We start from the raw sequence: 215,353 nt of genomic DNA, 5'->3' as shown, positions 1-215,353 counted from the left end.
GCTGTGTTGGTGATAGTCCAGTCCGACGTGATAGGTTATTTTCGACATTGCTCGTTGCTCCGAGTGAAATCAGGGGAAGTTAGATATCACTTGGTTTTACTCTGCAGCGAGCATTTCATCCCCATCTACGTCAGATATTGATCCCGCGATGCTTAGTAAATTTCGATCCTTATCAAAACCAATTGCTGGGTGGCGCAATCCGCGTTTTTACGCGAATTCCCCACAGCCAGAAATTTTGTTTACCAATAAGTCGCTTACAGTCCGAATTGGATAGTGAACTGGGTTCGATGGTTATCTCCCGTCGTCAGGTCCCGAACCTCCCGCCAATTGTAGTTGTATTCGATTCCCACTCCGAAACCGGGGCGCGGTGACCAGATCAGGTTGATCGCGGCGTTTTGAAGATCGCGGGCTGCCGTTGAAGCCATCAGCGGAGTCGACTCAACACGCGTCAGGCCGTAATACATGTTCGTGCGGAATTCATCCGAAAAGAAATGTTGCAACGATAGATAGGCTCCCGTTGCCCCCAGGGTTCGGAAGCCGTCCACATCGGGCGCGGCCGCGGACTGCGTTGCGGCCAGTCCCAACATGTATCCTCCGATGCCTTCTCCGCCAGTGACACCCATCCGGAGATTGTCTGTTCCGGTGAGCTGTACCCGAGAAGTCAACGCGACGCCCCAGCCGGTCCGCAAGTGTTCATCCCCGAACGGATCTTCATACCCGATGCCCCGGACCAGCGAAGCGATTTGAAACGTGCCGATATCGTTGCTGGCGAACCGGATCCTCGAAACGAAGTCGGGCAAGCGTTGCAGCGGCTGATCGTTGATGGGATCCGGCAGCGTGAAGTCGACGGAGCTAGGGTTTTCTAAAGCACACGCAATGTTGACACAATCGCTGACGCGACGAGTAAGGCGAAAGATCCCTTGTCGAACGAAAATCGAGCCAGGCTGTGCCGTTTCAGGAAGAGCCTGAGGCAAGGTGGCGGGGTCCATGAAGGTTGACCAAGTCTGTCCGGCTATTAGATTAACGTTGCCATAATCCCATTCTCCGTACGCATGCCGGAGTCGCGGTTGCGTGGCTTGAGGCGCATAGAAATCAAATTCGACAAACCCACGTAGTTTGCCAAAATCTGTACTGGCATGGGCATCAAAATTCAATCGAGAATGATTCGCCGTAAGCGTTGTCTGGCCTCGCCTTTGCGCTAGCGGTGACCCGTCAAGGGCGATGGTGCTTGGCACCAGTAACGTCCCGGACGCAACATATCCAGTATCGTAGATCATTTCCCCCCGCGCGTAGCCACCAATGCGAAGTGAAACATCCGTTCCGGGTAAAAGAATGGCTCCACGAGAATCACCTGCTTCAACCAATCGTTGTGGATCGATGGGCGGCTCAAGCAAGTCCTGCGCAGAAACGTTGCGTTCAGCTACTAGTCTGCGCAACTCTTCGACTTCAAAACGCAGTTCTTCAACGTCGGCGTTCTCCGTCGGTGACAAACGTGTTTTGGCATCCGAGTCTTGTGTGAGTCCTTGCTTGGCCAATGGCACGCCCAGAATGCCCAAAACCAAGATGAGAACGAACAGCCTCCACATTACGGCGATGCTTGCAGTGAGTTCTTGGTACATCGAAATTGCAAACGTCCTTGAACTGCTTGGTGGCTGTACCAGGACGGCAACGCTGCAGATGAGTCTCATGCACTTGTTCCTTGAAGTGATGCGGACTCCAGTACTGTGTCGTCTGATAAGAAGCGTCCGTGTAGCGTTTTAAGCGATAATATCGGTTTCTTCGACAAAATCGTTTAAGAGGGTTAGGCAAACATCCTGACATCGCTAAAGTTGCGCTTTTTGCGTACTGATTGATCGAAACCACCGCGTTTGAAGCCGAATGCCTGCGAACAGCGCTGATACAACCAATCTGTTTGCCGTCACAGCGAAACTTGTGGGTTTGAATTGGCTCGGGAAGCTTTCCTAGCTGGTGATTCAGGGCTATTTCCATAGTTTCACGGGATTTATAATCGTAGGCCTTTCTAATTGCCAGTTTGGACTTGTTCTTCAGGCCCTCCACATTGGAGCCAAAATGGCTTTTCGAATCTGCTGGCAAGGTGGTGACAGTCGGCCCCCGGTTCATCGCAGTGGGCAGTCGAACTATGGATCTCGGGCGAAGATGTGCTGCTCGTGCAAGAAGGTGACTATGTTCGACTGCATTTTGAAGGCTGGACTGCCGTTTCGACGTAAGAGATTCACTCGCGTACGCTTTTAGCTAGTAAGTTCAGATCGACAGTCACGATCAATTATTTTGACGCAGGCGAGGAGCAGGCGGCGAGAGACTGGCTTTCCTTTGCGAACTAAACGCGACTCGGAGAAGAAGCGTTTTCAATCAAACAAACGGATAAGAACGGAACATGGCTGAATACCAAATCCTCACAATTTTTGCTGCGTTTGCGTTGGCTTACAGCCTGATCGCATCACGTTTGGAGAAGACGCCGATCAATGGAGCACTTGTTTACGTTCTTGCGGGTATGCTGATTGGCCCCGATCTGCTCGATTTGATTGATCTTTCGATCGAAGGCGAGACCGTTAGCCAACTTGCGGAAATCGCACTCGCGATCTGCCTTTTCACGGACTCGTCAAACGCCAATCTGACTGTACTGCGACGTGTCGAAGCGATCCCCGTCCGTCTGCTGCTGCTGGGTTTGCCGCTGACGATTGCCCTTGGCATGGGAATCGCTTGGTTGATCTTCGGTGAACTTGGCTTTTTTGAGGTCGCGCTGATCGCCACAATGCTGGCACCCACGGATGCGGCCTTGGGAAAAGCGGTCGTTACCAATCCGGTCGTGCCTGCCAAGGTGCGTGAAAGCCTGAATGTTGAAAGTGGATTGAACGACGGCATCTGCGTGCCCGTGATCTTGTTCTTCATCGCGCTGGCAGCGGGTTCGGTCGAGGCATCCGAATCGGCCTCATTGGTTTTTCAGCTGCCGCTGAAGGTGATCGGGATCGGATTGGTGACCGGCCTTGTGCTTGCCGTAGTGGGTGGGTTTGGATTGCGAACGAGTGCTGCTCGCGGTTGGGTTGCTGGAACCTGGCTACAAATTCCTATCATCGCACTCGCCCTGCTCTGTTTTGGATTGGCACAATGGCTGGGTGGTAGTGGCTTCATCGCTGCTTTCGTAGGCGGGCTGACATTTGGCGCGTTGACGAAGCAGCACAAGGAGAAGTTCTTAACCGCGGCGGAAGGTACCGCAGACGCAGTCGCGATGGTGACGTGGTTCGCGTTCGGAACGATGGCGTTAGGAATTCTTCTGTCTGGGTTCAGTTGGCGAATTTTGGTCTACGCCCTGCTGAGCCTAACCGTGGTCCGCATGTTGCCTGTGTTCCTGTGTCTGATCGGAAAGGGACTAAAGCGAGACACATTGCTATTCATAGGCTGGTTCGGACCACGGGGCTTGGCAAGTATCGTGTTCGTCGTGATGGTCATCGCGGAAAAACTTCCGGGCAACGATACGATCGTGGCCGTTGTTGTGTGGACCATCATACTGAGCGTTCTCTTGCACGGCCTGTCCGCCAATCCGCTAGCCTCACTCTATGGTGCTCGCGCAGATGCACGCGGGGGAGAAGTCTAGAGCAGTCGACTGAGGGCTTGTCCTCAATCCACAGTGGCCCGTCTATCGCTTATGTTCTGATCTTACCCTGATCGTATCGGCCAAAGCTTGCGTGGCAACGGCAACGGTCATGCCGACAAAGATCATACCGATTATGCCAATGCCGATGCTGACCACGCACCCCATTCCAGTTTTGGGAGTGATATCGCCGTATCCGATCGACAAGCCCGTTATGAACGCGAAGTAGATCGCCCGGTCTAGTGGGATGTCTTCCAAATACGAGATCGCCACTCCACCAAGCACTAGCAGCATCAGCAGACCAACGAGTACCTCTCGGACGTGGAGGCCATAACGAACGAAGAGTCGGATAAAATCTCCAAACGCGCGGATTCGACTACTCATCGGTGTTGAACTTCACATTGGAAAACGAGTCTTGCCGCGATTCTCTGAGGAGTTCTGTCAGGTCAGCTTCCGGCTTGTCTGTCTTCTCACGAGAAGCCATCTCTCGATCTTGAGCTTCCGCGACGGTAGCAGGATCGCTTATGGGCAAGCTGTCCAAATCCATCGGTGCCTCGATCATTGACACTGATGATTCCATCTGATTTCCAGCGGAGAAGCCGCGGCATCGCACTTCCCAGCCACCTCCAAGTGCTTTGTACAATTGAACCAGGCTGGTCGTCACATCACCTTGCGCCTGCGCTAGCTGGTTTTGCGATCCAACGAGCGCTCCCTGCAAGAGGAAGACACCAGTGAAGTCCGTTTCGCCTTCCTCATACGAGAGCGTCAGCAGCTTTAACGCTTCCTCGGTCGCCTCCACACTTTTCTGGAGTGTTCGATACCGCTGCTGGGTCTTGAGAAACGCAACGATCGCATCTTCCACTTCTTGGTTCGCGTTCAGCACGGTGCCCTGGTAACTGGCAATCAGCTCCTGCAGACCGTACTGTTGCAATTGGACATTATTCTTGATGCGACCGTAATTCAATAGGTTCCATTGAAATCCAGGGCCGACCGAACCAGCGTTGCTCGCTGACCGAAATAGATCACCGAACCGCTCACTCTCCCATGCAATCTGGCCTGTGATCGTGAAGGCAGGGTACAAGTCAGCGATCGCAATTCCGATCTGCTCACTCTGTGCTGCGACGGATCGTTCGGAGGCGCGAACATCCGGTCGCCTGCGCAGCAAGTTGGCTGGAATGCCTACCACGACGTCCGGCGGTGCGGTTGGGATTTCGCCTTCGCCGAGCATGGGTGAAAGATCTTGAGTGGGGAGCCCCAGCAGCGTGCAAAGCTGGTTGTTCGCCTGGCGGAGTTGAATCTCGATATTGGGGATACCCGCTCTGGTTGATTCAAGACTCGACGTGGCAAGATAGACACCGGTAAATCCGGTTGCACCACTGTTCGCTTTCTTCTGAGTGAGTTCCAGCGAGCTTTCTTGGATCTCTGCATTGCGTTTCGCGTACTCAAGTTCTTTTTGCGAGGTTCGATAGTCAGTATAGGCCGTTGCCACTTCCGCGAACAAGCTGATCATGATGGCATCGCGGTCGCCGACCGAGGCTTCTAAGTTAGCTTCGGCCGACGCGATGGAGCGACGATAACGCCCCCACACGTCGACTTCCCAGGCAAGGTTGAACCCAGTGGACCATTTGTCAAACGCGCGAAGAGGGACGGGCGTCGCAACGGACTGGCTCTCAAGAATCCTGTCGTATTGACCGTACGCTGTTTGAGATTGAGGAAACAGGTTTCCAACGTTGATGTCACGGATCGCGCGTGCCTGCATCACCCGCCATCCCGCTTCACGGAGCGACAGATTCTGTTGGTATGCTGTCTGAATCAGGCTGTCGAGCAACGGATCGTTGAGGTTCGACCACCACTGAGGATCGCTCCAGGTGGTTTGATCAAGGTGCACCTCGCCGGCATCAATCCAATTTTCCGAAACGCTTGCCTGGGGTTGGCAGTACTCAGGGCCGACTTTCAGCTGGTTGTGAGCCCATTGCTTGAGTTGGCAGCCGGTGTTGCAGAGGAGGCCAACTGCAAGGAGCAACGAACGCAAACAAGCCGTCTTTCCTAGTCGACGGTTGAGCGCGTTCATTTTCCTCAAGACTCCGTCCCCTGGGCGATCCAATGCGTAGCAAATGCGATGTCCGGCCAATCCGTAAAGGCTGAACTACTGGAGAATTCGGCACGACCGCCTCGAAATCCTGATTCCATTGGATGTTTTTGGTGCCACAGGCCCCAATTCTCTCAATTCAGGCAGGACGACTAATACAATGTGTACTGTTCGTATTTATTTTTGCTAATCGTTAAAGCCGGTATTTCCCGATGTTGGCCGATCAGATCCCGTCCGAGATTTCTTTCACCTGGGTCTACCTGCCGCCCTTCATGATCACGGTGGTATTGGGATATCTAGCCACGCTTGGACTGACACGCTTGCTCAACGCAACGGGGCTGAGTCAGTATTTCTGGCGGACTGAGATCGCGTTCCTCGCTTTCTGGGTCATGCTGACGTCACTGATTGGCCTTTTCTATTTGCCGCCCTGATCAACGCAATCGCAAACGTGACTGGGGCATCCTGCCCCAGAAATCCCAAGACTACTGCGGCTAGAAGCTACAGTCACAAGGCTCAACAACATAGTTTGATGAATAAACAATGCTATCCAAAGACTCGATCAAGAAGCTCATCCCCAAGCTTGTCACGACGACCGTTGTAGTGGCAGCCTCGGCATGTGCTTATTTGCTTTACAGCCGATACCAGTGCGCTCCCTGGACGCGCGACGGTCAGGTGCGGGCGGATGTAGTGCAGATCGCTCCGCGGGTGAATGGTTACTTGGTAAAGATTTCGGTCAAGGACAATCAAGCGGTCAGCAAAGGTGATCTGCTGTTTCAAATTGACCCCAGCCAATACCAATTGGCCGTTGATCAAGCAGAGGTATCGCTGATTCAGGCGAAACAAAGCGTCGCTCAATTGGAGGCCGCCGTCCGCGCCGCCAAAGCGGGGGTCAAACAGAGCGAGGCTGCCGCGATATCGGCGAAGAGCCAAATCGATGCTGCCCAGGCCGGTGTGGAGTCGGCTAACGCGTCGGTGGCAGAAGCCGAGTCGGGAGTCACCTCCGCCACGGCAAAGATCGCTCAAGTCAAGGCGCAACTCGCCGAAGCCCAGCGAGAGGCCGAGCGAGCCCAGAAGCTTGCCGACAGCAAAGCGGGGTCAGTGCAAACCGCGCAGGCAAAGGCGGCTTCGGTGCAAGCGTATCAGGCGGAAGTCGATAGTGCGAACGCCGGTCTTGCACAGGCCAAGTCAGCCGTCGTGCAGGCGCAGGCAGCCGTCCGTGAGGCGAAAGCCAATTTGGTGATTGCCGAGAACGGATTGGCCGAAGCCGAAGCTGGCGTGTTGACCGCCAACGCCGACTTGGACCAAGCCAAGGCAAACTTGGGTGAACCGGGTGATGCGAACTATCGCATCCAAAGCGCAAACGTGCAGTTGGAACAAGCACAGCTCAATTTGAACTGGACTTCAATCTACGCCCCTGCCGACGGCTATATCTCCAACATGAGCCTGTTGGGCGACACGTTTGTTTCGGCCGGGACGCCCTTCGCGCTGTTTGTCGATTCGTCTTCCTTTCGGGTCGATGCCTATTTCCAGGAAACAAAGCTGAAACATATCCAGCCCGGCGACGAAGCGATCATCACGCTGATGAGTCATCACAACCAGCCTCTGAAGGCGCATGTCGAGAGCATCGGTTACGCCATCAATCCACCCAACCTCGCTCAAACAGACGGCCCCAGCAATATCGTTCCCACGATTCAACCCACGTTTGAGTGGATTCGATTGGCTCAGCGTGTCCCGGTGCGGATCCGCTTTGACAATATCCCCAAGGACATTCACTTGGTGTCCGGTATGACTGCGTCCATCGCGATTCGTAAGTAGTGACTGGTGATTCTTTCGGTGGCTGTGGCTTTCGGCCGAGGTGCTGGAGCAAGATGTCCCAGCCACGACATGATACTGCAACTAAAAGACAACCACACACGTGATCCCTACGCCAACTGTCGTGAACATGCAGCAAGCTTTCAAGCTTGCGCTCAGTATGGTGCTGCTATATTGGCTCGCGCTGTCGTTGAACTGGGAGTTGCCAAAGTATGGTGCCCTGGCAATCGCACTGATCAGTCTGGATACCACCGGCGCGTCGCTCAGCAAAGGCATCATGCGGATCATCGGTACAACGTTTGGTCTGGGCGTGGGAATGTTGGGGTTGGCCTTGTTCGCACAGGACAGTTCTCTCACGCTTGTGTACCACGCGCTCTACCTCGTCGTGATCGGCTACTTCATGCAGTCCAGCCGGTACGCCTATGCATGGCTCGTCGCCGGGTTCATGCCATCGCTCGTCTGGGCGACGACCTACGGCAAGATTGACTACGCCTTCTCCTTCGCCACCTTCCGATACTTAGAGACGACTGCGGGAGTTGTCATTTACACAGCCATCAGCATCATTCTTTGGCCGCAGCACGCGGGAGATGCACTCAACCGGCATGGTCAAGAATTCTGGCAGCAATTCCAGGAACTGTTCGCTACGTATCGTCATCAATTGGAAAAGGGAGAGCTCACCGATGACGCACCCGCAAAGCGAGCTAAACTTGCCGGAACCTTATCACAGATGCTGTCGACCATTGATGCGGCGTATGGGGACACACCGTCGGTTGCCTCGAGAAAACGTGCTTGGGAATCCTTTCGCGTCGCGAGTCGTGCGACCGTCGACGCGATGGAGCCGTGGCAGCAGAGCATCGCTGACTGTCGGCAACTGGACTTGGACCGCCTGTTACCGCAAGTCCACTCTTCGCTCGAAACACTACAGCAGCGGTTAGCGCGGATCGAGAGTTTGTGGCAAGCAAGATCGGCCGGCGAAGAGGCCAGCGAACCTGAGGATGGTGATGAATCGCTGCTGCAGTGGCAGGAATTGAAGCTGGTCCAAGATTCGGGCGTCCGGCTTTCTCATCTTGAACGAGCGGCGTTGTTGAACTTTGCCAGTCAATTGAATTTGCTTCATCGAACCAGCGGCAGACTGCTACGCATCATGCGTGTACTCTCGGACCTCTCGCCGGTCAAGGAACTCGATGCGCACGCATTGCCGACGGACCTTTATCGGCCGCCGCGGTGGGACGCTGCGAGGTTCACCTTTGGATTGCTTCCTGCGGTCTCATTCATCGTCGGTTGGTTTTTCTGGATTTACGTCAATCCTCCCACCGGTCCAAGTGTGCCCAACCTGGCCGTGAGTTTTGGCTTGATGGCCGTGAGGACGCCTATGAACGTATTGCGTCTCGTTCCTATCGTGTTCATTGTCTTGTGGGGCTTGGTGGCGCCGGTGTATTTTCTAGTCATGCCGCGTCTCAGCACCGGACCGGAGCTGCTGTCGCTCATCTTTGTTTTTGTGTTTCTCGCTCGATTATTCCTCGTTGGTCGATTGACGGCGCTCCGATCGGTCGTGCTGCCGGCATTCGTGGTGATCAGCGGAATCAGCAACAATCAAAGTTACTCGTTCATGGGGATTGTCAGCGGAGCCATGTTGGTTCTGTTTGCCCTGGTCATCGTTGGCATCGTGCAGACGCTGATGGGTTCGATGAAATCAGAACAGACGATGCTGAACAGTGTTCGTTGGTTCTTTAGTGGTTGTGCAAGAGTCACCAGCTCCTATGCGTGGGAGCGCCATGGAAATCGCACCGGGTCGCAAGTCCAACGAAAACGATACTTGGACTCGATGGTCTTGCCGGCATCCGCGAAAGTCCAAGCATTGAAAAAACGGCTTGACTACAAGCAGTTTCCCGATAATTCACCGGACAAGGTTCAGCAGTTAGATGACGCCATGCAAAGCATTGTCAACCGTCTCCAGGCGCTGGAGAACTCTCAACATGAGTTCGCCAACCACGCAAAACAGTTGCCTGATTCCTTTGCCGTCGTGACCGATCGACTTCGAGTGTCTCTGCAGAGTGTGTTTGAACGCTGGGCCAAGCTCGAGCCGCGCGATGTGATGAATGATCAGCAAACCGAACTAAAGCAGTTCACACACGAATTGGAAAGCCAGTTTGATGGACTGCAAGCGAATTCCGAGCAGTCCGAATTTGACGACGAGGTGCTCGCGAGCCTCTACGCGACGATTGGAAGCGTCCGGGGTCTAGTCGATGCCATGGCCAACGCGCAAATGGTGCTTAACCAGATCAACTGGAACCAATGGGCCACACCGCGTTTTTGAGCTACTTCGACCGGTTTGTCCACTGTTTATCACACGTGTGAACGGAGTTGAAAACACGCCTTTATCGCGAGGATATCCAAACCGAACTAACATTCTTTGTCGGCGGTGCAGGAACGAAGGTGCATTCCTTAGCGGTGCCTGCAAAAGCAGCATACCAATCAAATGACGTTTTAATGATGACGACCTATGAAATACCTGTTCCTAAATCCGTCCACAATCGCAGTACTATTACATGGACTGATCGTCGTTGCACTTTCGGCTCGCGTTGTAATGAAGCGACCGGCAACAGGAGTCGCCCTGGCCGGGATGCTTCTTGTTTCGGAAACGCCGTTTGTTGGCGCGGCTGCTGATCTACTGATTGGAGAACGCCTCATTGGCAGACGACGTGGGCAAGGCATCAAGACGATGCGTGTGGATTTCCGAGAGATAGCGGATGCTACGATCCGGAAACGATTGACGGATGTTGATTGGCCTCGGCACTCGCCCGACGTCCAGTGCATGGACAAAATCGGTCGTCGACTGATCGGATTTCCTACAGTCTGCGGTAGCAATTTCGACTTAATGTCGAATACGCAAGAGATCCTCGAAGCCATCGTCAACGACATTGATTCGGCGAAGACAAGCGTGCTGATGGAGTTCTACATCTGGAATGCCGGGGGCACTGCAGATGAAGTCCTGGAGGCTGTGATTCGGGCAGCCAAGCGTGGTGTCGTTTGTTGCTTGTTAATCGACGCGCTTGGCGCACGACCTTGGTGGAGGACCGAGCAAGATGCAGCAAACCTATTGATGTCCCGCCGGCCCTTCGGTCCAATGCCATGCCGAACGAAGCGTCTTGCACTTGAACGATTCGGGAACGCTGTTAGCGCACCGAAGGCCGGTTGCGCTTTTTGCATATTGATTTCTGGACTTCGAGCCTTCCGCTGAATGGCCCTCAACACCCAAAGCCGTTAGGTTAGAGACCTGTCGAGAAACCGCTGACATGTCAAACCTATTCATTCCATTGACGATGTGAATCGGTCCTCGGGGGCATTCATCTGGAAGTTGTTGCTGGGTGTGCTTTACTTGCTGGGTGGGATTTCAGTGCTGTTCGCTCCCGGCATCGCCGCTCTGACGCTGAGCGTGGTTTTGGCCATCAGCATCGTTGTGCAGAGTTTGATTCAGGTGGCGACGGCCTTTCAAGTTCGACCAGAGCAAGGTTGGAGCTGGCTATTGTTTAGCGGCGTCACGGGCTTGTTCCTGGGCGGTCTGATCTGGGCACAGGGGCCAGCGGGTGCCGTCTGGTTGCTGGGCGTCTGGTTCGGTTTGAATCTGTTGTCCGATGGCATTGGACTGGCCATGGCCTCCTGCGTGATTCGCGCAAAACTTAAACAGCAAGATCGTTTGGAAGCACCAGAAGCAGCCTAGAGCGAAGCGCCCCGTTGGACAAAGTCGAAGAAGAAATGAAAGGCCAGATTGGAACGCTCATCAAATCCAACCTGACCCACGAACAGGAAGCGAAGCTCAACGCGGGATTCGGCGAGGAATAGAACTCGAGCTTTTAACCCGACCGACGTGAAGAAAGAATTCAAAAGCAAAGTCAATGAATATGAAAACTGAAAAACATACCCTTCTTGCGTTGGCAATACTCATCTGTTCCATCACGCTCGCCTTGCCCGCGATAGCCCAGGAAGAGACGCCCGCAGGCCCCGTGCTATTCACGAACGTCAACGTGTTTGACGGCGTGAACGAAGCATTGATTGAAAACGCCAACGTCGTCGTGACCGGCAACTTGATCACCGCAGTTTCGACCGAACCACTTGCTGTCGCCGGCGGCAGGGTCATCGACGGTGGTGGCAGAACGTTGATACCGGGCCTGATCGACGTTCACTGGCACACCTACTTATCGAACATCTCGGTGGGCCAACTTCTTCAGAATTCTGATATGTCCGACGTTGCGATTGCCGGACTGCTCGGCGCCGAGCAAACATTGATGCGCGGTTTCACAACAGTCCGCGACATTGGCGGTAATCCGTTCGCCGTCAAGAAGGTCATTGATGCTGGTAAATTTCCCGGTCCACGGATGCTTGTGTCCGGTCCTCCATTGGGGCAAACCGGAGGCCACTTTGATTTAACGCCCTACAGTGACGTTCCGCGCAATCCGGGCGCCCCGCTTTCGTATTGGGAGCGTAATGGACTTATTGCGATTGGAGACGGTGTTCCGGAGGTGACTAAAAAAGCACGCGAAATCCTGCGTATGGGCGCCACTCAGATCAAAATTGCGGGCGGCGGCGGAGTAACGTCTACTTACGACCCATTGGATGTCACACAATTCAGCTATGAAGAAATCAAAGCGATCGTCGACGTTGCAAAAAACTGGAACACGTACGTCGCAGCACATATCTTTACCGACGAGGCGATTCAGATCGCGATCAAGGCCGGAGTTAAGTCAATCGAACACGGCAATTTGATCAAAGATCCCAAGACTCTTCAGATGATGAAAGACAATGGTGTCTGGCTGAGCGCGCAGCCAATCCTGAACGATGAGGATGCACTGAAGTTCGAAAACTCGATCAGTACAAGAAAATTCATCGAAGTCACCGATGGCACGGACAGAACCTACAGGATGGCGAAAGCGATCGGAGTGAAAATCGCTTTCGGCACCGATCTATTGTTCGATCCCGCTTCGGCGGCACGGCAAGGAAAAATGGTTGTTAAGTTGCAGCGGTGGTTCACGCCGTATGAAGCACTCAAGATGGTGACCTCGACCAATGCCGAACTATTGACGATGAGTGGTCCACGTCATCCTTATCAGGAAGGGCCTCTTGGCGTCGTCAAGGAAGGAGCCTACGCGGATCTGATCCTGGTCGACGGCAATCCTCTCGAAAATCTTGACCTCGTAGGTGATGCGGCGAAGAACTTTGTCGTCATCATGAAGGACGGCAAGATTTACAAGAACACGCTGCGTTAGGAAATGGCCGGTCATGTGTTGTTGCCACGTTCGCCAAGGCGTGGCCCGACCCACCGTCTGGCGACGATCGCTGCAACGAAACGGGACAACTATTCACAGCCCGCATCAAACATACGTAATGACTAAGAGATGAAGTCCCATGAAACGAAACGTAGCACTAATTTGTATCGCAATAGTCTCGTCATTTTTTGCAGGTCAATATGCATTTGCTCAGGAGCATAACGCGCAAGATATTTCTCAGAAGCTTGAGAACGTTTCGCAGGGTCTAGTGGGCCGCATGGGAGTGGCTGCACAGGAAATTGGCTCAGGGGTGAGCGTCACCATCAACGGCAATGAGGCGTTTGTTATGGCGAGTACCTATAAAGTTGCAATTGCAACCACCTTGCTGGACCTCGTCGATAAAGGACAACTTAAGCTCACCGATTTCATTGATGTCCCACTAGAAACGATGGTCGTCGGGCCCAATCCGATCACCGTGAATTTCGTTCATCCCGGTGTAAAGTTGTCGGTCGCCAATTTGATTGAACCCATGATCACCGAAAGCGACAATACGGCGACGGACACCTGTCTAAAAGTAGCGGGAGGTCCGGAAGCGGTGACGAAGATGTTGCGCAGTATTGGGATTACAGAGCAACGAGTTGATCGGGAATGTTCCGAAATTTTGCGGGACTTCTATGGTTTACAGGACAAGGCCTACGCAACCGTAGCCGCAGAAGCCTATGCCATCGTGTGCAGCGACGACTTATCGAACGGTTTACCTCCTCTCGTCTTTCCCGATTTCGTCGTCCAGGATTTTAAACGCCCGCCACGACGGTCAAGTTCTTCGACCACCGGCGTCATGGACTCCATCTCGAGGTACAACCCAAAGATCCGCCGCACCTTCGCCGCCTCGTCCGCGTTGACCACCAACTTCGGGCTTGGCCCGGATCGATCGACGTCGTAGCCCAGCACCGGGATACCGCCCGCCCATTTCCCACGCCGTCGCTGAGCCGCGATTTTGTCGCGAATCCGCTCGCCGATGATCTCCCGCTCAAATTGAGCGAACGAAACCGTTTGCCCTCGTACTCAAATCCGTCCGTCAATACGAGCACGCGAATCATCTGGCCCTTGTATCGCCGTTCCAGAAAGCTGCCCGGCGGTGGCAATCGAGGATCCCAGTCGACGTATCCATCTTCTTCGGGGGTGGCCCGACGAACGTTATCCAGAACCTCTTCGTAGAGCGATCGCAGTTCATTGACTGTCTTGTCCTCGAGCGCAGCAACCGCCAATCGAGTTTCATCCGTCATCGGCTCACCTCCGTGTTAGCTTGCTCCGATTCGGAGACGATCGACAATTCGTTGATGTCGAGCGATTCGGAATCTTGTTCGACATCGACTTGATTCGATTGACGAGTGTAGATCGCACATTGCGTCGCACGTTGTTCTGCCTTGGACCGGCAGCGAGCTAATGCACGCGTAAGAATGGCAGCGATATCGCTACGTCTTGCCTCACTCATGAATGGGTACCTCGAGATTCGAAACGCATTTGACCCCGCAAATCACTGTGTTTTTGATGCGTTCGCAACTGAGGGGGTGGCTGCCAGCCCATGTTGCGGCCGAGATGCGAAGAATGGCCGGGTAATGCGTCGATACGACAATCACGGCCAGAATGCGAGCATTCAAAGGCGAGCAACCGAAACAATGAATGCTAAACGGTATTACAAACCGTTGCAGGAGAAGCTCCCAACCTTCCAACGACACCGACAGGTTTCAAGCAACGACCCATCTACCGTTTACCAGTCAATGCCCGGCAGATAGAAGCCGATGATGGTTCGGACTCATACGACCGTGGCTCAATCCAGACATCGTTGAAGTCGTCCAGTTCGAAATAGTCTTCGAGAAAGTCATTCTCTGGCGACCATTCAAAGTCATTGTCGGGTTCCGTAGGACGCGGAGGCAGAGGGTCGATCAGTCGGGCTTTCACTGCCTCCTGCAGAAGTTCCCGTTGGCTTCGCCAAAGCCACTTCCATCGACGCCGACGTCTTGGTTGGGCCACCGCAATTCGCTTCACGAGCGACGCGAGTTCGGCGACTTCTGTGATGGCGTCTGTTTCCAGCGTGGACAGCCGCTTGATGTTCTTCTTCGAAATGTTCGATTGCTCGAGGAAACCGTGGATCTCACCCAACCGTAGCAACCGTTGTTGCTCGATCTTTGGCATTCGTCTGCACTTACGACAGATCCTCGACTTAGGACCGCGACCGCCAAATTGTTCACTTGGCCGCCAGCGGCCACAGAGTATGCAGCCACGTCCCATGGTTCACGCACCCCGTCCCAATGAATTCGTTGCCACTTGAGATCCTTCGATCATTGTCAATCGCCAAAGTGCGACAAGTCAGAATCATCAAGCTCGGACCACAGCTGGTCAACGTACTCTTGAGCATCCTCGGCTACGATTAGCTCTTCAGGATCTCGATTGTCGTCCAATGCCGAATAGGTATTCTGAAGCATGTTTGGACGGAACAAAAGTTCTGACCCAGCAACTTTGCGAAATCCGAGGCTCGCCAATTCTTTCGGCTCCAGATTAGTCGTATGCTTCCACATCACCGTGGCAGTGTCCTCGGGAAACATGTGGCAGAGGGAATCGAGAATAAACGTCCTCCATGAATTGACGTCTGGATGAAACACTGCTCCATGGATAAAGACTAGACCTTGGACGGGATCGTCGAAACCGAAGTCCTCGCGAATCCCAAGGAAGTTGATGTCCGGCTCAATGGTGGCCTCATAGACTTGCATCCAGGCCGCCGAATCGGCGTCACAAATGTGCAGGATGCTCTGACCTTCGCTATCTGCACGGGCGATGTCGAGGTAGTCGACAGCCAAACGAGCTGCGATCGTCGGCTCATCACCGTTGGTATGGCACCAAACGTCCATCTCGCTTCTGCGGAAATAGTGAGTGGGGTCGGAGGGTTTCAAGTAGAAGGTTGAGTGGCAATCAATTCGCATCGGGTTCACTTCCGTGGCTGGTCTCGTCAATTGGAAGTGAGACAGTTTAGCGAAGACGCAATTGCAGACCAGAGAGGACCTGCTGAACGAAGAAGAGCGTTGGCAATCGCTTGCATCCTTGCGTCGAACCGCCGTATGCGGACCCGCATGTACGGTGGTGTGGGAGGGCGCCCGGGGCAACCCGGTCCCCTATCCCGATTGCGATGGTTATCCGCCGTTGTGGATTCTAACCGAATAGCGAAACGATCACGACGACCGCGGGTACAGTCCACATGGCCGCGAGTAAGGCAAACGCTAATCCCAATGATCCGTTTCGGCTACGATAAGTGTTCGGTGCGCAACAGACGCCGACGGTCAATCCGGTCGCGGCGGCGATCGAAAGTGCGAGACTTTGAGGTCCGGGTACGGCTGCTGCGGTTAGGCAATAGGCCAAAGCCGCTGACGCAACCATGGCGAAGGAGTTTTGCAATTGCTGCCTATTCCATTGACGCGAAATGGCGATACCTTCTTCCAACTTCTGCAAGTCTAGGTTTGACATTTCAGATGCTCCTCGTTGTTCGCTTGAGGTTGAACGTAAACAGGGCGTGGCCATGTTGCCATCAGATCGACGCGCGTCAGTCGGATAAAGAATCCATGTAAGTCCAAGGTTTGATGGGTGGGAGTCATTCGTAATTAAACTGGCGACTCGGACCCGTGATGCTGACAGACGGTATCTGTCAGTCACATTCGCTCCACCCACCAAACACAAGGAAACTTCGGTATGAGAATTCTCGCTCTTGACCTCGGCAAACTCAATACGATGTGCTGCTTCTTTGACACAAAATCACGAAAGCACTCATTTCTCAACGTCACCACTCGCCGCGACTCCCTCACCAGCGTCTTTAAGAATCGCAAAGCCAACCTTGTTGTCATGGAGTCGTGCGGCCCTTCAGGGTGGATCAACGACTTGGCCCAATCGCTCGGCCTCTCCACGCTCGTCTGCTCGACCAACGAGGAAGCTTGGCGATGGGCCAACGTCAAACGCAAAACCGACAAAGACGACGCACTCAAGCTCGCTCGATTAGCCGCCATGCGGGAACTCAAACCGGTCCACATGCCGTCGCAAGAGCACCGCGAGTTTCGCTCACTGGTCAAGTATCGCAAGACACTCGACCGCCGCATCAACAAAGCCAAAAACACCATCCGTGCCTGGTTCGTCAACCACGGCATCACGATCGACTCGGGGGACAAGGCGTGGCACACTGGACGCGAGCACATCGACTCGTTCCGTAAACCGATCCAAGAGTGTGGAGCCGACGAACTCTGGAAGGGTGAACTCGACATCGAACTGACGATCCTCGATTCATTGACACAGCAATTGGACATGATCGTCAATAAACTCGAAGCGATTGGTAAAACCGACCCACGCATTGTACGTCTGATGACGATTCCCGGTGTCGGACCTCGAACGGCTGAGATCCTGGTAGCCTTGATCAAACACGGAGCCACGATGGACAACCAGTATCGGCCGCCTGATGCCTTTACATCGACGAACGAATCGGACCATCGTGGCTTCTCAAACCAATTCTACACCCAACTCTTTTACCAACACAACCTATTGCGGAGATTCGGGAAGCCCAAACATCATTCACTAAGACCGACGCCAAGGAGAAGACCTACCCTGAGTGTGATGAGCACCGAGACAAGTTGACCCTGATCTTTCGCCCTAGGACCGATCGCAGTTGCGAATCGCAGAAAGCCCAGACACGTCGCCCTAAAGAATGTGCCACACCAACGGAAGGTAGCTTGCTGCTCATAGAAGCCTCCAGGCAAGCTGCACCCACCTCGAGCCGATGACCGTACAAGCGATCGTTGAACCGTGCATGGATAACTGAGAGGACGGCAGTCCGCAGTGAGCGGATCTATCAGAGTTCAAATGCGTTCACACCTCGAATAGTCGTTTAATCAACATCCTTGACTGAAAGTCGCAGTGATTCGTGTGCGGCCCACTCCCTCGAAGCTCTCCAACAAAGGCAACCTCCGCCTGCCCAACGTCTCCACCGCCTGTCGTTCGCCAAGCTCGCTATCGCGAGTGCCGGGCGAGCGACCAACAGGCGGCTCCGACGAAGGCAGGCTCCAAAGGAGATTTCAACTCAAATGACATAACAACAGGAAATCGGAAAAAGTGGAGACCCGCCACTTGCACAACCTCGGACTTCATAGTCGGCGGCCATCACCGGGCGACCGCCCAAGGCTATTCATTTGTAAACACGCTACCGGTCGGTCCGGTTCGCGACGTGGTTATCCACCGATCGCGCAAACACACGAAAATGACGGGTAAGCTCAACGGTTGCGATACCGGCCAAGGGCGCGGCTAGAGGAATCACGTAAAAGTCGTTGTACCAAGAAAACATTTCTTCTAAGCGGTATCCCAAGATACGGCCCGGTAACGATGCCAATTCGCCCAATAGTACGATCAGCAGCGATGTAAAGCACGCCGTTTCAGCGAAGATACCGAGAGTAGTCAGACGCAGAGGCAGTTTTTTCCATGGGCGGCACAATACATAAAGCTTCGTAGTGACCAGGGCAAGGACTGAAATAACGACACATCCAATTGCAATACCCCATGGATCGGATGCAGCACTCTCTGCAATATTGCGAAACCCGCCAATAAAGCCAAGGGCAACCACAAGCGTTACGAAAGCGGTAAGCAGCCGCACACCGGAAGCAACCGCAAAGGAAATGTTTCCGGTTTCGCTAGAATCATGATGCAACGATGGAGCGTAGGGATTCATAAGCTTGGAATTGGTCTTCATTCCGATAACGGTACCGATCAGCCGGCGACCGAAGTGGACTCTCCACTGTCAGCAACGTCACCGCCGCCGCTCCGTTGCATCGCATGGTTCGTCGCTTGTTTGGAGCGGTCAACGTAGTGCCGACCGGATTCGGATTGTTGACGCTGCAAATCATCAACAATCCGATCAAGGTCGTTGTCGAATTTCGCCGCGAGGCGATGACGAGCGTCTCGAATTTGTTGTGTGATTGGATTAGTCATCAGTATCCCCGGGGATTTCAGGTGGCGAGCAAATCACTGGAGGCTCAAAACCCGCGTCACGGCAAGCCTGCTCGATCTTGGATCGCATTGTCGCGTTGGCGATGTGTTTAAAATTCCAGGTCACCAAGTATTGTACTCGCTGAACTGCCGCAACGGCAATGTGCAAAGCGTCACGCGGTTCGGATGGTGGGACAGCACCCTCGGCATTGAGTACGCCTGCCAACGCTCTTGCTTCGTCGGTGATCGCAAGGACGGTCAAGTCACGGAGGACATCCAGACGCTCGTAAGCGGCTGCCAAATCGCCATCACTGCATTCATCAATGACAAGCTGCGAGATCGCAAGTTCGTATTGGGCTGCCGCAATGTTCCACCAGCTTCTCGTTGCCCGTTGGCGGGACGCGACATCCGGGTTTGAGTGGATGCGTCCAGCGACATTGCCAATCACAGTTGTTTCGACGTAGATTGAGTCCATTGCGTTATTCTAACGTCGACGAAAGAGTCCGAGGTTTGATGGGTGGGAGTCATTCGTAATTAAACTGGCGACTCGGACCCGTGATGCTGACAGACGGTATCTGTCAGTCACATTCGCTCCACCCACCAAACACAAGGATACTTCAATATGAAAATTCTCGCTCTTGATCTCGGCAAATTCAACTCCGTCTGCTGCTTCTTTGACACAAAAACCCGAAAATCACGCTTTCTTACTACCCCCACCGAGCGGAAACACATCGCTAGCGTCTTGAAGAACGCCAAGGTGGACCTCGTCGTCATGGAAGCTTGCGGACCCTCAGGCTGGATTAACGACTTGGCTCAATCGCTCGGCCTCTCCACGCTCGTCTGCTCGACCAATGAGGAGGCTTGGCAATGGGCCAAAGTCAAACGCAAAACCGATAAAGACGACGCCCTCAAACTCGCTCGATTGGCCGCCATGCGAGAACTCAAACCGGTCCACATGCCCTCGCAAACGCACCGCGAGTTCCGCTCGCTGGTCAAGTATCGCAAGATGCTCGACCGACGTATCAACAAAACCAAAAACACCATCCGTGCCTGGTTCGTCAACCACGGCATCACGATCGACTCGGGGGACAAGGCGTGGCACACTGGACGCGAGCACATCGACTCGTTCCGTAAACCGATCCAAGAGTGTGGAGCCGACGAACTCTGGAAGGGTGAACTCGACATCGAACTGACGATCCTCGATTCATTGACACAGCAATTGGACATGATCGTCAAAAAACTCGAAGCGATTGGTAAAACCGACCCACGCATTGTACGTCTGATGACGATTCCCGGTGTCGGACCTCGAACGGCTGAGATCCTGCTCGCCTTGATCAAACACGGAGCCACGATGGACAACCAGTATCGGCCGCCTGATGCCTTTACATCGACGAACGAATCGGACCATCGTGGCTTCTCAAACCACTTCTACACCCAACTCTTTTACCAACACCCTATTACGGAGATTCGGGAAGCCCAAACATCATTCACTAAGACCGACGCCAAGGAGAAGACCTACCCAAGTGTGAGAAGCACCGAGACAAGTTGACCCTGATCTTTCGCCTTAGGATCGATCGCTGTAGCGAATCGTAGAACGATCAGACACGTCGCCCTAAAGAATGTGCCACACCGATGGAAGGTAGCTTGCTGCTCATTGAAGCCTCCAGGCAAGCTGCACTCACCACGAGCCGATGACCGTACAAGTGATCGTTGAACCGTGCATGGATAACTGAGAGGACGCAGTCCGCCGTGAGCGGATCTATCAGAGTTCAAATGCGTTCACACCTCGAATAGTCGTTTAATCAACATCCTTGACTGAAAGTCGCAGTGATTCGTGTGCGGATCACTCCCTCGAAGCTCACCAACAAAGGCAACCTCCGCCTGCCCAACGTCTCCACCGCCAGTCGTTCGCCAAGCTCGCTATCGCGAGTGCGGGGCGAGCGACCAACAGGCGGCTCCGACGAAGGCAGGCTCCAAAGGAGATTTCAACTCAAATGACATGACAACAGGAAATTGGAAAAAGTGGAAACCCGCCACTTGCACAACCTTGGACTTCATAGTCGTCGGCGATCAGCGGGCCGGGACGCTTGATTTTCCATTCGTAAAATCCTGCAAGCCCGGCTCCGTTGCAGTACGCCCAACGATGGGCGTGATCTTGTGGGGTGAAAGTCCCCTGTGCTTAGTTCCGGTTTTCTTTATGGGAGTCATGATACCAAATGGATAGCTCGTAAAGAACAGTACGAGGCGAGGGCAACTGCGGCGAGGTGACAGACCGTGGAGAGGAAGCCTGCGAAGATGATCGGTAAGCCAGCAAAGAATCGTCGCTGGACATCTTCTCGCCAAGACCCGCCAGGTGACGAACAGAAACCACATACGAGGCCGACGACTCCAGGCGAGCGGGCTGCTGACCGCGAAGCCAAACCGGAAGATGGGGCGCAGGTAGATGTGGCACTTGGGTGGGGATAGATCACGTGTTTTCAAGTCACAAGCGGCTTTGAAACGTCCCTTATTTGGGAAGGGTCTTCGAACCTGTGCCCGCCAGTAGAGCTTGCTCGAACGCGGGGTGGAGTGCGGCATCCGGTTCGTTTACCCTCAACAAAAGCTACTCGCTGTTTCGAAGATGGTGAACTCGACTTCGTTTTCATCGATGGCGACCACTCGTACCAATCGGTCAAAGCCGACCTAACCGCATGGCACCCCAAACTCCGCCCCGGTGGTATCCTCCTCGGCCACGACTACGATCCCGAGCGGTTTCCGGGAGTTGTGAATGCAGTTGAGGGATTTGCCAATCAACAACAACTGAAACCAAGTCGTCACAAACACAGCATCTGGCATCTAGCACCTATTTAGGAATTGGCCGAAGCCCCCTCTGCCGGCGAGCGAGGAAGACTATGTCACCATTTCAACCACGCTTTTCACCTCATGGTGATGCGGCATCTCTGCGAAAGGATGCGCCGAATTTCGAAAGATCACTGTCCTGGCGCGTTACCCAGTCGGAGTTCGTGGTATTCCTACGATAGATAGCGTTCCCTTGAAAGAGATCAGTGAAGCATGCCGCCAGATCAATATTTCCTTGCCGTCACGGGGATTCAGAACAAATTGCACGCCTACATCCTGTCGCTGTTGGCTGACCCGATTGCGGCTCAGGATGTGCTTCAGGAGACCAACTTGGTGCTCGTTCGCAAGGCCGACGACTTTCGCCCGGATGTGAATTTCGATTCTTGGGCTTACGGCACAGCGCGGATGCAGGTGATGGCCCATTTGCGGGATCGAAAGCGGGATCGATTGGTACTCGACGAGGCTTTCGCCGAAAAACTGGCCCCCGAAGCGGAGTTGATGGCAGAACAGACTGAAGAGCGTATCCGATTACTTGGGGTGTGCGTAGAGCGACTATCGGACCAGCACAAGATGATGCTTCAGTGGCGGTATAGCAAAGAAATGTCAATTGAGTCCATGGCAGGCGAAATCGGCAAGACGGCGTCAGCCGTAAAACAAGTGCTGTACCGGATACGTAATCTGCTGGCGGCCTGTGTCAGTGAGCGCACGCAAGAGGGAACGGTGACATGAGCGATGACAAAACGCGTTTGTCGTTATTGATTCAGGAAATGCTCGATGGGCGATTGGATCGATCACAAAGATCCGACTTGCTCCAGAGAGTTGAATCGGATGAATCGGCGAGGCAGGAATACCTGGATCAGATTGGAACACACGCAGCCCTTAAGGCAGTGTTGGCAGACTGCCTCCCGCACGATTCTGATGCGGTCAATGACCAGCCCGTTGAGACAACTCCCAGATCATTGTCGCGATGGTACGGCATTGCAATCGCCGTTGCGTCGCTGGCCGCAGCTATCCTGGTCTGTGTGCTCGTCTGGAGCAACTCGCAACGTGACTTCACGGCTGCGCCTGTACATTTCGCCGAGATAACGGATCTGCGCGAGGCATCGTTTGGCCTCTGCGATTTCGCAACGACTCCGGGTGCGTCGTTGACCGAGGGGACGCTACGCTTGCAGGCCGGGGAAGTCGATCTGAAGTTCGCCTGTGGAGCCAAAATGACGCTGGTTGCTCCGGCTGTACTACATCTGAAGACGCCGATGTTGGTTGGGTTGGAGTCGGGACGTCTTTCCTGCGATGTCCCAGAGGACGCAATCGGGTTTCAGGTCGAATCAACTGAGTACACGGTTACCGATTTGGGAACACGTTTTGAACTGGAGGTTGGCCAGCGACAGTGGGTACGCGTGCTTGAAGGGGAAGTGGATGTCGAACCGAGAGAATCTACGGTCGTTCGCCTGGTGAAAGGCCAAACAGCTTCCGTTACCAAGAGACGCGTCACGCGGCACGAAGTCCCCTTGCAGGAGATTCCACTTGGAAATCTGTTCGATGATCCGAAGGGGACTCCACTGAGAACAGCAATCGACACGGATACACGCGGCGCAACCGCCCAGGCTAACGGGCTAGGCGTGGAGAGAGTCGTGCGGGCCGAGGAAGTTCCTGGGGTCATCCAGGAAATCGCGCCCGGCGTGAGAATCGATCTCGAATCAGTGGGCTGGTGCGAGATGTCCTCGCGTGGGGTGGTGAACGATTCTTGGTGCCCCTACACGCTACGTCCCATTCAGACGCGCGAGACTCGCGACACGGAAGATGACTTGGGGGAGCAGGGGATCGGGATTCATGCTTGCCAGTTCGTTACGTTCGACATCCGCGAAATTCGCGAGGCCGGGTCGATACTCAAGCGTCCGCTGGCTTTTGTCGCTGATCGCGTCGGGGTGAATTGGGATCGACCGGACGACAGTCAGGTGAACCTTGCGGTCATCGCCAGCAACGGCAGAGAGGTCACGGCCGCTTGGGTGAACGGAAATCGCATTGAAGTCAACGAAACTGATGGTGTCGCTACGCTTGGTGAGGAGCTTCCCCGACATGCATGGCGGTTTTCGCCGGTAAGCTTTTTCTGCCCGTTGAATCCGGGGACACGTTACGTCACGCTAATCAGCTCTGCTCCTAAAGGGGCAAAGTTACAGGATGCCCACGGTGTTTTCTCTGGAGCGCGGCTCAAGGTCGGTTCCGTTCGTGGCTGGTCGAGCCGAGATGGCCATCTCGTGCAGATGCGGGACTCGGCCGATCAGCGTTTTCTGTTTGGCGATGTTGGGTGGGGTGACTACGAGTTTTCATTTGAGGCCAAGAAGCGTTTTGGAAAAGAAGGGTTCCTGGTAATCGTTCGGTGCCGCGATGCCAACGAATTCTGCTGGGTGAATATCGGCGGTTGGCAGAACCAGCGAACGCAAGTGGAGCGCAAGCTGGTGGGCGAGAGGCGACAACATCCGATCGGGCCCGAGTCCGACTTTGTCATCGAGCAGGGACGTTGGTACCAGATTCGTGTACGCTGCGAAGGACACACCCTCTCGCTATTCGTCGATGATGAACTTGTCCTCCAGTACGAGGACGACGGAAACATGCAGTCGCAAGGAAAGGTCGGCATCGGGACTTGGAGCACGTCAGCCGTGTTCAGGAATGTTGAGGTGAAGTCGCTCGACGGCGACCATCTGTTCGACGCTCTGGCCGGCCCCGAAGCGCATTGAGGCAACCCTACCCATGAAGATCATCACGCGGGCGATCCTGTTTTCGGCCCATCTCCTTTGCTGTCTCTCCGGCCTGACCATCGCCAACGAAGCGACCGTCACGGTCAAAATGGACGAAATGTTGCATCAGCGTCCGGTGAGCCTGATCGGCGGCAACACCGAGGATCTGAACTATCAGCTGTATGGCGGGCTATACAGCCAGTTGCTTCACGGCGAGGCGTTCGAAGAGGAGATAGGCGTTGACTTTCTTGGTCTCAGCGATCAGGAGAAACTCCAGGTATACGTTCGCCGCGATGACACGAACGAGCCCTTCCTCTGGCTGTTCAATGGCCGTGGGTATCCTGTGGTGGGTGACATCACAGAACAGGTGGATGACTCCATTCAACAAACACGTCGCAAACAGACGACGGTTAATCTGGGCTCGTTGGTCTTTGACAAGAAGCCGTATTTGACTGCAGAGCAGTTACCCGGCGATCTAGGCAAACAACTGCTCGACCGGTTCACAGGACCCGAACAGATCAGCCGTCAGTGGAACAAGGTGCAATCCGAATCAGCTCAAGGCTCCTTCACGCTGGTGCGCAACGGACAGTTCACCGGTGAGCAGGCTCAACGGATTACCTTTGTCAACGGTTCCGGCGAGTGGGGTATCGATAACGCCGGGCTGCATCGGTGGGGTATCAAGCTCGAAGGGGGCAAGCCTTACGAAGGCACTCTTCGAGTGAAAAGCGACGAACGACAATCGCTCTTTGTTTCGCTACGCGACGCCGACGGCAAGGTGCTTGGAGAACGAGAAGTTGCGTTAAAGGCTGAGCCGGGAAAGTACCAGCGCGTCGAATTCAATCTTGTTCCCAACGCTGGGACGGCCGACGGTCGGTTTACCCTGGTCCTGCGCAAACCCGGCACGATCACGGTCGATTATGCGTTTCTTCAAGCTGGGTCCTGGGGGCGTCTGCAGGAACTCCCGGTCCGACTGGAGATGGCCGAGGCGATGAAGAGTATGACCATGGCGACGATCCGATACAACGGATCGATGGTCAACCGCTCCCCCGACGGGCATCTCTACAAATGGAAAGAGATGATCGGTCCGCCTGACGAGCGTCAACCTTACCACGGATGGTTCAATCCCTACGCTTCTCATGGCTTTACCTTCTTCGAGTTCATGGATCTTTGCGAGATCCTGGGCATCGATTGCATGTTCGGTATCCGAATCGACGAAACCGAGCAGGACGTGCGCGAGTTGATCGAATATTGCTTGGGCTCGGAAGACACGCCGTGGGGACGCAAACGGATCGAACTGGGCCACCCCAAGCCCTATCGTCTGCAGATGATCCAAATCGGCAATGAAGAAGCGGCAAATAGCAACTACGCTCAACGCGTCAAAGCGTTGGCCGGAGCGATTTGGGATAAGAACTCCAATATGCAGGTTGCGTTGTCGCTAAACGTCAGGGCGTGGGAGCCTGGCGGCGAGAGAGCGAAATGCCTGCTCGACATCGCTCGTTTTGTCCACGAACTTGGGCAAGAGAAACAACTGGTCTTGGATTCTCATTACCACTCGGTCGTCAGCCATGCCGACACCGGATTGGCCAACTTTGTCGGCATCGATATGCACGATTACTTAGCCGAGCAGATCCCCGGATTCCATCTGCGTCTCTGGCCGATGGAGGAAAACGGCAGTCGTTGCGATTGGGATCGCGGATTGGCCCATGCCCACAATCTGAACACCTTCAACCGCTTGCCCTTGTGCGTGGAACGCACAGGCACGGCCAACATCTTCCAGGCGTGGAACAAGAATCTGGTTTGGAATCAGGGACGCATCCACTTCACGCCCGATCAGATTTTCTACCAACCGTCGTACTACGTCGACCGCATGTTTGGCGTCGAATGGTTGCCCGTGGTGCTGAATGCCAAGAGCAGCGAACCGCTTCTCGACGTCACCGCCAAGACGAACTCGAAGGGCGATGTCCTCACCCTCTACCTGGCTAACATCGGTGCCGAAGCAGTCGACGCAACACTCGATATCGAAGGATTCACGCCCACGGGCGTCGAGGTCACGCGCATCGGTTCGCCCGACCTGGAGGCAGCCAATACGCCGGAGAATCCGGACCTTATCGTACCAGTCACGCTGGACTGGGATCCGGCTTCCGGCAAGATGCAAATACCTGGGTATTCCTTCACGACCGTCCGGTACGCGGGCAGTGCGACGAATGGCTTTGACCTCGAGAAACTACAGAAGCCGGATCAGACGCAGCTAGTGAAGGCGATTGTTAAGCAAAGCCGGGACGCGGCCGCATCGCAGGTCGCTGGGGTGGGGCAAGCATCCGCGGCGTGGAGTTTTGACGGCGATGTTCTCCGCCAGAGCAACGCATCTCGTCCCGACCTGACCCATGTGTTCGGTGATCCGGCTTGGAAGAACATCGATTACTCGCTTCAGGCTCGAAAGATCCGGGGTTCCGAGGGTTTTCTGATTCTCTTTGGCGACAATGGAATGACAGGGCAGCTGTGGCTGAATCTTGGTGGTTGGAAGAACGTTCGGCATGGGATCGAAGACATGCGTGGCGGTCGCAAGCGGGCCGTGGGCGGTCGCGAGGATGGCTCGATCGATGTGGGCCGCTGGTACGACATCCGCGTTCGCACCGAAGGCCGTCGCATTCAAGCCTGGCTCGACGGGCGGAAGCTCTTTGATGGAACCGCACCAGGAGCCATGGCGATCGCCGGCCGGGTAGGCGTCGGCACCTGGAACACGGCCGCCGAGTTCCGCAATATCCAGGTTAAGGACTTAGCGGGGGAGATTCTCTTTGAAGGTCTACCCAAGCTTGGTGTCACCACAAAATCGAAGCCAGAGCCAAGCGGGCCCGGAACGATTGTGGTGCATGTCGATCAACCCACCGTAACCTTGAAAGAAGAACTGTACGGTGTGTTCTACGAGGACATTAACTACGCAGCCGACGGCGGACTCTATGCGGAACTTGCCGAAAACCGGTCGTTCGAGTACGAGCCGCTGAAGGACAAGCAAATCCGCCGCGAGTTGGAACGCGGCGACTTCTCGTCCTTGTTTTCGTGGAAGACTGTCCAACGCGGCGGTGGACGCTGCACGGTATCGGTCGAGGATGCTGAACCTCTGAACGATAATAATTGCCACTATGCCCAGGTTCGAATTGAACAGGCGGGCGAGGGCGTGGGGCTTGCGAACACGGGATACGATGGAATCTATGTCGAGAAGGGAAAGGTCTACGAATTTTCCGTTTTCGCCAAACGCACGACTGACGTTGACAAGCCACTGTTCATCAGCCTTCGCAAATCGGACGGCTCGGTGATCGCCAAGGCGATGGTCCGCAGGATATCCAAGGATTGGAAGAAATACGAAGCCACGCTGACATCATCGGAGACTGCTGAGCAGGCGACCTTGGAAGTGGTTACGACCGGCGGCAGCGGCACGCTCTGTCTGGACATGGTGTCTCTGTTTCCTCGCGACACTTTCATGGGACGCAAGAACGGACTGCGCAAGGATCTTGCTCAGGCAGTGGCCGACCTGAAACCCAAGTTGTTCCGCTTCCCCGGTGGGTGTGTCGCCCATGGCCAGGGGCTGGACAATGCCTACCGCTGGAAAGACACAGTCGGACCGGTTGAAACCCGCAAGCCGAACTTCAATCTCTGGGGTTATCATCAATCGTACGGGCTCGGCTATTTCGAGTATTTCCAATTCTGTGAAGACATTGGCGCCGAGCCGCTCCCCATCCTCGCTGTTGGCGTGAGTTGCGGATTCCGCGATCCAAAACAGTTCGCTCCGATCGACCAGCTCCAGCCATGGATCGACGACGCCATCGATCTGGTCGAGTTCGCCAACGGTCCAATCGAAAGCAAGTGGGGGCGCCTCCGCGCAGAGATGGGGCATCCGGAACCGTTTGGCCTCAAATACATCGGGCTCGGCAACGAGGACCACGATACACCCGAGTTTCGTGAGCGGTTCCCCTATTTCGTCAAAGCCCTACGGGCAGCCCATCCGGAAATCACGATCGTCGGAACCTCGGGCCTGGGCACGGGAGTGCCGCTCTACGATCACATGTGCGAACAAAGGGTCGAACTGTCGGACGAGCATTACTACCAGGCTCCCAAGTGGTTCATTAATAACCAGCATCGCTTTGACGACTGGGATCGCAGCCTCGTTCCGGTCTTTGTTGGCGAGTATGCGTCCCGAGGAAACGCGATGTTGAATGCCGTCAGTGAGGCCGCCTACCTTACCGGTATCGAGCGAAACGGCGATATCGTGCACATGACCGCCTACGCACCGCTGTTCGCCCGTTACGGATTCACGCAGTGGAAGACCGCCAATCTGATCTGGTTCGACCACAAGACCGTGGTAAAGACGCCCAACTACCACGTTCAACAACTCTTCAGCCTCAACAAAGGCGATGTGTACCTGAAGAACGAGGACCAAGGGCTGCCAGAAGAGATTGGAATCGCTGCCAGCCTTGATAAGTCCTCGGGCGACATCCTCGTGAAGATCGCCAATCCGCTGGCTGCGACCTATTCGGTATCGATTCGTTTAGTGGGAGCCGGGCTTCTGGGCTCTAGCGGAACATTGACGGTGCTGAGTGGCGCGGCCGCAGCAGCCAACTCTCTGGAAACACCTGATGCGGTCACCCCCGCCGTGCGGACGATAAAGGTCGGCGAGCGGTTCGACTACACGATCCCGCCCATGTCGGTTCAGTTCCTTCGTATCCCGACCGGAGAACCAGTGAAGTGAGATGGGTAAACAAATCCAATGAAGATGCCATGGCACCGAAGTCGGTGCTTCTTGATCGGGATTTCCCGGGCATGCTTCGAGGGCATGGAGGTTTCATCATGAGAAACTCGTTCCTGGCGATGGCCCTTCTTTTGGTTGCTGCCCCAGTCTCCGCGTCCACGCGAATTGTCGACTTGCGCTGCGAGTTCATGCGCACGCCGTTGGCCATCGCCAAAGGCGTTGCACCGCCGGGGGATATTCCTGTGCTACTCGACAATTGTCTCGAAGACATGAAACGCCATTACAACAATCACTACGCTGCGGGTCATATCACCCATCAGCTTCTGTACGACGTGTACAGTGATCACGGCTTGATCGAAACCTGTTATGACATGATGTCGGACGCGCGTTTTCCGAGCTTTGCCTGGATGCTGCAATCCGGCAACCAGACAATTCCCGAAGGCCCCACCCTTCCGCAAGAGCTTCCGAGTCGGAATACGGCTTGCCAAAATGAATTCCAGGAACCGGCTCGCTGGTTCCCCCAGACCCTCTGTGGAGTTTCGCCCGACCGCAACGAGCCGGCGTTCAAGCACGTTCATTTGCGTCCCGCTTTCCCACTGGTGACGACGACGCCCTACGGTTCGTTGGAAAGCGGCTGGGCACAGGTCTCCGGCGAGATTGCTTGGACCGTTCGCATTCCGGCCAATAGTTACGAAAACGCACGATTCCCGGTCGACAGTGCCACACTTGTCAAGGAAGTCGAAGCGACATTGGAAAAAAGTCCAGGTTGTGAGTTGATACAGAACAACACCAACGGGATCGAATGCCGGCTTGGTACGGGTCTGTATCGGTTTCGATTTCCCGCGCCGACAAATGCGCCGTCACGCCTACCCGAGTCCAGAAACAAGAGCAGGGAAGAAGCAAAATGACTGAGTTTACGAGACGTTTAACTTGGGTTTGCGGTGTCCTCATTTCTTGCGCCAGTGCTGCTTCAGCGCAGGTGAGCGAACGAGTATACGATGAGGTGAATGGCACCGTGATTATGGAGCTCTCCGGAGAACTGAAGCCGTGGCATCCGGTGACACTGGACCTGGCCGGCCCCGCCGCAACGGAGACCGACAACGCACCGAATCCCTTTCTTGACGTTCGCTTTGGTGTTCAATTTACTGGGCCATCGAGACAGCGCTACGATGTCCCCGGCTTTTTCGATGGCGACGGTGAAGGCAACGGCACGGGTAACATTTGGCGAGTTCGTTTCACGCCCGATGAGCCGGGCACATGGCACTACCAAACTTCGTTTCGCGCGGGAGATCGCATTGCGATTTCACTTGATCCGCAAGCCGGTTCGCCGCTTTCGGGAGACGGTGTTCGCGGACAGTTCACAATAGCTGCGAGGGATCTACAGGCACCCGGCTTTCTCAAATGGGGGCGGCTCCAATACAACGGCACGCACTATCTGAAGTTTGCCGATGGTCCCCATTGGATTCGTGGCGGAACGGACAGCCCCGAGAACCTACTCGGTTATGCTGGATTCGACGCCACTCCGCCGAACCACACTTATGCGGACCACATTCCTGACTGGTCTCCCGGCGATCCGGACTGGGGCACGGGGCGGGGACGCGGTCTGATCGGGGCATTGAATTATCTATCGGCGCAGCGGGTCAACAGCATCTATCTGCTCACACACAATATCGGTGGGGATGGAAAGGATGTGTGGCCCTGGGCCGGATCCCCCGATCCCAAGGGACATCCCGCGAACGACAATCTGCACTATGACATCAGCAAGCTTGCCCAATGGGAGATGGTCTTTTCCCATGCCCAGCGTCGGGGGCTGTTTCTTCATCTCGTACTGAATGAGGCCGAGGCCGCCAACAAGAAGGAACTGGATGGTGGAGAATTGGGACCGGAGCGAAAACTCTACTACCGTGAACTGGTGGCTCGCTTCGGACATCACTTGGCAATGGAATGGAACCTCTGTGAAGAGTTCAATGTGGACTATGATCTCGGCCCCGATCGCATCCGTGCCTTCGCTGACTATCTCGGTCGGCTCGATGCTTATGACCATCCGATTACCGTGCATACGGCCCACGACCCTGTAGAGGAATTGGCGTTCCTGTTTGGGGATCCGCGTTTCAGCCTTACCTCCATCCAGCTGAATCAACGTCCCATCCATGTGGTGACAGAGGCGATACGCTCGGCCACGATTTCCGCTGGCCGGCCGTTACCCGTGTCGCTGGACGAATTCACGGTGGATCAGGGGCAGAAGTCCTGGCTGCCGGTCGACGATGCCGAGCGGCAGCGCAAGGAAAAACTCTGGCCCACGCTCCTCTCCGGGGGCATGATCGAGTTCATACTCGCCGACCTGATCAACACAAATAGCTTCAAGACACCTGCCCGAGAAGAGCTCTGGCGCTTTACCTGGTACGCACGCCGCTTCATGGAGGAGAATTTGCCGTTCTGGGAGATGCAACCAGCGGACGAGTTAGTCCAAGTCGACGAGGTTTACCAGGTAGGCATTGGCCAAGGGAAGACCGTCCCACTGCCTCCGCAGGTCCTGGCCAAGGAAGGAAAGATCTATGCCATCTATCTTCCCAATGCGGCGCTGGGCGGCACACTCGATCTCTCCAGGGTGAAGGGGCCATTCTCACAACGTTGGTTTAATCCGCGCTCCGGGGAATTTGCGGGAACACCGCAGTCAATCGACGCGGGCGGTGTGATTTTCCTGGGAGGCCCGCCCCAGGAGCCTCATGAAGATTGGGTTGTACTTATCAAACAGGAAGCTAAGTGAAATGCCGCAAGACTCAATTCCAACAATGAAACAGCGCTTCGTATTCATACTGCTGGCGTCCCTATGCGCCCCCTTTGCCGACGGCGGCGAAGAGCGGGCGACGACCCCAACGGTTCCATCTCCTCTTCGGGCTCTTCCCTTCAAGCTGGGACGGGTGCGTTTGTTGCCCAGTGAGTTCACGCACGCCCGTGATCTCAACGCGAAATATCTACTGCGGCTCGATCCCGACCGCCAAATGGCGCAAATGCGCACGCAGGCAGGGTTGATGCCGAAGCAGCCCGCCTATGGTGGTTGGTTGCAAGGAAGTGCTTGTTGCGGACATTACCTAACGGCCTGTGCGCTGCAGTACGCTGCTACCGGAGACGAGCGTTTTAAGCAAGCCGTTGAACGGCTGGTAGAGGAAATGGCGGAGGTGCAGGAGGCGTATGGGAACGGCTATCTCGGCAGCCAGGACATTGAGGTCTTCGAACAGTTCTCCCAGGGCCGCATCTATTTCCCCAACGGCAACACCTTCAAGGTCAACGACAGTTGGGTCCCCTGGTACTGGCAGCACAAACTCTTTGCCGGTCTGATCGACGCCTATCGTCTCACGGGTAGTCAAAAGGCATACAACGTTCTCATCCAATTCGCCGATTGGGCGGAGTCGGTGATTAGTCCGATGAGTGACAATCAGATTCAGACCATGCTGGAGGCCGAACACGGGGGCATGCTGGAATCCATGGTGGAGCTTTATCAGATCACCGGAGAGATCCGTTATCTCGATCTGTCCAAGAAGTTTTATCATAACGCCATTCTCGCTTCGCTAGCCGACTGCGATGCCTCGGTCCTTGCCGAAGTTCATGCCAACACGCAAGTACCGAAGTTTGTCGGCGTGGCCCGCCGTTATCTGGCAACTGGTGCCGTGCGTGACCGTCAAGCGGCGGAGAATTTCTTTTCCTACGTACGGAAGCACTATACCTACGTCAATGGTGGTAACAGCTCCGACGAACGCTTCGGTCAACCCGATCAGTTGGCCGAGGGTCTACAGGGTGACATGACCGAGACGTGCAATACCTACAACATGCTCAAACTTGACCGCCTGCTGTTCATGATCGAGCCCCGCTCCGAATTGATGGATTATTACGAGCATGCTCTATACAACCACATCCTGGCCAGCCAGCACCCGGAGAGTGGTATGTTCACATACAAATACAAACTCCACGGCGGCTATCCCCAGGCCTTTAGCACCCCATTCCGCAGCTTCTGGTGTTGTGTCGGCTCGGGGATGGAGAATCATACCAAGTACGCAGAGAGCATCTACTTCCACGACGCAGACAGTCTATGGGTAAATCTTTTCATCCCTTCGGAACTCGACTGGTCCGAACGCGGCTTGAAGCTGCGCATGGAAACCACCTACCCCGATTCAGAACAGGTGACCCTGCGTCTGTCGCCTACCCGCCCGGTGCCCTTAACCCTACGTCTGCGCTGGCCGGCTTGGGCAAATGGTGCAAGTTTGACCGTGAACGGTGAGCCAACAGCGTTTTCCGGTGGACCGGGGCAATACGTGACCCTCCGACGTACTTGGCAAGAAGGCGACACCCTTGTCTGGACACTGCCCATGCGACCAAGGCTGGAGCGACTGCCCGACGATCCGACCAAGGTAGCGATCACCCACGGTCCAGTGGTACTAGCCGCGGCGCTCGGACGCGACAACATCGAGATTGCAGACCTGCAAGGCGGTGGCAGCGCAGCTCGTTGGAAGTGGCCTCTTCCTGACGTGCCGGCATTAACAGCTCTGGACCGGCCCTTGGAAAGTTGGCTTAAGCCCGTTGACGATAAGACGCTAACCTTCCGCATCGGAACCGACGCTGCCACGGCAGCCTTGACGTTGCTCCCAAGTTGGCGCGGCATCACGCAACGCTATGCCCAGTACCTGGATGGCTATACCGCGGCGCAGTGGCAGACCCAAAGAACCGAGTTGGCAAGACAACGGCAAGTGGAACAGACGCGGGCGAAGCGTCTGGTCGATGAGGTATTGATCGGCAACCAGCAGTCTGAGATTGATCATGCCTTTGCCGGTGCAGAGAGCCGAACCGGCGAGTTTCGTGGCAACACCTGGCGGGATGCGCAACTCGGTGGCTGGTTTTCTTATGTCCTGGATGTGAAACCCGGAACCGCCATGATGTTGCGTGTGCGCTATTGGGGGGGGGGACAATCAAGCGTCGATTCGACATCTATGCGGGTGAACACAAACTCGCTACCCAGACACTGCACAGGAATGAGCCGGGAGAGTTTTTTACGGTGGATTATCCGATTCCAATGGCCGTGACAGGGGAGCAGAAGAAGGTCGGTATTCGCTTTACCGGCATCGAGGGGATCGTAGGGGGGGTGTTTCATATTGAGATACTTGCGCCGGAAACAGAGACAACCGGCCAAGCGGCTAATTTTCAGTAAGGAGTTAAAGACGTGAAACGACTGCCGTGGAGACAGTGTGTCATCATGGGAATGAGCGTCATTGTCCTGGCCCATGTGCTGGCCCCGTGGGCCAACGCCGAGACTGTTCGTGTGGATGTCGATGCGCAGGGAAAGCGGATCCAGGTCAGTCCGGATCTATACGGGGTCTTCTATGAGGAGATCAATCATGCCGGCGACGGCGGCCTCTATGCGGAGATGGTGCAGAACCGCAGCTTCGAAGAAAACGAGATGTCCGATCATATGCATCTCGAAAACGGCAAGGTACGCACGGACAAGGGCTGGGAAACGATCTGGAAGCCGAAAACCGATTTGCGGGGTTGGTTTGTCGTCGCTCAGGGTGGAGCCGACGTGGCGATAGCCCTGGATGACACGAGACCCTTGAATGCGCAGAGCCCCCATGCCCTGCGGGTCGAGTTAAAGCAAGCCGGCGCCCGGGCTGGTTTCGCCAATGAGGGCTATTGGGGGATGTCAGTGGTGAAGGGCGAAAACTATCATCTCTCCTTTTACGCCCGCAGTGACAAGAAGAGCCCTGTAACCATTACCCTGGAAAGCCAGGACGGTCAAACCGTGTACGCACGCAAACGAGTGCGCGGAGTAGGCGGGCCCTGGAAGCGGTATCGTTGCGTGCTGACCGCCAAGGACACAGACCCCAAGGCCAGGCTGGCGATCTGTTTGAGAAAACCGGCGACCCTCTGGTTTGATATGGTGTCCCTCTTTCCGGAAAATACATACAAGCAGCGCATCCCCGGCATGCGCGCGGACCTGATGGGCAAACTCCATGAGTTACGCCCCAAGTTTCTCCGTTTTCCTGGGGGCTGTGTGGTCGAAGGCTGCACTCTGGATAATCGTATTCAATGGAAAGAGACCATTGGTGACATTGCCCAGCGCCCGGGGCACTGGGATCTCTGGGGCTACCGGGCCAGCGACGGACTCGGGTTCCATGAGTTCCTGCAAATGGCGGAAGACCTGGATGCCGAAGTCATGTATGTGGTCAATGTGGGCATGAGTTGCCAGGCCCGTCACTCCGAAACGGCCAGCGAGCAGGAGATCGTGGATATCTATCTCCAGGATACCCTGGATGCCCTGGAGTATGCGATGGGGCCTGCTTCCAGCAAGTGGGGGGCCTTACGTGTACAGAACGGCCACCCCGAGCCCTTCAAGGTCAAGTATGTGGAAATCGGCAATGAAAACAGCGGGGCGGATTATCATCGGGCCTATCGCATATTCTACCGGGCGCTCAAAGCGACGTATCCAACGATTCTGACCATTGCCAATCAGGCAATTCCCGATGCCCCGGTTGAGATCATCGACGAACACTACTATGTCGGACCCCACTGGTTCTTTGCTCATGCGAATAAATATGACGGCTATGATCGCACCGGCCCCAAGATCTATGTGGGCGAATACGCGGTGAATCGGGGCGTGGGCAGCGGAAATCTGATGGGGGCCCTCTCCGAGGCGGCCTTCATGCTGGGCATGGAACGCAATTCCGATCATGTGATCATGGCCTCTTACGCGCCCCTCTTTGAAAACGTCAACGACCGCGAGTGGGACGTCAATCTGATTCGTTTCAATAGCAGCCGGGTTTTGGGTCGAAGCTCGTTTTATGTGCAGAAGATGTTTGCCGAGCACTTGCCGACCGTGATGTGCGAAACCGCCGTTTCCAACCTGGAGGCACCGGCCCCGATCGAGCCCCGGGGGCGTATTGGCTTGCGTACCTGGTTAACGGATGCGGAGTTCAAGGATCTGCGCGTCACCCAGGGGGACCGGGTGCTCTATGCTTCTGCATTTTCCCAGGGCAGCGCAGATTGGAACAGCGAACGGGGGACTTGGGAAACGCAAAAGGACGCATACCGCCAGACGGATCCTTTGGCCACAGATACCTTGACGGTCGTTGGGGACACAAGTTGGTCCGACTACACCCTGGAGTTAAAAGCCAAACGCAATCGTGGGGCAGAGGGGTTCATCATCGTCTTTCGCCATCAGGACAACTCGCATGTGCAGTGGAACCTGGGCGGCTGGGGTAACAGCCGTCACACCGTTCAATTGGTGGCAGACAACTCAGCCAGTGTTGTCACGTCTAAAGACGGAGCCATTGAAAAGGGCCGCTGGTACGATATTAGGATCGTGCTCCAGGGCAATCAAGTCAGCTGTTTCCTGGACGGCGAGTTGATTCATAGAACGGATGTCACCATTCGCGAAGCGCCCAATTTCTTTGCCAATGCCGGTGTGGACGAGACAACCGGTGAGGTGATTGTTAAGCTGGTGAATGCCAGAACGCAGGGCCGGGATGTCCGTTTAAGCCTCAAGGGATTTGGGGACCTCGACAAGACCGTCTCCGTCATCACCCTGCATGGCGATCGTCCCGAAGACGAGAACTCCTTTGCGCATCCGCTGAAGATTTCGCCGGTGACATCGACCTTTACCCAGGCTGGGAAGGCGTTTGGCTATACCCTGAAACCCCTGTCTGTCACGATTCTACGCATGAAAGGGCTTTGAATCATAATGGACTTAAAAAGAAATACGATAGCTAGTTTGTGCAAGAATTCCATCCATGTCTTTTGCACGTTGTTGGCAACATGCTATTACTGTTTGACTGGTTACGCAGCTGAGCGGCCTCCGAATGTTATTGTGATCTACACAGATGATCACGGCTATTCGGATCTCAGCTGCCAGGGCATTTTTGAGGATGTGGCAACGCCCAATATCGATGCGTTGGCGACGGGTGGAGCTCGCATGACCGACGGCTACTGCACCGCACCCCAATGCGCTCCCTCGCGCGCTGGATTGATTTCAGGGGTCTATCAAAACCGTTTTGGAATGGAAGCCAACGGAGCTTACAGTGAAGGCGACGTGTTGGATCGCTTCAGGACGATGCAGAATCTTCCGAAGCGTTTGAAGCAAGCCGGCTACGTCACCGGCATGGCCGGCAAGTCACACCTTGGTTCCAACGACAGTGGAGACATTGCTAGACTCGGATTCGACAAAGTACTGATCAAACGCAGCAAGACGCCTGGTCACTGGAACATGAATCTGCAGGGCGAAGATATCTCGCCACAGGAACGGAAAGGTGGTGGTTATCACCTGGAACTGGTAACCGACTTTGCCTGCACGTTCATCGATCGCTTCAAAGACAAGCCTTTCTTTTTCTACGCTGCCTATCGCGCTCCCCACGTGCCGCTCGATCCCCCACCGAAGTACCTCAAGCGGTTCCCCGGAAAGATGCCGGAACGCCGACGCAAGGCCCTCGCGATGCTTTCGGCGGTCGATGACGGTGTTGGCAAAATGATGCAGTTGCTTCGCCGACACCAACTGGAAGAAGACACGTTGATCTTCGTGATCAGTGACAACGGCGCACCGCTAAAGCTTCATAAACTGGATGCTCCGACCGGACCTGGCTGGGACGGATCTCTGAACGATCCACTCAATGGTGAGAAAGGAATGCTGACCGAAGGCGGAATCCGAGTGCCCTTTGCCGTCTACTGGAAGGGAAGAATTCCAAACGGCCAGGTCTACTCGCTGCCTGTGATCACACTAGACGTCGCCGCGACCGCGGTTGCCGTAGCCGGGCTGCCGAGAGATCCTGAACTTGATGGAGTGAATCTGATTCCGTTCCTGGACGGCAGTCAGAAAGCGGCGCCTCATGAATCGCTCTTCTGGCGTTGGAATGATCAGTCAGCAATGCGCAAGGGGACCTGGAAGTATGTGCGGCTGAACGAACGCGAGTATTTGTTTGACCTCAGCAGCGACATCGGAGAATCAAAAAACCTCGCCGCGTTGCATCCAAATGTCGCGCAAGAGATGCTGGAAGAATTAGAGCAATGGTCGACAGAGTTGACGCCACCGGGAATCGTCAACAGAGCCAAGCCGGCCAAACGCACCGCCGGTGCCAAGTACTTCGACTGGTATCTCGACGGAATTCGGGACGAAACGAAACCAGCTACGGACGCCGCAAAAACTCCGCTGAAGAAAAAGCGACGCTATCAAAAACGCGGCGCAGGATAGCGTCCTCGTTCAACCGGGAATAGCTCATCTTCATAGCCAACCACTAACCCAGAAAAAGAACGAGACGATTCAGATGATTCTTCTGCTCCGCAACGCCAGAGCATTGCTTCTCTTCGCGACTGCAGCGATCGCTGTCAATCACGCCAACGGAAGTGACAAACCCAACTTCGTCATCATCATTGGCGACGATCACGGGATTGCCCACTCGTCGCCTTATGGTCTATCGGAATACCAAACTCCAAACTTGCAGGCGATGGCCGGCGAAGGAATTCGGTTGACCAACGCTTACGTCGCGTCGCCCGCGTGTGCCCCCAGTCGCGCGGCTTTGTTCACCGGGTTGATGCCCTACCGAAACGGGATCGTGGGCAATCACGAACGAGAATTGAAACCTGGTGTGGAATCGCTGATTCCGAGATTAGCGGTGCAAGGATACGACATCGCCTTTCGCGGAAAGGTGGCCCACGGCGGCAAAGGCAAACAGCCCTACATGACCGATGACGTCACCCTTGTCAAAGGACCGATGAAGCCGGAACTGACACTCGACAGCGTCTCCGACTATCTCGAAAACCGCCCTGACAAGACGAAGCCGCTCGCTCTATTCATCGGTTGCACCTACACGCACCGCTTCTGGCCCGAACCGGACGAAGCCCGCATGCGACCGGAAGACGTCACCATCCCCGCCCGAACGTTCGACACGCCGGAAACTCGCAGCGAAATGACGCGGTACGCAGAAGCCGTCGAGCGAATGGATCGCCTGATCGGTGACGTCCGCGAACTGGCCGCAAAACACCTTCCCACCGACAACACACTGACGATGTACACGTCCGACCACGGTCAAGCATGGCCGTTTGGAAAGTGGTCGCTTTATGAAGCTGGTATTCGTACTCCAGTGATCGCAGTTTGGCCGAAGCAGATCCCGGCCGGAGTCACCAATGACGCGATGGTCAGTTGGATCGACTTGATGCCAACGCTGATTGAATTGGCAGGAGGAAACACACCCAGCGGCATTGACGGCAAGTCATTTGCAAGTGTTCTTCGAAACACCACGCAAACGCATCGTGATCGTATCTTTTCGACACACAAGGGCGACAAGGCGATGAATGTCTATCCCATTCGCAGCGTCCGCGTTGGACCGTGGAAATACATTCGCAATCTGCGGCCCGAGTTGTACTACACAACCCATATGGACTTGGTTCCAGAAAGCTCACCGTTCTTCAATCGCAACTGGCCTTCCTGGGTCGAAGCGGCCAAGGCAAACCCGGAAGCAGCCGCCTTCTTGCGTGCGTATCATTCGCGTCCGGCCGAAGAGTTATATCGAATCGATAGCGATCCCAATGAGACGACCAACCTGGCCAGCGAACCAGAACACGCCGAGAAGCTTGCAGAACTTCGAGACATGGTCGCCCAGCGTATGAAGCGAGTCGGCGACGACGAATCGCTCAGCGCCAAGCCTCGCTTTTTGAAAGACTATACGTTGCCGACGGTTCGCGAGTAGCAACCGTTAAGCATCCCCAATACCGCTAACCTACGACCCATGTTGAAATGAACTACATCCTCCAAGCATTGATTTTCATCGGACTCGTCCCGCTATCCACCGCATTTGCTGCGGAAGATTTGAATCCTAGCGCCCCCAAGCTTCTATTGATCGACAACGGAGTCGTCCGAGTGGGCATCGACCGATCCATGGGGGCATCGATCACGTGGTTGTCGTGGACTGAACAGCCTGGCAACGTGGTCAACATTCATGATCCTGGACGGCTCATCCAGCAATCGTACTACGCGGGGAAAAGCCTCGATCGGACCGCGGATGGCCAGAGCAAAGACTGGAGTCCCTGGTCTTGGAACCCAATCCAGGGCGGAGGTGTGTCGTCTTGGGCACGCGTGATCCGATTTGAGAGAGTCGACGATGCGACTTTGTTCGGCGAAACGATCCCCAAACTTTGGGACATGCCCGATGAAGAGGCAAACGCCGTCATGCGGCAATGGACAAGTTTTGAACCGGGCACGGAACGGACGATCGTTGTCCGAAACCGTATCGAATGCAACCGCGAAGTGAGTGACGCTTGGGGCAAAGCGTTGCTGCGTCCACAAGAGGTTCCCGCCTGCTATTTTACTCGCGATTTCGATCAATTTCGAAGCTATCTCGGGGGCGGAAAATGGCGAACGGAAGAAACGAGTATCGGTCCGCCGTGGCGAAAAGCAACGCCACCTCTGAATGCGATGGCATGCTTTAACGATCTGGGTCAAGGGATCGCCATCTACAGCCCAACGGCGAACAGCATTTGGAACTACGGGCCTCACGTAAACGCATCTTCCAATGACCCGTACGCAGGCCCTTGCATCCATGTTGCTCCCATCTCGCGGGTGCGGCTTGGCCCTCAGTCAACGTATGAGTATCGCTACTGGATAACTGTCGGAAACGAAGAACAGATCGCAGCGAGTTTAGATCGGTTGATGAAGAAACATTCACACGAAAAGGCAGTCCTTGGGAATCGCACGGAGGCCGTGAAATGAGATCCATTTACCCCATCACTCGATTCGCATTCATCTTCTCGCTTGCTTTCTGTTCGTACGCACTGGCCGATTCTCCTCCCAACGTAGTCGTGATCCTTGCGGACGATCTTGGGATCGTCGATATCAACGCGTACGCGAAGCGATTCACCGGCGTCGAAGCTGGTGAGATGTGCTACGAGACGCCGAACTTGGATCGCCTCGTTCGCGAAGGCATGTCGTTCTCTCAGGCCTACGCGTGCCACTTGTGTTCTCCGGCACGGGCGAGTCTGCTGACCGGGAAGTACACGCCGGCACTAAACCCAGACTACGATCCGGAAAAGGAAGCACGCTCACGGCCATTCGTTGACCTGAGGCGAATGCTGCTTGGCGAGGATCGCGAGATTCGCAGCACTGAGGCGGATTCCAGGTTCAAAGCTTTGGCGATGCCCAAGCCATAGCGATTAGCGAATGCTCCCCACAACCAACGGACCAAAAACGTGGATTGTCATAGGATCTTCAAGAGCCTTTTCAGCATCAGTCTTGCCGCGAGTTCTCTTTTGCTGACAGCGCAGTTTGTCGTTGCACAGACGGAACTCGAGAACGAGGCCTTTCGGTGGTTTTCGACAGCGGAGGAGTACGCCAATGCTTGCGTTGTGTATTCAACGGCAAGGAAGGCGGTTGATCCTTCGATTGAACTCGGGATCTGCACCTATGGAAAGCACTTGAACGATGGGTTGCAGACAATGCTGGAAATCGCTGGGGATCATGTCGACTTCCTCGCCGACCGAGGTGTGGACCAGGCGAATCTGGACCGCAAGATCGGAATCATTCGTGATTGGAACCGAAGACATGGGACTGAAATTCGATACGCGAACACAGAGTATTTTGTGCCGCCATTTGACAGGGTTACCGCCGAGTCGGTCGAGAAGCTTGGCGAACAGTCCAGTCGCAATCTTCCCAATGCTACCTGGGGCTACGGACTGAGTTGGGCCAACCTTTTGATGCAATGGCAACGGTATGGCGGGGATGTAGTCTTCGCAGCGTACAACAGCTTCGTGAACGATCACTTTCACAGCGTGATCGATACACCAAAGGAGGGAGCCTTCTTGCGATATCCTGCCGCGGTTGGTTCACTCTTTCGCGAGTCCAAGGCCCGTTGGCTACTGAAGCTGGATGGCTACGAACCCGACGTACGGCAACCGCTTCAGGCTCAGGTAGCCTGGAACGGTGAGAAGACTGAACTAGTCGTCTACTTGTACAACGCTCATGCCGAGGAACGGCAATTGACTTTCGACCTTTCGGCGATGAGCAAGCGGTTCAATCATGCTCGAGCGACCTACTTAATCGGTCCAACGCTGAATACCGTACGCTCAGTCAAGAATGATTCACCGATGGTGGTCCCCGAAACAAGTGAGAGACGCTTTTCACTTGACGGTGGCCGATGGAACACCATCGTTCCGGCCCATTCATTCGCAGAAATCGAGCTATCAGAGAAACACCATCATTAAGATGGCGACCTTAACCACCGAGCGCCGACCAATTTCCCTATTTAAAGATTTCAACTCATGAACAGTCACAAGCTTCTCTATGCGTTCGTTTCAACGATACTGATCTCAGCATCGTTGTCTGTTGCCGAAACTCCCCCGAATATCATCGTGTTCTACACGGATGATCATGGCCATGCGGATCTCTCCTGCCAGGGCGTCCTGGATGACATCAAAACGCCCAACGTCGATGCGTTGGCTCGGTCGGGCGTCCTCGCTCGCCACGGCTACAGCACCGCTCCCCAGTGCGTGCCTTCGCGAGCCGGTCTGATGATCGGCAAGTTCCAGTCCAAGTTTGGTGTCGAGTCGAACGGCAAGTCACTGGACGGATTTGATCGTGAACTGACGATCGCCGAACGACTTCAGGCGGCAGGTTACGCCACGGCTCAGTTTGGCAAATGGCATCTTGGGCCTGGACCAAGGATCACCGATCACGGATTCAAACACGTTTTTGCGCAAAACGTGGGTCGTCCGTTTGCTGCCAACATCACGCTGGATGGTGAAGACAGAGAAATGTCAGACTTACCGGCAGAGATGTATCATATCGACGGGTGCAGCCGAGCCGCAGCGTCAATCATCGAGCGTTACAAAGACCGTCCTTTCTTTCTGTACATTGCCTATCGTGCACCGCACGTACCGCTGGATGCAACCCAGAAGTACCTCGATCGTTTCCCTGGAAAGATGCCCGAGCGACGGCGTCAGGCGCTCGCAATGCTTTCGGCGGTCGATGACGGCGTTGGCTTGGTGACGGACACGCTTGCGAAACATGTACTGACCGAGAAGACGTTGATCTTCTACATCGGCGACAACGGTGCGCCTTTGAAGATTCACAAATTGGACGCGCCCGGCGGCGGTCCGGGATGGGACGGCTCACTGAACGATCCGCTCAATGGCGAGAAAGGGATGCTGTCCGAGGGCGGAATGCATGTCCCGTTCGTCGTCTCTTGGCCGGGCACGATTCCAGGCGGGCAAGTCTACGACCATCCCATAAGTGCCCTGGACGTGGCCGCCACCGCCGCAGCGATCGCAGAACTTGACACCAAGCCCGGCGACCTCGATGGCGTCAATCTAATCCCACACCTGTCCGGCGAGGCCGATTCGCCACCTCATGATGCATTGATGTGGCGGTGGACCGCGCAGTCGGCGATCCGTGAAGGAAAATGGAAGCTGCTACGCGGCGGCGACCGCGAATACTTGTTTAACTTGAAAACGGACCTCGAGGAAAAAGACAACTTGGCCTCAAAGCATCCCGAGATTGCTTCTCGCTTGCGGGACAGACTCAACGCATGGTCAAAGACGCTCGATCCACCTGGGCTGGCCAACGGCGGTATGTCACGAGCGGCGACCGACTACTTTGACTTCTATCTGGACGGAAGGGCCCCTGAACCGAAAGTGACAGATTCAGCGACGCGCCCACGACCGGAGAGAGATGCACCTCGAGAACGCCGAAGGGCAAAGGGCAATCAATGAGAACGATTATCTTGCCGGTCCTCATTACCATGTTGACCGTGTCGACCAATCAAGCTCAGCAAACAGGAAGCTGGGGTGATCAGGGTGACGGTACTTATCGGAACCCGGTGTTGGAATCGAATTATCCTGACAACGACGTGATTGGTGTCGGCGATACCTTTTAAATGATGTCGTCCACGAATCACTTCACGCCCGGCATTGGCGAGGTCGTGTGGGCACACGAAAAACCCATCGAAGGATTTGACGTGACCGCGCCCGCAACCGATGACGATTTCAGCGACACCGAACTCGGCCCACAGTGGAGCTGGCGGTTCAATCCGGAAATGGATCGTTGGTCGTTGACTGAACGCCGCGGCTACCTGCGGTTGAAATCTTGCGCACGACTGTCAGGAACCAACCAAGAAAGTCTGAATCAGCTTCCAAACCTGTTGGGCCAACGCCTGATGGGACGCAAAGCGAATGTGATGACGACGAAATTTGATCTCGCCGGAGTCGTGGATGGACAGGAGTGTGGTTTTCACATCTCGGCCGGCGAAAACAACGTGATCGGCGTGACCAAGCTTAAAGGCCAGCTGCGGCTGTTCTTCAAGCACGGCAATCCCGACGCGCCGATGGTCAAGCGGGGAGTGGTAATTTCCCAGACGGATCTTTGGCTGCGGGCGAAGGTTGAAAACGGATCGGCAACCTTCTTCTACAGTCTGGATGGCAAAGCACTCACCCGAATGGGACCGGCAGTACGACTGCTGTTCGCGGGCTTCACTCACAACACGGTCGGCTTCTACTCGATGCATCCTGACCAGCAAGGCTATCTCGATGTGGACGAGTTTACCTACGACTACGACGGGCCCAAGTCCGCTGCCCCTACCGAATGAAAGGAAGACCAATGAAGAAGAATATCGCTGTGACCCTGCTTGGCCTGTTCATTGTGGCCGGAACCGCACACGCTCAAATCAGCTACGTCAATCCCGTTGGCAACACTCCGATTCACATGGGAGACCCATTCGCCTTCTGGCACGACGGGAAATACTACCTCATTGGCACCACAGCGCCAGGCGAAGGTTTTCATTGCTACGAGTCTAAAGATCTGATGCATTGGCGGCTCAAGGGCTGGGCACTGCGCAAGACGGAAGACTGCTGGGCTACCGACGCTTTCTGGGCACCGGAAGTGAAGTTTTATCGTGGCAAGTTCTACATGACCTACAGTGGAAGAGTACGCGACTCGAATCCTGGCAAGTTATTGATGGGACTCGCGGTAAGCGACAAGCCAGAGGGACCTTATCGCGACTTGCACGCGCCCTGGTTCGACCCGGGTTATTCGACGATCGACGGCCATATTTTTGTCGATACCGATGAAACACCTTGGCTGTTTTTCAGCCGCAACGGCTCCAAAGACGGCTATTCATTCGGACTCAACTATGGCGTGCAACTCGCCAAGGACTTGTCGAAACCTGCCGGCGAACCCGTCAAGCTGATCGAGGCCAGCCAACCGTGGGAAAGGGTGAAGTGGAAGGAGAATCGATGCAATGAAGGCGCCTTCGTGCTGAAACGCAATGGCAAGTACTACATGACCTATTCCGCTAATCACACGGGCTACGACCATTACGGAGTTGGCTATGCAACGGCTGATCATCCCCTCGGCCCGTGGATCAAGGCGCCGGAGAATCCAATCCTCTCGTCCAATAAGCAGCGCGGGGTCTCATCGCCGGGGCATAGTTGCCTGGTCCGTTCGCCGGATGCGAAGGAGATGTTCATGGTTTACCACTCCCATGCTGATCCCAATGTGCCGAAACCGTCGATGGATCGCGTGGTCAACATCGACCGGGTCGAATTTACGACTGATGGTAAGATGCGAGTGATCGGCCCAACTCGCTCACCTCAACGAATGCCTTCGGGGGCCGCTCGATAAACTCACGTGGATTGAACCAGGCATCGTAGCACGACTCCGTTATGACCAGCATTGGATCGAGTGGGGTCAAATAAGTGGAACGAACATTTCAGTCAGTGAAATCGGCGGTTGCGTGAGTAGGAAATGCCCGATTCACAGTCGAGATTGAGTTCAGCCAGAACAGCTCCGGCCAAAAAACAAGACAGACCGCGCAGCAGTTATCAAACCGATTGTTCCTGAATCTCGGTGGCGTAGTGCGACTTCATAAACGTCGCCCAAGAACCTGTGCGTTTGCGATCGGGTGCCGGTTCAATGCCGTGCGCTTCCAAGATGTTGCCGATCGTGGTGACGGTGATGTGGTAGCCGACATTCGATAGAGCGCCGGTGATACGGTCGTAGCCCCACGTCGGGTTCTCTATGGCGAACTTCACGGTCAAATCAACGTTCACCTGTCGCGTCCTTGGTGGCCAAGCTCATCGGTCTCTTACGTCGAAAGAAAGTGCTTAACACGTTTGTTGAACACTGACAGTTGTGGAACTCAAGCCCACGGAGCAATTCTGAAGGCTTTTGAGGCGCAAAGCAAACAGTGCTTCAGATTGGGACAGATACAAACTCTAGCGGCAAATCTCAACTGCGAAGATGGCCGTTTTATTGCCCCTACTCCTCGTTTGGCTCAATCAGGCCAATACCGTCGTAGCGGCGGAAGTCTTTGGCGTTAAACGTCAACAAGTGGCTCACGCCATGGTCGTACATTGCCGCAACGAGACGAGCATCGTGGACGTTTTTGCCAATCACCGATTGAGATTCAACTAGGTCAAGCCACATGGCGTACAAGTTGGCACTGTCGGGAAGCAGATCAAACATTCGCTCAAACGTGTCTACACGCTGCTTGGCAACTTTTGGTGACAATCCAAGTCCGTTGTATTCTTGTGGGCGAGTGGCGACTGACCAGAATTCGTAGATAACTTGCGGAACAATCACTAGCTGCTGATTATCTTCGGCTAATTTCTTAATCGCGTCCTTGGCTGCCGCGTGCTGTTTTGATGCGGTTTCGATTGACCGCAAAAGCAAATTGGTATCAAGCAGAACCTTCATTCACCACGACCCGCGTAAATGGACTCGCGGCTATCGTCGACGTCGTTACCAAGCGGTGGCAGCCCGTGGGTGAGTTCCTTAAAGGCCTCTTCAAGAGCTTCCCCGCGAAGTTTCGCCCCTTGCTCTGGCGACACAGCAGCAGCTTGAACAAGATTTTCTACGAACGTCTTAACGTCAACGCCTTTCTCCCTGGCCTTTTGCTCAAGTGACTTTTGCACATCAGGGGATAGTTCAAGTTCAATCGTCATATCACTCACGCTCCTATTTTCCACGTGAAAGCTCGCTATTTCACTTTTCTAGATTACCACAAAGCACCAGCACTGACCATGAGAATCTAACGGCAGTCAGTCCTCCAAGTAGTCGGTCAGCGAAGCTAATTTGACCGCGAGACCGATAAGCGTCTCGTTTCCCTACGCGGATGCGTTTACGCAGCGTTTTTTTCAGACTTTTTCGTTGCTCGCATAAACTCTCGAAGAATCAGTTCGAGATAGGCACGCGAGGACTCGCTATCGAGGGATTCGTTTCGGAAATATCCTGCGATGTGGTCTGGATGATGGTCTTTGCAATAGTTGATAGCAGCAGTAAGAAGCTTTTCGCGTTGGGCAGACGGCAAACTATCGAACTAAGCTAGCAACTGTCGCTTGGCCTTGGGCGTATCATCCGAGGGCTTGAAATCGCTGAACATTTTGACTTTGCTTGCCTTGCGGTATATGGCTTGTAGCTCGCCGGTTTTGGAATCGGGCCTTATTTCCATCGAATCAATAAAACCACACTCAATCAACCAGTCGGCTGCACGCTCAAGCACTCGTTTCATCTCGCTTGGGCAATAGGAATCGCTAAGCCTTGTCGTTCGAGCTGCAACATCTTTAGACGCAATCGATGATGCGGTTCAAGAGCTTTCAGAGTCCGGTCAGCACGTAATTCTTGATGCGCCTGGGAAAGAGGGCGACCAGGTATCAACACTTTGTTTGCTTTCTGACTTGGTGCTGATTCCGCTTTGTGTTTCAGAACAAGACTTGCTTCAAACGGTAGGTGTCATCAACCTTGTACGACGCCAACAAAGGAGAAGCAAAGAGGGCAAGCCTGATGCAGCCATTGTGCTTACGAGAACGCTTAAGAACGATATTGCAGTCCGTGGGGTGAGGGACAATCTGGGACGCTACGGAATCCCTGTTGCAAAGACAGAGATCCGTGAAATGATAGCCGTAAAAAGAAACACGTCCGTGATGCGCGAGCCAGCTTTCTTCAAAAACAACGGTGCTGCCAACGATGTTCTAAAGCTCGCTCAAGAAATCATCCTACCAAAGTTGCCAAATCTTGATGGAGTAGCAAATGAGTAAAGGGGCACCGGATGTTTCAGCCACGTTTGATATCGTTGATGGTCAGCTGGAAAATTTCGATGAAGCTGAAAAGAGGCTTCTTGAAAAACGCAAAAAGCAACGAGAGAACAAAACACAGGAAGCAATGCAAAAAACTGATGGCAAAAACAAAACCGCAACTCCGACCTCAGAAATGCCAGCGAAACCAGCAGCCAAAAAGCGAGAACCAAAAGGGGAGGTTTTTAGGCCTTCCATTGTCACGCGAGAAAGCCGTCGCAATTTGACACTAAAAGTGCTTGAGGAAAACGAAACCAAATTCAACCAGCTTTTTCACCGCCTGCAACTTGCAGGAGTTTCTCGCCGGAAACAGGACTTAGCTGATGAGGCACTAGATTTGCTTTTTACAAAGTACAAGTCGGTGACTGGCTAGCTAGCGCTGCCATTTCATCAGCCACAACACGCGTGCTGATGCCCGTTTGGGTGGTCGTTATGAGCTGGTTTTTTGGCAGACGCAAAAAACTTATCCTTCCAGGGCTTTTCTACAGACAAGGACGGCAAGCTCATTCCCACATCGCATAAAAAAGCGAGGTCTGAAAACCGATCTTTGAAGGGTGGGGGAGATTGGCCGTTTTTTCTGCTACCGCAGCGGCCGTTAGTCGCTATAATCAGGGTCAGTGTTTGGGTCAGAGAAATGGGGTGAGAACCGCTCCAAATCACTGACCTACGTTCCAACTACCTAGAGCTGGAAACCTCAAAAACCCCGTAAAAAACGAGTGGGCAATACAGAACTCGAATCTGTGACCTCCACGATGTCAACGTGGCGCTCTAACCAACTGAGCTAATTGCCCGAAAGGCGATCGCGAGTGTAGTGGATGCTACGCGCGACGTGCTTTGGTTTTGGGTGGTTTCGGCTCGTTCGACCTCGTCGCTTGAGCCATCTTCCCTTGTTTTTCGTCTCGGTAGTCTGTGCGGAAGTTAGCGACTCGTCAAGTATGTTTCGGGACCTGTACCGCAGCAATCAAGCCAATTTTTGCCAAGGGGAAGCCGTCGATGGGCTGCTTCGTCGTTCGATTCGGGGTTCGAAGGAAGATCCAAGCGGTTCTGGAGACCTGTTCTTAGGCAAAATGGGGATTTCTACGATTTCGCTGTTGACGGTTCCTAGCGCCGATATGGATACTTTTGGAGACGTTTTGGGCTTGACGAACGCCGTTACCGTTTGATTCGGTGCGATTGGCACTGTGGTTGCGCCGTCAAGAAGAAAAGCACAGGGACCTATGTGGGTCTCCCCAAAATGGATTCCTACCTTTTGTGCCGGATAGCCCTCTGGCCGGAGACGTTTTTATTAGTGGCATTGGCACGCAAAACCAACCAGCAAGAATCTCGTGATACCGTCCGTATTAACAGCCAAATCCGAATCAGCCCGATTCGTGTCGTCAGTGAAGAAGGGGAGCAGTTGGGGATCATTCCCACCGAGCAGGCCCTCGACCGTGCACGTGACGCCGGTTTAGATCTGGTTGAGGTCGCTCCGAATGAGCGACCACCGGTTTGCCGAATCATGGATTACGGCAAGTTCAAGTACGAAAAGAACAAGAAACAGCAGAGTAGTCACACCAAGACGAAGACCAAAGAAATTCGCTTACGGCCGAAGACGGGCGACGAAGACGTTCGCACCAAGATTCGCCAGGCGGAAAAGTTCTTAGAGCACAAAGACAAAGTTCAGGTCAGTGTGCTGTTTCGAGGTCGCGAGATGGCTCACATCGAGGAAGGCCGTAAGGTCATGGAGATGGTTGTTGAGTTGTTGAGCGAGGTGGGTAAGGTCGAAACGGCACCGCAACAACATGGCCGGCGAATGATTTGTATGATCGCGCCAAAGTAGACGTCAGGTGTCCGTTAGCAGATGACAGCAACTAACGATCGTGACGACACGCTAGTCGTATCGGTGGATCAGCTTTGCCAGCACCTTTCGGCGATTGCTCCGCTTCGATTGGCGGAGTCGTGGGACAACGTTGGGTTGTTGGTGGGCGACCGAAATCGTCACGCTGGGCGAGTCATGACGTGCCTGACCTTGACTCCAGCGGTCGTGGACGAAGCGGTGACGGAGAAGGTTGACTTGATCATCGCTCACCACCCGATGCCCTTCAAGCCTCTCGCTCGGATCACGTCGGATTCGATTACAGGTGGGATGCTGTTGCAACTGATTCAGGCCGGGGTAGCCGTTTACAGCGCTCACACGGCGTTTGATTCCGCGGCCAACGGCATCAACCAAGATTGGGCCGAGCGTTTGGAACTTCACGAGATTCGGCCTCTCATCGATCCCACAGCAGATTTAGCTTCCGCCCCGACGGCGACCTTCGAAGTAAAGGATGGTGCCGCGGGACGGTACGGGCTTTGGGATCCACCATCGTCGTTTGGCGAATTGACTCGACGCGCGGCCGACGTTTGTTCGGCGGACAACGTGCGACGAATCGGTTCCCCCGACAAAGCAATCACTCGCGTTGCAATCGCTTGTGGAAGCGGCGGCAGTTTCTTGTCGGCGGCGAAGCGGAAAGGATGTGACGCCATGGTGACCGGTGAGGCTACGTTTCATACCTGCTTGGAAGCAGAATCGCTCGGAATCGGGCTGATTCTTGTGGGGCATTATCAAAGTGAACGGTTTGCAATGGACCGGCTGGCCAAGACCCTATCGCGTGAGTTTCCTGCTTTGGTGGTTTGGGCCAGTGATCAGGAAAGCGATCCGATTGAGTGCTTGAATGGGCTGCGAGCCAACGGCGATGAAAACCGCTGAGGACGGAGGATGTTCTCGGCTGACCTCGTTTGGCAACGTACGGGATCAAGCTGCCTTCTGGCCTGAGTCGCTTGGTATCGGCAGGCGGGGATTGAAGTCAGCGGAAACCGTTGCCTCCGCATCCGCTGCAACACGTTTTGCATCGTCTTTGCTTCGCCTACGCTGGCGCAGATAGTGGTCCATCATCAGCAACGCAAAACCGATCCTTTGCGACCAGGGCAGATTCGTTGTTGAGCCCATCTTGGTGTAGCGCATCCATTCGGCGAGCGAGGGACGTTCCAGGGTGCGAAACTCACGGGGTAAGAGATAGCCAAGCAGCGAGATGTCGTAGCCCATTTGTTCGACATACCACCGAATCAGGCGATTCAACTGCAAAGCCTGTTGCATCTTGCTTTTTGGACTTTGCTTTTGATTTGCAAATCCATTGTTGGCATGCAGCCGATAATCGACCAAGGGTTGATCCAAGTGGAACTTGTGAGCTCCAACGATCGAGGAGCCAATCACGAGTACATCGTCGGCACGGATGCGCCATGCGGCCTCATCCGGATAAGGCAAGACACGACTGAGTAAACTCGACCGCATGGAGAGGCAAGAAGTTGGGTTACCGATCCAGCTTCGTTGGAAGATTGCAGCGAGCGTGCTGATACCATAATCGCGGGTGGGTTTGGCGGGTAGTGGTCGGCGGCGAACCAGTCCGATTTCACGGAAACTGATACTGAGGAAATCGACGTCGCTGCGCCGTTGATAGAGATCGGTTGCATGTAGGTTGTATCGAGAATCGTAGCGATCGTCGGCATCCAAGAAGAACACGAGATCACCCGAGGCCAACCGTTTCCCTTCATGGAAGCAGGAGAGCTGTCCACCGTTGGGTTTCGAGACGATCGTCACATTGTCCACGGAGGAAAATCGACCGCGCAGACGTTGCAGCGAACCGTCGGTGGACCCGTCGTCAACCACAATGATCTCATCAAACGGCAACTCCTGTTCGATCGCTGTTTCGACGGCTTCACAAACATACGGGGCATAGTTGTAGCTATTGACCAAGCAACTCGTTCGTGGCCGCCGTATGACCGGGGGTCCAACGGAACCGAGGTTCGCAGAAAACGCGCCCGTCGGGCGGGCATCGCGATCGATTGCGCCAGGATTTGGGATGCTCATGGGTATCGGTGGGATTTTGGGGGTGTCTTGAAAGCACGCTACCGCAAAACGCATTACCGCTGGGGACCTGAAACGTTGTCGTTGGGGTCACCATGATCCGAGGGAGCGGATTCCGCACATCGGTGCAGAAAGGCAAGGCGTCTGAATCGCCATCGACGCTTTTGCAAGCATTTTATGACCCAAACCCCGTCGTCCGACGGCGGGGGTGTACTTTTGATGACGGATGTTCGGGCTAATCTGGTTTTGCAATCGAAAAGGTGTGGTTTTGCTTTCCCCAGCGACCGACAAATAGAGGGATGAGGTCAGTTGTTTTTCTATCGAACGTGTTGCTGCGATGAATGATCCGATTGCTTATCTACAACCACCGCGTCCGGGTTTGGTTTCCGTGGTCATCCCAGCCTACAATCGGGACCACTTGATTGCGTCGACGCTGGAAACTGTTCGCCGGCAAACGTACATGAATTGGGAGCTGTTTGTCGTCGAGGATGCCTCGTCGGGTGAGACCGAGCGGATTGTGAAGGCGTTTGGCGCTTCCGTACCGAACGCAGTGACCTATCTTCGGAATACGTCAAATGTAGGCGCTGCGGAGACTCGCAACGTTGCTTTTCGTTTGGTCCGAGGTCAGTACGTTGCAACTCTGGATTCCGACGATCGTTGGTTGCCGCGACATCTGGAGACGATGTTGGACGTCTTGGATCGCACGGGGCGCGACATCGCATCGGCAAATGTCACCATGGTTGAAGACGGAACGGATCGAGAACTTGGGGTGTGGGGACCGAGCACGGAGGAAGTTGCCAACTTTCCCGCCAGCATGTTTTGTCGAGGCTTTCTTACGCCGTCCGCCACGGTGATGCGTCGCGAGGTGTTGGAACGAGTCGGGCCCTGGAGCAGTGATCACGAGTACTGCGAGGACTACGAATTCTATTTGCGTTGCGCTTCGTTGGGAGTCTCGTTCGCCCATGTCAAGGAACCGACTTGTTTGTATCGAAAGTGCCACAGCGATGCGAGTACAGCGAAGTTGGCGTTGGTGGTCGAAGCGGTCGCCTACACGATTCGCCAATACATTGGTTCGCCGGCCCTTGACCCCGTGACGTGTCGTAACTACGCCTTCACCGTTTTCCTGCAAGCGTCGCGGATTCATCGTCGTTCGAACCCGGACCAGGATGTTTCGGCCGATCGATTTCGGGGTGGCCAATTGCTCCTCGAAGCATGGCGACTGAGTCCACTGCGATTTTGGATCTTACTGAAGGGGATGAGTGTCTTGTTGGACTCGTCGGTGAAAAACGTGCTTCGACCGAAGTCCGATCGAAAAAAATATCGTACGAAGATCGAGAGGCTTCCTAACGTGATGGATGGATTAAGTCAGCGGATGAAGAACGCTGCGTAGGTCTCGAGCAACAACCTGAAGGAGTTGGAAGTTGGACAATGCCGAAACGATTGTTGTGGTCTGTGGTTGTGACGAGAACTATGCAATGCCGTTGGCGGTAACGCTTCGTTCCGCAGTCGATCATTTAGCGATGGATCGGGCTCTTCAGGTCTATATCTTCGATGGCGGAATCCGTTGCGAATCGAAACAACGGATCGAAGAATCGTGTTGTGAGGATCGAGTTTCGATTGAGTTTGTCACCATTGACATGTCAATTTTGAAGGACGTCCCGGTCAGTGAACATGTCAATGCTGCGTCGTACCTTCGGCTATTGATTCCCGATGTGTTGCCTCGTTCGATCGGTCGAGTGATCTATTTGGACTCGGACCTGTTGGTCTGCAAAGACTTGTCCGAGCTTTGGGAAATGCCACTCGGTGAAAATGCAATCCTTGCGGCTCAAGATAGCGCGGCGCCGTATCTCGACAGTTCGATCGCGACGTCCAACTTTTCTCTTTGCGCCCGCTATCTCGCCGCGCCGCGTCCGATTGCAAACTACGAGAGCCTCGAAATGTCGCCCTATGCCAAATACTTCAACGCGGGCGTATTGGTCATTGATGTGGACCATTGGCGTCGAGAGCGTCTTGACGAGGAATTGTTTGCCTGTCTCGATCAGCATCGTGCCCATGTGTTGTGGTGGGATCAATATGCACTGAATGTTGTGATGTATGGTCGCTGGGGTGAACTGGACATGCGATGGAATCAAACCGCCCATCTGTTCGCTTATCCCGCTCATGGCGAGAGTCCTTTTCGAAAGAGATCCATGGCGCTCTTGCGCAAAGACCCTTGGATTATTCACTTCACGTCCTCGCTGAAGCCATGGAACTATTTCTGTCGACATCCTGAGACGAAGCGTTTTCATCATTACCTGAGCAGGACTTCGTGGGCCGGATACACTGCGGAACGTCCTGACGACTACCTGCAACAGATCTGGAAGTATCATTCGGATGCGGCAAGGAACGGAATTCGAAGAAGAAAACGGATGATTCGGCGATTTCTTGGGACAGAACACCGTCGCGCCGGGTGATTTTCCAATTCGACTGCAATCCGAGGGGATCGAGATCCATGAATCAAACAGAGAACAAGGCCGCATCGATGGATCCGATCATTGTGGTGAGTGGATCCGATGAAGCCTATGCGATGCCGTTGGCCGTAACGCTTCGATCGGCGATCGAATCGCTCGCCGAACCTCGTTCGATGCAGCTGTACATTTTCGACGGTGGAATGACCGACGAGTCCAAACGGAGGATTGCGGATTCGTGCAACAACCCTCGTGTAGCGATTCAGTTCATCGAAGTCTCGATGTCCACGTTGAGTCATTTGCCCGTTGACGGGCACATCAGCTCGTCAGCTTACCTTCGCTTGTTGATTCCGCAGATTCTTCCAACGTCGATTGATCGAGCGATTTACTTAGACTCTGATTTGATTGTTTGTCGTGACTTGGGTGAACTCTGGGACTTGCCGCTAAATCGCCATTTGGTGTTGGCGGCACAGGATTCTGCTGCACCTTACATCGATGCGGCGATCGCAATGAAGTCCTACACTCACTTCAAACGCTTTCTTGCTTCGCCGCTCCCGATCGCCAACTACAAAAGTCTGTCACTGGATCCCTGTTCAAAGTACTTCAATACGGGTGTCTTGCTGATTGACGTTGACCGGTGGCGACGCGAACGGATTGATGCTCAGTTGTTTGAATGTTTGGAAAAACACCGCGAGCATGTCTTATGGTGGGACCAGTACGCATTGAACGTTGTGCTCTACGGGCGTTGGGGCGAATTGAACCCGCAATGGAACCAAGGCGCTCAGGTTCACCTATTTCCATCGCATCATGATAGCCCTTTCGATCGCGAAACGTACACGAGATTGATGACGGATCCATGGGTGATTCATTTCACGTCGCCGTCGAAGCCTTGGCACTACTATTGCCGGCACCCCGCGAAGCGTTTGTTTCAGCGGCATTTGGCCAAGACCGCTTGGGCCCATTTCGAAGCGGAGAAGCCGAACGCGCTTCTACGGACTTGGTGGAAGCACCATACGAAGGCCGTAAAGATCGAGTTTCGTCGACGAAAGAATATGGCTCGCCACTTGTTTGACTCAGACCGTCGGGCGGCGTGACGTCTGCCGCGTGCTTGCCGGCGGATTGGTTTTAGGCTGCACGTTTGTGATCGCTGGATGGGGAGCGTGAAAACGCTTGTCCTGCTTTGGACAGCTTTCGTGCCACTCGCTGAAATTCATCCATGACTCGCTTTGCCGTGGTCTTCTTTGCTTTTGCTTGCGGCGGGGCGATGTTGTTTCGAGCTTCGTGGAGCCCCATCAACGTTGACCACAATGTGATCTGCTCGGCCCGGCACAGATTGTTTACATCAAAGAACTGACGCATGACACGGTATTGATTAAGGTAGTGATCGGTACTTCGCATCAAGCTATCCTCGCGATGACGATAGTAGAACAAATACTCGGGGATGACGTCGAGTTGATGACCTTGGCAAGCAAGCTTGACGAAGAATTCCCAATCTTCATAGCTGGTGTCGCGATCGAGTTCGTACCCGCCTGAATCGCGTATCGCATCGAGACGGAAGATGGCGTTCGCATCGCCGTAGACGTTTCGCAAACCGGAAACCACAAACGGACCGCCACAGGGTCGATAGACGTATTGGATCTTCCCCGCAGCGATATCCGGGGTTTCTTGGAAAGCACGATAGAAGCACGCGACCGCCGTGAGTTCCGGGTTGCGCTCGATCGCCTGAACAAAACGCGAGACCATCTTGGGACCGGCAATGTTGTCCGAATCCACGGGGATGAAATACTCGCCGCGTGCTTCCGCGATCCCGCGATTTCGTGTCGCGCCGAGGCCGCGGTTCTTATGTGATAGGAATCGGAAATCCGGATAGGTCTGTTTGAACTGTTCGAACACCTGATTGGACCTTGCGTCGGGTGAACCATCATTGATGACCATCACATCCAAGTTGGGATAGTCTTGCGCGGCGAGCGACGCGAGCGTGTCGGGAGCGAATTCGGCCATGTTGTAGTAAGGCACTGCGATACTGACCAAGGGCGGTGCGACTTTCAGCGAGACACTCGCGATTGAGCTTTCGTCGTGCGACGAGATCATCGCTGCGTAAAGATCACAAAGGGTTGAGTCGCTCCGCTGGGATCCAACGTGATGGGGCGCTTTGAGGACGTGCTCTGAGTCAGTTGCCATGTTGATGGGTAGGACGGTCGCCTCTGCGCGAACACTCCATCCAACACTTCGAGCATGGTCAAGAAGAGATTGGGACGATGCTTGTTGGAAGTCGGCGTGTTCGAAGAGGTAACGCTCGTAGAAGTCACTGAACGCCTCATCAATGCCCGTCGGCCATTGGCGGTTCGCATGGCGGGCCCACTGACTCGAACCTTGCAGTCGGACAATGACCTTTGTCTGATCAAATGCAGATCCCATTCTTCGGGCTTGTACGGTTCGGAATCCGTGGCCACCTCGTTCGGCAAACTGAATCAGATCGTAGGCGTGTTCGTGGTTGAGGGCTTTCAGAGCCTCAAAGATCTGTACGCTAACGGCGTCGATCGGAGCGAGGCAGTCCGCATCGAGTTTCACGTCAGGATTGCTTCGGAAGTCGTCCATCGTGAACAGCGAAATACCGTTTTCCGCGAATCGGCGTCGACATTCGGTCCGTTGAAGTTCGCTATCGTCGTCGGACGCGGCTAACAGATGGACGGTCCACCCCTGGTCGGCAAGTGTATGAGAGAGTTGCCACGCGTGTGACTCGTTGCCTTTGGCGGACAAGACGCCAAGCAACGAGTGGGTCACGATACAGATGGATCCGGACGATGAGTGAGCATGCATGGTATCTCAGTTCCTGTCTTCTGTGGAGAGTCGCTATCTCTCCTTACCGAACCGGGGTGGGCGGAATCAAGCTCAAGTGGAGAAACTCGAGTCCGGAGGCGATTTTTCGGAGGAAAGCCGGTCTAGTGTTTGTGAAGCGTTGTTGGTATATCATCGTGATCGGATGGTCTTAAAATCAGCCGATCGAAGGTGGCTCGGTTTTTACCGAGCGAGTGGGATCGACGGGTCGGGACGCTGCGGCGAACTGCTCGTGATTCCGATGCTGTCCAGCGTGTGTCCCTACGACGTACTTGCGACCACAGCCCGCCACACCGCAAGGTTCGCCCCAAGGTCAACGAGGCCCGTTTGCAGCGAAGCGGCGAGATTACTGCTGGGAAATGTCGGCTCAGATCGGTTTAAAAGAAACTGACTTTGCCTTTTGATTTTCCTAGTTTCTCATCCGACCCCGAGGTGCCACCTGGCATGATTGATACTGAACTTCTGCGCGACCCGTGCGCCCGCACCGCGACTCCCGTTTTGTCTTTCGATTCCGCTCGCAGTTTGGCGGTCCAGCATGGCACGCCGCTGCTGGTAACGTCCCGGAGTCGTTTGGTCAGGAACTATTGGGAGATGAAGCAGGCGATGCCCGGTGTGGATTTGTACTACGCCGCCAAGGCGAATCCCGCCCCCGTCATCCTGGAAGCATTGGCCGCAGAAAAGGCGTTTGTCGACGTCTGTTCGGCGGGCGAAATGGTCGCCGCGCTGGCGGCCGGATTCACGCCCGATCGGATGTTGCACACGCATCCGTGCAAAACCGAAGACAACTTTCGCCAGTGCTATGATGCCGGCCTTCGCTGGTTTGTTTACGACAGCGAGTCCGAGGCTGAAAAGATCGCGTCTTGGTCGACCGATGTGAACCTAACATCGGAAGTCAATTTACTGTTGCGTTTGGCAATTACCGCCCAGTCGAGCAAGATCAATCTTTCCGCCAAATTCGGTGCACCGGTGGAGGACGTTGCTTCCTTGTTGGAAGCGGCGAGTCGGCGGCGATTGAACGTGCGAGGTTTTTCGTTCCACGTTGGCAGTCAATGCGTCAGCCCTGAGGACTATTGCATCGCGATCGCCAAAGTCCGTGAAGTTTGGGATTTAGCGACGCGGATGGGATTTGTATTGAGCGTCTTGGATATCGGTGGTGGATTCCCTGCTCCGTACCGCGACGATGTTCCATCGACGGATTCATTTTGCGGCGTGATTTGGCGTGGCCTACAGGAACATTTCGGCCGAATGAATGTACGCTTCCTTGCCGAGCCCGGTCGCGGGTTGTGCGCTGAATCGACGACGTTGGTCACCAAGGTGATCGGAAAAAGCAAACGTTGGGGAATGCCTTGGTATTTCATCGACGACGGCATCTACAATTCCTTTTCGGGAATCATGTTTGATCACGGCGACTTTCCGATTCTGTTTGAATCGAGCGGTGATCGCCCCGTTGCTGCGGGTGTGATAGCAGGCCCGACTTGTGATTCGGGCGACGTGGTCTGCCGGGACCAAGAAATGCCCGATCTCGAAGTTGGCGAGTTGTTGATGGTGCCGTGCATGGGTGCCTATGCGGGTGCTAGCGCGTGTCCGTTCAACGGGCTGCCAGTCGCCAAGTCTGTCTTGATTGCGTAGCGATGGTTGCGGCTGCGTGACTATTCCTCGGCGCTGGCGATGATCGGCGCGGTGACGCTACCCGCGCCGGGGCGGACGGATAAGATTCCGAACAGGTCGCGGTAAGTGCGCGATTCGCAGCCCAGCGTCGCCAGGATCCCAGCGCCCGTGAGAGCGCCCAGACCAACCGCTAGTGCAAAAGCCGGAAAATAGGTTTCGCCGCAACCCACCATCCCGCCAAAGCATGCCGCATCCCCCATGCTGCGAGTCAGGTTGCGAGTCAGGTTGCGATCGGTGGCGTTGACCGGACGGTCATCGGCGAATTCACAAGCGGGAATGGTCCGGTCCATCAAAGCGAATCAATTCATCAGAAACAATTGGATAACGGTAGGGTTTGCAAAAGTGCTTTTTCAGCTTTCCGCTGGGATTCAACAGCTTTTGCCATGAAAAGTCCTTCCTCGCTGGGAGGTCGTGCAGTTTTTAAGTTGTTGATTGAAAAAGACTTACAAGATTTACCTCCCCCTCGCTGCGCTCGACCCCTCCCGCTGCGCGGGCAGGGGTGGTTGGATACCTAAACACTTCAGCAGTCACAACTTAAAAACTGCACGACCTCCTGGACCGCAGGGGTTATCCAACTTCAGCCAATTCTAGCCTCCAATCTAGAATTCCGCGCTACCCATTTGCAATCCCTAAAGCAAAGCCGATTGGCGTGCCTGCACGCTGAGGTCGGGGGCACTGGGCTTGCTTAGTGGCCCGAAACGTTGGTATAGCGGCAGGATGGTTCACCGGAACCGACCACCATTTCAGTTGGGAAAGCGAGTCGCGGGGAGATGCACTTGATGCCAAAGCCAGTTCAGAACTCAGAGCCGCTGGTCGTTGTTACCGGTGCGGACGAAAATTACGCGATTGGGCTGGTCGTTACCATCCGCTCGATGCTTTGTCATCTCGATCCGGGGCGGCGTGTTCAGCTGCATGTGTTCGATGGAGGGATTCAGCGCGGTACGAAAAACCGGATTTTGAAGTCTTGGGCCGATCGCCGGTTGGAAGTGCATTGGCACGATATCGAGATGAGCCAGTTAAGCCATTTGGTGACCTCCGGCTACCTCAACCACACGACCTACTTACGGTTGCTGATCCCAAGCCTTGTTCCGCCGACGGTGGAAAAGGTGATCTATCTCGATTCGGATCTGCTCGTACGCAAGGACATCAGCATTTTGTGGGAGGAGCCGATGGAGGACCATTCGGCTTTGGCAGCATTGGAACTCGCTAGCCCCTATGTCGATGCCGAGGTGGTCTTTGCGAATCAACCGCTGAAGCACTCACGGCTTGGGACTGCGACTCCGATTGCAAATTATCGAGAGCTTCATCTCGATCCACGAGCCAAGGTGTTCAATGCGGGCATGCTCGTCATCAACGTGGCTCAGTGGCGTCAAGAACAGATCCCCGAGCAAGCCTACCAGTGTCTCGAAGACCATCGCGACCATGTGCTGTACTGCGACCAGTATGCGCTGAATGTGGTGCTGCATGGCAAGTGGCGGGAATTGGATTCGCGGTGGAACCAGACCGCGCATTATTATGCTTACAAGTGCTGCGACCACAGTCCACTCGAAGAGCCAACGTTTTCCAATTTGGCAAACGACCCGTGGATTTGTCACTTCACTTGGATCCACAAGCCATGGTTTCGCGATAGCGGACATCCGTTTGGAGATGAGTTTGTCTGGCAGATGCGACAAACCGCTTGGGCTCGGTACCGTTTGAAGTCCAACCCGGATCATCCCGGCCCAGCTCGTCAGCGTCGCACGATGAAGCAGTGGCTCGAGCGCCGAGTCAGTAAAGCGAAGTTACGATTGGCGAGGCTAGGCATGGGTGCTTCGAATCAAGACGAAGACCGTCGCGCTGCATAAAGGGTGTCGCCGACTTGCTCAGGTTTCCTTGCAATCGTCTGGGCAAACCACTCGAGAGCGGTTGAGGTGGTCGATCAGCATGCGGAGTCGCCCCATGGCTTTGCGATTGAAGTGAAACACTAATCGCGGCAAGTGAGCCAAGTCGGGTTCGCCAATTTCATCTGCAAGGGACTTGGTTTGCTTAAACGTGCCATCGACGAGGATATCGGAGAACTCGTCGCGGATCTCTTCAAGCGTTTCGTCACTCAGTTTTTCTTTCAATCGGAACACCAACTGGTCGCGGACGTAACGCATGCTGTGATAAACACAGTAGAAATCCAGAATTTCCTGGACGGCTTCGTCTACGGAGTTGGTGATCTTGTAGAGAGAGACGTCTTCGGGGCTGATCATGCCACCCTCGAGGAGTTGTTTGTCCATGAACACGCCAAGGTCTCGCCAATAGCTTCCATCGGGTGCATCGAGCAGCACCAATGGCAGCATCGTTTGTTTTCCGGTTTGCATCAACGTCAGCGTTTCGAGCGCTTCATCGAGGGTACCGAATCCGCCTGGCAAGCAGACGATGCCGCTACACTCTTTCACGAACATCAACTTCCGCGTGAAAAAGTACTTCATCGTGACCAATTTGGGGTCACCTTGAATATACGGGTTGGCACTCTGTTCAAACGGCAGCATGATGTTCAGTCCCATCGAGGCCTCACGACCGGCCCCACGATGACCTGCTTCCATGATACCGCCCCCCGCACCGGTGATCACCATCCAACCGTGCTCGGCCATCCTCCGTCCGAGCTCGACGGCGGTTTGGTACTCGGGTTGCTCGGGCGACGTGCGAGCCGAGCCGAAAATGGTGACTTTGCGGCGCCGACGATAGGGGCGGAAAACCTTAAAGGCATAGCGCAACTCGCGCAGCGTGCGCGACAGGATTTTGAGGTCACCGCGGGCCGTCTTGTCCTTTTCCAATCGATCGACCGTATGCCGGATCACTTGTAATAAGTCCTGGGAATCGACCGTTGAAATCGGTTCATCGGCAGGTTGGGGACGATGCAGTTCGTCTTCGCCAATCGCTTCGATGGGCAGGTCTTTCTGATCCATTTTCGTAGTCATTCTGCAAGAGTCGACGGTTGTGGGGGACTAGGCGGCGTCGGTCGACGTCGCTTCGCTGGCTGGGACCACGCGTTCGGGCTTGATGCCCAGTACTTTGCCAAGGATCAATGCCAACGGTGCGGCACCAAAGCTCAGCAGGGCTCCCATTTTTACGGAATCCTGAATCGCTCCGGGGACCGTAAAGGCGGCTACCGAGACAAACAACGCAACCGTGAAACCAATCCCCGCTACCATTCCAAGGGTGACCACGTGACGATAATCCATCCCAGCGGGCTTCTCCAGTTTCAGCACCTTTTCTGCGAACAAGGTGAAGGCGGTGATGCCAACGGGCTTGCCAATCAGCAATCCGGCCAGAACGACCCACGTTCCCGTCCCCAAACTGCTCATCACGACGCCTGCGTTCGCCAGGCCAAAGAGCCCCAGAATGTATTCGACGGGCAGCTTCCAGAAGTGCTCAAATGCGCTCAGCGTGTCGTCGCGATTGAGTTCTTCGCGAGCGAAGATGCCAAGGTCCGTATGGGCATGAGGCAACAGCGGAATGATGGGGACCAATCCAAGTGCGGGGTGAATGTTGGCTTGATAGAAGCTGTACCAACACGCGATCCCCGGACCGATCAAATAGGCCCAGTGAGAGTGGACTTTCATGCGGCGGAGCACCAAGGCGCCCAACATGGCTGCCAGGGTGAGCAGGAGCCATTGCGGGGCAATGGGAGCCTGAGGGTAAAAGACGGCCAAAATCATCAGCCCCGCCGCGTCATCGGCGATTGCCAACAGCAACAGGAATGCAATCGCCGGATGACTGGCACCGAAAATGAACCGGGCGATCAGGTAACTGAAGGCGATATCGGTGGCACAAGGAATGGCCCATCCTTTCCCCAAATCTTCCTGTGTACCGGTCAGGTAGGTTCCTGCAACGTAGATCAGTGCCGGACCGATGATGCCCCCCACGGTGGCGAGCAATGGCGTGGCAGCTTTGCGAGGATTCGAAAGGGCACCGCCTGGCAGCAAGGATTCCCAGACTTCCTTCGCCGCAATGGCGAAAAACAATGCCATCAGAATATCGTTGATGATGAAATGCAGCGTCAATCCGTGCGACGCGGCCACCTGCTCGACCGCTTCGTGCGAACCGGCCGCATGATTCGCTGCCTCGTGTCCAACCGAATGGCCACCGCCCCAAAGCGAGGTAAGATCGAAATGGACGAATTGCTCGTAACTATGCTGATCTAAGTTCGCCCAGAGGAGTGCACCGACCGCTCCGAGTATGAGCAGGAACGAGTTGTCAATCAGCGTGCGGAGTACTCCGCGGTTTGGTGTATGCGCGGACATTTCCCGTGCGAGACCTCTGAAGTTCAAAATGGGGACGAAATGGGTGCGGAGATTGGAACCTTCCAAGTACCTGCGCCCGAAATATAGTGAGTTATGCTCACAAGGGAGAGGTGACTTGTTTGTTTCACTTTGCTAGCAAAAACAGGGAAAGTGACGTCGAGCACCGGTTTGTGCCAAATAGGCCGAATCAAGGGGTCGTCCGTGGGGCAGAACAACGTGACACAAGGTCACAGTAGGTGGTCGGTCAATCGTGCGAATCGTCTCAGTCCGCGCGATTCCAATCACAGCAAATACGAGCTTTTTGCGCTCGCACGGTGACCAGGAAGTCTGGACCGGCAAACGGCTTGCAGACTTGGCCGTGCGACTCGCCGCCGTCGGCGAAACAAATCGATTCCAATTGGTACTGGTATTGCAGTTAAGAGAGGGACGCGACTGCTCCTCGCGATTCGATTCCAGCATTGCGAAACAAGCGGAGGCTGATCATGACCGATCAAACCAAACATTCCGTTCGCGCCCTGTTTGCTCAGTGGAAGAGCGAACATGAGGATTTGAACCAGCGAATCGACGCGTTTCGCGAGTGGACCTATTCTGTTTCTCAAATGGGCGTTCCGAAGTTTGGGGAAGCGGCATGCAAACTGAAACAGTTCCGCAAACAGCTCACGCATCATTTTGATCGCGAAGACCAAATGGGAAGGCAGTTGGCAGACGCCTATCCGGCGGGTTCAGCCGAAGTGGCGGCGAGTCGCGACCAAGCTTCTCAGGATCATCAGGAGCTGCTGGTCGAATTGGACAGTTTGGTCGAGCGATTGGGTCAGCTGGAACCGCCGTTCGAGTCGTGGCAGATCGCGATGCGAGAGGTCGGCCTGTTCATCGATAGGCTGGACGAACACGAAGAGTACGAAGGCGAACACATCGATTGGCTCGCACCCGAAGACGATGTCGAGTAGCGATTCCGAGGGGACTTGATGTCGTTCATTTGCTGTCGATCCTCATCACTGAGTCGCGACGCCGAAGCGTCAAGCAGTGCGGCGACGAAATCGGTTGCCGAATCGCGGAACAGGTGCGTGCCGGGGGGCACCCGCGTCTGGTCGGAAAAAAGAAACCTACAAGCGGATCACTTGTTCTTCGTGAATCGTTTCGGCCGAAGGTTCGCAGTTGGCCGCCATTTCGATTTGTACGACCCATCGTCCATCGGCATCGCCGGTGACGATCCAGTGCGGTTGAACACAGACGCTCTGATGCACCAATTCGAAACCCGATTCACTTTGGCTGACCGTTGAAATCGGGAAAGCCCAAATTCCACTCGGTCGGTCGATCTCCATTCGCACATCGATGCCGAGCCAACGATCCGATAGGCTTAGCCCATGGGCATCCCGCAGATCAAGTTCCTCGCCGAGTTGGCCATAGCGGTGGCCGTCAAGATCGGAGAAGTAGCGATCGTCAGCACCGGAAGGTAAGCCGGCAAAATTCATCTCGATCGCAAAGTGTAGCGGACGATCTTGTGGCAAGTTCTCCAGTAAATACGTAACGGCCAATCGATCGCTGCCGGCGCAAAGGGTTACCGCTTTGGTCAAGGTGATCGGGATTCCCCAGGCGTTTCCATCTCGCCGCATCTGGACCTGCACCCGATCGGCACCACGCCGAATCTTGGTTTCGAACGGCAGATCGACAAAATCGCCCCGCTCCTCGGCTTCGCCGCGAGCGACCGATTGCAGTGAGGCATCGTTGTCATAGAAATGATCCATCAAGCTCTTGCGAGCATAACGGTCATATTGCAAGCGTTGGTCCAGGTCGGCTTGCTTGAAGACAACGCGATCATGAATGCTGGCAACATCCTCGCCTGCGGCATGGGGACCGGCCAGGACCTTGCGGTGGTAATTCTCGGGACGGCGTTGCAACGTCGCGAGCAGGTTGTGGCGTATCTCGCGAACATCAAGCTCGTACATACGGCCGCCATGCCCCGGTGCGATCCACGCGCACAAGCGATTGTTGCTGAGGCGGACTTCCTGCAGTCCATCAAAATTGTAATCGTCTGCGGTGGCAAGAACCGTTTGCTCATTCATTCCTTCGAGTTTGGAAAGTCGGTTGTCGGCAGCGATCAAGTGTTGATAGATTGCGTTACGCAGGTGGGGCAGATAGATGCCACCAAAAGCGCCGTGCCAGTAAGGGCAATTGCATTGGCCGCGATACAAGTCATCGCGAATCCTTGCGATTTCCAACGGGTCGCTGGCGGCCGCTTCCGCATCGGCCAATCTGCGACTGACGCTCATCATGCGAGCGTACATTTCGTTCGTTTCTTCGTATTTGGACTTGAAATTACGCCAGTAACCACCGCGGATGAACGGTTTCAAATCGCCCCATTGCGGGTGATCTTCCATCGCATGGGTGACCTCGTCGAATGTTTCTTGCGATTCGGTGGGCAGCGCCCATTCGGTCATCTCGCGATAGCTGCAATCGGGCAAATAGACCTTCCCGGCGGGAGCCGTTTGGGTAACGGCTTCAGCGAGTGTGACCGTTTTCAGCCACGAGGCATTTTCGCATAATGCGGTGAAGAAGGACCGCAGCCATCCCTTTTCGTAGACATGAACCTTCGTATCGGGCCAAGTGCCGAATTTTTCGCCGTCGTCGCCGAACGTTAAGACCGCACCGGGCGACTGCTCCGCGAACTGGCGACAATGATCGATCGTTTCCTGAGCAGGCCGAAACGGGATCGTGTAGCGGAGTCGTTCGGATCCAGGAAAAACTCGCAGCAGTCGTCCGTCGTCCTCGGTCAAAAAATAACCGCGGAGATCTTGGTCACGAAGTCCAGCTGCGCGGAAATGGTAATCGTCCAAGACGGTGTATTCAATTCCTGCGTCCACCACATCACGGGTTAAGGACGATTCCCAAACGCGTTCGGGCATCCACATGCCTCGAGGCCGAACACCAAGGGTGCGATGCAGCCAGTTGCTGTAGACTTGGATCTGGCCGATCCGATCGCGTGACGGCAGCATCGTCATGATCGGTTCGTATTGAGGACCACCGACAATTTCGACGCGACCGGCGTCGATCAGCATCCGCAACCGGTCGATGTACTCGGGGTGTCGCTCGGACAACCAAATCATCAACGGACCCGATGTGTGTAGCGAGATTTGCAGGCTTTCAAACGGTTCAAAGACCTCCAAGAACGGCAGATAGCTGTCCTGGTACGCTTGTTCGAACACGCCGTCAAAGTTGCCAATGGGTTGGTGATTGTGCAAAACCAGGCACAAATATGCGTGTGGCGTCATATTTTTTGTTTGGGGTGATCGGCGGCGGACGGGACTTCGAGCGCGAGCAGAACGTATCGCGACAACTTTGCTGTTACTATCGGATCAATCGATGCAACAGGATCATCTAAATTGTAGCCAACTGGATTCAAACCACGCGACGGGACGCGAGACATGCAAGAAACGGCTCGCGAGAAGACTTCAAAGAACGCGACGAGGGTCCTCAGCAGCCGTGAATTGCCGATACTTTTCGGTTGCGACTTCGGGCAACACGGTGTTGATCATGCAATCGCTGCTCCATTCAAAACCGGCCACTCGGCTGATTCGAGGAAAGAATTCCAGCGACCAGTGAAATGCTTCGGAGCTGCCCGTTGCGCCCGGAGGTCGCGTGTGAAGCAGCACATTGTAGGCAACTTGGGGGATCATCGATTCAAGCCAACCTGTCATCCGCTGCAGCAATCGAGCCAGTTCGTCGAGGGAAGCGAAAGGGACGTCGTCAAAATGGTCGATGTGTTCCTTGGTGGTGACGCGAATGAGCATCGGCAATCGGCTGGCGTAGGGACAATAGGCCACCAGGGAATCGGTTTGGGCGACGATCCGGGTCCTGTGCTTGAGTTCCGCTCGAATGATATCACATTGCAAGCAGCATCCTGTCTTGGCCTGATGTGACCGCATTCGCTCGCAAATCGTCTCGACCGAATTGGGGATCTGATCGGTTGCGATCAATTGGCTGTGGCTGTGTTGCAACGATGCACCTGCGTCGCCACCGACGTTTTTAAACAGGCTGATGTACTTGACCCCCTTTTGGTTTCGCCAAAACCGCAGACGTTGCTGGTAGGCAAACAGCAGCAGTTTGGTTTCCGCCAGGTCCAATTCGCTGAGAGATTGGACGTGATAGGGTGATTCGATGATCACTTCGTGACCACCGATCAAGTCACGCGACTGGAACAGAGGGTGAGAGCGACTGCTCGGATTCCTCGTCAACGAGGCGCCTTGATTGCACCCACAGGCGTTTTCCGTGATCACGGGATACTTGTTCGGCACCACGCGAACGGACCAATCGAGAGCTTCCACGTCGGTCGGATCGCCAAAGACCACAAAGCGATCTTCGTGATCGACCCTGGCCGCCCAGCATGCGGAAGGCGTCGACGCTTCTTCTCCCGCACAGAAGGGGCAGGTCACCTTTTTTTTGTTGGCCATCCTTCGCAGCGAACCAAACTGGTTGGGACGGGCGCCGCGATGCGGTGCGAAAATGGTCCATTCACCTGTGATCGGATCCAACCGTGATTGAGCGGTTCCTGGAGAGGCAACGGCGTGGCGATCGATTTTAGGTGAAGGGACGGTGGAGCAATCCGGAGGGCCGTCGGACGCCAAGGCGTTGTGGGCCATGTGGGAGGCTTCGTCAACTTCGGAAGTGGGGACCGTCTGTTCGAATCGATCGTGGACTTGAGTTTTGACGTTCTCGATCACGGCTTTACTTCACAGTCAGATGGATAATTTGCTAGGGCGGTGTTGGGCGTTGCAACACCCCTCACGCGCGCTGATCCTACCTCATAGGTATCGTGGTTTGCAAAGCGAAAAGCGGCAAAAATGCGGGATACTTTTCGCCCATTTTCCAGACCAGAACGATGCTTATGCTTTAAGGGCAATCGTTTTGGCGTAAAGGTCGACATACTGGCCTGCGCTCTTCCGCCATGAGAAGTCCTGCTTCATCCCGGTTTGGATGATTTGTTCCCATTTTTCTCGCTGGTGATAGCGGAGGTGCAAGGCTTTTCCGATCGTTTGGTCCAACGCGATTGGATTGGACTCGGGAACATAGAACCCAGTCGCCGTTGCATCGGCAAGCGTCTGTGTGGTGCAATTGACCACGGTGTTGGCGAGTCCACCGGTTTCGGTAACGATCGGGACGGTACCGTAGCGGAGGCTATAGAGTTGGTTCAGACCACAGGGTTCGTATTGACTGGGCATCAAAAAGAGGTCTGCTCCCGCTTCGATTTGATGAGCAAGCTCATCGCTGAACCCCAAGTACAACGCAAATCGATTGGGGTACGCCTTCGCCAGCGTTCGCAGTTCTGCTTCGTAAACCGGATCGCCACTGCCAAGCACGATCCACTGCGCCGGGCGATCCTCGCTGAGGTGTGAACGAATGACTGGGAGGATAATGTCCCACCCTTTTTGAGACGCGAGTCGGCCGACGAGTCCGATCATCGGGACTTCATCGCTTTGTTCCAAACCGAACCGGTGTTGCAGCGAACGTTTGTTCGCGAACTTCCCTCGTTGGAAGGATCGGGCATCGTAGTTTGCGACAATTTTTGGATCGGTTTCAGGGTCCCAGACGGATTCGTCGATGCCGTTGATGATTCCCACCAATCGATCCGATCTGCCACGAAGGATATTATCAAGACCGCAACCTTGCTCGGGCGAGCGAATTTCTTCGGCATACCGGGGGCTGACCGTGCTGACCATGTCCGCCGTGACAATCCCGGTCTTCAAGAAATTCAGGTGGTTGTAGAATTCAAATTCATTTGGGTTGAAATGGGACCAGTCGAGATCGGTCCAGCGAAAGGCTTCGGACCAGAAGTGACCTTGATAGGCAAGGTTGTGAATCGACAACACGGTCGATGCGCTGGCGATCCAAGAATAGGCCTTTGGCTTGGCCGCCATCAAACCAGGAATCAGCGAGGTTTGCCAATCGTTGCAGTGGACGATATCGATGGGCCATCCGAGCCGAGCAATCGCTTGCAATGCCGCTCGGCAAAAGAACGCGAACCGTTCGGCGTTGTCGGGGTAGTCGCCATCGGCGGTGCCGTAGAGCGAGTCGCGCTCGAAATATTGTGGTTGATCAATGAACCAAACGGGGACGTCTTGGTCCGGAAGGGTCGATTTGAGCAGTCGGGCACCAATCAATTTCTGATCCGACATGGGAACCGCGAAAGTGATATCGGTCGACTCGATCGGCAAACCCGCATGGTGAATGCTGCGAAAAGCTGGCATGATGACGGCCGTACGGTGCCCCAGTGCCGCGACTTTCGAAGGCAAGGTGCCACACACATCCGCTAATCCGCCGGTTTTTGCAAACGGCACCGCTTCGGTGGTAACGTAGACGATATTCAAGATACGGCTCGGTCGGTTAAAGTACTACGATCGACAGGAGACACTCTCGACGGAGGACTCCGTTAGACTGTAGGTCAAAATCAGCGGTTTTCTTAAAGAGACATTGTTTATCGATGGCGGTCGCACTCAGCGAGTTCGGGTCCCGATTGGTTCGTAGTGGTATTACCGATGCGGACGGATGCAAGCAATATGCGGCCAAGTATGCTAAAGCGTCCGGGGGTTCGCCACCCGCAGACGCGTTGTCGCTCGCAAAATACCTGGTTCGCCTCGGCATTTTGTCGGAGTTTCAAGCCAAGACGCTGTTGTCGGCCGATCCCGTCTTGCGACGAATCGGCCCGTATCTCCAGCGTGAAGGGACGAGTGAAGCCCCGCTGAGCCGGTGGCTTCGCGTTCAGCGAACGTCGACGGGCCGGACCTCGCAAGAGCGGGGTTTTCTCTTTCGCGTCGACCCGAAGCCCCTTGCCCAGGACCGCGACCGATGGCTCGCGACGCACGCAAAGACTCTCCACGCCTCGCTCCAGGGAGTTGAACTGGACCGCGGCGCAGACGAGTTGGCGGTTTTTTCTGCACTGCCAACTGGCAAATGCTTGTTCCATCGGGTTGGTGCCGGCGCGACCGTCTTGCCGCGGCAAGCTTGCCAAATCGGTATCTCGGTTTGTGATGCCTTGAACGTTTTGCATCGTGCGTCGCTCGTGCATGGGGCTGTCCGCAGCGACCGTGTTTGGATTACCAGCGGCAGCTCGCCGGTCGCGATCCTGTTACGTGATCCCGCGCTACCGCCGAAGTCGCCGGTTGTCCGAGACACGGCCGCCCAAGACCCACCGGCTTGGCTTGATACGCTTTGTAGCCCAATCGCTTACGCAGCTCCTGAGTTCTTGGATCCAACGGTCTGCTGCAATGTCGCGACCGACATTTATTCCCTGGGCTGCTTGCTGTACCGATTGGTGATCGGGACGATGCCGTTCGCGAGTTCGACCGACGAGCAGACGTTGCAGCAACATGCCAGCGAAGTGCCCGATGGGTTGGCCCATGCGGTATCGAAACACTCGGCAGGTGATCCGTTGTTGCGAGTGATCGCCTTTGCGATGGCCAAGAACACAAAGGCCCGGTTTGCAAACGTTGAACAACTCTCAACAGCACTCAAGGCCACTCTTCCGTTGCTTGAGGCTCCGGATCAGGAGGCCACGGGGTCGCGAGCTAGCGTTGCGGCGAAGCCCCCAAGCCCGTTGAAGTCGGTCGCCGCATCGGTTGCCTCACCGCAGTCGCAACCGCCTGCACCTCCCCCCACTGCACCGGCACCCACTGCACCGGCACCCGCTGCACCGGCACCCGCGGCGCGGAGGCGGAAACGAAATCGAAGTAAAGCGCCGCTGGTTCTTGGATCGCTCGGTGCTGCCGTGCTTGTGCTTGTCGTCGCCTTGCTCGCCCGTCGAAGCGAGGACCCCGACGGTGCAGCGGCACCACGGTCGCAGCCCTCACTTCCTGAGTGGATGGTCGAAGCGGCGAACTCCAAGAAGCAGCAGGACGCGTTGAAGAAACAATCCGGGGCACCGGAGCTATCCGATGCAGACGCTGCATCCGAGTTCCTCGCCGTCGACGACAGTCGGCTTTTGTGGATACCGCCCTATTCAACCGACCAGCCAGCGCCGCTTCGGCTTTTGCCTCCTGGGCCCGGCGCCGTGCTGACGGTTCAGCTTGCTTCGCTACGTTCGCGTGCATCGGGAAAGGAATTCCTTGATTCCCTGGGGCCCGAGCTGGTGCCCCTCTTGGAGTTGGCGGCAGCGCGGGGGAAGGTCCCTGTTGACGCGATCGATCGATTGTCGCTGGCGATGCATCCGTTGCCTGATGGTGGAACACGGGATGGCTGGCCAGAGGTATCGCTTGCGATCATGCTGCGGGACTCGATCGCGATCGAGGATCTGGTCGAGCGGTGGGAGGTTGCCGCCTCGCACACCGCAGAGGGAACGACGATTTACGCCAGTGACGAACTGGGTGATGATGCCTATTTCGTTGCACGGGTTGACCGAGAACCAGAAAGCCAAGTGACTCAGTTTGCCGTTGGAAGCATTGCTCGGATGCAAGAGGTTGCTGCTAACGAAGGAGCCGACATCCCGTTGCCACGTAACATGCAGTCGCTTTGGGATGCATCCAGTGACCAAGCTGACTTTGCCATCATGGTCACACCGAATTTTATTTTCTCTGATGCTCGGAGGTTGTTGCAGGTGTCGGCGCCGAAGTGGGTCGATCCTTTGAAGTCGCTCTTGATTCCGAACGTAGCCACCGCGCTGCTGGTCGCCGACTTTGATGACGAGCGTTTGTATGCCGAGACGAGATTTTCACCGAGCGGAGGGATGACGGGCGCCGCACTGCTCGGGCAGCTGCGCAGCGCTGTCGAAGGGACGCCCGGTTGGGCCGAGACGTTTATTCTCGAGTCCACGGCGGATCCGTCCTGGCGTTTGCTGGCGAATCGCTTGCCCTCGATGATGCGGTTTGTGGCTTCACAAACTCGGTATGGGTTGAACGATCAAATCGCGATCGCGAATGTCTATGTGCCGGCGAAGGCCGCGCCCCAGTTGGGTTTGGCAACGCTCTGGGCGTTCAATACGACATCGAAAAGTCGACCTTCGGTGCCGACAGTGACCGCAAAGGAGTTGACGTTGGAGGAGTTGCTCGATCGCAAGATGTCGATCGCCTTCGATCAGGAATCGCTCGAATTTGGAATCAATTTGATCGTCGAGCAATTTGCTGATTCGCTTCCTGAGGGCACGCAAGTTCCTGCGGTGCGAATCGTTGGTAGCGATTTGCAGAAGATGGGGATCACTCAGAATCAACAGATTCGAGATTTCTCGAGGCAAGGTTTGCCGTTTCGGCAAGTGTTGACCGATTTGCTGCTCGGTGCCAACCCTGACAAGACGGCCACGGGGTCGCATGATCCCAAACAGGCGTTGATTTGGGTGGTTGCGGATGACCCGCAGCGGCCCGGAAAAGAAGTGATTTTGGTCACGACGCGGCAGGCGGTCGTCGGGCGTTACGACTTGCCAGCCGAATTTACGGTCCCCTAGCACGGCCCGCTGGCACGGTGCTTTGTCCGCCGTTGTGGAGGCCCGAGTGGCTACGAGAGAGAATCTTAAGATCACGCTAGACCGGTTGTGACGATTGGTGGGTGCAAATCGACGATGTTGAGGATCAAAGCGGGTTTTTTTAGCCGCTTACATCACCACCGATGGAGAGATGTATCCTAGTCTTCGTCTGGAGGAAAGTGCCTCCGCGACAATCATCTGCCTGTTGTTCTGTGAGCTGAAGTATCAATGTCTAGCGGGGATTACCTACCGATCAGCGTGGCGACGCTGTTGCCTGCCAAGGCGGTCGGCTTGAACCTATTCCAAAAGGAAGAGGAATCGGATCGGTTGATGTTGTATCGCGGTTCGGACTATCCGCTCAACATGGACGACCTCGATCGGCTTCGTGGCCGCGGTGTGCATTTGCTGTACATTGCAAAGGACTCGGGTGCCCGCTATCAAGCTTACCTCCGCCGATTGTTGGATCCCAAATCCGATTCCGCCACGGTGACACCGCAATTAAGAGCTGGCGCGCTGAATGAAGTGGTGCTCGATGTGCTACGGACCTCCTTTGGTAATCGTCATGTTACCGAAACCGTCGCCTCGATTGGGAAGCTTGGCGCACTGACCGCCGAGATCATTACCCGTGACGAGTTTGCCGTTTCCGATCTGTTCCGCGTCTTGCATCACGACTACGCGACCTTTACCCACTCGACCAACGTCGCCTTCTACTCCGGTATCCTCGCCGCAGCCCTTGGGTATTCCCAAGAGGAAGTAGAAAGGATCACGACAGGTGGCTTGCTGCATGACCTTGGCAAACTTGAGATTGACGATCGTATCCTCTGCAAACCTGGCAAGTTGGACGAGAAGGAGTTTCGTCAGGTCAAACGTCACCCGTCGTTGGGATTCCGTAAATTGGCCAAGCGAACGGATTTGTGTGAAGGTCAGTTGATGATGGTCTATCAGCACCACGAACGGTTGGATGGCAAAGGTTATCCCGTTGGAAATGTGGGAAAGAACATCCATCCGTGGGCAAAAGTCTGTGCTGTCGCTGATGTTTTTGAAGCGCTTACCAGCCAACGACCCTACCGTCAGCCTTTGTCACGCGCCAAAGCACTTGAGATCCAGCAGCGAGACAGCGGAACCGCATTTGACCCTGAGGTATTAGAATGTTGGACAGCAGTTATTCAGAATGCTTGAATCAGTGGATCCATTCGGTCGCGTGGGAAATTGAATTGCCAAGCGAATGGTCCGATTACTTCGACGGCAATGGCGAAACCGGTGTGGTGATTGCTGAAGATGAGCGAAGCAATCAGCGGGTAGGGATTCGCAGGCGAGCTTTGCTTTGGCCCGAGTTGCATCTACCGTTTGTTGAGCGAGGCGATGTTCCTGTTGGCATTTACACCCGCGATTTTTCAAGGTCGGGCGCAGGTTTTCTTTCACCGATCGAGTTTTATCCCGAAGAAGAAGTCCGCATCGTCGTGCCTCATTTCTGGGTTCGCGTTCGGGTCACTCGCGCGAGACGCGTTGGCGAGACTTGCTACGAAACCGGTGCGGTGCTGATGCAAAAATTCGAACCGAGTGCGGATGCTTTTGGCGGAAACGTATTCGCAGAAGCGGTCAGGCCAGCCTAATTCCCGGCCTCAGCGGTTCGTCTTTGGGCCGGTTGGATGGGGAGGCTTGGCCCCGCCCAGGGGCGCCAACGTCGAGAAGCTTAGATCGTGGCCCAGGATCGTGGCCCAGCGAAGATGCGGGAATCCGATCCGCCGGAAAAGCGACGCTTCTCATGCTCAAATAACTGGACACCCTCTCACTGTGCTGAGGGCCAGCATCTACAATGAGTCCTCGTAAGTTTCCCAATCCCCCTAGATGCCGATCGGAATGACATGGGATTTCAAGTGAGGATTGCGATCGATCGATCGCCTCGGATGGTACTTCCCGTTGTGCTCTTCAGTGCTTTATGCCTGCAATGCGGCAACTCATTTGGCCAAATGTCGGATTCCGATCGTTCGCGAATGGTCGAACAGATCCGATCTGCGGAGGCGACAGTCCAGCCCGATCGGTTCCCGGATTTGGCTTCGGCCAAGCGTTCGGTCTCCGATGCCAGCAACGTCGTTCGCAGTGCGGTGTATGCGCGAACGGATGCCGAGAATGCGAAGGCATGGCTCGACTATTTGGATCTTGAACCCGTTGCCGAGGCAATGGAAGACGACCAATCGACGGCAAAACTGGCCTCTGCCGCGTTCGAGTTGCGACACCGGTTGGTTGGTAATGTTGCTGGACTGGAAATCGATGTGATTCGCGACTTACGAGCATCGGTCGAAGATCTGATTTCGGCCATTCGTTTTCGTGACCCCGAAAAATCGGTCGAGCCATTTCGTAAGCAACTCGCGTCGCTTGCCGATCGAATGGAGGGGATGGGCCGCGTTCCGTCTGCCGAAGATGCTGCGGCGATTTCCGCGATTGTTGGCTTGATCGACGAGTCCAATCAAGCGGGGGAAACGGTCGCGGTCATTCGCCAGATTTTTGGTCGTCCAAACCTCGCTATTCATGTCGGAGAGTCGATGGTCACTCGTAGCGTCAACCGAGCGGTCAACGAGTCACGTCCCGTGCGTGATTGCATTTTGGGGACGCGTATCGTTGGAGACGCAACCACACAGGGTGCCGTGACGGCGAATCTGTTGCCTGCGATGGGTTCCGCTCGCATCCAAGTTGCCCTCACCGGTCATGTCACGACGAAGAGCCTTGGTTACAACGGGCCGGTCCGTCTGCGCACGACCGGGCATGGTGATGTCTCAGCGATTCGAACGCTGCACGTCAACGAACAAGGGGTCACGATGGAACCCGTCTTTGCGACGGTGGCATTGAAGACCAACATCGATGCAATTGAACACCGACTTGGAATCGTTCGTCGCATCGCCCAAAAGCGAGCCGCAGAGCAGAAGCCACAAGCGGACCGAATCGCGGTTGCGAAGATGCAGCAACAAGTGGGCAGCGAGTTTGCTCAGCAGACGAGTGAAGCCACTGCCATCGAGCCGCCGGATCTTTCGAGTCGCATCGCGCCGATACTGAAACGATTGTCGCTTGAAGAGCCGGCTCGGTTGTGGGGTTCGACGGACGATGCCATCTTTGTGGATGCGACGTTCCGTCGGTCGGACCAAATTGCATCCGTCGTTTCACGGCCTCCGATCCGCGAGTCGTTTGAATTGGCCATTCAGGTGCAAGAGTCGATGGTCGACAATGCGCTCGGACCTTTCTTGGCCGGACGCACGATCAACGAGCGCGAGATCAACGAATTGTTGAAAAGCGCTGGCCGTCCACCTACGTCCGATGGGGCTGAGGGTGACGAGCGGGACGACTCCTTTGAACTCGATTTTGCAAGAGTCCAACCGATTGTTTTTGAGGCACGAGATGGCGCGATTCGAATCGGATTGCGAGGAACTCGGTTTGCGCAGGGCAAACAGGAGCTCAAGGTCGCGATGGAGATCACCGCGAAGTATCGCCCCGCTCGGACGCTTGAGGGGCGGTGGCTGCTGCTCCGCGATCAAGACGTTGGAGTCGATTTTCCGGGTCGGAAACGCCTCAGTCTGTCACAGACTGGGCTGAAGCGGAACATTCAAAAGAAGTTCACCGATGTGTTTCCCGAAACGCTGCTGGATCGTACGCTTGAAGTTCCTTCAAGCCTCGAAGTCGAAGTCCTTCGAGGGCGTCAATTTCGCCCGACTTTGATTGAGGCGCAAGATGGATGGTTAACCATCGCGGTTCGATAAGGCCGTGCGGAGTGCTCGAACGACAAGGAAAGCCAATCGGGTTGCGGCAAGGGGCTCCGCGTCAGATCATGCGCAAGAGGAAACGCCCTTGCTTGGCCCATGCGACCTTAAAGAGAAAAGAGATGTCATGACGGACGACGCGACAGCACGTCAGCCCGGTCCCATCATCCGATTGGATGATTTTTTGAAGTGCCGGGGCGTCGTCGCTACCGGAGGCGAGGCCAAGGTGCGCATTCAGGCGGGTGAAGTTTGCCTGAACGGTGAGCGGGAAACCCGACGACGAAAGCAGTTGGTGATTGGAGATGTGATCGAATGGGGGGCCGAGATCCTAATTGTCAACGAAACCGACTTTGACTGAAGGGTAAGGTTTGCCGGTTCTAAGGGTCGCTCGGTGCCGGCTAACGTTTAAACAAGTCGCCCGGGTCGTATCGCCGATGGAGAGAGTAATCACAAACGTGAGAGCGCCAGGATCAAAGGTGCTAGGATTGGAAGAATCGCATACGGCGGAAGGAACTGCCTGATCATGAAGACTTTGACTCGTCATTGCCAACTGACCTTTGCCGCACTGCTATTGAGTGTGACCGCCGGTACCGTCTCCGCAGACTGGCATCAATTTTGGCATCAATTCAATGTGGATTATCATCGAGCCAACGCCTGGCCCGATCCGTTCAATGAAGGCGACGCCATGCAGGTTGTCGCCCCGTTCGAGGTCATGAAACACAACGGTTGGCGAATGCATAACACCATCGGCAACGATTTGTTCCGACAAGGTGACGGCGCACTGCTGGCGGCGGGCAACAATCGAGTCCACTGGATCGCCACTCAGGCGCCGGAAGCTCGCCGAACGGTCTATGTGCTTCGTGGCAAGAGCCTCGAAGAAACCAATGCTCGTGTCACCTCGGTTCGACAAACGCTGGCGAATGTCTATATGGCTGGCCCCATTCCCGACGTCATCGTGACCGAAAAGGAACCGTCGACCGCTCCTGGTGGCTGGGCCGTTCAGATCCAACGCGATTGGATGGAAGTGTTGCCCAAGCCGAAACTGCCCCAACGAAGTGCTCAAGGCAACGAAAGCACGGCGGAGCAATGATCAGGTTCTAATGCAGCAGGCTCTGCTTGCACCATTCTGTTATCGGCAAGCTGGACGAAAAAAGCGAGCCGCTCGATTGAAACCTGCCGACGAAGGGAGTATCTTATCCCTCGTTGTGCAGGTTTTCGGTGTGAACCGTTCTGCGTCCGTTTTCTTAAATCGGAGTTTCTCGAACCGTTGATGACCGACTCAGAACCCACTCCCCTTCCGCCGACGGAAGCGGACGAAACCGGCGGAGATGCTAGCGGAAACAAAATCCGCTTTGGGAAGGCGGCCGTCCTGTTTACGGTCTTTCTTGGGATTTTGGCAGGTGTTGGGACGTTTACCTTTGGCTATGGCAAAGGTGCCAGTTACCTCAGCAACAATCCCGAGACCTGTGTGAATTGTCATGTGATGCAGGAACACATGGATTCTTGGCAGCACAGTAGCCATCATCATGTTGCCGTTTGCAACGATTGTCACTTACCCCACCATTTTCTTGGTAAATGGGTGACCAAAGCCGACAACGGGTTTTTTCATTCGCTGGCGTTCACGCTTCAGAATTATCGCGACCCGATTCAAATCAAACCACGGAACCAGCGTGTCACTCAGGCTGCGTGTGTTGATTGTCATCAAGACGTGGTTCATGCAATGTTACCGGTCAATGCAGGCGAGGACATGCAATCCTGCGTGCATTGCCACAGCGACGTTGGTCACGCATTTCGTTGATCTTCTTTCCAACTTCCCATTCCCTCTTCGAACTTCTAGCTATGGCTTCATCGAACAACCGCAGTTTTGGTTGGCTGGCAATTTTAACCGGTTTGGTTGCGCTTGCGACTTTTGGCGTCGTCGCGCTGCTCATCAACATTTTTGAACGAAAACAAGAGGCTCGGGCACCCTTCGTGCGACTGGTCGATGTGAATGAAGTGAGTACCGATCCCAAGCCGTGGGGAGTGAATTTTCCGCTTCAATATGAAAGCTACTTGCGGACGGCCGACACCAGCCGCACGGAATACGGCGGAAGTCATGCACTGCCGCCAAGCAAGTTGGAAAAGGATCCCTGGTTGAAACGGTTGTTTGCTGGTTACGCGTTCAGTATTGATTATCGTGAAGCTCGCGGCCATGCCTACATGTTGTCAGACCAGGAAGTGACGAAACGCGTCACCGAGGTCCAACAAGCCGGAGCCTGTTTGCACTGCCATGCGTCGATCGTACCCACTTATCGCCGGATTGGGCTCCAGGAGATGGGTGTCGAACCGACGGAGGAGAAACTCGCCGAGGGATTCCATCAGGAAGCCGTGATGGCTGGGTTCAAAGCCCTCAGCCGCAAGCCTTACGAGGAAGTCTATGCCGAATTGGAGAAGACGCCCGACGGCGTTGTCGAGCCAAGTGGCGACGGAGATCCGCATTTGGGCGATGCCCATCCGGTTTCCTGCCTTGATTGCCATGATCCCGACACGATGCGAATTCGTGTTACGCGGCCAGGTTTTATCGAGGGAATCGCGAAGTTGGCCAATAGCGATGACCCGGTTCCTCACTTGCCGAGTATCCAGCGTTGGCGCGACTCGGGTTCCACTGAGCCCTACGATCCCAACCAGGATTCGACGCGGCAAGAAATGCGTTCGTTCGTCTGTGGGCAATGCCACGTCGAGTATTACTGTGCGAACAAGATGACGTTGACGTTCCCCTGGAGCAACGGGCTGAAGGTTGAGGATCTGGAACAGGAATGGGATGAAACCGAGTTTCCCGATGATGGAGGTGCGTTTTACGATTACGTCCATAAAGAAACAGGAACGAAGGTCTACAAAGCTCAGCATCCCGAGTTCGAACTGTGGAGTCAGGGGATTCACGCGCGGGCAGGCGTCAGTTGCGCGGATTGCCACATGCCGTATGAGAAACAAGGTGCAACCAAAGTCAGCAGCCACTGGGTCCGCAGTCCGATGCTGAACGTTCATCGTGCCTGCCAAACCTGCCACAACGTTCCCGAGGCCGAGTTGAAGGCGCGGGTGGATACGATCCAAGGACGTACACGAGCCTTGATGGATCGCGCAGCGACAGCCATGACCGATATGCTCGATGCGATTCTGGCGGCTCAAGAGGCTGGGGCAAGCGAAGAGCAGCTCAAGCCGATCCGCGATCTGCAGCGAAAAGCGATGTGGCGACTCGATTACATCAGTAGCGAAAACTCGAAAGGTTTCCATGCCGACCAAGAAGCCGCAAGGATCTTGGGCGAGTCGATCGACTACAGCCGCCAAGCTCAAGCAGCAGCTTACAAACTCGGCAAGTAGTCGATAGCCGCGTTAAGGCAATCGACTGCGGATGATCTTGGTGACGTCCACTCCGCTGGGCTCTGCGGTCATGAGCGTGTCGCTCCAATGTTCGCCATTGAAACGATAGCGGATCTGGATGGCGATTGCAGAGCCCGCACGATAGGCCGTTTCCGCATCTTGTAATGCGACAGGGTTGTCGCCGTCGGCACAGCGCAGTTGGACGTGGGTGATCTCGGCCCCGGCGGCGAGATCGGCAAACAACGCCAGGATCTGTTCGCGAGTCCACTCGGCGACGAGGACTTCGGAGGTGTTCATGCGGTGTGTCCATCGGGCAGGGGCGGTCGCGAAAACGCCGGCATCAACAGGATCGCGTTTTCAGGTGCTGGGCATACGTAGCGGCAAACCCCGCATCCTGTACAGACGTCTTCGCAAATGGTTGGTTTTCCGTCCATCACGCGGATCGCGCCTTGCACTGGACAGCGCTCGCTACAAACCGTACACGTCGTGCTGTGGTGCGCGAGACAGAGATGCTCGGTGACGAGGGCTGTGCCCATCACCGCTGGGATCGATTGGGTCAAGACGCCCGGTTTGCAGGCGGCAATGCATGGGAAATCGTCGCACATCATGCAGGCAGCGGTGTCGGCTTCCAGCACCGGAGTTCCCGCGATCGCCGCGAGTCGATCGGGCGCTTTGCGGATCGCATCATGCGGGCATGCATCGATACAGTCGCTGCAGCGCGTGCAGCCAGCCAAGAAGGTTTCTTCGGCGATCGCCCCCGGTGGCCGAAATACGGGAATCGTTCGCTGGCGTGATTTTGGCAAAGCCGCGTCGGTTGCCGCCACCGGCTCGACCGAGATTCCATGGAGTTGCGTGGTGGACGCTTTGGGCTCGCTGTCAGGTTTCGGATAGCGCATCACGAGCGGATCCTCGTTAGCGGGGCGAACCCGTTTCCACAGACGTCCACTCAGCAGATCACGTCGGCTTAGCCGTGACTTTTGCTTGCTGCCACGTCTCGATCTCCACCCGCTCCAACTCACCGGTTCGAGACCTCAAGCGGTGGCAGCATGGGGATGGTGTCAACGGTGATGGCCTGGTCCAAGCTCGCAGAGGGCGCATGGCATTGAGTGCAATGGGTTCGCCAAGGGTGGGTCGACTCCATTCCCTCCCATCCGTTTGGCCCACCGTGACATGCAGTACAGTTCTCTCGCATCCACTGAGCGTGGGGAATCGTAGGCGGTGCACCGGGGAAGGCTCGCTCGCCTTGGCTCGCCGCCGGCAATCCGACAAAACTTGTCTTCACCTCGGCATCAACCGATTGAAACGGCTTCGGTGGTGGCGGCGCGTGGCACTGTGTGCAATTGGCCAAGAAGGGATGGGACATCACACTTGCCTTCAACGTACCCATTCTCATCCCATTGTGATGACAGGCGTAGCAAGCGGAGTCGGTCGTATCCTCAACGGCATGAGGAATGATCGGTGGTGCACCGTTGAACGCTCGCCGTGAAGCTCGGATTTCGCTCGACCGTTTTTTTTCCTCAGGACTGGGAATGACTTCTGCGAACAAGTCGTAGTCGCTGCTGGGTAGCGTTTTCGCTTCGGATTGCCATGGTTCGGTAGGCCCCATGGCTGTTTGAGAGATTTCCGCATAGGTGACGGCGGCAATCAACTTTTCCGTCGGTTTCGATTTGGCCGTATGGCCTTTGAGGATGGTCGATTCAAGCATCCCATCGGGTTGAGGCACTCCGTCGGCCAAGCCGACGAAGTAGCCGATCACCGCGACACCGATCACCCCGGCTAAGAAGAGGGTCGAGACGCGAGCGAGGATACCTTGCTTGTTTTCCATCGTGAATCGGGCTTTACGGTAGGGGGCATGCCATGGAGGAGTTTCAGGGGATGACCTGACTGGAATGATCTGATCAAAAGCGAAGGGTTTCGTTTACACGTGCCGGATCAATCGCTCTTGGCCACTTGGCTGGGAGTTGCATCATTGATCTTTCGCACGCGCACGGAACATTTTTTGTAGTCAGGTTGCTTTGAAAAGGGATCATGTGCGTCGAGGGTGCAGTTGTTGATCAGCTTGGTCTCATCAAAGAACGGAACGAACACGGTTCCGCGCGGGGGCCGGCCACGGCCGTCAATCCATACCGGCAACTCCGTGGTCCCGCGCCGAGATTCAAGGATCACCGTTTCGCCTTGGCGGATGTTCTGATCTCGGGCGTCTTCCATATTCATTTCGACATACGACGTTGGCATCGCTCGGTTGAGCTGCGTCACACGACGCGTCATCGTACCGGTGTGCCAGTGCTCCAACACTCGACCGGTGCAAAGCCAATACGGGAAATCCTTGTCCGGCATTTCCGGTGGCGATTGGTACTCGTGGAACCAAATCTGTGCTTTACCATCCTCGGTGTTGGAGTGATAAAAATCGAACTCCTTGCCCTCCGCAACAAACGGATCATCGAAGCCCGAGAATCGGAACTTGGTTTCTCGCCAAGAACCATCGGATTGTTCGACCACTGGCCAACGCATGCCACGGGCTTTGACGTACTCGTCATACGGCGCCAAGTTCTTGTGCTTCATGGTCGTGAATGGGCGGTATTCTTCGAACAGATGCTTGTCGACGTTCACGTCATAGTAGTGCTCAAATTCCCAGATTGGGATTTCGTTGCCCTCGTCATCTTTGACCGCAAAGAGGAAGTCTCCGTCCTTGTCTTTCATCCCTTCGTGGCCGAGTTCGAACAAACGGTGGGCAATCGCAATGGTCATCCAAGTGTCATCACGCGCTTCGCCAGGTGGGTCAACCAATTTGAACCATTGTTGAGTTCGTCGTTCCGAGTTGCCGAAAATGCCGTTCTTTTCCACCCACAACGCGGCGGGCAAAATCAAATCCGCCAATTGGGTCGTCGCGGTCGGGTAAACATCCGACACGATCAGGAATTTGTCCTCCATACCTTGCTTGTCGTTAAACAGCTTGTTCAAGTTCGGCAGCGTTTGACCGGGGTTGGTGACTTGGACAAAAAGTGTATCAATGTCGCCGCCTTCCGCGGTGGGTTTTGTAAACTGATCGAACATCTTGACGGTGTGATAACCCGGCACGGGATTGATTCGACCTTCGGGTAGATTCCAGAAGCCTTCGCATTGGGACCGGTGCTCCGGTTTGGCGACAACGCGTCCGCCCGGCAATGCATGCGCCAACGTACCGACTTCGCGAACGGTGCCGCACGCAGACGGTTGTCCTGTCAAACTTGTCGGCGCATCACCGGGCCGACCGAAATGCCCGCTTAAGAGGTGAACCCCGTGAACGAGCGAATTGATCGCAGTCCCCATCGTGTGCTGGTTCATACCCATGCACCACAAACTGGTGATCAAGTGGTCGCGATTGCCGAACAAATCCGCCAGCATACGGATCTTTTCCGCCGGTACGCCCGATAGTTCTTCGACATGTTCGGGAGTGTACTTGGCAATCCGTTTGCGGAACTCCTCTTCGCTGATCGCCTCGCCGGTGAGCGTTGGGGTGTCGGCTTCATCGCCTCGGAAATTGCAATGGTTCTTGACAAACGCTTTGTCATAGGAATCGTTTTCGATGAGCAGGTGCATGATGCCAAGTGAGATTGCAACGTCGCCATGCGGCTTCATCTCCAAATACTCGTTGGCGGCATCGCTGGTGCGAGTGCGGCGAGTGCTGATGTCGATAATCTTGACCTCCTCGCCTCGGCTGCGACGATCGGTCACTCGCGAAAACAACACCGGGTGCATTTCGGCGGGGTTGTTGCCCCAAGTGATCAGGACATTGCAGGCGTCGAGGTCCGCGTAACAACCGGCGGGTTCATCCACGCCATAGGTTGCTAAGAAACCGGTCACTGCCGAAGCCATGCACAAGCGAGCGTTGGGATCGATATGGTTGTTGCTCAATCCGCCTTTCATCAACTTCTGAGCGGCATAACCTTCGGGGATCGTCCATTGGCCGCTACCGTAGAAGGCAAATCGATCGGGAGCCTTGTTGATCCGCTTGGCGATAATATCGATCGCTTCGTCCCACTCAATTTCGACCAATTCGCCGTCTTTGCGAAGCAGCGGTTTGGTCAGACGATCTTCGCCATACAAAATGCCACCGACATGGTATCCCTTGACGCATAACAACCCCTTGTTCACATCGGCGTGCTTGTCCCCCGCAACGGCGACAATGCGGCCATCCTCGACACCGACTTGGACATGGCATCCGGTGCCGCAAAAACGGCACGGGGCCTTGCTCCATGTGAGCCCATCGCCGTCGGGCAACGTATCGTCGGCACCCATCACAGGCAGCGAGATCAAGTCGGTGTTGGCGGCAACCATCGAGCCGGCCGCGGCCATGGCTGCGGATTTCAGGAAACGACGACGTTGGGTGTCCATGGCTAATCCTTCGAGTGTGTTTCTTCATCAAAACCGATCAGGGCAACACGGATGTCCGTCACACCAGGCAGCTGATCGATCGTATCCCAAATCTCTTGGTCTCGGCGACACGAATCGGTGTCGACCACGATCGCTAATTGATTCGTGTTGGTTGCCCCCAATTCTATTTCTGCGATCTGGCGCAGCGCTTCAACCGACGAACCGAAATCGGCGACCTTTCGCTTAAAGGTGATGACAAGTCCGCTAACAGGCACGAGCGTTGCTTTTTTTAAAATAGAGGTTCCCTTAACATGCATGATAGTGTATACATTTTAGGGCGAAAGTGGAACCTCGTTTTGGACAGAAAATTGAAACATCGATTTGCCAATCTCTTGTTCGCCAGCGTGGTGGGTGTGATCGCCACGATCGTGGTGTCCGCGGCATGGCGATCGCCGCGAAAGTTTGGGGAAAGCCCCCCGCTGGCCGTCGCGCAATCCCCGCAAAATCGCCCGGGGCAATCGTCGAAAAATCGCCCGGGGCGAGCGCCCTTTCTCGTCACGGTCAACCAACCCTTGGGGCCGCCCATGATCGAATTGGTGGGCACGGACCCGCAAGGCCGCAGCGGTTCGGTCGCTTGCTCGACCTGCCACAGCGTGCGTCCAGCGGATTTGTCCAACCGAACCCCCGAGACCCTCGACGAGTTTCACCGAGGCTTGACGGTCGATCACGGCAAGATCGCCTGTTACGCCTGCCACCATCTCGAAAACGCGGACGCTTTGCGATTGGCCGATGGCACCACGGTCGAGTACGAGAACGTGATGACCCTCTGCTCACAATGTCATGGCCCACAAGCCACCGCGTTCGCCCATGGCGCTCATGGCGGTATGAACGGCCACTGGGATTTGTCGCGGGGTCCACAGCACAAAAACAATTGTATCGATTGCCATGATCCACACTCGCCGAGTTACCCCAAGATGATTGTGGGCTTCAAGCCACGTGATCGGTTTCTCGATTCCGCTCATGCCCCGTCCAACGAGACGCGCGATTCCACCCCTTCGGAGACGACCGATGACGCACACTGAGGACCCACCGCGCCAGCCATCGCTGCCGATCGTCGAGAATCTATCGCGACGCGCGGCGGTCAAAGGGGGTTTCGCCACGCTTGGGGCTGCCGCGTTTGTTGCTGCGATCTCGCCGCTGCGGCATGCTGCGAAAAACAGTTCCGCTGCGGAGTTCATGCAGCAGCACTACAAGGAATTGTCGCCCGAGGGCAAGGCTGCGGTGATCGCACGATTGGAGTCCGAAGCGAAAGAGAACTACGGAGCAGAGGTGACCATCGCAGATGATCGGCCAATTCCGGGAACCAAGTTTGTCTACGCGATTAACTTGAGTGTTTGCAATGGTAACGGCAAATGTGTCGAGGCCTGCCACAAAGAAAACAATCATGACCGCTCGACGAACCAATCCTATATCCGTGTGATCGAAATGCCCAAAGGCACGATGGACATGGAACAAGGAACAACGACCTACACCGGAGCGGTGCCCAAGGACGACAAGTTTTATTTGCCGGTCCAGTGCCAACAATGTGACGAGCCGCCGTGCGTGGACGTTTGCCCCGTCAAGGCGACTTGGAAAGAGGAGGACGGCATCGTGGTTGTCGATTACAACTGGTGCATCGGCTGCCGCTACTGCGAAGCCGCTTGCCCCTATCATGCACGTCGATTCAATTGGAAGCAGCCTGAGGTGCCGGCGGAACAGGTCAATCCGGACCAGAGCTACCTGAGCAATCGGATTCGGCCGGCCGGCGTGGTTGAGAAATGCACGTATTGCCTGCATCGAACACGACGAGGGAAGTTGCCGGCTTGCTTGGAGGCGTGCCCGACGGGGGCACGCGTGTTTGGCAATATTTTGGATCCACAGTCCAGCATTCGCTGGATCTTGGAGAACAAACGTGTCTACATCCTGAAGGAAGAACTCGGGACGAAACCGGCGTTTTTCTATTACTTCGACTAGAGCAGCCCTGTCCCGCGAGCGGTGTCGCGGCAAGATGAGAACTCCACCATGAGCAGCATCCCTGTGAAAGAATCACACCTCACCCGCTACCCGAAATTTTTGGGGCGGTCGTTGTGGCTGGCAACCGAAGGATCGTTCGGCTTTTACGCCTGGATGACCATGTTGACGGCACTGTTCCTGGTCGGCGCCAATGCTTGGGCCCACCAGGTCGCCGGTGGCATGATCAGCACGAACATGACGGATCACGTGAGTTGGGGGCTGTACATTGCCAATTTCACTTTCATGGTCGGTTTGGCCGCCGGCGGTGTGATGATGGTGATCCCCGCCTACTTGTACCATGATCGTAAAATGCACGATGTCGTGATCATTGGTGAATTGCTGGCCATCGCCGCGATTGTGATGTGCTTGTTCTTCGTGCTGGCGGATCTGGGCCGGCCGGATCGTTTTTGGCACCTGATCCCAGGCATCGGGAAATTCAACTTTCCGATTTCCATGTTGACCTGGGATGTCATCGTGCTGAACGGTTACCTGGTCTTGAATCTCCACATTTGTGGCTACCTGCTTTACATGCGTTTTTTGGGGCGCAAACCGAATCCTGTTTGGTACGTGCCGTTCGTGATGTTGTCGATCGTCTGGGCGATTTCCATCCACACGGTCACCGCCTTCCTCTATTGCGGGCTCGGTGGACGACCGTTTTGGAACTCTGCACTTTTGGCGCCTCGTTTTCTGGCTTCCGCATTCGTATCCGGTCCCGCGTTCATCATTGTGGCCATGCTGCTGATGAAGCGATTGACGAAAGTGCGAGGATTGGATGCCCCGATTTCGACGCTGACGGGCATCATTCGTGTGACGATCCTGATCAACCTGCTCATGGTTGCATCCGAGCTGTTCACGGAATTCTACACGGGCGGGGCGCATGTGAGTGCCGCGAAGTACCTGTTCTTTGGGCTTCATGGACACACGGCCTTGGTGCCTTGGACGTGGACCGCCATTGGTCTGAACGTGGTTGCGGCCCTGTTGTTTCTTTGGCCTGGGATCTTGGCGACCCGCCACCGTTGGATGCTGGCGGCGGCCTGCGCGATGGCCTTTGTCGGTACCTGGATCGAAAAAGGAATGGGATTGATCATTCCTGGATTCATCCCCAGCACCTTGCACGAGATCGTCGAGTACGCGCCGAGCCAGTTGGAATGGAAGGTGACGGTCGGAATTTGGGCGCTGGGGCTGATGGTCTTCACGGTCGCGCTGAAAACGGCGCTGCCGAGCTTAAACCAGCCCGCCGAATAACACTTGCGAAGCTATATATGTAGGTGTAGAATGAGGGTTGAGATGACCAGCCGTTCGTATTCAAGGAGAATCGATTGATGCCCGCTACCACCTTTACCAACCTCGCCAAGGAAGTTGACATTCCGGACGACGGAACGATCAGCAAGACGCTTTACCAGGATGACCGGTTGAAGGTCGTTCTGTTTGGCTTTGCCGCAGGCCAGGAATTGTCCGAGCACACGGCCGCCGTACCTGCGGTTTTACAGTTTCTCGATGGAGAAGCGACGGTCACGCTGGGGGGAGACGAATTTGTCTCGCAGCCGAACACCTTTGTTCATATGCCGGCGAACTTACCCCACAGCATTGCGGCAAAGAAACCGACCCGGATGTTGCTGTTACTGCTGAAGACGCCGAAGTAAGGAGGTTCAGGGGACCGAAAGATCTTGGAGCTAACCGCCGATCGAATACATCGGTCGCGTCGGGCGGACAAAGGAGAGGTCATCGCTGCCATGACCTGCTTTCTTTTCCGCGATGGCGTGGCGAATCGTGGCCGCGATTGTGTTGTCGTCGGCGTCGCTGCGCAGAAGCGCTCGGATGTCTGCGGAATCCGCTCCAAAGAGACAATTCCGCAGCTGTCCGTCCGCTGTCAAGCGAAATCGATTGCAGGTTCCGCAAAACGGCTCGCTCACACTCGGAATGATCCCGATGGTTCCCCGGCCATCTCGGAATTGATAATCGGTTGCGGGTGAGTCATTGGTTTCCAGCGGGGCAAGCGGCCCCATGATTTTGGCAAAACGATCAAGGATCTCCGCACCCGTCAACACGCTTTGCGGATCCCATTTGCCGTCGGTGTCGAGCGGCATGAATTCGATGAAGCGGATGGGGATGTTGGTCTCACGTGTGAAATCGCCAAACGCTGCGATCTGTTGTTCCGTGAAACCACGCAGTGCGATCGCGTTGATCTTGACCGACATCCCAAGTTCGCGTGCTGCAGCGATACCGTCGAGCACTTTTTGCAAACCGCCGCGGCGAGTTGCCGTGCGGAACGATTCTTCATCCAAAGCATCGAGACTGACGTTGATACTGCGCAGTCCTGCCGAAAACAAATCGGCTAACTGAGCGGAGAGCAAGATCCCGTTGGTCGTCAACGAAACTTTACGCAAACCCTCGATCCTGACGACATCTCGCACCAATTTGTGCAGTTCGGCTCGTACGAGCGGTTCGCCGCCGGTGAACCGCACATCATCGACACCAAGACCCACCGCAATGCGGACGAACCGCTCGATCTCCTCAAACGTCAAGATCTCGCAGCGGTCTTGGTAATCGGGCGTTTCAGCCGGCATGCAGTAGGTGCATCGCAAATTGCAGCGATCGGTCACACTCACGCGAAGGCTGGTGTGTTTTCGGCCGAAGGAGTCGATCAGCATGGGGGGAAGTTGATCCGCACGTCAGATAGGGGGCAGAGTCGCCGACAACAATTCGGCACTCCGAGATGCAGAATTATGAACCAGATCACCTCGTCTGGGAACCAGAAAGCAAAAAAAAGAACGCAGCCGGAACGATTTCTCGCTCTTTCGGCTGCGTTCCAAAGGAGTCTCCCGTCGCGGGTCTTCGCTTAATACCGAGTTTGGAACTGAGCGTAGAAGAAGTCTGCGTCCGCATCGTCCCCTGCGAGTGTTGGTTTGATCCCGGGCGTATCGTAGTAGTCGCCGCCCGCGAAGTGCGAGTAGCCGAGCAGCACGTTGTTGCGCGGGTTCAAGTTGATGTTGAACAAGACGTCGATTTCGTGACCGAGATCTTTCGATTCCGCTTGCGTCGTCTTGTTGTACGGCGTCATCACGACGCTGTAAGGCGTCGTTTGCTCATCCAATCGGAAGTAGTGATACCAGAGCACCAACGAGATCTTCTTCGTCAGCGGTGTGTTGGCCAGCACATTGAAGTCGTGCAGGTTGCGGCGGCCGAACAAGTCCATGAATCCGTTGTACTTGTGCGCCAGCGGGAACAAGTGTTCGTAGCCACCGTCGCCGGCACCGACTTCTGCGAAGTCTTCTTCGCCGGATGCATAATCGTAGTAGGCCCAAACGGTTGGGCTCAGCAGATTCGTTTCGTACTTGCGTCCCAGTCCCGCAGTAAAGAAGCCGGCTTCGTGGTTGCTCGGTGTTGCGTCACTACCGAACTGAAAAGCGCCTTCAACATCGTACAACCATCCACGATCGGTTTCGCCGAGAATGCGGCTACCAATCGTATGCAAACTAAAGCCAACCGTCTTGTTGTCATAACCGAGGTAGTAAGCATCCATGGTTCCAACCGGCAGATTCTTCTCCGACGCATAGACACCGTAGAATTGGCGGGCAGCGTCACTTTCATCGGCGCGGGTTGGGGAAACGGGAACAAACTCGGTCCAAAACGCGTCGATCGAAGTGTCGCCGGTTTGGTAGAGCATGCGAACGCCTTCGAAGGTGCGGCGCGTGTTTGCCCAGTCGAGCGGCGAGACCGTTCGCTGTGCACCGTACAGCAATTCTTGGCGGCCGACCCGAGCGGTCAATTTACTCGAGCCACTGTCGATCAGCACGACATCGACGAACAGATTTAGAATGTCCATGTCGTTTTCTTCGATCGGTCGCGGGGCGTAATCCTCACCCATCGATTGCGCGTCGAGCACCTCGCCATAGACACGGAAAACGTCGTTGATCTTCCAATCGGCGTACAAACGTTGGCGGGAGAGCCAGAAATTGTCATCTTTCCCTGTAATCCCGAGTCCACGCAGGTTTCGTTCATTGTGATAACGAAATCGAGTCTCGCCACCAAAGCTCAACGTTCCAAACGGCGTCTTGTTGTCCTTCAGACAATCGCCACAAAACGCAGGTCCGTCGTAGCAGGGGTCGTTCAAGTAAGAAAAGTTATTCGCATAGAAGACCCCGCCGAAAGCGGACTTCATCGCGGCGGTTGCCGCCTCTTTCTGTTTTTGGGTGCAACACGTTGTTTCGCAGTCATTGCATGTTGGTACCGCGGCGTACGATTCGACAGAGGACGCCGAGTCGATGTACGGAGTCTCTGCGTAGGGAGTCGTCAGCTCCGCATTTTCTACAACCGGTTCTTGCAGCGCAGTCGTTTGAATCACAATGGAACGGAGGTCCTCAAGGGTGATCACTTCTTCGGCCCTGGCAGCGGATGCCGAGATCATGGATGCGACAACGGGCATCGCTATCAGGGCAAGAGCCAAACGCAGGCGACGTGGCGTAGAACTTTGCATTGGGTTCGTCCTTGGGTCTTTACGGCGGCGGCTGGCGGCGTGCCAGTTGGCCGATGTCGGCTTGCGGGGGTCGGAAGCGTCCTTGTCTTCATCGGCACCGATCGCGTCGAAATGTGCACATAGACAAGGAGATTCCTAGAATCAACCCACTTGTTTTGCCCGCTGCCAGGCTCCATTCGTCAGAATCGGTAAAGTTGCACCCTCGGGTGGTAGGATTGCCGGGATCCAATCGACTTCAAGAACACACGGCGTCGTGACAGGTCTCTCCCCGCACTTGGCTAACCCTGTTTGGCATTCACTCGTTTTGCCAGACGCGCGACGTCGATCAACCGTCGCTTGTGGGTGCCCCGAGCGATCAGTTCGTATGGATCGTGTGCTTCGATTTGGAAGGAAACCAGCGGCCCGTCAACATAGATCACACGGGCGCGGCAAACCACTTCAAGTCCCGCAGGGGTCGCTGCGAGATGTTCTACATTCAAACCAACGCCGACGGTGCTTTTTCCGGAATGGCACAGCGGCAGCATCGCATTGATCGCCGCATGTTCCATGAACCAAATCAGCGAGGGAGTGCTAAGAATTTCGGGCATGCCGTCGTGGGCAAAGTCAATCAGGTGGCGCTCGGTGACAACGAAACGTTCTTCGCCAATCGTACCGATTTTCAGTTGGTCTTTCATGTTGTTGCTAACTCAATCACCAAGCTTGAACAAATGTCTCAAGGCTTCCACAAGGCCTCGCTGATGGCCTTCGGCGGCGTCGTCTCGGACGGATGCGAGAGGCGGGTGCAACAATTTGTTCGTAAGTCGTCCGAACGATTTATCGATTTCGTTTAGCACCGCATCATCGACGTTCAACTGCTGAAGCTTATTCTGTAGACGCCGAAGTTCTTCTCGTTTGATCTCTTCGGCGTGGTTGCGAAGCCGCTGGATCACCGGACCTGTCGAGCGGTGATTGATCGCCAGGATCAACTTCTCGGTTTCTTCCGCGATGATCTGTTGCGCCTTCGGGTATTCCTTTTCCCGCTCGCGCCGGTTTCGTTCACACGCGGCCTTCAAATCATCGATTTGATAAAGGTAAACATTTGAAAATGTGCCCAGCTTTGGATCGAAGTCCCGTGGTACCGCCAAGTCCAGCACCAAGAGAACACGCCCATAGCGTTTGCCTTCGATGCTTGCGAACCGTGCCGCATCGATGATGGGATCGGCGGCGCTGGTGGTTCCAATCAGCAGGTCCGCTTCGATAAGTTTCTCGTTGAGCGAGGTCCACGGCGCTGTGGCGACATCGAAGCGTGCTGCCAATGCATCCGCTCGCTCCGCAGAACGATTGATGATCGTGATCTGAGTTGCCCCTGCTTGTTTCAAATAGGGCAGCGTTTCTTCACTCATCTCACCCGCGCCACAAATCAGCACGTGTTTATCGCTCAAAGAGTCAAACACCTCAGGGACGACCTCGCCGACGGCAACGCTGGGCACGCTGACCCGACGGCGATGGATCGAAGTTTCCTGCTGCACGCGTTTGGCGGTCCGGTTAGCGGCTTGAAAGACGGCATGAGTGAGCGGGCCGACCGAGCCGCTGGTGCAAGCTAAGTCGTAGGCCTGTTTGACTTGCGATAAGATTTGTGCTTCGCCCAGGACCATCGAATCGAGACTAGCGGCGACCGTAAAGAGATGCTCGACCGCTTCCGGGCCGATCCGATAGATCATCCGGTCAATCACTTCATCGGGCGACAGATGACGTTGTTCGGCTAAGAAGGTTGCGACGGCATCACGGTCTAGTCCTGACGATTCATCGTTGCTCGATGCATACAGTTCGAGACGGTTGCAGGTACTGAGCAACACGATTTCCGCCGCAGGAAACCGGTCGCGAAAGTCATCGAGCGCCTGGACGAGTTGGTCACCTGAAAACGAGATACGTTCCCGGAATTCGACCGCAGCATCTTGATGGCTGCAGCCGATCATTTGCAGATTCATGCTGCATCCTCCGAGATCACGCTCACTTGTTCCGTCGGAATGGTCCGGCCATGCGACGAATTGAGGACGCCAAACAACGCCAACACCAAGAAGCCAAGGCTCGCTAAGGTCAAGTAGAACGCTTTCCGACCGTGGCTGGCCGGAGCATAAAAGAACTCCACGCACGTTGCGACCGCTAACCAAACCAGAAGGCCGAAACTGAACAGCACCCCACCGCTGGTCCAGCCAACTTGGCCCCAACGGTTCAAGTTCATGATCGCGCCGGCGAGGACCCCGATCGTGACCGCTGCGGTGCTGACGACGAGGCATTGCCGGTTCAAGCGAGCCAGCGTCTCGAGCGTGGGCAAACGCAGCGACGAGCCGGCTCGTTTATTCTTCAGCCGCCAAGACTGAGCCAAATACATGATTCCTGCGAGAAACCCGGTCAGGACGCCTCCGGCACCGACGGCCATGGCTAATCCGTGAATACTTCGCCATGCCTCAGCGGCTTCCGATCGCGAAAATGGCGCCATCGGCTGCACGGCCAGCGACAGACCGATGGTCGCCAGAATCAAAGGCAGAAAAAATAGACTGATGACCGTATCGGGTCGCCGCAAGTAGAAACTCAAAAAGCAGATTGCGAGCCCCAGGGCAAGTAGCAGTGACCAATCGTACCAACTGGCCAACAGTCCGATTTCGCTCGTTCCGCCGCGAGCGACCACTCGCAGCACGAGGTAGCAAACATGAGTGAACAGTCCGAGGCTCATCATCACCACAACCGCCAAGCCACGGCCAGGAATCTTGCCGAAGAAACGCAGCAGTTCGAGGACGAGGACGACGAAGTAGCTCGCAAAGAAGCAGGTCACGCTGATCTTGCTAAGAAAGGCGAGCATCGGAAACGTTTTTGGGCAAAGGGAGACGGATCATCGGAGTGAGGACGCACTCAAACGTCCTCCTATCCTACACGTATTGGTTCATAAAGTCAGCCGAATCCCAGGGCATTTTTCTCCGGTCCATCACAAAACAAGCTCATCCGGCTGGCCGGGACAGAGCCTTGCGGGGAGAGGGCCGCTGCGGTGTAGTTTTGGATGGAACGTCCATGCTAAGAAATGCGTTAGAAACCGATCGATGCACCGCCGTCAACGGGTAACACTTGTCCGGTGATGAAGCCCGCATCGGCGGAACAGAGAAAGACGATGGCTCGGCCAATGTCGTTGGGTTTTCCCATGCTTCCCATCGGTGTGCGAGAAAACACTTTCTGTTTTCGCTGCGGGTCCGAATCGAGTGCTTTGGAGGTCATGGGTGATTCGATCCAGCCGGGTGCGACCGCGTTGACGCGAACGCCATCGGCCGACCATTCGGCCGCCAATGCCCGGGTCAATCCCACCACCGCACATTTTGCCGCGGTGTAGGAAACGATTTGCGGGACCCCCATGTAGGATGCCATCGAGGCGAGGAACAGAATCGAACCGCGTCGGTTTTTCAGCATGCTCGGGGCGACGTCTCGAGACAGAGCAAACGCCGCGTTGACATGGATCTCCATGACTTGTTGAAACAGGGCGTCCTCCACTTCCAAGGCAGGCTTCTTGATGTTGATTCCCGCGTTGTTGACCAGAATCGAGATCGGATTGGCAAACGTATCCCGTGCCGCTGCGATCATCGCCGCGCGGTCTTCCGCCTTCGTCACGTCACCACAAACGGCACAGCAGCGGTCTTCGCCAATTGCTTCGACAACGGCTGCAAGGGGTTCGCGACGTCGACCGGCGATACAAACCTTTGCGCCCGCGTCCGCCAGCGATATCGCGATGGCTCGCCCCAGTCCCGTTCCGCCTCCGGTGACCAGAGCAATCTCGCCATTCAATCGATGGGTCAGCTGATGTTCCATGGCCGCACTTGCTCACTCTCTCGAATTATCCACGCTCACTGATCACCGCGGTAGCGGACAAAGCGTTATAACATGGCTTTCGCGTTAGAGTCGAGGGATCACAGCATGGTGTCATTTGAATGAAGTCACTTGTTTTGCAAGAGCCGGGCAAATTGGTTTGGCAAGAGATCGACGAGCCAACCGCCGCGGCCGGTGAGGCCATCGTGAAGGTGCTACGTTGCGGGGTGTGTGGCACCGACATTCATGCGTACCACGGACGCCAGCCTTTTTTTTCGTGCCCACGAAGGCTGGGGCATGAGTTGGCGGTCGAGGTCGTTTCGGTCTCTTCCGCGAGTGACCTTTCGATCGGGGACCGCGGTTCGGTCGAAGCCTATGCGTTTTGCGGCCAATGCCCCGCATGTCGCACGGGCAAGACGAATTGCTGCAAACGTTTGAGTGTGCTCGGCGTGCATGTCGACGGGGGGCACGCTCCGTTGATTCGAGTTCCCGTGAGTCGGTTGCACGTGAACAATGATCTCGATCCCGATGCCTTGGCGCTCGTCGAGCCGTTGGTGATTGGATCGCACGCCGCGACGCGAGCAGCCCTGACCCGGGGCGAACCGTGCTTGATTCTTGGCATGGGTCCGATTGGTTTGGCGGTCGGGTTGTTCGCCAAAGCGGCAGGTGCCAACGTGGTTTGCGTCGATCAGAATCAACCACGGCTTGATTTTGCCATCAACACATTGGGACTGGGGGCGGGCGTGCAGGGTGGAGTCGGATTGCACGATCGTCTGCTAAAACACTTTGGGCAACTGCCAGCGGTCGTGATCGATGCGACCGGTAGCCAAGCGTCGATGGAGGCCTGTTTTGAATTGGCCGAGCATGGCGGACGAGTGGTCTTTGTCGGGTTGTTCCTTGGAGACGTGTCGATCAACGACCCCAATTTCCATCGTCGGGAATTGACGCTCTCTGCCAGCCGTGCTGGATTGTCGAGCACGTTTCGAAGCGTGATCGATTCGATGGCTGATGGGACGATCGATGCCCTACCGATGATCACGCATCGAATTCGGTTTGAAGAGCTGGCCGAACGCTTGCCTCGGATCGATCAAGAATCGGGGCTCGTTAAAGCCATGATTGACTTTTGCTAGGCATTTTCGAGATAGATAGACCATGCACATCACAAAACTTCAGCCTTTCATTCTGCACGCTCCGGTCACTCGCGGTGGCATTTCGGACAGCACGCACAGCATCACCCATTGGGGAGCTCCCGGTGTTGCCATCCATTGTGACAGCGGTCATGTGGGTTACGGCTTTAGCGGTACCCATGCCCACTTACCGACCGATCGGATGATTGTCGATTGCATTACGGACGGATTTGGCCCGCTGCTGACCGGGCGTGATCCTCGTGAGGTGAGAGATCTTTGGCAGACTCTGTACTACAACCCTCAATTGCGATGGGTCGGGCGTAGCGGGATCACTCATCTGGCGCTCGGTGCAATCGACATCGCACTTTGGGACCTGAAGGCGAAAGCAGCGGGGGAACCGCTGTGGCGACTCTTGGGGGGAAGTTCCCAAAAATCGGTCGAAGCCTACAACACCGACGGCGGTTGGCTCAATTGGTCGTTGCAAGACCTGGTTGGCGATTGCCGCCGCATGGTGGAACAAGAAGGCTACCGCGCGGTAAAACTGAAAGTGGGTGGTAAACGGCTTGGTGACGACATCAAGCGGGTCGAAGCGGTTCGCAATGCGTTGGGGGACGACGTGCGAATCATGACCGACGCGAATGGGCGTTGGAACTTACCGACGGCCATTGAAGCGTCGCGCCGGCTTGTCGATTACGATGTGACTTGGATCGAAGAGCCCATGCAATTCGACGATTGCGAGGGACATCGACGCTTGGCCGAATCGACAAGTTTGCCGATCGCGATGGGCGAACAACTTTACATGGCCATGCAGTTCCGTGACTTCATCCAAGCCGGTGCGGTTCACTATGTCCAACCGGATATCGTCCGTTTGGCGGGGATCACCGAATGGTGGCAGGTTGCTGATTTGGCGCATAGCTATGCGCTGCCCGTTGTTCCGCATGTCGGCGATATGGCCCAAACGCATCAACATCTTTGCATCGCCCATCCCGCTTGTCATCTGCTGGAATACATTCCTTGGTTGCGTGATTGGATGAAATACCCTGCCCAAGTAGAATGCGGCCAATTCTTGACACCGGAGGATCCCGGGGCCGGCACCGAACCGACTGCGGAAGCACTTGATACGATCAACAAGGTCAGTTAGAGCGACGATGGAACTCAACGAGAAAGTCATTTTCTTGACTGGCGGTAGCGATGGGATTGGACGCGCGTGCGCCATCGCTTATGCGAAAGAGGGAGCGAGCGTCGTGTTGTGTGCTCGGAACGAAGCGAAGGCGAAGCAGGTTGCCGAATCGTTGCAGGGAGACCACTTTGGAATCCGCTGCGATGTCTCCGTGGGGTCGGAGGTGAAGGCCGCGATCGAGTTCGTGATCGAAGCCTTCGGGCGAATCGATGCGATTCACAATAATGCCGGCAATGGATCGTTGGTGAAGCCGATTGACCAGACGACCGAAGCCGAGTGGGATCACGTCTTCAATACGAATCTCAAAAGCGTTTACTGGACCACGCGATTTGGCATCGACGCCCTGCGACGTTCGCAAGGGTGTATACTCAACACGTCCAGCATGGTTGGCGTGATGGGCCAATTAGACCATGCGGCCTATACGGCCACCAAAGGAGCGATGAATACCTTGACCAAGTCGATGGCGCTCGACTATGCCGCCGACGGAATTCGCGTCAATGCGGTTTGTCCGGCGGGAACTTGGACCCCCATGCTCCGCGATTGGGTCAGCCAACAACCCGACCCGGCAGTGATGGAAAACTACCTCAATGACATTCACGCACTTGGATATTGTCCCGAAGGGGATGTGATTGCGGATGCGTCGGTGTTCTTGATTTCGCAGCGAGCTCGGTTTGTGACTGGGCACATCCTGCATGTCTCTGGTGGCGCGGAATTGGGCTATCGGAAAACCAACTGAGGAACTGATGCATATTCACTGGATCGATTTAACGATCATCATTGTTTACCTTCTCGGGATCACCGGAATCGGTTGCTTTTCGGGACGCCATCAAGCGGATTCGTCGAGCGAGTACTTCTTGGCCGCACGTTCGCTACGTTGGCCCGTGATCGGTTTGGCCTTATTTGCGACGAACATCTCCACCGTCCACTTGATTGGCCTGGCTTCGTCCGGCTACAGCGACGGCATGGTGATCGGAAACTTCGAGTGGATGGCCCCGTTCTTGTTGGTGCTCTTGGGTTTGGTTTTTGCGCCGTTCTACTTTCGCACCAAGATCGCGACCCTTCCGGAGTACCTCGAGGGCCGTTATGGGCCTGCGTCGCGAACGATTCTCGCCTTCATGGCAATCATCGCCGCTTTGTTCATTCACATCGGCGTGACGTTATACGCCGGTGCCGTGATGTTCCAGAGCTTTGTCGAGATTGACATTTTGTGGTCGATCTTGATCGTCTCGGCATTGACCCTCGCCTACACCGCCTTGGGTGGCTTGAAGGCCGTCGTGGTGACCGAATCGATTCAAACCGTGCTACTGCTGCTTGGCGCTGCCTCGGTTACGGTGTTCGGAATCCTCGCTTTGGGCGAACGCGGCATCGATTCGCTTGAAACGTTGCGAGAAGCGGCGAGGCCAAATCAGCTGAGTATGATTCGAACCGACGGCGAGTTTGCCTGGTACGTGATGTTGCTCGGCTATCCCGTGCTGGGGATTTGGTATTGGTGTTCGGATCAGACGATTGTTCAGCGCGTCCTCGGCGCGGAAACCGAACGAGATGCACAAATTGGGCCATTGTTCGCTGGGATCATCAAAGTGTTGCCGGTCTTCTTCATGGTCTTGCCGGGAGTGATCGGTTACGTCTTGTTTCAAGACCAGATCGCGGACAATCCGGACCAAACCCTGATTGTGATGATTCAAGAATTGTTACCGGTTGGAATCCGCGGCTTGGTGATTGCCGGTCTGTTGGCAGCGTTGATGAGTACCGTTGCCGGAGCACTCAATTCGACGGCGACGCTGGTCAGCATGGATCTTGTCAAACGGATCCGCCCCCAAACCGCCGATCACACGCTTGTTCGAATCGGTCAAGTGACGGTCGCTGTGGTGTTAGCGATCGCGATTGCATGGAGCACTCAAGGCGAACGGTTTGGTGGGATTTTCAAGGGCATCAACCAGATGATCTCGGTCCTGGCACCACCGATCAGTGCCGTGTTCATTTGGGGCGTGCTCTGGAAACGGGCCACGTCGCAAGCAGCAATTTGCACCTTGGTACTCGGTTTTTTGCTTGGCGCCGCTGTGTTCTGCGTCGATTTCCCCGCGGTTTCGGGGTTCTTCTTGGGGTACCAGGAAAATGGGGATCCGACGCGACTGTTCACCAAAGAATGGGGAATTCCCTTCATGATGCAGGCCTGGTGGTTGTTTTTGACCTGCAGCATCATTTTGGTTATGGTCAGTCTGATGACGCCTCCGCCGAGCGAAGAGCAGGTCCAGCGGTATTGTTGGTCAAGTCCGTTGGCGTCGATCACCGAAAAGCCCATTGAAGGAGTCGGTGATCCTCGGGTGCTTTCGATTGGTTTGTGTCTTGTGATTGGCTCGCTGTATTATATTTTCGCCTAACCTTCCCTGCCTTCAATGAATTTCTAACATGCACAAGCACTTTTTGATCCTGATTGCGACGGCCGCGGTTTTTTGGGGTTCGTCCCTGTCCATGGCCGAGGATCCCAAACCGTTACGGTTGATCTTTATCACTTGCTCGGCAGAAGCGAAGTTTTTTGAACCTGTGAAACAGGGCATGAAAGATGCCAGCGAGAAGATGGGGGTGAGCAGCGACTTTATCGGCACCGTCGGCGTCGACTTTCCGAAGCAGGTCGAAATGGTTCGTCAAGCCGTTCGCGACGGCTACGATGGCATTGCACTGAACCTCGTTGATCCCGAAGCCTTTGACAAAGTCGTTGTCGAAGCGATCGAAGCAGGGGTCCCGGTGGTCGGGTTTAACACCGACGACCATGGAACCGAGAATGCACGCATGAGTTGTGTGAACCAGCGACTCTACGAAGCGGGACGCCGCTTGGCGGAGAGACTTGCACCCGAGATTCCGGACGGAGCCCATGTCTTGATGACGATGCATGATGCGGGCGTTTCGTCATTGGAGGATCGGTTGCGAGGCGAACAGGACGTGCTGAAGTCGAAAAACGTGAAATGGACCGTTCTGATCAGCGGTAATGATTCGGTCGAAGGAGCGAAGAAGATCGCCGACGCCTTACGAGCGAACCCCGACATTCGCATCGTTTTGGGGACAGGCCAAGCCGACACGGAAGCCGCAGGACGGGCGATCGCTGACCAATTCGCCGATTCGGAGTACTGGTCCGCCGGGTTCGATTTGTCCGCCAAAACACTGGAGTTGATCAAGCAAGGAAAGATTCGATGCACCGTCGATCAGCAACCTTATATCCAGGGTTTTTATCCGGTGGTGCAGCTCACGCAGTACTTGCGGTATGGCATCGTTCCATCCGATATCGACGCGGGATCATCCATCATCGATGAGAGCAACGTGGACCAAGTGATGGCATTGACCGAAGCCCATTATCGGTAACGGCGATTTTCCGTCACACGATTCACCGCACTTGCCTCGGTCTGGACGATCCAACCGAGCAAGCCGTGTCCTGGATTCCTTACTCCGCGATCGCTTCCGCTGGTTCCGGATCCCTCTCGGGCATGGCCGATGGCTTTGCCAGCGTCAGCCCAAGCTGTTGCAGTTTATCGACATGGCTTTCCCAGTCGATCCGGTGAGGATCACCGATCGGTCGTTCGCCATCATTGAGTCCCACCGAAATCATGCGAATCCGATCGTGGCGGACTTGGCGGTCGACAAGAGGCATGTCGCCGTCACGTGCCATGTCGGATTCGGCTTGAGCCATTTCCTGTTCCCCTTTCCAAACGCACGCGATCCGGTGCAAGGCAACGATCCGAAACCAGTGCCATGGCTTCTCCACCTGGACGTGCTTGACGCACCAGTCCCAATCAAGAAAACGGTTTAGGTCGTCGGGACGGATCAAGAAACAACGAATGCATTTTTTTCGAACCACTTGGCGATCTTCACAGGTCATCACGAACAGCCACGTTTCGCGTTTAAACGGGGTGATCGCCAACAAGCCCGCGATATGTCCCATCGCGTCGTTGAGGACTTCAAACCCCAGTGTTCCCTCGGTTTTGAGCACGGGATTATCGAGCGACGTGTTTTCGGCAACCTCTTTCAAGAAATCACGCACCGCGATGTTGTCGTACAGATCATTCAGCGTCGTTTTGGGTGCAACATTGCGGAACAATAACACACACTCGTTCGCTTGATGTGGCAATTCCCACAAACGGTGCATTTGAAAAATAAAATCATCCGAGTCGCCCGATTGCATTCGCGCGATCGCGTTGAGTCGCTGGCGAAACAGCAAGAACCAGCTCGCCGCAAATCCAGCCAAAAATCCAAGCGATTTCCCTACCAATTCCGGTAGCACGCGATCCCACTGCAGACTCGAAAACCATTCCACGAGGTTCGGCATGTCAGTTCCTTATTAAGCCATTCCTCCCGCGGCCATTGACGACCACAGCTAATGGCGACCCCACATCGATCGCTCTGTGGGAACCATCATAACGCATCGCGTTACATCTGACCGCCTCCCATGCCTCCCATCCCACCCGCTAATCCTCCTCCGCCGATATTCTCGAATCGGTAATCGGATCGCACTTGTTCGATCATGGCATCGCCTACGATTTGCTGCTCTTTATCCAGTTCAACGGTGATGGAATACTCGAAATCAAACGCATCGCTGCCGAACCGCCGAGCGGGGACCGTCAAATCCCACCATAAAATTCCGATGGGACGCTGCATCCGCAGGTACAGCGGATCGTCGGACAGCTGTTCCTCCGCCTCGCCTTGCAGCGAGACACCGATGGCACCTTGTGGGCTGGTTAGCGGCATCCGATCCCGTAGCCATACTTCCACGGCCCGATCGTGATAGTTGGACAACACCAAGCGGTATCTCAGTTCGGTTTGTCGGTTGCCGCCTCGAATCGATTCTTCGCGAGCGAGCAGTTCGCGGCGTGATCGTAATTGTCGGTCTGCCCCGAAACCGACGATCATGTGCTGGCCGGCCGCCGTGGGTGACAACGTGGTGCTGCCGATCGATTGCTGGTTGTGGCGACGACAACCACAACACACTGGAAGATCGGGGCACTTCTGGACCGACTGAACAAATGAGCTTGGTGTCCGCTTGACGCTGCCGCCGCGTTTGCCAAGCTGTTCACTTTCGATTGTAGGTTCAGGGGAAGAATATGGGAATTGGCATCGCATTTCGTGCTTTTTCAGCTGCGTTATTCAACAAACAGGCCGCAGAGAACATTCGCCGAGCGCTCGAACAAGGCAGCGCCGAGACAGCGGAACCGAAATTGCCGGCTCCAAAACCGGTCGAATCGGTGGTGGCCAAACCCGCCAAACCGGCTCGCAGTGAAGCGATCACGCTGTTGTCGGCGTTACAACGCGAGTCGCGTTTGATCGATTTGATTCAAGAGGATCTGGGCAAGTATTCCGATGCGCAGGTTGGCGCCGCGGCACGTCCCTGTTTGCTGCAATGTGCTTCCACGTTGTCTCGTTTTTTTGATCTGAAACCGGTCAGCGATGCAGGCGAGGGGGCCACGGTCGAAGTTGCCGCAGACGAATCGCCGGCTCGTTATCAATGGATTGGCGAAGGCAATTTGAACTCGGGAAAACTTGTTCACCAAGGTTGGCAGGCGACGAGGGTGGAGTTGCCCGAATGGACCGGTAGCGATACCGACGCCAACATCGTGGCGCCGGCTCAGGTGCAACGCTAAGTTCCCGATTCCCCCACACACCGCGGAGTTCGCATCGAGTTCCGCTTAAAATCTCTGCAGAGTCGCGATGGCTCTGGCTATGGAGGCACCCAATGACCATGAACGCTCGTTACTCCGTTGGCATCGACCTGGGAACCACGAATTCGGTGGTTGCCTACTCGCCGTTGGAAGAGGAAGCCGATTTGCGGCTGTTGATGATTCCGCAGCTGGTCCAGCCCGATCAAGTGGAATCGCTCTCTTCGCTGCCGTCGTTTCTGTACTTGCCTCGCGAGGGCGAAGTGGACTCGCTTCGTACCTCCTTTGGTTCGGATCCCGCAGGAGGTGTGGTTGGCGCCTACGCGAGAACTCAGGCGGCCGAGAACCCTCAGCGGGTGGTCGTGGCGGCCAAGAGCTGGCTTTGTCACAGCTCGGTGGGGCGAACCGACGCGGTCTTGCCATGGCAGTCGCCCCCGGAAATTCCCAAGGTTTCCGCTTATGAATGCACACAGCGTTTCTTGGCACATTTGGTTGCCGCTTGGAACGGTCAACACAGCGACGCGCCACTTCGCGACCAACAAGTGGTTTTGACGGTTCCGGCCTCGTTCGCTCCGGCCGCGCGTGAACGGACTCGACAAGCCGCCATCGCAGCGGGCCTACCTGAATCGTTCGTCTTGCTCGAAGAGCCTCAAGCGGCCGTGTACCGATGGCTTGCAGCGAGCGGCGACTCGTGGCGCGAGTCGCTTAGGCCGGACGATGTGATGTTGGTTGTCGACGTGGGTGGTGGTACCACCGACTTGACGCTCGTTTCAGTGTCTCAAAGTGACGGGGAACTGAACCTGCGCCGGTTGGCGGTGGGAAACCATTTGCTGCTGGGTGGTGACAACATGGACTTGGCGCTGGCCCACTTTGTCAGCGGCCGGTTGGCTGAGCAAGGCCATGATTTGGATCCCTGGCAGAGCATCTCGCTGTGGCACGCTTGCCGAGATGCGAAGGAGCAATTGCTTGCTTCGGAGGGTCCGGCCCAACAAATGATTTCGGTGCTCGGGCGTGGGAGTTCGCTGATCGGCGGAACCGTGTCGACCGAGTTGACCAAGGAAGAGACGTCACAGTTGATCGTCGAAGGGTTCTTCCCGCGATGCACGTCGACCGATCGACCGGAACACCATGCCGCATCGGGATTCCAAGACATCGGTTTGCCGTACGAATCGGATGCGGCAGTGACCAAGCATGTTGCCGCTTTCTTAGCGGATCAATCGGCAGAGGATAGTGAGACGCCCGTCGTCCCCACCCATGTCTTGTTCAACGGTGGTGTGTTCCGCAGCCACACCCTGCGTGAGCGGATGCAAGCGACAATCAACGATTGGTGCCCTTCGGATCCGATAATTCTGGGCGGGCCCGAGGATCTCGACACCTCCGTTGCGATCGGTGCGGCCTACTATGGATGGAGCAAACAGAGCGGCGGCATTCGCATTCGCGGGGGGACGGCCAAGTCTTATTACGTCGGAATCGAAACCGCCGGTTTGGCGATTCCAGGGGTGCCGCGTCCGCTCCGGGCCGTTTGTGTGGCACCGCGAGGGATGGAGGAAGGAACCGAAGCGGAAGTGCCGGGGGACGCGGTTGGAGTGATGGTGGGCAAACCGGCTCAATTCCGGTTTTTTAGTTCCGCGACTCGCTCGGCCGATGCGCCCGGCAGTCGGCTCGATCGCTGGACCGCCGATGAATTGGTTGAAATTGAACCCGTTTCGGTTTGCTTGACAAGTGGGTCGGACAGTGATGAGTCGTCCAGTGCAGGGTCCTTCGTGCCCGTGAAATTCGTGAGCCGAATCACCGAGCTTGGGATGTTTGAACTGTGGTGTCACAGCACCCGTAGTGATGACAAATGGAAGATGGAGTTCAACGCTCGCGAGCGGTAGTATTTAACGTGTCCAAATCCGAAACGAAGATCGACGATCCGAATCAATCCTTGTCACGGTACGCCGTTGGCATCGACCTTGGCACGACCAACTGTGCGCTCTGCTATGTGGATACCGACGCAGAAGCTTGGTCGGTCGAGACGTTCAAGATCCCTCAGTGGATCGATTTTGGACAACGTGAGTCGCGTGAAACGCTGCCATCGTTTCACTACGAATTGACGGAGGAGGAAGCTGCGGCGAATCATGCTTTGCCCTGGCAGACATCCGCGCCGAATCACACCGTGGGCGTGTTGGCGCGTGATTCCGGCCAACGGCACCCCGGTCGTCGCGCCGCGTCTGCCAAGAGCTGGCTGTGTCACGAGGGAGTGGATCGTACCGCGGACTTGTTACCGTGGCATGGTGACGCGGACGTCACGCGGCTGTCACCGGTGGAAGCTTCTTCTCGCTACCTCGCTCACCTGCGCGCTGCTTGGGATGACGCCCATCCTGGTTTCTCGCTGAGTGAACAAGATGTCGTGATCACGTTGCCAGCATCGTTTGACGAAGTGGCGCGGGAACTCACCGTCAGCGCTGCGAAACAGGCGGGATTGCCACGAGTCTTTTTGATCGAAGAACCGCAAGCGGCATTCTATGCATGGATTGATCGGCAAGCGGACCAATGGCAACAACGGGTGGCACCGGGGCAATTGATTTTGGTCTGTGACATCGGTGGTGGCACAACCGATTTGACCTTGATTCGAGTACGTAAGGCGGGTGAATCGGGGGAGCAGGTTCAATTTCACCGCGTTGCGGTCGGACGCCATTTGATTCTTGGCGGTGACAATCTGGATTTGGCAGTCGCGCGATTAGCCGAATCGAAGATTCTTGATGCCGGATCGACCGAGTCCCTTTCCCCCACGCAATGGGACCGCTTGGTGCAGGTTTCGAGGACGGTCAAAGAAGTCATGCTTGGCGATGATCGTCCCGACACGTATACGATCAACTTGCCTTCGGAAGGATCGCGGTTGGTGGGCGGGTCGGTTCAAGTACAGGTGACCGCAGCGGAGATCGATCAGGTTTTGCTGGACGGCTTTTTCCCAGCCGTTGGTCTCGAGGAAAAGCCGGAACTTGGCGAAAGTGGTTTTCAAGAATTCGGCTTACCCTATGCCGCCGATGCAGCGATTACACGACATTTGGCGGCCTTTTTGTGTCAGCATCGTCGAAGTGGAATGGATGCGGATGAACAAGATGCCGCCGATCGACCTGACTTGGTCTTATTTAACGGTGGCGTGATGGCTGCGCCGGCGATCCAAGCAGCGATCGTCGATCGCTTGTCCGCGTGGTTTGGTCAGACCGACCCGTGGAAGCCAGAGGTGCTTTCGTCGCCCCGTTTGGATTTGGCTGTCTCGCAAGGGGCCGCCTACTATGCGATGGTGCGTCGCGGCCAAGGCGTTCGGATCGCAGCCAACTTGGGACGATCTTACTACATGCAAGTCGAATCCGATCCGCCGCGCGGACTCTGTTTGATTCCCGGCAAAGCCGAAGCCGGACAACGATTTCGCGCCGATGCACATCCGTTGCACTTAAAAATCGGCACGCCGGTTCAGTTTCCGCTCTGGGTCAGTAGCACGCGGTTGGCCGATTCCGTGGGTGAACTTGTCGAAATGGACCGCAGCGAGGCTTCGCCTTTGCCACCCATTTGTACCGCCTTGGTCCAAGGAAAACGGCGGCTTGATGCCGAAGTGGAAGTGGTCGTCGAAGCGGAACTGAGCGAGATCGGAACCATCGGCCTGTTCTGCGTTGACACCACGTCGAGCAAGCGGTGGCGATTGGAGTTTGATATTCGCAGCACGCTGGAAACGGATCGTGAAGCTCACAGCGGATCGGGTGAAGCGGCCGGGATCGTCGATTCGGATTCGGTTGAGCAGTGCGGCCGGGTGATTGAAAGGGTCTTCGCGGAAGTGGAGCCCGACGCGGTGCTCAAGCCCAGTCATTTGGTGAAACAATTGCAGTCGGTCACCGATCTTCATCGCAACGTCTGGCCGCCGTCGCTGTTGCGGTCTCAATGGCAATCCTTGTTCGACGCGCAGGAAGGCCGCCGCAAATCGGCCGCTCACGAAGCACGCTGGTTGAACCTCGTCGGTTTCTGCTTGCGTCCCGGTTACGGGGTTGCGGTCGATGATTGGCGCGTTGCGCAAACGTGGCGCATCCTGCATGGCAAACTGGCCTTCGCGGCCCAGCAATCGCGCACCGAATCGATGATCTTGTGGCGACGGATTGCCGGTGGATTGACCCGTGGACAGCAAGAACAGTTGGCGGCGCCGCTGAAGAGTGTTCTGAAGAACAAAACGCGGCGGATCGAACCGCATGAGGCCGCTGAGGTTTGGCGATTGCTGGGGTCGCTCGAGCGATTGTCGGTAAACGAAAAGATCGAGTTGGGCCTCATCGCCTTGGCGGCCATCAAGCAGAAAAAGAACCAAAAGATCTTGCCGGCGCTACTTTGGGCGCTCGGTCGGTTCGGCAGTCGTCAACCGGCCTATGGTCCGCTGAACGCGACGCTGCCCGTTGAAGAAGCGTCCCGTTGGGCGGGGGAGCTGCTCGATTGGGGAAAGGCGACGGAGTTGGATACGAATAAAAACATGCTACTGCTGGCACTGGTACAAATGGCTCGGCAAACAGGTGATCGCTATCGTGACCTGCCTTTGAAACGCCGCGAAGCGATGGCAGTCCAGCTTGAACTCCTCGAAGCACCCGAGCACTATTTGACGTTGTTGACCGAGGGCGGATCGTTGCGGACCGATGAGGAAGCTGTGATCTTTGGCGAATCCTTGCCATTAGGCATTCGCTTGGTTCGTTGAATCGGTGCCGTAAAACGCATTGCGGTATTGTCGAGGTGTTTTGCCCACCATGCGTTTGAAGAAGCGGACAAAGTTCTCGGCTGACGCAAAACCGGTTTTTTGTCCAATCACGCTGATGGGCCACGCTGTCTCACGAAGGAACCCTTTGGCACGCTCGATTCGAATGTGGTTGATTTCTTGCGACGGAGAGCAGTGAAAGAACTCGCGAAAACGTCGCTCCAGCGTGCTCCGTGACAGCAGCAACTCGTCTGCCAAGGCGGTCACGGTCAATCCATTGACCGCCTCACGCTCGATGATCTTGACGGCTTGATCGAGTTCAGGATCGATGATCGCGATGCGATCCGTGGATTGTCGTTTGATGACTTGCGAGGGAGGAACGATGATCCGAGCTGCGGTCGTAAGAGGGGGTGTTTTGGGTGGGCTGAGCATCCGGATTTTCCAATCGAGCAGGCCTGCCGCTTTGTATCCGACTTGCTGCGAATTCAATTCGATGCTGGATAAGGATGGCGACAACATGCTGCAGACGATGTCTTCGTTTGAAGTCCCCAGAATCCCGACTTCCGCCGGTACATGTAGGTTGAGCTGGCGACAGGCTTCGAGCACGCGGATCGCTTGCGAATCGGCCACGGCCCACACGCCAACGGGCTTCGGTAACCGATCAACCCATTGAATCAGAGGTGCTTGGAAATCGAGTTTCCAAGTTGGGTACGGTAAGTTGCCACCCTCGTAGGCGCCAGGAAACACGTGCCCCGAGAGATCTTGTGAGGCGAGGATTTGCTCGAACGCAATGCGACGAGCATCGGACCACCAAGAATTGGCGAACGAGTAAAACGCCAAGTGGGCAAATCCCTGTTTCAGTAGATGATCGATGGCAAGCCCCGCCGTCATCCTTTCATCGGTGCAAACCTCGGCGGATTGATGTTGTCCGTCGCCGAGCAATTCGACCACCGGACAGCGAAATCGACCGAGCGCTTTGGACAAGGCAATCGAAGGGCTGCGGGCGATGATTCCATCCCCCTGCCAATTCTCCAACCAGGGAGGGAGCCCCTCCAAGATGCCGCGGTCTTCAAAGTGAAAGATCCAATTGGCGCGTTCTCTTGCGAAACGCGAGATGCCCTGGATCACGCCACGTCCGAACACGCGCGAGGTTTCGACAAGCAGCAAGATCTGTTTCGGGACTGCCATCGCGCGAAGCCTTGGGGACGTGTGATCGATTGGTTGGTTTTTCCCGGCCCATTCCCTGCTTGAAGGTCGTGCCGTTTTTAAGTAGTTGAACAATACGCGTTTCCGGACTTCACCCTCCCTGTCGCGTGGACTGATGGGAATCCTGCCTGCGTGGCAAGTTGGATTGACTTTGCAAATTCCGTTTTGCCCGAAATTCTGGCTCCCTTCTCCCCCGTTTTAGAGGTCGTGCAGTTTTTAAGTTGTGACTGCTGAAGTGTTTAGGTATCCAACCACCCCTGCCCGCGCAGCGGGAGGGGTCGAGCGCAGCGAGGGGGAGGGCCGGTATAGAAACCGTGCTGGAATTTCATGTTGTCATCGCAGCCCGTTTTCCCTCTCCCTCGCTTAGGCTCGACCTCTCCCAGAGGGAGAGGTAAATCTTGTAAGTCTTTTTCAATCAACAACTTAAAAACTGCACGACCTCTTTATGGGGGAGAAGGGCTGGGGATGAGGGGGAGTGCGCTGGAGTTTAGCCTTCAGGCGACTGCGGGTTGCGCTCGTGCGGCTAAAGCCTGAACTCCAACCTCTCTCCTCGCGAGCGCGCTGGGAGCCAGGATTCATGTGCGATCCTTGTGTAAATACCACTGCCAAAGGAGAGATAACGATACGGTAACTCGTGGATTCACAACGACTCGAAAAATGCACGACCTGCTTCAACAGGCGACGTACACCAATGACGCTTCCCTAACCGATTTGCCCTGACAAAAATCTACCATTATTTTGGCAAGATTGAGCGATGGTGGTCTGGTTTTTCTTCACTAAACTCTAAGGCAAGTCAAAATGGCGTCAAATCACTTAGAAACCGATAGGAATCACGGATTCATGGGAAAAGTTGGAATTGGATTGAACCTCGAGGCGGTCCGGACGTCACACAAGTCGTTCGAGTGGGGCGTCGAATTTGCCGCGGATCTCGGTTATGAGTACATCGAACCGATGGTGCATTGGGGCCGCGAACTGCTGAGCGAAGCGAGGTACTTTCATAGTGTTTCGATGCTCGATGACCCTTGGCGAATCCGGGACGCGGTGGAAAAACATGGGTTGAAGCTTTCTGCGTTTTCTTCCCATTCCCAGGCTTCGAAGCCCGAAATCGCGGTGGAATACCTGAAGCAAGCAGCTCGCTTTGCAACCGAAGCGGGGGCGCCAATCATCAACACGCACGAGGGGCATAAGCAGCCATGGACGACCATGGAGGAGGACTTTGTCCTGATCCGCTATTCGTTGATGGAAGCGTTGAAGGTATGTGAGCGTCGTGGAATCAAGATCGGTTTCGAGATGCACCAAACGTATTCACTCAAACCGGAGCTCTACGACCGCTGCTTGGATCTCGTGGATTCGCCGAACTTGGGTGCCAATTTTGACACGGGCAATGCCTACCTCGGTGGTGAGGACCCGCATGAGTGGCTTGAACGCATCAAGCACCGAGTGATCCACATCCATGCCAAAGACATCTCGATCGAGCAGTCCGATGCCGAACGTGGCAAGGTGATGGGAACCGCGGTGGGGTGTGCCTGCGGCGAAGGGGTCATTGATTGGCAACGGATTGTCTCGATTTGCCGCTCGGTGCCACAAGACATTGTTTTGAGTGTCGAGTGTGGAACGCTCGACCAAGCCGAGCGAAGTATTGAGCACCTTCGATCGATCCTCTAGTGCGCCGGAGACTTCTTGGGTTGCGGCTGCAGCCGAGTGGAGTCGATAGTCGCCGCCCCCGTTTCTTTATTCGTTATTTACAGACCCAGCAGGCAGGAGAACACGTGATGACCAAGAAAGCCAAGCTATCCCGTCGAGGATTCCTTCAAACATCCGCGGCGGCAACCGCAGCGGGAGTCGCGTTTCCTACCATCATTCCTCGCTCCGCATTGGCGCAAGGTGACCGGCCGGGCGCCAACGATCGGATCGGTGTGGCGGGGATTGGCGTGGGCCGGCAAGGCAGCGGGGTCTTTCGCGGTGCTTGCAACGATCCACGAACACAAGTGATCTGCGTTTGCGATGTCAATCGGCCACGTGGCGAATCCATTGCGAAAGCCAACGGCGCCAAGGAGGTCTATCAAGATTACCGCCGCGTCCTCGACCGCAGCGATGTCGATGCGGTCACCACCGCAACGCCTGAACATTGGCGGGCAAACATTTGTATCTCCGCCGCATTGGCGGGGAAGAACGTGTACGCGGAAAAGCCAATGACGCTCACGATCCCCGAAGGTCGATTGATGGTGAAGGCCGCTCGTCGGACGGGGATCGCGTTTCAAGTGGGGTCGCAGCAGCGTTCGCAACGTGAAAACTACATCGGTTGTGAATTCATCCGTAACGGCGGTTTGGGTGAAATCAAAGAGGTCTTCGCGGCCAACTACGAAAGCCCTTGGCTGTGCGAACTGCCCGAAGAACCGGTGCCAGCGGGCTTGGACTGGGAAATGTGGTGCGGCCCAACGGAACTCGTCCCCTACAACAAAGAACTCTACGTGCCTCGGGGCAACCCCGGTTGGTTGTCGTTCCGGCCTTACAGTGGCGGCGAAATGACCGGATGGGGGACCCATGGGTTTGACCAAATCCAATGGGCGTTGGGTCTCGACAGCACCGGGCCGACGGAAATCCTGGTCGACGGTTCCGCCCTCGAATTGCCGACCTATCGCAAGCCCGAGTCGCTGGATCGCGGTAATAAGATCTGCAGCGAACCTCGGCTTAGCTACCGCTACGCCAACGGAATCACGGTCACGCTCGATGACAAAGCGAATCGTGGCGGTGGCATCTTTGTGGGCGAGAAGGGGAAAATGGAAGTGTTCCGCGGAGCGCTCGGTTCAAACCCACCGGAAATGGCCAAGGAACTACTCGAGAAAAGCTCACGAAAGAACCAAAGCCACGTTGGCAACTGGCTGGATTGCTGCATTTCAGGAGAGCGTCCGATCGCCGATGTGGAACTCGGTCACCGCAGCGCCACGGTCTGTCATCTGCTGAACCTTGGCCGCTTGTTAGGCCGCAACCTGAAATGGGATCCGGATGCGGAGCAGTTCCTTGACGATGCCGAGGCCAATTCGATGCTGACCCGTGAAATTCGCAAAGGCTATGAGTGGCCGAAGGTTTGATCGTGTCTCCGCGAGTCGGATTGCCGATCGTTGAAGCAAAATACTAGAGTACGCGTTCGGCAACCAATCGCTTCATCACCGGATTGAACTGCTCAACGCGCCATTGCCCCCTGCCCTCGGAGTCGATCTCGTAATCCATGATCAGGAATACCTGTGTCGGTTTTGGGTCGTTTGCGTTGGTCATGATCACGTCGGCTTTGGTTGTGCCATAGTGGTTGTAGATCCGAACCGGCTTCGCTAGCTCCCATTGGATGCCCTTACCCATTGCCGCCACTGTGGGGTGCATTCCGGTCTGTTCAAATCGTTCGCTCACCTCGTCAGCGGACATTTTGGCTTCCATCGCCTCGTAATGCTCCTTCAGCGGCATATGGACCGGCAAGCGGTTCACGGCAGTCTTATTCAGTTCCTTCGCAATGTTGAACTCTCCATTGCCAACGATTTCAAGATACTCTCTCGCGAAATACTCCGCCTGGTTACCGAGCGTCCGGGCTTTCAAGCTGTGTACGAACAGTCCGCAGGATCCGAAGACAACCGCCAACACCATTCCAATCTTGGCCGGTGTGATGCCGACGGGGCGTGGGCCGCTCCAATGGCGCAGTGCGAACATCCCAAACGCAATCGCCATCAGTGGCAGGGCGATCATGGGATAGCCCACAATGGCTAAGACACTTAGCAAACCAAGTAGCAGGCACAAAAAACCTGATACCCGAAACGGGGCAATCGGCTCTTCAACCAGATAACCACCCTCGGCCCCCATGGTGGGGACGGTCGATTTCAGATCCGTATCTGTTGCCATTTTGAAACGAAAGCTCGTGGAAGCGTGGAGCGGCGAAGCCGCGATGAGCGAGCTGCCGCTCGAAGAGAAAGCAAGTCGCAGGTAAACAGGAATTCGCTCGATCCAGGGAAGACAGGGTGAAAACCACGATTTTGCTACGCGTGAAGCGGTCGGATGGTTTGGTTTGCAACCGAAAAAAAGCAAAGGTTTCTACCACCCCCAGCATCGGTTGTCGCTGAAGGGGATGCGATCACCACACGATTTCAGCGACCAACGGGAGCAGGCGAACCCGATCCGAGCGTTCGCTCGCCTTGGTGGCGAGATTGCTGCACTACGCGGCTCGACGACGATTCACCGAAGCATCGCCGATGACGGCTTGGCCGATCCAATTCGCTGCCTTAGCCGTCGCGCCCCCTCCGGCGAACTCTCCACAAAGCGCCTCGAGTTGCCGGATCGTTTGCTGATAGTAGAACTCGTCGTCCAACATCGCAGTGACGGACTCTGTCAGAAAGTCGATCGCCGGTTGCGGGTCTCCAACCGAGACCATTTCGGGGAAGACCTTCCGAGCACCCATCAGATTCGGCAGCGTGATCGAATCGAGCCGAACGACCAACCGAGCAAAGGCATACAGTAGCCGGCCAACCCGATAGGCGACTGCGGCCGGGGTTCGTCGGGCAAGCAATTCGAGACTGACCGAACCGCTGACCATCATCGCACAGCGGGCCGCTTCGATGATTTCACTGGTTCGGTCGACATAGAACTCGATCGGCAACTGCTTGTCGGACTCGGTCAATTGCTGCTGACACCAGATGCAATGCCGGTCCCTGTAGGCAGCCACCAAAAACTTGGCGTCGCGATTCGTTTTGGCGATTTGCCGGATCGACGACAGCATCAGTGGCCAAGTCCGCTGGACTTCATGGGTACGAGACCCAGGCAAAACGGCTACCAACTTGCGGCCGGATTCGGTTTGACGCGAAAGGCGTGCCATCAATGCATCGTCGAGCCGAGTTTCCGCAACGGCATCAAAAAAGGGATGGCCGACATAGGTGGACGCGACACCTCGCTTCGAAAAAAACTCCTCTTCCACCGGCAAGACCGCCAAGACATGATCGACCCATCGCCGCATTTTTCGGATACGCCAACCGCCCCAAGCCCACAACTGAGGCGGGCAGTAGTAGTAAACGGGAATCCCATAGCGTTTGGCGCGTTTGGCAATGTGCCAGTTGAATCCCGGAAAATCGACCAAAACCACCGCATCAATGTGCCCTGTCTGGAAAACCTTCTCGGCTTCGTCCGCAAAGCGAAAGAAATCGCGGAGTTTAGGGAGGACCTCAAGCAATCCCACCACCGCGTGTTCCGTCAAGTTGCGTTGCAGGCTACATCCGGCGGACTGCATCGCAGGGCCCCCGAAACCACAGGTTTCGATTCGCGGGTAGCTCTGCCTCAAATGCCGAATCAAACGTGCCGCATGCTGGTCACCGCTCGGTTCGCCAACGGAAAGAAAGATGCGTTTTGGCATGGCGATTGATTAAGAACAGGCGACGGAACGGAAGGCAAGTCAAAGCATCAGGTCTCAGTAGCGGATCCGCACGGGTGGCGTCAATGGATCCTTTGCTGATTTGATGAGCGCGACAAGGGCGGTCACTGGTGCCGGTTTTTTACGGTTTTGGCTGCGACAAATCGTGTGGTTCCGTTTTTATCGGGTCATGATCAGCCTTTAGCGTCCGACTGCGGCAGCCGTTTTTCCATTTTTGACAACGGGCGTTGTCAAAAAGGCGGGCGTCGTAATAATGAAGTCAAACGAGCAATCGGAGACGTCTCCCTTTCGTGCTGGTGAAATGAACAAATGACCCCTTCCTTGAATCCTGTTTCTCATGCGGAACCCTTGCGATCGGTCGATCGTGAGTTGTTGGTTGCGATGCGCAGCGGGGAATCCTTTGGAGTGGGGCATTTAACCGACCAGCTTGGGGTGACTGCCACGGCGGTCCGCCAGCGGATCGAGCGGTTGTTGGAAATGGGCTTGATCGAGCGCCAAAAGATTGTCGCTGGTCGTGGACGGCCGACTTACGAGTACCGTTTAACGGTCGAAGGTCATCGTCGTGCTGGGGCCAACCCCGCCGATTTGGCCGAGGCCATGTGGCAGGAAATCTTGGCAATCACCGATCCTCAAATTCGCCGAGGGGTCCTCTCGGCGGTTGCCGCGCGTCTTGGACGTCAGGTTGCCGAAGGGATCCATCGCGACACGGGCGTCGTTGTGGGCGAGTCGCTTGAATCACGGATGAAGAAAGTCTCCGAGATGCTGGTGGAACGGCAAATTTCAGCGGAGATTTCTCACGCGGGTTCCTTACCTGTGATTGACGTCGGCGCCTGCCCTTATCCGTCGCTTACCGATACGTCGGACGATCGGGCGATGTGCCGGTTGGAAGAACAAATGCTTTCCGAAGCCCTCGGTCGACCGGTGCATCTCAGCAGTTGCCGGCTCGACGGTGATCATCTTTGTCAGTTCGCTGCCGAATCGATTACAACCGAATCGGTAACTCCCGAGTCCACAAACTAAACTGTTTTTCATTTCAAACCCTCAAAAGACACTCGCATCAAGCATGACACACGTACTGCAAATCAAAAATCTGCACGTTTCCGTTGGTGACAAACCGATCCTTCGAGGCGTGAACTTGACGATCAATCATGGCGAGACTCATGCGTTGATGGGACCCAACGGCAGCGGCAAAAGCACGCTCGGTTTGGCGATCATGGGCCATCCCGGCTATACGGTGACCGAAGGCAGCATCACGATGGATGGCGAAGACGTCTTGGCGATGGCGCCCGATGAGCGAGCCCGGGCTGGGATCTTCTTGGCGTTCCAGCGGCCGATGGCCGTTCCGGGGGTGAAAATGGCTGATTTTCTTCGCCACGCGACGACCAATGTCCGCCGCCCTGATCGCAAGGAAGGCGAGGAATTGATTCCCATGCGTGAGTTTCGCAAAGAGCTCAAGGACAAGATGGCTCACCTGCGGATGGATGTCGAGTTCGCTCGCCGCTACGTCAACGACGGTTTTTCGGGCGGTGAAATGAAACGCGCCGAAATTCTGCAGCTCGCGATGCTTCAGCCAAAGTTTGCGGTCTTGGACGAGACCGACAGTGGGCTTGATGCGGATGCCGTGCGATTGGCCAGTGAATCGATCGCGGAGATTGGTCATGGCAAAATGGGGTTGTTGATCATCACCCATCACGACAAGTTGCTCGAACACAATCCGCCCGAATTCACGCATGTCATGCTCGGGGGGCGTTTGGTGGAAACAGGCGGCACCGAATTGGCCGATGAACTGCATCGCCATGGGTACGATCGGATCCGCAAAGCGTACCCCGAAGCGGAAGCAGCGAACCAAGAAATGGTGGCCGAAGAAGCGCCGGTTTAATCATGCCACATTGGAACGCAGGCAAGGTTCGAATGCAGGCTTCGGCCAGCCATCGATAACTCATCGCCTCGTGATCCAAACGCGGAACTCCAGCACCGACCAAGCAAACCAAGAGTCTCTGACGAATCTCTCGAAACGAGTTAGGAAATAAGATGTCTACTGATGTAACTGAAAAAGCGGAAGTTGGCGAAATCAACAAGTACAACTTTCGCACGGAAACCACGGGCGTTTTTCGTGCCAAGAAAGGTCTCAGCGCCGAGGTGGTCCATCAGATTTCGGATATTAAGAACGAACCTGATTGGATGCGAAAGTTCCGTCTCGATTCATTGAAAATGTTCGACGAGCGTCCGATGCCCAAGTGGGGCGGTGCGATCGATATCGATTTTCAAGACATCTACTACTATTTGAAACCCACCGACCACCAGGGCAAGACTTGGGACGATGTGCCTCAAGAGATCAAGGACACATTTGACCGATTGGGGATCCCCGAAGCGGAGAAGAAGTTTTTAGCGGGCGTGAAGGCTCAGTTTGAAAGTGAAGTCGTCTACGGATCGCTTGAGGAGGATTTGGCGAAGCAAGGGGTGATTTTCACGGACACCGATACCGCTGTCCGCGAGCATCCCGATTTGTTGCGAGAGTATTTCGGCAAGATCATCCCTCCCAACGACAATAAATTCGCCGCGCTCAATAGTGCGGTTTGGTCCGGTGGATCCTTCATTTATGTGCCCAAAGGGGTGCATATCGATTTCCCGCTGCAGGCCTATTTCCGCATCAATGCCGAGAGCATGGGCCAATTTGAACGGACGCTGATCATTGTCGATGAAGGTGCCAGCGTTCATTATGTCGAAGGTTGTACGGCACCGATGTACACGACCGAAAGTTTGCACAGTGCGGTGGTGGAAGTGGTGGTGAAGCGGAATGCTCGCTGTCGTTACACGACGATCCAGAACTGGGCGAATAACATCTACAACCTCGTCACCAAGCGAGCTTACGCTTACGGTGACGCGACGATGGAATGGGTCGACGGCAACCTGGGCAGCAAGTTGACGATGAAGTATCCGGCGGTCCATATGATGGAACCCGGGGCGCGAGGCGAGATCTTGTCGATCGCATTTTCGAGTGCGGGGCAACACCAAGACGCCGGTGCGAAACTCGTCCATGCGGCACCCAACACCACAGGCCAAATCATCAGCAAGAGCATCAGCAAGAATGGTGGTCGAAGCAGTTATCGCGGGTTGGTTCGCGTCGAACCGGGCGCGCACAACAGCAAGAACAGCGTGGTTTGTGACGCCTTGATCTTGGATCCCGAAAGCCGCAGCGACACGTATCCCTACATCGAAGTCGCCGAACAGGACGTGCAAATCGGGCATGAAGCGAGTGTGTCACGGATCGGTGAAGAGCAGATGTTCTACTTGCTGAGTCGCGGTTTGACCGAGCAAGAAGCCAGCACGATGATCGTCAATGGATTTATCGAGCCGCTCGTGAAGGAGTTGCCGATGGAGTACGCGATCGAAATGAATCGCTTGATTCAATTGCAAATGGAAGGCAGCGTCGGTTAGACGCTGTTTCGGCGTGCCAGGCGATCGCCGGGCATGCCTTGATCGAAAAGGCATGCGTCAGGGCCTTACCTGGCACACCATCGCACCAAAATTGCACCAACGTTCCAAACACTCACCTGATTTCTGATGACGCAAACGACTGCTCTTACTTTCGACTTGGCGGGTTTCGATTCGTTTCTGACCCAACGTACGGAACCTCAGTGGCTCACCGAGCTCCGACGTGAGGCATGGCAACACTACGAGGCCATGGCGTGGCCAGCGCGGCGAGCGGAGGAGTGGATTCGTACCGATATTCGCGCCTTCAAAGTGGATCGTTTTGGACTGCCTGCTGCAGAGGCTCGTGACGCTCCGGCCAAGGCGCAGTTGCGTCGCGGTGTCGATTTGGGCGGTGCGATCGAAACGGTCGACAGCTATGTGGTTCGTGAATCACTTGATCAAGCTTTGATCGATCAAGGCGTTATCTTCTGCGATCTGTCGAAGGCTTGTGAGGAACAACCTGAAATTGTCCGCCCACATTTGTTCACCGCGTTTGATCCCGACTATGACAAATTCGCTGCGCTGCATGCCGCGTTTTGGGCGGGCGGCCAATTCCTATATGTTCCGCGGGGTGTCGTACTCGACAAACCGTTGCACATCGGGTCGGTGATGACCGATGGAGGAACCGATACGACGCACACGCTGATCGTTCTCGATGAGGGTGCGGAAGCGACCGTGCTGCACGAGTCGAATGGCGTGCATGAGAAATCCAAAGGATTGCATGTCGGTTCGGTCGAGGTGATCCAGAAAGCCAATTCCCACCTCCGCTACGTGAACCTCCAGGAGTGGGGTTATGGTGCTTATCACTTCGCCCACCAGAAGGCACTGGTGGGCAGGGATGCCACGATTCAGTGGACGATCGCAGCGATGGGATCGATGCTTTCGAAGGTGAACCAATCGGTCGATTTGGTTGGCCCCGGTGCCGATAGCCAGGTCAACGGGGTGATGTTCACCGAAGGTCGTCAACATTTGGCGTATCACACACAGCAGTACCACCGAGCACCGAGTTGTCACAGTGACTTTCTGTACAAAGCGGCTCAGCAGGACAAGAGCCGGACGGTTTGGCGGGGCATGATCAAGGTCGATCCGATTGCTCAAAAAACGGATGGTTACCAACGAAATGACAACTTGGTGCTGTCCCAATCCTCACGTGCCGATTCGATTCCTGGGCTGGAAATCGAGGCCGATGATGTCCGCTGCACTCATGGCAGCACGACTTCGAAGGTGGATGAGGAGCAGATTTTCTATGCTCAATGCCGTGGTTTTACACGAAAAGAGGCGACGCGTATGATTGTAAGTGGCTTCTTTCAGCAGATTTTCGACCGGATCACGATCGAAAGCGTCCGCGATGCGCTCGGAGAAGCCATTGCTCGCCAGGTTCGCGAGTACGAATAGTCTTCCCTTAATCGCTTCTTTTGGTAAATTTTGGTACATTGAGACAGGTCGCAGGGCTCAAGAACCGCTGAGGGTCTACTCAAAGTCCAAAGGACAACTCGGTTGGCGAGGGCTTCGTCAACATTCTTGATCAACGTTAGGTGAACAATTCATGGCGCTTGCAGAAGACAAAGTCCGCGAGGCTCTCAAGCAGGTGATTGACCCAGAGCTTTATGTGAACATCGTCGATCTTGGCTTGATCTACGGGGTGCAGATTGGTGATGAGAAGGAGGATGGTCGTCACGATGTCGAGATCGAAATGACGATGACGAGTCCGATGTGTCCGGCAGGTCCACAATTGGTCGCCGGAACGAAATCGGCAGCGGAGGGACTGGATGAAGTTGATCAGGCGGAGGTCAAAGTGGTAATGGATCCGCCATGGTCCCCCGATCAAATGACCGACGATGCTCGAGACCACCTCGGAATTTTTTGACGAAGGCTTCCTTATGGAGCCGAACCTCCTAGCAGGCACTTAACATGCGTATCTTCGTGGGCGAATTCAACTGTGGCGGTGGATTGGCCGGAAAGGATCTCGACAAGGTGCCTTCTTCGCTTCGAACCGAAGGCTCGGCGATGTTACGCGCCATTGTTGCCGACTTGTCCGACTTCGCGAAGGTGACGGTTCCGCTGGATACACGAATCGATCTTGATCTCGATCGGGCCGACATCATCGCGATGCGTCCCGACGTAGCGTTGTTTGGGCAGTGGGTTGCGGCGGCACGCGATTGTGATGCGGCGATCATTGTCGCTCCGGAAAATGACGGCATCTTGGCCAAGTCGGTTGCCATGCTTCGCGCCGCAGGTGTCGACGTGATCGCCGGCAGCGGGGATTTTCTGCGTGTTGCGAGCGATAAGCTGCAGACCGCCAAGCTGTTGCTGAGCTGCGGCGTTGCTCATCCCTACTATGTTGCATTGTCGGACACGCGGTACGAGGCGGAATTGCAGGGGTATGCCCGTTACGTTTTGAAGCCACGTGATGGCTGTGGGACTCATGAGATTCGCACCTTTAACTCCTATGACGAGGCGCGAGCGGAATTGAGCGACGAGTTGCTATTGCAACCCTGGCTTCCTGGCCGGGCGGTCTCGGTATCCTTGGTCGCCTCGGGGCAGCATCAAGTGTTTTTGCCTGCGGTCAGCCAAGAAATATGCGCGGAGTCGTGCGAGTACGCAGGAGGCCGAGGGCCATTGGATGATGATGCGCAATCTCGGGCAGCGGTGTTAGCATCACGTGCGATCGCAGCGATGCCTCCGACCGCGCGAGGTTTCGTCGGAGTCGACCTGTTGCTGGGTGATTGCGCGAGTGAAGACTACGTGATCGAAATCAATCCACGGTTGACCACCAGTTACGTTGGATTGCGTCAGATCATCCAAGGCAATTTGGCCGCTCGGCTGTTCGATCTGGAAACGGGTCCCGTTTCCTGTATCACTGGGGTCAACGCGGTTCGTTGGAGATCGGACGGTCGTGTCTGGATCAATGACGCTGCGGTCGCGGAACCGATTTAGAACCTACCCGAACAGGGGTCTGACCCTCTCTTGGTCTGAGCGTATCGGTAGCGAATCCATTGGAAAACAAACAGCTTTTGAGCAATCGAAACGTCGGTTGACAAAGGGTCAGACCCCTTTTCGGATAGGTTCTTTAACCACGTGACCACTTTGGGAATTGATGTCGGCGGCGCTCATTTGAAGCTGGCGGATGATCGCGGCAACGCCCATGCAGTCGGCTTCGCATTGTGGCAGCATCCCGAACAGTTGGCCGATCGATTGCGGGCAGCGATGGGCGGTTTTTCAAACTTCGAAGCGATTGCGGTCGTCATGACCGGCGAGCTAGCCGATTGCTTTGTCGATCGTGCGGAGGGAGTTCGGCATATTGTCGATCACGTCCGAGTTGCCGCTGCCGCGATGGGAGTGGTCCGAGTTGCTTTTTATGGCGTGGACGGACGTTTTCGGGATTCCGTCTGCAGCGAAAATGATCTGGACTTGTTGGCAGCTGCCAATTGGCACGCGTTGGCCTCCTTCGTCGGGCATCACGTTTGTCGCAGTGGGCTGTTGATCGATATCGGATCCACGACGACCGACATCATCCCGATCGTGAGTGGGCAGGTCGTGACGTCTGCCCTGACCGACTATGACCGATTGAGCGAGGGCTCGTTGGTCTATGTGGGCTGCCAGCGGACCCCGGTCTGTGCCCTCTGTGATTCCTTGACCCTGCGTGGGCGTGTGACTGAGGTGATGAACGAAGTGTTTTCCACGATCGACGATGCTCGCATCGTGCTAGGCCTTGAAAGTGAGGATCGCGATGACGATACGAGTGCGGATGGAAAACCGCGTACCAAGGAGTTTGCCGCGAATCGACTCGCCCGAATGATCGGACTCGATCGGCGAAGTGTTTCGCTTGAGGACGCCGAGCAGCTCGCGAAACAAGTCGTCGCATCTGCGAAGAGCCGGATTGCAAGTGCCATCGAGGTTCAGCGGGTTCGGTACCCTGGGGCGGTGCCGACAATGGTTCTCAGCGGCCACGGTTTGGATCTTTTGACACTACCACGCGACCTTCCCACGATCATGCTGCCACAGCGATTGGGGAGTGGCTTGTCGCGATGTGCGCCTGCTTACGCGGTTGCGACGCTGTTCGAAACGTAGAGCTCTGTCCAGATTCAACTTTAGAGTTGGGGCTGTGGCGGATTACGCCCGCTGGCGTTGTATTCCAGAGCCTAGGGTCGCGCCGCGGCGAAGCCGCAGAGCGCAGCCTAGGTCACCGACTTGCGGAACTCTATTTACCGCGAGGGACGTTCTATCAAGAAATTTCGGATTTCACTCTCCCGCTTGGAGGTTGTGCAGTTTAGCGTCCCCCATGCAGAGAGATTATCGTGATCGACACAAGTCGCGCTGATGGATTCTGGCTCCCCTCGCCCCGCGTGCTCGCGGGGAGAGGGGCTTTCCGTCGTGCAGGTTTATCGCTGTTTTTACGGTCATATGCGTCTGCTGAACCCCCTCATCCCCAGCCCTTCTCCCCCGAAAAATCGGGGGAGAAGGGAGCCAGAGTCTTGGGTGAAACGGAATTGACCAATTCATTCCAACTTGCCGCGCAAGTAGGATTCCCATCACGCCACGCCACAGGGAGAGGGCCCCCCTAGGGCGCGCCGCTGAGCGTCGACCCTAGGCTCTCGAGTCTAACCGCTTGGGACGTCGACTGTATTACTGCGGGATTGGTGTTGATGATCATGCCGAAGGCATTTTGGCAATTAGCCCCGGATCGCGAAGCGCATTTTGTTGGCAGAGATTGGTTCATACCGGCCCTCCCCCTCGCTGGGCTCGATTCCCATTGCTAGCAACCCGCGATCGCTCAGTAATGCAATCGACGTCCCTCGCGGTACATCTAGCTCCGAAACTTCGTTACCGAACGTCCCGACGAGTTCCGCTACCCGCGGAGTTAAAACTTGACGAAGCACTCGATGCGTCCGACGTCGTGGCGGACGCGATCTTTAGAAGGTCCGTCGTGATCCGCCGCTGGGGCGCTTCTGCGTGCGACGTGCATCATCTCTTTCGAGCTGCGGGTATCGGTTGCCATTTGTCTGCAGCGGCGTGGTTTCTCAGCATGCTGGCAACCAAAGCCGTCCAGCCGGTTTGATGGGATGCCCCAAGCCCTTTGCCGCTGTCCGCATGGAAATACTCATAGAACAAAATCAGATCCTTCCATGCTGGATCGTTCGCATAGCGGGTTTCTTCACCGTTGACGGGCCGTTTTCCCTCTTTCCCGGACTCGAAAATGGTGACCAGACGTCGTTCCAATTCGCGTGCCACTTCGAGTAAATTCATCTGATTGCCGCTGCCGGTTGGACACTCGACGCGAAAGTCTTCGCCATAGAACACATGGTAACGTTTGAGGGATTGGATCAGCAGGAAGTTCATCGGGAACCAGACGGGGCCGCGCCAGTTGCTGTTGCCTCCAAACATACCACTGTCGCTTTCACCGGGAATGTATCGGACCTCGTGGCGTTGGCCACCAAAGTCAAACACGAAGGGTTTTTCGCGATGGATGGCCGACATGCTACGGATGCCGAAGGGGGACAAGAATTCCTTTTCATCGAGCATCACCGAAAGGAGTCGACGAAATCGATCTTCAGCGGGGATGGCCAGCAGCCGATGACAGAGCGCACCGGCGGTCACGTTTTCTCGTTCCATGTAGGTCATGTGCGTGCTAAGGTCGCCACGATTTTCGAGAAACCATCTCATCCGTTTCACGAATCCTGGTAGCTTCTCGATCACCGGTTCCTCAAGGATGACGCCCGTCATGAGCGGCACCAAACCGACCAACGAGCGAACACGCATGGGGATCGATGTTCCATCGACATAAAGGTGATCATAGTAGAAACCGTCCTCTTCGTCCCAAAGCCCCGAACCATCGATCGAATTCATGGCCTCCGCAATCGTGACGTAGTGCTCGAAAAACTTGCTCGCCATGTCGCAATAGGCCAGATGGTCTTCGGCAAGCTCGATCGCCATCCGTAGCATCGTGCCGCAGTAAAATGCCATCCATGCAGTGCCGTCTGCTTGTTCCAGGTGGCCTTGCGGCAACGGTTTGCTGCGATCAAAGACACCGATGTTATCGAGTCCCAAGAATCCACCCGCAAAAATATTCTTGCCTCGCGGGTCTTTGCGGTTGACCCACCAGGTGAAGTTGATCAGCAATTTCTGGAAGGCTCGAGCCAGAAACACCTTGTCCCGTTGTAGAGGCGGTCCGCTGGCTTTGTAGACCTGCCAGACGCCCCACGCGTGTACCGGTGGATTGACATCACTAAGGTGCCATTCGTACGCGGGGATTTGACCATTGGGGTGCATGTACCATTCACGCAGGAACAGCAGCATTTGATCTTTTGCAAAGTTCACATCGACGGCGGCCATGGGCACCATGTGAAACGCTAAGTCCCAAGCCGCATACCACGGGTATTCCCATTTATCCGGCATCGAAATGATGTCGCGATTAAACAGATGGCGCCAATCACTGTTGCGACCGAATCGGCGCAACTCACTGGTTTCCACACCGTTTGGATCCCCGTCAAGCCAGGTGCGAACGGAGTAATGATAGAACTGCTTGGTCCAAAGTAGCCCGGCGTAGGCTTGCCGTGAAATGGTTTTGCGTTCCGCCGACAGCGAATCAGGAATCCGCGAAGCATAGAACTCATCCGCCTCCCGAATGCGTTGATCCATGCATTGGTCGAAGGACTCGTCAAACGCTGTCTCTGCAAACCGTTTCGGATCGCCCTGGCTGCGCTGTTTGATGATCGGTGAGTCCACGTGGGCCAGCCGAAGTCGAACTTCCCTTGTCTCGCCCGCTGCAAGCATCAACAATCCATAGGCTCCACATTTGGTTCCGCGATGCTCGGGGTTGACCGACCTCGTATCACCAAGCACGATGTGGTTGTTGAGTGCGTCCTTGAAGTAGTCGGATTCGCTGGGCAATCCAGGGTGTAGTGCGGTGTTGGTTTCGTTGTCGGTGAACAGCCATGACCATCCGTCATCGCTTCCAACCGCATCGCAAGCAATCCAATGACGCTCGAGCGTTTCGTGGTCTGTTTGGACGACGTTGTCGACCAACCGCATCGAGGGCCGTGTGCAGCAACCTTCGTCGCTGCATTGCCACGTCCATGTGTTACGAAAGTAGAGCTGCGGCAACACATGCAGCACAGCGGCTTGAGGTCCACGATTGATCAGGGTCAATCGAATCAGTAGATCGTCGGGGGACGACTTTGCGTACTCGGCTTGGACGTCAAAGTAGCGAGATTGATCGAACGCGGTCGTATCGGTCAGTTCGTATTCAGGCTCCGTTCGATCGCGACCACGCGACACGTCGACAAGCTCTTCATACGGAAAGCGTCCTTGCGGGTACTTGTAGAGGGCCTTCATGTAGCTGTGCGTCGGTGTGCTATCGAGGTAGTAGTAGCACTCTTTTGCATCTTCGCCATGATTGCCCTCGGGACCGGTCACGCCGAACAGACGTTCTTTGAGGATCGGGTCACGCCCATTCCAAAGTCCGACCGAAAAGCACAGCCTGCATTCGCGATCACAAACGCCGAGCAGCCCGTCTTCTCCCCAGCGATAGGCGCGACTACGAGCGTGATCATGCGGAAAGTAGCTCCAAGTCGCATCCCCACCGTTGCTGTAGTCCTCCCGGACGGTGCCCCATTGTCGCTCGGACAAATAGGGCCCCCAACGCTGCCAATTCTGAGCACGGTCTTCGCTCTGACGCAAGCGTTCGTCTTCAGCAGTCATTGGCAGTTGCTTTATTGGAGAGACTGATCAGTGGGTTAGGCTTCGTCAAGTAGATCGACGGCGGCGAATGCTTTGCCTTCGAGCATTGCCAAACTCGCGCCACCACCGGTGCTGACATGGCTGACTTGGTCGGCAAACCCGAGCTGATCGACGGCCGCTGCACTATCGCCGCCTCCGATGATGCTGGTTGCATCACTGTCGGCAACGGCTTGAGCGACGGCTTTGGTTCCTTCGTCGAACGGAGGCATCTCGAAAACGCCCATCGGGCCATTCCAGACGATGGTTTTGGCCTTCTTCAGCACTTCGGAAAACTTCTTGGCGGTTTGTGGACCGATATCGAGTCCTTGCCATCCATCGGGAATCTCGCCATCGGCGACGACTTGTTTGTTGCAGTCGCTCTTGAAATCATCACCGCAGTGGGAGTCGATCGGCAACATCAAGGTGTCACCTCCCTTGGCAATCAACTCTTTTGCAAGGGCGACTTTATCTTCCTCGACGAGGCTGTTGCCGACCTGACCGCCCTTGGCTAGCGAAAACGTGTATGCCATCGCGCCGCCGATCATGACGTTGTCGCAGATGCCGAGCAGGTTGTTGATCACGTTGATCTTATCGCTGACCTTGGCACCGCCGAGGATTGCGACAAAGGGCCGTGACGCGTTGCTGATCGTGTCGCTCAGGTATTCGATCTCTTTTGCGACCAAGTGACCGACGACACGGGGCTTGCCCGCCATGGATTCGGGGACCGCTACCATTGACGCATCGCTTCGGTGGCAGGTGCCAAAGGCGTCGTTGCAGTAGACATCGGCCATCGCAGCGAGTTTGCCAGCAAAGCTGCTGTCGCCCTTCTTCTCCCCTGGATTGAAACGCAGGTTCTCAAGCACCAACACATCACCATCTTTCAACGCTTTCGCTTTCGCGGTTGCATCGTCCCCGACGGTATCGGACGCGAAGGCGACAGGTTGACCGAGGAGTTCCGCAAGCCGCTTGGCGGTCGGTGCGAGCGAAAACTTCGAGTCATCGCCTTCGCCCTTGGGACGGCCCAGATGGCTCATCAGAATCAACTTCCCGCCGCGATCGATCACGCTCTTGATGCTTGGCATTGCCATTCGGATGCGGCGATCATCGCCAATGGATTGGTCGTCGTCGAGTGGCACGTTGAAGTCGACTCGCATCAGGACCGTTTTGCCAGCAACGTCGACTTGATCGATTGTTTTTTTTGCCATGATTTTTCTCGCAGTGCAGGAAAGGAAGGAAGGTGGATTGGATTCTTACGTGCGTAAGCAGGATGACGCGCGACACTGCGATGATTTGTGGCCAATCGGACCGATCCGCAGCAGCCAGCGATTATCGACAAACCACGCGAGGTGTCGAGTACGGGACCGTCGGCACAGTTTTCCTCAACTTGACGACCCGCACAGGCCGAAGATTGATTTCAAGCACTGCAATCGGCAAACCGGCCGGGGGCATCATGCGCCGTGGTTGGTGGATCACGGTTCCATTTCTGCGGGGGAAGCTGGTGCCGAGGGGACTATTGGGGCGAATCGTAGGTATCGGCTACCATTGCGCTGTCGCGATGGCGTTGATGCTGCCGCTATCGAGCGCCACCAGTCGGGCGTCCGCAGAGGGGTTTTTCGGTCGGATCGGGGGGGCCGGGGATCAGGACGACGCCCAAACGGGAACGGCTTCGCTGGAGCGGCGACGCCAGGTGATCGCAAGTTTACCCATGAATCGGCTCACTCCCGCAGCGCAGCAGCGGATCATGGGGATCGCCAACTCGCCCACGATCTATCGCCAATTGCCCACCCAAGCGATCACATGCGAGCGGGATCTGTTTCTGTTCATCACCCGGAACCCCGAAATCTTGGTTGGCATGTGGGACGTCATGGGGGTGACGCAAGTGACGACGACCCGGACGGGGCCGTACCAATTGGATGCCTCCGACGGCAGCGGGACCACGTGTCGAGTCGATCTGGTCTACGGCGACCCGCATTTGCATATCTTTGTGGCCGACGGAAGCTATGACGGCAAAATGGTCGCTCGGCCGATCAACGGCAGCGGTGTGTTTGTCTTCCGTAGCAGTTACGCGAAATCTGCTCGCGATGAAACTACGGTCACGGGAACCCTCGATTGCTTTGTCCAATTCGACAGTCTCGGAGCCGATTTGGTGGCCCGAACGCTGAGCGGTTTTATTGGTCGATCCGCGGATGCCAATTTCATCGAAACCGCCCGCTTTGTCAGTCAGATTTCCGAAGCATCGAAACGGAATCCTCATTCGATGATCAATCTGGCCGAACGTTTGCCGCAAGTCAGTGCCACCACGCGAAAGCAGTTTGTGGATTTGATCACGGCCGTCAATCGTCGCGAACTGCAAGCGGTCACCCAACAGGAACGAACCGCCGAGGCGGTCAACGTCGATTACCGATCGCGGTAAACCTAGGCTCAGCGCAATCGGCTATATTGGGTGCAGGCGACTTCTGACGCGCGTGCGACGATTCTGTCCGCGTGTAGTAGGTCGCTTCGCATGCGGTCGTACCCCACGACGTTCCTCACGATGATACAGGAGATTCTTGTCGATGTCAGACTCGTCAAAACCACTTCGTATGGGCATGGTCGGACTGGGTTTCGGAGCGGAGTTCATTCCGATTTACCAGCAGCATCCTGACGCAGAAGTCACCGCAATCTGTCGCCGTAACTCAGAGGAACTCAACAAGGTGGGTGATCAATTTGGGATCGCCAAACGCTACTGCAGCTTCGAAAACCTGATCGCGGATCCTGCCATTGATGCGGTTCACATCAATTCTCCCATCCCTGACCACGCCTGGATGTCGCTTAAAGCACTCGAGGCCGGCAAGCATGTGATGTGTACGGTCCCGATGGCAACCAGCCTCGAAGAGTGCGAACAAATCGTGGAAAAGGTCGACGAGACGGGTTTGAAGTACATGATGGCCGAGACGGTCGTTTACAGTCGCGAGTTCTTGTTCATCAAACAAATGTACGAGTCGGGTGAACTGGGGAAAATTCAGCATCTTGCGGCTTCGCATCCGCAAGACATGGATGGTTGGCCATCGTATTGGGAGAAGATGATTCCCATGCACTACGCCACTCACGTGGTCAGCCCGTGCCTCGGCCTGACCAACGGATTGGCCGAATACGTCAGTTGCTTTGGATCGGGCACCGTTCGCGATGACATTGCGGCAAAGTCCGGCAATCGCTTCGCTGTCGAGAGCTGCCACATCAAAATCCAAGACAGTGATTTGACGGCTCATATCTGGCGATTCCTGTATGATGTTGCTCGCCAATACCGCGAAAGCTTCGATGTCTACGGCACCAAGAAGAGCTTTGAATGGACGCTGGTGGAAAAGGAACCGCATGTGATTCATACGGCCAAGAAACCGGAGCCCGAGATTCCCGAGAAGGTGGAAGTGCCTGACTTCGCCCATCTGTTGCCCGAACCGATCCGCCGTTTTACGTTGCCGCAAGAGATCCATGACGCCGAACATTTGTCCTTCGTCCAAGGTGGCGGTCACGGTGGATCGCATCCTCATCTGGTGCATGAGTTTGTCAGCGCGGTGCGCGGTGACCGCAGCCCTCGGCCCGACGCGGTCACCAGCGCCAACTGGACCTGCGTCGGTATTTGCGCTCATGAATCCGCGATCAAGGGCGGCGAGATCGTGCGGCTTCCTGAATTCACACTCCAGCGATAGCGATGCTGGCTGTCAACCCATCCCGAAGGGACGTTCGATTGATAACTTGCGGAACTGCCTTGCCGACACCGAGCGGGATGACTCGATCTGCGTGTCACAATGTTGCTTGCGAATGGACTGAATGGATCTTGGACTTTGTGGAATGCTCTTACGCCCGCTGGCGTTGTATTCCAGAGCCTAGGGTCGCGCCGCGGTGAAGTGGCCCCCAGGGTGCGCCGCTGCGCGTCGACCCCGGGCTGTGGAGTCTAACCGCTTCGCGGTAAATAGAGTTCCGAAACTGATTTACCGAACGTCCCTTGCCGCGTCGCGCCCCTGGGCTGTGGGGTAGATCGCTCGTTGCCATTAGGGAAGGATGTCCGTTTTGCGGCGGGGGCGACTGCGGAGTGCGTTGGCAGCGGGATCGTCGAAAGATTCGGATGTCGGATCCCACTTCAGCGGACGGCCGACTTCCATCGCGATGCTGCCCATGTGCATCACCGTGCTGAGCCGGTGCAGGGCTTCGGCGGTGTAAGTCGGTGGCTGTCTCGTCTTGATGGAATCGAGAAAATTGCGATGTTCTGAGGCGGGCTGTGGCCACAGTTTGTTGGTCGCTGAATCGTAGGTACGTTGGAGTAGCTTCGGATCACTTGCCTTCAATTCGCCTCGCCACCCCTGGTTGCCGATCCATCCATCGGAGCCTTCGAAGCGAATCGATGGTTGCGAGGAACCGACTTCCATCGTGACTCCATTCTGGTACGTGTAATGGAGCTCGTAAGTTTGAGGCACCGAGTTGATCGCATTCGGCGGAATCGTCCCTTTGCCGGACACGGCAACGGGGGTCGTGTTTTCCGAGAAATTAGCGACTTGGGCCGTGTCGATCAAATGGGCTCCCCAATCGGTCAACGATCCACCCGAAAAATCGCGAACCTGTCGCCACACTTGGGCTTCCGTCAAGGTTGGTGTGTAGGGCCGATAGGGTGCGGGGCCGAGCCACATTTCATAATCGAATCCCTCCGGGACCGGCACGGGATTCTCCTCAGGAAAGACAGGCTTGACTGGCAAACCCACGCGAATCTGCTGCAGCTGGCCGATGCCCCCATTGCGGACCACTTCCGCCAAGCGGTGGTAATGCATTACCGAGCGATCTTCGAGTCCCGTTGCAAAAACACGGTCATGCTGGTCAACCGCTTTCGTCAATTCTCGACCTTCGGCAATCGTTAGCGTCGGCTTTTCGCAGAAGACATGCTTCCTTGCTGCCAAAGCCAACAGCGATAGCGGAACGTGCCAATGATCGGGAGTGGAGATCACGACCGCATCAATGTCGGGTCGCGCAAGGAGATCGCGGAAATCGGCAATCGCCTTGCAATCGGTCGTCCCATAGGCTTCGTTCACACCCGTTTGTGCTCTTTCGCGTTTTTCTCTCGACACGTCACACACCGCAACGACCCGGCAATCTGGCTCCTTCAAGAACGCGGCCAAGTTCCATCCGTATCCATGGATGCCAACGCCGATGCACCCGAGTGTGATCTGATTCGAAGGAGCCGTTTCCCCAAACAAACTCGCTGGCACGACAAGGGGAGCCGTACTCGCGGCGAGCATCGACTTGAGGACGTCGCGACGTGTGGGCGGAAGTGTAGCCTGGTTTGATTTCATTGCTGCTTTGCCGAGTAGGAGGGGGAACGAATCGAGCCTGGGATAGGAAATGTCGAGATCCATTGTAGTCGTTTCCGGAATCGCGTGTCACGGAGGAAGGGAAAGAACGCCTCGCAGCATTGGCCCCATGTCGGTAGAGGTTCATGCGAGAAAACGCGGCGATCTCTGGGAATGTGCTATATTGCGAACGATCCCTTTTTCCAATCCCTCGGTGGGCGAAATAGAATGTCCTTGGACGATTTTGAAACATTTGCAGATGAGCTATCGGAACTGTTCGATGCATCGGTAGAGATCGAACGATGTGTCCGCCGTGAGATGGGCGGCACGACGATCGCGATTGTGGACATCCGTGTCTCTCGAACCGCTCAGGGAACCGATTCGTCGCCAACGACCATTCGAACGAGGCAAACGGCCGTGGTGCTCAGCGAGCCGACCTTGGACCTACCCAAGTTTGATCTGTCGCCAGCCACGAGCGGTTTGATGGGAAAAATGGTTGGCTGGTTTGGGGACATCGGCTACTTGAAGTTCGATGATTCGCCTGACTTTATGTCCCATTATCGGCTTCATGCATGGTCCGAAGCCCCCACGCGGATTTTGTTTACTCCAGCCATTCGCGAACATTTTTCTCTCTCGCCTGGGTGGGGATTGCGGGGATCGGCCAATCGTTTGGTCGTGTTCCGGCCAAACCAATTGGTCGCCGAGGATCAACAGGATGAGTTTGTTCATGAAGCCTTGCTGATTCTTTCGCTGCTGCAAGAAGGCGAAGAGGAATTGGATCAACATCCCGAGGTCCGACGTGAAACGACTCCGGCCGATGTTGCAGCGACCGCGGATCGCATGACGGGTGTCGTCGGAGAGATGTATCGACGGCAGTTGCGTGCGATCCGTTGTACGACCGAAGAACTGGAAACTTGGCTTCAATCGGCGACACCTCGCAAGATCCCCGCCGGAATACGAACGCAAGTGATCGGCAATAACATGATCATGGTGATTATGGGATTTGTTTTTGGGTTGGTCGGACTCACCGCTGGCGGTTTGACGATTTTGTGGGCCAAGCATGATCAAGACAAGATGGTAGGAGCGTTGTTGTTGATTGTGTTCCTGGTGGCCGGTTGCTTGATGTCGTTTGTGACGCTCTATCATCGCCGGCGCAAAACGCGACTGCTGTGCGACGGCGAACTGATCCATGGCAACATTCTTCGCATCGACGAGCCCCCTGACCGAGGTTCGCAATCCTATCATGAGGTCCGGCTGGAGTATGTGATCGAGGGTGAGACACGGCAGCGAAATGAGAGCGTGATGGGGATCGTGGCCGAGCGGGCGAAGAAGATGCGGGCTGCGGGTGAAAAGGTGCGGATCTTGGTCGATCCCGAGGATCATCGACACATCGTTTGTGCTGACTTGCTGGTCATTTTTGATTGAGGTTGCAAGCCCACCTTCCACCGGTCGTTCAGGCAATACGTTCACGGGGGATGCCCAGGCACAGAGGACGCCGATACCGAATTTGGTCCGATTGCTTTGATTCCGCGCCCCGAAAAGGGTTATGCTGTGCCGGTAAGGCATCGATGACTCTTTCCGCAGGATCTTTACCGTGACGTACTTACTCTCGTTTCTTGCCGGCATCCTAATCTACGCGACGTTTCGCGTCTTGATCTCCGGTTTTTATGTGGTCCGCCCTGATCAAAGGGCCGTCTTGACATCCTTCGGTCGTGCCGAGCGGATGCCGGATGACGGCGCGGAGGGTGCCGGCACGTCGCCGCTTGAGCCAGATGAGAGTGAGCGATACCAGTACCCCAATGTGCGCGTGATTGGCCCAGGAGGACCGTACTTCAAGTGGCCTTGGCAACGAGTGCACAAAGCGAGTGTGTCCACTCAATCGGTCGATCTGGTTTGGGATCCCACCGTCAACCAGAGCACCATCGAAGCGGTAACGAAGGACAATTTGACCACCGGCGTCAACGGTCAACTTCGGTTCCGTGTCTCGGAGAACAACTTGTACGCGTATTTCTTTGGGGTCGAGAGTCCACTGGAACACGTCATGGGGTACTTCATTTCAATCTTACGAGAACGGATTGCGACCTTCGTCGATCCCAAAGGCCACGAACTTTTGGACAAAACGGATCTGCCGGAAGCATCAAGTGAAAGTGCGATTGAGTTGTCCGAGGGCGTCTCGATCAACGATCTTCGCAAGAACTTGCCCACACTGAACACCTACATGGAGCAGCAGTGCCGTTCGACACCAGGACGCTATGGAGTGGAACTCGATGCAGCGCTGATCACGACGATTGATCCTCCACCGGAAGTGGATCGAGCGCTTTCGGCCATCAATAGCACTCGGAATCAAGTCGCAGCTGACATCAGCACCGCGCACGCCGATTCGGAGCAGCAAATCACGATGAGCAAACGCGCGGTCGAGATTGCCAACAACAATGCGCAAGCGGAAGTCGCTCCGCTGCGAGAGCTTGCTGTGACGTTGACTGCGATCAAAACCGAAGGCGGTTCCGATGCGTTGTCCGCTTACCTACGAAACATGCGAATCCCCCTGCTGAAGCAAGCGAAACGAGTGGTTCGGACTTCATAAATTCCGCGCCATGTTTGAAGCCGTCGCCTCCCGACCCGCATTTCCTCCTCCGAAACCTGAATGACCATGATTCCTTTGTATATGATCTCTGTCGTGATGGGCCTTCTTTGTATTCCCATTCTGCTCGCTCTTGCCAAGGGCTTCGGACTCTACACCGTCGTTGACGAGCGACAATCCCGCGTCTTCACGCTATTCGGAAAAGTGCTCGGGACGATTGACGAGCCGGGCTTGCATTTTCCTCTGGCACTTTTTGGGCCGCGTGCACTGCTGATGCCGTTGTTTGGTCGCCAACAAGTGGTCAGCCAAGCGATGCGTCAGCACTATTTGCGGGGTCAGATGGTCAATTCGGAAGAAGGCACACCGATGGGAGTCGGCATTTGGTACGAAATGCAAGTGAATGATCCGGTAGCCTATTTGTTCATGAACGCCAATCCCGAGGGTTCGTTACAGGCGAACGTTGCCAGTTCCACCATTTCGACGCTGAGCAACTTAGAAATGGATAAAATGCTCGAAGATCGTCACAGCTTGAGCCGCAGCGTTCGGCAATCGGTATCACCGCTGTCCGAAAAATGGGGCTATCGATTGGGATCCGTTTATATCCGAAAGGTTTACTTCACCGATGTGCAAATGGTCGTGAACATCACAGATAAAGTGGTCAAACGGTTGGTTCAGGTGACCAGCGCGATGAAGCAAGACGGCGAGAACCGCGTGGGTCTGATTCGCAGCGAAACGGCATACAAGGTTTCGCAAAAAATGGCGGAAGCGGCAGCCGCCAGACCCGATGTGGTAGGCCGAGCGCTGAACGAGATTTCCAAGCACGATCCCGAGATTTTAACGTCGGTGATGGAAGTGATGGAGACCGAACAGTTGCTTGCCTCCGGGGCTGCCATCGAAATGGTGCCCGAAGGGGCCGACATGATGATTCAGTTAAGTTAGAATCGGGCTCTTCATCAAGACTTGCTCCACCACGAATCGGAAGGCTTTCTGCATGCGTTTCCAACATGGGTTTCCTGTCGTTGCTCTCAGTCTCCTCCTGTTCGCGAGCGGCATGGTGCCCGCCAGGTGCCAAGACGCCGCAGTGGCAACGGTGGCAGATCAGCGTTTTCAAATGCCTGAATCGGACGACGGTTTGGCGGGCCAGGGTCCAATTCGCCGTTACGATTGGTTCAAGAACCTTTGGCAAAAGCGTCGCCAAGCCTTCGCTTCAAAAGCGGTCACGCAACAGGGTGGCGTGGTCTTTCTTGGCGACTCGATCACGCAAGGCTGGCAAGATGATTTCCGAGGCACGTTCGCGGATCTGAAACCCGCGAACCGCGGAATCAGTGGGGATACGACTCGCGGCATGCTGATTCGACTCCAGCAGGACGTGATCGAGCTGGATCCCCAATGCGTGGTGATCCTTGCCGGCACCAACGACCTCGAAGAAAACGCATCCCCCGAGACGATCGCTGGCAACATGCAGTTGATCGTTTCCGAGTTGCGAGCTGCGGACCCGCAGATGCCGATCGTGATGTGTTTGGTGTTTCCCAGTCATGAATCTAAAAAACGTCCCGCCGCGAAGATCAAGCAACTGAACGACTTGTACCGCGGCATCGCCAAAGCCGACGAGAACACGATCGTTGTTGATACGTGGACCTTGTTTGCCAATGATGATGGAGATGCGAAAGAGTCCGAGTTTCCCGATTTGCTTCATCCCAACGCGGTTGGCTATGCCAAATGGACCGCGGCGCTGACGCCTGTTTTTGCAACGCTCGGATGGATAGAAAACGAAGCCGATGCTTTTGAATTGGAACCTGGATTTGAGAGTCTGTTCAATGGAAAAGACCTAACCGGCTGGGGATACCGCCGGACATCCGAGGCGATGCGAAAGGCTGCGGCGCGTTGGCAGTCGCGAGATCCGAACGCTCCCGCATGGCCGGTGGTCAATGAAGCGGTTGGCTTTGATGGGAAGACGCAAACGCCCGATGGACGCTATGTCGCGATCAACGGTCGGCTTGTGGTGACGGCGCCCCGAGAAGGCCGCAAGATTCAACAGTTGTGGACGACGCGAGATTTTCCCGATAATTTCGAATTGCGGTTGGAGTTTCGTGCGATGCCAAACGCCGACAGTGGTGTTTTTGTTCGCGAGCCGCAACTTCAATGCCGTGACTACGTGCTCGCGGGGCCCTACAAGAAGCTGACTCAGTACAAGCCGCAGCAGTGGAACGAGTTGCGTGTGGTGGTCAACGATGGCGTTGCTCGATGCACGTGCAACGATGAGGTGATCGAGGAAGCGATGAAGGTACCTGAAACCGGGCCCATTGGATTGGAAGGTGACCGTGGACAAATGGAATATCGTCGTCTTCGTATCCGGACACTCGGCTCCACTCCGTAGCACTCCATCCACGATCGGAATGGCATGACAAGACCCTCTCGCATTTGTGTTGTTGGTTCGGCCAACGTTGATCTGACGTTTCGCACACCGCGGTTGCCGAAAGCGGGTGAAACCCTGGCAGGCCACTCGCTGCACGTCGGCATGGGAGGGAAGGGAGCCAACCAGGCCGTCGCAGCTGCAAGACTCGGCGCGGAGGTCGCCTTGGTGGCTTGTGTAGGCAACGACAGCTTCGGAGCCGATGCCATTGGCCATTATCAAAAGGAAGGAATCGACACTTCCTTTGTCCGGCAAGACACGAGTCGGCCGACTGGCACGGCCGCGATTGTCGTGGACGATGATGCAGAGAACTGCATCGTCATCGTCTCCGGTGCCAACGCTGAGTTGACGCCCGCGGATGTGAGGAGAGCGTCGGCTGTCATCCAGCAAGCCGACGCGGTTCTTTGTCAGCTCGAAACACCCCTCGATGCAACGCTCGAGACGTTTCGCTTGGCTCGTGCGGCGGGCAAGCTAACGATACTCACGCCAGCTCCGGTCGTAGAATTGCCGGATGAATTGCTTCGTCTTTGTGACCTTTGCGTGCCAAACAGGACGGAGATTGAATTTCTGGTTGGGGGCGCCCTGAATCGTCATGAAGATGCCCACGCAGCGGCGAAGTCGCTGATCTCTCGTGGCGTGAAGTCGGTTGCTCTCACGATGGGCGGTAGCGGCGCCTTCATCGCAGACGCAACCGGGACGACGCACATTCCGATTTGCAAGGTCGATGCGGTGGACACCACGGGGGCTGGCGATGCGTTTACCGCGGCCCTCGCCGTTTCCTTGGCCGAAGGATTGACTTTGCAGGATGCCTCGCGCCGAGCAAGTCTGGTCGCCGCACTCACGGTCACGCGGATCGGCACTCAGTCGTCCTTTCCAGACCGCGGCGAAGTCGACCAGCGGATGACTTCCGGACATGATTTCGCGTAGCCCGTAAGTCAGAGAGGACACGTTGTTTCACCACCCCAAGCAGCAGCTTGCTGGCAACCGAAAAAGGTGCGATAACTCGCTCGAGTGGGAGCACACAGCCGATGCACTGGTCGTGCAGTTTCCAAAGAAGAAGCCATGTGACTTTGCATAGGTGCTTTGCATCGCGCGGAAGTGACGCCCTGGAGTCGATCGCAATTCAATTGAGACGACCAACGACGGGGCGTCTGCCCTCGCGATACTCACCATCCCGGTCCGACCCACTCTTCGTTTGCTCGATGCGTGATATCTTGTTGTTGCTTCCAAGGTCCGTGACTGGACCGAAACTGACAACGGTATTCCCGCTGGCTGAGGATTGAAGTGTGATGGGATATTCGGTTTCGTTTCTAATCGTTGAACCATCACCCTCGATCACAATTGGGCGAAGGTTGGTGTCCAGCGGGCCTTCGGTTCGGTGGAAAACGATGTGGTGATCGTTCCCTAAAATGTCAGCGAGATTGTGGGGCCCCAGGGCATGGGGAGACGGCAGAATCGTTAGTTCGAGAGCCTGTCCTGACTTGCCCAATCGAAAGTCACTTAAGGGAGCGTAGGCGAAATTCCCGGTCGATCCGGTGACCATCCCGCCACTCGGCAGATTAAAGTTGGTGCTACCACAATCAATCGCCGTGGAGTTGATTACGGTGGCATGACGGGCCAAATACAACCGTATTCCGCCTCTCATTTTCTTGACCGTGCAATTCTCCACGGTGACACTTCCGCCGTCGGTGTAGACTCGGATTCCATCCTCGGATAGAGGAATCATCGTGTCCTTAGGGATGGGTGTGCCCCCATTTTCCTCCCTGGCCCCGTCTCTATTCGCATTCCTGTCTCGATTCTCATTCTCATACCGACTTCTGTTCCTACCGCGACGCCTCGTCGACTTACTGGAAGGAATTTTGTAATTCGATCTGGCTGGCAGATCCTTTGGATTGGTTTCCAGGTAGAGATCCTTGCTTGGACGCATGGCACCCTCTACGAGAGTGTTTTTTACAATCGTCTTGTCGGCTGGGCTTTGCATGTAGATTCCATGGCCAAAGGCTCTTTGCTGGATCTCGCAGCCATCAATGGTATTGCTTTCACCCTTCACCAGGATGCCACAGCGCTTATCCAAGCCGTATACATTGTCGCTACCAATGCCATACAGACTTCCGTAACCGTAGGGGAACGATCCTCGGATGGTCAGCTTTGTGTCAGCAACCCTGTTGTTATCGCCAGTAATCGCCAAAACCGCGCTGCCGCTCAGCCCCTTGGCCAGCGTCGACCGGTTTTGATTGTAAACGCTGAAATCCGTTACCTCTTCAAGACCGTTCTGGTAAGTGTCTTCGAAGGTGCCCCCTCGAAAAACATTGTTGTTGCCCGAAAGGATGATGTAGCTTCGGGGTGTCGTGCCGACGGGGACGGTTACATGTACATCCGACAAATCGATCGTGTTATTGGATCCCGAACAAGGGAAGTTCCTAAAACCATCGGGTAGGTCCGTTAGCGTGTAGCGACCCGGTTTCATAACAATCTCTTGATCGCTTTCTTGCACGGCCGCGCGCAACGCTGATAACGTAGACACCTCGATCGTGGATTGAGCATTCAGCGTCGGACAGAAAACGACAGCCAAAAGAACAACGCTCACTGACCAGAGTTTAACTGGACAGCGCCACTTTGTGAGCGGCAAGGCGCTAGCCGCCGGTTGTGCCCATGAAATACCGGCGGCTAACGCCTTGCCGCTCAGTCCGAGATTGATTCGAAAAATTGCGGTAATTCGTCCGCTAAGTGGCGCTGTCCTGTTAAGCAGCCGAGATCCAGATCGTCGTTTGGGTCTGTCCGGCCGGTCGGGACTTGGTTTGCGATTCACGGGGGGACCTTCGGCAACGGGTTTTTAACGTTGGTTGATGCGGACGGTGACGACTTGCTGCCGGGAATCGTATGGCAGTTGGACCGGTTGGTGATTGAGACGCGTGGACGCTGGATTATTTGGATCCGCACCCTCAGGGTAGGTGAACGCAAACAGATAGGCGTCCGTCTCCCAGCCGTTGGGCATCTCCAGATTGGCGTTGCGGTGGCGGATGCTGCCGTCGGCTTCCAGGTTCATGTAAATGTCTGTGGTCGTTCCGTTTTGCCGTACGCGGACACCGATGTGCTCGATGCCTCTCAAGCGTTCAATCTGCGGGAGGGCAACGCCATCGTTGACCGGCAGGATGGCGTGCAGCAGTACAAGCAGAGCAACAGTGAATCGGATTAAGATCGGCATGGTTGTGTTTTTTTCAGGGTCAGGAAAGGTTCCGATATCGTCCCAGGATTCGCATCACTTCCCGTTGTTGAAACGCAAAAGGTGTCATCCATTCAGGTTGCGTCCTCAGTTCAGACTGGCGCTGGCAGGTTCCAATGCGTGGACCCGAAAGTTCGTGTAGATATGGTGCGTGCCTACCATCCGGAATCCGAAATAGCCGTCCCGATAAACTGGAAAACGATCGAGATCGTAGATGGCCTCTCGCGTTACGGTCTTGTTTTCGCTGTCACGACCTTCGACCTGGACCCGGTCGCCACTTGCGATTTGGTAGATCAGTTTGCCATCCACGATGTATTGAATCACATCATCGTAGGCCACGAGTTGCACGGTCATCACCTTATCCGGAGTGATCAAGTATCCCGGTTTTTCATCCTTGTCGTTGAGCGCCAGATGTTCGGCTGGCTTGCCGTCCACTTCGCGCGGATATCGCCGCATCCGGGTCGTCAGGTTAGCGATCACCCCGCCACCCCCCGTGCTGGCGTAATAGCCGTGAATCTTGTCGTAGGTTGAGAACTTTCCCGTATAGCGATTCGAATCGAACAGACCCTGGTCACGGTCAACCGGATCGGTGGCCATCCAAAAATTATTGATGTCGCGTGGTTGAAGTCCCTCGATCGCTGGTTCCGGTGTTGGGCAAAGCACCTCGTACGTGATCGTCACGCGCGTGGGAAGCTTCTGCTTGAACCACACCGTGCATCCACGTCCCGGCAACAGGCAGTCAAGCGATTGTCCCCGTGCCACGACTTTGGCCGGCGCAAATCCCGAACGCTGTTGGATCTGGACCACCCAGTTGTCCAGGTTTTCAAAATCATCCTGAGCCAGCAGCGCCCCGACCTTGAACATGCCCGCTCCGTGACCGAGCACCACCGGCATTTTCCGAGTGACGACCGAATTCGCCGGAATCGGTAAGCCGTAGGACATCAGAGTGCCCCAAGACATATGTTGACCATGCCAGCCTTCAGGTCGTTCTTGGTCTGCCACCTTTCGACTATACGGCATTTCCAACCCCATTCGATTGTGATAGTGATGAACGATCCGTTCGTAGATGGGGCGGAAGCGTCCACGACCCATTCGAGAGAGGGTGGGATAATCGTATCGGCCCTCCACGCTGCGATAACGCTGGTAAGGAACCTCTTCCCCTAGGTTGTATTGGGCCGTGTATTCGAATCCCAGTGCGAGACGGTTGTCGGCGGCGCCGTACAAATCCACACCTTGCTTCCAAGCCATCTCGCAAGCGCAGGCGAGGAAGCCAATCCCCATCTGCACGTGCGCCTGATCTCGACCGCTCTCCTGGCATTCTCCGAACTCGTTGAAGTAGTTTTCGATGGCACCGTTCCCTTCGCCATGTCGGTAGTAATTCGCGGCGCGGTCGAACAACACGCGATCATCAAGGAAGATTCCCATGGCAATCATGGTTTGGATCATGGAGGCATCCCAGTTGCCATTGGCCGTGGGGTAGAAGTCTTCAATCACTGGATCGAAGACCTGACGAAGCATCCGCTCAAATCGTTTCTGATCCTCGTCCAGCCAATCTGTACTCGTATGCCGGATGAGTTCCGCCGCGTTACAGAACGCGACCCCATCCATGCCGACGAGCAGTTTTGCATCGTGACCGGTGACGGACTCGAGAGTCGTGGACCACGCGTTCAGAATTTCAATCGCCTTGATCGCATGGGCGTTGCGATTGGTGAGGCTCCATTGCAAAGCATGCGCGTAAGCTGCCGCAGCGTCGCTGGACAGATCCGAACTGCCAATGTCCGGATTGTTCCTGACCCCGCGCACAACTCGAGAGCGTGGGTTGGCCTGGTATTCGAGCGAAGCGACCTCGGAGGATTGCAATTGTTCCCAGGCGGATTTCCACGGCTGTTGGCCGGAAGCGATCTTCTGTTTGATGAACTCCAGCTCCTCACGACTGTGAAGCAGGCCGGGATGAACGAATGGCTTCGTCGTGGGCACCGATCCCGACCTCTCATCGGCAAGAGTCGAAGTCGCAGATTCAACGACGAAAAGGAGGAGAAGGAAGTATTTCATGGTTTGTATTCTAATCGGAGTTTCAACAGACGCGGTTGATCGGGATATCCCTTCCAATGTCGCATCGCAAGCAGAGCTTCCGTCCGTTTTGCCCAGGCTACGCAATCTAATCGTTTCGCGTCTAGCAGGCAAACTTTCGTCGCGAGAGTCATGCCTGCGAAAATCTCGTGGAGACACTTCCCCCGGATCGACGACGGTGTTGCTCCTCGTTTGCGGTCTTGCGCTACGTCGCCGCAAGGACCGCGGGATTCTTGGTCGTGCGGCTTGATTGCTGATTGCAGACGATTTGGCTGGAACTGCGTCAGCAAGTGCTGACGCATGAAAAACCGGATGGACATCACGCCAGGCAACTTCGACATTCTCTTTCCAAAGTGAAACGAAGCGAAGTGGGGCGGACGAGCGAATCTCAGTAGCACCACAATTGTCTATGTATCCGACCGTGGTGGTGGGCTCAATGGCCTCGCGTTGGCTGCGCTGTCGGGTTTTCAATGCAGAATGCGCTGCCGCTCGGAACGGGTCGGGAACATCTCGACAACAAACTCTCTTGAATTGTCGAAGGAAACGTTGCAGGTTGGGATCTAAGTGTTGGCGACGTCTCGAGTACTTCGGCGGGAGAACAACATGACAGAGTCCTCAAGCAAAACGAATCCCTACGAATCGTCCTCTACCGATGGTGTATCCGAACCCATTGATAAGCCACTGCCGATGTGGCTGGCAATGATTGAGGGTAGCGCGTGGGCGCTCGTTTCCGTCTTTCCGATCGTTGCGTTGATGGCGCTACTCTTTCGATTTCCAGTGATGTTTGCGGGACCCTCGTCTGGCCCGTCCGCTGTCGTCCCAGCTCTTTTTTCGGCTCTGTTCTATGGCGTGATCATGGGAGGCCTCGTCGCTGTCGCATTGGGTGGCGGGATGGCTGGCGTGGCGGCGTGCCTGATTTCACCCGATACGAAGCAGCGACATTGGATAACAGCGATTCTCGCACTGTTTTCAACCATCTTCCTATTATTTATTCTGGCGACACTCGACTGGTATGTTGGTCCTTGGTAGCGTGAACAGCTGCCAGTGTCATGACATGCTTGCGAACGACGATCAATGACTACTGAGTGACCGTCATCACGTAGCACAATGTCTGAAGGGTTGACTTGTCGTTGACCGACTTCGTCAATCCACTCACCAACATCGGCTTGCCGATTTCCATCATCAAGCTCGTTTCGATCGTATTTTTTACAACGGAAGGGTGAGAATCTGCCTGCTCGTCGCCTGCGATTTGAGACGACGAGTAATTCAATTCGACAAGCAACTGATTTTGTTTCGGTGTAATGGTTGCCGTCAGCAGGGTTCCTACACTCCGCGTTTCCATTTGACGAGCGGTGGAACCACGATTGGTGATGCTGCCGGTGGTAACCGAGACATCGCTTCCAAATTGCACCATGGTCCTGAAGCCGCTCACGACCGACAGATGGATCGTTTCGGTCGGTTTGTTTTCCGACGCCGTTAGCGACGCGATCAACTCCGCGGCGTTTTTCTGAGCGGAATCGATGGGGTGATCCAGCCGGTACACCGCTAATGTGATGACATAGTTCTCAGAAACCCCGGCCTCGGGAATGGTTGGCGGATCGGGGTAAGGATTCCGTGATTCTTGGGAAGATGCAGAGTGAGCAAACCAAACAACAAGAGCGATGCAGAGCGAAAAGCGTTTCATAGTTTCTCTCGGATGAATGTTCGTGACAGATCGTGCCCGATCACCGGCTACCCTTGATCATAATGCGTAGAGGGCTGAAATGGTATTGTCTCAGCCAACTTGCCCCATAATAGCGTTTCGAATCGACCCGCTGCTGCAAGAAAACACTCTGGGAATTGCCGACGACCGCGTAGGTCGATTTGCTCTCGGGGAACCTCTCCTTGTCTTCGGGTTCCTCGGTTCGCTGCCAACCTGCTGGTTTTTCTCCAAAACCCGGATGGTCAAGGGAATACTCAATCCGATGACCCTCGACGGTGCGAATCTCCAGGTCTTCGTCCTCGGCCGCCAATTCCTCCAGCGAACTTGGCCATCGCTTTTCTCGCCACTCAAACCTCTTGATGGCGACTGCTAACCGATTCGCTCGTCGAATATCCTCCAAGGCGCCAAGCTCATACGCCAAGGTTGCGTCCTCCAAAATCAACGAGTCCCCATTCCACCGCGTAAACGGAACATCAACCGAAAAAACACCCGTGAATGGCACTTTTGGCTGGCCCCGTTCCGCCTCGGAAAGGATACCGACACTCTTCACCAGATCCTCAGCATGGTGGATTCCATCATCGATTCGCGAGGCTTTTAGCAAACGACTCAGATACACCGAATCGACCGAAATCGTCCGGCGAGTGTCCACGAAATCATCCTCGATTCCATCGGCTTGTAGATCAAACGTTTGAGCGATGCGCTGAGTGATGTTTTCCGATCGATGCTTGTGACTCGCGTTCAGTCTCGCCGGGATATCAAGTGGTTGGAGTAGTTGATCGGACAGTTCAGCAAGTTGTGCGTCGGTCCAAAAGTCGCTGGAAAGCGTGCTTGAAAAGAGCGTGTAGAGTTTATCGTACTTTTGCAGTTGGTAACGCTGAGAGAATGAATTGACGTCGGTGATTTGGTTGAACGCTATCTTGCTCAACAGCACGAGTGCTCGTTTCGCTTGGTCGCTCTCGCGGTTGTAGTACGAATATTGAAAGTAGATCGTGAGAATGCCTTCCGTTTCACCGTCCAGCTGCAGCCAATGTTTGACGCCTCGTCCATTCAACGGATCCGCGTCTTCGTCCAAGAGTTCTTCGGCAATCTCGATAATCGGCTCTGCCTCATCGACGATCCGTTTGGCAAGTGGTGCTTCGGGCCATGGAGTTCCCGGTTCAAACAGGACCGTTTCAGAACGAATCAACGAGTTCAAGCCACAGTCGCGCGCTTGGTCGTAGATGACAAAGGTCATGAGACCTAGCTGGTCCACTTTTCGTTGAAAGCGACTTTCCTCGTCGGTGAGATCTTCCCGGTCAGGAAGCCATTGCTGGAACCATTGTTTTTGTTCTTGCATCGACGTAGCAATTGTTCGCCGTACCCGGGGCCATGCTCGATATTCGCGGGCAAAACCATAAGCGATCCCCGCGAGTAAGAGGGTGAGGGGACAGAGTGCGAGTGTCCACAGGCCGAATGATTTTGGTGTCATGATAGATTCCGTTGAGCCAAGTCTATTGGAATGTTTCTGTGGAGGGATTCAACTTTGCGCCCACCTGTTCCCAGCCAGCGAACCATTGGTCGCCTGGGAGTTGAGCGGTGTTGAAAGAGTACCAATCCGATTGTGCAGGATCCTCGATCCATTTTGGTAGAAGGAAAGCTGCTTGGTTGTTATGGTTCGAATCGGCCGGCCATCGTTGACGCAGGAGATCGACTTTTTCGGAAGCGGAAAGCTCTTGTCCTTGCTCAAGATACCTCAGTAAAACCCAGGCCAAGTGATCGATTCGAGCGTTGTGAGTCAACAAATGTTTTGTTCCTGAACGCCAGCTGGTGTTGGGATGGAAATTGGCGAGAGAGCCGTAGTGCTTGTCGTCATCATCCGTCTGATCGAATTGGTACCAGCATGCCACGACCGCACGACGACGCGACTCGTTTCGGGCTTCGCGATCCGAGACCAGGGCGACGTAGCGGTCCCAGGTGTCGTCACCGATTCTCGCTTGGGTGTCGGGTCGTTGTAGCTCAGCGATCAGTGCAATCTCTGCATAGTCGGCAGCCTCTTGAGATCTCAAATGGATACTGCGGCGAGCCGAATCAGCGATCAGGTACAAGAATTCGACCCTTCGTTGGTAGTCTTTCCGAGCCAACGGGTCGTCCGCATTGCGTTCTAAGCGATGGCGCGCCAAAACGAGATTTCCCACTGCATTTTGGACTTCATATCCTCCAATGCGAAGACCTTGAACGTTGGGCGAAGCCATCTCCTGACGAAGTTGATTGATTTGGTGCTGGACGTCAGCCCGTTTTTCGGCACGGGCGATTCGTTGCTCGATCGTGGGTTCGCCGAACTCATAGGGTTCTTCCGAAATCATCGTTCCGAGAAAGATGCCATCTGTCCGTGGTGATTCACCCATCCTACGGCCCTCTTCGCGGAACGCCACTTTTACATCCTTGGGCATGCGAGGCGAATTCCAGACGTACCAAGCAAGGTCGGCGATCGGAAGCATGATCACCAATCCCAAGATCGCAGCGTGAGTGCACCAGAATTGCCACCCGAACCGTCGATCCATCCAACGCCCCATCATCAAGAACGTGGCAAGGAACGGGGCGACGGAAAATGCGGCCATGCAGACAAACCGTGTTGAAATATCGACTCGGACGAACACCACGACCGTTAAGGCGATGCCGGCGATGATCGGCCCGCCAATCGCGCTGAGAACCGGGTTGCGAACAAGCTGCGCGAACCATTGTGCGTACCCATAGGCGAACGCTAAAAACCAAAACGCAAGCCACAAAGGCACATGCTCATCGACGTCCATGGAGTGGATGTAACGTGTTAGAACAAGCAAGTAAAAAAGGCAGGCACAGCAAACGAAGCCAAACGGCAAGAGTTGCCGAGTGATCCAGACTTTGGATGGTCCAATGCCCTGTTCTGAGAGAAAGCGAATGCGTTCTTGCAGATTGTCACCCTGGAAGACCAAGACCCCCATCCACGCCGTGGCGAGGAACAAGCTGAAGACGGCGAACGCCTCCCAGCCGCCATTGCGATGGTCAATCGTTGGCGCCAAACCCAAACTGATCACACCCACAACAAGGCTGGCTCCGAACAGGCTGAGATAGACCGATTTGTTTTGATGGAAGAATTGCCACAGCATTGCCGAGCTGGGGCGGAGCACGGATTGACTGGTTTGGATCGTTGTGTCGGTCGCAAGTTCGACGGAGGCATAGGGGTTTGCCGAGAGCCGCGTTTCTTCGGGAGCAAGTGATTGCCTGGCAAAGCGATTCATCAGCCAAATCGAGAACGCTAACGAACAGCCGACCACGATCAAGCATTGCCCGAGCGTCGCATCGTAGAGAGAACTGTTGTACGAAAGGAATGGGTTTTGTACATAGGCGATTGCAAACCGTAAGATTGCAGGAGCGATCGCTAACGGGATGAACATGACGAGTGCCGTCATCGAAGAACGGAATCGCCAAGCAGTCAGGAACCCAATCACGAGGAGGTAGAATGAATTGAGTATCCAGTAAACCAACCACATCGAGTGGATCGGGTTGGTCGCTCGGTCGTGAATGGGAAATAGACGCGTGCCCAGCGATTCGATTGCGTAGCAACCAAGCAGCGTGACCAACCAAAGTCCGGCCCAAAAAACCACCGCAGCGGAGAATTTGGTCGTGATCAGCCGCTTGTTGGCGAGCGGCAACGAGGAGAGCCAGCCCAGTGTTCGTGTTTCCTTTTCCTGACTGACCGACATCGCACCCGCGCCGACCGCATAGAGTGCGGGGATCGCAAGTAAGGGGTAGCCGGATGACATCAATTGGCCGTACCAACCTGCCGGTCGCATCTCAATCAAGGCAAAGCCGAGCAGACCAAGCAGCAAGACGGCGGTGACCAACGGAGCGAGTTGCCGGAACTCTTTGCGTAACAAGATGATGTTCATAGCGATAGTTCACTAACCTCCGCTGCGGGTGCTTGTGAATCCTGAGGTTGAGGTCGCAGCGCCGCGATTCCTCGGGTGCATGCGACAAACAACTCCTCTAAAGATGCTGCACGTGCCCGGACGCCGTTGACGCCTCTTCTTGCGGCGATCGCGTCTTGCATTTCACGCGTGAAGCCTCTGGCAATCATGCGACGTTGCCGGCCTTCCGTCTCTTCGCTGAGCACGATTGCTGGACTTGGCAGCGCCGGCAACGAAACCAGCGGATCATCCAAGTTGATCGTGACCTCACTGATCGAATCCTTTAGGTCCGCCAATTCACCACACAAGTGGAACTTGCCATCGTGCATAATGGCTACCGTATCGGCGACACGCTCGACTTCGGAGATTTGGTGGCTCGACAAAAACACGGTTCGTCCTGCGGAAGCGCGGTCGACCATACTTTCCAAAAACTCTCGACGGACAAGTGGGTCTAAGCCCGACGTGGGCTCATCAAGGATCAACAATTCCGGATCATGCGCCAATGCAAGTGACAACGCCACTTTCGCGCGTTGACCTCTGCTTAGCACTTTCATCTTACGGTTTTCGGGGATCTCATAACCGGTGACTAACTCGCGGTACCTCTCGACAAACCCGTGAGAATAAAACGACGCGGTGAACCAACCAATTTCACCAACCGTCATCCAGTCGTACATCGCCGGCGCATCGGACACGTAGCCGATTCGACGACGGATTTCGAGCGAATCGCGTATCGGATCCAGACCACACACGCGGACGCTGCCCGCAGTCGGTTTTAGGAACCCGGTCAGAATTCGAATCATCGTCGTCTTGCCAGCACCGTTTTCGCCCAACAAGGCAAACACGGATCCACTTCGGACGTTCATCTCCACGCCCTTAAGCACATCGCAACCCGGAAACCGCATCTCCAAACCACTGGCGGTGATCACTTCGTTTTGATTGTTCACTTATCGGCCTCAGAGTTAGTTGAAGGGTTATCGGAGACAGGTTGCTGGCTGATCGTGGTGACGTTACCGCTTAGCAATTTCAGTTGTTCAGCAACGATGTCGCTGATTTCGTCCGTCGTCAGTCCGCCGTGCAACGCCTCGCCAAGGACCATCGCAATCCGCTCGGCCATCAGCGAGAGCCGAAAGGAGCGGCACTGATCGGTCGCACCGTCACAGACCGCTAAGCCTCGGCCGCGAAGCGACTCCAGCACGCCATCGGCCTGCAATTGCAGGTAGGCCCTGGCAATCGTGTTGGGGTTGATTGCCAATTGGTGGCTGAGGACGCGAACACTGGGCAGGAGCTGGCCCGGTCGCAGCGTTTGTTCAGCGATGGCGAATTTGACTTGCCGAACAATTTGCTCGTAAATCGCTACCCCGCCAGAAGGGTCAATCGAGAAGAACATGGCAACTCCGTATCGAAGTGCTAATGTGATAGTGTACTAGCGTGATAGTACGAGAATATTCGGGGCCGTCAAGGTTGATTCTCAAAAAAATTCGCGGCCCGCGATCGCGGTTGAGAAGCATGAGAGCCAGAATCTCCGGCGAAACGGTATTTGCAAATTCAGGCCAACGAATAAACAAGGTTCCATTGCCAAGCCCACGATGCCAGCGTTCGGCGAAATGCCAATTGCCCCTTTTCATCGTTTCGCCCCTCTGTCCGCGACCACTTGGCGACGCACACCGTGCCTCGGATCAGAACGTTCGCGCGTTCTTTAAACTCGAGATCGCCAAATCGATCGGGATTTCGGTTCGCTGACGATCGAGAAATAGGCTGAGGTGCTTGTAGCCGCAGTCTTGAAGCAGGTTCAATCCGACGAGGTAGCCGTCACCGACTCGGCTGGGGAGATGAGCGTCGGCGCCGAGGGTGACAGGGATGCCTCGATGGGACATCTCACGCAACATCTCCGGAAACGGATTCATTTCCGCAACCGTCTTGTTGACGCCCGACGTATTGAGCTCCATCGCAGTGCCGGTGGCAGCAATCCGGTCAAGGGCACCGCAAATGTCACCCATGATCGCCGCAGGATTCCAGTCCTTCGGGGTCACGTTCTTGACAAAATCGGGATGCGAGATGGAATCAAACAGTTTGGTTTCTGCCGCTTTCGCGAGCAACCGGAAATAGTTTCGCTGGTATTCGAAAGGGTCGTCGGTTTGATAACGTTGGCGGTATTCTGCGATCTGAGGGTGGATGGAGCCCAGCACGAAGTGGAACGGCGCCGAATCGAGTTGCTGTTGGAGGTAATCTTCGTAGCCTTCGAAGTAGTCGGCTTCGATTCCCAGCCGTACGTCGATCCGTCCCGCCCACTCGTTTCGGGCGCCCTCGATCATCGCAACGTATTCGCCGAATTGGTCCTCGCGCATCCTCACATGGCTAGAGAAACCGTCGGGCATCGGATTGTGACAGGTGACAATCAATCCCTTCAGCCCTCGTTGCCAAGCCACCGCAGCGTATTCGGTGGGCAGGCCGTCGGCATGCATGCAAAGCGGGGTGTGGCAGTGGGATTCGTAGAGAATTCGGTCGGACACGCTCGGTTGGTTTCCAATACGGGTGGTCGAAATCAAAGAATTGGGACAGACTCTCGAGGAACCATACTTGTCGACCCCCGAAACTGACAAGGTGTTACCGGTCGGAGCTTCGAGTGAGCGTTCGCTCGGCTGGTGCCCGATGGCAGCAACCTCGCACGCTGCCTGCGTTTACGGTGACCGTTCTGTTCCCTTCAACATTGTCTGTGGCTCATGAATTTGGTGGAAACACCCACAATCGCATCGTTCGATAAAAAATTACCGATGCTGGTAACCGGTATCGCAGGGGTACCTGGCTACAATGCCTTTCACTATTTTCGTGAACGTTACGGGGACCAGGTTTTTGGGATGCGGCAAACCAAGATGTGGCCGCTTACTGGTGACGGCGTGATCGCGTGTGACGCGGAGGATCGTGAGGCGGTTGCTCGGCTTTGGAGCCAATATCAGTTCCGCACGCTGTTGAGTTTTGGCGGATGTTGTCGGCTGAAATCATGCGAGATGGACCCTGCTCTGGCGCACCGCGTGAACGTGACGGGAGCCGAAAACTTGATTGCCGAGGCGACTCGGCATGATGCGCAAGTCTTGCACCTTTCGGTCGACTTGGTGTTTGCGGGCCGTGACGGCGGTGACTACTGCGAAGAGGATCCACCCGATCCGGTCACGGTGTATGGTGCCAAGATGGTCGAGGCGGAACGGGTGGTTCTTGAACGTCGGCCGGATGCGTGTGTGTTGCGTATTTCGTTGCCGATGGGAATCAGCTTCAACGCCCACGCAGGCGCCATCGATTGGATCGCCTCACGATTCAAACAGGACAAGCCCGCAACCTTGTTTTTCGACGAGCATCGCACCCCCACCTATACCGATTGCATGAACGAGCTTTACGCAAAGTTGATGGAGGATCCGATCAGCGGCTTGTACCATGCGGGAGGACCTCGAAAGCTGACGCTGTTTCAAATAGGACAGATCGTCAACCGCGTGGGCGGCTATGATCCCCATCTGCTGCAAGGCTGCCCTCGGATCGACGCGGGACCGATGCCACCGCGAGCCGGAGATGTTGCGATGAACTCATCTAAGCTGCAGGCGGCGATCGGAATCGATCCCTTTGATCCGTGGCCACTTAGCGACCGCTTGATTCCGGAAAGCGTCGACTGGCATTTTGATCGGTCGGACGACGAGCTGGGTAGTGAGCAGCTCATTCATCAGCTGCTGTATCAAAATCCCGGCAATCCTGGGTTGGTACCGCCGAATCGGGATCAGTTGTGGGGCGACCGCCGGTTTCACTGATTCAAGCCCTCGTCTTTTCCTCGACGTAGCGGATCAGATGAATGACATTTTCTGGCCGAGTCTCGTACGGTAACGATCCGGTTCCGAGGCAGACATTCGGCCGATCGGCTGCGATCGCAAGCACCCGATCGGCTTCGGTCTCGATCTCCTTGTGCGTCCCCGAGGCGATGATTCGCAAATCCATGTTGATCCGAACTCGCACATCCAGACGTTCAGCAACTTTATTCATGAAGGCGATTTGATCGGTCTCAAACGGAGCGATCAAGTATCCGCTGCCGGTTTCGAGCATCGACTCGACAATCGGCTCGGTGTTCCCACCGATGATACAAGAAACGGGATGACCGACGACGTCACCAATCCGATGCATCAGTTTCGTCAATGCGGGCAATTCGATCTGTCGAAAGGCTTTTGGCGACAGCATCGGCGGACAGGCAGCGGATTCAAAAAACGCGACGTCCAATCCCGCATGCTTGATCGCTTGGGCAAACCGAACCTGCCCCTCTACCAAATGCATCATCGCGCGGGCGACGGTCTCGGGTTCCAACGCGGCATCGAGGAGTAACGTATTGAAACCGACCAAATTGCTGGCGATGGAAAATGGGCCGCTGACGGGAACGCGGATGTCGGCATTCGGAAAACGCTGGGCCAAGCGCCGTGCCACTTCGATCTGCATCGGAATCCGTCCATCGCGTGTTGCATCGAGCGGTGGAAGATCCGACAGATCAGCGGTGCTACGGACAGGGTGGTGACTGACACCGGGGATTCCGTTTCCCGACGGCTTTTCGATCACAGCCCCATAGGCTTCCGTTTCAAGGTTATAGATGTCGATGCCGGGCATGATCGGCGTGTGGTGGTAATACTCGTACGCGGCGGCATGGGCTTCGTACATCAAGTCTCCGTCACGCGAAACTTCCCAAGGCGAGCGGCCAAGGAATTGGGCAGCGTGTTCGTAAACCGAGGGTGAGACATCCATCAGGTTGACGCTCCTTGATCGCGGCAGCTTGTTTCTTCCGGTAGCGTGTCTTCGGGCAGCGGTTTCCCCTTGGTCTCGGGTGCCCAAAGCAGTGCCACGGCACCCACCAAATAGATGCTAGCCATGAGTGCCGCAGCGGTACGAAACGACATCATCGTGCTCATCCATCCAAGCAAGATCGGTGCGGGCGCGGCCAGGTAGCGAACCGTGTTGTAGCAAAACCCAACACCCAGTCCGCGAAGTCGGGTCGGAAACAATTCAGGGAAGTAGATCGAATAGCCGGCGAAGAGAGAAAATTGAGCAAAGCCCATCATCGGCAGCATCCAGTACGCATCGGCAGCGGAATTCAAGTTGTTAAAAACATAGACGGTCGTGAAGAAACTCAACAGGAACGCACCCAAGAACGCCAAACGCCGGCTCAGAAACGATGCGACAAAGGTAAACGTCATCATGCCGAAAAAGGCGCCAACATCTTGACTTGCCGTCCCCCAGGCGCGGACCTTGTCGATGTGGGATTGCGGTTCCCCTTTGAGTGCCGTCGAAATCAGCTCGGGTGAGAAGAAACCGATGCCCCACAACCCCACCATGCCTGCCACGCCAAGCATCAAGCCGACGATCGTGTTGCGTCGCCATCGGGCATCTCGGAATAGAGTGATGGGCGAACCCACAGATGCAGCGGAGGGGCTATGCCGTGTGGCCGCTCGCATTGCAAGCCAAGCGTCCGGTTCCCGTAAGAAAAAGATGATCGGAACCACCAACAAGGAGGGAAGGATGCCGACAAAGAATAGCACTCGCCATCCCGCCAATCCAAAATACGAGGCTTCCGCGCCCGGTTGAATCCATAAACTGATCAGCGAGCCTCCCATGTTGCCGAACGCGGCAAGCACTTGTAACGCTCCGAGTGCGAGAGGCCGGAACGATCCCGGCACCGATTCAGCCACCAAGGTCGTTGCTGCTCCAAACAGTCCGCCGATTCCGAGTCCGACCAGAAATCGATAGGCGACAAAATCGACCCAGGAAACGGCGATGCCGGATAAGCCTGTGAAGATCGAGTAGATGAGCAGCGTGGCCACCATCGTCTTGATACGCCCCAATCGGTCGCTCATCATGCCAAACACAATCCCGCCGGTGGCCCAGCCCAGGATCAACGCCGTGGTGGCATACCCCAAATAGGTCTTGATGATGGCGGGGTCGGAGACCTGGTCCGAGAGCAAGTCGGTCAGGGCGGATTCGCGTGCCAGAACAAACAGCCGGGCATCCATGCAGTCAAAGCCCCAGGCGGCAGCGGCAATCAGAACAACGATCCAGTGATAGGTCGTCACTCCTTCGAAGACGCTTGACCGCTTCTCGTTCTCGATCATTCAGTTGCTTTCGTGTGGGTGTGGCGAAGGCCCGATTGTAGGGCAAATGCACCGCCTGCTGAACTCGTTCGTGTCGGTTTGCTTGATCCATCTTGAAAACGAAGGGCCGACATGCAAACGACGGGCGAGGTCGATGGGTGAATCGTCGGGCTGGATTCCCAAGGTCGCATCCGAGTTCCGGGTTCTTTCTCTATACCCATCGCGGAGGGGCGTAGTTACAATGAGGACTCATGATGGTGGCTTGTCATTTCAGGTAACGGGAACGTTGCCTGGGTGGTCAAGTCACGGTCATGCCTACCTGACGCAACTCCCTACCTATCGCATCCTCACCCACGCGGTTGAGGCACCTGCCCGATTGGAGTGATGCACATGATGTTCTGTTTGCGGATCGCTACAGCGTGTTTTGCGGTGATATTCTCGGTCTTCGTGTCGGGAGTTGCCAGCGCGGATCAACCCACGCGGTCACCCGGTCCATCCGCGATGGGTGTTTACCAGCGCTCGGAACCTGCCTTACCAACCGCTTTGATTGATCGAATGGTCGCAGCCAAATTGTCCCCGCTTGGAATCGAGCCCTCGCTTTGTTCGGACGCCGTCTTCATTCGCCGCGTCTATCTCGACGTGATCGGAACCTTGCCGACCGCTGCAGAGGTGAGGCAATTTGTCGCAAGGCCAAGCACGGCTCAAAAAAGGAGGGCGCTGATCGATGAATTGATGGAGCGCCCAGAGTTTGCGGATTACTGGGCGATGAAGTGGAGCGATGTGCTGCGTATCAAAGCTGAATTTCCAGTGAATCTTTGGCCGAATGCAGCGCAGGCCTACCATCATTGGGTGCGGTCCTCGATTGCAGCGAACATGCCCTACGATCAATTCGTTCGGCAATTGCTGACGCGTAGTGGCAGCAACTTTCGCGTCGCTCCGGTGAACTTCTATCGTGCGATGCAAAACAAAACACCGGAGGGGATCGCGAGCACCGTGGCACTGACGTTCATGGGAACACGCACCGACCGCTGGCCGACGGAGCGATTGCAGGGGATGGCCGTGTTCTTTTCTCAAGTCGGCTACAAACCCACCGCGGAATGGAAAGAAGAAATTGTCTTTTGGGACCCGCTCGACAGCAGTGGCCAGCCGGGAAACGTTGCTCCGGGAAGTCCTTTGCCAGGCAGCGATCCGGCATCTGACACCACAGCGGATGAAACCGCCAATCAGGAAACCCCATCGGACGCCGAAGTCAAACCGGGGAAGGGTGTGGCGGTCTTTCCCGATGGAAGTCGTGTGCAGCTTAGCGGCGACCAAGACCCACGCGAAGTGTTCGCCGATTGGTTGATCCAAGCCGAAAATCCATGGTTTGCGAAGAGTGCAGTGAATCGAGTTTGGGCTTGGTTGGTTGGGCGCGGGATCGTCCACGAACCCGATGACTTCCGCGACGACAATCCACCCAGCCATCCCCAGTTGTTGTCGTATCTGGAACAGGAATTTGTCCACAGCGGCTACGATTTGAAGCACCTGATTCGATTGATCCTTGCTTCGAATACGTACCAGTTCTCATCGCTGCGGCAAGGGGAAGCGGAGGACGCCGAGGTACTGTTTGCCAGTTACCCGCTTCGTCGGCTGGACGCCGAAGTGCTGATTGACGCAATCAACCAGATCACGGGAACTTCGGATCTTTATACGAGTGCGATCCCCGAGCCGTTCACCTATATCCCTCGTGATCAGCCAGCGATCGCTATCGCGGATGGCAGCATCACCAGCCCCTTCTTAGCGTTGTTCGGACGATCGGCTCGGGCAACGGGAATGGCAAGCGAGCGAAACAACAAACCGGTACCTGCCCAGTGGCTTCACATGCTGAATTCGAGCCACATCCAAGAGAAACTGGAAAAAGGAACGAAGCTGCGAGCCATCGTTGACTCCAAGCGAAAACCCGAAGAGAAGATCGAAGAACTTTACTTGACGATTCTGTCTCGGTATCCCACCGAGCAGGAACTCGAAACGGTGAAGGCCTACCCGCGTTCCCCACGCAAGCCCATTCGTAATGATTGGATCGACCTCAGTTGGGCATTGATCAATAGCACCGAGTTTCTTTATCGACATTAACCGGAAGCAGACCATGAACGAAAACGCCAAATCGAAGCAAGACCATCAACTGAGCCGCCGACAAACGCTTTGCCGCGGGGTGGTCGGGGCGAGTGGAGCTCTGTTGGCCGAGGGTGTGTTGCCCAAGGTCCTGCAGGCGGCAGGGAAGCAAAAAGAAAATGGCCAACCCAAGATCGAGGCCAAGGCCAAATCGGTAATCCAGGTCTTTTTGTGGGGAGGAATGTCCCATAACGATACCTGGGACCCGAAACCGGATGCGGGGCGTGATTACACCGGTGAATTCAGCGGCGTGATCTCCACCAACGTGCCCGGTATTCAATTGGGAGAATTGTTCCCTGCGCTCTCGAAGCAAGCGGACAAGTACGCGCTGATTCGCAGCATGACCCATGGCAACAACGGTCACGAAACGGCTGCCTACTTGATGCAGACGGGGCATCAGCCTGGTGAAAGATTGGCTTATCCAAGCATCGGTGCGGTTTTTTCACTGTTCAAAGGCCCTCAGTACAACGGGATCATTCCGCCCTACGTTGTCTTGACGAAACCACAGGGTCGTTTTTCCGAGGAGGGATTCTTGGGACCCAAATACAAACCCTTTGCGACCGGAGGCGATCCCAATGCATCAAGGTTTGCGGTGGAAGGCGTTGTCGCAAGGAGCATCACCGACGAGCGTCAACAAGCCCGCCGAGAACTGCTTAGCAAGATGGATACGATGGGCGGATTGATGCAGGATAGCGACTCGATCGCCGAAGCCCTGCAAGCGAAACAGAAAGCCTATGAGTTGATTCTGGGTCAGGGCAAGGAAGTGTTTGATCTGTCCAAGGAAGAAGGTGCGTTGCGAGATCGTTATGGGCGCCACACCTTTGGTCAAGAATGCTTGGTCGCTCGCCGCATGGTCGAGGTTGGGGTTCCCTACATCGTGATCAATTATCCGGGTGGCTGGGACACGCACAAGAACCACTTCCAGACCATGCGCAGACAAGCTCCTCAGTTGGACCAGGGGTTGGCAGCCCTGTTAGAGGACTTAAGCAATCGTGGGTTATTGGAGAGTACCATCGTTTGGTGCAGTGGCGAATTTGGTCGCGGACCCAAAGTCGATTGGCAACCGCCGTGGAACGGTGGACGAAACCACTTTGGAAAGGTGTTCTCGGTCCTGGTGGCTGGCGGCGGATTCCAAGGCGGCAAGGTCGTCGGGGCATCGGACGCCAAGGGTGAGAATGTCAAGGATCGACCCGTTTATCCTGTCGATTTGCTCGGCAGTATCTATTCGCTGGCGGGAATCGATCCGACTGCACGTTTGCCCCATCCGCTTGGGCTTGAGGCGCGCGTGTTGCCCGAGTCAACGGATTCGGCGGCGTCAGGTGGCATCTTAACTGAGATTATGTAGGCATCCAAAAGGACTCACTCATGAACGTTTTTAAGCGATTCTGTTGCGCGGGGGTCATTGCACTGCTCGGCAGCGCTGGTCTGAGCGGATTGCCCGCGCTGGCCCAGTCCGGAGCCTACATTGGTTATGCCTATCCCGCCGGGGGGCAACAAGGGACTTCGTTTGAGGTCAAACTCGGTGGTCAACGACTCGACGGCGTCCACCAAGTCCTCGTGACGGGGTCGGGAGTGACCGCGAAGATCAACCGATTTTTTCGGACGATCAGCAATCAAGAATTGGTGCTGCTGCGCGAGCAGTTGAAGGAATTGAAACAGCGAGCGAAACTGGCGAACCGAAGGACATTGAGCGGCGGAATCAGCAAGACGGAACAGACCATTCTCGACAACATCGAAACGCGTATGGCCGAATATTGCAATCGGCCTGCATCGGCTTCCATTGCGTCGTTGGTTTATCTGCAGGTGACGGTTGCAGCCGATGCAGAACCGGGGCCGAGAGAAATTCGGTTGGTCGGTTCGCGGGGCATTTCCAATCCGTTGGTGTTTCATGTTGGCCAACTTCCCGAACAGACTCGGACACCGATGCGAATCAGTACCCTTCAGGTGCTCGGAAAAGAGGAGTTGTCGCTGCGTTCGCGTCCCGAGCAGGAAGTGGAAGCGGAGATTGAGCTTCCCTGCACCGTGAATGGGCAAATTGCATCGGGTGAGGTGAATTGGTATCGCTTTCAGGCACGGAAAGGGCAGCGTTTGGTTTTGTCATGTGCGGGACGAGAGTTGATTCCCTATATCGCCGATGCGGTACCCGGTTGGTTTCAGCCTGTCTTGGCTGTCGAAGATGCCAACGGAAATCAGGTTGGCTACAACGATGACTTTCGCTTTCATCCCGATCCGGCTTTGCTCTTCGAAGTCCCCGAGGATGGAGAGTACCGATTTTGCATCCACGATGCGATCTATCGTGGTCGAGAAGACTTTGTTTATCGCGTGACGATTGGGGAAGTGCCCTATTTGACGAGCCTTTTTCCGCTTGGCGGAACGGCGAACGACGTATCGAGCGTCGAGATGAACGGATGGAATCTCGATTCGGCGTCGCTGAAGATCGTCGACCGGCAAACCGGTGCCTTGGCTGCGATTCGTGGCGGGATCGTTTCGAATCGGATGCCCTATGACCTTGTCAATCGATCCGAGTCTCAGCGCAGGGAACGCCACGAACGCGAACCCAACAACCACCAACTCGAAGCCGAACCCTTGGAGTTGCCCGTGATCCTCAATGGCCGCATCGATGCGCCGAACGACAACGATGTGTTCTCGGTTCAAGCTCAAGCGGGCGACAAACTTGTTGCGGAGGTCGTCGCCCGTCGACTTGGCACGCCTCTCGATTCCGTGCTCAAAGTCACCGATGAGTCGGGAACGCTGCTCGCAATGAACGACGATCATCATGACGTGGGATCAGGACGAAATACTCACCATGCAGATGCCTTTCTGGTGGCGGAGATCCCCGCGGACGGACGCTACTTTGTGCATCTTGGGGACACCACCTGCAGCGGTGGGGAAGCCTATGCCTATCGGTTGCGACTCCATCCTCAGCAACCCGACTTTGAGCTGCGGACCGAGCCTTCGGGTGCAGCATTTCGCAGCAAGGGCGGCTTTTCGATCAATGTCTATGCGATACGAAAAGAGGGCTACGATGGCGAGATCAGGGTCCGGTTGGACGATTCAACGAAAGGCTTCATGTCATCGACCGCCGTGCTGAAACCGGGAAAGGATACGGCGAAGTTATGGTTAAAGACGACGCTGAAAACGACCGTCGAGCCGGTGACACTTTCGGTCCAGGGCGTGGCAATGATTGACGGAAACCGAGTCGTGCGTAGCGCGGTACCGTCCGACGATCGGATGCAAGCCTTCTTGTGGAGACACTTGGTTCCGGCACAAGACTTCGTCGCCGTCGTCTTCAATCCCGCTGCGCAAATGACAATGCAACGTGCCGATCCGTCGCCCCGCGCCGTTGCAGCGGCCACGACCAAGCCCGCGGCTCAAGCGGTAACCTTTAATAAGAAACAAGTCGCGGGACGACTACGTCAACTAAAACTGCTCTATGACGAGTGGCTTCTGACCGAACCGTTTTACGCGGCGAAGGTTGCCGAGTGCGAGTCGATCCAATAGCCGAATCGCATAAGAAAACGGTCGTCGCAGAAGAGTTGCGACGACCGTTTCGATGGAAATCAAAGCGGCACCCGTTGCTCTACTCCGTTTTTGGCTCAGTTTTCTTGAACGCCTTGGCGAACGCTTTGTCGCTAAAGACGATCTCTAACTTCTTGTCGTCCTCAGCCGAATCGACCTTGCCTTTGCAACCGTTGCAGCAGAAGGACACGCTCACTCCAGCGACCTTGGTCGCGGTTTCGGGGTTCAGTGCATTGCCGCTAATGGGGCAAGCGTTTTGCGTGTACTGCTTGGTGGCCACCAATTGATGATTGGCTTTGGTCGTATACTTTTCGGTGTCTTTGCTGAACTTTCCAACACAGCCACCGCAGCAGAAGTAGACTTTGCCATCTTTGTACTCCGCGGACTTCTCCGCGTTGGCGGCCTTGGGCGCAACGACACACTTGATGTCGGCCAGTTTCACTTCCTGCGTTTCGGCAGCGAATACCGTAACGCCGGCGATCAAGGCAACCGACAAAACGGCTGCGATTTTCTTTAGTAACATCTTTAGCTCTCCACAAGAAAAGGGGTTAGGTGTTCGGAACACGTCGTTCAAGCATAGGAGAAGGGGCGATGAAAAGTCAAGCTTGTTGGGGGCAACCGAATGGCCATAAAGAGTGGCTGTATTAGCACGAGTGTGACAAATCCGCACATTTGTTTGCTGGAAACCGCCCCTTTGGGGTCGAGCCATGCAGTGAATCACGGTTTCTTGGCTAGGGCAGTTCCAGGCTTTTGCTGCCGCGTATCCGGTGCCTTTCCCCACCGGCAGAGTGCTACCGTCCCTACCGTGCAATTCCTTACGCCAACGGCGTTGCAATCCAAAGCCAAGGGTCGCGAAGCGGCGAAGCCGCATTGCGCACCCTGGGTCACCGACCGCGTCAGGCAGCATACCTCGAAGAGGTTTTACAATGAACGGCATCGATCCCCAACATGACGCCCATTGGCGCTGGCCTGCTTGTACAACGCCGGCGGCGTAGGAAGACGATTTTCGACACCGTGAACCCAGGGTGCGCCGCTTCGCGTCGACCCTGGGCTTTGGAGTCAAACCGCTTTGCGGTAACCGATGAATCGCCAACGTCGGATCCGTCGAACTGCGAAGGCGCCAGCGACCAATCCGGTAACGTAGCGACAAGGCACGCCAACGGATCGGAGCAACACCACCGCGCCGCTAGCGAAGTACTCGCAATGAGCCGGCGGGCGATCGAGCAGGAAGTAGGCAATCGGATCTCGCTGTGCGGGAACTTCAATGCCAAATTGGTATTCGTAGTTGTCGAGAAAGAAATTCTCAACGGCAAGGATCTTGTCGCCTGTCGTCACCGACTTGCCGATAACCCTGGCTGCCAATTCGCCAATGCGAGGATCCAGGTCGTGCGGCAAAGCAATCAATCTCGCCCAGTCTTCGCTCGTCATCGCATCTGCCTGTTGTGACAAATCCTCGTCCGAGTCGATCGTCAGAAGCAGCCATTTGTGTTTGGGAGAAAAAGACGGACTTGCCTTTCCATCTACGCTGCGGCAAGAAAAAAAGAAACCGATCGACAACAAGACCAACGCCAGCGAAATCAGTTGATAGATCAATCGTCCCTGAGCGCCAACGCGGACGTCACCTGCGAAGACAACCGCCGTGATGGCCAAGATCGGCAAGCGTTGTGAGGCCTGCGGCGTCAGCAGCCGAGTCTTGTAGATCGTTGCGAAAATCGCAGCTGCAACGACGACGGTTGAGAACAGTGGCGTACGGAAAAAATAAGCTCATCCGACGGAAGCGTGCGGAACCCAGACTCGAGGTTTTTTGGAGGTATGGCTCCGGTGTCCAATGATCTCTTAGAAAAGAGTCCCCGACGGACGGTCGTCCGCCGGGAACCGGTAGCACCCTTGACGCACCGTCGACCGGGATATCCCTTGTCAAGTTGCACCTCTGCAGAGCTCGACTCCGTTTCTCCCGGCAACTGCACGATAACAAGTGAAAAATAGCTCCTGCCAGCAATGATGGGACACCGGAGAGATGCCTCGAAAACCTCCTGCGCACGCTTCCGCCGGATGAGCCAAAAAATAGGCAAGTGCCGCTGCTTGCAACACGACCAACAGACAACCGACGACCGTTGAGATGTTCGTCAACTCTTCCGCTAACGCCGGTGCGACCGTCTCGAAAGGTTTCTCTCGACACGCATCAACGGCGTCGACGATTTCCAAGACATTCTCGAAATGGGCGGTGTGTCGTCCTCGAGATCGGGAAAACCTTCACGGCCCGCTTTTCGCTTGGGTGAAACGAAGGTATCGAGGACCAACGCCACACGGCAGTAGTGCTCTTCTCGGTACTCACGAACAATCGGACGCCCCAAACGGGCCCACGAACGGTAATCAATTCGGCGTGACGAATCACCGGCGACGTACTCGCGATTGCCAATGTACTCGGGGGATTCACCGATGTTGGAGGTGAGAGCAATTCCGCCGGGTTGGTAGCGAGCGCCGACCGGCAAATCAAGGTCGAGCAGTGGACGAAAGTGGGGCAACACCATCAGCGCCTGCTGGTCAGATTGCCAGCGACCGTCGCGAAGTAAGTGAAACGCAAAGGTGGAATAGGCGCGAGGCCGGGGCAACGTGTAAATCCCGCGACGAAACGCCCTCATGCGTACCGTCGTCTCCAACGACGCATTGGGTAACAATTCCCTCAGTATCGTTTCGGGTTCGAGTGACTCAAAGCTCTTCGGCAGGCGGAAAAACCCGAGCGCGACGTCGTAGGCGGTCCAGCGGCCTTGATTCGTGATCGTCAAACGACCCGAGAAGGAATCGCTGGCAGCAAATCGGGTGTGAACTGGACACGATGAAACTGAACGTCGATTGCTTTGGCGACCGCCTTGGCCAACGTCGTCTTTCCCACACCCGGAACATCTTGCATCAACACGGATCCGTTGGACAACAGCGAGATCACCAGGACCTCAATGCAATCTCGATTGCCTCGAATGACGCCACAAAGCGCATCGGTCAGCGCGGTGATCTTGTCTTGTGCCTGCTGCATCTCTTTGGTTCCTCGTCCGGTTCCGGCTGGTCTTGTGGACAATACGAATGGGTTTGCGTCGCCCGCTTGGGGTGTGAATTATCCAATGTTTTCAAGCAACATTCTTAGGTAGCTCCGTGGTTCTGGGGAATCAAGTCCGAGCCGCGTGGCGAGCTGCTGAATCTGTGCTCGAGCCTTCTCAACCTCCGACTCGTTGCGGGCCATGCGCTCGATCTCAGCAAATTGGCCAAGTTGTTCCACTTCGTCAAGCACGATCACGAAACCGTCGAGTTCCCCTTTGGGCGGATCAAACGATTGCCGGATCTTCTTCACTTCGGCGACACGGTGAAAGCCCAGCAGTGTGAGCAGTTGCTCGGTCTTGTCGCCGCGATCATCACCCGGGCTGAGGATCCATTCGAGTTCACGGCGGGCTTTGATCTCGCCTGGCAATTTCGGCCCCTTGTAGGTGATGTACGGTACTTCGTTGACGCGGCGGACCCGCAGTGCCTCTTTCGACTCGGCAAAATCACGGCACGGGTGGTTGTAGTACGTATCGCAATGGTGATCGAGATCAGCGGGGATCATGCCAAGTTCCAACAGCATCGCTTGCACACGTTTCGAGTCACGGATCCTATACTTTTGTTCGATTTCAAACATGCTCGTCATTTCCTTAGGGGGGTCGGGGGCGGAATCAAGATTCTGCCGAAGGACGCGGGGGATCCCTCGCTGGTGACCCAGACGTCACCCTTCGCATCAACGCCGATCGCTTCAATCTGTCTCCAAGGTGGCAGTTCGGCGGGTTCGGGAAGGGAATTCAATTGGGCAGCAAGGCTGGCGTTTCGATCGCGACAACGAAAACAGAATCCCTTGAAGTAGTTGGCCACCCACAAATCGCCGTTTCGTGGGTTGATGTCAGCCGCAGTCACCATCGGCATGGCAAAGGCACCCATGTAGGTTGCGCTGGCATGTTTTGTCCAAGGTAGGGGATCGTTGAGGCAATCGAGATTCACCGCGTAGACCCGCGCGATGGGAAGCGAGTTTTTCGTAATCAGCAAAATCTGCCCGCGGTCGACATCGACGGCGACCGCCTCGCAATCGGCAGGTCCATCGGGATAGCTGACAACGATGGTGCCTACGCGATGGATCATCGTGGTCTTGGTGGGGTCAGGTTCTTCGACGAGATGCAACGAGATGCTGGATCGTCTGCGTTGGTTGTCTCCACAATCGGCCAGCAACAAATGGCTGCGGCCCCCGAAAAGAAAACTGGCCATGTCTTCGCAATCGATGGCGCTGGCCGCGACCAATTGGCACCTTCCCGAGGTTTGTCCTCGATCGTTGAACGCAAACATTCTTGCAGAGTCACCGGAATCATTGTGTGACCAAAAGTACCCCGGTTCTCGACTTGACGCCGCCAACCCGCTGCTTTCAACTAACAGCGGTTCGGCGATGGTTTGTTGCTTGGTTGTGGCGGTTGAGGTGTCGCCATGGTCATTTTCTTGTTGTGCGCTACCTAGGTGGAGGTTCAGCAAGAACGTCAAAGCGACTAGGCACGATCGAACCGGCCCGATGCCGCCAACGCATGATGTTTGCTTGGGACGTTTTCGAGCGCATCGATGGCGACGGGGGGTAGCATTCGCGATGGTCACGTGGTTCTCTTGCCCTTTTCAAACGCCAGCCCATTTGGATGAAACATTGAATTCGACACTCTCGGAATCGGATCCAGCACCGCAAACGCGTCCCGCTTCGGCGACACCGCCCTGGCTTTGGATGGTCCCGGTTATTCTAGTCGCCGGCTTGGTTTTCGTCAGTCGTACGAAGACGACGCTTCCATCAGGCCAGGACAGCGCTGCCATTGGTGAATCGGCCCCCGAACTTGATTTGCTGCGACTGACAAGCGATCCGGATCCTATAACGCTGGAGCAGCTGGTTCCAGGAAAAGTGACGTTGATCCACTTTTGGGGAACTTGGTGCGGTCCCTGCAAAATGGAGTACCCGCATTTGTCGGAAACCGTGGCGAAGCTGGAGGCGAACCCCCAATTCGAATTTGTTTCGATCTCCTGTGAATCGGGTTCGAGTGAAACCTATGATCACTTAAAACAGAAGACTTACGAGTTTCTCAATAAGATTCAGGCATCGACGGAGGTGTATGCGGATCCCTATGGCGTGACGCGATCGAGTGCGGCGGAGCGAATGCAACAGTCGGCAATGTATTTTCCGACGTCCATGTTGGTCGATCAGGAAGGAATCATTCGCGGCGTATGGCAAGGTTATGCACCTGAGGCCGTTGCAGAAATGGAAGCGGCCGTGATGCGACTGTTATCCGAGAGAACCTAGTTGCTCCCTGAGTTCCGCGGCGGCGGTGAGAGGATCTTCTGCATCGCGAATCGCGCCGGTAACGGCAATTCGGGTAAAGCCGGTCTCGATCACCTTCGAAAGATTGTTTCGCTCGATACCTCCAATTGCAAACGCCGGCATTGGAGTGGCCAAGGAAACTTCGCTGAGAAAGTCGGTTCCAGCGAACTCGGAAAACGTTTTGGTGCGGCTGCGGAACACGGGGCCACAACCGATGTAGTCGGCTCCGTCCAATTCCGCCCGCTTGACTTGCGGCAGCGAATGCGTCGAGACGCCCAGCAGCCGGTTGTCACCGATGATCGTTCGTGCCACCGACGCCGGCAATTCGTCTTGCCCGAGGTGAACACCATCCGCGTCAGCCGCAACGGCGATGTCGCAGCGATCATTGACAATGAATAGCCGGTCGAGTTCGCGAGCGATTGCCGCTCCCACGCGAGCGCGCTGGTACAACGTCGAGTCGTCGATGTCTTTGTCGCGAAGCTGAAACACATCGACTCCCGCAGCCGACAACGTTTTAATGGCATTGAGAAACGCTGGTTCCGACGAACCGGCATCGATCAAATAGTAGAGCTGTGATTTCGAAAGCAGACGGCGTCGACGATGATGGAGGACTTGAAGCTCTTGCTGGGCGCAAAGCTGGTAAGCACGGTAACGAAGCTGTTCGACCCGCCGTCCAAAATCGGCGTTGAGGGTCTTGCCGTATTCTTCAATGACCCGCAGCGATTGCTGGACACGTGCCGACGCAGCGACGACGACGACTCGCTTGCTGGGGCGATCGTACTCGGTCGCCGCCTCGATTTTCGTTCCGAGGTCACCGGGGGTATCGCGTGCGGACAACAACGACTCGCGAGACAGGTGTTGATCGACGGCGTTGGAGAGGTCATGCCGAAGCGATTTGAGCGGTTCGAAGATCGTAGGATCTTGTAGTTCAAATCTTGCAAACTCCTCCAAGGTTCGAATCCCCTCCGTCGCTCGATTTATGGAAGCGTCTAGGATACGATGGGTTGACCGGTTGGAAGGTAGTGTCATGACGCAAACAGGACTGAACGGAGATGATGAGAAAACAAAACGTAGTGATCGCGATTTTTTGCAGTTTAACGTTGATGGGCGGGTTCGCCGAGATCCATGCGCAGCAGAAGAACCCCGCATTTGCGGCTCCGGTCGCAGACCCATCTCTACCGAACGTGCTGTTGATTGGAGATTCGATTTCCATCGGCTACACGTTGGCGGTGCGTGAAAAGCTCCGCGGTATCGCGAATGTCTATCGACCGGCCACGAATTGTGGCCCGTCCACGAAGGGGGTCGAGTCGGTGGACGAGTGGCTCTCGGGTCACGCCTGGGACGTCATCCACTTCAATTTCGGGCTTCACGATCTGAAATTCATGGGCCCGGCGGGACAGAACCTCGCCGACCCAGCTGCCCCGACGAGTCAGGTCCAGGTTCCGATCGATCAGTACGCGGAAAACCTCAAGCAAATTGCCGTGAAACTGAAACAGACCGGGGCGACCGTGATTTGGCGAGAAACCACACCGGTCCCGGAGGGGGCGAAGGGCCGTGTCGTCGGGGATGCCAAAAAGTACAATTCCGCCGCTGCCAAAACGATCGCGGAGGTGGGAGACGTCCAGGTCGATCCCCTGTATGATTTTGCACTCAAGCACGCTGACCAGCAGCTGGCGGCGAACGTTCACTATACCCAAGCGGGTTCCGACGCCTTGGCCGAGCAAGTGGTTCGAGCGATCAAGGCGGCCCTGCAAGGGCGATCGCGTTCCTAAGGCACCGATCCATCGTCACCGAATAAAAATGGGAACACGATCCGGTGCTGCCAAATGGTGGATCCGCCCCCGTAGCTCAGGGGATAGAGCACTGCTTTCCTAAAGCAGGTGTCGCAGGTTCGAATCCTGCCGGGGGTGCTCTTTTTAATCAAAGCATGAAACACTGACCGACACGAAGAAAGATCAATGAGCGAGCAGGACGCAAAACGAGAGTCGAAGAATTTTATCCAGCAAGCGATCGATGCCGACTTGGCGTCGGGCCGGTATTCGGGCGTCTTGACCCGTTTCCCGCCAGAACCGAATGGGTATCTGCACATCGGGCACGCCAAAAGCATTTGTCTGAACTTTGGACTGGCCAAGGAATACGGTGGAAGTTGCAACTTGCGGTTCGACGACACCAATCCCACCAAGGAGGAAACCGAGTATGTCGATTCGATCATGGAGGACATTCGCTGGTTGGGGTTTGAGTGGGACAGTCTTCACTACGCCAGCGATTACTTTGAGCAGCTCTATCAGTGGGCCGAAAAGCTGATTGCCCAAGGCCATGCGTATGTTTGTGATCTGACGGCCGAACAAACGCGAGAGTACCGCGGGACTTTGACCGAACCGGGGCGCAACAGTCCCTTTCGTGACCGCACGGCGGAAGAGAATTTGGATTTGTTTCGGCAGATGCGAGCGGGTGAGTTTCCCGACGGTTCCCGGTCGCTGCGGGCCAAGATCGACATGGCTTCGCCGAACATGAACCTGCGCGATCCGGTGATGTATCGGATCCTACGCGCGACGCACCACCGCACGGGTGACGATTGGTGCATTTACCCGACCTATGATTGGACCCACGGCCAAAGCGACTCGCTCGAAGGCATCACCTTTTCGATTTGCACGCTCGAGTTTGAAAACCACCGCCCGCTCTACGATTGGTATTGTCAAAAGCTCGGCATCCATCATCCCCGTCAGATCGAGTTTGCCAAGTTGAAGCTCACGACGCTGTTGATGGGAAAACGTCACATGTTGCGAATGGTCAAGGAAGGCTATGTCGATGGCTGGGACGATCCACGCATGCCGACGATTTGTGGTTATCGCCGACGGGGTTACACCCCAGAGTCGATTCGTCGCTTCTGTGCCGAGGCAGGAATCGCCAAATTCAACAGCACGATTGATATCATTCGCCTTGAAAACGCCGTGCGTGAACACCTCAACGCGGTCGCACCGCGACGGATGGCCGTGCTCGATCCCATCAAATTGACCATTACGAATTGGCCCGAAGGCAAGGTCGAGATGACCGAAGCGGTCAATAACCCCGAAGAGCCCGCAGCCGGGAAACGCAAGGTTCCGCTTTCCGGGCATCTGTTGATCGAACAAGATGATTTCCGCGAAGAAGCGCCGCGTAAGTTCTTTCGACTGAAAAAAGGGGGGGCCGTTCGCTTGCGAGCCGGCTACATCGTGGATTGTCACGATGTTGTCAAAGATGACCAAGGCAACGTCGTTGAGATCCTCTGTACCTACGATCCCGAAACGCGTAGTGGCCAGGATACCTCGGGGCGGAAAGTCAAAGGGACGATCCACTGGGTGAGTGCGGAACATGCCGTCCGCGTCGACGTCCGGCTGTATGACCGCTTGTTTACCGTCGAAAACCCAGGGGCCCCCGAAGAGGGCAAGACCTTCGTCGACTATTTGAACCCCGATTCGCTGAAAGTGATCAGCGGATTCGTCGAACCCGCGCTTGCCGAGGCCTCCGTGGGCGAGCGCGTCCAATTTGAACGACTGGGGTACTATGTCGTCGACCGCGATTCCACCGAAGACCGCAGGGTGTTCAATCGAATCGTGTCGTTACGTGATACCTGGGGCAAGATGGAGGCCAAGGGGAAGGCGAATTAGCTGTTGGTCGCATCGGCGACTTCGGCTTCCACTTCACTGGCGTCCACCGCTTCGCCTTCTTCGACGGGACCACCGTAGCCGCCGGCGACCATGATCTTTTGCTGGATCTCGTCGGCGACATCGGTGTTTTCAATCAAGAAGTTTCGCGCCTTCTCTTTGCCTTGCCCCAGATAGGTTTCACCGTACTTGAACCACGACCCGCTTCGCGAAACGATATCGTGGGTCACCCCGAGATCGAGCAGATCACCTTCGAAGCTGATGCCATTGTTGTGCATCATGTCGAATTCGGCGATGCGGAATGGCGGCGCCACTTTGTTCTTGACGATCTTCGCCTTGACGCGTTGACCGACTTGCTCTTCACCATCTTTCAACGAACCAATTCGGCGGACGTCAATTCGGCAAGAGCTGTAGAATTTCAATGCTCGACCCCCGGGGGTCGTTTCGGGGCTGCCGAACGAAATGCCGCCGATCTTTTCGCGAATTTGGTTGATGAAGATCACCGCACATTTGCTCTTGGCAATGGCACCGGTCAATTTACGCATCGATTGGCTCATCAAGCGAGCTTGCAGCCCGACATGGCTGTCGCCAATTTCTCCTTCGAGTTCCTTCTTAGGGACGAGTGCCGCGACCGAGTCGATGATGATCACGTCAACCGCGTTGCTTTTGACGAGCATTTCACAGATCTGCATCGCTTCCTCACCACTGCTCGGTTGGCTAACCAGCAGGGTGTCGAGTTCCACGCCGAGTTTCTTGGCCCAGCTTGGGTCAAAGGCGTGTTCGGCATCAATGATCGCGGCAATCCCACCTAGCTTTTGCGCTTCGGCACCGATGTGCAGTGCAAGCGTGGTCTTACCACTCGATTCCGGACCGTAAATTTCGATAATCCGGCCCCGAGGAATCCCGAAACCGCCGAGTGCCATATCCAACCCGAGACTTCCGGTTGGAATGCCATCAATCTTGAAGGACTGGTTGCCTCCGAGTGGCATGATGGCGCCTTCACCAAATGCCTTTTCGATCTGCTGAAGCGTGGTCTTGAGCCCCGGCTCAAGTGCTAACATTGCCTTCAGAGCTGGGTCAACCTTCTCGCTCTTGGTTTTCGTTGCCTTCTTTGCCATTCCCTCGTTCCTTTGATAAGAAATTTCCCGTGAACATGATTATCGTAATGGTGTCAAGCTACCGTCACAAGCATGCAAATCTTTCGATGCCTGCATGGACCCAGTCGTTTCACCCACATTGCTAGTATCCGATGAGCGTGTGACAAGTCTGGTCACAGGTGAGGCGAGATTCTCGAATTTTCTCTGCGGGAGACGACCTTCATGAAAATTCCGAGAACCGTCAAAGTTTGCCCAGTCCATCACCGATAACTTCCCTTGGACGAGGTCTTCTTTGATCACTACAAGGTGATGACGACAACGAAGGCACGGAGGGGGGCTTCCACACTCGGCCCGTACGGGAATGCGCTCGTTGCAACGGCAACATGGTTTTTGGCGTGTTTCACGACGGCACCGCACTCGGGAAGCCTAGAGCATGAACCGCTCGTTGTTTCAACTCGCTGCGTATCTCCAGCTAGGGATTGCGATCCTTTTTGCGACCGGGTGCGCACCGACACAGCCCTTCTTTCTGAATGAGTCACCCGACCTTCAGTACTATCTAAATCATGCCACGGCGATCGAGTATCCCGACGTCGATGTGCAGAGTCTGCCTGAGACGACCGAGGCACTCTCGCCGCTGACGATCGGCAATCACGACTACCAATTCTGGGACCTGACGGTCGAAGAAGCGGTTAATATTGCGCTGCAAAATGCCAAGATCTTGCCAACCACCGGTGGCAATGCCGAATTTCGTCAAAACATCGCGTCGCAGTTCACCAGCGGTAACGCCGACCAATTCGGCAGCATCTATGATGTCGCGGTTCAACAATCGACCACTCAATCGGTACCGTTGACCGTCGATGGTAGTGGCAACCGCGTCTTACCACGTGGCGTGCTGCGAGCGAATCAAATCGGTGGCGTCGAAGATGCACTGGCTGAATTCGATGCTCAAGCGAGCGGCTTTTTCAGCTACGGTACGACCGATCGTCCTCGAAACGTTGGCGCTGCCAACACTGTCAATCCACAATTCTTTCAATCAACCGATGCGACACAGCAATCGGCACTCAGCAAGCGTTATGCGACCGGTGGGGTCGCGACGTTGCGTCAGCAAGTCATTTACTCAATGAACAATGCTGAGATCAGTCCGATCTCTCGCTCGGTTCCAAGCGATTGGACCGCGATCGTTGAAGCTCAGGTGCAGCATCCGCTGATGCGAAATCGTGGCACCTTGATCAATCGTATCCCGGTCGTGCTGGCGAGCTTGAACGAAGACATTTCGATCGCCGACTATGAAGCTCAAGTTCGTAACTTGGTTCGCGATGTTGAGAACAAGTACTGGGACCTTTATGTTTCCTATCGCAATGTTTCAACTGCGATCATTGGCCGCAACAGCGCCGTGGCAACAGCAAATTTCGCACGAGCGAATTTGGAAAACGGCACCGGCACGATCCAAGAGTTGTCGCAGGCGGTGGCTCAGTATTACCAGTTCCGCGGCATTCTTGAATCCTCGATTGCCGGCTCCAATTTGCCGGGAACCGTTGACCGTTTTGGGGTCTACGGTAACGAACGACTGCTTCGTGAGGTGATGGGATTGTCTCCCACCGATGGTCGCCTGATTCGCCCGATCCAAGAACCTTCGCTCGCTCGAGTCGAATACGACTGGAATGAAGCGGTTGCACAGGCGTTGTACCTCAGCCCTGAACTACGCAAGAACAAGACACGGCTGAAACAACTCGAGTTGGAGTTGATGGCCGCCAAGAATCAAATTCTGCCAGAAGTGAATTTGTCACTGTTGTACCGCTGGGTCGGCGTCGGCGACACGCTGGGTCCACCCCAGCGAAGAGATGTGCAGTTTCCGAATCCCGGCAGCAGTGCACTCGCGGAATTGACCGGCGGCAACTACCAAGAAGGTGCGATTCGTTTGGAGATCACGCCACCGGCGTTTGGGGCCCGCCGCGAATTGACTCGCATCCGCGGAGCTCAACTTCGTTTGGCTCGTGACAAAGCATTCCTACAAGACCAAGAACGTTTGTGGGTGAGTCAGTTGAGTGATGGTTTTGCAAAAGTGTCAACGCACTATCAATTGGTACAAACCAACGCACAACGTTGGCAGGCAACCGAAATGGAAGTCAATGCACGCTTGGCCGAACTGAAACAAGGTCGCAGCCCCGTGAACGTCGTGCTGCAAAGCCAGCAACGTCGTGCCGAAGCAATGATCGACTACTACCGCGCTCTGTCGGAATACAACAAGTCCATGAACTACGTCGACTACCTCAAAGGCACGCTGCTCGCGAACAGCAACATCACCCTTCGTGAAGGGCCGTGGAACAAGAAGGCCTATTGGGACGCGCTGGAACGAGCACGTGAACGCAATGCAGGTAAGCAAGTTAAGTATGGGGTGACTCGACCGGGGGTTGTGCGAACCGGGCCCGTGCGTGATGCCAACACCGCCGCCGGGATGATGAATGGCAGTGTCTCGAGCATGGGGCAAACGCTGGCACCGAACATCGAAGGCGAGATCTTTCTGAACGATCCGAATGGCTCGCTGAATATGGACCCCGAACTCTATCGCGATCCGATCGAGATTCCCGAGACATTGGAACTCGGGGAAATGGGATCGCCTCAAGAGATGTTTGATCCGGGACCCTCGATCCGTCAATTGCCCGACGGTCCCGAAGCGACGGACGCCCTGCAACCCCTTGATGCACCCATTGGCAGTGCCCTGTCACCGATCAGCTACGAGGCCGAAGTGGTTGACACCGGGTATGTCCCAAAACCGGTTGCCCGCCGTCCGGTGCCAATGCCTTAGCCTGCTGATTGGTCCTAAGCCCGTCCTTCCAACGAACCCATCAATCGACCATCCGTAGGGCGGAGGCATGCGAGGGTTGTCCCGCACACGCGTCGGGAACTCACAACCTTTGCACACGAAAGCTCGAGTTGCGTTGAAAAACGCCTCGAGCTTCTCGTCGTTGCTAGGTTCCTCGGCCGATCAACTCGTCGCGCATTGCTATCGCGCCGGTAACGACTTTCGCGACGAGGGTTCGCGTTGAACGAGATGCCGAGCCCGGGCTCGTGTTGCGACCAATGTCACAAAGCGACCTCGCTGGACGACCTTTCCATGTTGGTTCAGCAGTTGGCGGATCCAGGTTACTCGGCCTGATCGACGGCCATGTGATTGGATCTGTTCTACGGTGGTACACACTTGAACGCGGTCACCAAAAAAGATGGGCGCTTCGAATTGCCAGTCCGAAATTCCTACAAGTGCCAACGTCGCCGCATTGGGATACTCGCTACTCAGCCCTGCGAGGACGCTGAGCCCCAACAAACCGTGGGCAACCGGTTCGCCGAACGGCGATCGTGCTGCATCACTGCTGTGCAGCGGATCATTGTCTCCGGTCAAAAGAGCAAAGTCAGCAACATCGTCCGCCGTGATCTCTCTCGATGGACTCCGCCAAGAATCACCAACCTTCATGTCTTCAAGATAAACCGGCTCGGATGCAGTGATTGGATTCAACGCTTGCTCAACATAGGGATCATAGGAAGGGAAGCGGGGATGCTCCGCAAATCGATCGAGGCAACATCATGTCCCGAAACGATGAAAATCAAAAGGCGCCTTTTTTCGTTCGGCTGCTAAAACAGCCATTTCCCGCCACCCGTCGATGGAGTTGTAGCGACCAACTAGACTCTACTAGCAACATCCAAGCATACTTCAGCCGCATCGCCGGAAGCACGAAAGTGATGCGGTTTGCGAAAAAAGGGGTATCGCTTGTGACGATTTTCCTCGCCTTTTTGCGGAATGCCGAAGAATGACGGAATTGCCATCAAATCGACTACTGACATCCGACCTTACCATTGGGCAAGCACAAAAGTACGTCGACCAGTGGATACAAACGGTCGGCGTCCGATATTTTGACGAGATGACCAATTTGGCCCAGCTGGTTGAAGAGGTCGGCGAAGTGGCGAGAATCCTGTCACGAACCTGTGGTGAACAATCCTGCAAACCGGGCGAGAAGGTTGGTGATTTGAGTGATGAGTTGGCGGATGTTCTGTTTGTCGTCATCTGCTTAGCCAACCAATCCGGCATCGATTTGACCGCAGCGATGCAGCAAAATCTCCTCAAGAAAACGGTCCGCGACGCAACGCGACACCAGCAAAATGAGAAGCTTGGAGGGACCGGAACCGGGCATTCGGAAGCAACCTAACAGCATCCGCAAAGATCCCCCCCTCCCCCCCCTGACCGACAACCGACAAACGACAGCGGTGACCGATACGACGGCTGCGTCATTTTCGGACCTAGCACGAGTGTCAGAAACCTTAAGTTCCGTCCGGTTTGTGAGCCGACGACTCATCTCACCGTCGCACACGACCCTTGTGTATCTACCTTGTGTATCTAAGTGACACCTGCGCGCTTGTTTTGATCCTGCAAAGGATCTCAGAAGGTAGACGGGGGTCGCTGCGAAGCGGCGCACCCCCGGGTACACTGGAACAGGTCCATCGAACAGGTTTGCTAGCAAACTCTTTTTGTTAGGAAGCGGTCGTCGTGACCGCATCGAGGCTGGGTCGATTGCGAAGCCGAACCGGTCGACTCCTCTTGCTCCGCCTACATCTCTTCCGCTATCAACGATCCCACTGCGTTCATTTCCCCCCTTCACGACCGAGTTATCTGATGCGCGGCAGGCAGCTACCCCTTGTTTTTGATCTGGTTCCACCTCACCTGCTGAAGCTCCGCGCCGTGACCGTGGGGTTGCTGGTGCTTTTCGGCGTGATGGGCTTAGGCGGCTGCTCGTCGCTATGGAACGGCGATTCCGAAGATGGTGAAAGGGATGCACGGCTACGTGAATTGTTGAAGGTGCCGGCGCCGCCCGACCTGATTCGTGATGCCGCAATCACTCAAGGGATGCACACCATCCAGGTCGATGGGGTTGCTGCGGTCAATGGATTGTCCGGTACGGGGGGGGCAGCGATTCCGTCAGTGTATCGCGATCAATTGCTTGAAGAAATGCGGCGCCATGACGTACCCGATCCAAACCATTTTTTGGAACTAAATGATACCGCGCTGGTCCGAGTGCGCTCCTTCGTTCCCCCCGGTGCACGACGAGGGGATCCCGTCGATTTGCGAATCCTTTCGCCCCCACGAACCGAAACCAAAGATCTGCACGGCGGTTGGGTGATGGAAAACCGGCTCCGTCATCAACAAATGTTACAAAGCAGTGTCCGGCAAAGTGAAGTGATGGTCGTCGGAACCGGGCCGCTGTTGACGCGAGCGGATCATGATCCGAGCGCTGACGAGGCGTATTGTCTTGAAGGGGTGGTTTTGGGGGGAGGCCGCATCCAAGTGGATCGGAAATTGGGCCTGATCCTGCGTCCGGAATACCAACATGTGAAAATGGCTGCCGCCATTGCAGCCGCGATCAATCGACGGTTCTATTTCTTTGACGGGACCACTCGCCGTGGAATTGCCAAGGCGATTGAAGATGACTACATCGAAATCGAAACGCATCCTCGCTATCGAGGCAACGAGGCTCGAATGGTCGCCGTCATTCACGCGCTCGGCGTTGCACCGGAGTCTTCGGCGACGCAAGAACGCTTGCTGGAACTCGCCAGTCGATTGGCGGAACCGGCTACCGCATCCGACGCGGCGCTTCAATTGGAAGGGCTGGGCGAAAGCGCGATTCCCACGCTGCTCGAAGGGCTGCAATCCAGCAATCCTGAACTACGATTCTATGCCGCTGAAGCGCTCGCCTATCTGGATCGAACCGAAGCGATCGAACCATTGGTTGAAGCGGCTCGTGACGTTGCCGCGTTCCGCCACCCCGCTCTGTTGGCCCTGCAAGGCATTGAACAGCATCTGGCCATCGATGGGTTGTCAAGGTTGCTCCAGGAACCGAGCCTCGAAACACGATACGGCGCCTTCTGTGCCATTCGTCGTCGCCCCGATGGACGTCAACACCTGACTGCCGAAGCACTTGGAGATTCATTTCGACTCTATGAGATTCCCTCCGATGCGTTGCCGGCCATTGTGGTTTCACTCAAAGAGCATCCAGAAATCGTTGTGTTCGGCACTCCACAGCCGATGCAGATCTCAACCTTCCTGATGGGACCGCATGGTGTCATGCTCAAAAGCGATCCGAAGCAACCCGGGATGCTCCGCGTCAGCCGTTTTCAAGCGGGAAAGGATGATATGCGGGCGACCGTTGCGAGTGATATCCGATCGGTCATTCAAGGGATCGCGGCGGTGGGTGGCGGCTACGGCGATGTCGTTGCCGTCCTGAGGGAAGCCAAGGAAAAGGGTTTCTTAAAAGACCAATTGGCCATCAATCCGCTGCCCAAAAGTCTGCGTACCTATTTCCGAGAGGACCCTCCGGAATCCGAAGAAGACGAGATGCTCTAAACGCAACTCGCGTTGATCCAACGTGGGTTTGCCTTAAATGTAAAACATCGTCGCTTCGCCTTCGCGACATCGCTGGGCAAGGTCGCTTAGCCGCATGCTGCTCAAGACCGCTCGCGAGGCTTCATCGGCATCGTCCCATACCTGTTGCAACGCTGTCGCAGAGCCTGTGGGATTGTCTGTCAAATGGTTGTGCGCCGCTTGGCATGCCATGGCTTCGGCGATATCGAGCAAGGTGATTTGCCCAGGATCGACCGTCAACCGATAACCTCCCTGGCTGCCTCGCACACTTTGTACCCATCCTGCCACACGCAACGGCCGCAGGATCTGAGCCAGGAATGGGCCGGGAATCTGATGCCGATCGGTAATCTCGCGAACGGCAACCGGAGCAGAGTCGTCGGCGCGCATCGTCAATTCCAACATTGCGAGACAGGCGTAATGAACTCGTGCGGAAATGACCATCCCACCAGGACCCTTTGTCAACGCTTAGGACGAGTGCAAACCACACTCGGTCTTTTGGAAACCTGCCCAACGTCCGGCACGCTCGTCTTCGCCCGCCATCACCGCACGCGTGCAGGGTTGGCAACCGACGCTTGGGTACCCTTGATCATGCAACGGGTTGTAGGGAATGTTCTCGCTGGTGATCAGTGACCAAACATCCTTCTTGGTCCAATTCGCCAAGGGGCTGACTTTGACCAACTGGAATTTTTTGTCCCAACCGACAATCGGTGCCCGTGCCCGATCCGGACTCTGGTCGCGACGAATCGCACTGGCCCAAGCATGCCATCCCTTGGCCGCTCGGTGCAAAACGCTCAACTTACGATCAAAGCAGCAGCGGTTTGGATCGGTCTTGTAAACCGGCCCACCGTTGGCCGCCTCGTACTCCGCAACCGTTGTCTCAGGGTATTTGAATTCCACTTCGATCCCATAACGCTTCTTGATCGTCTCGCGGAGCTCCAACGTCTCTGCAAACTGGTAGCCTGTTTCGAGATTGAAAATCGGCGTTTCCGGGGCGATCTCGGCTAACATATGGATGATCGTCATCCCCTCGGGACCAAACGCCGTCGCCATCGTAAATCGAGGAGCGAACCGATCAACGGTCCAGCGCAAAACCTCTTGTGGCGTCGCCTTTTCAAGCCCATCACTGTCCCGTTGGAGCTCGCCAAGGAAGGCTTCGGTCGGTTCCAACGGGGGGGAAGCCGCTAGCGCACCGAGCGGTTCGGCCGATTCGCCGTCATTTGCTCCTATCGACAACAATTTCAGTGGCGGAGGACTTGGTTGACTCATGTTCCGGTTCGAAAGGTAGGCGAACGATCTGACGGCAGCAGCCATTTTGACGTAGTATACCTGCTATGCACGATGGGCGTTTCTGAATCATATAAACATGATCCGTTTAGTCAACTATAGTTGTCGGCGTTTTGAATCGATCGAATTGAACGAATCTGCGGATTCAAGTCTCCCCAGGGACGATCTATTGGCGATACAAGTCGGAAACCGAGCGTAGGCGGGTTAGAATAGAGCCGTTGGTATCCTTTGCTCTACTTCCCCCCCTCGAAGGCTTCGATGCGGAACCCAAACAGAAGCACGCCGTGCCGCCTCGCTCGATTTGCAGCGTTGTTTCTTTTTTTCCCATCGACCCTTTCGGTGATGGCCGACACGATCGAGCTTCGTAGCGGCGGGCACGTTAGCGGTCAGGTCCGCCGCTTCGAAGAAAAGAAGATCGACATCGTCGACGTGGACGATGACATCCGAATTGCCTTCCCGACCAGCCGCGTTCGGCGAGTGGTGTCGTCGGACAAGTTATCGGAGTACCGGCAAAAAGCGGCCGAAGCAGGTGAGGACGCAGAGGAGCACTATCAGTTGGCGATTTGGTGTTTGCGAAACATCTCCGATAGTCCTGAAACGTATAAACGGTTCCACATGCAGATGGCGATCCGCTTTGACCCAGAGCATTCCAATGCACGAGCGTCGCTCGATTACGTCAAGGAAAACAATCGATGGATCCGCTACAGTGACTTGCAGCGTTCGCGAGGCATGATTTCGGTCGCACGCAAGTGGATGCTTCCCGAGGCGGCGGCGATCGAGAAGTTGAAAGACTCCACCAATATCGATGCAAAGCAGTGGATTCGAGAGATCGATCGGTTGTTAAGGATGGTTTTGCGGAAAAACACCAAATCAGCTGAAGCCTTCGAGGCACTCAAAGCGATTGAGGATCCGTTGGCAGCCGCGGCGATTGGTGACCAATTGATCAAGGGAAATCACGATCGGGGATTGAAACTTCTCTGGATCGAATTGCTGGGACGTTTTCAGACCACAACCGCCGTCAAGGCCTTGGTGCATGCGGGCCTGCAAGAAAACGACGATGTGGTTCGTGAAGCGGCGCTGGAACAATTACAAAACTTTGGAAGCGCTTCGGCCGTCGCGTCGTACGCGAGGATGCTTCGCAGCAACCGCAAGTCGGATGTCACGCGTGCGCTACGTTCGTTGAGTTTTTTCCCGGATATCGAACTGGCACCGCTATATATCAATGCATTGGTGACCAAGCATTCGCTCACGCGACAAGTGGGCGGTGGAACCTCCGCTGGGTTCGGTGACACCGGTGGCGGTGGCTTTTCGGCCGGTAGCACGACGCAGACCTTTACCGACTATCAGGAGAATCCAGGAGCATTGACGTTATTGAAAATGGTCGAACCTGGAGCCGATTTCGGCTACGACAAGCAGGCATGGCGAGAGTACTTTGCTGCCAAGCGAGGCAGCTACAGCGGTGATTTACGGCGAGATCCGTAGGGCGGCACGGCCGCAGCGAAGCAAGCTAACCGCTCGCCCGGATTAATCGTTGGAGTGGTAGGCTTTAGCCGATTGCGTGCTGGATCCCTGCTGAATCGGCTAAAGCCTACCACTCCAACGTGCTCAGTCTGTTTTTGACTCATTCGATGTAAGCTGATTGCATACAAAGGGTTACGGGGAATAGGTTGGGACGGAGGAATAATCCGGGCTCGGGGTGGCGTGGGCCCAATGCCGTTGGTCGCTGGCATCACCTTCAAGTAACAACAAATTCGTCTATTGGAACAAGGTTGCGAGCGCCCCATCAAATTGGCCTCGGGTCAACACGACCGGAACGCCTGCTTCGCGCGCCTCTTTGAGCCGAGCGATTTGAACATGCGGTCCGTAGGCCATCAGTTTCGCCTCGCAGCATCGCTGTGCCACTTCGGTGACGAGGTTCGGGACCAACCCGCTGCGCGTGGACAAGTCGAGAATCACAAAACGCACGGAACTCAAATCACCCTCGGGCAAGGATCCGCCGAATTCAAAGGCAAACCCAGCCGTTTCGGCCGCGCCGCGAACTCGCGACGCAAACATCAGGTCTCCCGAGAGAAAGATCACACGACGGGAAGGGGCTTCGTTCATCAATCAGCTTACTTTCGTTTTTCGACTTCGGACCGCATGAACTTCAATCCATTGGTTGCCAACGTGATTTCGTCCTTGAACATCTTGCGCCAAATCTTGGTTGCAGCGGCAATTTCGGGGAGCGCCAACCCGAAGGCTTCAATCACCATCCATCCGTCGTAGCCGGTTTCCGCAATCGCGTCAAAGTTTTGCTTCCAACGGATGTTTCCCTCGCCGGGCGTACTGCGATCGTTTTCACTAATGTGAATGTGAACCAATTTATCACCGCCCGCTTTGACGGCGGCGGGAATGCTCTTTTCTTCGATATTGCAGTGAAAGGTGTCGTACATCATGCCACATGACGGATGGTCGACTTCGCGAACAAAACGAGCGGTGTCCGCATGAGCGTTCAGAAAGTAACACTCGAATCGATTGAGTGTTTCCACGCCGAGCATGACACCCACTTTTTCAGCATACTCGGCCATTTCTCGCATGCTTTCCACACCCCACTTCCACTCGTCCTCGGTCGGACCCGCGCCGCTAAACAAGCCGATCGCCGAATGGTACGGTCCGACCAGGCTCTGAGCGCCAGCGGCGGCGCAGCAATCGAGCGTCTTCTTGTTGAGCTCGACGCCCTTGGCACGCACGCTTTTGTCCGCCGAAATGGGGTTGTCCTCCTCGACACGGATCGTGACCGCGGTTCGCTCGAGCCCGAGATCATCGAGCTGCTTGCCGATTTTCGCGTAGTCGAGGTCCAAGTTGAACATCGGTAACTCAACTCCGTCGAATCCGATTGCTTTCAGCTGTTCACACACCGGCATTTGTGCATCGGTGACTTCGCCATTCCATAGAAGGAGATTCATGCCGTACTTCATCGTTTGTCTGCTCGGTTAGAGTTAGGAAGGAAGGGGAAAGGGCGAAGGCCCGATTGGCGGGGTTAACAGTTCCGTACGTCGAGACTCGACCAAGTGGCGTGCCTTGTCAAACCAATCGAGAAGGGAGTCGGGCAGCGGAGCCAATCGCACTCGATTCATCACCTGGTTCAACCGGTAAAGTAGTTTCTCATTGTCGAGGTAGTCGTACAAGAACCGTATTTGAACAAAACGGTCGATCACAGGGGCCAGTTTTTCGGTCGGTTTGCCAGTGATTTCATTCACCGCCGACTGAACCGTCTCGGACGATACGTCCGAAAGCATCTGGTAGTAGCGATCGGCCATCGCTCGCTGATCACGAATCCACAGCGCATCGAGCAGCATTTCGACCAAGATATGCCCAACAAATGTGGGCCGAAAACCCGAATCACCGGGCAATTGGTCGCGAAGTTGGACCGCAAACGTCATGTTCGTTTCGGCAAAGGCCTGCGTTTCGTGAAACCAGGTGTCGTCTTCCACGTGGCGAACAATTCCCAACGCGACCTCGCGAAGGGACCGGTTTTCGTTTTCAAGAAAACGGACCGCATGCTTTCGCCGAGCACGGATCTTGCGATCCACCACGCTCAGCCAATCCGGCACCGCGGTTCCTGCCGCAACCAGCGGGGAATCAAAATAGGGTATCGCGTGGCAGAGAAAATTCATGCTCTACAGCGTAGCAGTAACTCGTCGGCACAACACCCTGGTAGCGCGTGGGTGTTCCGACTTCCGCTCTGAGGGAAGGGAACCGAATCGCCGAATCGACGGAACCACCCTCTGCGCCATTGGTCACACGTTATAGCTTGAACTGCAACTCGCGATTGCGACGGGCAAGTTTGGCCACACCGATGTCAACGCCTTCGACCAACCATGCTTTAAGTTGGCTGCTTGCGGCAATCGTGAGCATCATGCAAATCAGCGCCGTTACGGGGCCCAAAAGTAAGGTGGCCGGAAGCAGCGTGATCAGAATCATCGCCAAGTCAAAACGGAAACCGCATCGAGCCATCGCGATCCAGACGCCCGTCAATACCACCGCGTGGGAACACAGCGTCGCAATCACGGCGCCCTGCAATCCGAGCGTGGGCAACAACAGCGTGTTAAGAATCACGTTGACGATCAAGCCAACCGTGATCGCAAGGCCAACGAGCTTGCCTCGCTCCGATACCCACAAGTAGTCTTGTCCGATCGTCGCCAGCGAGGACCAGATGTAGAAGACGAATGCCATGGGCATCAGTGCCAAACCGTCGGCATATCGATTTTGAAGTAGGTTTGCAAACAACCACGGCGCGATCAGCAGCACCGTGGCACTGCCCACCGTGAAGATCACCGAAACGGCCGCTAAGATCTTGCGCAGCCGCTCGACCACGGCTTCGCGGTGCCCGGATTCCCAGTCGGCGGACAAGTACGGCAGCAGCACGCCGCTGATCATGGTCGCCAAGCTGATCAACAAGACCGGAAAGATGCGACCGCTGTGATACTGACCCACCGCGGCCTGTCCAACTTGTTCGCCGCCGCCAGTAAAATGCAAGATCATGTAGCGATCGGACATCTCAAACAGATTGCTAAGTAAGTTCATCGTCCACAGCGCGGCGGCATAGGGCAACAACCGTCGCCACATCGACGGAGCATCAAATGGCGAGTCGCTTGCGGGCAATCCGCCCCAACCGCGCCAAAGGATCCACGCTCCTGGCAAGATTGCGATCAACGACGCGACGGCGAAGCTCAGGATCAATCCTTCCAGTCCGCCACCAGTCATCAGCCAAGCGACACCGATCACGGTGAACAGCACGCTCTGCAAGAACTGCATCAGCGAACCGATGCGAATTTGCCTTAAACTCGAAACCAGTTGATGAACGAAGTTGAAAGCGATGATCGACAAAACCCCCACGGCAACGCTGTGCGTCAGCGAGCGGTTGTTGGCATCGAGAAAAATCAGCCAGCTGAAGAAATCGGGGAACGCAACCATGGCGGTCAAGAAGATCCCGCCACATGCGATGGATGTGATCAGCAAGCGACGGACCAAAGACCGCAAGTGGCCCTGTTGGCGGTACGTTTCGACATAGCGCGGCAACGATCCGGGCATCCCAAACAGCATCACCGGCGTGATCATGATGATGAAATCAAAAGCCATCGCCCAACCGCCCACGACGGTGTCGTCCATCAAGCGGCAAAACCAAATGCCCCGAAAGAAACCGAGGGCTCGCTGGATGATCGTCATCGCCAAAACGACCATCATCCCCATCGCCAGCGAATCCGCAGCGAAGGAGGTGTGGGTTGCGGCGGACGTTTTAGAAGATGCCACAGCGAGTCGAGAGCGAGAATGCGAGATGTAGAAGTGTCGAGGTCGCTGAAGTGTGGGTCAGCGTTCTCGACGCCGTCGGCGAAAACAGAAGGGCGGAGTCGCAAACGGAATGAAGGTTGCGGGCCGGCAGGGATTTTGCGGATTTTGTGGCTTGGTGGGCTTGCCCGGACACCTGGATCTGTGTACCATGACACCAGTACACAAGCGAGGTGACCATGTTTTTCTCGATTGAGCCTGGTGGCGACGTCCCGATCTACGAGCAGATTGTTCGGCAAGTGAAGTTAGCCGTTGCCGATGGCGTCTTGGTGGGTGGCCAGATGGTGCCCAGCGTTCGGCAATTGGCTGGTGAGTTGGCGATCAATCCCAACACGATCGCTCGTGCTTATCAGCAGTTGCAAGCCGATTTGGTGCTTGAGCCGCTGCGCGGCCGTGGCATGATTGTCCGCCGCGATTCGCTGGCCCGTTGTACCAAGGCACGCAACTCTCTCGTTGGCGACGCTGTTCGCCGGGCGCTAGCCGACGCACTTGGTGGGGGGATGACGCCCGAGGCTTTACGTGAGCTGTTCGAAGCGGAGCTGCACCGGCAAGCCGAATCGGTCAATGCCAATGGCTCGAACCCGTAACTTTCTAATCAGAGGACAACGACGATGGAATCGGTGATTTCGCTCAAGTCGGTATCAAAACGTTTCGGTCAAACGATTGCACTCGAGGACGTCTCGATCGACATTCCTGCGGGGGTTGTTTTTGCCTTGCTCGGCGAAAACGGTGCGGGCAAAACGACCCTGATCCGAATTTTAACCGGCTTTTTGAATCCAGACTCGGGTGACGCGACCGTGCTTGGTCATCCGTGTGACAAAGCCGGTTTGTCCATTCGCCAAGCGATCGGTTATGTCTCGGACTCGCCGGCACTTTACGAATGGATGCGGCCAGAAGAAATCGGATGGTTCACGTCTGCCTTTTATGATCAGGGGTTCTTGCAGCGGTACCAGCAATTGATTGTCGATTTTGACGTTCCTGGCGGGGTGCGTCTGAAGAACCTCAGCAAAGGTCAGCGAGCGAAGGTGGCGTTGGCGCTCGCCACCGCCCACGATCCACAGCTGTTGATTTTGGATGAGCCGACGAGCGGGCTCGATCCGATGGTGCGTCGCCAATTCCTGGAATCGATGGTCGATCGAGCGGCACTCGGACGCACCGTGCTATTGAGTAGTCACCAAATCAACGAAGTCGAACGGGTAGCCGATTGGATTGGTATTCTGCATCAAGGCCATTTGAAACTGGTCGAACCGCTTGACGAGCTCCGCTCATCGACATCGATCGTTACGGCAACGTTGGACGACAGCTGTGCGGTGGCCGCCTTGCCAGCGGGCAAGGTGTTGATGGAGTCCAAGAACGGGCGGCAATTGCGCTGGGTCGTGAAGGGGCTGTCAGACGATTGGAAAAACAGCTACGGCGAAGACAGTGGTGTGACCAATTTGTCGGCTGTGCCAGCGACCTTGGAAGAGATCTTCGTCGCGGTCTGTGACTCACGTGCATCACGTCCGCAAATCGAAGTGAGCTAAGCATTCCGTTGGAGTTCAGCCATCAGGCTGCCCCAGCCGGGACGCTCGTCCTACTGCTCGGTTACAACGACAACGGTTGAACATCCAAGTTAATAGTCCTGTGGAACCATCGATCATGAAACCAACCGCAACGATGACTCGATTGATCTGGAAAGATGCGATCACGATCCGGCCGCTGATGATCGCGGTCGTGGCGGGGATGCTTGCCTTCAACCTGCCGGCGATCGCTTTCAACTACGTCAACTGGCCGGGGCGATGGCAAGTCGATCTCTTTATGGGGTTATGGATTTTGATGCCCAATCTATTCGCCATCGGAGCTCCGGCGATGTTAGTAGGAACCGAGGAAGACTCTGGCACGCTCAACTGGTTACGGACCCTACCGATCGCGTGGCAACGCGTGCTGCGTTCTAAATGGATCGTTGGTTTGCTGGGGCTGCTCCTTTGTTGGTTGTTCTCGTCGGTTGTCTTTTCGGTCATCCTCGCTTGGGGGACTTTCGAATCTTCCGCTGGGTTTGACGAAATCGGAACGTTGCCGGGAATCCTGTTCCAACTGTTCTTTAGCGTGTTGCTTCTGCTCTGCGGTTTTGTAACGGCCTACTTCGTTCGGTCCCCGGTGGCTGCGCTGCTTTTGATGGTACCGCTGATTGTGGCGCTTTCCTTTGCCGCAACCATCACGGGCAGTATCTTGGTCAATGCAATTCGGTATTACGAACTTGACGTGCATTGGTTCAATGGCATCAAACTATGGTCGCTCATTGGTGTTGGCATCGGCTACCTGGCAGTGGTGTGGGTGGTGGGGCGATGGTTGGGCAAGCGGCGAATGGTGGGCGCCGAGCGAACCTTTTCGCTCCGCTTGTCCAATGACTTCGTTCGCCCCTATCAACCGCCGCGCGGATTGCCGGGGGCGGAGTCGAAACCGTCGAGGACGAAGGCGTTGTTGTGGCAACAATGGCGGCAGATGGCGCCGGTGGCGATCCCGCTATTTTCGATTGCGCTCGTGTCGCTACTGCTTTTCAAGCTCGTCCCGACGCGGATTCATGGAACTCAAGGTTGGCTCTCTGGGATGGCCGAGTTTGCACCCCTGTTTTTGTCTCTTGCTGTCATTTGGCTGGGGGGGGCGACATTTTATGGCGATGCGGTTCGCCGGCGTTGTGCGTACTTTGCGGATCGTGGCATCTCACCGACCGCTGTGTGGTGGACGCGATTGGCGGTGCCGGCGCTGTTTTGCCTTGTCGTTGGGGGATTGATGCTGATTCCGTCTTCTTCCGCCGCGCAGCAAAGCGACCGCAGCAATGACTTCCAAGGCAGTTTGCTGTTTGCCGCAGCACTTGCCGGTATTTTCGTCGTCAGCCAATTTGCGTCGCAGATCACGCATCGTCCCGTGTTGGGTTTTCTGGTGGCTCCGGTGGCGGTGGTTCTCTACTACATGTTCGTGGCGATGACGGCTGTCGTCTATGACCTTTATGCTGGTGCGATGGCTCTTGCTCTACCGGTGCTTTTGTTTGCCACTTGGCGAATGACGCCACGCTGGCTCGAAGGACGTTTTGGAACAGGTTTCTACGCGCGGGCGTTTGGATATGCGGCCCTCGCCTTGGTCTTGCCCTGGACGTTGATCCTTGCTTCACGGGTGATCACGACGCCGGCATTCGATGGCGAATGGCGGACCGCGATGTTCCACAAAAGCGAGGCTCGGTTGAGCGTTGTGGAGCAGAACCTTGAAGAGCATCCGCCGATGGAGATTGACTCCCAGGCGTATGACTACGGCCTTGGGCAATACCCCTTTACCGATCTGACCGATATCAAGAAACGACTGGAACAGGAGTTGGCGGATGAGGAAGGAATCGGGCGTCACGTCAGCTTTCCGCAGCTTGAATTTGTTGCGAGAAATCTGGTGGATTTGCAGCAGAACGAGGGTCTGAGTCGGGAAGAATCAGACGACGTTCAGCGGATGGCGATGAAAACCCTTGCAAAATGGGCGCGAGCCAGTCGCGAACTCGTGCTGCGGTACAGCGTTTCTAGCGCCGTCGTGTCCCAAATTGCGGAGCCGGCGGAGAGGCTGTTGGTCGAACAGTTCCACGATGGACTGGGTACCCCCGAACAACTTGGCGAGATCGTCGCGATGATTCCGGATGCGGAATTGCGGAAGAAATCACGCGAGCTCAAGTTGATCCAAGAATGGCAAGCCTATCAGGTTGCGCCTTGGTATCGTGATCCATCTGGCTACCAAAAGTCATTCTTGGGGCAACCCGTCGGGGTTGGAGTCGCATGGTTGCCGCTGGAACGTCGGCGATCGGATCGATTTCTGGATCAAGCGGTGAAGGTGACACTGGATGGTCTGAAGAATGGGTTGCCCGCCAAGGCATCTGTCGCCTACGAACGACGGCGAGCCTTGTGGGGACAAATGGTGGGTCCTAGATGGAGAAAAGGGGGGCTGACCCAGGTGTTTAGCCGTTTTCTCGATCGTTGGACGCTGGATCATGAAATGGCGATCGCCGATCTTCGCGCGAGATATCCGGCCAATTGATGCAGTGGGTTTTGGGAAAGCATCCTTGCATCCTCACCGAAAAGACTCCCAATTCGACCTATTCCACCACGGCTGCCTTCGCGGCTGCGTAACGATTTTCAGCTTGGTGGTTGTTGGCGGTGGTCTGGGATCCTTGGTTTAAGCTCACAAAGGTTTCGCGGGCATCACAATAGTCGAGTGCAACCATTCGCGTGGCCACGGGCAGTTCGAGGATTTGTTTGTCCGCATGCGGGTTGGTTCCTTCTCGGAGCAGTCGTTCGACCCACTGATTTGCCGGTTCGGAAGGCTTCGAGTCAAACAGGTTGGTGACATTTCGAACGAGTCCTGCAATGGCATTCGTACTTCGCGTGCTTTGGGCAGCTGCCCGTCGCAGCGCATCTTCTGCCGCTGCAAGTGACTTGGCTGCCCGCATCGCCTCGTTATCCCCAACGTCGTGGACTGCGACGACAAAGTTTGCCCGTCCGAGCGTTACCACGTCACGATCCCACCCTGCGAACGATTTCTGTTCGCTTTGAGCGATCACCGAGACATCGACCAACCCCGAACGCCATTGTTGCGGAACGCTGAGGGTCAAACGAAAGGTCTTCTCGCCTTCAAGCACTTGTTGCTCCGTCCATTTCAATTTGAAGTAAACGCCACGACCGCGATTGATGGTTCCGGAAGCCGTGACCGCTTGCACTGGAGCGACACGGTCGTATTGAAGTGATTCGATTTTCTTGCTGCCACGATCCATCCCCGCATTCCCTCGAGCGAGTTGTCCGTAGGTGCCGTCGATCGAAAGCCCGACCGACTCGCTACGCTCGTCCGTTTGCTTGATTTGAATCGGGCCTTGGATACCGCTGGCGACTTCGGTGCGTGGTGCGTAGTCAGCGACTTGGATTTCATCTCCGCGAGGTTGGCAGCGAACAATCCACTGGTCGATCTTTTTCGGATCGGGAGCGACAATCATTGAGGAGAGTCGAAGTTCGATGTCGACAAGCCGAGCGGAACCTTCGTCACATGCACTGGGGACCGCAGCAGTGACTAAGGGAAGGTCAAAGAAGATCTCGGGCGAGTTGGCGTGGTTGGCGGCACGCAGCTGGGCGGTGGGTGCGCACAGGATGCTGGCGATGGTGACGAGCGTGTACGCAAAGTAGGGGCGAAACATCCGAGTTCTCCTTTTTCCGGGTCGGTGGGACATGCCGGATTCATTCCGGATCACCCCATCGTGATGGGGTCTGCAATTCCATCTTGGAAAAAGGTCTCGCGATCGAGTCGCGTGACGAAAGCAATCTAGGAGCCAGGCGGGATGTGTCAACGGAGACTTCGACCGCAGTCGTGTCTATTGGATTCACGGACGAACGTCGTGAAACAGAAGGGGGAGTTCAGGCTTCGAGAACGTCCGATTTTGAATGGCCAGCTAAACTCCAACCGCGTGAAACATTTTTAGCTGTGCATTCTGACAAGCGTTGATCCGTCACTGATGATTTCGCTTTCCGAGGCGGACAGTTGGTCTAACCGCTCGCGGACCGTCGGTCGTGGCGCAAAGTGTTCGGCCAACCGGACGTAGGTCGAATGATGGCGAGCCTCGCTTTCAAACAGGCTCTCGTAAAAGTCGGCAAGCTCGGCATCACGGTCACGGATGTGTTCGGCGAGCAAACTGAATCGTTCACAGCTCCTCGCTTCGATGAGGGATGCAACCAACAACCGATCGACAGCCCGATGCGGTTCGGAAGGCCGGACGAGTTGGTTTAGTCGTCGACCGTAAGGGCCAACCGCAAGCCGACGAAACCGGATCCCCCGAGCGTCCAACCGTGCCAGAACCATTTCGAAATGCTCGAGCTCCTCTTCAACAATTTGCTTCATCTCATGACAGAGATCGCGGTTTTCGGTGTACGCATTGATCAGATTCATCGCGGTCGACGCGGCTTTCCGCTCACAATGGGCATGATCGATCAGCACTTCGTCGAGATTCTCATCGACTTGGGCAAGCCAGCGTTTTTGAGACGCGGTTTTGAGATGCAACATGATGATTCCGAGAACCGTTATTCCGAGAACAGTTATTCCGAGAACAGTGCTTTGGCGAACGAATCGGGATCGAACGGTGCGATGTCTTCGACCTTTTCGCCAAGGCCGACGAACTTGACGGGCAACGTGAACTGCTCGCGAATGGGTAAAATCACTCCCCCCTTCGCCGAACCATCCAGTTTCGCCAAGACGATCCCGGTGCAGCCGGCAGCTTCGCTGAACCCCTTGGCTTGGCTGATGGCGTTTTGGCCGGCTGTCGCGTCGAGAACCAAAAGGACTTCGTGCGGCGCCCCGTCGACTTTGTTCTCCACCACGCGGCGAATCTTTTCAAGCTGTTGCATGAGATTCGTTTGCGTTTGCAGTCGGCCGGCGGTGTCGATGATGACGACGTCGGCACCGGTTTCGATCGCGCGCTGGGCGGTTTGATAGGCGACGCTGGCCGGATCCGCGCCTTGATTCCCGGTGACAATGTCGCAGCCGATCCGGCCGGCCCAAACCGTCAGCTGTTCGACCGCAGCGGCGCGAAAGGTATCACCGGCGCCGAGCACCACCTTGTGGCCCGTATTGTGAAGGTGGTACGCGAGTTTGCCGATCGAAGTGGTTTTGCCGCTGCCGTTGACTCCGACGACTAAAATCACCGTCGGCGGCGAATCGGCGAATTGGAGCTCGGTCGATTCCTGAGCCAACATCGAGCGTGTTTGCTCGGTGATCGTCTCGAGCACTTCCTCAAGTTGGACGACTCGGCCGCGAAGTCGCGTTGCCACATCATCACGGATCGTTTCTGCCGGCCCGGTTCCCATATCGGTACGGATGAGCTTCGCAAACAGATCGTCCAGCAACGCATCGTCGACTAACCGGCCTTCACTTTTGAACAGGTCGCGGATATCGGTGTTCAGTGTGCGGCGGGTTTTCTGAAGCCCGGAACGCATTTTGGCAAAGAGGCCTGTCGACGACTTTTCTGTGCTGCGCTCACCGGAGCTTGGTGCCGGATCAACGTTTTCCGAGGACTCGGGTTTCTTGGATCGCCAAAACGCCATCGAGAGATTCACTTGCAAAAAAGGGGGCATTGGAAGCTGAGGACGACGATTCTGTCTGATCTTGGGCCGTTCGTACAGATACCGGTCACGTTGCCGCCCCTGATTCGGCCCAGTGGCGTCAAGCTGATCCGATTGCCGGTCTTTTCCGGATAGTCGCCGCATTTCTCCTATTTTCCGTGCTCGGAATATCTCTCCTGATAGTAACTTTCTCGCTAATGAGAAGGGATTGTGTAGTGGTTTCGGTACACACCCGATCCTATTTTTAACACGATGTTTCGCGATATCGGAGAGGCCCGTTTCCAATAGGTCACCGATACCATCCGTGAAGACTTAGCGTGGTGCTAGGAAGTCGAACGTCATCATTGGCGGAGTCCCCCTGGGGATTGCGTCAGGCGGATCACTCGACCTCGAGCGACCTGGAAGCGGGAATTTTTCTCGCGAGTCCCAATGGAGGTTCGATGGAATTGTCATTGGGGGCCACGCGGCGATTGCCAGAACATTAAACCACCCGCTACGGATTTTGGGGAGTAAAGACGACGATGAGAATTAGCAAACTCGCAATGATTGCCATGATTGCTTGCGGCATGAACGCCGCAAACGCATTCGGCGACCAAGCAACCGACATTTCACAGGTTTCTTTCTGCGCCGCAGAAAGCTGCGATTGTGGCGAGCCGGTTTGTGGCTGTGAGCCGATGGCTCCGAGCTGTGACAGTGGAAGCTGCGACAGCGGATGCGATTCGGCCGGTTGCCTCGATATGGGCTGTTTGGATATGGGGTGCCTGGGGGGTGAATGCTGCCTCGGCGACCCGTGGGAATTGTTTGGATCGACCGACAGCGGCTGGTCGGCCGGTGGTTGGATGCAATTGGGATACCATAGCAACGCCATCCCACTATTCAACAACCGTCCTGACGAAGTGCAGCTGCAACAAGCTTGGCTGTACGCTGAGAAAGCAATTGACACGTCCTGCGGTTTCGACATCGGTGGACGAATCGATTACCTCTATGGTACCGACGCTCAAAATACCCAAGCGTTCGGAATCGATAACAATCACTGGGACAATGGCTGGGACAATGGTTCCACCGACAATGGCTATGGGCATGCGATGCCGCAGTTGTACGCCGAAGCCGGCTATGGCGATTTGTCGGTCAAAGCAGGACACTTCTACACCATCATCGGTTGGGAAGTTGTCCAAGCGACCGGTAACTTCTTCTACAGCCATGCCTATACGATGAACAACAGCGAGCCGTTTACGCACACCGGTGCCTTGGCAACGTACAACGTGAACGACAACATCACCGCTTACGGTGGATACGTTCTCGGTTGGGACAGCGGTTTCGAGGACAATGGCGATGCATTCTTGGGCGGGTTGTCGGTCGGACTCTCCGACGACTTGACGGTCACCTACGCATCCGTTGGCGGTGTTTTCCAGAACAACCGAGCCGGGGGAACCGACAACTACGTCAAGGGCTACATGCAGTCGATCGTCGCCGACTTGGCACTTTCGGATAACCTTCAGTACATCTTCCAAACCGACTATTTGACCGCGGAAGACCGTGTCGGCGGAACCGTTGCAGAAACGTTTGATATCAACCAGTACTTGATCTACACCGTCAGCGATTGCTGGGCATTCGGTGGTCGTTTCGAATGGTACAACGAAGAAGGTATTTACTCGGCAGTGGGTGACAGCGCGGACATCTACGCCTTGACCCTGGGTGCGAACTACAAGCCTCACGCCAACGTCATCGTTCGTCCTGAAATCCGTTGGGATTGGGACAGCGACGAAGTTGCCGGTCTTGATGGCGACAGCCAAACGACCTTCGGTATTGACTCGATCTTTACTTTCTAAGTCGATGGCTTAGCAACGTGAAAGCTGAAAACCCGGTTGTCTGGTCCCCCAGACGACCGGGTTTTTTCGTTTGGCACCGCAGGGATCGGCTGACGAAAATGCGGGGGACCTGTCGGCAGCAAGTCAATTGGGAGCCAAGCTAGTCTAAGGATCGGTCATACAGTCGGTGGGTTTTGACCCGTGTCGCACCGCCCCGTTCGATGGTGCCGCGCGACAGCTTATTGCTCTCCAGAACCCAGGAAAATTCACCCACTTGGATCCCGAAATCGACCGCATCTGGCAAAATCCGCGATAGCGTGACCAGGCCGATTCCCCATTTCTGGTATTTCGGGAGGACGTTGGTGCTGATCAACCGCAGCCGGTCGATCTTGCGTTTTCCGGTTAGCAACCTCAGCCAGCCGAACGGAAAAAGCCGTCCGTCAATTTTTGAGATGATTTGGTTGTAATCGAGCAGCCCGAATCCGGCGCCGACCGGCTCGCCGTCAATCTCTGCGATGCTGGTCAGTTCGGGGACAATCAAGTGCTTCAATCCCGCGCTTTGCTCTGCGATTTCCGCTTCGCTCATCGGCACGTAGCCCCACGTTTTCTCAAGCGATCGATTGTAAATCTCTAAGAACGTACGGACATCCTTTTTGAAGTGCTTTCGATCGAGCGGGCGACAATTCACTTTGAATCGGCGAGTCGCTTCGTCGATCACGAACTTCAACTTTGGATCCAAATCCTTAATGATGTCGATATGGGCTTCGTAGCTAAAGAGATCCTGTGTCTTTTCAAAGCCCGATTCTTGATACAGCTTTTCGTAGTATTCGGGGTTGTAAGGGATCAGGAACGTTGGTGGTGAATCAAATCCATCGACTAAGAGTCCGACTTCATAGTTCAAGCTGGGGTGGACCGGGCCTCGCACATCGGTCATCCCTTGTTGGCGAAGCCAATCGAAGGCATGATCAAATAGCATCGCGGCCGCCTCGCGGTCGTCAAAACACTCAAAAAAGCCAACAAATCCACGTTGTTCCTCGTATCGCCGATTGTGGCCATGGTTGACGATGGCCAAAATCCGTCCCACCGGTCGGCTTCCTCGGCGGGCGATGAAGGCTTGGCGGTCGGCATCGTCATAGAACGGATGGTGTTTAAAACCGACGATTTTGCGTCGTTCGGACCAAATCGGTGGAACCCAGTGGGGATTGCCGCGATTGACTTCGCGTTCGACCTGCAAAAATTCCTTTTGGTCTCGCCGCGACGCGACGCCGTCACAGGTCAATGGGCCTTCAAGTCGAGCTCGTTCGTTCATCGTGTCTTTTTCTTTCTCGTATCCGGTGATTGGCAACAATCATCCAATCCTTATGAGCGATTCGCAACCACTCGTGATTCGAAGCCACTCCAATCCGACGGTTCGACGATTGATTCGTTTAAGGAGCAATCGTACACGACGGCGAGAAAAACGTCTGCTTGTCGATGGATGGCGGGAAACGAGGCAAGCGATCGACGCGGGATTGGAATTGATCGGTTGGTTTACTTGCGAGTCGACCGATTCGTCGGTTGGGGCGGATTTGCCGACAAGCACACGGCACCTGGTTTCTCATTCGGTGATGGAAAAAATCGCGTTTGGTCAATCGGCTCGCGGCATCGTGGCTGAGTTTTCGGAGCCGATTCGGTCGCTTGAAACGCTCGATTTGTCAGAGAATGCTCTGGTTTTGGTCCTCGATTGTCTCGAGAAACCGGGAAACATTGGGGCGGTGTTTCGCAGCGCCGATGCGGCGGGTGTGGAGGCCGTGGTGCTCTGTGGTGACGGCAGTGACCTTTACAACCCCAATGCGATTCGAAACAGCCTAGGGACGGTTTTTCGCATTCCGAGTGCGACCGGCAGCGAAAAGGAGGTGCAGCACTTTTTGGTTTCTCGTGGCATCCGGACGATCGCCGCGCGGGTCGAATCTTCGCAGCCATTGTGGCATGCGGACCTCTCCGGCCCGCTCGCGATCATCATGGGAAGCGAGTCGAAGGGGCTCGGAGATCGTTGGCAATCGGTTGCGGGACAGCCGATTCCGGGGGTTCGCGTTCCGATGTTTGGTGAGGTGGACAGCCTCAATGTGTCGGTCTCAGCCGCGGTGATGCTGTACGAGGCCCGGCGGCAACGGGAATCTCGCGGAGATTAGCAAAAATCTCGCCGGGTCCTCGCTGGTTGCATTCCGTTCACGATTACGAAGCCATTCCGCCGGCATTTGCGGACCCAAAATCGGTTTCTCGTGCACAACTGCTGCGATACGGTTGACCGATACATGCGATGGAAGCGACAGAATCGTTAATGTCATCGCAGGTGGGATCCGATACTTAGAGCAACCGGATGTTCGATGCTCTTTTGTATCGGCGTCTGAGGATGTGCCGAGGGGGGCCCATCCATTCGATCGCTCGGACGCAAGGATGCGGCATGCGTGACGTAAGAACGACACAAAGAATGAAAACTCGGTCTCGCCGACGAGCTCTGCTAAGCTTGTTGGTGATGGCTGTGGCTTCACCTGGCTATGCCGGTGAACCGTCAGCAGCCACGGCAGCAGCGCCGACGACGTCGATGCGGATGCTGCCACCGTTGCCGCTGCAACCGATCCAAACGGTGAGCCACGATGCCGATTCGAGAAGTCGAGTTCAGGCCAATCCGTTCTATGTCGATGACTCGGCAGGAAACGTTGACAATGCGATCTTGCTTGCTTCGGGGGACGACGCGCCGGCGGTTCGGCTAAAACCGATTGGTGCTGCGATTGGGTTGCATCCGATCGGAAGCCCCAAGATACCCGGTGCCGAGATGTTGATTGAATCCGTACCGCTTCCGGCGGTACAGACCAATCCATTGATCGAGTCGGTGCATCACGAAAACAATGACCTGGTCAATGCCGACGTGGAAGTGACCTTCCGCCCGCCAGTCAAACATGGTTCGGGATCGGCTCCGCCTTCGGCGGACGTTGCAACGGAATCACACGCTCCGGCGGATACGCAAGCCTTGGTCCCGATGGAGCCAGCGGAAAGCGAAATGGCCGAATCCGAACCGATTTGTTTTTCGTTTTCTGATTCTTCGGATTCGATGACGATTGAGGCACGCACCGAATCTGCCGATTCCTTTGCGAGCCACCTGCAAAAGCCAATCGGGCCAGAACCCGTGGCGGATCAACCGTTGGTCAAGCAGCGGTTGGACATCGTTCCCGTCGTTCTCGACGAGCAACCCTCGGTAACCGAAGCGATCGACACGGACTTGGTCCACGAATCAAACGATGTCGACTCGTCAAGCATGGTAGGCGGTCCAAGTGTATTGGCCATGCCACCGATGGCAACGGACCATGAACCCAACTCGGCCGAACCGATCCTGATGATGGAACCCGAGGACCTGCTACAGGCTCCCGTGCGAGAAGCATTGATGCTGGGTGAGGGGCAACAAGCCAACCAACTACTCAAGAAACGCTATCGGCCACCGGTTGCGGTCGAGTCGCCGCCGGCAAGCTTCCAACGACCTGAACTTGATGCAACGGCATCCATCGTTCGGCCGACGGTACAAGCGGTCCGGGCACCGGTGTTGACGGAAAACTCCAATCGCGATCGGGGTGCAGCGACCGAGTTCAAGCATGGAACTCAACCCTTGGCCGGGACAGGCACTCACAACAAGCCAACACCGCTGTACATCAGTCGTGCTCAGGTGCGGTCGTTGACCATCCAGGGTGAACTACGACGAGTCAGCGTTGGGGACCAAAGCGTTTGCCGTGCACTCGCATCCGGATCAAATCAAATCAAGTTGATCGGTGCGGGCAATGGGGTGACACGGTTGGTCGTCTGGGCTGACACGGCGGATGCTTCGCCGACAAAGGTTCGCCATTTTGATATCCACGTTCAAGACGCGGTTGATGCCAGCGGTGATGCCGTCGGCGACAAAGTCAGCATGCTGAACCGAACGATTGGAGAAACGTTTCCTAGCAGCAACGTGCAGGTGCAACAGGAGGGCAACGATCTTGTCATCCGAGGCCATTGTACGAGCGAAGAGACGGCAAAGAAAATCGTTCGCATGGTTCGCAAGACCTGCTTGATTCCTGTTCGCGATGAACTCAACGTACGCTGAGTATAGATTCGCAAAAATTTTTCTCGAGTATTCCAACCACCAACCGGTCACACCCTGCGGTGCAACTTTACGCACTACGAGTCTACGAGGTACGATCATGAAGATCCGTTCGACACACAAACGCTTCGGTAGCATAGCCGCTCGCACGTTCGCGGCTTGCGGGCTCCTAGCCGGCACCTTGGTCGTTTCCAACGTTCACGCCCAAACGGGATTGTTCGGCAATTTTCAATCGCCGTCCAAAACATCACCGAGTCAAACGGCTCCAAAGTCCATCATGCACGGGGATCAAGAGTTCCACGTGATGACCGCGGACGGCGTGCCGACAGCGGCGAGTGCCGGGCGTGTTGCGACCGTCGGAAGTTTGCCGGCGAGCGAAATGACAGGGGGCGTGGCGCAAACCAGCTGCTTGTCCTGTGGCACGAGTTGTGGTGGAGCATGCGGCGGTTACAGCGGCATGGGAGACCTGTACGGGGCTGGCTCGTGTGGCACCGGGAACTGTGGCAATTACGGCGGCTATGGTGACAGCTATGGTGGCTTCGGTGAAGGCTATGGTTCGGTTTGTGGAACGCCATGCAAACCCTATTGCTACGTCTCGGTCGAAGCCCTTTATATGGAACACCAAGGCGATCAGCCAAACCTTTGGAATTCGGGTTTCGAATATCCGGAGTTTGATTTTCAATGGGGCTCACGAATCACGATCGGATCGGTTCCTGATTGTGTCCACGGCTGGGAGGCCGCCTACGTCGGGCCGTTCGACTGGAACCTTGCATCGGCTTCAACGTTTGCCTCTCGTGATCTGGTGAACATCTCCAATGCATTGTCACTGGCGGCGGTTCCAGCTGCACAGAATCCGTTCCTTGATGTCGTCGGTCACGGTTCGCAGTACGACGTCGAATACTGGAGCCTAGAGGCCAACAAGACGCTGGTGGGTTGGGACGTGGCCAAGATCCTTTACGGTGCTCGCTACATTGATTACAGCGAAGAGTTCAACCAAAGCGTTGTTAATGGTAATGGCGTGCAGGGTTTCATGAAAAGCACGACGGGCAACTCGCTGGTGGGTGGCCAAATTGGCCTCGACATGCTGTACCCGGTTTCCTGCCACGGCTACATGGATCTCCGCGGTCGGGCAGGTGCTTACATGAACATTGCCGACGCCGATATGATCGCCGTTTCCTTCGCTGCGGCTCCTAACAATGCGTCAGGAGTGCTGATGAACGACGACGATATCGACTTGGCCGGCGTGTTCGAAATCGGTACCGGTTACCGATATCAGCTAGGGGAAATGTTGTCCGTCCGAGCGGGTGTCGAAGCATGGTACATCACCGGCATCGCAAGTGCTCCGGAACAAATGGTCTCGGTCATCAATGCAGGGCCTCGCCAAAATGTTGATACCGGCGAATCCTTCTTCGTGCTTGGCTATAACTTTGGTGTCCAAGTGAAATATTAGTCGCACGAAAACGCTGATATCGAAATGGAAAAAGGACAGGACTTCGGCCTGTCCTTTTTTTGTGCGCGGACCGCCGAACCGCTACTCGCTCCATTGGCTGATCGGCGTCAATTCCACTTTGCGGAATTCCACTTCAGACCCTTCGGCCTGTAACGCGATTTGGCCTTCGTTGGCGGTGCAGTCAAAACCATGATTGACAAGATCGCCGTTGACCCAAACCTTGATGGCATTGCCGAGGCATTCGATCAGCATCGTGTTCCACTCGCCCACCGGCTTCTCGGAGCCCTCGGTCAAGTTCTTAATGCGCCGGAGCTTGCCCTCCGTTGTCCCCCAGTCCTTTTTAACGCCACGACGCGTTTCCATATCGGGGACCGCGATGTCTTCGCAGATGCACCAGAAATCGCCGGCATTTTCGTGCATCATTTGCACCTCGATCGACTGAGGAAACATGGCGTACAACGATCGCGGGGTTGAGGCAAAGACCAACACGCCACAGTTGCCTGGCTTCGCCGCAAAACGGTACTGAACTTCCAATCGAAAATCTTTGTACTCCGCATCGGTGATCAAATGGCCTGGTGGATTCCCCATGCTGACCAGCATCCCGTCACGGACCTGGAACGATGCCTTTGCGTTTGGGTCTTTGTCTTTGGCCGGAACGTCAACGTGCCAACCCTGCAGGTCGGTGCCATTGAACAGGCTCTTCGTCCCCTCGGCTGCCGTCGCCGACGGCACGAGCGCCGCGGTTGAGAATGCGGCAACGCAGAAAAGAGAAACGCACCATTTGATCTTCATTTGTGTTTCCTTTGAAGCAAAACAGGGGAGAAATTTGAAGGGAGGATTCTTGATATTCTACTGCATCGATGCCCCAGATGTCGTCGGATGCACGAGTCCGTGCCGCGTCGTGACAGCCTGGCCCCCCCGTTTGAAAACGAAGTCACTTTTGCGTGGCGAGGTTTGCCCTTAACTTCCCGACGAGAATCGGAGCAGTGCGTACTTCTTCTTGCCGCGTCTCAGCACCATCACCGTCTCGCTTGCTAAGTCCTTCTCCGTCAAGCGATGGTTCATGTCGCTCAACCTTCGATTGTTCAAATAGGCACTCCCCTCCTTGATCGCTCGCCGTGCTTCACTGCTGCTACTGACCAGCCCCGACGTCTGCAGTGCCTCGACGATCCACCATCCGTCTTGGGTGAGCAGGTTTCGGTCCGCTTCATTACTGGGCACATCCGCGAAAATTTGACCTAACTGGGCATCGGTTGCCTTTTCGATTTCGCCGCCAAACAGAATGCGGGTCGCGCGCTCGGCCGATGCAATGCCATCGGTTCCATGAACCAATTCGGTCATCCACTGTGCCAATCGCTTCTGACCCGCGCGGCGACCCGGGTCCGAAGTGGTTTGTTCGGCGAGCGAATCGTATTCCTCTCTCTCGATTTCGGTTAAGTACGCAATGCATCGCATCACGTCGGCGTCGTCGACATTGATCCAGTATTGGTAGAACTCGTAAGGGCTGGTTCGATCGGGATCGAGCCAAATCGCTCCTTTTTCAGTCTTGCCCATTTTGCGACCGTCACTGGTCGTCAAAAGCGGCGCCGTCAAGCCGAAGAGTTGCTTGCCTAGCATTCGGCGTCCCAGATCAATGCCAGCGGTGATGTTGCCCCACTGGTCACTACCGCCCGCCTGGATCCGGCACTCGTGTTCCCGGCAAAGGTATACGAAGTCATAGGCTTGTAGCAGCATGTAGCTGAATTCGGTGTAGCTCAATCCTGCTTCGCTATCGAGTCGCGATCGAACGGACTCTTTGCCCATCATTGCACCGACTGGAAAGTTTTTGCCGACGTCTCGGAGGAATTCAAGGTACGAGTAGCCTTGCATCCAATCGAAATTGTTCAACAGCTTGGCTCCGCCACTGCCGTCAAAGTCGAGGAACTGTTTCATCTGCTGGCCGACTCCGTTTACATTCGATTGCAACTGCTGCGGAGAAAGCAGGTTTCGTTCTTCGCTCTTGCCACTGGGGTCACCAATCATGCCGGTCGCCCCGCCCACGAGCGCGATGGGACGATGGCCAGCTCGTTGAAACCGACGCAGCATCATCACTTGCATCAAGTGGCCGACATGCAGGCTGGAGGCCGTTGGGTCGAAGCCGATGTAGATCGTTTGCGGTCCGCTTTGCAGCAACTTTCCCAGTTCAGCTTCATCGGTGGTTTGATGGATCAGCCCTCGCCAACGGAGGTCTTCGATGAGGTTGGTTTTTGTCATGATGGTTTTTGGCAAGCCAAGATGGCTTCGGCTACGAGTAAGTCTTCGGGGTGAGTGATTTTGATGTTGTCGGCTCCACCGTGCACCAATGCAACCGGATGGCCCATTCGCTCGACCAACTCGGCATCATCGGTGGCGGGTCGTCCACGGTATCGTTGGTAAGCACGTTGGAGCAGATCGAGATGGAAGACCTGAGGCGTCAAGGCGACCCAAAGTTCACGCCGGTCGACGGTGAGAGAGTCGTCGCCCGCATTGATTTGGCGTTTGAGGGTTCCTGCAACAGGCGTTGCCAAGAGGGCGGCACCGGTTTGATAAGCTCGCTGAAAAACGGCTGACAAATCGGCGGCACGGACCAACGGCCGGGCGGCGTCGTGAATCGCGACCATTTCGATCGATTTGTCGCCGCTCACGCAGTCCAATCCCGCCAAGACGCTGTCGGTTCGCTGCTTGCCGCCGAGCACGCATTCGATACTCAACTGCTTGACCCACGGCGCGAATCGGTCTTCAAACGCGGTGCGGTCATGTTCGGAAACTGCCAGCACAATTCGGCCAATCTCCGGCTGATTTGCGAGCGTTCGAGCGGCATGAAACCAAATCGGCTCTCCGGCGAGCAACGCGAAAAGCTTGTTTTCGTGGCTTCCAAACCTTCGCCCGCTTCCCGCGGCAGGCAAAATCGCCGCAATACTGCTCTCCTTCGGTCGAGGCGGGGCATCGTCAATCATGGAGGGGCCGTCCTGCAGGGGGCGCCGTCCCGCAGGGGGGCAAGGAGACGCAGAAAACTGTCAAAAACTCGGTCAGTCGGCAATCGTAAAGTTCAGGGCAAGTGCGTACAATTGCCCTGACTTTTCAACCAACGCCACCCGCGGAGCCAACGGAACATGCCCGAACTGAAAACTACTGACGAAATGAGTGGATTGCGTCGTTCACCGGAAAACACGTGTTGTGGGTTTCGTCGTTACGGTGGCATGGCGTTGGTCTTGGTTGCCGTGGCCAGCACCTGTGCCGCCAGCTACTTTGCCGGTCGAGCCGCGACACCGACTCCGGTCGTTTTTCCACCGATCGATGCCACCGCAGCCGTCAACAGTGAAAATTACTCGATGGCAACGGGCGACGTCAGCGAAGATGCAGAAGGCCTGTTTGTGCTCGATCATAATTCAGGACTGCTGCAGTGTTCGGTGATTTATCCTCGTGCAGGACGGTTCATGGCAAGTTTCACGGCTCAAGTGGGTGAAGCGTTGGCAGTTGGCGGCAAAGGAGGCAACTACGTGATGTTGACCGGTCGGGCCGATTTTCCACGTTCAAGTAGTACGCCTGCTGCTCCCTCGGTGGTCTACGTACTTGACACCGCCACCGGCAATTATGCCTGCTACGGTATCCCGTTCAACAAGGTCTTCGTCAGTTCGAATCGTCCACAAGCGGGAGCACTTGTCTTGATTGCAACCGGATCCGCGAACCCGATCCTCGATCGAGACGCGATCCGTTAACGACCTTGAAATGACGATTTGTTTTTTCTTGTTTTGCCTCTTATGACCAATGGATTGAATGTGAGCCACGGACTTAATCAGGCTCAGGCGGAAGCTGTCGATACGTTGTCCGGTCCGATGTTGGTGCTCGCGGGTGCGGGTACCGGCAAGACCCGGGTGGTTACGTTTCGGATTGCCAACCTGATTCGCAATGGCACGCCTCCGGATCGCATTTTGGCGATGACGTTTACCAATAAGGCCGCCGGCGAAATGCAAGAGCGGATTGGTGAATTGATAGGGTCGAAAAAAAAGCGAAATCCGAAGCGTGGCGAGGCGGCGGAACCGAAGCCGACGATCAGCACGTTCCATTCGCTCTGCGTGCGGATTCTTCGTCAACATGCTCCCACCTTAGGATTCCCTAAGAAGTTCTCGATCTACGATCGTAGTGACCAAGAGTCGCTCGCGCGTGGGATCCTCCGTGAGCTTCGTTTACCGGGGACGGCCTTGAAACCGGGCGATATGCTCGCGATCATTGGCGGGTGGAAGAACCAATCGGTGTTGCCCGACGAAGCGGCCATGAGTGCTTCAACCGACAAAGAGCATTTTGCCGCATCGGGTTATCGCCGTTATCAAGATGCTCTGCGTGCGCGAGCCGCGATGGATTTCGATGATCTGCTGCTGCATACCGAAACGCTGTTTCGCGAACACCACGATGTGCGCGATGCGGTGGCGTCCTTGTACGATCATGTCCTGGTCGATGAATACCAAGATACCAATGGTAGCCAATATCGGATCACTCGTGATTTGACGTTCAAGCATCGTAATTTCTGTGTCGTCGGTGATGATGATCAATCCATTTATGCTTGGCGCGGCGCCGATGTGACACACATCCTGAGCTTCACCCAAGACTGGCCGGATGCAAAAGTGGTTTGTCTTGAAGACAACTACCGTAGCACCGGTGCGATTTTGTCGATGGCCAACACGTTGATTCAATACAACACCGAACGACACGATAAGGTGTTGATCCCCAGTCGGCCTGATGGCATGCGGCCGCGTATCTTGCAACACAAAGACGAAACGGTCGAAGCAAAGCTGGTCGTCTCAGAGATTACGGAACTGATCAACAAAAAGCACATTCAACCACGTGATATCGCCATTCTTTTCCGTACCAATGAGCAACCACGGTTATTCGAAACGGAACTGCGAAAAGCGAACGTGCCGTACGTGATGATGGGCAGCCAATCGTTCTTTGATCGCCGTGAAATCCGTGATCTTCTGGCATTTTTAAAATGGATCGATCAACCGGACGATGAGATTTCCTTGCTGCGGATCATCAACACGCCGGCGCGTGGCTTGAGCAACAAGACGGTGCAGTTGTTGGTCAAACGGGCGGTTGAGCGAGGGGTGCCGGTGTGGCAAGTGATGCAAAACAACGCTGCGATCGCCGATCTATCACCAAGTGCTCGACGTGGAATCGCGGAACTGGAATCACTGGCTCACGATGTCCGCGAGCGGGCCGAGCATGATTCGCTGACCGACGCGATACGGACGATGCTCGAACGGACCGCCTATGCCGACGAGATCGCACGGCTCTATGATCAACCCGAAGAACGTGATGCGAGAATGGCGTCGATCGGCGATTTGACCAATGCGATCGGCGCGTATCAAGACAACAGCAGCGACCCGAGCTTGACCGGGTTCCTTTCCGACATCGCGCTGTCGGGACGCGAGATGGGAAATGAAAAGGACAAGATGGCGGCAAAGAACTCGGTTTGGCTATTAACGCTGCATGCGGCTAAGGGTCTCGAATTCCCCTACGTCTATATGGTTGGGATGGAAGAAGGGATCCTGCCGCACAGTCGATCCCTGAAAAGCGGTCGCGATGAAGATATCGCCGAAGAACGCCGTCTCTGCTACGTCGGAATCACACGAGCCCAAGAGAACCTCACCCTCTCGATGGCACTGACGCGGCGGAAATGGGGGAAACCGCGACCAACGACGCCAAGCCCGTTCTTGTACGAGATCACTGGTAAGGCGGACAACCCAGCTCGGAACAGGAAAGCACGGAAGCGACGGCTGGCGTAATCCCCGGCCAGCTGAGCCGAATATCGCCACCGATCAATTTACACACCCACCGCTTGCCGCTGGTGCCCTGGGCAATCCGTTCGATGTGTGGGGTCACACGAAGGCTTAAGTCACTGAACATGCCGCGTAGCTTGGCGGGATCGATGTCGGCTAGTTCGGTTTGTGCCGCTATCAAATTGTCGTACATTCGGCTTGCCGTCTTGGCGATCGCCAACGCTCGCTCCTGACCATTGCCGCTCAGTGCATCGGTCTTTTCGGCTTCATCGGCCGCGATCACGTCTTTGAGCCTCCGAATTTCGGCTGTGACGATCGGAACCATATCGTCGTCAACGATTAACAACCGTTTTTCCATCCGTTGCAATTTGCCCTTCGCGTTTGCAATCGATCGATCGAGCTTGTTACCCGTTTTGCTCGCTTCCTGGTGTCGGCGCCCCATATCGATCAGGATGGCATCCATAACCGTACGCTGATTTGCCTCGAAAAATTCAGTTAACCGGCCAAGCACAGCGTCGATCACTTCACACTCATTGACCACGTATCGCGGGCAATCGGAAAGAGCCTCACCGTAGCCGCTGCAAACGTAGATTCTATTGCCACGATGGGTGGTCCCGTGGAAAGGGTGCCCACAGTGCTCGCAAGTGACCATACCCGTCAAAGCGAACACACTGCCCGTTTTCTCCGATGGGCTGCAGTGCTTCCGATTCGTTTTCATCTGGTCTTGCACGGCATTGAACAGATCAGCGGACACCAGAGCCTCATGATTATTCGGGATGATGTTCCACTGATCTCGCGGCAACGTGACCCGTTTTTTGTCGATGATCGATATTTTGTTGCTGGTGAATTCGCCAAGGTAAACGCGATTTTTTAGGGTGTTCCGCAAGCCACCACGGGACCGCCTACCGTAGCCACGACCATCGAGCCAGTCGATCAAATCGGTCAAGCTTTCACCCCCCGCATATCGCTCAAACAGTGTTCTAAGAATCTCGGCGGTCTCGGGGTCCGGTGTCAGCTTGCCACCCGAGTCAACCGCGTAGCCAAATGGTATTTTGCCCCCCGTGGTCTTCCCTTTTAAGCCTGCATTCCGCCGACCCCGCTTCACGTTTTTTGACAGGTCACGGAGAAACTGAGCCTTGCCCATTTGGCGAGCCATCACACCCAGCTGATCGGATAGCTCGCCCCACTCAAGAATGCCATCGTTGCAAGTGTGAACGAAAACACCAGCGGTTCGTAACGTCTTCATATACGCTGCAGAATCGATCAAATCGCCACGCGATAATCTGTCCTGGTTCCAACAAAGCACACCCTCGAAACGGCTCAGAACCGAATCGGTGAGCAGCTGTTGATACCCTGGCCGGTCTTCGCAATCCCCACTGAGCCCGATGTCGGAATACTCGGTGACGATGTCGTATCCCTCTCGCTCAGCAAGCTTAGCGATCTCGGCTCTTTGCTGTTCGGGTGAGGTTTCGGATTGCTTGTCCGATGAGCAGCGGATGTATGCCGCTACTCGTCGTCGTCGTTTCGCCATCGTAGATACTCACTTTCTCGTTAGTGGTCTCAACTCTCGAAAAACGTAAAATGGGGCAACAGTCGAGAAACTGCTTTCGGTAGCGAGCCTAGCCCCACCACATCTTACCATTCACAAGCAGTTTCACAAAATGTCACCCCAACCAGACGATCCAACTCCCGAAGAGATCGAAGCAGCCTGTGCCGCGATTCGGGCGTCGTTGTGACGTTACCGCGTCCACGGGGAGTCTGAGTAGATGGTCGGCACGGGGGTGAGTCGTCGGCAGGAATTGCCCGATTGGCACCAAACTTGGGTCATCGTATTGCGGTGCGTGCACCCATGCTCATTCGCACGCTGTGATGTGCCTAACCGCACGAAACGAGAATCGGTCGTCATCGCCGAGCGGAAACGTCAACTAATTGCAGGAAATACGCAAAATTGGCGTAAAACTGCCCGCCAAATGTTTACCTGCTTTACCATCGCGACTCTAATGGGGGTGCAGGGAGCACCGATTGCGGTGGATTCGCAGATGTGTTTTTCGTAGCTCAACAACACACAGATTCATGAAATGATGAGGTCCACTTCAATCGTGATAGTCTGCTTGGCGACGCTGGTCGCTAGTGCAGGCAATGTATCAGCGGGGATTATGACTTCTCCGTTTGAGGTGGACTCGTTCGCAAATGTCGATGCGAGCAGCTTTCCAATAACGAATCCTGACGACGAGGATTCCAAGCTCCTTGATGCATTGCAACAAACATTCGGCATGAGCTGCCAGTCCAATCCCAGCGTCGATAACACGCCGCCAGTTTGTGTCGGTATCTTTGACTACCCGTCCGTTGAAGACGAATTGTGTCAATGGCTAGTCAGCCATCGCCATCTAGTGATTCCAGGTCTAATACCAATATGCCTGCTGAAGGTTCCGATTGAAGTCGTGTGATTGAATCCAACTTTTTTACACGGCAACTACATTTCAGACACTTTCAGTATTGGAACAAAACTATGACACTCAAAATAAGACTTGGCATCGCGTGTATGGCGGTACTGGCGGCTACGGCGGGGCAGGTGCAAGCGGGAACCATGACCTTCAACACGAGCGATTCCCAGTTCGACAGCGGAATCAATAATCAGGGCTGGTGGAGCGACACCCGACCTAACAATAATTCAAACGAAAATTACTTTACTGGATCTGCTAGCTCGAGTGTCTTACGCTCATTTTTCACGTTTGATCTGTCCAGTTTGAGTGGGACAGTGACATCCGCCACCCTATCCCTTCGACGGTTCGATTTCATCTCCGACGAGGGTTCCGAGACTTTGGGTTTTTTTGACGTATTGACAGATGCTGCGACCCTAAATAACAACGTCGGCAGTAGTGCCGCAATATTTGCGGATCTCGGTACGGGTGTCAGTTACGGTTCGTTTACGCTTGATGTCGCTACTACGCCTGACGTGCTAACATTCAATCTGAATGCGAACGCGTTGGCAGACATTCAGTCCGCCCAGGGCGGGTTTTTCTCGATAGGGGGAAGCTTGCTCACCGACGATGGAAACGACAGGATTTTTTCGAGTAGCGGTGCTTTTGACCCTCATTCGCTAACCGTTGTTACCACCTCCGCTGGTGCCGTCCCCGAACCCACCTCCCTCGCCATCTTCGGCTTCGGTGCATTCGGGCTAGCAGGGTTCCGACGACGAAAGCAAAAGCAGAACGCGTAACACTAACGCGACTATCGATTCTCATCACGGGCGTCCTTCGGGTCGCCCGTTTTTCAGTTGACATTGGTCCGTAGAGCCCCAATGGGTTATACAGCGCCACCATGAACATGTTGTGACGTTACGGCGGATCCTGGAAGGACAAGGCGTCAACAGCGATCAATCCGACGGACCCCGGTAGAGCCTCGATCTCGCGTCATCGCTCAAGACAACAGCCACGATCTTGCCCTCACGATCGGTAGCGAATCGAACAGCACAGCTTGCAAGAATCGGCTCAATCATTGTTCATACGCTCCACAGTTACGCCACCATCGCCATCGGGATCATAGGACGCTAGGAATATGGACCACGGGTCTTCGCTGTTCAACTCACGCAAGAGAATGAACTTCTTGTAGCCGGTTTCGGATCCCGGCTCAGTCTTGCACGTAGCCAACGCCATCGCACAAGCCTCCAGCGTTTCGCCACGAATCGCGGTTATCGGGCTGCCTGCCAAGATGGTTCGTGTTTCAAAAAAACTCAAGCGAGCACCTCGGATCGAATGATCGGACGCTCGCCTTCGGTCACCGTTTCGGACCAAAGCTTGTGTCTTCGCCAAGGGCCAGCAGCGGATGCCGCGATGTCGAGCACAAAAAGTATCTTGCCGCCAGGACCGCAAACCGCGCTATCGTAACCCGTCGTGGCGAGACGCCACTCGACCGTCAGCGATTCCGACCAATCGTCAGGGCAATCGAGCCGAACGGGTGACGTGCTGATCGTTTTCAAATACCAAGTTTTCATGCGGCTCACTTTGTAAAAAATGCCGGAAGGGGTCCCCACCCCTTCCGGCAAATCGACCACAGCAGATGAATACCGCGGCCGACCTCGGGTTACGAGACTTTTGTCTTGACGATGCTCAGCGGATCGAAGCGAGCAATTCCGAAGTCGGCAAAGCCACGGAAACTCAGTCCGCCTCCGGTGCATCCCATTGATTCAATGATCGGGGCAACAGACGTTTGCGGTGCCAAAACGGCGATTTGAATCGGCGCGAAGTCTTGCTCAATTCGGCACAAATACCAATTCGCGAGATCGCTTTCGCTTTGCCTTAAGTAGGGGCCGCGAGCCGCTGTGAACCGTCCTTGCCACGGGTTGCCGGTCAAGTAGACTTCGTCCTCGGCGGTGCTTCGCATCTCTTTTGATTTGCTGATCGCTTGGGCCGTGATGTGATCACGAGCACCGGTCACGAGGACATGGCTGGGCTCGACATCGATGGGGGTGCCATCGGTGCCGACAGCACGATTGATCAGCGTCAGGTACGCGGTGTCCAAACTTTCAAGGCTGATCGCGTCGCCGTTGATCAGTCCTGTGCCAAGCCACGTTTCGGTAGCGGTCGAGCTCAGCAGCTTCGACACCTCCGATTCAAGCGTGTGTTTTGCCAGCCGGCCCAGCATTTTTGGGACCGCGAGAATTTGATCGAGATCGTCGTTCCGGAGCATCTGAGGGGTGATTGAATACAATTTTCCCCAGGTTTCAACCTGATTCTCGTAGGTGTCGTCGGTGAGACTGCCATGCTCGATCTCGCCGGATGCCGGGACCTGCTTCATCGGTCCATCGATCGACATGCGGCATCGGCTGAATTTCTTAAAATCGGCCGTCGATGTGACTGGGAAAAGATCGGAGATGCCAGGCAATTCTTGGTAAGCACCTAGTGCCGCCTTGTTGGCAAGGTTCGACAGAATGCCTGGAAGGCTGATCGTCGAGTACCCCGGTGCAGACGCTTGCACCAACGGTTGCCGCATTGCTTCTTGGATGTGTGAAGCTTGCACTCGACCTTCAATGCCCAGGCTCGCACGGATCAGATCATGCAGTCCGGTCTTGCGATTGGATTGCTCAAGCGTTTCGGGCGAGAAGGTCGATTCGAGGAAGCTTTTTGGAAACGCTCCGGAGCTGCGGGCAAGCGAGCACTCGAGGACGTCGGCGTTGATATTTAGCATAGTATTTTTTTGAATTGAAGCTACGGTGACTGTAGAGCCGCGACTACGTTGATCGCGGATTGCTTGGAGTCGGTTGATCACGATACGGTCCCCCGCACTACTGCCAGCGGGTCAGCTTGTCCGCATCCGGTTGCGTGGTATACGACCAGCTCGGACCCCAGGACATTGAACCTCGATGGCTCCTCCAAAAAGGTCGGTTCCTCAGAACCGCTGAGCGATGCCAAGACCAATGGGGCCGCGATCTGATCGACTTTGGCTGCCAAATACCACTTGCCCGCGCTGACGCGGTTTGTCACAACAAGGCTCAGGTGTGACCAATTGTTACTCTGGCCGACAAGGGCTCGGGCTGCTGACTCTTGAGCCGGTGCAACGATGAGTGAGGTGGGTTGCCGATCACCAGGGTGACCTCGCAACAGAGCCGATGCTGCCTGGATTCCGGCAGCATCGAGATCAGCCGTTACCGCATTGGTGGCGGTGTAGCTGATCGAATTCTGCAGGGCTGCTGCTACAGTCTCCTCCGTTGTCCGCCTTGCGGCAGCTCCCATCTTTAGAGCGAGATCGACCAGCGAGCCAAGGGTATCGTTCCTGATCATTTGGCGGCTGAGCTGGATCTTGCCAGCGAATTGTTGGAGCTGCAGATCGGCGGCTGACTCGCTCACGTCGATCGAGATCGGCTCACCGCTTGCCGGTAGTTGCTCCAGGACATCGCCCAAATCAAGGCTGACGCCATGCGTTGCCGAAAAATTAGTCAGCGATGCCGGGATTGTGACCGCGGCGCTCAAGAGCTGGTTCGCTACGGCCGAGTAGCCCGCGAACAGAGCAGCGCTCGCCACATCGCTCAGGGCGACAGGGAGAGAAGCCGAGGAGAAGCCTGCTTGGATTGCTTCGGCGTCGCTGCGGAAAGTCTGACCACATGCGATCTCGGCGGCATCCGCCAAAGAGTGTGGTTCGATCTCATTCGGATCGACATCGAAGAATGCCGCGATCCGATCGATTGGGAGCCCAGCAGTGAGGCATAGGCCAGCAGCGAGATCGGCCTGCTCGGCCGAAGTAGGATATAGGTCGATTGACATAGTTTGCCATACGTTAGGAGTGTATAAGTGTACATCACTGTATTGATGATATCGGTCGTTGGCAAATAGTCAAACAGAAATCCATCAGATGGGGTATCAGGCTCGACCCAGGTCAGCCATCCGCCGGTTAAGCCTTGCGATGACATCGGCCGGGAGCCGGAGGATCGGTTGATGCTCGGGGGCCAACACCTCATCGTTCAACAGCGAGGTGTCCGTATCCCACTGCCGCGATTCCGCATCCGTGACCTTGGTCTTCGGCGCCGCTGTGATCTCTCGCCTGCAGTCGCGCGAACAGGTCGCCGGACAGTCGCTCCCCGGGCGGACCGATACGGCTGCTGGAGAGCCAGCGAGCGGTGGCGTATACCGAAACTGGGCAGTGATCGGGATAAACGTCTCACAGCCGAGGCATTGGATCTCGATCTGCCCTGAGCACAACCGTTTGCCGACGCTGGAGTGCTCCAAAATGGCCTGCCGGGGGTCAGCCGTGATTCGATACTTTCGACCCGCAAATTCCACTATTTCTGTCATTTTCTCTCACAATTTGTATGGCAAATAATGCCATGGAAACTAATTACGTCAATTGTTGGCTGTTCGCCGCGGCAGGCGGCATCCCACCTGGGCGGTCCGGAAGGACCCACATGAGGGGGTGGTCCTGGTGGTGCCGGGGGGCTGGCGTGCTGAGCTGGCATGCCTCCTCCGCGTGCGGTGTGGCCAGGGTGGTCAGGGATGTCAGGGTTGTTTCGAGGTTTGTTGCCGCACACACCACACACACATACACACATATACATATATTTATTTCTATATATTCAAAGGAGAAAAGACCCCTGACATCCCTGACCATGCCGCTATTTACGAGTAAAAACAGCCCTTCGATCCCTGACCGCACCCCTGACATACCCCTGACCGCACCCCTGACCGCCAGGGCATCATGACATCCCGAAGAACCAACTCCCTGTTTCGCTTGTTGTTGCCCCGCGTTGCGGGTTGATCCGGATACCCTTGACCGACTGCACTCGGTCACCTTCCACACGCGGCCGGCACTCCAGCAAACTTGGCTCGGTCGAGTACAGATCACGGAAGAACACATTCTCGGCCTTTGCCGTTTGCCCTACGAAAGGGCACCATTCCCGGTAGGCCATATAAATATCAGCCTTCGGCGTGATGGCATCTGGATACAACGTGCATCGGTCATCCAGGAATCGCCGTAACGGGCTAAACATTGATTCGACGGTCTCCCGCTGAGCGCGAGAGGATTCGGGCTCGATGAAGTGTCCACGCTCCCGTAGCCTCGCCAGCCCCACAAGAGCCCAGTTGAAGATGCCGCTGATCTCACCGGCGAGCATCTTCGCTCGCCCAAGGTCCTCCCTGCCTGTAAAGCTATTCCGCATGCTGATGAACAAAAAACGGCCAGCCAATGCGCCGCTATCGTCCCTGAGCGACGGCGCCATATTGCTAAACATTGAGATCTTCAAATTGAGCTTTTGCTCAGCAGCTGCTTTGATGTTCTTCCGGTTGACGTCAACGGGATCGCCTCCGCTGATCGCAAGCAGCCGTTCAACGGCGGCACCACGGTCAAGCTTGAAGCCCGCCCGCGCGTCAGTGATGTGCAGAGCCATCTTGTCCAGTGAGCTCTCAAGCCCAAATTCTCCCCCTAGGGATGACATGGCAGGGGTACTCACATTCCCCTTCCCCATGAGTGCGCTGAGGATGCGTTGGATTACTCCTTTTCCGCTGCGCGTCACGCCAATGATGAACAGAATCTTGTGGAGGTCACATTCCGCGGTGAGATGGTAGCCGAACCATTCCTGTAGTAGCTCGATCGATTCCGTATCATCACCAAACCATTCTCGAAGCGTCTCCTCCCAAAGCGGGCAGCGAGCATCGCAATCATAGTCATAATCGACACCACGGCTGGAGAACAAATTGGTCGAGGGCTTCGCGGTTTGGGTCGAGCCATCCCGCAGGATGTGGAGCATGACGTTGCGGAACGTGATCACGTTCCGCGGGTCTGGGAGTTCATCACCATCAGCGATCCAGGCAGGCATCGTAACACCAGCACCGACGCTAGTGATCGTGGCAAGCGCGTCAACGCAGTTTTTCACGAGCGCTGGCTTAACTTGCTCCGGTGCAGGGATTGGTTTCGGCACATCCTTGCCCGCCGCTATCGCCTTGCGTTCGCGTTCGCGGTTCTTACGCTTTCGCCAGTCCGCTTCAATGATCCACAGCGCGTCGGCTGCCTCCCGGGCTTCGAGCATCAACTCCCCGGTGTCAACCGTGCGGTATGCGACACCATCCCACTTCCAGAACACGCCGAGGTGGTATCGCAGCGTGAGGGCTCTTTGGTTCAACGGAGCGTAGCCATACTTCACGAGCATGTGGCGAGCGATCCGGTTTGCACAATTCCACGATTCGCTATTGATCGCTGCAACCAATCCCTCACCCCGTAGCAGGTGCTTCGGTGCGGGGAACACTGGATCCACACCGAAGATAGCCCGACATACTTCGGGATCGACATCGTACGAGATCGCCAGCGATGCCGGATTCGGGTTCTCTTGGTCCGCCAGATGCTCATTCATCAGTGCACATCTTTCTTTTTGGGTGGTGTCGATGCTTCGTCTAACCCTCATTTGATCCAAGTCCTCCCGTGTGAAACCAGGGTCAAAATCCTTTTTGTCCTCCACAGTGATCACATCGAACACTTCGCTCATATCGATCGGCATCTCTTTGCGGCAGAAGCTTGCCGCTGCCGTCCAATCGCCACTGAACCGTACCGTCACGAACACAGCTACATCGCTATACCACGCGTTTGATTGCCCTGGCCGTTCACCGAACAGCTCCCAGTTCTTCGAGTAAACTGTGATGCCGTTTCGGCCCTGCTCGGGGTGATCGTACTCGACACAGCTTTTCGCTGTGACGCCATCGCCGGGGCGTGTCCATGTTCCATCACCGCGATCCGTGCAACCGATTTCGGCCAGCAGATCGGCAACCGTGATGCCCTCGGCATCGATGTACCGTTCGATCGGGCCGCTGTCCGCATCCGCGCTACGGTGGACCGGCTCGGGCACAACGCCCCAACCGGTCATCGATAATTCATCGAGATCATATAGGCGATCCTGATGGCACTCGTAAAGCGTCACAGCATCGCCGTTGGAGCGTTTCGAGCCGACTGGCCTAACGACGCGCTCGGCGCCGTAGACAGCGTCTAGCTTGGCGTCAGGGTCAATAGCTTTGACGTGCTGTTCGAGTTCGCGTTGCAGGCTGGCAAATCGTCGATTGATCTCCCGTAGCTGTTCGGCATCCCGCACGATGACCGGCACTCTCAGAATCCAATAAAAATGGAACCCGCAACCGTCACGGGTCGAGACGATCATGGTCGGTGGGATCGACATACGGGCTACTGCCTCGAGCATTTGCTCACGAGTCAGATAGCCCGGTTTGCCAGCATCGCCGTCGAGGACTCCAGCGGTCACGACGGTCAATTCGTCGGACTGTCCGGCCATCCATAGGCTATTGCCGTTGCGCTCGGAGCGAGCCAGCATTTTGTCGGCATCGTACAAGGACGTTTTGATAAACAGCTCCCCGGATCCCGTGAACGCTTCGATAAATTCGGCAGCAGCGCCGATGTCGTTGGTCACGCTGCCCGGGTGAACGCGGACAGGGCCTCCGTCGACCTGCTCGGCGATGACGATGCGATCATTGCCTCTGAATTCATGCCGACCAAACAGCGCCTGTAGATAGCGGAGTGTTTGGCTTTGATCTTTTGCAAAATTAGTTGACTGACACATTGCTTTTGTTATCATTTGATTAGTGATCCTGAGAGGTGATGGCGGTGTGACTCGCCGGGAGATTTCGGGGTTAAGCCCGCGTAGGGCGCGACATGTTTAAATCGATGACAACAGCCAGCTGACTGATCAGCTGGCTGTTGTCGTTTGGGGTCAACTCACCGCAAGTCTGCGGATCGAGCGTCAATGAATCGCGTGACCGCTTGGACGGATGTGTAGAGAATGCGACCTAGTCTGATCGCCTCGAGTTTGGTGCCGTCGACACCACGAATCACCCAACGATTGAGCGATTTGCGGTCAGGTCGAGAACCCTCGGGAAAGAGGAGGGTTGCTTGGGCGAGCGTCACAATGTCCTCAGACATCAAACGCTGAGTGGTGGCCGTGATTTCCTTAGCTGCAGGCATGATAGGGACCTCTGATAGGTCACCAGCCACGCGAGAGCTACAGGAATGCTGGTGACCATAGATGGAGTCATCGCTGTCGCGTGACTCGGGTCCCGCGGGTCGAAGCAGCGTGTCGGCCCGCTATCGCTTCGCACCCCCAATCCGATGCCTGAGAGGTCCTGAGTGCCTGTATAGTACGGGTTCCCGGGCAGGTGTCAACCAATAATCCTGGTAGCATAAAGGGAAAGTCCCGCTTTATGTTGCCACTGCCCACGATAGAATCAGCTGCCCATCTGATGTGCGGAGTTGAACAGTCTGGTAAGGCGGACAATCCGAACAAGTACCGCAAAAAACGACGAACCTCGATCGTCCGGTAGCCTGGGCTTTCCCATGCAGTACACTACGCGGGAGCTCAGGCTTTCGCCCCGCAAACGTAACGGTCAGGTCCAACCATTCCACGAGTCCACTCACCTCCCTCCCCCGATTCCTCGATGCAGCCTTTTGATATTTCGAATCGAACAAGAGTGATTTTCGGCGAAGGCACGCTATCGCGACTCGGAGAACTTGCCGCTGAATTTCGACCTCGCTGCGTTTTGTTGGTCAGTGATCCGGGATTGATCGAAGCGGGGCACTTTGATGCTGCGGTCAAATCATTGACTCGCAGCGGATTGCATGTCGAATCGTTTCACGACTTTGCTGAGAACCCAACCTCCGATATGGTCGATGCCGGCGTTCGTCGTGCCGCGGAAGTTAAACCCGACTTGCTCGTCGGACTCGGTGGCGGTAGCAGTATGGATTGCTGCAAAGGCATCAACTTCGTCTACTCCTGCGGCGGGACGATTCACGATTATCAAGGTGTCGGGAAGGCAACCACCGATTTGTTGCCGATGATCGCAGTGCCGACCACGACCGGTACGGGAAGCGAAGCACAATCGTTTGCCTTAATCAGCGACGCAACCACTCATGTCAAAATGCCTTGCGGTGATCCGCGTGCGGCGTGTCGAATTGCGATTTTGGATCCCATCCTGACCGCGACGCAGCCCCAGCGGGTCGCAGCACTCACCGGCGTGGACGCAATTTCGCATGCGGTGGAAACCTACGTGACCCGTCGCCGCAATCCGATGTCCATCACCTATGCACGCCGCGCGTTTGGCTTGCTGGCACAGGGATTCCTTCGCTCGCTGAAGAATTCAAATGATTTCGAAGCTCGTAGTCAAATGCAACTTGGAGCTCATTTTGCCGGCATGGCGATCGAAACGTCGATGCTCGGAGCGGCTCATGCGACCGCTAACCCGTTGACGGCTCGATACGACATTGTCCATGGTCAAGCGGTTGGCATGATGCTGCCCGCGGTGATTCGCATGAATGGATCCCTACATGCGGAGTGGTACGCTGAACTGCTCGGCGAGGTTGAGCGGAGTTCAGCCCCTCACGATGCACCCGAGCGGCTCGCCCAGATGATGACTCAGTGGCTGCAAGACGCCGGCCTTGCCTGCTCACTTTCAGAACTCTCGATTCCCGAATCTGCGATCGATGCACTTGTCGAGGAAGCGCTCCAGCAGTGGACCGGAACATTCAATCCGATACCACTCGACCGAGAAAACGTCCGGCGGCTCTACGAAATGGTTGCCTAACCCGGATGATTCGCTGGAGTGGTAGGCTTTAGCCGATTGCGTGCTGGATCCTTGCGGAATCGGCTAGAGCATTTTTACGAAGGACGTAGGTTCTCGCGCACAAGGCAACGGGGGTGCCAGGAAGTGGTTACCAGGAAGATTTCCGACTCGACCTCTTGATCTTCCTGCCCAACGGGCGACGTTACAAGACTTCCGCAACAACCGAACGGTTGAACTCCAACGTCTATCCGATGATGCCGTCGATGACGTGCCCTTTGACATCGGTCAACCGCATGTCGCGGCCCCCGAAGCGGAAGGTCGAACGGGTGTGGTCCACGCCAAGGAGATGCAGGATCGTGGCGTGCAAGTCATGCACTTCGACTCGGTTTTCGATCGCTTTGTAGCCCCACTCGTCGGTCGCGCCGTAGATCGTGCCCGCTTTGACTCCGCCGCCTGCCAACCAAACCGTGAAACCAAAGGGGTTGTGGTCGCGGCCGTCTTTGCCTTGAGCAAACGGCGTACGACCAAACTCGCCCGCCCAAACCACCAAGGTGTCATCGAGTAGTCCACGTTGGCGAAGATCTTTCAGCAGGCCCGCAATCGGTTGGTCGACGGCACGGGCATTGTTTTCGTGGCCTTCCTTCAATTGACTATGTTGGTCCCATCGGTCGCCACCCACGGCAGGACAAGTCAACTCAATGAACCGGACGCCTCGTTCGACTAACCGGCGAGCCAAAATGCATTCCGCCGCGTAGATCCGTGTCGGCTCGTACTCGGCATCCATCCCATACATCGCCCGGATCGACGCCGGCTCTTCGTCGAGTGACATCAATTCGGGAACCGCCATTTGCATCTCATAAGCAAGCTCATAGTTGCGGATAGCGGACTCCAGTGAATCAGGTCTTCCGAAAGCGTCCAACGCCAAGTTGTCGAGTTGTTTCACCAGATTCAATTTGCTTGTCTGAATCTCGGCCGTCGCTTCACTTGGATGGATATTGGCGACTGCCGTTCCGGAGGGTTTGAAAACCGAACCTTGGTAGCTCGCCGGCAGGAATCCGCTTCCGAAGCAATCGAGTCCACCCGGCGGGATCAGGCCTCCATTGATCGCGACAAACCCCGGCAAGTTTTCACATTCGCTGCCGAGTCCATAATTGATCCATGCTCCCATACTGGGGCGTCCTTGCAGTCCGCTGCCGGTATGCAGGAAATAGTTGGCAAAGGTGTGTTCGGGAAATTCAGAAACCATCGATCGGACGACGGCCAGTTCATCGGCACATGTCGCGACATGCGGAAACAAATCGCTGATCGGGATCCCTGATTCACCGTAGGGTTTGAACTTCCAGGGACTTGCTAAGACCGTACCGTTGTTGTTGAACTGAGTTGGTTCGACTTGAAACAGCTTCGCCGGATCTTTTCCATTGAATTTGTCGAGTAGCGGTTTCGGGTCGAAGGTGTCGATTTGCGAAGGGCCACCATCCATGTACAAGAAAATGACCCTCTTTGCTTTCGCATTGTGATGCAGTCCATGCAAGGCGTTGCTGCGGGCTGATGCCTCCAGTCCGTACGCAGGGTCCTTTGCCAAGGCGGCCAAGGCGACGGCACCAAAACCGCTGGCACAGCGCGAAAGCATCATGCGTCGCGAAAGCGGTGCGGGTCGAACGCTCTGGCACGGATAGGGATTCATGGCACTCATTTCAAGAAGATAAACTCTTTGCTGTTAACGAGCGCATGCGCCAACTCGGACCACAAGCCGGGGGCGTTGATCTCCAGACCCCGCGACATCGACTGCGCAGTAAGAAAACCCATCGTGATTTCGATTTCTTGTGGCGTCGGGTTTCTCGCGAATGCGGTTTGGTACATCCATCGGATTCGTGCTTCGAGGGGCTCGCTTGCTGG

At 55.6% G+C, this 215,353-nt stretch carries 183 protein-coding genes and 2 tRNA genes (1 of these 185 only partly in view); 99 read left to right on the top strand and 86 right to left on the bottom strand.

The window, feature by feature from the left end:
- Window positions 1–254: 254 nt before the first annotated feature.
- Window positions 255–1,688 (bottom strand): porin, encoded by a 1,434-nt coding sequence (locus tag Poly41_RS16960; protein WP_146527887.1) that lies wholly within the window; start codon window positions 1,686–1,688, stop codon window positions 255–257.
- A 707-nt stretch (window positions 1,689–2,395) separates the two neighbouring features.
- Between Poly41_RS16960 and Poly41_RS16950 the strand changes: the two genes are divergently transcribed.
- Complete coding sequence (locus tag Poly41_RS16950) at window positions 2,396–3,613, top strand: cation:proton antiporter (RefSeq protein ID WP_146527886.1); 1,218 nt, start codon at window positions 2,396–2,398, stop codon at window positions 3,611–3,613.
- A 42-nt stretch (window positions 3,614–3,655) separates the two neighbouring features.
- Here the strand turns inward: Poly41_RS16950 and Poly41_RS16945 are convergent, their stop codons facing one another.
- Both Poly41_RS16945 and Poly41_RS16940 read right to left on the bottom strand, forming a co-directional pair.
- Window positions 3,656–3,994 carry a potassium channel family protein gene (locus Poly41_RS16945; protein ID WP_146527885.1) on the bottom strand — a complete coding sequence of 113 codons (339 nt, stop codon included), beginning with the start codon at window positions 3,992–3,994 and terminating at the stop codon, window positions 3,656–3,658.
- Entirely contained in the window at window positions 3,987–5,681 is a 1,695-nt protein-coding gene (locus Poly41_RS16940; protein ID WP_146527884.1) for an efflux transporter outer membrane subunit, read from the bottom strand. The genes Poly41_RS16945 and Poly41_RS16940 overlap by 8 nt, the downstream gene beginning before the upstream one ends.
- A gap of 230 nt (window positions 5,682–5,911) precedes the next feature.
- Between Poly41_RS16940 and Poly41_RS16935 the strand changes: the two genes are divergently transcribed.
- From Poly41_RS16935 to Poly41_RS16900, 8 genes are all read left to right on the top strand, one after another.
- Window positions 5,912–6,130, top strand: coding sequence for a DUF1656 domain-containing protein (locus tag Poly41_RS16935; RefSeq protein WP_146527883.1), 219 nt, complete (start codon window positions 5,912–5,914; stop codon window positions 6,128–6,130).
- Between the two features lie 109 nt (window positions 6,131–6,239).
- On the top strand, window positions 6,240–7,514 hold the full coding sequence (locus Poly41_RS16930) for an HlyD family secretion protein (RefSeq protein WP_146527882.1): 1,275 nt from the start codon (window positions 6,240–6,242) through the stop codon (window positions 7,512–7,514).
- Between the two features lie 127 nt (window positions 7,515–7,641).
- The gene (locus Poly41_RS16925) at window positions 7,642–9,828 is read left to right on the top strand and encodes an FUSC family protein (RefSeq protein WP_197231399.1); all 2,187 of its coding nucleotides are present in this window, start codon (window positions 7,642–7,644) and stop codon (window positions 9,826–9,828) included.
- Between the two features lie 186 nt (window positions 9,829–10,014).
- Entirely contained in the window at window positions 10,015–10,752 is a 738-nt protein-coding gene (locus Poly41_RS16920) for a phospholipase D-like domain-containing protein (protein ID WP_146527880.1), read from the top strand.
- Window positions 10,753–10,818: 66 nt separating this feature from the next.
- Window positions 10,819–11,232 (top strand): HdeD family acid-resistance protein, encoded by a 414-nt coding sequence (locus Poly41_RS16915; RefSeq protein ID WP_146527879.1) that lies wholly within the window; start codon window positions 10,819–10,821, stop codon window positions 11,230–11,232.
- 14 nt (window positions 11,233–11,246) lie between these two features.
- A complete protein-coding gene (locus Poly41_RS16910; protein ID WP_197231397.1) occupies window positions 11,247–11,354 on the top strand; it encodes a DUF1269 domain-containing protein in 108 nt (35 codons plus the stop codon).
- A 53-nt stretch (window positions 11,355–11,407) separates the two neighbouring features.
- Window positions 11,408–12,775, top strand: coding sequence for a metal-dependent hydrolase family protein (locus Poly41_RS16905; RefSeq protein ID WP_146527878.1), 1,368 nt, complete (start codon window positions 11,408–11,410; stop codon window positions 12,773–12,775).
- Between the two features lie 139 nt (window positions 12,776–12,914).
- On the top strand, window positions 12,915–13,718 hold the full coding sequence (locus tag Poly41_RS16900) for a serine hydrolase (RefSeq protein WP_197231396.1): 804 nt from the start codon (window positions 12,915–12,917) through the stop codon (window positions 13,716–13,718).
- On the opposite strand, the gene Poly41_RS34945 is transcribed toward Poly41_RS16900, so the two are convergent.
- The 5 genes from Poly41_RS34945 to Poly41_RS16870 all read right to left on the bottom strand — a co-directional run bounded on the left by Poly41_RS34945 (window position 13,612) and on the right by Poly41_RS16870 (window position 16,294).
- Window positions 13,612–14,061: a DUF2924 domain-containing protein gene (locus Poly41_RS34945; protein WP_231615715.1), complete on the bottom strand. Its 450-nt coding sequence runs from the start codon at window positions 14,059–14,061 to the stop codon at window positions 13,612–13,614. The genes Poly41_RS16900 and Poly41_RS34945 overlap by 107 nt on opposite strands.
- Entirely contained in the window at window positions 14,058–14,270 is a 213-nt protein-coding gene (locus tag Poly41_RS16885; protein ID WP_146527877.1) for a hypothetical protein, read from the bottom strand. Before Poly41_RS16885 ends, Poly41_RS34945 begins: the two co-directional genes overlap by 4 nt.
- 269 nt (window positions 14,271–14,539) lie before the next feature.
- Window positions 14,540–14,971 carry a hypothetical protein gene (locus Poly41_RS16880; RefSeq protein WP_146527876.1) on the bottom strand — a complete coding sequence of 144 codons (432 nt, stop codon included), beginning with the start codon at window positions 14,969–14,971 and terminating at the stop codon, window positions 14,540–14,542.
- A gap of 152 nt (window positions 14,972–15,123) precedes the next feature.
- Window positions 15,124–15,756, bottom strand: coding sequence for a hypothetical protein (locus Poly41_RS16875; RefSeq protein WP_146527875.1), 633 nt, complete (start codon window positions 15,754–15,756; stop codon window positions 15,124–15,126).
- A 226-nt stretch (window positions 15,757–15,982) separates the two neighbouring features.
- Entirely contained in the window at window positions 15,983–16,294 is a 312-nt protein-coding gene (locus tag Poly41_RS16870) for a hypothetical protein (protein WP_146527874.1), read from the bottom strand.
- Between the two features lie 222 nt (window positions 16,295–16,516).
- Here Poly41_RS16870 and Poly41_RS16865 point away from each other — a divergent pair, with 222 nt between their 5' ends.
- Window positions 16,517–17,446, top strand: coding sequence for an IS110 family transposase (locus Poly41_RS16865; RefSeq protein ID WP_146527873.1), 930 nt, complete (start codon window positions 16,517–16,519; stop codon window positions 17,444–17,446).
- 562 nt (window positions 17,447–18,008) lie between these two features.
- Here the strand turns inward: Poly41_RS16865 and Poly41_RS16860 are convergent.
- The 3 genes from Poly41_RS16860 to Poly41_RS16850 are packed head-to-tail and all read right to left on the bottom strand — an operon-like array spanning window position 18,009 to window position 19,262.
- Complete coding sequence (locus Poly41_RS16860) at window positions 18,009–18,551, bottom strand: hypothetical protein (protein ID WP_146527872.1); 543 nt, start codon at window positions 18,549–18,551, stop codon at window positions 18,009–18,011.
- Window positions 18,552–18,568: 17 nt separating this feature from the next.
- Window positions 18,569–18,790, bottom strand: coding sequence for a hypothetical protein (locus Poly41_RS16855; RefSeq protein WP_146527871.1), 222 nt, complete (start codon window positions 18,788–18,790; stop codon window positions 18,569–18,571).
- On the bottom strand, window positions 18,783–19,262 hold the full coding sequence (locus Poly41_RS16850; protein WP_146527870.1) for a type II toxin-antitoxin system VapC family toxin: 480 nt from the start codon (window positions 19,260–19,262) through the stop codon (window positions 18,783–18,785). Before Poly41_RS16850 ends, Poly41_RS16855 begins: the two co-directional genes overlap by 8 nt.
- Before the next feature lie 147 nt (window positions 19,263–19,409).
- On the opposite strand from Poly41_RS16850, the gene Poly41_RS16845 reads away from it, so the two are divergent.
- The 18 genes from Poly41_RS16845 to Poly41_RS16760 all read left to right on the top strand — a co-directional run bounded on the left by Poly41_RS16845 (window position 19,410) and on the right by Poly41_RS16760 (window position 45,743).
- Window positions 19,410–20,336, top strand: a complete 927-nt coding sequence (locus Poly41_RS16845) for an IS110 family transposase (protein WP_146527869.1) — start codon at window positions 19,410–19,412, stop codon at window positions 20,334–20,336.
- A 1,019-nt stretch (window positions 20,337–21,355) separates the two neighbouring features.
- A complete protein-coding gene (locus Poly41_RS35710) occupies window positions 21,356–21,637 on the top strand; it encodes a class I SAM-dependent methyltransferase (RefSeq protein WP_197231395.1) in 282 nt (93 codons plus the stop codon).
- 201 nt (window positions 21,638–21,838) lie between these two features.
- Window positions 21,839–22,354: a sigma-70 family RNA polymerase sigma factor gene (locus Poly41_RS16835; RefSeq protein WP_146527868.1), complete on the top strand. Its 516-nt coding sequence runs from the start codon at window positions 21,839–21,841 to the stop codon at window positions 22,352–22,354.
- The gene (locus Poly41_RS16830; RefSeq protein WP_146527867.1) at window positions 22,351–24,360 is read left to right on the top strand and encodes a family 16 glycoside hydrolase; all 2,010 of its coding nucleotides are present in this window, start codon (window positions 22,351–22,353) and stop codon (window positions 24,358–24,360) included. Before Poly41_RS16835 ends, Poly41_RS16830 begins: the two co-directional genes overlap by 4 nt.
- A 13-nt stretch (window positions 24,361–24,373) precedes the next feature.
- Window positions 24,374–29,104, top strand: a complete 4,731-nt coding sequence (locus Poly41_RS16825) for an alpha-L-arabinofuranosidase C-terminal domain-containing protein (protein ID WP_146527865.1) — start codon at window positions 24,374–24,376, stop codon at window positions 29,102–29,104.
- A gap of 98 nt (window positions 29,105–29,202) precedes the next feature.
- Window positions 29,203–30,012, top strand: a complete 810-nt coding sequence (locus Poly41_RS16820; RefSeq protein WP_197231394.1) for an alpha-L-rhamnosidase C-terminal domain-containing protein — start codon at window positions 29,203–29,205, stop codon at window positions 30,010–30,012.
- A gap of 71 nt (window positions 30,013–30,083) precedes the next feature.
- Window positions 30,084–31,871 (top strand): DUF5060 domain-containing protein, encoded by a 1,788-nt coding sequence (locus Poly41_RS16815; protein WP_231615714.1) that lies wholly within the window; start codon window positions 30,084–30,086, stop codon window positions 31,869–31,871.
- A 25-nt stretch (window positions 31,872–31,896) separates the two neighbouring features.
- Window positions 31,897–34,179, top strand: coding sequence for a glycoside hydrolase family 127 protein (locus Poly41_RS16810; RefSeq protein ID WP_197231393.1), 2,283 nt, complete (start codon window positions 31,897–31,899; stop codon window positions 34,177–34,179).
- 137 nt (window positions 34,180–34,316) lie between these two features.
- Window positions 34,317–36,824 carry an alpha-L-arabinofuranosidase C-terminal domain-containing protein gene (locus tag Poly41_RS16805; protein ID WP_146527859.1) on the top strand — a complete coding sequence of 836 codons (2,508 nt, stop codon included), beginning with the start codon at window positions 34,317–34,319 and terminating at the stop codon, window positions 36,822–36,824.
- A gap of 132 nt (window positions 36,825–36,956) precedes the next feature.
- Window positions 36,957–38,330, top strand: coding sequence for a sulfatase family protein (locus Poly41_RS16800; protein ID WP_231615713.1), 1,374 nt, complete (start codon window positions 36,957–36,959; stop codon window positions 38,328–38,330).
- A gap of 73 nt (window positions 38,331–38,403) precedes the next feature.
- Window positions 38,404–39,825: a sulfatase family protein gene (locus tag Poly41_RS16795; RefSeq protein WP_146527855.1), complete on the top strand. Its 1,422-nt coding sequence runs from the start codon at window positions 38,404–38,406 to the stop codon at window positions 39,823–39,825.
- 47 nt (window positions 39,826–39,872) lie between these two features.
- The gene (locus Poly41_RS16790; RefSeq protein ID WP_231615712.1) at window positions 39,873–40,844 is read left to right on the top strand and encodes a hypothetical protein; all 972 of its coding nucleotides are present in this window, start codon (window positions 39,873–39,875) and stop codon (window positions 40,842–40,844) included.
- Window positions 40,841–41,281 (top strand): sulfatase-like hydrolase/transferase, encoded by a 441-nt coding sequence (locus Poly41_RS16785; RefSeq protein ID WP_146527853.1) that lies wholly within the window; start codon window positions 40,841–40,843, stop codon window positions 41,279–41,281. Before Poly41_RS16790 ends, Poly41_RS16785 begins: the two co-directional genes overlap by 4 nt.
- 39 nt (window positions 41,282–41,320) lie before the next feature.
- Window positions 41,321–42,331, top strand: coding sequence for a hypothetical protein (locus Poly41_RS16780; RefSeq protein ID WP_146527851.1), 1,011 nt, complete (start codon window positions 41,321–41,323; stop codon window positions 42,329–42,331).
- Window positions 42,332–42,388: 57 nt separating this feature from the next.
- The gene (locus Poly41_RS16775; protein WP_146527849.1) at window positions 42,389–43,837 is read left to right on the top strand and encodes a sulfatase family protein; all 1,449 of its coding nucleotides are present in this window, start codon (window positions 42,389–42,391) and stop codon (window positions 43,835–43,837) included.
- The gene (locus Poly41_RS16770; RefSeq protein WP_146527847.1) at window positions 43,834–44,001 is read left to right on the top strand and encodes a glycosyl hydrolase 43 family protein; all 168 of its coding nucleotides are present in this window, start codon (window positions 43,834–43,836) and stop codon (window positions 43,999–44,001) included. Before Poly41_RS16775 ends, Poly41_RS16770 begins: the two co-directional genes overlap by 4 nt.
- A complete protein-coding gene (locus tag Poly41_RS16765; protein WP_146527845.1) occupies window positions 44,002–44,709 on the top strand; it encodes a beta-xylosidase family glycoside hydrolase in 708 nt (235 codons plus the stop codon). It begins immediately after the preceding gene.
- Window positions 44,710–44,720: 11 nt separating this feature from the next.
- Window positions 44,721–45,743 (top strand): glycoside hydrolase family 43 protein, encoded by a 1,023-nt coding sequence (locus Poly41_RS16760; RefSeq protein ID WP_197231392.1) that lies wholly within the window; start codon window positions 44,721–44,723, stop codon window positions 45,741–45,743.
- A 200-nt stretch (window positions 45,744–45,943) separates the two neighbouring features.
- Here Poly41_RS16760 and Poly41_RS16755 read toward each other — a convergent pair whose 3' ends face one another.
- The 4 genes from Poly41_RS16755 to Poly41_RS16740 all read right to left on the bottom strand — a co-directional run bounded on the left by Poly41_RS16755 (window position 45,944) and on the right by Poly41_RS16740 (window position 47,631).
- On the bottom strand, window positions 45,944–46,171 hold the full coding sequence (locus tag Poly41_RS16755; RefSeq protein WP_146527841.1) for a hypothetical protein: 228 nt from the start codon (window positions 46,169–46,171) through the stop codon (window positions 45,944–45,946).
- 208 nt (window positions 46,172–46,379) lie between these two features.
- Window positions 46,380–46,817 (bottom strand): type II toxin-antitoxin system VapC family toxin, encoded by a 438-nt coding sequence (locus Poly41_RS16750; RefSeq protein WP_146527840.1) that lies wholly within the window; start codon window positions 46,815–46,817, stop codon window positions 46,380–46,382.
- Window positions 46,814–47,065, bottom strand: a complete 252-nt coding sequence (locus Poly41_RS16745; protein WP_146527838.1) for a hypothetical protein — start codon at window positions 47,063–47,065, stop codon at window positions 46,814–46,816. Before Poly41_RS16745 ends, Poly41_RS16750 begins: the two co-directional genes overlap by 4 nt.
- A 374-nt stretch (window positions 47,066–47,439) precedes the next feature.
- Window positions 47,440–47,631 (bottom strand): hypothetical protein, encoded by a 192-nt coding sequence (locus tag Poly41_RS16740; RefSeq protein ID WP_146527836.1) that lies wholly within the window; start codon window positions 47,629–47,631, stop codon window positions 47,440–47,442.
- 154 nt (window positions 47,632–47,785) lie between these two features.
- Between Poly41_RS16740 and Poly41_RS16735 the strand changes: the two genes are divergently transcribed.
- Window positions 47,786–48,157: a P-loop NTPase family protein gene (locus Poly41_RS16735; protein WP_146527834.1), complete on the top strand. Its 372-nt coding sequence runs from the start codon at window positions 47,786–47,788 to the stop codon at window positions 48,155–48,157.
- The gene (locus tag Poly41_RS16730) at window positions 48,150–48,566 is read left to right on the top strand and encodes a hypothetical protein (protein WP_146527832.1); all 417 of its coding nucleotides are present in this window, start codon (window positions 48,150–48,152) and stop codon (window positions 48,564–48,566) included. Before Poly41_RS16735 ends, Poly41_RS16730 begins: the two co-directional genes overlap by 8 nt.
- Before the next feature lie 344 nt (window positions 48,567–48,910).
- Here the strand turns inward: Poly41_RS16730 and Poly41_RS16725 are convergent.
- Window positions 48,911–48,984: transfer RNA gene (locus Poly41_RS16725), tRNA-Val, on the bottom strand.
- A 144-nt stretch (window positions 48,985–49,128) separates the two neighbouring features.
- Between Poly41_RS16725 and Poly41_RS16720 the strand changes: the two genes are divergently transcribed.
- From Poly41_RS16720 to Poly41_RS16710, 3 genes are all read left to right on the top strand, one after another.
- Window positions 49,129–49,356, top strand: coding sequence for a hypothetical protein (locus tag Poly41_RS16720; protein ID WP_146527830.1), 228 nt, complete (start codon window positions 49,129–49,131; stop codon window positions 49,354–49,356).
- Between the two features lie 71 nt (window positions 49,357–49,427).
- Window positions 49,428–50,012, top strand: coding sequence for a translation initiation factor IF-3 (gene infC, locus Poly41_RS16715; protein ID WP_231615711.1), 585 nt, complete (start codon window positions 49,428–49,430; stop codon window positions 50,010–50,012).
- A 21-nt stretch (window positions 50,013–50,033) separates the two neighbouring features.
- A complete protein-coding gene (locus Poly41_RS16710; protein WP_146527828.1) occupies window positions 50,034–50,921 on the top strand; it encodes a Nif3-like dinuclear metal center hexameric protein in 888 nt (295 codons plus the stop codon).
- A 45-nt stretch (window positions 50,922–50,966) separates the two neighbouring features.
- Here Poly41_RS16710 and Poly41_RS16705 read toward each other — a convergent pair whose 3' ends face one another.
- Entirely contained in the window at window positions 50,967–52,079 is a 1,113-nt protein-coding gene (locus tag Poly41_RS16705) for a glycosyltransferase family A protein (protein ID WP_197231391.1), read from the bottom strand.
- 334 nt (window positions 52,080–52,413) lie between these two features.
- Between Poly41_RS16705 and Poly41_RS16700 the strand changes: the two genes are divergently transcribed.
- The 3 genes from Poly41_RS16700 to Poly41_RS16690 are packed head-to-tail and all read left to right on the top strand — an operon-like array spanning window position 52,414 to window position 55,617.
- Window positions 52,414–53,466 carry a glycosyltransferase family 2 protein gene (locus Poly41_RS16700; RefSeq protein WP_146527824.1) on the top strand — a complete coding sequence of 351 codons (1,053 nt, stop codon included), beginning with the start codon at window positions 52,414–52,416 and terminating at the stop codon, window positions 53,464–53,466.
- Window positions 53,467–53,497: 31 nt separating this feature from the next.
- Window positions 53,498–54,529, top strand: a complete 1,032-nt coding sequence (locus Poly41_RS16695; RefSeq protein WP_146527822.1) for a glycosyltransferase family 8 protein — start codon at window positions 53,498–53,500, stop codon at window positions 54,527–54,529.
- 38 nt (window positions 54,530–54,567) lie between these two features.
- Window positions 54,568–55,617, top strand: a complete 1,050-nt coding sequence (locus tag Poly41_RS16690; RefSeq protein WP_146527820.1) for a glycosyltransferase family 8 protein — start codon at window positions 54,568–54,570, stop codon at window positions 55,615–55,617.
- Between the two features lie 31 nt (window positions 55,618–55,648).
- On the opposite strand, the gene Poly41_RS16685 is transcribed toward Poly41_RS16690, so the two are convergent.
- Entirely contained in the window at window positions 55,649–57,343 is a 1,695-nt protein-coding gene (locus Poly41_RS16685; RefSeq protein WP_146527818.1) for a glycosyltransferase, read from the bottom strand.
- Window positions 57,344–57,805: 462 nt separating this feature from the next.
- On the opposite strand from Poly41_RS16685, the gene Poly41_RS16680 reads away from it, so the two are divergent.
- Window positions 57,806–58,990 (top strand): type III PLP-dependent enzyme, encoded by a 1,185-nt coding sequence (locus tag Poly41_RS16680; RefSeq protein WP_146527816.1) that lies wholly within the window; start codon window positions 57,806–57,808, stop codon window positions 58,988–58,990.
- Between the two features lie 20 nt (window positions 58,991–59,010).
- On the opposite strand, the gene Poly41_RS34940 is transcribed toward Poly41_RS16680, so the two are convergent.
- Window positions 59,011–59,319 carry a hypothetical protein gene (locus Poly41_RS34940; RefSeq protein WP_231615710.1) on the bottom strand — a complete coding sequence of 103 codons (309 nt, stop codon included), beginning with the start codon at window positions 59,317–59,319 and terminating at the stop codon, window positions 59,011–59,013.
- A gap of 489 nt (window positions 59,320–59,808) precedes the next feature.
- Between Poly41_RS34940 and Poly41_RS16670 the strand changes: the two genes are divergently transcribed.
- On the top strand, window positions 59,809–60,873 hold the full coding sequence (locus Poly41_RS16670; RefSeq protein ID WP_197231390.1) for a glycosyltransferase family 8 protein: 1,065 nt from the start codon (window positions 59,809–59,811) through the stop codon (window positions 60,871–60,873).
- Window positions 60,874–60,891: 18 nt separating this feature from the next.
- Here the strand turns inward: Poly41_RS16670 and Poly41_RS16665 are convergent, their stop codons facing one another.
- Together Poly41_RS16665 and Poly41_RS16660 are read right to left on the bottom strand one after the other, a co-directional pair.
- Entirely contained in the window at window positions 60,892–61,962 is a 1,071-nt protein-coding gene (locus Poly41_RS16665; RefSeq protein ID WP_390621441.1) for an LOG family protein, read from the bottom strand.
- Window positions 61,963–62,001: 39 nt separating this feature from the next.
- A complete protein-coding gene (locus Poly41_RS16660; RefSeq protein WP_146527810.1) occupies window positions 62,002–63,300 on the bottom strand; it encodes a Na+/H+ antiporter NhaA in 1,299 nt (432 codons plus the stop codon).
- Between the two features lie 482 nt (window positions 63,301–63,782).
- On the opposite strand from Poly41_RS16660, the gene Poly41_RS16655 reads away from it, so the two are divergent.
- Window positions 63,783–64,247: a hemerythrin domain-containing protein gene (locus Poly41_RS16655; RefSeq protein WP_146527808.1), complete on the top strand. Its 465-nt coding sequence runs from the start codon at window positions 63,783–63,785 to the stop codon at window positions 64,245–64,247.
- Between the two features lie 156 nt (window positions 64,248–64,403).
- Here the strand turns inward: Poly41_RS16655 and Poly41_RS16650 are convergent, their stop codons facing one another.
- From Poly41_RS16650 to glgA, 3 genes are all read right to left on the bottom strand, one after another.
- Window positions 64,404–66,569: an alpha-amylase/4-alpha-glucanotransferase domain-containing protein gene (locus Poly41_RS16650; RefSeq protein WP_146527806.1), complete on the bottom strand. Its 2,166-nt coding sequence runs from the start codon at window positions 66,567–66,569 to the stop codon at window positions 64,404–64,406.
- Window positions 66,570–66,749: 180 nt separating this feature from the next.
- The gene (locus Poly41_RS16645; protein WP_146527805.1) at window positions 66,750–68,018 is read right to left on the bottom strand and encodes a galactose-1-phosphate uridylyltransferase; all 1,269 of its coding nucleotides are present in this window, start codon (window positions 68,016–68,018) and stop codon (window positions 66,750–66,752) included.
- A gap of 162 nt (window positions 68,019–68,180) precedes the next feature.
- Window positions 68,181–69,662 (bottom strand): glycogen synthase GlgA, encoded by a 1,482-nt coding sequence (glgA, locus tag Poly41_RS16640; protein ID WP_146527803.1) that lies wholly within the window; start codon window positions 69,660–69,662, stop codon window positions 68,181–68,183.
- Between the two features lie 113 nt (window positions 69,663–69,775).
- Between glgA and Poly41_RS16635 the strand changes: the two genes are divergently transcribed.
- From Poly41_RS16635 to Poly41_RS16600, 8 genes are all read left to right on the top strand, one after another.
- Window positions 69,776–72,724, top strand: coding sequence for a protein kinase domain-containing protein (locus Poly41_RS16635; protein WP_146527801.1), 2,949 nt, complete (start codon window positions 69,776–69,778; stop codon window positions 72,722–72,724).
- A gap of 246 nt (window positions 72,725–72,970) precedes the next feature.
- On the top strand, window positions 72,971–73,921 hold the full coding sequence (locus Poly41_RS16630) for an HD-GYP domain-containing protein (RefSeq protein WP_146527799.1): 951 nt from the start codon (window positions 72,971–72,973) through the stop codon (window positions 73,919–73,921).
- The gene (locus Poly41_RS16625) at window positions 73,891–74,355 is read left to right on the top strand and encodes a PilZ domain-containing protein (RefSeq protein ID WP_146527797.1); all 465 of its coding nucleotides are present in this window, start codon (window positions 73,891–73,893) and stop codon (window positions 74,353–74,355) included. Before Poly41_RS16630 ends, Poly41_RS16625 begins: the two co-directional genes overlap by 31 nt.
- 294 nt (window positions 74,356–74,649) lie before the next feature.
- Window positions 74,650–76,491: a hypothetical protein gene (locus tag Poly41_RS16620; protein WP_146527795.1), complete on the top strand. Its 1,842-nt coding sequence runs from the start codon at window positions 74,650–74,652 to the stop codon at window positions 76,489–76,491.
- Between the two features lie 127 nt (window positions 76,492–76,618).
- Entirely contained in the window at window positions 76,619–76,849 is a 231-nt protein-coding gene (locus Poly41_RS16615; protein ID WP_146527793.1) for an RNA-binding S4 domain-containing protein, read from the top strand.
- Window positions 76,850–77,014: 165 nt separating this feature from the next.
- Window positions 77,015–77,581: a hypothetical protein gene (locus tag Poly41_RS16610; RefSeq protein ID WP_146527791.1), complete on the top strand. Its 567-nt coding sequence runs from the start codon at window positions 77,015–77,017 to the stop codon at window positions 77,579–77,581.
- A 180-nt stretch (window positions 77,582–77,761) separates the two neighbouring features.
- Window positions 77,762–78,289 (top strand): cytochrome c nitrite reductase small subunit, encoded by a 528-nt coding sequence (gene nrfH / locus Poly41_RS16605; protein ID WP_146527790.1) that lies wholly within the window; start codon window positions 77,762–77,764, stop codon window positions 78,287–78,289.
- Between the two features lie 41 nt (window positions 78,290–78,330).
- The gene (locus Poly41_RS16600) at window positions 78,331–79,848 is read left to right on the top strand and encodes an ammonia-forming cytochrome c nitrite reductase subunit c552 (protein WP_146527788.1); all 1,518 of its coding nucleotides are present in this window, start codon (window positions 78,331–78,333) and stop codon (window positions 79,846–79,848) included.
- 12 nt (window positions 79,849–79,860) lie between these two features.
- On the opposite strand, the gene Poly41_RS16595 is transcribed toward Poly41_RS16600, so the two are convergent.
- From Poly41_RS16595 to Poly41_RS16575, 5 genes are all read right to left on the bottom strand, one after another.
- Window positions 79,861–80,145, bottom strand: a complete 285-nt coding sequence (locus Poly41_RS16595; RefSeq protein ID WP_146527787.1) for a hypothetical protein — start codon at window positions 80,143–80,145, stop codon at window positions 79,861–79,863.
- Window positions 80,142–80,744 (bottom strand): 4Fe-4S dicluster domain-containing protein, encoded by a 603-nt coding sequence (locus Poly41_RS16590; protein WP_231615709.1) that lies wholly within the window; start codon window positions 80,742–80,744, stop codon window positions 80,142–80,144. The genes Poly41_RS16595 and Poly41_RS16590 overlap by 4 nt, the downstream gene beginning before the upstream one ends.
- Window positions 80,745–80,863: 119 nt before the next feature.
- A complete protein-coding gene (locus Poly41_RS16585; RefSeq protein WP_146527785.1) occupies window positions 80,864–81,673 on the bottom strand; it encodes a diheme cytochrome c precursor in 810 nt (269 codons plus the stop codon).
- Window positions 81,674–81,780: 107 nt separating this feature from the next.
- Entirely contained in the window at window positions 81,781–84,222 is a 2,442-nt protein-coding gene (locus Poly41_RS16580; protein WP_146527783.1) for a molybdopterin-dependent oxidoreductase, read from the bottom strand.
- A 2-nt stretch (window positions 84,223–84,224) separates the two neighbouring features.
- Window positions 84,225–84,476: a hypothetical protein gene (locus Poly41_RS16575; protein WP_146527781.1), complete on the bottom strand. Its 252-nt coding sequence runs from the start codon at window positions 84,474–84,476 to the stop codon at window positions 84,225–84,227.
- Between the two features lie 36 nt (window positions 84,477–84,512).
- On the opposite strand from Poly41_RS16575, the gene Poly41_RS16570 reads away from it, so the two are divergent.
- From Poly41_RS16570 to Poly41_RS16555, 4 genes are all read left to right on the top strand, one after another.
- Window positions 84,513–85,283, top strand: a complete 771-nt coding sequence (locus Poly41_RS16570) for a hypothetical protein (protein ID WP_231615708.1) — start codon at window positions 84,513–84,515, stop codon at window positions 85,281–85,283.
- Complete coding sequence (locus Poly41_RS16565; RefSeq protein WP_146527777.1) at window positions 85,270–86,214, top strand: 4Fe-4S dicluster domain-containing protein; 945 nt, start codon at window positions 85,270–85,272, stop codon at window positions 86,212–86,214. The genes Poly41_RS16570 and Poly41_RS16565 overlap by 14 nt, the downstream gene beginning before the upstream one ends.
- Window positions 86,215–86,262: 48 nt before the next feature.
- Entirely contained in the window at window positions 86,263–87,498 is a 1,236-nt protein-coding gene (gene dsrP, locus Poly41_RS16560) for a sulfate reduction electron transfer complex DsrMKJOP subunit DsrP (RefSeq protein WP_146527775.1), read from the top strand.
- Window positions 87,499–87,575: 77 nt separating this feature from the next.
- Window positions 87,576–87,896, top strand: a complete 321-nt coding sequence (locus tag Poly41_RS16555; protein WP_146527773.1) for a cupin domain-containing protein — start codon at window positions 87,576–87,578, stop codon at window positions 87,894–87,896.
- Between the two features lie 30 nt (window positions 87,897–87,926).
- On the opposite strand, the gene moaA is transcribed toward Poly41_RS16555, so the two are convergent.
- The 6 genes from moaA to Poly41_RS16525 form a co-directional block, all read right to left on the bottom strand.
- A complete protein-coding gene (gene moaA / locus Poly41_RS16550) occupies window positions 87,927–88,904 on the bottom strand; it encodes a GTP 3',8-cyclase MoaA (protein ID WP_146527771.1) in 978 nt (325 codons plus the stop codon).
- Between the two features lie 188 nt (window positions 88,905–89,092).
- Entirely contained in the window at window positions 89,093–90,730 is a 1,638-nt protein-coding gene (locus Poly41_RS16545; protein ID WP_146527769.1) for an alginate export family protein, read from the bottom strand.
- Window positions 90,731–91,008: 278 nt separating this feature from the next.
- On the bottom strand, window positions 91,009–91,404 hold the full coding sequence (locus Poly41_RS16540) for a thioesterase family protein (protein WP_146527767.1): 396 nt from the start codon (window positions 91,402–91,404) through the stop codon (window positions 91,009–91,011).
- A 12-nt stretch (window positions 91,405–91,416) separates the two neighbouring features.
- Window positions 91,417–92,697, bottom strand: coding sequence for a glutamyl-tRNA reductase (hemA, locus tag Poly41_RS16535; RefSeq protein ID WP_146527765.1), 1,281 nt, complete (start codon window positions 92,695–92,697; stop codon window positions 91,417–91,419).
- On the bottom strand, window positions 92,694–93,569 hold the full coding sequence (ccsA, locus tag Poly41_RS16530; protein ID WP_146527763.1) for a cytochrome c biogenesis protein CcsA: 876 nt from the start codon (window positions 93,567–93,569) through the stop codon (window positions 92,694–92,696). Before ccsA ends, hemA begins: the two co-directional genes overlap by 4 nt.
- 221 nt (window positions 93,570–93,790) lie before the next feature.
- Window positions 93,791–94,561, bottom strand: coding sequence for an SDR family NAD(P)-dependent oxidoreductase (locus Poly41_RS16525; protein ID WP_146527762.1), 771 nt, complete (start codon window positions 94,559–94,561; stop codon window positions 93,791–93,793).
- 119 nt (window positions 94,562–94,680) lie between these two features.
- Here Poly41_RS16525 and Poly41_RS16520 point away from each other — a divergent pair, with 119 nt between their 5' ends.
- The 5 genes from Poly41_RS16520 to Poly41_RS16500 are packed head-to-tail and all read left to right on the top strand — an operon-like array spanning window position 94,681 to window position 100,222.
- On the top strand, window positions 94,681–95,688 hold the full coding sequence (locus tag Poly41_RS16520) for a zinc-binding alcohol dehydrogenase family protein (RefSeq protein WP_146527760.1): 1,008 nt from the start codon (window positions 94,681–94,683) through the stop codon (window positions 95,686–95,688).
- Window positions 95,689–95,710: 22 nt separating this feature from the next.
- Window positions 95,711–96,826 carry a mandelate racemase/muconate lactonizing enzyme family protein gene (locus Poly41_RS16515; RefSeq protein WP_146527758.1) on the top strand — a complete coding sequence of 372 codons (1,116 nt, stop codon included), beginning with the start codon at window positions 95,711–95,713 and terminating at the stop codon, window positions 96,824–96,826.
- Window positions 96,827–96,833: 7 nt separating this feature from the next.
- Window positions 96,834–97,601 carry an SDR family NAD(P)-dependent oxidoreductase gene (locus Poly41_RS16510; RefSeq protein ID WP_146527756.1) on the top strand — a complete coding sequence of 256 codons (768 nt, stop codon included), beginning with the start codon at window positions 96,834–96,836 and terminating at the stop codon, window positions 97,599–97,601.
- A 7-nt stretch (window positions 97,602–97,608) separates the two neighbouring features.
- Window positions 97,609–99,246, top strand: coding sequence for a sodium:solute symporter (locus Poly41_RS16505; protein WP_146527754.1), 1,638 nt, complete (start codon window positions 97,609–97,611; stop codon window positions 99,244–99,246).
- Window positions 99,247–99,274: 28 nt separating this feature from the next.
- Window positions 99,275–100,222 carry a substrate-binding domain-containing protein gene (locus tag Poly41_RS16500; protein WP_146527752.1) on the top strand — a complete coding sequence of 316 codons (948 nt, stop codon included), beginning with the start codon at window positions 99,275–99,277 and terminating at the stop codon, window positions 100,220–100,222.
- A 79-nt stretch (window positions 100,223–100,301) separates the two neighbouring features.
- Here Poly41_RS16500 and Poly41_RS16495 read toward each other — a convergent pair whose 3' ends face one another.
- Both Poly41_RS16495 and Poly41_RS16490 read right to left on the bottom strand, forming a co-directional pair.
- The gene (locus tag Poly41_RS16495; protein ID WP_146527750.1) at window positions 100,302–101,183 is read right to left on the bottom strand and encodes a hypothetical protein; all 882 of its coding nucleotides are present in this window, start codon (window positions 101,181–101,183) and stop codon (window positions 100,302–100,304) included.
- A gap of 101 nt (window positions 101,184–101,284) precedes the next feature.
- On the bottom strand, window positions 101,285–101,974 hold the full coding sequence (locus Poly41_RS16490) for a DUF4139 domain-containing protein (protein ID WP_146527748.1): 690 nt from the start codon (window positions 101,972–101,974) through the stop codon (window positions 101,285–101,287).
- Between Poly41_RS16490 and Poly41_RS16485 the strand changes: the two genes are divergently transcribed.
- The 3 genes from Poly41_RS16485 (at window position 101,956) to Poly41_RS16475 (ending at window position 107,221) form a co-directional block, all read left to right on the top strand.
- The gene (locus tag Poly41_RS16485; RefSeq protein ID WP_146527746.1) at window positions 101,956–102,492 is read left to right on the top strand and encodes a DUF2760 domain-containing protein; all 537 of its coding nucleotides are present in this window, start codon (window positions 101,956–101,958) and stop codon (window positions 102,490–102,492) included. The two genes, Poly41_RS16490 and Poly41_RS16485, sit on opposite strands and share 19 nt — an antisense overlap.
- Window positions 102,493–102,584: 92 nt before the next feature.
- Window positions 102,585–104,384, top strand: coding sequence for an Hsp70 family protein (locus Poly41_RS16480; protein WP_315853735.1), 1,800 nt, complete (start codon window positions 102,585–102,587; stop codon window positions 104,382–104,384).
- A gap of 8 nt (window positions 104,385–104,392) precedes the next feature.
- Window positions 104,393–107,221, top strand: coding sequence for a hsp70 family protein (locus Poly41_RS16475; protein WP_231615707.1), 2,829 nt, complete (start codon window positions 104,393–104,395; stop codon window positions 107,219–107,221).
- Here the strand turns inward: Poly41_RS16475 and Poly41_RS16470 are convergent.
- Window positions 107,198–108,406 carry a XylR family transcriptional regulator gene (locus Poly41_RS16470; RefSeq protein ID WP_146527742.1) on the bottom strand — a complete coding sequence of 403 codons (1,209 nt, stop codon included), beginning with the start codon at window positions 108,404–108,406 and terminating at the stop codon, window positions 107,198–107,200. The genes Poly41_RS16475 and Poly41_RS16470 overlap by 24 nt on opposite strands.
- Window positions 108,407–109,264: 858 nt before the next feature.
- Here Poly41_RS16470 and Poly41_RS16465 point away from each other — a divergent pair.
- On the top strand, window positions 109,265–110,089 hold the full coding sequence (locus Poly41_RS16465; protein WP_146527740.1) for a sugar phosphate isomerase/epimerase family protein: 825 nt from the start codon (window positions 109,265–109,267) through the stop codon (window positions 110,087–110,089).
- Between the two features lie 107 nt (window positions 110,090–110,196).
- Complete coding sequence (locus tag Poly41_RS16460) at window positions 110,197–111,516, top strand: Gfo/Idh/MocA family protein (RefSeq protein WP_146527738.1); 1,320 nt, start codon at window positions 110,197–110,199, stop codon at window positions 111,514–111,516.
- 43 nt (window positions 111,517–111,559) lie between these two features.
- Here the strand turns inward: Poly41_RS16460 and Poly41_RS16455 are convergent, their stop codons facing one another.
- Together Poly41_RS16455 and lpxB are read right to left on the bottom strand one after the other, a co-directional pair.
- Window positions 111,560–112,312 carry a hypothetical protein gene (locus tag Poly41_RS16455; RefSeq protein WP_146527736.1) on the bottom strand — a complete coding sequence of 251 codons (753 nt, stop codon included), beginning with the start codon at window positions 112,310–112,312 and terminating at the stop codon, window positions 111,560–111,562.
- 310 nt (window positions 112,313–112,622) lie between these two features.
- Entirely contained in the window at window positions 112,623–113,810 is a 1,188-nt protein-coding gene (gene lpxB, locus Poly41_RS16450) for a lipid-A-disaccharide synthase (RefSeq protein ID WP_146527734.1), read from the bottom strand.
- Between the two features lie 327 nt (window positions 113,811–114,137).
- Between lpxB and Poly41_RS16445 the strand changes: the two genes are divergently transcribed.
- The 7 genes from Poly41_RS16445 (at window position 114,138) to Poly41_RS16415 (ending at window position 121,373) form a co-directional block, all read left to right on the top strand.
- Window positions 114,138–114,848: a helix-turn-helix transcriptional regulator gene (locus Poly41_RS16445; RefSeq protein ID WP_231615706.1), complete on the top strand. Its 711-nt coding sequence runs from the start codon at window positions 114,138–114,140 to the stop codon at window positions 114,846–114,848.
- 43 nt (window positions 114,849–114,891) lie between these two features.
- Window positions 114,892–115,707 carry a Fe-S cluster assembly ATPase SufC gene (sufC, locus tag Poly41_RS16440; protein WP_146527732.1) on the top strand — a complete coding sequence of 272 codons (816 nt, stop codon included), beginning with the start codon at window positions 114,892–114,894 and terminating at the stop codon, window positions 115,705–115,707.
- A 152-nt stretch (window positions 115,708–115,859) separates the two neighbouring features.
- The gene (sufB, locus tag Poly41_RS16435; RefSeq protein WP_146527730.1) at window positions 115,860–117,266 is read left to right on the top strand and encodes a Fe-S cluster assembly protein SufB; all 1,407 of its coding nucleotides are present in this window, start codon (window positions 115,860–115,862) and stop codon (window positions 117,264–117,266) included.
- Between the two features lie 126 nt (window positions 117,267–117,392).
- Entirely contained in the window at window positions 117,393–118,697 is a 1,305-nt protein-coding gene (sufD, locus tag Poly41_RS16430; protein ID WP_146527728.1) for a Fe-S cluster assembly protein SufD, read from the top strand.
- Between the two features lie 151 nt (window positions 118,698–118,848).
- Complete coding sequence (locus Poly41_RS16425) at window positions 118,849–119,169, top strand: metal-sulfur cluster assembly factor (RefSeq protein WP_146527726.1); 321 nt, start codon at window positions 118,849–118,851, stop codon at window positions 119,167–119,169.
- A gap of 44 nt (window positions 119,170–119,213) precedes the next feature.
- Window positions 119,214–120,239: an ATP-grasp domain-containing protein gene (locus tag Poly41_RS16420; RefSeq protein WP_146527724.1), complete on the top strand. Its 1,026-nt coding sequence runs from the start codon at window positions 119,214–119,216 to the stop codon at window positions 120,237–120,239.
- Window positions 120,240–120,380: 141 nt separating this feature from the next.
- Window positions 120,381–121,373, top strand: a complete 993-nt coding sequence (locus tag Poly41_RS16415; protein WP_231615705.1) for a hydantoinase/oxoprolinase family protein — start codon at window positions 120,381–120,383, stop codon at window positions 121,371–121,373.
- Window positions 121,374–122,267: 894 nt separating this feature from the next.
- On the opposite strand, the gene Poly41_RS16410 is transcribed toward Poly41_RS16415, so the two are convergent.
- Window positions 122,268–125,003 carry an MGH1-like glycoside hydrolase domain-containing protein gene (locus tag Poly41_RS16410; protein ID WP_146527720.1) on the bottom strand — a complete coding sequence of 912 codons (2,736 nt, stop codon included), beginning with the start codon at window positions 125,001–125,003 and terminating at the stop codon, window positions 122,268–122,270.
- Window positions 125,004–125,038: 35 nt separating this feature from the next.
- Window positions 125,039–126,226, bottom strand: a complete 1,188-nt coding sequence (locus Poly41_RS16405; protein WP_146527718.1) for a phosphoglycerate kinase — start codon at window positions 126,224–126,226, stop codon at window positions 125,039–125,041.
- Window positions 126,227–126,288: 62 nt separating this feature from the next.
- Between Poly41_RS16405 and Poly41_RS16400 the strand changes: the two genes are divergently transcribed.
- Both Poly41_RS16400 and Poly41_RS16395 read left to right on the top strand, forming a co-directional pair.
- On the top strand, window positions 126,289–127,434 hold the full coding sequence (locus tag Poly41_RS16400; RefSeq protein ID WP_146527716.1) for a hypothetical protein: 1,146 nt from the start codon (window positions 126,289–126,291) through the stop codon (window positions 127,432–127,434).
- Between the two features lie 142 nt (window positions 127,435–127,576).
- Window positions 127,577–128,707, top strand: coding sequence for a Gfo/Idh/MocA family protein (locus Poly41_RS16395; RefSeq protein WP_146527714.1), 1,131 nt, complete (start codon window positions 127,577–127,579; stop codon window positions 128,705–128,707).
- 342 nt (window positions 128,708–129,049) lie between these two features.
- On the opposite strand, the gene Poly41_RS16390 is transcribed toward Poly41_RS16395, so the two are convergent.
- On the bottom strand, window positions 129,050–130,402 hold the full coding sequence (locus tag Poly41_RS16390) for a Gfo/Idh/MocA family protein (RefSeq protein ID WP_146527712.1): 1,353 nt from the start codon (window positions 130,400–130,402) through the stop codon (window positions 129,050–129,052).
- Between the two features lie 162 nt (window positions 130,403–130,564).
- On the opposite strand from Poly41_RS16390, the gene Poly41_RS16385 reads away from it, so the two are divergent.
- The 5 genes from Poly41_RS16385 to rbsK all read left to right on the top strand — a co-directional run bounded on the left by Poly41_RS16385 (window position 130,565) and on the right by rbsK (window position 136,257).
- Window positions 130,565–131,761: a DUF3592 domain-containing protein gene (locus Poly41_RS16385; RefSeq protein WP_146527710.1), complete on the top strand. Its 1,197-nt coding sequence runs from the start codon at window positions 130,565–130,567 to the stop codon at window positions 131,759–131,761.
- A gap of 169 nt (window positions 131,762–131,930) precedes the next feature.
- The gene (locus tag Poly41_RS16380) at window positions 131,931–132,920 is read left to right on the top strand and encodes an SPFH domain-containing protein (protein ID WP_146527708.1); all 990 of its coding nucleotides are present in this window, start codon (window positions 131,931–131,933) and stop codon (window positions 132,918–132,920) included.
- Window positions 132,921–132,986: 66 nt separating this feature from the next.
- Complete coding sequence (locus Poly41_RS16375) at window positions 132,987–133,856, top strand: SPFH domain-containing protein (RefSeq protein ID WP_231615704.1); 870 nt, start codon at window positions 132,987–132,989, stop codon at window positions 133,854–133,856.
- Window positions 133,857–133,908: 52 nt separating this feature from the next.
- On the top strand, window positions 133,909–135,294 hold the full coding sequence (locus Poly41_RS16370) for a GDSL-type esterase/lipase family protein (protein WP_146527704.1): 1,386 nt from the start codon (window positions 133,909–133,911) through the stop codon (window positions 135,292–135,294).
- 24 nt (window positions 135,295–135,318) lie between these two features.
- Complete coding sequence (gene rbsK, locus Poly41_RS16365) at window positions 135,319–136,257, top strand: ribokinase (RefSeq protein ID WP_146527703.1); 939 nt, start codon at window positions 135,319–135,321, stop codon at window positions 136,255–136,257.
- A 196-nt stretch (window positions 136,258–136,453) separates the two neighbouring features.
- Here rbsK and Poly41_RS16360 read toward each other — a convergent pair whose 3' ends face one another.
- From Poly41_RS16360 to Poly41_RS34935, 3 genes are all read right to left on the bottom strand, one after another.
- Entirely contained in the window at window positions 136,454–137,797 is a 1,344-nt protein-coding gene (locus Poly41_RS16360) for a right-handed parallel beta-helix repeat-containing protein (protein ID WP_197231387.1), read from the bottom strand.
- A gap of 366 nt (window positions 137,798–138,163) precedes the next feature.
- Complete coding sequence (locus tag Poly41_RS16355; RefSeq protein WP_146527701.1) at window positions 138,164–138,535, bottom strand: hypothetical protein; 372 nt, start codon at window positions 138,533–138,535, stop codon at window positions 138,164–138,166.
- A 105-nt stretch (window positions 138,536–138,640) separates the two neighbouring features.
- Window positions 138,641–140,605 carry a DUF6250 domain-containing protein gene (locus Poly41_RS34935; protein WP_231615703.1) on the bottom strand — a complete coding sequence of 655 codons (1,965 nt, stop codon included), beginning with the start codon at window positions 140,603–140,605 and terminating at the stop codon, window positions 138,641–138,643.
- A 621-nt stretch (window positions 140,606–141,226) separates the two neighbouring features.
- Between Poly41_RS34935 and Poly41_RS16345 the strand changes: the two genes are divergently transcribed.
- Entirely contained in the window at window positions 141,227–141,652 is a 426-nt protein-coding gene (locus Poly41_RS16345; protein ID WP_146527699.1) for a hypothetical protein, read from the top strand.
- A 49-nt stretch (window positions 141,653–141,701) separates the two neighbouring features.
- On the opposite strand, the gene Poly41_RS16340 is transcribed toward Poly41_RS16345, so the two are convergent.
- The 6 genes from Poly41_RS16340 to Poly41_RS16315 form a co-directional block, all read right to left on the bottom strand.
- The gene (locus Poly41_RS16340; RefSeq protein WP_146527697.1) at window positions 141,702–142,307 is read right to left on the bottom strand and encodes a type II and III secretion system protein; all 606 of its coding nucleotides are present in this window, start codon (window positions 142,305–142,307) and stop codon (window positions 141,702–141,704) included.
- Window positions 142,308–142,347: 40 nt separating this feature from the next.
- Window positions 142,348–143,661, bottom strand: coding sequence for a hypothetical protein (locus Poly41_RS16335; RefSeq protein ID WP_146527695.1), 1,314 nt, complete (start codon window positions 143,659–143,661; stop codon window positions 142,348–142,350).
- Window positions 143,662–143,815: 154 nt separating this feature from the next.
- On the bottom strand, window positions 143,816–146,233 hold the full coding sequence (locus Poly41_RS16330) for an ABC transporter permease (protein WP_146527693.1): 2,418 nt from the start codon (window positions 146,231–146,233) through the stop codon (window positions 143,816–143,818).
- Window positions 146,230–147,195, bottom strand: coding sequence for an ABC transporter ATP-binding protein (locus tag Poly41_RS16325; protein WP_390621440.1), 966 nt, complete (start codon window positions 147,193–147,195; stop codon window positions 146,230–146,232). Before Poly41_RS16325 ends, Poly41_RS16330 begins: the two co-directional genes overlap by 4 nt.
- A complete protein-coding gene (locus Poly41_RS16320; protein WP_146527691.1) occupies window positions 147,192–147,638 on the bottom strand; it encodes a GntR family transcriptional regulator in 447 nt (148 codons plus the stop codon). Before Poly41_RS16320 ends, Poly41_RS16325 begins: the two co-directional genes overlap by 4 nt.
- Before the next feature lie 289 nt (window positions 147,639–147,927).
- Window positions 147,928–148,761, bottom strand: coding sequence for a histidinol-phosphatase HisJ family protein (locus tag Poly41_RS16315; RefSeq protein WP_231615702.1), 834 nt, complete (start codon window positions 148,759–148,761; stop codon window positions 147,928–147,930).
- A gap of 210 nt (window positions 148,762–148,971) precedes the next feature.
- Between Poly41_RS16315 and Poly41_RS16310 the strand changes: the two genes are divergently transcribed.
- On the top strand, window positions 148,972–150,042 hold the full coding sequence (locus Poly41_RS16310; protein WP_146527689.1) for an SDR family oxidoreductase: 1,071 nt from the start codon (window positions 148,972–148,974) through the stop codon (window positions 150,040–150,042).
- Window position 150,043: 1 nt separating this feature from the next.
- Here Poly41_RS16310 and Poly41_RS16305 read toward each other — a convergent pair whose 3' ends face one another.
- Together Poly41_RS16305 and Poly41_RS16300 are read right to left on the bottom strand one after the other, a co-directional pair.
- Window positions 150,044–151,015, bottom strand: coding sequence for a uroporphyrinogen decarboxylase family protein (locus Poly41_RS16305; protein WP_146527688.1), 972 nt, complete (start codon window positions 151,013–151,015; stop codon window positions 150,044–150,046).
- Window positions 151,015–152,376: an MFS transporter gene (locus Poly41_RS16300; protein WP_146527686.1), complete on the bottom strand. Its 1,362-nt coding sequence runs from the start codon at window positions 152,374–152,376 to the stop codon at window positions 151,015–151,017. The genes Poly41_RS16305 and Poly41_RS16300 overlap by 1 nt, the downstream gene beginning before the upstream one ends.
- Before the next feature lie 369 nt (window positions 152,377–152,745).
- On the opposite strand from Poly41_RS16300, the gene Poly41_RS16295 reads away from it, so the two are divergent.
- The 3 genes from Poly41_RS16295 to Poly41_RS16285 are packed head-to-tail and all read left to right on the top strand — an operon-like array spanning window position 152,746 to window position 158,007.
- Entirely contained in the window at window positions 152,746–154,467 is a 1,722-nt protein-coding gene (locus Poly41_RS16295; RefSeq protein WP_197231385.1) for a DUF1553 domain-containing protein, read from the top strand.
- A 13-nt stretch (window positions 154,468–154,480) separates the two neighbouring features.
- On the top strand, window positions 154,481–155,851 hold the full coding sequence (locus tag Poly41_RS16290) for a DUF1501 domain-containing protein (protein ID WP_146527682.1): 1,371 nt from the start codon (window positions 154,481–154,483) through the stop codon (window positions 155,849–155,851).
- Window positions 155,852–155,871: 20 nt separating this feature from the next.
- Window positions 155,872–158,007 carry a hypothetical protein gene (locus tag Poly41_RS16285; RefSeq protein ID WP_146527680.1) on the top strand — a complete coding sequence of 712 codons (2,136 nt, stop codon included), beginning with the start codon at window positions 155,872–155,874 and terminating at the stop codon, window positions 158,005–158,007.
- A gap of 79 nt (window positions 158,008–158,086) precedes the next feature.
- Here Poly41_RS16285 and Poly41_RS16280 read toward each other — a convergent pair whose 3' ends face one another.
- From Poly41_RS16280 to Poly41_RS34155, 6 genes are all read right to left on the bottom strand, one after another.
- Window positions 158,087–158,548, bottom strand: coding sequence for a hypothetical protein (locus tag Poly41_RS16280; RefSeq protein WP_146527678.1), 462 nt, complete (start codon window positions 158,546–158,548; stop codon window positions 158,087–158,089).
- A gap of 536 nt (window positions 158,549–159,084) precedes the next feature.
- Window positions 159,085–159,684 carry a transglutaminase-like domain-containing protein gene (locus tag Poly41_RS16275; protein ID WP_231615701.1) on the bottom strand — a complete coding sequence of 200 codons (600 nt, stop codon included), beginning with the start codon at window positions 159,682–159,684 and terminating at the stop codon, window positions 159,085–159,087.
- A 479-nt stretch (window positions 159,685–160,163) separates the two neighbouring features.
- The gene (locus Poly41_RS34160) at window positions 160,164–160,811 is read right to left on the bottom strand and encodes a DUF58 domain-containing protein (protein WP_197231404.1); all 648 of its coding nucleotides are present in this window, start codon (window positions 160,809–160,811) and stop codon (window positions 160,164–160,166) included.
- Window positions 160,808–161,056, bottom strand: coding sequence for an AAA family ATPase (locus Poly41_RS16265; protein ID WP_231615700.1), 249 nt, complete (start codon window positions 161,054–161,056; stop codon window positions 160,808–160,810). Before Poly41_RS16265 ends, Poly41_RS34160 begins: the two co-directional genes overlap by 4 nt.
- 78 nt (window positions 161,057–161,134) lie before the next feature.
- Complete coding sequence (gene cyaB, locus Poly41_RS16260; RefSeq protein WP_146527675.1) at window positions 161,135–161,692, bottom strand: class IV adenylate cyclase; 558 nt, start codon at window positions 161,690–161,692, stop codon at window positions 161,135–161,137.
- A 5-nt stretch (window positions 161,693–161,697) separates the two neighbouring features.
- Complete coding sequence (locus Poly41_RS34155; protein WP_197231384.1) at window positions 161,698–162,564, bottom strand: hypothetical protein; 867 nt, start codon at window positions 162,562–162,564, stop codon at window positions 161,698–161,700.
- A 163-nt stretch (window positions 162,565–162,727) separates the two neighbouring features.
- Between Poly41_RS34155 and Poly41_RS34150 the strand changes: the two genes are divergently transcribed.
- Window positions 162,728–163,369, top strand: coding sequence for a TlpA family protein disulfide reductase (locus Poly41_RS34150; protein WP_197231383.1), 642 nt, complete (start codon window positions 162,728–162,730; stop codon window positions 163,367–163,369).
- Here Poly41_RS34150 and Poly41_RS16245 read toward each other — a convergent pair.
- Complete coding sequence (locus tag Poly41_RS16245; protein ID WP_146527669.1) at window positions 163,352–164,416, bottom strand: thiamine phosphate synthase; 1,065 nt, start codon at window positions 164,414–164,416, stop codon at window positions 163,352–163,354. The genes Poly41_RS34150 and Poly41_RS16245 overlap by 18 nt on opposite strands.
- Before the next feature lie 23 nt (window positions 164,417–164,439).
- Here Poly41_RS16245 and Poly41_RS16240 point away from each other — a divergent pair, with 23 nt between their 5' ends.
- From Poly41_RS16240 to Poly41_RS16230, 3 genes are all read left to right on the top strand, one after another.
- Window positions 164,440–165,159 (top strand): SGNH/GDSL hydrolase family protein, encoded by a 720-nt coding sequence (locus Poly41_RS16240; RefSeq protein ID WP_146527668.1) that lies wholly within the window; start codon window positions 164,440–164,442, stop codon window positions 165,157–165,159.
- Between the two features lie 65 nt (window positions 165,160–165,224).
- A tRNA-Arg gene (locus Poly41_RS16235) sits at window positions 165,225–165,297 on the top strand.
- A 48-nt stretch (window positions 165,298–165,345) separates the two neighbouring features.
- Window positions 165,346–167,034, top strand: a complete 1,689-nt coding sequence (locus Poly41_RS16230; protein ID WP_146527666.1) for a glutamine--tRNA ligase/YqeY domain fusion protein — start codon at window positions 165,346–165,348, stop codon at window positions 167,032–167,034.
- Here the strand turns inward: Poly41_RS16230 and recA are convergent.
- Entirely contained in the window at window positions 167,031–168,149 is a 1,119-nt protein-coding gene (gene recA / locus Poly41_RS16225) for a recombinase RecA (protein ID WP_146527664.1), read from the bottom strand. The genes Poly41_RS16230 and recA overlap by 4 nt on opposite strands.
- A 412-nt stretch (window positions 168,150–168,561) precedes the next feature.
- Between recA and Poly41_RS16220 the strand changes: the two genes are divergently transcribed.
- Window positions 168,562–170,934 (top strand): TolC family protein, encoded by a 2,373-nt coding sequence (locus Poly41_RS16220; protein WP_146527663.1) that lies wholly within the window; start codon window positions 168,562–168,564, stop codon window positions 170,932–170,934.
- 198 nt (window positions 170,935–171,132) lie between these two features.
- Here the strand turns inward: Poly41_RS16220 and Poly41_RS16215 are convergent, their stop codons facing one another.
- Window positions 171,133–171,639, bottom strand: a complete 507-nt coding sequence (locus Poly41_RS16215; RefSeq protein ID WP_231615699.1) for a MaoC family dehydratase — start codon at window positions 171,637–171,639, stop codon at window positions 171,133–171,135.
- Window positions 171,640–171,931: 292 nt separating this feature from the next.
- Here Poly41_RS16215 and Poly41_RS16210 point away from each other — a divergent pair, with 292 nt between their 5' ends.
- On the top strand, window positions 171,932–172,327 hold the full coding sequence (locus tag Poly41_RS16210; protein ID WP_146527661.1) for a nucleotide pyrophosphohydrolase: 396 nt from the start codon (window positions 171,932–171,934) through the stop codon (window positions 172,325–172,327).
- Between the two features lie 464 nt (window positions 172,328–172,791).
- Window positions 172,792–174,516 (top strand): HEAT repeat domain-containing protein, encoded by a 1,725-nt coding sequence (locus Poly41_RS16205; RefSeq protein ID WP_146527659.1) that lies wholly within the window; start codon window positions 172,792–172,794, stop codon window positions 174,514–174,516.
- Window positions 174,517–174,549: 33 nt separating this feature from the next.
- Here the strand turns inward: Poly41_RS16205 and Poly41_RS16200 are convergent, their stop codons facing one another.
- Together Poly41_RS16200 and Poly41_RS16195 are read right to left on the bottom strand one after the other, a co-directional pair.
- Window positions 174,550–174,975: an RrF2 family transcriptional regulator gene (locus Poly41_RS16200; protein ID WP_146527657.1), complete on the bottom strand. Its 426-nt coding sequence runs from the start codon at window positions 174,973–174,975 to the stop codon at window positions 174,550–174,552.
- Window positions 174,976–174,999: 24 nt separating this feature from the next.
- Window positions 175,000–175,800: a phosphoadenylyl-sulfate reductase gene (locus Poly41_RS16195; protein WP_146527655.1), complete on the bottom strand. Its 801-nt coding sequence runs from the start codon at window positions 175,798–175,800 to the stop codon at window positions 175,000–175,002.
- Between the two features lie 360 nt (window positions 175,801–176,160).
- Between Poly41_RS16195 and Poly41_RS16190 the strand changes: the two genes are divergently transcribed.
- Complete coding sequence (locus Poly41_RS16190; RefSeq protein WP_146527653.1) at window positions 176,161–177,300, top strand: HEAT repeat domain-containing protein; 1,140 nt, start codon at window positions 176,161–176,163, stop codon at window positions 177,298–177,300.
- A 273-nt stretch (window positions 177,301–177,573) separates the two neighbouring features.
- Here Poly41_RS16190 and Poly41_RS16185 read toward each other — a convergent pair whose 3' ends face one another.
- From Poly41_RS16185 to Poly41_RS16170, 4 genes are all read right to left on the bottom strand, one after another.
- Entirely contained in the window at window positions 177,574–177,921 is a 348-nt protein-coding gene (locus Poly41_RS16185) for a histidine kinase (protein WP_146527651.1), read from the bottom strand.
- A gap of 8 nt (window positions 177,922–177,929) precedes the next feature.
- Entirely contained in the window at window positions 177,930–178,775 is an 846-nt protein-coding gene (locus Poly41_RS16180) for a sugar phosphate isomerase/epimerase family protein (protein WP_146527649.1), read from the bottom strand.
- 21 nt (window positions 178,776–178,796) lie between these two features.
- Window positions 178,797–179,474, bottom strand: a complete 678-nt coding sequence (locus tag Poly41_RS16175) for a hypothetical protein (protein ID WP_146527648.1) — start codon at window positions 179,472–179,474, stop codon at window positions 178,797–178,799.
- A gap of 130 nt (window positions 179,475–179,604) precedes the next feature.
- Window positions 179,605–181,110, bottom strand: coding sequence for a lipopolysaccharide biosynthesis protein (locus tag Poly41_RS16170; protein ID WP_146527647.1), 1,506 nt, complete (start codon window positions 181,108–181,110; stop codon window positions 179,605–179,607).
- 215 nt (window positions 181,111–181,325) lie between these two features.
- On the opposite strand from Poly41_RS16170, the gene Poly41_RS16165 reads away from it, so the two are divergent.
- From Poly41_RS16165 to Poly41_RS16155, 3 genes are all read left to right on the top strand, one after another.
- Window positions 181,326–181,733 carry a GntR family transcriptional regulator gene (locus Poly41_RS16165; RefSeq protein ID WP_146527645.1) on the top strand — a complete coding sequence of 136 codons (408 nt, stop codon included), beginning with the start codon at window positions 181,326–181,328 and terminating at the stop codon, window positions 181,731–181,733.
- Window positions 181,734–181,757: 24 nt separating this feature from the next.
- A complete protein-coding gene (locus tag Poly41_RS16160) occupies window positions 181,758–182,669 on the top strand; it encodes an ABC transporter ATP-binding protein (RefSeq protein ID WP_146527643.1) in 912 nt (303 codons plus the stop codon).
- Between the two features lie 115 nt (window positions 182,670–182,784).
- Window positions 182,785–185,193: an ABC transporter permease gene (locus Poly41_RS16155; protein ID WP_146527641.1), complete on the top strand. Its 2,409-nt coding sequence runs from the start codon at window positions 182,785–182,787 to the stop codon at window positions 185,191–185,193.
- 58 nt (window positions 185,194–185,251) lie between these two features.
- On the opposite strand, the gene Poly41_RS16150 is transcribed toward Poly41_RS16155, so the two are convergent.
- The 3 genes from Poly41_RS16150 to ftsY all read right to left on the bottom strand — a co-directional run bounded on the left by Poly41_RS16150 (window position 185,252) and on the right by ftsY (window position 188,237).
- Window positions 185,252–186,340, bottom strand: coding sequence for a hypothetical protein (locus tag Poly41_RS16150; RefSeq protein ID WP_146527640.1), 1,089 nt, complete (start codon window positions 186,338–186,340; stop codon window positions 185,252–185,254).
- A gap of 278 nt (window positions 186,341–186,618) precedes the next feature.
- Window positions 186,619–187,200, bottom strand: a complete 582-nt coding sequence (miaE, locus tag Poly41_RS16145) for a tRNA-(ms[2]io[6]A)-hydroxylase (protein WP_146527638.1) — start codon at window positions 187,198–187,200, stop codon at window positions 186,619–186,621.
- Window positions 187,201–187,232: 32 nt separating this feature from the next.
- Window positions 187,233–188,237 carry a signal recognition particle-docking protein FtsY gene (gene ftsY, locus Poly41_RS16140; RefSeq protein WP_146527920.1) on the bottom strand — a complete coding sequence of 335 codons (1,005 nt, stop codon included), beginning with the start codon at window positions 188,235–188,237 and terminating at the stop codon, window positions 187,233–187,235.
- A gap of 539 nt (window positions 188,238–188,776) precedes the next feature.
- Between ftsY and Poly41_RS16135 the strand changes: the two genes are divergently transcribed.
- Window positions 188,777–190,084, top strand: coding sequence for a porin (locus Poly41_RS16135; protein WP_146527636.1), 1,308 nt, complete (start codon window positions 188,777–188,779; stop codon window positions 190,082–190,084).
- A gap of 139 nt (window positions 190,085–190,223) precedes the next feature.
- Here Poly41_RS16135 and Poly41_RS16130 read toward each other — a convergent pair whose 3' ends face one another.
- Window positions 190,224–191,372: an N-acetyltransferase gene (locus tag Poly41_RS16130; RefSeq protein WP_146527634.1), complete on the bottom strand. Its 1,149-nt coding sequence runs from the start codon at window positions 191,370–191,372 to the stop codon at window positions 190,224–190,226.
- Between the two features lie 52 nt (window positions 191,373–191,424).
- On the opposite strand from Poly41_RS16130, the gene Poly41_RS16125 reads away from it, so the two are divergent.
- From Poly41_RS16125 to Poly41_RS16115, 3 genes are all read left to right on the top strand, one after another.
- On the top strand, window positions 191,425–192,234 hold the full coding sequence (locus Poly41_RS16125; protein ID WP_146527632.1) for a TrmH family RNA methyltransferase: 810 nt from the start codon (window positions 191,425–191,427) through the stop codon (window positions 192,232–192,234).
- A gap of 299 nt (window positions 192,235–192,533) precedes the next feature.
- Window positions 192,534–194,177 (top strand): pilus assembly protein N-terminal domain-containing protein, encoded by a 1,644-nt coding sequence (locus Poly41_RS16120; protein WP_197231382.1) that lies wholly within the window; start codon window positions 192,534–192,536, stop codon window positions 194,175–194,177.
- Between the two features lie 97 nt (window positions 194,178–194,274).
- Complete coding sequence (locus Poly41_RS16115) at window positions 194,275–195,624, top strand: hypothetical protein (RefSeq protein WP_146527628.1); 1,350 nt, start codon at window positions 194,275–194,277, stop codon at window positions 195,622–195,624.
- 81 nt (window positions 195,625–195,705) lie between these two features.
- Here the strand turns inward: Poly41_RS16115 and Poly41_RS16110 are convergent, their stop codons facing one another.
- The 3 genes from Poly41_RS16110 to ispD all read right to left on the bottom strand — a co-directional run bounded on the left by Poly41_RS16110 (window position 195,706) and on the right by ispD (window position 198,599).
- Window positions 195,706–196,416 carry a 3-keto-disaccharide hydrolase gene (locus tag Poly41_RS16110; protein ID WP_146527626.1) on the bottom strand — a complete coding sequence of 237 codons (711 nt, stop codon included), beginning with the start codon at window positions 196,414–196,416 and terminating at the stop codon, window positions 195,706–195,708.
- A 168-nt stretch (window positions 196,417–196,584) separates the two neighbouring features.
- Entirely contained in the window at window positions 196,585–197,877 is a 1,293-nt protein-coding gene (gene tyrS / locus Poly41_RS16105) for a tyrosine--tRNA ligase (protein ID WP_146527624.1), read from the bottom strand.
- Window positions 197,874–198,599 carry a 2-C-methyl-D-erythritol 4-phosphate cytidylyltransferase gene (ispD, locus tag Poly41_RS16100; RefSeq protein WP_146527622.1) on the bottom strand — a complete coding sequence of 242 codons (726 nt, stop codon included), beginning with the start codon at window positions 198,597–198,599 and terminating at the stop codon, window positions 197,874–197,876. Before ispD ends, tyrS begins: the two co-directional genes overlap by 4 nt.
- 156 nt (window positions 198,600–198,755) lie before the next feature.
- Between ispD and Poly41_RS16095 the strand changes: the two genes are divergently transcribed.
- Window positions 198,756–199,361, top strand: a complete 606-nt coding sequence (locus Poly41_RS16095; RefSeq protein WP_231615697.1) for a hypothetical protein — start codon at window positions 198,756–198,758, stop codon at window positions 199,359–199,361.
- A gap of 42 nt (window positions 199,362–199,403) precedes the next feature.
- Window positions 199,404–201,425, top strand: coding sequence for an ATP-dependent helicase (locus Poly41_RS16090; RefSeq protein WP_146527620.1), 2,022 nt, complete (start codon window positions 199,404–199,406; stop codon window positions 201,423–201,425).
- On the opposite strand, the gene Poly41_RS16085 is transcribed toward Poly41_RS16090, so the two are convergent.
- Window positions 201,364–202,950: a recombinase family protein gene (locus Poly41_RS16085; RefSeq protein WP_146527618.1), complete on the bottom strand. Its 1,587-nt coding sequence runs from the start codon at window positions 202,948–202,950 to the stop codon at window positions 201,364–201,366. The genes Poly41_RS16090 and Poly41_RS16085 overlap by 62 nt on opposite strands.
- Window positions 202,951–203,862: 912 nt before the next feature.
- On the opposite strand from Poly41_RS16085, the gene Poly41_RS16080 reads away from it, so the two are divergent.
- Window positions 203,863–204,639 carry a PEP-CTERM sorting domain-containing protein gene (locus tag Poly41_RS16080; RefSeq protein ID WP_146527616.1) on the top strand — a complete coding sequence of 259 codons (777 nt, stop codon included), beginning with the start codon at window positions 203,863–203,865 and terminating at the stop codon, window positions 204,637–204,639.
- A gap of 271 nt (window positions 204,640–204,910) precedes the next feature.
- Here the strand turns inward: Poly41_RS16080 and Poly41_RS16075 are convergent, their stop codons facing one another.
- The 7 genes from Poly41_RS16075 to Poly41_RS16045 all read right to left on the bottom strand — a co-directional run bounded on the left by Poly41_RS16075 (window position 204,911) and on the right by Poly41_RS16045 (window position 211,865).
- Window positions 204,911–205,156: a hypothetical protein gene (locus Poly41_RS16075; protein ID WP_146527614.1), complete on the bottom strand. Its 246-nt coding sequence runs from the start codon at window positions 205,154–205,156 to the stop codon at window positions 204,911–204,913.
- A complete protein-coding gene (locus tag Poly41_RS16070) occupies window positions 205,153–205,413 on the bottom strand; it encodes a hypothetical protein (RefSeq protein WP_146527612.1) in 261 nt (86 codons plus the stop codon). The genes Poly41_RS16075 and Poly41_RS16070 overlap by 4 nt, the downstream gene beginning before the upstream one ends.
- An 89-nt stretch (window positions 205,414–205,502) precedes the next feature.
- Window positions 205,503–206,606 carry a phage major capsid protein gene (locus Poly41_RS16065; RefSeq protein ID WP_146527610.1) on the bottom strand — a complete coding sequence of 368 codons (1,104 nt, stop codon included), beginning with the start codon at window positions 206,604–206,606 and terminating at the stop codon, window positions 205,503–205,505.
- Between the two features lie 77 nt (window positions 206,607–206,683).
- Entirely contained in the window at window positions 206,684–207,679 is a 996-nt protein-coding gene (locus Poly41_RS16060; protein ID WP_146527608.1) for a phage major capsid protein, read from the bottom strand.
- 96 nt (window positions 207,680–207,775) lie between these two features.
- Entirely contained in the window at window positions 207,776–208,207 is a 432-nt protein-coding gene (locus Poly41_RS16055; RefSeq protein WP_146527606.1) for a hypothetical protein, read from the bottom strand.
- Window positions 208,208–208,605: 398 nt separating this feature from the next.
- On the bottom strand, window positions 208,606–211,464 hold the full coding sequence (locus tag Poly41_RS16050; protein ID WP_197231381.1) for a DNA primase family protein: 2,859 nt from the start codon (window positions 211,462–211,464) through the stop codon (window positions 208,606–208,608).
- Window positions 211,465–211,619: 155 nt separating this feature from the next.
- A complete protein-coding gene (locus Poly41_RS16045) occupies window positions 211,620–211,865 on the bottom strand; it encodes a DUF1580 domain-containing protein (RefSeq protein WP_146527600.1) in 246 nt (81 codons plus the stop codon).
- A 470-nt stretch (window positions 211,866–212,335) separates the two neighbouring features.
- Here Poly41_RS16045 and Poly41_RS16040 point away from each other — a divergent pair, with 470 nt between their 5' ends.
- Window positions 212,336–213,478, top strand: coding sequence for an iron-containing alcohol dehydrogenase (locus Poly41_RS16040; protein WP_146527598.1), 1,143 nt, complete (start codon window positions 212,336–212,338; stop codon window positions 213,476–213,478).
- A 223-nt stretch (window positions 213,479–213,701) separates the two neighbouring features.
- Here Poly41_RS16040 and Poly41_RS16035 read toward each other — a convergent pair whose 3' ends face one another.
- Window positions 213,702–215,087, bottom strand: coding sequence for a DUF1501 domain-containing protein (locus Poly41_RS16035; RefSeq protein WP_146527918.1), 1,386 nt, complete (start codon window positions 215,085–215,087; stop codon window positions 213,702–213,704).
- 59 nt (window positions 215,088–215,146) lie between these two features.
- On the bottom strand, window positions 215,147–215,353 hold the end of the coding sequence (locus Poly41_RS16030) for a PSD1 and planctomycete cytochrome C domain-containing protein (RefSeq protein WP_146527596.1). Its footprint extends 2,802 nt past the window's final position; 207 of the gene's 3,009 nt are visible here — the last part of the coding sequence; its start codon lies beyond the right edge, outside the window — the gene reads right to left on this strand; it ends in the stop codon at window positions 215,147–215,149.

Origin of the sequence: Novipirellula artificiosorum (genome assembly GCF_007860135.1) — a bacterium.
Lineage (GTDB): Bacteria > Planctomycetota > Planctomycetia > Pirellulales > Pirellulaceae > Novipirellula_A > Novipirellula_A artificiosorum.
Note: the sequence above shows the minus strand (reverse complement) of the source record. Positions and strands in the feature narration are given on the sequence as shown.

Excerpts from the sequence above, each read along its gene's own strand:
- Poly41_RS16960 (WP_146527887.1), bottom strand. The coding sequence starts at position 1,688 with ATGAGACTCATCTGCAGCGTTGCCGTCCTGGTACAGCCACCAAGCAGT.
- Poly41_RS16950 (WP_146527886.1), top strand. The coding sequence starts at position 2,396 with ATGGCTGAATACCAAATCCTCACAATTTTTGCTGCGTTTGCGTTGGCT.
- Poly41_RS16945 (WP_146527885.1), bottom strand. The coding sequence starts at position 3,994 with ATGAGTAGTCGAATCCGCGCGTTTGGAGATTTTATCCGACTCTTCGTT.
- Poly41_RS16940 (WP_146527884.1), bottom strand. The coding sequence starts at position 5,681 with ATGAACGCGCTCAACCGTCGACTAGGAAAGACGGCTTGTTTGCGTTCG.
- Poly41_RS16935 (WP_146527883.1), top strand. The coding sequence starts at position 5,912 with ATGTTGGCCGATCAGATCCCGTCCGAGATTTCTTTCACCTGGGTCTAC.
- Poly41_RS16930 (WP_146527882.1), top strand. The coding sequence starts at position 6,240 with ATGCTATCCAAAGACTCGATCAAGAAGCTCATCCCCAAGCTTGTCACG.
- Poly41_RS16925 (WP_197231399.1), top strand. The coding sequence starts at position 7,642 with ATGCAGCAAGCTTTCAAGCTTGCGCTCAGTATGGTGCTGCTATATTGG.
- Poly41_RS16920 (WP_146527880.1), top strand. The coding sequence starts at position 10,015 with ATGAAATACCTGTTCCTAAATCCGTCCACAATCGCAGTACTATTACAT.
- Poly41_RS16905 (WP_146527878.1), top strand. The coding sequence starts at position 11,408 with ATGAATATGAAAACTGAAAAACATACCCTTCTTGCGTTGGCAATACTC.
- Poly41_RS16900 (WP_197231396.1), top strand. The coding sequence starts at position 12,915 with ATGAAACGAAACGTAGCACTAATTTGTATCGCAATAGTCTCGTCATTT.
- Poly41_RS34945 (WP_231615715.1), bottom strand. The coding sequence starts at position 14,061 with ATGACGGATGAAACTCGATTGGCGGTTGCTGCGCTCGAGGACAAGACA.
- Poly41_RS16885 (WP_146527877.1), bottom strand. The coding sequence starts at position 14,270 with ATGAGTGAGGCAAGACGTAGCGATATCGCTGCCATTCTTACGCGTGCA.
- Poly41_RS16880 (WP_146527876.1), bottom strand. The coding sequence starts at position 14,971 with ATGCCAAAGATCGAGCAACAACGGTTGCTACGGTTGGGTGAGATCCAC.
- Poly41_RS16875 (WP_146527875.1), bottom strand. The coding sequence starts at position 15,756 with ATGCGAATTGATTGCCACTCAACCTTCTACTTGAAACCCTCCGACCCC.
- Poly41_RS16870 (WP_146527874.1), bottom strand. The coding sequence starts at position 16,294 with ATGTCAAACCTAGACTTGCAGAAGTTGGAAGAAGGTATCGCCATTTCG.
- Poly41_RS16865 (WP_146527873.1), top strand. The coding sequence starts at position 16,517 with ATGAGAATTCTCGCTCTTGACCTCGGCAAACTCAATACGATGTGCTGC.
- Poly41_RS16860 (WP_146527872.1), bottom strand. The coding sequence starts at position 18,551 with ATGAAGACCAATTCCAAGCTTATGAATCCCTACGCTCCATCGTTGCAT.
- Poly41_RS16855 (WP_146527871.1), bottom strand. The coding sequence starts at position 18,790 with ATGACTAATCCAATCACACAACAAATTCGAGACGCTCGTCATCGCCTC.
- Poly41_RS16850 (WP_146527870.1), bottom strand. The coding sequence starts at position 19,262 with ATGGACTCAATCTACGTCGAAACAACTGTGATTGGCAATGTCGCTGGA.
- Poly41_RS16845 (WP_146527869.1), top strand. The coding sequence starts at position 19,410 with ATGAAAATTCTCGCTCTTGATCTCGGCAAATTCAACTCCGTCTGCTGC.
- Poly41_RS16835 (WP_146527868.1), top strand. The coding sequence starts at position 21,839 with ATGCCGCCAGATCAATATTTCCTTGCCGTCACGGGGATTCAGAACAAA.
- Poly41_RS16830 (WP_146527867.1), top strand. The coding sequence starts at position 22,351 with ATGAGCGATGACAAAACGCGTTTGTCGTTATTGATTCAGGAAATGCTC.
- Poly41_RS16825 (WP_146527865.1), top strand. The coding sequence starts at position 24,374 with ATGAAGATCATCACGCGGGCGATCCTGTTTTCGGCCCATCTCCTTTGC.
- Poly41_RS16820 (WP_197231394.1), top strand. The coding sequence starts at position 29,203 with ATGAGAAACTCGTTCCTGGCGATGGCCCTTCTTTTGGTTGCTGCCCCA.
- Poly41_RS16810 (WP_197231393.1), top strand. The coding sequence starts at position 31,897 with ATGAAACAGCGCTTCGTATTCATACTGCTGGCGTCCCTATGCGCCCCC.
- Poly41_RS16795 (WP_146527855.1), top strand. The coding sequence starts at position 38,404 with ATGATTCTTCTGCTCCGCAACGCCAGAGCATTGCTTCTCTTCGCGACT.
- Poly41_RS16790 (WP_231615712.1), top strand. The coding sequence starts at position 39,873 with ATGAACTACATCCTCCAAGCATTGATTTTCATCGGACTCGTCCCGCTA.
- Poly41_RS16785 (WP_146527853.1), top strand. The coding sequence starts at position 40,841 with ATGAGATCCATTTACCCCATCACTCGATTCGCATTCATCTTCTCGCTT.
- Poly41_RS16775 (WP_146527849.1), top strand. The coding sequence starts at position 42,389 with ATGAACAGTCACAAGCTTCTCTATGCGTTCGTTTCAACGATACTGATC.
- Poly41_RS16770 (WP_146527847.1), top strand. The coding sequence starts at position 43,834 with ATGAGAACGATTATCTTGCCGGTCCTCATTACCATGTTGACCGTGTCG.
- Poly41_RS16765 (WP_146527845.1), top strand. The coding sequence starts at position 44,002 with ATGATGTCGTCCACGAATCACTTCACGCCCGGCATTGGCGAGGTCGTG.
- Poly41_RS16760 (WP_197231392.1), top strand. The coding sequence starts at position 44,721 with ATGAAGAAGAATATCGCTGTGACCCTGCTTGGCCTGTTCATTGTGGCC.
- Poly41_RS16750 (WP_146527840.1), bottom strand. The coding sequence starts at position 46,817 with ATGAAGGTTCTGCTTGATACCAATTTGCTTTTGCGGTCAATCGAAACC.
- Poly41_RS16745 (WP_146527838.1), bottom strand. The coding sequence starts at position 47,065 with ATGACGATTGAACTTGAACTATCCCCTGATGTGCAAAAGTCACTTGAG.
- Poly41_RS16740 (WP_146527836.1), bottom strand. The coding sequence starts at position 47,631 with ATGAAACGAGTGCTTGAGCGTGCAGCCGACTGGTTGATTGAGTGTGGT.
- Poly41_RS16730 (WP_146527832.1), top strand. The coding sequence starts at position 48,150 with ATGAGTAAAGGGGCACCGGATGTTTCAGCCACGTTTGATATCGTTGAT.
- Poly41_RS16720 (WP_146527830.1), top strand. The coding sequence starts at position 49,129 with ATGTTTCGGGACCTGTACCGCAGCAATCAAGCCAATTTTTGCCAAGGG.
- infC (WP_231615711.1), top strand. The coding sequence starts at position 49,428 with ATGGATTCCTACCTTTTGTGCCGGATAGCCCTCTGGCCGGAGACGTTT.
- Poly41_RS16710 (WP_146527828.1), top strand. The coding sequence starts at position 50,034 with ATGACAGCAACTAACGATCGTGACGACACGCTAGTCGTATCGGTGGAT.
- Poly41_RS16705 (WP_197231391.1), bottom strand. The coding sequence starts at position 52,079 with ATGAGCATCCCAAATCCTGGCGCAATCGATCGCGATGCCCGCCCGACG.
- Poly41_RS16700 (WP_146527824.1), top strand. The coding sequence starts at position 52,414 with ATGAATGATCCGATTGCTTATCTACAACCACCGCGTCCGGGTTTGGTT.
- Poly41_RS16690 (WP_146527820.1), top strand. The coding sequence starts at position 54,568 with ATGAATCAAACAGAGAACAAGGCCGCATCGATGGATCCGATCATTGTG.
- Poly41_RS16685 (WP_146527818.1), bottom strand. The coding sequence starts at position 57,343 with ATGCATGCTCACTCATCGTCCGGATCCATCTGTATCGTGACCCACTCG.
- Poly41_RS16680 (WP_146527816.1), top strand. The coding sequence starts at position 57,806 with ATGATTGATACTGAACTTCTGCGCGACCCGTGCGCCCGCACCGCGACT.
- Poly41_RS34940 (WP_231615710.1), bottom strand. The coding sequence starts at position 59,319 with ATGGACCGGACCATTCCCGCTTGTGAATTCGCCGATGACCGTCCGGTC.
- Poly41_RS16670 (WP_197231390.1), top strand. The coding sequence starts at position 59,809 with ATGCCAAAGCCAGTTCAGAACTCAGAGCCGCTGGTCGTTGTTACCGGT.
- Poly41_RS16665 (WP_390621441.1), bottom strand. The coding sequence starts at position 61,962 with ATGGATCAGAAAGACCTGCCCATCGAAGCGATTGGCGAAGACGAACTG.
- Poly41_RS16660 (WP_146527810.1), bottom strand. The coding sequence starts at position 63,300 with ATGTCCGCGCATACACCAAACCGCGGAGTACTCCGCACGCTGATTGAC.
- Poly41_RS16655 (WP_146527808.1), top strand. The coding sequence starts at position 63,783 with ATGACCGATCAAACCAAACATTCCGTTCGCGCCCTGTTTGCTCAGTGG.
- Poly41_RS16650 (WP_146527806.1), bottom strand. The coding sequence starts at position 66,569 with ATGACGCCACACGCATATTTGTGCCTGGTTTTGCACAATCACCAACCC.
- Poly41_RS16635 (WP_146527801.1), top strand. The coding sequence starts at position 69,776 with ATGGCGGTCGCACTCAGCGAGTTCGGGTCCCGATTGGTTCGTAGTGGT.
- Poly41_RS16630 (WP_146527799.1), top strand. The coding sequence starts at position 72,971 with ATGTCTAGCGGGGATTACCTACCGATCAGCGTGGCGACGCTGTTGCCT.
- Poly41_RS16625 (WP_146527797.1), top strand. The coding sequence starts at position 73,891 with ATGTTGGACAGCAGTTATTCAGAATGCTTGAATCAGTGGATCCATTCG.
- Poly41_RS16620 (WP_146527795.1), top strand. The coding sequence starts at position 74,650 with ATGGTACTTCCCGTTGTGCTCTTCAGTGCTTTATGCCTGCAATGCGGC.
- Poly41_RS16615 (WP_146527793.1), top strand. The coding sequence starts at position 76,619 with ATGACGGACGACGCGACAGCACGTCAGCCCGGTCCCATCATCCGATTG.
- Poly41_RS16610 (WP_146527791.1), top strand. The coding sequence starts at position 77,015 with ATGAAGACTTTGACTCGTCATTGCCAACTGACCTTTGCCGCACTGCTA.
- nrfH (WP_146527790.1), top strand. The coding sequence starts at position 77,762 with ATGACCGACTCAGAACCCACTCCCCTTCCGCCGACGGAAGCGGACGAA.
- Poly41_RS16600 (WP_146527788.1), top strand. The coding sequence starts at position 78,331 with ATGGCTTCATCGAACAACCGCAGTTTTGGTTGGCTGGCAATTTTAACC.
- Poly41_RS16595 (WP_146527787.1), bottom strand. The coding sequence starts at position 80,145 with ATGAACACCTCCGAAGTCCTCGTCGCCGAGTGGACTCGCGAACAGATC.
- Poly41_RS16590 (WP_231615709.1), bottom strand. The coding sequence starts at position 80,744 with ATGCGCTATCCGAAACCTGACAGCGAGCCCAAAGCGTCCACCACGCAA.
- Poly41_RS16585 (WP_146527785.1), bottom strand. The coding sequence starts at position 81,673 with ATGGAAAACAAGCAAGGTATCCTCGCTCGCGTCTCGACCCTCTTCTTA.
- Poly41_RS16580 (WP_146527783.1), bottom strand. The coding sequence starts at position 84,222 with ATGGACACCCAACGTCGTCGTTTCCTGAAATCCGCAGCCATGGCCGCG.
- Poly41_RS16570 (WP_231615708.1), top strand. The coding sequence starts at position 84,513 with ATGCATGATAGTGTATACATTTTAGGGCGAAAGTGGAACCTCGTTTTG.
- Poly41_RS16565 (WP_146527777.1), top strand. The coding sequence starts at position 85,270 with ATGACGCACACTGAGGACCCACCGCGCCAGCCATCGCTGCCGATCGTC.
- dsrP (WP_146527775.1), top strand. The coding sequence starts at position 86,263 with ATGAGCAGCATCCCTGTGAAAGAATCACACCTCACCCGCTACCCGAAA.
- Poly41_RS16555 (WP_146527773.1), top strand. The coding sequence starts at position 87,576 with ATGCCCGCTACCACCTTTACCAACCTCGCCAAGGAAGTTGACATTCCG.
- moaA (WP_146527771.1), bottom strand. The coding sequence starts at position 88,904 with ATGCTGATCGACTCCTTCGGCCGAAAACACACCAGCCTTCGCGTGAGT.
- Poly41_RS16545 (WP_146527769.1), bottom strand. The coding sequence starts at position 90,730 with ATGCAAAGTTCTACGCCACGTCGCCTGCGTTTGGCTCTTGCCCTGATA.
- Poly41_RS16540 (WP_146527767.1), bottom strand. The coding sequence starts at position 91,404 with ATGAAAGACCAACTGAAAATCGGTACGATTGGCGAAGAACGTTTCGTT.
- hemA (WP_146527765.1), bottom strand. The coding sequence starts at position 92,697 with ATGAATCTGCAAATGATCGGCTGCAGCCATCAAGATGCTGCGGTCGAA.
- ccsA (WP_146527763.1), bottom strand. The coding sequence starts at position 93,569 with ATGCTCGCCTTTCTTAGCAAGATCAGCGTGACCTGCTTCTTTGCGAGC.
- Poly41_RS16525 (WP_146527762.1), bottom strand. The coding sequence starts at position 94,561 with ATGGAACATCAGCTGACCCATCGATTGAATGGCGAGATTGCTCTGGTC.
- Poly41_RS16520 (WP_146527760.1), top strand. The coding sequence starts at position 94,681 with ATGAAGTCACTTGTTTTGCAAGAGCCGGGCAAATTGGTTTGGCAAGAG.
- Poly41_RS16515 (WP_146527758.1), top strand. The coding sequence starts at position 95,711 with ATGCACATCACAAAACTTCAGCCTTTCATTCTGCACGCTCCGGTCACT.
- Poly41_RS16510 (WP_146527756.1), top strand. The coding sequence starts at position 96,834 with ATGGAACTCAACGAGAAAGTCATTTTCTTGACTGGCGGTAGCGATGGG.
- Poly41_RS16505 (WP_146527754.1), top strand. The coding sequence starts at position 97,609 with ATGCATATTCACTGGATCGATTTAACGATCATCATTGTTTACCTTCTC.
- Poly41_RS16500 (WP_146527752.1), top strand. The coding sequence starts at position 99,275 with ATGCACAAGCACTTTTTGATCCTGATTGCGACGGCCGCGGTTTTTTGG.
- Poly41_RS16495 (WP_146527750.1), bottom strand. The coding sequence starts at position 101,183 with ATGCCGAACCTCGTGGAATGGTTTTCGAGTCTGCAGTGGGATCGCGTG.
- Poly41_RS16485 (WP_146527746.1), top strand. The coding sequence starts at position 101,956 with ATGGGAATTGGCATCGCATTTCGTGCTTTTTCAGCTGCGTTATTCAAC.
- Poly41_RS16490 (WP_146527748.1), bottom strand. The coding sequence starts at position 101,974 with ATGCGATGCCAATTCCCATATTCTTCCCCTGAACCTACAATCGAAAGT.
- Poly41_RS16480 (WP_315853735.1), top strand. The coding sequence starts at position 102,585 with ATGACCATGAACGCTCGTTACTCCGTTGGCATCGACCTGGGAACCACG.
- Poly41_RS16470 (WP_146527742.1), bottom strand. The coding sequence starts at position 108,406 with ATGGCAGTCCCGAAACAGATCTTGCTGCTTGTCGAAACCTCGCGCGTG.
- Poly41_RS16465 (WP_146527740.1), top strand. The coding sequence starts at position 109,265 with ATGGGAAAAGTTGGAATTGGATTGAACCTCGAGGCGGTCCGGACGTCA.
- Poly41_RS16460 (WP_146527738.1), top strand. The coding sequence starts at position 110,197 with ATGACCAAGAAAGCCAAGCTATCCCGTCGAGGATTCCTTCAAACATCC.
- Poly41_RS16455 (WP_146527736.1), bottom strand. The coding sequence starts at position 112,312 with ATGGCAACAGATACGGATCTGAAATCGACCGTCCCCACCATGGGGGCC.
- lpxB (WP_146527734.1), bottom strand. The coding sequence starts at position 113,810 with ATGCCAAAACGCATCTTTCTTTCCGTTGGCGAACCGAGCGGTGACCAG.
- Poly41_RS16445 (WP_231615706.1), top strand. The coding sequence starts at position 114,138 with ATGACCCCTTCCTTGAATCCTGTTTCTCATGCGGAACCCTTGCGATCG.
- sufC (WP_146527732.1), top strand. The coding sequence starts at position 114,892 with ATGACACACGTACTGCAAATCAAAAATCTGCACGTTTCCGTTGGTGAC.
- sufB (WP_146527730.1), top strand. The coding sequence starts at position 115,860 with ATGTCTACTGATGTAACTGAAAAAGCGGAAGTTGGCGAAATCAACAAG.
- sufD (WP_146527728.1), top strand. The coding sequence starts at position 117,393 with ATGACGCAAACGACTGCTCTTACTTTCGACTTGGCGGGTTTCGATTCG.
- Poly41_RS16425 (WP_146527726.1), top strand. The coding sequence starts at position 118,849 with ATGGCGCTTGCAGAAGACAAAGTCCGCGAGGCTCTCAAGCAGGTGATT.
- Poly41_RS16420 (WP_146527724.1), top strand. The coding sequence starts at position 119,214 with ATGCGTATCTTCGTGGGCGAATTCAACTGTGGCGGTGGATTGGCCGGA.
- Poly41_RS16410 (WP_146527720.1), bottom strand. The coding sequence starts at position 125,003 with ATGACTGCTGAAGACGAACGCTTGCGTCAGAGCGAAGACCGTGCTCAG.
- Poly41_RS16405 (WP_146527718.1), bottom strand. The coding sequence starts at position 126,226 with ATGGCAAAAAAAACAATCGATCAAGTCGACGTTGCTGGCAAAACGGTC.
- Poly41_RS16400 (WP_146527716.1), top strand. The coding sequence starts at position 126,289 with ATGACGCGCGACACTGCGATGATTTGTGGCCAATCGGACCGATCCGCA.
- Poly41_RS16395 (WP_146527714.1), top strand. The coding sequence starts at position 127,577 with ATGTCAGACTCGTCAAAACCACTTCGTATGGGCATGGTCGGACTGGGT.
- Poly41_RS16390 (WP_146527712.1), bottom strand. The coding sequence starts at position 130,402 with ATGGATCTCGACATTTCCTATCCCAGGCTCGATTCGTTCCCCCTCCTA.
- Poly41_RS16385 (WP_146527710.1), top strand. The coding sequence starts at position 130,565 with ATGTCCTTGGACGATTTTGAAACATTTGCAGATGAGCTATCGGAACTG.
- Poly41_RS16375 (WP_231615704.1), top strand. The coding sequence starts at position 132,987 with ATGATTCCTTTGTATATGATCTCTGTCGTGATGGGCCTTCTTTGTATT.
- Poly41_RS16370 (WP_146527704.1), top strand. The coding sequence starts at position 133,909 with ATGCGTTTCCAACATGGGTTTCCTGTCGTTGCTCTCAGTCTCCTCCTG.
- rbsK (WP_146527703.1), top strand. The coding sequence starts at position 135,319 with ATGACAAGACCCTCTCGCATTTGTGTTGTTGGTTCGGCCAACGTTGAT.
- Poly41_RS16360 (WP_197231387.1), bottom strand. The coding sequence starts at position 137,797 with ATGAAACCGGGTCGCTACACGCTAACGGACCTACCCGATGGTTTTAGG.
- Poly41_RS16355 (WP_146527701.1), bottom strand. The coding sequence starts at position 138,535 with ATGCCGATCTTAATCCGATTCACTGTTGCTCTGCTTGTACTGCTGCAC.
- Poly41_RS34935 (WP_231615703.1), bottom strand. The coding sequence starts at position 140,605 with ATGAAATACTTCCTTCTCCTCCTTTTCGTCGTTGAATCTGCGACTTCG.
- Poly41_RS16345 (WP_146527699.1), top strand. The coding sequence starts at position 141,227 with ATGACAGAGTCCTCAAGCAAAACGAATCCCTACGAATCGTCCTCTACC.
- Poly41_RS16340 (WP_146527697.1), bottom strand. The coding sequence starts at position 142,307 with ATGAAACGCTTTTCGCTCTGCATCGCTCTTGTTGTTTGGTTTGCTCAC.
- Poly41_RS16335 (WP_146527695.1), bottom strand. The coding sequence starts at position 143,661 with ATGCAAGAACAAAAACAATGGTTCCAGCAATGGCTTCCTGACCGGGAA.
- Poly41_RS16330 (WP_146527693.1), bottom strand. The coding sequence starts at position 146,233 with ATGAACATCATCTTGTTACGCAAAGAGTTCCGGCAACTCGCTCCGTTG.
- Poly41_RS16320 (WP_146527691.1), bottom strand. The coding sequence starts at position 147,638 with ATGTTCTTCTCGATTGACCCTTCTGGCGGGGTAGCGATTTACGAGCAA.
- Poly41_RS16310 (WP_146527689.1), top strand. The coding sequence starts at position 148,972 with ATGAATTTGGTGGAAACACCCACAATCGCATCGTTCGATAAAAAATTA.
- Poly41_RS16305 (WP_146527688.1), bottom strand. The coding sequence starts at position 151,015 with ATGGATGTCTCACCCTCGGTTTACGAACACGCTGCCCAATTCCTTGGC.
- Poly41_RS16300 (WP_146527686.1), bottom strand. The coding sequence starts at position 152,376 with ATGATCGAGAACGAGAAGCGGTCAAGCGTCTTCGAAGGAGTGACGACC.
- Poly41_RS16295 (WP_197231385.1), top strand. The coding sequence starts at position 152,746 with ATGATGTTCTGTTTGCGGATCGCTACAGCGTGTTTTGCGGTGATATTC.
- Poly41_RS16290 (WP_146527682.1), top strand. The coding sequence starts at position 154,481 with ATGAACGAAAACGCCAAATCGAAGCAAGACCATCAACTGAGCCGCCGA.
- Poly41_RS16285 (WP_146527680.1), top strand. The coding sequence starts at position 155,872 with ATGAACGTTTTTAAGCGATTCTGTTGCGCGGGGGTCATTGCACTGCTC.
- Poly41_RS16280 (WP_146527678.1), bottom strand. The coding sequence starts at position 158,548 with ATGTTACTAAAGAAAATCGCAGCCGTTTTGTCGGTTGCCTTGATCGCC.
- Poly41_RS16265 (WP_231615700.1), bottom strand. The coding sequence starts at position 161,056 with ATGCAGCAGGCACAAGACAAGATCACCGCGCTGACCGATGCGCTTTGT.
- cyaB (WP_146527675.1), bottom strand. The coding sequence starts at position 161,692 with ATGTTTGAAATCGAACAAAAGTATAGGATCCGTGACTCGAAACGTGTG.
- Poly41_RS16245 (WP_146527669.1), bottom strand. The coding sequence starts at position 164,416 with ATGACACTACCTTCCAACCGGTCAACCCATCGTATCCTAGACGCTTCC.
- Poly41_RS16240 (WP_146527668.1), top strand. The coding sequence starts at position 164,440 with ATGATGAGAAAACAAAACGTAGTGATCGCGATTTTTTGCAGTTTAACG.
- Poly41_RS16230 (WP_146527666.1), top strand. The coding sequence starts at position 165,346 with ATGAGCGAGCAGGACGCAAAACGAGAGTCGAAGAATTTTATCCAGCAA.
- recA (WP_146527664.1), bottom strand. The coding sequence starts at position 168,149 with ATGGCAAAGAAGGCAACGAAAACCAAGAGCGAGAAGGTTGACCCAGCT.
- Poly41_RS16220 (WP_146527663.1), top strand. The coding sequence starts at position 168,562 with ATGAACCGCTCGTTGTTTCAACTCGCTGCGTATCTCCAGCTAGGGATT.
- Poly41_RS16210 (WP_146527661.1), top strand. The coding sequence starts at position 171,932 with ATGACGGAATTGCCATCAAATCGACTACTGACATCCGACCTTACCATT.
- Poly41_RS16205 (WP_146527659.1), top strand. The coding sequence starts at position 172,792 with ATGCGCGGCAGGCAGCTACCCCTTGTTTTTGATCTGGTTCCACCTCAC.
- Poly41_RS16200 (WP_146527657.1), bottom strand. The coding sequence starts at position 174,975 with ATGGTCATTTCCGCACGAGTTCATTACGCCTGTCTCGCAATGTTGGAA.
- Poly41_RS16195 (WP_146527655.1), bottom strand. The coding sequence starts at position 175,800 with ATGAGTCAACCAAGTCCTCCGCCACTGAAATTGTTGTCGATAGGAGCA.
- Poly41_RS16190 (WP_146527653.1), top strand. The coding sequence starts at position 176,161 with ATGGCCGACACGATCGAGCTTCGTAGCGGCGGGCACGTTAGCGGTCAG.
- Poly41_RS16185 (WP_146527651.1), bottom strand. The coding sequence starts at position 177,921 with ATGAACGAAGCCCCTTCCCGTCGTGTGATCTTTCTCTCGGGAGACCTG.
- Poly41_RS16180 (WP_146527649.1), bottom strand. The coding sequence starts at position 178,775 with ATGAAGTACGGCATGAATCTCCTTCTATGGAATGGCGAAGTCACCGAT.
- Poly41_RS16175 (WP_146527648.1), bottom strand. The coding sequence starts at position 179,474 with ATGAATTTTCTCTGCCACGCGATACCCTATTTTGATTCCCCGCTGGTT.
- Poly41_RS16165 (WP_146527645.1), top strand. The coding sequence starts at position 181,326 with ATGTTTTTCTCGATTGAGCCTGGTGGCGACGTCCCGATCTACGAGCAG.
- Poly41_RS16160 (WP_146527643.1), top strand. The coding sequence starts at position 181,758 with ATGGAATCGGTGATTTCGCTCAAGTCGGTATCAAAACGTTTCGGTCAA.
- Poly41_RS16155 (WP_146527641.1), top strand. The coding sequence starts at position 182,785 with ATGAAACCAACCGCAACGATGACTCGATTGATCTGGAAAGATGCGATC.
- Poly41_RS16150 (WP_146527640.1), bottom strand. The coding sequence starts at position 186,340 with ATGTTTCGCCCCTACTTTGCGTACACGCTCGTCACCATCGCCAGCATC.
- miaE (WP_146527638.1), bottom strand. The coding sequence starts at position 187,200 with ATGTTGCATCTCAAAACCGCGTCTCAAAAACGCTGGCTTGCCCAAGTC.
- ftsY (WP_146527920.1), bottom strand. The coding sequence starts at position 188,237 with ATGGCGTTTTGGCGATCCAAGAAACCCGAGTCCTCGGAAAACGTTGAT.
- Poly41_RS16135 (WP_146527636.1), top strand. The coding sequence starts at position 188,777 with ATGAGAATTAGCAAACTCGCAATGATTGCCATGATTGCTTGCGGCATG.
- Poly41_RS16130 (WP_146527634.1), bottom strand. The coding sequence starts at position 191,372 with ATGAACGAACGAGCTCGACTTGAAGGCCCATTGACCTGTGACGGCGTC.
- Poly41_RS16125 (WP_146527632.1), top strand. The coding sequence starts at position 191,425 with ATGAGCGATTCGCAACCACTCGTGATTCGAAGCCACTCCAATCCGACG.
- Poly41_RS16120 (WP_197231382.1), top strand. The coding sequence starts at position 192,534 with ATGAAAACTCGGTCTCGCCGACGAGCTCTGCTAAGCTTGTTGGTGATG.
- Poly41_RS16115 (WP_146527628.1), top strand. The coding sequence starts at position 194,275 with ATGAAGATCCGTTCGACACACAAACGCTTCGGTAGCATAGCCGCTCGC.
- Poly41_RS16110 (WP_146527626.1), bottom strand. The coding sequence starts at position 196,416 with ATGAAGATCAAATGGTGCGTTTCTCTTTTCTGCGTTGCCGCATTCTCA.
- tyrS (WP_146527624.1), bottom strand. The coding sequence starts at position 197,877 with ATGACAAAAACCAACCTCATCGAAGACCTCCGTTGGCGAGGGCTGATC.
- ispD (WP_146527622.1), bottom strand. The coding sequence starts at position 198,599 with ATGATTGACGATGCCCCGCCTCGACCGAAGGAGAGCAGTATTGCGGCG.
- Poly41_RS16095 (WP_231615697.1), top strand. The coding sequence starts at position 198,756 with ATGCCCGAACTGAAAACTACTGACGAAATGAGTGGATTGCGTCGTTCA.
- Poly41_RS16090 (WP_146527620.1), top strand. The coding sequence starts at position 199,404 with ATGACCAATGGATTGAATGTGAGCCACGGACTTAATCAGGCTCAGGCG.
- Poly41_RS16085 (WP_146527618.1), bottom strand. The coding sequence starts at position 202,950 with ATGGCGAAACGACGACGACGAGTAGCGGCATACATCCGCTGCTCATCG.
- Poly41_RS16070 (WP_146527612.1), bottom strand. The coding sequence starts at position 205,413 with ATGAAAACTTGGTATTTGAAAACGATCAGCACGTCACCCGTTCGGCTC.
- Poly41_RS16065 (WP_146527610.1), bottom strand. The coding sequence starts at position 206,606 with ATGCTAAATATCAACGCCGACGTCCTCGAGTGCTCGCTTGCCCGCAGC.
- Poly41_RS16060 (WP_146527608.1), bottom strand. The coding sequence starts at position 207,679 with ATGTCAATCGACCTATATCCTACTTCGGCCGAGCAGGCCGATCTCGCT.
- Poly41_RS16055 (WP_146527606.1), bottom strand. The coding sequence starts at position 208,207 with ATGACAGAAATAGTGGAATTTGCGGGTCGAAAGTATCGAATCACGGCT.
- Poly41_RS16050 (WP_197231381.1), bottom strand. The coding sequence starts at position 211,464 with ATGTGTCAGTCAACTAATTTTGCAAAAGATCAAAGCCAAACACTCCGC.
- Poly41_RS16045 (WP_146527600.1), bottom strand. The coding sequence starts at position 211,865 with ATGCCTGCAGCTAAGGAAATCACGGCCACCACTCAGCGTTTGATGTCT.
- Poly41_RS16040 (WP_146527598.1), top strand. The coding sequence starts at position 212,336 with ATGCAGCCTTTTGATATTTCGAATCGAACAAGAGTGATTTTCGGCGAA.
- Poly41_RS16035 (WP_146527918.1), bottom strand. The coding sequence starts at position 215,087 with ATGCTTTCGCGCTGTGCCAGCGGTTTTGGTGCCGTCGCCTTGGCCGCC.